The organism is Terriglobia bacterium (assembly GCA_020072845.1).
In the GTDB taxonomy this organism is placed as follows: Bacteria; Acidobacteriota; Terriglobia; order Terriglobales; family Acidobacteriaceae; genus JAIQGF01.
This window is the reverse complement of record JAIQGF010000008.1, coordinates 57,672-288,357: the sequence shown is the minus strand read 5'-3', so window position 1 is coordinate 288,357 and position 230,686 is coordinate 57,672. Positions and strand designations below refer to the sequence as shown.

The 230,686-nt window shown below is 61.8% G+C and carries 194 protein-coding genes, 2 tRNA genes and 1 pseudogene (2 of these 197 only partly in view); 89 read left to right on the top strand and 108 right to left on the bottom strand.

Annotation, left to right across the window (positions count from 1 at the left end):
• The 16 genes from LAN70_08825 to LAN70_08750 all read right to left on the bottom strand — a co-directional run.
• Nucleotides 1-54: the 5' portion of an ABC transporter permease subunit gene (locus LAN70_08825; GenBank protein MBZ5511263.1), read on the bottom strand. Its footprint begins 1,590 nt before the window's first position; the window shows 54 of its 1,644 coding nt (coding positions 1-54); it begins with the start codon at nucleotides 52-54; its stop codon lies beyond the left edge, outside the window.
• A 123-nt stretch (nucleotides 55-177) separates the two neighbouring features.
• Nucleotides 178-1,899 (bottom strand): AAA-associated domain-containing protein, encoded by a 1,722-nt coding sequence (locus tag LAN70_08820; GenBank protein ID MBZ5511262.1) that lies wholly within the window; start codon nucleotides 1,897-1,899, stop codon nucleotides 178-180.
• Between the two features lie 140 nt (nucleotides 1,900-2,039).
• The gene (locus tag LAN70_08815) at nucleotides 2,040-2,645 is read right to left on the bottom strand and encodes a hypothetical protein (protein ID MBZ5511261.1); all 606 of its coding nucleotides are present in this window, start codon (nucleotides 2,643-2,645) and stop codon (nucleotides 2,040-2,042) included.
• 15 nt (nucleotides 2,646-2,660) lie between these two features.
• Nucleotides 2,661-3,944, bottom strand: a complete 1,284-nt coding sequence (locus tag LAN70_08810; protein MBZ5511260.1) for a TolC family protein — start codon at nucleotides 3,942-3,944, stop codon at nucleotides 2,661-2,663.
• The gene (locus tag LAN70_08805; GenBank protein ID MBZ5511259.1) at nucleotides 3,941-7,096 is read right to left on the bottom strand and encodes a CusA/CzcA family heavy metal efflux RND transporter; all 3,156 of its coding nucleotides are present in this window, start codon (nucleotides 7,094-7,096) and stop codon (nucleotides 3,941-3,943) included. Before LAN70_08805 ends, LAN70_08810 begins: the two co-directional genes overlap by 4 nt.
• Nucleotides 7,097-7,137: 41 nt before the next feature.
• On the bottom strand, nucleotides 7,138-8,274 hold the full coding sequence (locus tag LAN70_08800; GenBank protein MBZ5511258.1) for an efflux RND transporter periplasmic adaptor subunit: 1,137 nt from the start codon (nucleotides 8,272-8,274) through the stop codon (nucleotides 7,138-7,140).
• A gap of 91 nt (nucleotides 8,275-8,365) precedes the next feature.
• The gene (locus tag LAN70_08795) at nucleotides 8,366-9,895 is read right to left on the bottom strand and encodes an outer membrane beta-barrel protein (GenBank protein ID MBZ5511257.1); all 1,530 of its coding nucleotides are present in this window, start codon (nucleotides 9,893-9,895) and stop codon (nucleotides 8,366-8,368) included.
• 431 nt (nucleotides 9,896-10,326) lie between these two features.
• Nucleotides 10,327-10,713 (bottom strand): winged helix-turn-helix domain-containing protein, encoded by a 387-nt coding sequence (locus LAN70_08790; GenBank protein ID MBZ5511256.1) that lies wholly within the window; start codon nucleotides 10,711-10,713, stop codon nucleotides 10,327-10,329.
• A gap of 385 nt (nucleotides 10,714-11,098) precedes the next feature.
• Entirely contained in the window at nucleotides 11,099-12,505 is a 1,407-nt protein-coding gene (locus LAN70_08785) for a GAF domain-containing protein (GenBank protein ID MBZ5511255.1), read from the bottom strand.
• A 437-nt stretch (nucleotides 12,506-12,942) separates the two neighbouring features.
• Complete coding sequence (locus LAN70_08780) at nucleotides 12,943-15,270, bottom strand: caspase family protein (protein MBZ5511254.1); 2,328 nt, start codon at nucleotides 15,268-15,270, stop codon at nucleotides 12,943-12,945.
• Between the two features lie 207 nt (nucleotides 15,271-15,477).
• Nucleotides 15,478-15,987 (bottom strand): hypothetical protein, encoded by a 510-nt coding sequence (locus tag LAN70_08775; protein MBZ5511253.1) that lies wholly within the window; start codon nucleotides 15,985-15,987, stop codon nucleotides 15,478-15,480.
• Between the two features lie 190 nt (nucleotides 15,988-16,177).
• Nucleotides 16,178-17,530, bottom strand: a complete 1,353-nt coding sequence (locus tag LAN70_08770) for a response regulator (protein ID MBZ5511252.1) — start codon at nucleotides 17,528-17,530, stop codon at nucleotides 16,178-16,180.
• A gap of 10 nt (nucleotides 17,531-17,540) precedes the next feature.
• Nucleotides 17,541-19,463, bottom strand: a complete 1,923-nt coding sequence (locus tag LAN70_08765; GenBank protein MBZ5511251.1) for a response regulator — start codon at nucleotides 19,461-19,463, stop codon at nucleotides 17,541-17,543.
• On the bottom strand, nucleotides 19,426-19,962 hold the full coding sequence (locus LAN70_08760) for a GTP-binding protein (protein MBZ5511250.1): 537 nt from the start codon (nucleotides 19,960-19,962) through the stop codon (nucleotides 19,426-19,428). The genes LAN70_08765 and LAN70_08760 overlap by 38 nt, the downstream gene beginning before the upstream one ends.
• The gene (locus LAN70_08755) at nucleotides 19,959-21,548 is read right to left on the bottom strand and encodes an OmpA family protein (GenBank protein MBZ5511249.1); all 1,590 of its coding nucleotides are present in this window, start codon (nucleotides 21,546-21,548) and stop codon (nucleotides 19,959-19,961) included. Before LAN70_08755 ends, LAN70_08760 begins: the two co-directional genes overlap by 4 nt.
• Nucleotides 21,549-21,563: 15 nt before the next feature.
• The gene (locus LAN70_08750; protein MBZ5511248.1) at nucleotides 21,564-22,241 is read right to left on the bottom strand and encodes a hypothetical protein; all 678 of its coding nucleotides are present in this window, start codon (nucleotides 22,239-22,241) and stop codon (nucleotides 21,564-21,566) included.
• Between the two features lie 220 nt (nucleotides 22,242-22,461).
• On the opposite strand from LAN70_08750, the gene LAN70_08745 reads away from it, so the two are divergent.
• On the top strand, nucleotides 22,462-23,313 hold the full coding sequence (locus LAN70_08745) for a response regulator (GenBank protein ID MBZ5511247.1): 852 nt from the start codon (nucleotides 22,462-22,464) through the stop codon (nucleotides 23,311-23,313).
• A gap of 47 nt (nucleotides 23,314-23,360) precedes the next feature.
• Here LAN70_08745 and ppk1 read toward each other — a convergent pair whose 3' ends face one another.
• Nucleotides 23,361-25,526: a polyphosphate kinase 1 gene (ppk1, locus tag LAN70_08740; GenBank protein MBZ5511246.1), complete on the bottom strand. Its 2,166-nt coding sequence runs from the start codon at nucleotides 25,524-25,526 to the stop codon at nucleotides 23,361-23,363.
• Between the two features lie 257 nt (nucleotides 25,527-25,783).
• Nucleotides 25,784-26,560 (bottom strand): LytTR family transcriptional regulator DNA-binding domain-containing protein, encoded by a 777-nt coding sequence (locus LAN70_08735; GenBank protein ID MBZ5511245.1) that lies wholly within the window; start codon nucleotides 26,558-26,560, stop codon nucleotides 25,784-25,786.
• A gap of 212 nt (nucleotides 26,561-26,772) precedes the next feature.
• On the opposite strand from LAN70_08735, the gene LAN70_08730 reads away from it, so the two are divergent.
• The 9 genes from LAN70_08730 to LAN70_08690 all read left to right on the top strand — a co-directional run bounded on the left by LAN70_08730 (nucleotide 26,773) and on the right by LAN70_08690 (nucleotide 46,621).
• Nucleotides 26,773-27,915, top strand: a complete 1,143-nt coding sequence (locus LAN70_08730) for a histidine kinase (GenBank protein MBZ5511244.1) — start codon at nucleotides 26,773-26,775, stop codon at nucleotides 27,913-27,915.
• Nucleotides 27,912-28,664 (top strand): LytTR family DNA-binding domain-containing protein, encoded by a 753-nt coding sequence (locus tag LAN70_08725; protein MBZ5511243.1) that lies wholly within the window; start codon nucleotides 27,912-27,914, stop codon nucleotides 28,662-28,664. Before LAN70_08730 ends, LAN70_08725 begins: the two co-directional genes overlap by 4 nt.
• 67 nt (nucleotides 28,665-28,731) lie before the next feature.
• Nucleotides 28,732-28,938 (top strand): PQQ-binding-like beta-propeller repeat protein, encoded by a 207-nt coding sequence (locus LAN70_08720; protein MBZ5511242.1) that lies wholly within the window; start codon nucleotides 28,732-28,734, stop codon nucleotides 28,936-28,938.
• Nucleotides 28,939-29,141: 203 nt separating this feature from the next.
• Nucleotides 29,142-40,667, top strand: coding sequence for a choice-of-anchor D domain-containing protein (locus tag LAN70_08715; protein ID MBZ5511241.1), 11,526 nt, complete (start codon nucleotides 29,142-29,144; stop codon nucleotides 40,665-40,667).
• A 47-nt stretch (nucleotides 40,668-40,714) separates the two neighbouring features.
• Nucleotides 40,715-41,107, top strand: coding sequence for a metallopeptidase family protein (locus tag LAN70_08710; protein MBZ5511240.1), 393 nt, complete (start codon nucleotides 40,715-40,717; stop codon nucleotides 41,105-41,107).
• A 219-nt stretch (nucleotides 41,108-41,326) separates the two neighbouring features.
• Nucleotides 41,327-43,993 carry a pyruvate dehydrogenase (acetyl-transferring), homodimeric type gene (gene aceE, locus LAN70_08705; GenBank protein MBZ5511239.1) on the top strand — a complete coding sequence of 889 codons (2,667 nt, stop codon included), beginning with the start codon at nucleotides 41,327-41,329 and terminating at the stop codon, nucleotides 43,991-43,993.
• A gap of 192 nt (nucleotides 43,994-44,185) precedes the next feature.
• A complete protein-coding gene (locus LAN70_08700; GenBank protein MBZ5511238.1) occupies nucleotides 44,186-44,560 on the top strand; it encodes a cytochrome c in 375 nt (124 codons plus the stop codon).
• A gap of 160 nt (nucleotides 44,561-44,720) precedes the next feature.
• Nucleotides 44,721-45,524 carry a methyltransferase domain-containing protein gene (locus LAN70_08695; GenBank protein MBZ5511237.1) on the top strand — a complete coding sequence of 268 codons (804 nt, stop codon included), beginning with the start codon at nucleotides 44,721-44,723 and terminating at the stop codon, nucleotides 45,522-45,524.
• A 62-nt stretch (nucleotides 45,525-45,586) separates the two neighbouring features.
• Nucleotides 45,587-46,621 (top strand): DUF2891 domain-containing protein, encoded by a 1,035-nt coding sequence (locus tag LAN70_08690; protein MBZ5511236.1) that lies wholly within the window; start codon nucleotides 45,587-45,589, stop codon nucleotides 46,619-46,621.
• Between the two features lie 318 nt (nucleotides 46,622-46,939).
• Here the strand turns inward: LAN70_08690 and gluQRS are convergent, their stop codons facing one another.
• On the bottom strand, nucleotides 46,940-47,806 hold the full coding sequence (gluQRS, locus tag LAN70_08685; GenBank protein ID MBZ5511235.1) for a tRNA glutamyl-Q(34) synthetase GluQRS: 867 nt from the start codon (nucleotides 47,804-47,806) through the stop codon (nucleotides 46,940-46,942).
• A 201-nt stretch (nucleotides 47,807-48,007) separates the two neighbouring features.
• On the opposite strand from gluQRS, the gene LAN70_08680 reads away from it, so the two are divergent.
• Complete coding sequence (locus LAN70_08680) at nucleotides 48,008-48,886, top strand: response regulator (GenBank protein ID MBZ5511234.1); 879 nt, start codon at nucleotides 48,008-48,010, stop codon at nucleotides 48,884-48,886.
• Nucleotides 48,887-48,971: 85 nt separating this feature from the next.
• Here LAN70_08680 and LAN70_08675 read toward each other — a convergent pair whose 3' ends face one another.
• The 4 genes from LAN70_08675 to LAN70_08660 form a co-directional block, all read right to left on the bottom strand.
• A complete protein-coding gene (locus LAN70_08675; GenBank protein ID MBZ5511233.1) occupies nucleotides 48,972-49,547 on the bottom strand; it encodes a DinB family protein in 576 nt (191 codons plus the stop codon).
• Nucleotides 49,548-49,768: 221 nt separating this feature from the next.
• Complete coding sequence (locus LAN70_08670; GenBank protein ID MBZ5511232.1) at nucleotides 49,769-51,055, bottom strand: MFS transporter; 1,287 nt, start codon at nucleotides 51,053-51,055, stop codon at nucleotides 49,769-49,771.
• Between the two features lie 225 nt (nucleotides 51,056-51,280).
• On the bottom strand, nucleotides 51,281-51,724 hold the full coding sequence (locus LAN70_08665; protein MBZ5511231.1) for a Mov34/MPN/PAD-1 family protein: 444 nt from the start codon (nucleotides 51,722-51,724) through the stop codon (nucleotides 51,281-51,283).
• 71 nt (nucleotides 51,725-51,795) lie between these two features.
• Complete coding sequence (locus LAN70_08660; protein MBZ5511230.1) at nucleotides 51,796-54,291, bottom strand: 2-oxoglutarate dehydrogenase E1 component; 2,496 nt, start codon at nucleotides 54,289-54,291, stop codon at nucleotides 51,796-51,798.
• Between the two features lie 380 nt (nucleotides 54,292-54,671).
• On the opposite strand from LAN70_08660, the gene LAN70_08655 reads away from it, so the two are divergent.
• From LAN70_08655 to LAN70_08630, 6 genes are all read left to right on the top strand, one after another.
• Nucleotides 54,672-55,742, top strand: coding sequence for a hypothetical protein (locus LAN70_08655; GenBank protein ID MBZ5511229.1), 1,071 nt, complete (start codon nucleotides 54,672-54,674; stop codon nucleotides 55,740-55,742).
• Between the two features lie 354 nt (nucleotides 55,743-56,096).
• Nucleotides 56,097-56,462: a DUF962 domain-containing protein gene (locus LAN70_08650; GenBank protein MBZ5511228.1), complete on the top strand. Its 366-nt coding sequence runs from the start codon at nucleotides 56,097-56,099 to the stop codon at nucleotides 56,460-56,462.
• A gap of 566 nt (nucleotides 56,463-57,028) precedes the next feature.
• Nucleotides 57,029-57,373 (top strand): hypothetical protein, encoded by a 345-nt coding sequence (locus tag LAN70_08645; GenBank protein MBZ5511227.1) that lies wholly within the window; start codon nucleotides 57,029-57,031, stop codon nucleotides 57,371-57,373.
• Between the two features lie 479 nt (nucleotides 57,374-57,852).
• Entirely contained in the window at nucleotides 57,853-58,356 is a 504-nt protein-coding gene (gene ruvC, locus LAN70_08640) for a crossover junction endodeoxyribonuclease RuvC (GenBank protein MBZ5511226.1), read from the top strand.
• A 98-nt stretch (nucleotides 58,357-58,454) separates the two neighbouring features.
• Nucleotides 58,455-59,171 (top strand): hypothetical protein, encoded by a 717-nt coding sequence (locus LAN70_08635; GenBank protein MBZ5511225.1) that lies wholly within the window; start codon nucleotides 58,455-58,457, stop codon nucleotides 59,169-59,171.
• Nucleotides 59,172-59,344: 173 nt separating this feature from the next.
• Nucleotides 59,345-60,712: a FecR family protein gene (locus LAN70_08630; GenBank protein ID MBZ5511224.1), complete on the top strand. Its 1,368-nt coding sequence runs from the start codon at nucleotides 59,345-59,347 to the stop codon at nucleotides 60,710-60,712.
• A 68-nt stretch (nucleotides 60,713-60,780) separates the two neighbouring features.
• Here the strand turns inward: LAN70_08630 and amrB are convergent, their stop codons facing one another.
• Nucleotides 60,781-61,593 carry an AmmeMemoRadiSam system protein B gene (amrB, locus tag LAN70_08625; GenBank protein MBZ5511223.1) on the bottom strand — a complete coding sequence of 271 codons (813 nt, stop codon included), beginning with the start codon at nucleotides 61,591-61,593 and terminating at the stop codon, nucleotides 60,781-60,783.
• 153 nt (nucleotides 61,594-61,746) lie between these two features.
• A complete protein-coding gene (gene rsmA, locus LAN70_08620; GenBank protein ID MBZ5511222.1) occupies nucleotides 61,747-62,628 on the bottom strand; it encodes a 16S rRNA (adenine(1518)-N(6)/adenine(1519)-N(6))-dimethyltransferase RsmA in 882 nt (293 codons plus the stop codon).
• A 60-nt stretch (nucleotides 62,629-62,688) separates the two neighbouring features.
• Between rsmA and glgA the strand changes: the two genes are divergently transcribed.
• A complete protein-coding gene (gene glgA, locus LAN70_08615) occupies nucleotides 62,689-64,149 on the top strand; it encodes a glycogen synthase GlgA (GenBank protein MBZ5511221.1) in 1,461 nt (486 codons plus the stop codon).
• A 31-nt stretch (nucleotides 64,150-64,180) separates the two neighbouring features.
• Here glgA and LAN70_08610 read toward each other — a convergent pair whose 3' ends face one another.
• The 3 genes from LAN70_08610 to LAN70_08600 all read right to left on the bottom strand — a co-directional run bounded on the left by LAN70_08610 (nucleotide 64,181) and on the right by LAN70_08600 (nucleotide 67,531).
• A complete protein-coding gene (locus tag LAN70_08610; protein ID MBZ5511220.1) occupies nucleotides 64,181-64,522 on the bottom strand; it encodes a PilZ domain-containing protein in 342 nt (113 codons plus the stop codon).
• A gap of 95 nt (nucleotides 64,523-64,617) precedes the next feature.
• Nucleotides 64,618-66,003 (bottom strand): amino acid permease, encoded by a 1,386-nt coding sequence (locus LAN70_08605; GenBank protein ID MBZ5511219.1) that lies wholly within the window; start codon nucleotides 66,001-66,003, stop codon nucleotides 64,618-64,620.
• Nucleotides 65,996-67,531, bottom strand: coding sequence for a sodium:solute symporter (locus LAN70_08600; protein ID MBZ5511218.1), 1,536 nt, complete (start codon nucleotides 67,529-67,531; stop codon nucleotides 65,996-65,998). The genes LAN70_08605 and LAN70_08600 overlap by 8 nt, the downstream gene beginning before the upstream one ends.
• Before the next feature lie 134 nt (nucleotides 67,532-67,665).
• On the opposite strand from LAN70_08600, the gene LAN70_08595 reads away from it, so the two are divergent.
• Nucleotides 67,666-68,577, top strand: coding sequence for a hypothetical protein (locus LAN70_08595; GenBank protein MBZ5511217.1), 912 nt, complete (start codon nucleotides 67,666-67,668; stop codon nucleotides 68,575-68,577).
• A 3-nt stretch (nucleotides 68,578-68,580) separates the two neighbouring features.
• Entirely contained in the window at nucleotides 68,581-69,369 is a 789-nt protein-coding gene (locus LAN70_08590; GenBank protein ID MBZ5511216.1) for a hypothetical protein, read from the top strand.
• Nucleotides 69,370-69,404: 35 nt separating this feature from the next.
• Here the strand turns inward: LAN70_08590 and LAN70_08585 are convergent, their stop codons facing one another.
• Nucleotides 69,405-69,725, bottom strand: a complete 321-nt coding sequence (locus tag LAN70_08585; GenBank protein MBZ5511215.1) for a divalent-cation tolerance protein CutA — start codon at nucleotides 69,723-69,725, stop codon at nucleotides 69,405-69,407.
• 137 nt (nucleotides 69,726-69,862) lie between these two features.
• On the opposite strand from LAN70_08585, the gene LAN70_08580 reads away from it, so the two are divergent.
• Nucleotides 69,863-71,302 (top strand): phosphoglucomutase/phosphomannomutase family protein, encoded by a 1,440-nt coding sequence (locus tag LAN70_08580; protein MBZ5511214.1) that lies wholly within the window; start codon nucleotides 69,863-69,865, stop codon nucleotides 71,300-71,302.
• A 27-nt stretch (nucleotides 71,303-71,329) separates the two neighbouring features.
• Nucleotides 71,330-71,770, top strand: coding sequence for a septum formation initiator family protein (locus LAN70_08575; protein ID MBZ5511213.1), 441 nt, complete (start codon nucleotides 71,330-71,332; stop codon nucleotides 71,768-71,770).
• Between the two features lie 90 nt (nucleotides 71,771-71,860).
• Here the strand turns inward: LAN70_08575 and LAN70_08570 are convergent, their stop codons facing one another.
• Both LAN70_08570 and LAN70_08565 read right to left on the bottom strand, forming a co-directional pair.
• Nucleotides 71,861-72,175 carry a redoxin domain-containing protein gene (locus LAN70_08570; protein ID MBZ5511212.1) on the bottom strand — a complete coding sequence of 105 codons (315 nt, stop codon included), beginning with the start codon at nucleotides 72,173-72,175 and terminating at the stop codon, nucleotides 71,861-71,863.
• A 9-nt stretch (nucleotides 72,176-72,184) separates the two neighbouring features.
• Nucleotides 72,185-72,427, bottom strand: a complete 243-nt coding sequence (locus LAN70_08565) for a redoxin domain-containing protein (protein MBZ5511211.1) — start codon at nucleotides 72,425-72,427, stop codon at nucleotides 72,185-72,187.
• A 285-nt stretch (nucleotides 72,428-72,712) separates the two neighbouring features.
• Between LAN70_08565 and LAN70_08560 the strand changes: the two genes are divergently transcribed.
• From LAN70_08560 to LAN70_08550, 3 genes and pseudogenes are all read left to right on the top strand, one after another.
• Complete coding sequence (locus tag LAN70_08560) at nucleotides 72,713-74,512, top strand: long-chain fatty acid--CoA ligase (GenBank protein MBZ5511210.1); 1,800 nt, start codon at nucleotides 72,713-72,715, stop codon at nucleotides 74,510-74,512.
• Between the two features lie 132 nt (nucleotides 74,513-74,644).
• Nucleotides 74,645-74,755: pseudogene (locus LAN70_08555) on the top strand (thiazole synthase).
• 689 nt (nucleotides 74,756-75,444) lie between these two features.
• A complete protein-coding gene (locus tag LAN70_08550; protein ID MBZ5511209.1) occupies nucleotides 75,445-76,212 on the top strand; it encodes a thiazole synthase in 768 nt (255 codons plus the stop codon).
• Nucleotides 76,213-76,342: 130 nt separating this feature from the next.
• Here LAN70_08550 and LAN70_08545 read toward each other — a convergent pair whose 3' ends face one another.
• Nucleotides 76,343-76,690: a hypothetical protein gene (locus LAN70_08545; GenBank protein MBZ5511208.1), complete on the bottom strand. Its 348-nt coding sequence runs from the start codon at nucleotides 76,688-76,690 to the stop codon at nucleotides 76,343-76,345.
• 292 nt (nucleotides 76,691-76,982) lie between these two features.
• Between LAN70_08545 and LAN70_08540 the strand changes: the two genes are divergently transcribed.
• Entirely contained in the window at nucleotides 76,983-77,921 is a 939-nt protein-coding gene (locus tag LAN70_08540) for a putative Ig domain-containing protein (GenBank protein MBZ5511207.1), read from the top strand.
• A gap of 197 nt (nucleotides 77,922-78,118) precedes the next feature.
• Here LAN70_08540 and LAN70_08535 read toward each other — a convergent pair whose 3' ends face one another.
• Nucleotides 78,119-80,860, bottom strand: a complete 2,742-nt coding sequence (locus tag LAN70_08535; GenBank protein ID MBZ5511206.1) for a protein kinase — start codon at nucleotides 80,858-80,860, stop codon at nucleotides 78,119-78,121.
• A 99-nt stretch (nucleotides 80,861-80,959) separates the two neighbouring features.
• Nucleotides 80,960-83,509, bottom strand: a complete 2,550-nt coding sequence (locus LAN70_08530; GenBank protein ID MBZ5511205.1) for a protein kinase — start codon at nucleotides 83,507-83,509, stop codon at nucleotides 80,960-80,962.
• 319 nt (nucleotides 83,510-83,828) lie between these two features.
• Here LAN70_08530 and LAN70_08525 point away from each other — a divergent pair, with 319 nt between their 5' ends.
• Nucleotides 83,829-84,053 carry a DUF2934 domain-containing protein gene (locus LAN70_08525; GenBank protein ID MBZ5511204.1) on the top strand — a complete coding sequence of 75 codons (225 nt, stop codon included), beginning with the start codon at nucleotides 83,829-83,831 and terminating at the stop codon, nucleotides 84,051-84,053.
• Nucleotides 84,054-84,092: 39 nt separating this feature from the next.
• Here the strand turns inward: LAN70_08525 and LAN70_08520 are convergent, their stop codons facing one another.
• Both LAN70_08520 and LAN70_08515 read right to left on the bottom strand, forming a co-directional pair.
• Nucleotides 84,093-84,869, bottom strand: coding sequence for a dienelactone hydrolase family protein (locus LAN70_08520; GenBank protein ID MBZ5511203.1), 777 nt, complete (start codon nucleotides 84,867-84,869; stop codon nucleotides 84,093-84,095).
• Between the two features lie 72 nt (nucleotides 84,870-84,941).
• Nucleotides 84,942-85,451, bottom strand: a complete 510-nt coding sequence (locus LAN70_08515) for a cupin domain-containing protein (protein ID MBZ5511202.1) — start codon at nucleotides 85,449-85,451, stop codon at nucleotides 84,942-84,944.
• 192 nt (nucleotides 85,452-85,643) lie between these two features.
• Here LAN70_08515 and LAN70_08510 point away from each other — a divergent pair, with 192 nt between their 5' ends.
• Both LAN70_08510 and LAN70_08505 read left to right on the top strand, forming a co-directional pair.
• Nucleotides 85,644-86,075: a DUF2384 domain-containing protein gene (locus tag LAN70_08510; GenBank protein MBZ5511201.1), complete on the top strand. Its 432-nt coding sequence runs from the start codon at nucleotides 85,644-85,646 to the stop codon at nucleotides 86,073-86,075.
• Nucleotides 86,076-86,191: 116 nt separating this feature from the next.
• Nucleotides 86,192-86,641, top strand: coding sequence for an RES family NAD+ phosphorylase (locus LAN70_08505; protein ID MBZ5511200.1), 450 nt, complete (start codon nucleotides 86,192-86,194; stop codon nucleotides 86,639-86,641).
• A 154-nt stretch (nucleotides 86,642-86,795) separates the two neighbouring features.
• Here LAN70_08505 and LAN70_08500 read toward each other — a convergent pair whose 3' ends face one another.
• Entirely contained in the window at nucleotides 86,796-87,851 is a 1,056-nt protein-coding gene (locus tag LAN70_08500; protein MBZ5511199.1) for a DNA cytosine methyltransferase, read from the bottom strand.
• Between the two features lie 24 nt (nucleotides 87,852-87,875).
• Complete coding sequence (locus LAN70_08495) at nucleotides 87,876-88,316, bottom strand: very short patch repair endonuclease (GenBank protein MBZ5511198.1); 441 nt, start codon at nucleotides 88,314-88,316, stop codon at nucleotides 87,876-87,878.
• Nucleotides 88,317-88,415: 99 nt separating this feature from the next.
• On the opposite strand from LAN70_08495, the gene LAN70_08490 reads away from it, so the two are divergent.
• Together LAN70_08490 and LAN70_08485 are read left to right on the top strand one after the other, a co-directional pair.
• On the top strand, nucleotides 88,416-88,847 hold the full coding sequence (locus LAN70_08490) for a hypothetical protein (GenBank protein ID MBZ5511197.1): 432 nt from the start codon (nucleotides 88,416-88,418) through the stop codon (nucleotides 88,845-88,847).
• Nucleotides 88,840-90,843: a hypothetical protein gene (locus LAN70_08485; protein MBZ5511196.1), complete on the top strand. Its 2,004-nt coding sequence runs from the start codon at nucleotides 88,840-88,842 to the stop codon at nucleotides 90,841-90,843. The genes LAN70_08490 and LAN70_08485 overlap by 8 nt, the downstream gene beginning before the upstream one ends.
• A 164-nt stretch (nucleotides 90,844-91,007) precedes the next feature.
• Here LAN70_08485 and groL read toward each other — a convergent pair whose 3' ends face one another.
• From groL to LAN70_08455, 6 genes are all read right to left on the bottom strand, one after another.
• Nucleotides 91,008-92,675 carry a chaperonin GroEL gene (gene groL / locus LAN70_08480; protein MBZ5511195.1) on the bottom strand — a complete coding sequence of 556 codons (1,668 nt, stop codon included), beginning with the start codon at nucleotides 92,673-92,675 and terminating at the stop codon, nucleotides 91,008-91,010.
• A 170-nt stretch (nucleotides 92,676-92,845) separates the two neighbouring features.
• Nucleotides 92,846-93,178 carry a co-chaperone GroES gene (locus LAN70_08475; GenBank protein MBZ5511194.1) on the bottom strand — a complete coding sequence of 111 codons (333 nt, stop codon included), beginning with the start codon at nucleotides 93,176-93,178 and terminating at the stop codon, nucleotides 92,846-92,848.
• A gap of 526 nt (nucleotides 93,179-93,704) precedes the next feature.
• A complete protein-coding gene (locus tag LAN70_08470; GenBank protein ID MBZ5511193.1) occupies nucleotides 93,705-95,651 on the bottom strand; it encodes an MASE1 domain-containing protein in 1,947 nt (648 codons plus the stop codon).
• Nucleotides 95,652-95,827: 176 nt separating this feature from the next.
• Nucleotides 95,828-96,112, bottom strand: a complete 285-nt coding sequence (locus tag LAN70_08465; GenBank protein ID MBZ5511192.1) for a type II toxin-antitoxin system RelE/ParE family toxin — start codon at nucleotides 96,110-96,112, stop codon at nucleotides 95,828-95,830.
• Nucleotides 96,109-96,360, bottom strand: coding sequence for a ribbon-helix-helix protein, CopG family (locus LAN70_08460; GenBank protein ID MBZ5511191.1), 252 nt, complete (start codon nucleotides 96,358-96,360; stop codon nucleotides 96,109-96,111). The genes LAN70_08465 and LAN70_08460 overlap by 4 nt, the downstream gene beginning before the upstream one ends.
• Nucleotides 96,361-96,417: 57 nt before the next feature.
• A complete protein-coding gene (locus LAN70_08455) occupies nucleotides 96,418-98,058 on the bottom strand; it encodes an amidase (GenBank protein ID MBZ5511190.1) in 1,641 nt (546 codons plus the stop codon).
• Between the two features lie 143 nt (nucleotides 98,059-98,201).
• Between LAN70_08455 and LAN70_08450 the strand changes: the two genes are divergently transcribed.
• Nucleotides 98,202-99,842, top strand: coding sequence for an NAD+ synthase (locus tag LAN70_08450; protein ID MBZ5511189.1), 1,641 nt, complete (start codon nucleotides 98,202-98,204; stop codon nucleotides 99,840-99,842).
• A gap of 92 nt (nucleotides 99,843-99,934) precedes the next feature.
• Nucleotides 99,935-101,086: a DsbA family protein gene (locus LAN70_08445; GenBank protein ID MBZ5511188.1), complete on the top strand. Its 1,152-nt coding sequence runs from the start codon at nucleotides 99,935-99,937 to the stop codon at nucleotides 101,084-101,086.
• 455 nt (nucleotides 101,087-101,541) lie between these two features.
• On the opposite strand, the gene LAN70_08440 is transcribed toward LAN70_08445, so the two are convergent.
• The 7 genes from LAN70_08440 to mutS form a co-directional block, all read right to left on the bottom strand.
• Entirely contained in the window at nucleotides 101,542-103,398 is a 1,857-nt protein-coding gene (locus tag LAN70_08440; GenBank protein MBZ5511187.1) for a type II and III secretion system protein, read from the bottom strand.
• A gap of 189 nt (nucleotides 103,399-103,587) precedes the next feature.
• Complete coding sequence (locus LAN70_08435; protein ID MBZ5511186.1) at nucleotides 103,588-103,977, bottom strand: hypothetical protein; 390 nt, start codon at nucleotides 103,975-103,977, stop codon at nucleotides 103,588-103,590.
• 173 nt (nucleotides 103,978-104,150) lie between these two features.
• A complete protein-coding gene (locus LAN70_08430; protein ID MBZ5511185.1) occupies nucleotides 104,151-104,963 on the bottom strand; it encodes a TIGR00282 family metallophosphoesterase in 813 nt (270 codons plus the stop codon).
• A gap of 173 nt (nucleotides 104,964-105,136) precedes the next feature.
• Entirely contained in the window at nucleotides 105,137-106,567 is a 1,431-nt protein-coding gene (locus LAN70_08425; protein MBZ5511184.1) for an ABC transporter substrate-binding protein, read from the bottom strand.
• Nucleotides 106,568-106,676: 109 nt separating this feature from the next.
• Nucleotides 106,677-107,834 (bottom strand): anhydro-N-acetylmuramic acid kinase, encoded by a 1,158-nt coding sequence (locus LAN70_08420; GenBank protein ID MBZ5511183.1) that lies wholly within the window; start codon nucleotides 107,832-107,834, stop codon nucleotides 106,677-106,679.
• Between the two features lie 329 nt (nucleotides 107,835-108,163).
• Nucleotides 108,164-109,216, bottom strand: coding sequence for a beta-N-acetylhexosaminidase (nagZ, locus tag LAN70_08415; protein MBZ5511182.1), 1,053 nt, complete (start codon nucleotides 109,214-109,216; stop codon nucleotides 108,164-108,166).
• A 279-nt stretch (nucleotides 109,217-109,495) separates the two neighbouring features.
• Nucleotides 109,496-112,195, bottom strand: a complete 2,700-nt coding sequence (gene mutS / locus LAN70_08410) for a DNA mismatch repair protein MutS (GenBank protein MBZ5511181.1) — start codon at nucleotides 112,193-112,195, stop codon at nucleotides 109,496-109,498.
• A 150-nt stretch (nucleotides 112,196-112,345) separates the two neighbouring features.
• Between mutS and LAN70_08405 the strand changes: the two genes are divergently transcribed.
• The 6 genes from LAN70_08405 (at nucleotide 112,346) to LAN70_08380 (ending at nucleotide 118,195) form a co-directional block, all read left to right on the top strand.
• A complete protein-coding gene (locus LAN70_08405; protein MBZ5511180.1) occupies nucleotides 112,346-113,332 on the top strand; it encodes a hypothetical protein in 987 nt (328 codons plus the stop codon).
• Nucleotides 113,333-113,608: 276 nt separating this feature from the next.
• Complete coding sequence (locus LAN70_08400; protein ID MBZ5511179.1) at nucleotides 113,609-113,965, top strand: hypothetical protein; 357 nt, start codon at nucleotides 113,609-113,611, stop codon at nucleotides 113,963-113,965.
• A 198-nt stretch (nucleotides 113,966-114,163) separates the two neighbouring features.
• Nucleotides 114,164-114,985 carry a cytochrome c biogenesis protein gene (locus LAN70_08395; GenBank protein MBZ5511178.1) on the top strand — a complete coding sequence of 274 codons (822 nt, stop codon included), beginning with the start codon at nucleotides 114,164-114,166 and terminating at the stop codon, nucleotides 114,983-114,985.
• Nucleotides 114,982-116,286: a glutamyl-tRNA reductase gene (gene hemA / locus LAN70_08390; protein ID MBZ5511177.1), complete on the top strand. Its 1,305-nt coding sequence runs from the start codon at nucleotides 114,982-114,984 to the stop codon at nucleotides 116,284-116,286. Before LAN70_08395 ends, hemA begins: the two co-directional genes overlap by 4 nt.
• A complete protein-coding gene (gene hemC, locus LAN70_08385; protein MBZ5511176.1) occupies nucleotides 116,286-117,221 on the top strand; it encodes a hydroxymethylbilane synthase in 936 nt (311 codons plus the stop codon). The genes hemA and hemC overlap by 1 nt, the downstream gene beginning before the upstream one ends.
• A 179-nt stretch (nucleotides 117,222-117,400) precedes the next feature.
• On the top strand, nucleotides 117,401-118,195 hold the full coding sequence (locus tag LAN70_08380) for a uroporphyrinogen-III synthase (protein MBZ5511175.1): 795 nt from the start codon (nucleotides 117,401-117,403) through the stop codon (nucleotides 118,193-118,195).
• Nucleotides 118,196-118,956: 761 nt separating this feature from the next.
• On the opposite strand, the gene nth is transcribed toward LAN70_08380, so the two are convergent.
• Entirely contained in the window at nucleotides 118,957-119,835 is an 879-nt protein-coding gene (gene nth / locus LAN70_08375) for an endonuclease III (GenBank protein MBZ5511174.1), read from the bottom strand.
• Nucleotides 119,835-120,545: a chlorite dismutase family protein gene (locus tag LAN70_08370; GenBank protein ID MBZ5511173.1), complete on the bottom strand. Its 711-nt coding sequence runs from the start codon at nucleotides 120,543-120,545 to the stop codon at nucleotides 119,835-119,837. The genes nth and LAN70_08370 overlap by 1 nt, the downstream gene beginning before the upstream one ends.
• 141 nt (nucleotides 120,546-120,686) lie before the next feature.
• On the opposite strand from LAN70_08370, the gene LAN70_08365 reads away from it, so the two are divergent.
• The 3 genes from LAN70_08365 to LAN70_08355 all read left to right on the top strand — a co-directional run bounded on the left by LAN70_08365 (nucleotide 120,687) and on the right by LAN70_08355 (nucleotide 122,694).
• Entirely contained in the window at nucleotides 120,687-121,553 is an 867-nt protein-coding gene (locus LAN70_08365) for a heme-dependent peroxidase (protein ID MBZ5511172.1), read from the top strand.
• A gap of 158 nt (nucleotides 121,554-121,711) precedes the next feature.
• Nucleotides 121,712-121,939, top strand: a complete 228-nt coding sequence (locus LAN70_08360; GenBank protein ID MBZ5511171.1) for a hypothetical protein — start codon at nucleotides 121,712-121,714, stop codon at nucleotides 121,937-121,939.
• 83 nt (nucleotides 121,940-122,022) lie between these two features.
• Nucleotides 122,023-122,694, top strand: a complete 672-nt coding sequence (locus LAN70_08355; protein MBZ5511170.1) for a DedA family protein — start codon at nucleotides 122,023-122,025, stop codon at nucleotides 122,692-122,694.
• Nucleotides 122,695-122,851: 157 nt separating this feature from the next.
• Here LAN70_08355 and LAN70_08350 read toward each other — a convergent pair whose 3' ends face one another.
• On the bottom strand, nucleotides 122,852-123,403 hold the full coding sequence (locus tag LAN70_08350; GenBank protein ID MBZ5511169.1) for an SgcJ/EcaC family oxidoreductase: 552 nt from the start codon (nucleotides 123,401-123,403) through the stop codon (nucleotides 122,852-122,854).
• 122 nt (nucleotides 123,404-123,525) lie between these two features.
• Here LAN70_08350 and LAN70_08345 point away from each other — a divergent pair, with 122 nt between their 5' ends.
• Nucleotides 123,526-123,921: a DUF3592 domain-containing protein gene (locus LAN70_08345; GenBank protein ID MBZ5511168.1), complete on the top strand. Its 396-nt coding sequence runs from the start codon at nucleotides 123,526-123,528 to the stop codon at nucleotides 123,919-123,921.
• 93 nt (nucleotides 123,922-124,014) lie between these two features.
• Here the strand turns inward: LAN70_08345 and LAN70_08340 are convergent, their stop codons facing one another.
• Complete coding sequence (locus LAN70_08340; protein ID MBZ5511167.1) at nucleotides 124,015-124,863, bottom strand: SDR family oxidoreductase; 849 nt, start codon at nucleotides 124,861-124,863, stop codon at nucleotides 124,015-124,017.
• 186 nt (nucleotides 124,864-125,049) lie between these two features.
• On the opposite strand from LAN70_08340, the gene LAN70_08335 reads away from it, so the two are divergent.
• Nucleotides 125,050-126,390, top strand: a complete 1,341-nt coding sequence (locus LAN70_08335) for an inositol-3-phosphate synthase (protein ID MBZ5511166.1) — start codon at nucleotides 125,050-125,052, stop codon at nucleotides 126,388-126,390.
• An 82-nt stretch (nucleotides 126,391-126,472) separates the two neighbouring features.
• Nucleotides 126,473-126,853 (top strand): hypothetical protein, encoded by a 381-nt coding sequence (locus LAN70_08330; protein ID MBZ5511165.1) that lies wholly within the window; start codon nucleotides 126,473-126,475, stop codon nucleotides 126,851-126,853.
• A 173-nt stretch (nucleotides 126,854-127,026) separates the two neighbouring features.
• Here the strand turns inward: LAN70_08330 and LAN70_08325 are convergent, their stop codons facing one another.
• On the bottom strand, nucleotides 127,027-128,307 hold the full coding sequence (locus LAN70_08325) for an aminotransferase class V-fold PLP-dependent enzyme (protein ID MBZ5511164.1): 1,281 nt from the start codon (nucleotides 128,305-128,307) through the stop codon (nucleotides 127,027-127,029).
• Nucleotides 128,308-128,673: 366 nt separating this feature from the next.
• On the opposite strand from LAN70_08325, the gene LAN70_08320 reads away from it, so the two are divergent.
• The gene (locus LAN70_08320) at nucleotides 128,674-129,852 is read left to right on the top strand and encodes a M48 family metalloprotease (protein ID MBZ5511163.1); all 1,179 of its coding nucleotides are present in this window, start codon (nucleotides 128,674-128,676) and stop codon (nucleotides 129,850-129,852) included.
• 208 nt (nucleotides 129,853-130,060) lie between these two features.
• Here LAN70_08320 and LAN70_08315 read toward each other — a convergent pair whose 3' ends face one another.
• The 3 genes from LAN70_08315 to LAN70_08305 form a co-directional block, all read right to left on the bottom strand.
• Nucleotides 130,061-130,303 carry a hypothetical protein gene (locus LAN70_08315; protein MBZ5511162.1) on the bottom strand — a complete coding sequence of 81 codons (243 nt, stop codon included), beginning with the start codon at nucleotides 130,301-130,303 and terminating at the stop codon, nucleotides 130,061-130,063.
• 172 nt (nucleotides 130,304-130,475) lie between these two features.
• The gene (locus LAN70_08310) at nucleotides 130,476-130,715 is read right to left on the bottom strand and encodes a zf-HC2 domain-containing protein (GenBank protein ID MBZ5511161.1); all 240 of its coding nucleotides are present in this window, start codon (nucleotides 130,713-130,715) and stop codon (nucleotides 130,476-130,478) included.
• Nucleotides 130,712-131,338 (bottom strand): sigma-70 family RNA polymerase sigma factor, encoded by a 627-nt coding sequence (locus LAN70_08305; GenBank protein ID MBZ5511160.1) that lies wholly within the window; start codon nucleotides 131,336-131,338, stop codon nucleotides 130,712-130,714. The genes LAN70_08310 and LAN70_08305 overlap by 4 nt, the downstream gene beginning before the upstream one ends.
• A 242-nt stretch (nucleotides 131,339-131,580) precedes the next feature.
• Between LAN70_08305 and LAN70_08300 the strand changes: the two genes are divergently transcribed.
• The 5 genes from LAN70_08300 to LAN70_08280 all read left to right on the top strand — a co-directional run bounded on the left by LAN70_08300 (nucleotide 131,581) and on the right by LAN70_08280 (nucleotide 139,268).
• Nucleotides 131,581-132,741 (top strand): hypothetical protein, encoded by a 1,161-nt coding sequence (locus LAN70_08300; protein MBZ5511159.1) that lies wholly within the window; start codon nucleotides 131,581-131,583, stop codon nucleotides 132,739-132,741.
• Nucleotides 132,742-132,753: 12 nt separating this feature from the next.
• Nucleotides 132,754-135,024, top strand: a complete 2,271-nt coding sequence (locus LAN70_08295) for a transglycosylase SLT domain-containing protein (protein MBZ5511158.1) — start codon at nucleotides 132,754-132,756, stop codon at nucleotides 135,022-135,024.
• Nucleotides 135,025-135,546: 522 nt separating this feature from the next.
• Entirely contained in the window at nucleotides 135,547-136,050 is a 504-nt protein-coding gene (locus LAN70_08290; GenBank protein MBZ5511157.1) for a hypothetical protein, read from the top strand.
• Nucleotides 136,051-136,064: 14 nt separating this feature from the next.
• Entirely contained in the window at nucleotides 136,065-136,880 is an 816-nt protein-coding gene (locus LAN70_08285) for a hypothetical protein (protein ID MBZ5511156.1), read from the top strand.
• Between the two features lie 453 nt (nucleotides 136,881-137,333).
• Nucleotides 137,334-139,268, top strand: coding sequence for a S9 family peptidase (locus LAN70_08280; GenBank protein ID MBZ5511155.1), 1,935 nt, complete (start codon nucleotides 137,334-137,336; stop codon nucleotides 139,266-139,268).
• 85 nt (nucleotides 139,269-139,353) lie between these two features.
• Here the strand turns inward: LAN70_08280 and lspA are convergent, their stop codons facing one another.
• Both lspA and ileS read right to left on the bottom strand, forming a co-directional pair.
• The gene (lspA, locus tag LAN70_08275) at nucleotides 139,354-139,878 is read right to left on the bottom strand and encodes a signal peptidase II (GenBank protein MBZ5511154.1); all 525 of its coding nucleotides are present in this window, start codon (nucleotides 139,876-139,878) and stop codon (nucleotides 139,354-139,356) included.
• Entirely contained in the window at nucleotides 139,868-142,657 is a 2,790-nt protein-coding gene (gene ileS, locus LAN70_08270; GenBank protein ID MBZ5511153.1) for an isoleucine--tRNA ligase, read from the bottom strand. The genes lspA and ileS overlap by 11 nt, the downstream gene beginning before the upstream one ends.
• Nucleotides 142,658-143,088: 431 nt before the next feature.
• Between ileS and LAN70_08265 the strand changes: the two genes are divergently transcribed.
• Nucleotides 143,089-144,105 carry an energy transducer TonB gene (locus LAN70_08265; protein ID MBZ5511152.1) on the top strand — a complete coding sequence of 339 codons (1,017 nt, stop codon included), beginning with the start codon at nucleotides 143,089-143,091 and terminating at the stop codon, nucleotides 144,103-144,105.
• Nucleotides 144,106-144,187: 82 nt separating this feature from the next.
• Here the strand turns inward: LAN70_08265 and LAN70_08260 are convergent, their stop codons facing one another.
• A complete protein-coding gene (locus LAN70_08260; protein MBZ5511151.1) occupies nucleotides 144,188-145,072 on the bottom strand; it encodes a hypothetical protein in 885 nt (294 codons plus the stop codon).
• Nucleotides 145,073-145,283: 211 nt separating this feature from the next.
• Nucleotides 145,284-148,358 carry an FG-GAP repeat protein gene (locus LAN70_08255; protein ID MBZ5511150.1) on the bottom strand — a complete coding sequence of 1,025 codons (3,075 nt, stop codon included), beginning with the start codon at nucleotides 148,356-148,358 and terminating at the stop codon, nucleotides 145,284-145,286.
• A 408-nt stretch (nucleotides 148,359-148,766) separates the two neighbouring features.
• On the opposite strand from LAN70_08255, the gene LAN70_08250 reads away from it, so the two are divergent.
• From LAN70_08250 to LAN70_08240, 3 genes are all read left to right on the top strand, one after another.
• Nucleotides 148,767-150,692, top strand: coding sequence for a winged helix-turn-helix domain-containing protein (locus LAN70_08250; protein MBZ5511149.1), 1,926 nt, complete (start codon nucleotides 148,767-148,769; stop codon nucleotides 150,690-150,692).
• 330 nt (nucleotides 150,693-151,022) lie between these two features.
• Nucleotides 151,023-151,403, top strand: coding sequence for a BlaI/MecI/CopY family transcriptional regulator (locus LAN70_08245; protein ID MBZ5511148.1), 381 nt, complete (start codon nucleotides 151,023-151,025; stop codon nucleotides 151,401-151,403).
• A 2-nt stretch (nucleotides 151,404-151,405) separates the two neighbouring features.
• The gene (locus LAN70_08240; protein ID MBZ5511147.1) at nucleotides 151,406-153,439 is read left to right on the top strand and encodes an ankyrin repeat domain-containing protein; all 2,034 of its coding nucleotides are present in this window, start codon (nucleotides 151,406-151,408) and stop codon (nucleotides 153,437-153,439) included.
• A gap of 29 nt (nucleotides 153,440-153,468) precedes the next feature.
• Here the strand turns inward: LAN70_08240 and LAN70_08235 are convergent, their stop codons facing one another.
• From LAN70_08235 to LAN70_08155, 17 genes are all read right to left on the bottom strand, one after another.
• Nucleotides 153,469-154,704: an ATP-binding cassette domain-containing protein gene (locus tag LAN70_08235; GenBank protein ID MBZ5511146.1), complete on the bottom strand. Its 1,236-nt coding sequence runs from the start codon at nucleotides 154,702-154,704 to the stop codon at nucleotides 153,469-153,471.
• Nucleotide 154,705: 1 nt separating this feature from the next.
• Entirely contained in the window at nucleotides 154,706-155,827 is a 1,122-nt protein-coding gene (locus LAN70_08230) for an ABC transporter permease (GenBank protein MBZ5511145.1), read from the bottom strand.
• Nucleotides 155,824-157,089: an ABC transporter permease gene (locus LAN70_08225; protein MBZ5511144.1), complete on the bottom strand. Its 1,266-nt coding sequence runs from the start codon at nucleotides 157,087-157,089 to the stop codon at nucleotides 155,824-155,826. Before LAN70_08225 ends, LAN70_08230 begins: the two co-directional genes overlap by 4 nt.
• A gap of 4 nt (nucleotides 157,090-157,093) precedes the next feature.
• A complete protein-coding gene (locus tag LAN70_08220) occupies nucleotides 157,094-158,344 on the bottom strand; it encodes a Fe-S-containing protein (GenBank protein ID MBZ5511143.1) in 1,251 nt (416 codons plus the stop codon).
• Nucleotides 158,345-158,541: 197 nt separating this feature from the next.
• Nucleotides 158,542-159,228, bottom strand: coding sequence for a M48 family peptidase (locus LAN70_08215; GenBank protein ID MBZ5511142.1), 687 nt, complete (start codon nucleotides 159,226-159,228; stop codon nucleotides 158,542-158,544).
• A gap of 96 nt (nucleotides 159,229-159,324) precedes the next feature.
• Entirely contained in the window at nucleotides 159,325-159,873 is a 549-nt protein-coding gene (locus tag LAN70_08210) for a hypothetical protein (protein ID MBZ5511141.1), read from the bottom strand.
• Between the two features lie 3 nt (nucleotides 159,874-159,876).
• A complete protein-coding gene (locus LAN70_08205) occupies nucleotides 159,877-160,305 on the bottom strand; it encodes a hypothetical protein (protein MBZ5511140.1) in 429 nt (142 codons plus the stop codon).
• Nucleotides 160,306-160,307: 2 nt separating this feature from the next.
• Nucleotides 160,308-161,624, bottom strand: a complete 1,317-nt coding sequence (locus LAN70_08200) for a tetratricopeptide repeat protein (protein ID MBZ5511139.1) — start codon at nucleotides 161,622-161,624, stop codon at nucleotides 160,308-160,310.
• Nucleotides 161,611-164,646, bottom strand: a complete 3,036-nt coding sequence (gene uvrA, locus LAN70_08195) for an excinuclease ABC subunit UvrA (protein ID MBZ5511138.1) — start codon at nucleotides 164,644-164,646, stop codon at nucleotides 161,611-161,613. The genes LAN70_08200 and uvrA overlap by 14 nt, the downstream gene beginning before the upstream one ends.
• A 181-nt stretch (nucleotides 164,647-164,827) precedes the next feature.
• Nucleotides 164,828-165,232 (bottom strand): hypothetical protein, encoded by a 405-nt coding sequence (locus tag LAN70_08190; protein ID MBZ5511137.1) that lies wholly within the window; start codon nucleotides 165,230-165,232, stop codon nucleotides 164,828-164,830.
• 116 nt (nucleotides 165,233-165,348) lie between these two features.
• Nucleotides 165,349-165,609, bottom strand: coding sequence for a hypothetical protein (locus LAN70_08185; GenBank protein MBZ5511136.1), 261 nt, complete (start codon nucleotides 165,607-165,609; stop codon nucleotides 165,349-165,351).
• The gene (locus LAN70_08180; GenBank protein MBZ5511135.1) at nucleotides 165,609-165,941 is read right to left on the bottom strand and encodes a cytochrome C oxidase subunit IV family protein; all 333 of its coding nucleotides are present in this window, start codon (nucleotides 165,939-165,941) and stop codon (nucleotides 165,609-165,611) included. The genes LAN70_08185 and LAN70_08180 overlap by 1 nt, the downstream gene beginning before the upstream one ends.
• Before the next feature lie 8 nt (nucleotides 165,942-165,949).
• The gene (locus LAN70_08175) at nucleotides 165,950-166,576 is read right to left on the bottom strand and encodes a cytochrome c oxidase subunit 3 (protein ID MBZ5511134.1); all 627 of its coding nucleotides are present in this window, start codon (nucleotides 166,574-166,576) and stop codon (nucleotides 165,950-165,952) included.
• Nucleotides 166,577-166,592: 16 nt separating this feature from the next.
• Nucleotides 166,593-167,363, bottom strand: a complete 771-nt coding sequence (locus LAN70_08170; GenBank protein ID MBZ5511133.1) for a cytochrome c oxidase subunit 3 — start codon at nucleotides 167,361-167,363, stop codon at nucleotides 166,593-166,595.
• A gap of 10 nt (nucleotides 167,364-167,373) precedes the next feature.
• Complete coding sequence (locus LAN70_08165; protein ID MBZ5511132.1) at nucleotides 167,374-169,092, bottom strand: cbb3-type cytochrome c oxidase subunit I; 1,719 nt, start codon at nucleotides 169,090-169,092, stop codon at nucleotides 167,374-167,376.
• Nucleotides 169,093-169,147: 55 nt separating this feature from the next.
• Nucleotides 169,148-169,954, bottom strand: a complete 807-nt coding sequence (coxB, locus tag LAN70_08160; GenBank protein MBZ5511131.1) for a cytochrome c oxidase subunit II — start codon at nucleotides 169,952-169,954, stop codon at nucleotides 169,148-169,150.
• Nucleotides 169,955-170,184: 230 nt separating this feature from the next.
• A complete protein-coding gene (locus LAN70_08155) occupies nucleotides 170,185-171,198 on the bottom strand; it encodes a radical SAM protein (protein ID MBZ5511130.1) in 1,014 nt (337 codons plus the stop codon).
• Between the two features lie 341 nt (nucleotides 171,199-171,539).
• Here LAN70_08155 and LAN70_08150 point away from each other — a divergent pair, with 341 nt between their 5' ends.
• The 4 genes from LAN70_08150 to LAN70_08135 all read left to right on the top strand — a co-directional run bounded on the left by LAN70_08150 (nucleotide 171,540) and on the right by LAN70_08135 (nucleotide 174,837).
• The gene (locus LAN70_08150) at nucleotides 171,540-172,130 is read left to right on the top strand and encodes a class I SAM-dependent methyltransferase (GenBank protein MBZ5511129.1); all 591 of its coding nucleotides are present in this window, start codon (nucleotides 171,540-171,542) and stop codon (nucleotides 172,128-172,130) included.
• 104 nt (nucleotides 172,131-172,234) lie between these two features.
• Entirely contained in the window at nucleotides 172,235-172,738 is a 504-nt protein-coding gene (locus LAN70_08145; GenBank protein MBZ5511128.1) for a PaaI family thioesterase, read from the top strand.
• A 113-nt stretch (nucleotides 172,739-172,851) separates the two neighbouring features.
• Nucleotides 172,852-173,808 carry a pyridoxal 5'-phosphate synthase lyase subunit PdxS gene (gene pdxS / locus LAN70_08140; protein MBZ5511127.1) on the top strand — a complete coding sequence of 319 codons (957 nt, stop codon included), beginning with the start codon at nucleotides 172,852-172,854 and terminating at the stop codon, nucleotides 173,806-173,808.
• 672 nt (nucleotides 173,809-174,480) lie between these two features.
• On the top strand, nucleotides 174,481-174,837 hold the full coding sequence (locus tag LAN70_08135; GenBank protein MBZ5511126.1) for an STAS domain-containing protein: 357 nt from the start codon (nucleotides 174,481-174,483) through the stop codon (nucleotides 174,835-174,837).
• A 3-nt stretch (nucleotides 174,838-174,840) separates the two neighbouring features.
• On the opposite strand, the gene LAN70_08130 is transcribed toward LAN70_08135, so the two are convergent.
• Together LAN70_08130 and LAN70_08125 are read right to left on the bottom strand one after the other, a co-directional pair.
• Nucleotides 174,841-176,493, bottom strand: a complete 1,653-nt coding sequence (locus LAN70_08130) for a diguanylate cyclase (protein ID MBZ5511125.1) — start codon at nucleotides 176,491-176,493, stop codon at nucleotides 174,841-174,843.
• A 326-nt stretch (nucleotides 176,494-176,819) separates the two neighbouring features.
• Nucleotides 176,820-177,047, bottom strand: a complete 228-nt coding sequence (locus LAN70_08125; protein MBZ5511124.1) for a hypothetical protein — start codon at nucleotides 177,045-177,047, stop codon at nucleotides 176,820-176,822.
• 134 nt (nucleotides 177,048-177,181) lie between these two features.
• On the opposite strand from LAN70_08125, the gene LAN70_08120 reads away from it, so the two are divergent.
• The 3 genes from LAN70_08120 (at nucleotide 177,182) to LAN70_08110 (ending at nucleotide 180,889) form a co-directional block, all read left to right on the top strand.
• Nucleotides 177,182-177,646, top strand: coding sequence for a heavy metal-responsive transcriptional regulator (locus LAN70_08120; GenBank protein ID MBZ5511123.1), 465 nt, complete (start codon nucleotides 177,182-177,184; stop codon nucleotides 177,644-177,646).
• Entirely contained in the window at nucleotides 177,643-180,291 is a 2,649-nt protein-coding gene (locus tag LAN70_08115; protein MBZ5511122.1) for a heavy metal translocating P-type ATPase, read from the top strand. The genes LAN70_08120 and LAN70_08115 overlap by 4 nt, the downstream gene beginning before the upstream one ends.
• 88 nt (nucleotides 180,292-180,379) lie before the next feature.
• A complete protein-coding gene (locus LAN70_08110; protein ID MBZ5511121.1) occupies nucleotides 180,380-180,889 on the top strand; it encodes a hypothetical protein in 510 nt (169 codons plus the stop codon).
• Between the two features lie 99 nt (nucleotides 180,890-180,988).
• Here the strand turns inward: LAN70_08110 and LAN70_08105 are convergent, their stop codons facing one another.
• Nucleotides 180,989-181,510, bottom strand: a complete 522-nt coding sequence (locus tag LAN70_08105; GenBank protein MBZ5511120.1) for a TlpA family protein disulfide reductase — start codon at nucleotides 181,508-181,510, stop codon at nucleotides 180,989-180,991.
• Nucleotides 181,511-181,615: 105 nt separating this feature from the next.
• Between LAN70_08105 and LAN70_08100 the strand changes: the two genes are divergently transcribed.
• From LAN70_08100 to LAN70_08075, 6 genes are all read left to right on the top strand, one after another.
• Nucleotides 181,616-182,476 carry a glycosyltransferase gene (locus tag LAN70_08100; protein ID MBZ5511119.1) on the top strand — a complete coding sequence of 287 codons (861 nt, stop codon included), beginning with the start codon at nucleotides 181,616-181,618 and terminating at the stop codon, nucleotides 182,474-182,476.
• An 18-nt stretch (nucleotides 182,477-182,494) separates the two neighbouring features.
• Nucleotides 182,495-182,698 (top strand): hypothetical protein, encoded by a 204-nt coding sequence (locus LAN70_08095; GenBank protein ID MBZ5511118.1) that lies wholly within the window; start codon nucleotides 182,495-182,497, stop codon nucleotides 182,696-182,698.
• 15 nt (nucleotides 182,699-182,713) lie between these two features.
• Nucleotides 182,714-183,124 carry a 6-carboxytetrahydropterin synthase gene (locus LAN70_08090; protein MBZ5511117.1) on the top strand — a complete coding sequence of 137 codons (411 nt, stop codon included), beginning with the start codon at nucleotides 182,714-182,716 and terminating at the stop codon, nucleotides 183,122-183,124.
• Nucleotides 183,121-183,543, top strand: coding sequence for a 6-carboxytetrahydropterin synthase (locus LAN70_08085; protein MBZ5511116.1), 423 nt, complete (start codon nucleotides 183,121-183,123; stop codon nucleotides 183,541-183,543). The genes LAN70_08090 and LAN70_08085 overlap by 4 nt, the downstream gene beginning before the upstream one ends.
• Before the next feature lie 16 nt (nucleotides 183,544-183,559).
• Nucleotides 183,560-184,165 carry a GTP cyclohydrolase I FolE gene (folE, locus tag LAN70_08080; protein MBZ5511115.1) on the top strand — a complete coding sequence of 202 codons (606 nt, stop codon included), beginning with the start codon at nucleotides 183,560-183,562 and terminating at the stop codon, nucleotides 184,163-184,165.
• 91 nt (nucleotides 184,166-184,256) lie between these two features.
• Nucleotides 184,257-185,015 carry an SDR family oxidoreductase gene (locus LAN70_08075; protein ID MBZ5511114.1) on the top strand — a complete coding sequence of 253 codons (759 nt, stop codon included), beginning with the start codon at nucleotides 184,257-184,259 and terminating at the stop codon, nucleotides 185,013-185,015.
• Nucleotides 185,016-185,114: 99 nt separating this feature from the next.
• Here the strand turns inward: LAN70_08075 and LAN70_08070 are convergent, their stop codons facing one another.
• On the bottom strand, nucleotides 185,115-185,816 hold the full coding sequence (locus LAN70_08070) for a rhomboid family intramembrane serine protease (protein ID MBZ5511113.1): 702 nt from the start codon (nucleotides 185,814-185,816) through the stop codon (nucleotides 185,115-185,117).
• 65 nt (nucleotides 185,817-185,881) lie between these two features.
• Here LAN70_08070 and truB point away from each other — a divergent pair, with 65 nt between their 5' ends.
• Nucleotides 185,882-186,760 carry a tRNA pseudouridine(55) synthase TruB gene (truB, locus tag LAN70_08065; protein MBZ5511112.1) on the top strand — a complete coding sequence of 293 codons (879 nt, stop codon included), beginning with the start codon at nucleotides 185,882-185,884 and terminating at the stop codon, nucleotides 186,758-186,760.
• Nucleotides 186,761-187,334: 574 nt separating this feature from the next.
• On the opposite strand, the gene LAN70_08060 is transcribed toward truB, so the two are convergent.
• The 6 genes from LAN70_08060 to LAN70_08035 all read right to left on the bottom strand — a co-directional run bounded on the left by LAN70_08060 (nucleotide 187,335) and on the right by LAN70_08035 (nucleotide 191,391).
• Nucleotides 187,335-187,562: an AbrB/MazE/SpoVT family DNA-binding domain-containing protein gene (locus LAN70_08060; GenBank protein ID MBZ5511111.1), complete on the bottom strand. Its 228-nt coding sequence runs from the start codon at nucleotides 187,560-187,562 to the stop codon at nucleotides 187,335-187,337.
• 33 nt (nucleotides 187,563-187,595) lie between these two features.
• Nucleotides 187,596-187,907 carry a hypothetical protein gene (locus tag LAN70_08055; protein MBZ5511110.1) on the bottom strand — a complete coding sequence of 104 codons (312 nt, stop codon included), beginning with the start codon at nucleotides 187,905-187,907 and terminating at the stop codon, nucleotides 187,596-187,598.
• A gap of 82 nt (nucleotides 187,908-187,989) precedes the next feature.
• Nucleotides 187,990-188,475: a bifunctional nuclease family protein gene (locus tag LAN70_08050; GenBank protein ID MBZ5511109.1), complete on the bottom strand. Its 486-nt coding sequence runs from the start codon at nucleotides 188,473-188,475 to the stop codon at nucleotides 187,990-187,992.
• A gap of 17 nt (nucleotides 188,476-188,492) precedes the next feature.
• Nucleotides 188,493-189,818, bottom strand: coding sequence for a tRNA (N6-isopentenyl adenosine(37)-C2)-methylthiotransferase MiaB (miaB, locus tag LAN70_08045; GenBank protein MBZ5511108.1), 1,326 nt, complete (start codon nucleotides 189,816-189,818; stop codon nucleotides 188,493-188,495).
• 36 nt (nucleotides 189,819-189,854) lie between these two features.
• Nucleotides 189,855-190,421, bottom strand: a complete 567-nt coding sequence (gene pdxT / locus LAN70_08040; GenBank protein MBZ5511107.1) for a pyridoxal 5'-phosphate synthase glutaminase subunit PdxT — start codon at nucleotides 190,419-190,421, stop codon at nucleotides 189,855-189,857.
• 13 nt (nucleotides 190,422-190,434) lie between these two features.
• Nucleotides 190,435-191,391 carry a deoxyhypusine synthase family protein gene (locus LAN70_08035; protein MBZ5511106.1) on the bottom strand — a complete coding sequence of 319 codons (957 nt, stop codon included), beginning with the start codon at nucleotides 191,389-191,391 and terminating at the stop codon, nucleotides 190,435-190,437.
• A gap of 555 nt (nucleotides 191,392-191,946) precedes the next feature.
• Here LAN70_08035 and LAN70_08030 point away from each other — a divergent pair.
• The 3 genes from LAN70_08030 to LAN70_08020 all read left to right on the top strand — a co-directional run bounded on the left by LAN70_08030 (nucleotide 191,947) and on the right by LAN70_08020 (nucleotide 195,790).
• Nucleotides 191,947-192,876, top strand: a complete 930-nt coding sequence (locus tag LAN70_08030) for a carbon-nitrogen hydrolase (protein ID MBZ5511105.1) — start codon at nucleotides 191,947-191,949, stop codon at nucleotides 192,874-192,876.
• A gap of 139 nt (nucleotides 192,877-193,015) precedes the next feature.
• The gene (locus tag LAN70_08025; GenBank protein ID MBZ5511104.1) at nucleotides 193,016-194,149 is read left to right on the top strand and encodes an agmatine deiminase family protein; all 1,134 of its coding nucleotides are present in this window, start codon (nucleotides 193,016-193,018) and stop codon (nucleotides 194,147-194,149) included.
• Between the two features lie 399 nt (nucleotides 194,150-194,548).
• Nucleotides 194,549-195,790, top strand: coding sequence for a hypothetical protein (locus tag LAN70_08020; GenBank protein MBZ5511103.1), 1,242 nt, complete (start codon nucleotides 194,549-194,551; stop codon nucleotides 195,788-195,790).
• Nucleotides 195,791-195,840: 50 nt separating this feature from the next.
• On the opposite strand, the gene LAN70_08015 is transcribed toward LAN70_08020, so the two are convergent.
• Nucleotides 195,841-196,296: an NADH-quinone oxidoreductase subunit I gene (locus tag LAN70_08015; GenBank protein MBZ5511102.1), complete on the bottom strand. Its 456-nt coding sequence runs from the start codon at nucleotides 196,294-196,296 to the stop codon at nucleotides 195,841-195,843.
• Between the two features lie 204 nt (nucleotides 196,297-196,500).
• On the opposite strand from LAN70_08015, the gene tadA reads away from it, so the two are divergent.
• The 3 genes from tadA to LAN70_08000 all read left to right on the top strand — a co-directional run bounded on the left by tadA (nucleotide 196,501) and on the right by LAN70_08000 (nucleotide 199,152).
• Entirely contained in the window at nucleotides 196,501-196,947 is a 447-nt protein-coding gene (gene tadA / locus LAN70_08010) for a tRNA adenosine(34) deaminase TadA (protein ID MBZ5511101.1), read from the top strand.
• 49 nt (nucleotides 196,948-196,996) lie between these two features.
• Nucleotides 196,997-198,271: an amidohydrolase family protein gene (locus LAN70_08005; GenBank protein ID MBZ5511100.1), complete on the top strand. Its 1,275-nt coding sequence runs from the start codon at nucleotides 196,997-196,999 to the stop codon at nucleotides 198,269-198,271.
• A gap of 632 nt (nucleotides 198,272-198,903) precedes the next feature.
• Nucleotides 198,904-199,152, top strand: a complete 249-nt coding sequence (locus LAN70_08000) for a hypothetical protein (GenBank protein ID MBZ5511099.1) — start codon at nucleotides 198,904-198,906, stop codon at nucleotides 199,150-199,152.
• Nucleotides 199,153-199,207: 55 nt separating this feature from the next.
• On the opposite strand, the gene LAN70_07995 is transcribed toward LAN70_08000, so the two are convergent.
• The 7 genes from LAN70_07995 to LAN70_07965 all read right to left on the bottom strand — a co-directional run bounded on the left by LAN70_07995 (nucleotide 199,208) and on the right by LAN70_07965 (nucleotide 204,156).
• Nucleotides 199,208-199,297, bottom strand: a tRNA-Ser gene (locus LAN70_07995).
• 88 nt (nucleotides 199,298-199,385) lie between these two features.
• On the bottom strand, nucleotides 199,386-200,354 hold the full coding sequence (locus tag LAN70_07990; protein MBZ5511098.1) for an alpha/beta fold hydrolase: 969 nt from the start codon (nucleotides 200,352-200,354) through the stop codon (nucleotides 199,386-199,388).
• Between the two features lie 102 nt (nucleotides 200,355-200,456).
• Complete coding sequence (locus LAN70_07985; GenBank protein MBZ5511097.1) at nucleotides 200,457-201,020, bottom strand: hypothetical protein; 564 nt, start codon at nucleotides 201,018-201,020, stop codon at nucleotides 200,457-200,459.
• Between the two features lie 110 nt (nucleotides 201,021-201,130).
• Complete coding sequence (locus tag LAN70_07980; GenBank protein MBZ5511096.1) at nucleotides 201,131-202,366, bottom strand: hypothetical protein; 1,236 nt, start codon at nucleotides 202,364-202,366, stop codon at nucleotides 201,131-201,133.
• Nucleotides 202,367-202,485: 119 nt separating this feature from the next.
• Nucleotides 202,486-203,292: a prephenate dehydratase gene (pheA, locus tag LAN70_07975; GenBank protein MBZ5511095.1), complete on the bottom strand. Its 807-nt coding sequence runs from the start codon at nucleotides 203,290-203,292 to the stop codon at nucleotides 202,486-202,488.
• 132 nt (nucleotides 203,293-203,424) lie between these two features.
• Entirely contained in the window at nucleotides 203,425-203,916 is a 492-nt protein-coding gene (locus LAN70_07970) for a GNAT family N-acetyltransferase (protein MBZ5511094.1), read from the bottom strand.
• Between the two features lie 39 nt (nucleotides 203,917-203,955).
• Nucleotides 203,956-204,156: a dodecin family protein gene (locus tag LAN70_07965; protein MBZ5511093.1), complete on the bottom strand. Its 201-nt coding sequence runs from the start codon at nucleotides 204,154-204,156 to the stop codon at nucleotides 203,956-203,958.
• A gap of 466 nt (nucleotides 204,157-204,622) precedes the next feature.
• Between LAN70_07965 and LAN70_07960 the strand changes: the two genes are divergently transcribed.
• Nucleotides 204,623-204,763, top strand: a complete 141-nt coding sequence (locus tag LAN70_07960; protein ID MBZ5511092.1) for a hypothetical protein — start codon at nucleotides 204,623-204,625, stop codon at nucleotides 204,761-204,763.
• A gap of 75 nt (nucleotides 204,764-204,838) precedes the next feature.
• Here LAN70_07960 and rlmN read toward each other — a convergent pair whose 3' ends face one another.
• The gene (gene rlmN, locus LAN70_07955; GenBank protein ID MBZ5511091.1) at nucleotides 204,839-206,026 is read right to left on the bottom strand and encodes a 23S rRNA (adenine(2503)-C(2))-methyltransferase RlmN; all 1,188 of its coding nucleotides are present in this window, start codon (nucleotides 206,024-206,026) and stop codon (nucleotides 204,839-204,841) included.
• Between the two features lie 214 nt (nucleotides 206,027-206,240).
• Between rlmN and LAN70_07950 the strand changes: the two genes are divergently transcribed.
• Nucleotides 206,241-207,518, top strand: coding sequence for an insulinase family protein (locus LAN70_07950; GenBank protein ID MBZ5511090.1), 1,278 nt, complete (start codon nucleotides 206,241-206,243; stop codon nucleotides 207,516-207,518).
• Nucleotide 207,519: 1 nt separating this feature from the next.
• Here the strand turns inward: LAN70_07950 and LAN70_07945 are convergent, their stop codons facing one another.
• Nucleotides 207,520-209,304 carry a tetratricopeptide repeat protein gene (locus LAN70_07945; protein MBZ5511089.1) on the bottom strand — a complete coding sequence of 595 codons (1,785 nt, stop codon included), beginning with the start codon at nucleotides 209,302-209,304 and terminating at the stop codon, nucleotides 207,520-207,522.
• On the bottom strand, nucleotides 209,288-210,889 hold the full coding sequence (locus LAN70_07940; GenBank protein MBZ5511088.1) for a tetratricopeptide repeat protein: 1,602 nt from the start codon (nucleotides 210,887-210,889) through the stop codon (nucleotides 209,288-209,290). Before LAN70_07940 ends, LAN70_07945 begins: the two co-directional genes overlap by 17 nt.
• Nucleotides 210,890-211,264: 375 nt before the next feature.
• Here LAN70_07940 and LAN70_07935 point away from each other — a divergent pair, with 375 nt between their 5' ends.
• A complete protein-coding gene (locus tag LAN70_07935; protein MBZ5511087.1) occupies nucleotides 211,265-211,756 on the top strand; it encodes a prepilin-type N-terminal cleavage/methylation domain-containing protein in 492 nt (163 codons plus the stop codon).
• 141 nt (nucleotides 211,757-211,897) lie between these two features.
• The gene (locus tag LAN70_07930) at nucleotides 211,898-213,232 is read left to right on the top strand and encodes a glycosyltransferase family 39 protein (GenBank protein MBZ5511086.1); all 1,335 of its coding nucleotides are present in this window, start codon (nucleotides 211,898-211,900) and stop codon (nucleotides 213,230-213,232) included.
• Nucleotides 213,233-213,365: 133 nt separating this feature from the next.
• On the opposite strand, the gene LAN70_07925 is transcribed toward LAN70_07930, so the two are convergent.
• Genes LAN70_07925 through LAN70_07915 form a run of 3 tightly spaced genes read right to left on the bottom strand, consistent with a single transcriptional unit; the run spans nucleotide 213,366 to nucleotide 216,813 of the window.
• Nucleotides 213,366-214,337 carry a glycosyltransferase family 2 protein gene (locus LAN70_07925; protein ID MBZ5511085.1) on the bottom strand — a complete coding sequence of 324 codons (972 nt, stop codon included), beginning with the start codon at nucleotides 214,335-214,337 and terminating at the stop codon, nucleotides 213,366-213,368.
• Entirely contained in the window at nucleotides 214,334-214,933 is a 600-nt protein-coding gene (locus LAN70_07920; protein MBZ5511084.1) for a class I SAM-dependent methyltransferase, read from the bottom strand. Before LAN70_07920 ends, LAN70_07925 begins: the two co-directional genes overlap by 4 nt.
• On the bottom strand, nucleotides 214,930-216,813 hold the full coding sequence (locus tag LAN70_07915) for a glycosyltransferase family 39 protein (protein MBZ5511083.1): 1,884 nt from the start codon (nucleotides 216,811-216,813) through the stop codon (nucleotides 214,930-214,932). The genes LAN70_07920 and LAN70_07915 overlap by 4 nt, the downstream gene beginning before the upstream one ends.
• Before the next feature lie 347 nt (nucleotides 216,814-217,160).
• Between LAN70_07915 and LAN70_07910 the strand changes: the two genes are divergently transcribed.
• From LAN70_07910 to rdgB, 3 genes are all read left to right on the top strand, one after another.
• Nucleotides 217,161-217,237: transfer RNA gene (locus LAN70_07910), tRNA-Arg, on the top strand.
• Nucleotides 217,238-217,661: 424 nt separating this feature from the next.
• Nucleotides 217,662-218,588 (top strand): PilZ domain-containing protein, encoded by a 927-nt coding sequence (locus LAN70_07905; protein MBZ5511082.1) that lies wholly within the window; start codon nucleotides 217,662-217,664, stop codon nucleotides 218,586-218,588.
• Between the two features lie 98 nt (nucleotides 218,589-218,686).
• Nucleotides 218,687-219,310, top strand: a complete 624-nt coding sequence (gene rdgB / locus LAN70_07900) for an RdgB/HAM1 family non-canonical purine NTP pyrophosphatase (protein ID MBZ5511081.1) — start codon at nucleotides 218,687-218,689, stop codon at nucleotides 219,308-219,310.
• On the opposite strand, the gene LAN70_07895 is transcribed toward rdgB, so the two are convergent.
• Complete coding sequence (locus LAN70_07895) at nucleotides 219,303-219,848, bottom strand: hypothetical protein (GenBank protein ID MBZ5511080.1); 546 nt, start codon at nucleotides 219,846-219,848, stop codon at nucleotides 219,303-219,305. The genes rdgB and LAN70_07895 overlap by 8 nt on opposite strands.
• 302 nt (nucleotides 219,849-220,150) lie before the next feature.
• On the opposite strand from LAN70_07895, the gene LAN70_07890 reads away from it, so the two are divergent.
• The 7 genes from LAN70_07890 (at nucleotide 220,151) to LAN70_07860 (ending at nucleotide 227,059) form a co-directional block, all read left to right on the top strand.
• Nucleotides 220,151-220,930, top strand: coding sequence for a succinate dehydrogenase (locus LAN70_07890; GenBank protein ID MBZ5511079.1), 780 nt, complete (start codon nucleotides 220,151-220,153; stop codon nucleotides 220,928-220,930).
• 27 nt (nucleotides 220,931-220,957) lie between these two features.
• Nucleotides 220,958-222,727, top strand: coding sequence for a succinate dehydrogenase flavoprotein subunit (gene sdhA, locus LAN70_07885; GenBank protein ID MBZ5511078.1), 1,770 nt, complete (start codon nucleotides 220,958-220,960; stop codon nucleotides 222,725-222,727).
• A 113-nt stretch (nucleotides 222,728-222,840) separates the two neighbouring features.
• On the top strand, nucleotides 222,841-223,590 hold the full coding sequence (gene sdhB / locus LAN70_07880) for a succinate dehydrogenase iron-sulfur subunit (GenBank protein MBZ5511077.1): 750 nt from the start codon (nucleotides 222,841-222,843) through the stop codon (nucleotides 223,588-223,590).
• A 167-nt stretch (nucleotides 223,591-223,757) separates the two neighbouring features.
• A complete protein-coding gene (locus tag LAN70_07875; GenBank protein MBZ5511076.1) occupies nucleotides 223,758-224,489 on the top strand; it encodes a DUF5715 family protein in 732 nt (243 codons plus the stop codon).
• 64 nt (nucleotides 224,490-224,553) lie between these two features.
• Nucleotides 224,554-225,768: a dipeptidase gene (locus LAN70_07870; protein MBZ5511075.1), complete on the top strand. Its 1,215-nt coding sequence runs from the start codon at nucleotides 224,554-224,556 to the stop codon at nucleotides 225,766-225,768.
• A 58-nt stretch (nucleotides 225,769-225,826) separates the two neighbouring features.
• A complete protein-coding gene (locus LAN70_07865) occupies nucleotides 225,827-226,453 on the top strand; it encodes a peptidylprolyl isomerase (protein ID MBZ5511074.1) in 627 nt (208 codons plus the stop codon).
• Between the two features lie 78 nt (nucleotides 226,454-226,531).
• Nucleotides 226,532-227,059: a peptidylprolyl isomerase gene (locus tag LAN70_07860; GenBank protein MBZ5511073.1), complete on the top strand. Its 528-nt coding sequence runs from the start codon at nucleotides 226,532-226,534 to the stop codon at nucleotides 227,057-227,059.
• A gap of 89 nt (nucleotides 227,060-227,148) precedes the next feature.
• On the opposite strand, the gene mdh is transcribed toward LAN70_07860, so the two are convergent.
• The 3 genes from mdh to LAN70_07845 form a co-directional block, all read right to left on the bottom strand.
• Complete coding sequence (gene mdh, locus LAN70_07855) at nucleotides 227,149-228,075, bottom strand: malate dehydrogenase (protein MBZ5511072.1); 927 nt, start codon at nucleotides 228,073-228,075, stop codon at nucleotides 227,149-227,151.
• Between the two features lie 169 nt (nucleotides 228,076-228,244).
• Nucleotides 228,245-229,669 (bottom strand): NADP-dependent isocitrate dehydrogenase, encoded by a 1,425-nt coding sequence (locus LAN70_07850; GenBank protein ID MBZ5511071.1) that lies wholly within the window; start codon nucleotides 229,667-229,669, stop codon nucleotides 228,245-228,247.
• A gap of 254 nt (nucleotides 229,670-229,923) precedes the next feature.
• Nucleotides 229,924-230,686: the 3' end of a hypothetical protein gene (locus LAN70_07845; protein ID MBZ5511070.1), read on the bottom strand. 2,150 nt of this gene lie beyond the right edge of the window; the window shows 763 of its 2,913 coding nt (coding positions 2,151-2,913); its start codon lies beyond the right edge, outside the window; it ends in the stop codon at nucleotides 229,924-229,926.

Below are 230,686 nucleotides of genomic sequence, written 5' to 3'. Positions count from 1 at the left end.
GACCGGGCCGATCCAGTAGCGGCCAAAGGAGAGCACCCCATAAAAGAAGGCCATTCCCGCAAGGATGATCGGCAGATCTCGGAGCAGAGATCGGCCACCCGCAGGGACGATTCCCCAGCCTGAAATCGGTGATGTGTCTGCGTTTTGTATTGCCCGTCTCCTCGGAATGAAATTCCGTTAATGCAGCGGAGCAGCATTAGGGTTCGTGGAACTTGCGGCCTGGTGCAATAACAGCCGGTCGGTTTCCGAATCGTAGGTGAATATCTCGGCATACCGGCCCCAATTCAATACGGTTTCGATCTGCCTCTGCACTTCCTCCTCCGGCAGATGTTCGTCGAGGACATCCCGGAAGAATTCCAGGGGTATGGCTCCGTCCGACTTTTTCTCGAGAGCGCTGCGAATCTGCTGCATCAGTACGACATGGGCGAGGGCCGCCTCGCGAAAGAGGTTTTTACGCGTGGCAATGTCCGCCTCGGCGAAGGCTTTGCCTGCCGGAGTGATCTCCACGTCCCCTTCATGCGACTTGGCAAAGCCCAGCAGCACCGCCTCCTCGACGATGGGGAACAGGTCATCGACCTCCATCAAAAGTTCATCCGCGAGATGGTAAAGATCCTCGTTCCCGCCGCGATCGTTCAGCAACTCGAGCAGGCCGGCCATGCCGCCCGGCTTGGCGTGGGGCAGCCTCTGGAGCGGAGGCCTGGCCGGCTGCTCGCGCCGTATCGGTGGCGCCAGCTCCAGTTCCGGCTGCGTCATGACTTTGTAAATGTAGTCCACGTAGACCAGGAACTCGGCTGACTTGCGGTCCCTGGGTTGGGTGAGCGGGATCGGAAAATCGGCGTGGATGCGGGCCGGGTTCCTGCCGAGAACGATGACGCGATCGGCCAGCAACACCGCCTCTTCGATGTTGTGCGTCACCAGGAAAATGCTTTTGGTCGGAATCTGCTTCTTCAGCCACAACTCCATCAGTTCGCCGCGAAGGTTCTCTGCCGTGAGCACATCCAGCGCGGAAAACGGTTCATCCATGAACAGCACTTCCGGTTCGACCGCCAGGGCGCGGGCGAAACCGACACGCTGCTTCATGCCGCCGGAGAGTTCCTTGGGAAACGCGTTCTCAAATCCCTTCAGGCCCACGGACTTCAATGCTTCGAGTGCCCGGCGATGGCGCTGGTAGTGAGGCATGCCGCGGGCCAGCAGCGGAACCTCCACGTTTTCCAGGACCGTAAGCCAGGGAAACAAGGCAAAGCTTTGGAAGACGATGGCGACGTTGGGACTGCACTCGCTGAGCGGCCGCTCATGCCAAAAAACAGCGCCGCCGGTTGGCGCTGCCAGGCCGGAGAGGATGCGCAAGAGCGTAGATTTGCCGCAACCCGAAGCTCCCAGCAGCGCAATGATGGCGCCGGATTCTACACACAAATCCAGAGGCGCTATCACCTGGATCTCCCGCCCGTCTGGTTGCTGGAAACTCTTCTGAACGTGCCGCGCCTCAATAATCTTCTCCACCGCGGGAGAGGGAATGACAGGGGCCACGACTGCGGGTTTCGGCGCTTCCACGGCTGCCGCGGCCAGCTCGTCCATCAGCCGCTGCCACGCCTCTTCGGGCAGCTCGTCGAAAAACCGCATCCGTTCGGTGGGGTCGAGCTTGTCGACAATAGCCCGCATTTCCGTGGCCGGCCGCGAATGCAACAGGACGTATTCGTGGTAGTAGGGAAAGTGACTGACCAGGGCGGCAGCGAAATCAGCCGGCAGCAGACGGAAAAGTATTTGCTGTTGTTCAAACGACAGTGCCGCCAATGTCCCAGCCGCGGTGTTCGGGTCGAGCCGCTGGATGATCGCGGCGGCCTCGTCAGGCCGTCCTTGGGAGAGAACCTCGCGCACGGCTTCGGCGATCGGCGGAGTCATAGAGGTAGAAGGGCAACCTCGGTCGGCGGGCATCTACCGCTCACCAGCCGCCTAGGCCGTGGTTCCGAGTTTCACTCGTTCCCACTTACTTTATGAGAGCCGATTCCGTAATACCAAACACCATGCGAAAACTCAAAGCTTTACTTGTGAGTTGCGGCAAATCGCGTATACCTGTACCACCCGTCATCCCACCAGTGGAGGTCGAGGTAACGGCCTTCGGAAGCCTCATACAAGCACGGGACGTTGCGATAGCCTTTTCGGTCCTGCCACACGGAGCCCAGGCCGGCCACCGAGAATTTCCGTTGCACGTCCGGATACTTGGCGCCAAAGGCCAGAAATTCCGGCAACTCGGCGGCCCGCAGACCTTCCCGGTCGAGCTCACGGACTACATCTTCTGATGCCATGCGCCGGTCATAGCGGATGAGAACGATTTCCACATCTGCCTGGCCGCTGCGCGTGGATGGAAAGTTATTCGACGTGATATCGGCGTGCACCGCTTGGTAATCTCCCGCCTTGATTGCCTCTTCCACCGAAAGATCGTAATTCACCGTCACCGGGAAAACATCTCTCGGCTTGCGGGCCGCCTCGGCCATGACATCGGCAAACTTGTCGAGCAGGGTATCTCCTTGCGCAGCAACCCGGAGGATCTCATCCTCGGAGTACCCACGCTTCTTAACCCTGTCGAGCAAGCTCTGCAAAATTGCAGACACATCCTTCACCATTTGTTGTTCTCCATCAATTCGCATCAGGTCTTCCCCAGATCACGGAATTTGCCTGACCCCAACCGCTTGTCGCAACTGTTCAACCGCGAGCATGTGACTGGCCAGCGCCTGCCGGTAGGCAAGCTGAGTGCTGCGATAACTGCGCTCCGCGTCCAGAAAATCAAGCAATGCGGCCGCGCCCTGCTTGTAGGCGAAGCCAGTGATGTCGAGGGACTCTTGCGCTTGCTGCAGGTAGCCAGACTGATACAGGTCAACCACGTCCTGGTTCGTCTTCACCGCTTCGTAGGCGTTCTTTACGTCCGTTAATACGGTTTCCTCCGCTGCTTTCCGGTTCAATTCCGCCTGATCTATCGCGTAGCGGGAGCGTGCGATCTCGCCCTGGTTACGATTGAACAGGGCGACCGGCATGGCGAAGTACAGGGCGCCATCGTTGACCTGAGATACGTGAGTGTAGTTAAAGGTGATATTCAGGTCCTGTTTCCCATTTGCCTTCGCCAATCCCAACTGGCTTTTGGCGGCATTTACGCCCAGCTCAGCCCCACGTAGGTCGGGTCGTGCCTGCAGTGCTCTCGCTTCCAAATCATCCAATTGAACCTTGACGGGCGCGTATTCCAAAGCGCCAATCAAGTCGTAGTCGCGCGGCACGGAATCGTACCCGATGAGCTGCCGCAATGACGCCAAGGCCTGCACCTTCGCCAACTCCGCCGCGGTGACGTCGGTCTGGAACTGCAGCAGTTGGACCCTTGTCTTCAGAAAGTCTCCTTTGCTGACGTCCCCGGCTTTGTAACGCTCCTCGTTGATGTCGACAGTCTGGCGAAAGCTTTTCAGGGCTTGGAGAGCGAACTCCAGATTTGACTTGGCGAGCAGTGCGCTGATGAACTGCTGAGCGACGCTGAACTTCAGCGCGCGTTCGGCGTCTACTACCTGCGCCTCGGTCACGCGCGTCTGGTCACGCGCGGCATCCAGCCTGCGGTGACGCTTGCCTCCCCGCTCGATGAGGTAGCCGGCGCCGATGTCGAACTGCTGGATAGCGTCCAGCGTATCTTTCGAGAACAGGCTCGGGGTGAAAAACGGGATGTACTGCGAGTCCCACGAGAGCGTGGGGTTGGGCCGCAATCCCGCCGTTACTTCCTGGGCCTTACTCTGGTCGATGTTGCTGCGGGCGGCCTTCAGTGAGGGGCTGTTCTTCAGCGCCAAGTCGATGGCTTCGTCCAGAGTGATGCGGGAAGTGCTCTGGGCGATTGCCGGCAGAGTGCTAAGCAAAGCTAACGCAGCCACAATCGAGGCGATGCCGGCTCGTTTTTTCTTTCCTATGCTTCTCATGCGTATTCGGCGGCCTCCTTCGCGTCTGGCAGAACGTCACCCGGGCGGGCGATCCAGACATACAAAGTGGGCAACAAGAAGATGCTCATTCCCAGGGTCGCAATCAGCCCCCCGACGATTACGATTGCGAAGGGCCGCTGGGAATCCGAACCGATGGCGTGCGACATGGCCGCCGGCAGCAACCCCAAGGTTGCCACCAGCATGGTCATCATGATGGGACGGAGCCTCAAGATGGCGCCCTCGACCGCAGCCTGCTGGATGGACTGGCCTCGCGCGCGGAGCTGGTTGATGTAGTCGAGCATGATCACCCCGGTTTGCACCGAAACGCCAAACAGCGCGAGAAATCCGACGCCCGAGGAAACACTGAAGTTGTTGCCCGTAACCAGCAACGCGAACACACCGCCGATCGGCGCCATGACCACGTTGCCCAAAACCAGCAGCGACCATTTGACCGACTTGAACAGCGTATAGAGGATCATGAAGATGAGCATGATGGTGAGCGGAACGATGATCGCCAAGCGTTTGTTCGCGCGCTGCTGACTCTCATATTCACCGGCCCATTCCAGGCGATAGCCTGGCGGAAGCTTCACTTTTTCATTGATCCGCTTCATGGCCTCTTCGACCGTGGTTCCCAGGTCCCGCCCTCGGACGCTGAAGGTCACGGCGTCATAGCGGTTATTGTTCTCGCGGTAAATGTCATAGGCGCCATCCCGAACCGATACCGTGGTGAGTTGCGCCAGGGAGACTCGTTCTCCCGAGGGGGAAAGCAGGCGGACCTTTTCGATCGCCTCCCTGGTATTGCGATACGGCTCCTGATACCGCGCCACCACGTCATAGCGCGCCTCACCATGGAGTACTTGACTTACCGCCTTTCCGCCTACCGCAGTTTCAATGGCGTCTTGAATATCGGCCACGTTGATTCCGAAGCGGGCGGCCTGTTGCCGGTCAATCGTAAAATTCAGATTCGGCTGGCCCACCGTGGGATAAAGCTTCAGATCTTTAACGCCTTCGACGGGCGCCATGGCGGCAACGATCTGCCCACCCAACTCATCCAGTGTCCTTAAGTCAGGACCGAGAAGCTTGGCCGCAAGATGACCTTTGGTGCCGCTTTCCGTTTCTGCCACGTTATCTTCAATTGGCTGCGAGAAATTCCAGGTAGCTCCCACCAGTTTCTTATCCAGCTCGCGATTCATGGCGGCGATCAGGGCCTCTTTGTCCTCATGAAAAACCGGTCTCCATTGCGCTTTTGGCTTCAAGTCAACGAAGTACTCGGTGTTGCCAAATCCGCCGGTATCAGTGCCATCGTCGGGACGGCCGACTTCCGAGATCACTTGGGTCACCTCAGGGAACGATGCAAGAATGAGGCGCGCCTCATTGGTGAAGCGAACGCCTTCCGTAAGACTGGTACTGTTGAGCAGGGTTCCGCGCACCCAGATTGCGCCTTCGTCCAGATGAGGCAAGAACTCCGAACCAATCGCTCCGCTGAAGGCTAGGAAAAAGGTTACGCCGAACAGGGCAACGCCGGCGCCGATGGTGATTCGCCGATGCGCGATGGCCCAGCGCAGCCGTGTCCGATACTGCTTGATGAGGAACTCCATGACTCGGTTGCGTCGTTCTCGAATTCTCCCGCGGAAGAACAAACCACAGAGAACAGGGATGACCACAATCGAGAAAGCCAGGGCGCCGAGAAGAGCGAAGGCCACCGTCCAAGCCATCGGCTTGAACAGCCGCCCCTCGATTCGCTGCAGCGTGAAAATTGGCAAGTAAGCCGTGATAATGATGGCAATGGCATAAAACACCGGGCGTTGCACTTCGTGGGCGGCATTGCGTATGTCTACCGCGGGTGTTTTCACGACTTTAGAATCGGAACCGCTGTTGCGACTGAGATGCCGGACGATGTTCTCGACCATGACCACGGCCCCGTCCACAACCATCCCAAAGTCCAGGGCGCCCAAGGAGAGGAGATTGGCCTCCATATGAGTCAGGTCGAGCCAGATGGAAGCAAAGAGCAACGAGAACGGAATCGTGATTGCCACGATCAGAGCTGCGCGGGCGCTGAGGAGAAAGAGCAAAAGGATGACGGTCACCAGGATCATCCCCTCCGCCAGGTTGTGCAGCACGGTGTGCAGCGTGTAATGAAGCAGATCGCTGCGGTCGATCATCCGTTCCATCTTCACGCCCGGAGGAAGGATGCCGTTGTTCATCTGCTGCACTTTCGCGTGAAGCTTTTCAAGGGTAGGCCCCGAGTGTGCGCCCTTGCGCATCATCACCTGCGCAAAGATGACATCGTCGTTGTCGACGATGACACCATTGTCCCGAAGAATGGCCCTTCCCTCGCGGCCCAGGCGGATTTTGGGGCCTTGGCTTACCTCGGCTATGTCCTTGACCCGAAGAGCAGTCCCGTTCTTGGCGGTTAAGACCGTCTGCTCGATATCTTTTACATTGGTGAAGAGCCCGAGAGTGCGGACGTTCATCTGTTGCAAACCCGTTTCCACGAAGCTGCCGCCCGCATTGATGTTGTTATTGGCCAACTGTTGTTCCACTTGGCCAACAGTCAGTCCGTAGGACACGAGCTTATTGGGATCGATGCGTACCTGATACTCCCGCGTGGTTCCGCCAAAGCTGCTGACGTCGACGATATCCGGAACCGATTTGAGTTCCCGCTCCACCGTCCAGTCCTCAATGGACTTGAGTTCCATGAGGTCGATCGTGGGCGTTGTACTTCGCAGCACGTACCAGTAGATCTGCCCCGTCGTGCTCCAGTCCGTGCCCATTTGAGGCTGCAACCCGGGAGGCAGCTCGACTTGCGAAAGTCTCTCCAAAACCTTCTGCCGATTCCAATCGTTGTCGGATTGGTCGTCGAAGATCAGGATCACAAATGACAGACCGAAGATTGACTCCGAGCGCAGATGCGAAAGATGAGGAATCCCGTTCATCTCCTTTTCGACCGGGATCGTGACCTGCTGTTCCACTTCCTCGGCAGACCGGCCTGGCCACTGGGTAATGATGGTCGCGTAGTTATCCGCAATGTCGGGATAGGCCTCAACGGGCAGGTTGTGGAACGAGATCGCGCCCCAAGCGAGCAACAGGATGGCAGTCGCCAGCACGACAAACCGGTTGTTGAGCGCGAAATCTACGAGGAAGCGAATCATTGGCTATTTCCTGCTGAGAGTTCGGTCGCCCGGGTTTTGACTCACTGCTCGACCGTGTGCTGCAAGGCCAGCGCATTCGTCACCACACGTGCCCCTGGTTGTAGCCCGGAGACAACTTCTTGCATCTGATCCGGCGAAATTTCCCCACTCACAACCTCCACGCGACGAAACTTCTTGTCTTCCGCCGGCACGTAGACCCAATCGCGGTCGTGGAGATGCAAGATCGCAGACGCGGGAACTTCTGTGTGGGTCTCCTTCTTGACGCCACGGAAGGTGGCAGTCACGAACATTCCCAGGCGCATCATTCCGGGATTGCGCACCTCGATGCGGACTTTTGCGGTCCGAATGCTGGGATCAAGCACCGCGCCGATGTTGCTGATCCGGCCGGTAATGACCTTGTCGGGATACGCGTTCAACGTGATCTCAGCCGGATCGCCGACGTGAACCCTGGGGAGATCGTTTTCGTAGACATCGCAAACCACCCAGACCGAGGACAGGTCGGAAATCGTGAAGGGGTTCGACCCCAATGCCTGCACTCCCGCGGCATTGGTGACCTGCTGGTCGGTAATCACGCCCGACGCCGGCGCTACGATTCGGACGATGCCGGTGGGATGGTCCTTGTCCAACCCGAGCAACTGCAGATGCTCATGGGCGGTTTCCAGGACCACGGCGGCGTTCTGTTCGGCGTCGTCAAGAGTTTCCAGAGCGCTCTTCGAGATGGCGCCCTTGTCGTAAAGAATTTTCGCCCGGTCGAGCTGATAACGCGCCAGCCTCTCGTCATTGACCGCCTTGCGATAGTCCGAGAAAGCTCCCGCCACGTCGCTGCTCTGCACTTGCAGCAGCAACTGACCCTTGTGCACGGTGTCGCCCAGCTTGGCGTGAATGGCCACGATGCGGCCGGAAGCCAGTGAAATGACGGGAACGCTCCGCAGAATGTCGGGGCTCACCGTGCCGGTGACAACCAGTTTCGAGACGGTGGCGCGCGCCGTTGCCGTACTGAGCGCAAATTGTTCCGGACGCTCCACGCTCAAAAGGCTGACGTTCACATCAGAAACGACCTTCACCGGAGGCGGCGCCTCCGCCGCCGGATTTCCATGCGCGCTGCTACAGCCGCCAAGAGTCAGCAGCAACAGAAAGGAGACCAGGACAAGACCGACTTGCGGGCCTTTGTTTTTCATAAATCACGCATCAACAATCGAACGGTCGGAGTAATCCCGCGGGCGTGTTGTCAGGCAACCAACACGCCCCTTGGGACAATGGTTTTCAGGGCTAGAACTTGACCATGATCGCGAATCTCGCGCTGGCTTCATTCTTCCGCAGATCCGGGCACCAACCTGCCGCTCCTGCCACACAAGTGGAACCCGGCGTGGCGGACAACTGCGGGCCCGGCACGAAGGTAGTGGTGCCTACCGGCACGCCCGGTGTGCCGGTATTCAAGCCGGGAGGCGTGATCCCACCCGCTCCGCTCCAGTAGGGCACGTTGGCGTGGCGGTAGCCATACTCAGTGCGGAAGGTAATGTACTGCTTTGGCATCCAATCGAAAGTGAGAGAAGCGTCCCAGGCTCTGAATGGATCGCCCGGATTGGCCGTAAAGTAAGGCGAACCGGAGATAGCATCCGCTCCATTGATGGGCGGCAGCAGTGTCAGATAGCGCCCCGGATTACTCATCGCGCCACCGCCGATGGTGAGACCGTAGGTGTCCTTCTTGAACCACCACCGGTTGTAGAGCATCCAACCCGCGAAGGTCTGCTTCTTGCTGGTCGCAGTGTTGTGATGGCAATTCACGTTCAGGCCGGCAGCAACTGGGCCGCCGTATTCGCATCCCAGGTCAGCGGTGAAGGAAAACGCCATCTTGTCGAGGAAGTTCTGCGGCCGGTCGTAGTATTTGACCTCGACACTGTCGTCGGTATGGATGCGCGTACGGCCAAACTGACCGTTTCCGCTACCGAGGGTATCTTCGCCCATGCCGTAGTTATTGAAGACAAACGAGAGCCATGGTCTCGGGCGCCACAGGATCTGTCCTCCCAGGCCCGGCTTGCTGCCGAACCTGCCGTAGGACTGCCATCCGTTGATGATCCAGGGTTCGATCTTCAGCTTGTCGGTGGGAAACCACTGTATCCGTAGGCCATTGAAAAACCATGGCGTATTGGACGACACATAGGACGGCTGGTAAGCCCAGTTATCGAAGTTGTAGTAGCTGAAGAGTCCGATGTACGACACGAAGATGCCCGCGTCGATGTTGAGCCCGTGGTTCACATCAAAGTGGTATCCGCCGTAGGCTTCTGATACGTACTTGTACGCGCCCCGGAGGTCCCACTGGCCACGACCAGGGCTGGCATCGTTGCGTGGCGTGGTGACGCCGAACATGCCATTCATGGTCAAAACTCTGCCGCGAACATTTTGCCAGTGGAAGTCGCCGCCGAAGCTGATCTGCTCCACCTGAAATTCGTTTGACCGGAAGATTTCGCTCGACCCGCCCATCGAGTCATCTTTCGGATGATTGAAACTGTGCACAAAGTGAGTGTCGAACCTGATTTCCGGGGTGAAGAACTTCGAGTCCCAGACCGCGTCCTTGTTGCGCGCGGTGCCGTTGAGCCAGGTCCAATCCGCATAGGCGAAAGGCTCCGCTTTTGCGGGCTTATCGGGAGAGGCGGGTTCGGTCGCCGGGCTGGCGGCCGCCGCTGCTTCGCCTGGCGCACTCGGAGTCTTCATTCCGACGAGTGACGCGGTCGAGGGTGCTTGTTCGCGCGCGTTTTTCGACCTCAACTCCGCCTCCAACTGGTCGATACGTGCCTGCATTGCCGCAAGCGCGTTGGCAACCGCGGGCGGTAATGGCTGATTGTCAGCGGCCGTTGCCCCATCCGCCGGTTTGCTGCTGCTCGTGCCGGCGGAATGATCGAACAACCCGAATGACGGTTGTGCGGCGGCTTTCGCCTGAGCGCCAGTCTGCGCCGGAGTTTGGGCGTAGCTGTGCGGCACCTGCGTGAGTGCGAAACTCAAAACTATGATCGAACGAACAGTGGAAAGTGCCACTCCCTTACGCAACAGGTCTTTCATATTCTCTAGGTACCAATTCCTTTCTGTTGTCAAAACTGAGAAACGGTTGTCAGTCAACTGGGCTGTAGTAGCCCTTCTTCGCGTAAATTCGAAGTCTTCCCGGTTTCGTGGCATTCATCTCGACTTTGATCTTGTGCCACTTGGGAACTCGGGCCTTTCACTGTTGTCCACCGCTACACTGCGACAGGTTCGAAGCGATAGCAGACCCAGGGTTCCGTACGGATATACCGCGAGCCATCGGCGACCGTTTGCAGCTTCTTGCGCAGACTGAGCAGAGTTGGCAGCATTTCGACCTGGCGCACCTGATGGTTGCCGCATCGTGTGCTGAGCTTCGTGTGCGAGGTAATGATTCTCTTGGGGTGTGCGGCCATAAAAACGAGCAGGTCGAATTCTTCCGGGCTCAGGCTGAGTTCACGGTCCCGAATGCGCACGCTGCGGTTATCGAGATCGATCCGAAAGTCGCCAACTTCGACCAGGTGAGCATCGTTATTCGCTTCGGAACTCTTCCGGAAGAAACGGCCCAGTCGCCGAATTCTGGGTGTGACATTCTGGCTTGCCATGTTGGCCCCTCGTCTCGGTCGGTGCGGTTACGCCCGAGCCAACCGCGCTGGACGGACTTGATTCGGCCGCTCGCCGTGCACTTCGATTGGATATCGAGAGGCATAAATTTCGAATAAAACATTCGTAAAACCTTCATAAAGAAAAGCAGCGCTCGCTTTACGAATTTTTTATGGAATCCTTATTCAATTTTTAGCGGGCCGGCTATCCAACCAGGGAAGCTGGATTCAATCTTTCAAGCGGTGTTCTTGGCGGGAGGGGGAGAAATGAGTCTTACCGTGGCAGTGCTCGGCTTCTCGTTATTGATGGCCATGCTTGTGGTTCGCCTCGTCACCTTGGCGATGGTGCCTGGCGGCCCGTCGCATTTCAGCGAGGATTTCCGCAGAATCAGCCGACACAAATCCAGTACGACCAACTCACCGACACCGCGCCCGCGCTGGCCCTGGGCGTAGCAGCGGGGCTATCGGCCGTGCGGAGGGGCGCTTTACGCCCGGAATCTATTTCGATCACGAGCCGAGGTGGATCGGCCTGAAACTCGACGCGGTAAGCAGCCCGGGTGTTCAAATCGAGCACGACACGGACCACGTCCTGCGCGTATTGCGAACTTCGAATGCCACGCAATGCCGGTCCGGCAACGGCGATTTCCTGGGAACGCACTCCGGGCGCAAAGCGTGTCTTGCGCAGATCGAAATAAACTCGTTCCGGCCGGTCGAGCCGAGAGGCGGTGTACTGCACGTTGCGATCGAGCCCAATCTCGATGCGCGCATAGCCCGAGACCAAAGACCACGTGATCGATTGCACATGCCCCACGCCGGTTTCCGCGACCGGCGCCGTGGCCGCGGCTGCCGGGTCGTGGACAACGCTGTGCGGCGGCGCCGTCGGCAAAATTTCGGACGGGGGGAACGGCGTACTCGGCGGCGTTTCGCTGATCACCACCGGCGGAGGCAGTTGCACGCGGGAGGCGTTGCTGTGCATTCTCGTGAACCTCAACCCGGCCAACGCAAGCGCTGCGATCGAAAATATTCCCAAAGCAATCAGCAAGGTCCGCGACCGTGGCACGGACCTCTGCGGCTGCCGCCATCCGCCCAGCTCGTCGGCGTCCGGCGCCGATGTGGGCGCACCGCGGTCGCCAAGCGGAGATTCAAGCTCGGCTCCCGCCTTCGCCGGTTGCGGGAAATCAATAACGGTCGCTTCCATCTTCGGGGGCGGGGCTGTCTCCGGCGGTGCGGCTTCGATGCAAGGTTCCTCGCGCGGGCGCCAGGCCGCAATCAGTTCCGGGGCAAGCTGCGCCGTCGCCTCGTCGGCATCCGCGAGTCCGGCGGCGACCGACTGCAGGTACTCCAATTTGGCCACATCTTGATGATCGAACTTCGAAGCGGAACGGGAGTAAACGGAAAGCAGGCCGGCGACCCGCCCGTTGCGGCGCAGCGGCAGCACCATGATCGACCGGATTCCCAGTCGCCGGCACACTTCGGCATCAACCCGGGGATCGGTCTCGGTATCGGCGCAACGCTGCACCACACCCCTGCGAACGCAAAACGCGGAAATTCCGAGGGAACGATTCAGGACCGCGCCCACCGCCGGTGCGCCCTCGCCACTGCGAGCGGCGCAGACGATGTCGCCCGATGGATTCTCCAGCGCCAGGGCGGCGCCGTCGGCGCCGGTGACTTTGACCGCGAGATCGGCGATATCCTGCAGCGAGTTAGGCCGTGCGGCCCACGCGGCCGGGGTATCGCACTCCTCCGCGTCGTCGAAACGGGGAGCTGGAATTGAGACCTGCTTGTGCATCTTCATGCGCTCGTGGCAAGAGCGGCGTGTTTCCCGGCCATCCTCTCAGACGCGGAACAAGGCCGGGTCATCCGCACTGAACATTCTACGAAATTGAAGCGGGTAGGTGGTAACGCAATGCAAGAAGTTGTGGATATCGGTGCAGAATGAGGAATTCCTGTCGAAGGCTGTGGATTTTAGGGATCTATCGGTGGGTGTTACGACGGCGGCACCCCTTTTCAAGCAATGCTAGCGCCGCGCAGTCTGCACCACCACCAGTTCCTGCACCACGCGATCAGGACCGATCTACATGGCGATTCCGAGATAGGGGTAGAAGCGACAAGGGGCCCAGGTATCGGTCAGGCTCTCAAACCGGTAGGGCTGATCGGGGAGGATCTTGTCCATAAGCGACATGCCCACACCGAGCTAGTCGGTCTTGGTTTGCATCCCGAATGGCCGTCGCCTCACTTTGCGGAAGCCGAGGGTTTTCGCATGCTCCGGATCGGGAGATATTGCACAGACCAGTTTGCAGGAACGCTGGGGCTCATACCGCGGGTATTCGAGTTGGCGCCTTCTAGCAGCCGCGTCAAGGGCGAAAGCGAGCCTCGCTCGGCGCCGCGCGTCAGCACCGGTTTGAAGTTGAAGGCGCTGAGGTCGGAAAGTTGGTCCGAAGTAGTCAGCAGCACGTAAGTGTCGATTCCATAGGGCGCACTAATGTCAATCCGCTCCGTGTCGCCGGTCAGCTCAACTGTCCGCGGCCATTCGGGGTCGCCCGGTTTTCTCTGCGGCTGCAAATTACCCTGGCTGGCCAGCGGATACAGCAAGTGTCCTTCGCCATTGCACTCGATACCCAGCACGTACACCCATTTCGGCCGGAGGTTGGCGGGGATGTCGCCACTAGCCTGGAGTACCAACCCATAACTTTCGCCGTCAAAGACGGGCCCTTCGTCCACCAGAGCCGGCTTGCCCGCACTTGCGGCCGCGGCGCCCAGTTTTCTCAGAGCCAGGCGATAAGGAAAAGCGCCGCTCTGTCCGCCTGGAGGAACGGGCAACTCCAGCCAGGCCCGGACGCGGGCAAGGCCGTAGGCGTATTCCGTCAGCGTGGCGGAAGTCTTGCGCACAGCGTCCGCGGTTTCTCCGGCTTCCACCCAATCCGTTCTGGGCGGGTAGGGAGAATCCGGCGAGCAGAGCACGCCGCGCTCGTCCGCGCTCCATTTTGCCTTGTCATCTTCACTCAAGTTTTTCTGCACCCAGGCATACTCAATCCTGCCCGCCTTGGCGCGGCCCACCAGCAGATATTGGGCCCACTCCGGCCCGGCAACCATTTCCACCGAACCCGCCGGATTGAGGTCGAGCGCGGCCTTCAGCTCTTTCGAGGGTGACAGTTGCAGGAAGACGCGGGCCGTTGCGGCGCCGGACCCCAACTTTTGCAGCAAGCCTTCCGCGGTGGGGGTGGCGCCCAAGTCTTGTGCTTCGGCGCCAGCCTTGGAAAGAGTCCAGGTGGAACCGTTCCAGGCCACGATATGAGTCGGAGAGGTCAGCAGGGGATCATCTACCCAGACGACTTCCTTGGCTTTCCGCAATTCCGCCGCGACTCCGGCCAGTTGGGCATGGGAGAGGTTGGCCGGGGGCATCCAAACCTTGAGACGGGTATGTTCCGGCGGCACCCATTTGTCGAGTTCCAACAAGTCGCCCGCTTCGAGCTGGCTGGGCTTGGCAGGGGGAAGCAATTCGGCCTTTGACCGGCCCAGTTCGGCGGAGGTAATCCGCACTCGAATTTCGGGCTCTCCGTTCGGCACACCAACTTTTTTCAGCTCGCTGCCTTTGCCCAGGCCGAGATCAAGACCTGCGTCTAATCCCAAAGTTCCATCCGAACTCACTCCCGCCGAGCGGACGGCCACGGTAAGAGCGCTGGTGCGTGGACCCGGACCCAGTAACGGCGCCTGCCTGCGCTCCGCTGGTCCGGCGAGCGTGGGTTGTTGCTCGGCCAGACCCATCCCCTGCATCAGCACTTTGACTCGCTTGTAGATATCCTGGGCCGGCGCGTCGGCAGGGAGCACCCGCAAAGCGTCCATCACCGCCACGGTAAACGCGCCATGGGAGATGTCTTCTGCCGACCACTCCGAGGCCAGTTGGTCACTCTGCGTCGCGGAAAGGATCAAGGCGCCGTTGGGGCGGTCCTCGGGCCTGGGGACCGGCTTGCCATCCGGGGTGCGGTCCGGCGGGTCATTGGCATCGCGGGGATCATAAGGCAGGAAGCGTGCCTTGGCAGGGGCGCCGACCGGGATGCCACGCGCGATCGAACCGCTATGACAACTGTCGAAAATGGCGGTGAGGCGAATGCCCTTGTCCACCACCTGATTCAGCAAGCGCGCGATCTCTTTGTCGCGAACATCGAACACGCCGGTGTTGGCATCGGCGGGAACCATGGTTTCGTCGAGGTGGCTGGGCTTTTCCGAACGCGAGTTGTAGCGCTGGGAGCCATGCCCGGCGTAGTAGAACACCACCGTGTCGCCCGGGGCGGGTTCCTCCAGCAAGTATTTGCGCATGGCGGCGAGGATCTGCTCGCGCGTGGCCTGGCTGTCGCGCAACATGTGAATGTTTCGATCCGCAAAGCCAAACTTGGAGCTGATCAACAGCTCGTGCACCGAGTTCAGGTCGTTGAGCGCGCCATCCAGGTTGTGCCAAACGGGACCGTCCCAGCGGCCTCCCGACCCCGGTTTTCCCGCCGCGGTTCCCGCCGGCGCATGCACCGGCCTCCGGCTCGTTTCGTAGGTATTGATGGCGATCAAGAGCGCCCGCTTGGTCTCGGCCCGACCCAGACTGGATGAACCGAGGCAGCAGAACAAGCAGGCCCACGCGAGAAATCCACGGGCAGAAAAGCGGACAGGGAACACCAACGGTGGCATGGCGCAGTCCCCGGGGTGAGGTGTTTACGAACCCCCGAGCGACCCCATGACTAGCACGGGGTCGCAGGGGATCCACTCAATTGTTGGCCTCTAATGGAGGCGCCAGGTGTAAATGTCGCCCGCAGCGCAGTTAAAAAGATGCGGTCCCCAGCTCCTCGTCGAGCCATCATCAAATAAAGCCACGGCGTAAAGGGTAGTTGGACCGTTGCCCGTGATTCCAGCGATGTCCCCGTACCGGTTCACGGCGCCGGCATAGATGCCATCCACGTAGGTGCGAATGATCCACGGGGTGTGATTGTCGATTTGAATGCCGCAGCGATAGGGACCCGCGCCCCGCGTTTTGGGGCCGCCCTTTTCTGGTGGCGGCGTGGCCTTGGCATTAGGGTTGTTCTTCTCCGTGTCGCTCTTGATGTTGGCGTCGGCGGCGCCGGCCTTGCCCGTCTTCGCCGTCTCATTGACAACTTCCTTGCCAGCGGCCGCCTTGTCTTTGGCTGCCGTCTGTTGGGGGGCGCCGGCCGCCACAGTCGCCAGCACAACACAACCGGCCAGGACGATCATTACCAGGAAACTGTTAGTCCAAATTACTTGCGGTCTTGCCATGGTCCCTCCTTAAGAATTGCGAGACGCTACCAAATGGAAAATCTATTGTAAACAGGAAAGTCCAGGGCACGGCGCGCATCGTCCGCTGCTGAGTGATCGCGGGACTCTGTCCCAGGGCGGGACCGCAGCTGTGCCCGCTGAGAAGAACGAACCATGCCGCAAGCAGCAACTTCCGCGACATACTCTTACTTCACCTTGACGAGTCCTGCATCCCGGCTGGCGTCCCTCGCCAACGATCCAGACAGGCGCGCACCCGGGTCGTCAATTGTGGGACGGTGAACGGCTTGGCCAGGTAGTCGGTCGCGCCGGCATCGAAGGCTGCCTGAGTAGTGGTCCCGCCCGCCTGAGCAGTCAGCATGAGCACGGGAATGTTCCGGGTCGCAACGTTGCTGCGAAGCTGCTGCAGGACGGCCAGCCCGTCCATCTTCGGCATGTTCACATCCAGCAAAATCAGATCGGGACGATCGGCTTGCACGCGCTCCAGACCCTGCTCTCCATCCTCGGCTTCCAGCACGGTATAGCCATCGTGCCGCAGCGCTGAATCCACCAGCATGCGCAGGTTGGGATCGTCGTCCACCACCAGAACGCATAAGCGATCCGGAGAGCTGACGCCCGCGTTCGCCACCGCCAGCGAACGTGAGCGGGTGGTCTGCGGCGCCCTGACCTCGAATTCACTTCCTTCATAAGCGCACAAGACGTGCAGGGAGAAATTCCGCTGGCGCGCCAACCTCTGTGCGGAGGCTTCCAGGCTGTCCAGGAACACGTCGTCGTGGGTCGGATCATGATGCGTCAGCGCCACCTGGCGAACGTCAGCCGCGGCGGCCAGTTCCACCACATACTCATACGTGCTGTGTCCCCAGTTTTTCTTGGCCGCGTATTCCTGCGGCAGGTACTGCGCGTCGTGGATGAGCAGGTCGGCGTGCCGCATGAACAGGGCATGGCGGCGGTCCCCACTGTGCACGATGGATTCGATGACCCCAGGCCGCGCTCCTTCCCGCCATAGCGTGGTCGCGAAGGGCTCGTGATCGCAGGCATACACCAGCACCGCGCCGTCGGCTTCGATGCGGTAACCCAGGCTGGTGGCGGGATGATTGAGAAATTGCGTCACCACTCGCACGCCATCGAAATCGTAGGTGCCTTCCGTCAGATCTTTGTATTCAATCGCCGCCGGCAACTGGTCCAGCGCAACCGGGAAATAGGTGAATTCCATCTGTCCGGACAAAACGCTGGCCAGGCTTTGTCCGACGCCGGTGGGGGCGCAGATGGTGAATTCATTCTGCGGGATGAACAACGGAGCAAAGAAAGGAAAGCCCTGGATGTGGTCCCAATGTGTATGCCCCAGCAGCATGGTCGCCCGGATTGGCTTGGGGGCTCGCGCCATCAGGTCCATCCCGAGCAGACGCGCTCCGGTGCCGCAGTCCAGGATAAAGCGCTGGCCCGAATTGGTGGTGACCTCCACGCAGGAGGTGTTTCCGCCGAACCGGTTTGTGCCCGGGCCCGGTGTAGCGATCGATCCACGGGTTCCCCAGAAGCGCACGCGCATGTCGCCTCACTTACTTGAAACGGATGTCGACGGAATCGAGGAATTGCACCAACTGGGCGGTGACGGTGCGGACCGAGTCGGCATTTTGCTCTTTGGCCGCCCGCTCCAACTGGTCACCGATCTCGCTGATCTGCGGCAGACCGAAGGAGCCGCCAGTCCCTTTCATGTTGTGACCCAGCGAACGGATGGCGCCGAAGTCGCCGCGGGCCAGCGCGGCCGCGATGGCGGGAGGATTCCGCCGGACGTTGCTGAGGAACTTGGGCACAATCGCCGCGAGCTCCTCATCCACAACGACATCGAGTTTCGCTGGGGCCGCGGCTTCAGGATGGGCCTGCCCGTGCCGGGTGATCGCTTCCAACAGCGTCGCCTTGCGGATCGGCTTGGCCAGGTGCATGGTAAATCCTGCCGCCAGGCTCTTCTCCACCGCTTCTTTGAAGGCATCGGCGGTCAACGCCAGCACCGGCAGCGGCGGCAGGTTCTTGGCCCGTTCGTATTCCCGGAAGGCGCGCACCACGGCATATCCGTCCATGCGCGGCATGTGGACATCCATCAGCGCCAGATCGTACCGGCCGGTCTGGAGCTTTTCCAGGGCGGAAGCGCCGTCCTCGACGAAGTCAAGCTCGTACGGCGAGTGCTGCAGGTAGGCGCGCATCACCGAACGGTTGTCCTCGGAATCATCGGCCACCAGGATACGCAAGGCTTCGGCCGGCTTCGCAGCAACCGCAGCCGCCGTTGCAGTCGGCGTCTCCGGGGCCGCCGCGTGACCGAACTCAGCCGTGAAATAAAAGGTGCTGCCAACTCCCACCGTGCTTTCCACCCAAATCCTGCCGCCCATCGCCTCCACCAGCCGCTTGCAAATGGTCAATCCCAGTCCCGTGCCGCCGTATTTGCGTGTGGTGGAAGAATCCGCTTGGGAGAAGCTTTCGAAGATCTTTGGCAGCTTGTCTTCGGGAATTCCGATCCCGGTGTCCGACACGGCGAAGCGCAGCGAGGCCGGACCCTTGCCCTCCGGGTCCCGCTCGACCCGCACCGTCAGTTGCCCCTGTTCGGTGAACTTCATCGAATTCCCCAGCAGGTTGATCAGCACCTGCCGGGTCCGCACCGGATCACCGCTCACCCAGGGCGCCACATCGGAAGCGATTTCGGATTCTATCTTCAGCCCCTTCGCCCCCGCCCGGATGCCCACCAGTTCCACGGCTCGCGTCACCACATCGCGCAGCTCGAAGGGAACGGTTTCAAGTGTCAACTGGCCGGCCTCGATCTTCGACATATCCAGAATATCGTTCAGCAGATCGAGCAGGCTGCTGGCCGCTCGCTGGAAAATGTCTACGTAGCGGCGCTGATCGGGCCCCAGTGAAGTTTCCGCCAGCACATCGGCCATGCCCAGAATGGCGTTCATGGGGGTGCGGATTTCGTGGCTCATCATGGCCAGGAAATCGCTTTTGGCCTGCGCGGCGCGCTGCACTTCACGATTGAGCCGCGTGATGGTGTCGTATTGCAGCGCGGTTTCATGGGCGTACTGAAGAACCAACTGCCGTTCGCGGTGCAGGATGTCGGCCGCCTCGATCAACAGAATCGGCCGCCCGGCTATGTTGAAGGCCCAAGCCTGCAGGTGCGTCTCGCCGCCGCCGGGGTGCGCCTCCGTCCAGATATCGGAGCAGGCCCGTCCGCCGCCGGTTGCGCGCCAAACCTCTTGCGCCTCCGGAAGGAATGCTTCCAGCAGGGGAAAGCGTTCGACCAGATCAGTTTCTTGAGCGGATTCGATTCCAGGTAAGAGATCGCGCAGCCATTCGGGTGGAGTTGAGATCAAGCGGAATGAGCCGCTGGGTAAAGGCTCAAAGGCGGCCATCTGCATGATCGCCAGCAGGAGGACGGCAGTATCGTTGATGGAATGGTTAGCCGGCGACGGCGCCGGCTGTGGAGTCGTCGACATGGTGCTCCTGCATCATCGCGTCGGTCAGCGTCTGGAAAACTCCTTCGACAGCGGCGCCGGTCTTCGCGCTGGTTTCCACCACCGTCCACCCGCGAGAGACCAGGTTGTCGAGATCGCTCTGCTGAATCTCCCAGGTTTCCCGCAGATCGGCCTTGTTGACCACGCATACGAAGGGGACAGCCCCCACCGCTTCGCTGACGCGCCCGTGGAGATCGATCGCCACCTCGAGCGTGTTCCGACGCAAGCCATCCATCACCAGAATGTAACCGGAGGCGCCCTTCAGGTGTGCCGGACGCACCGTAGTGAGCGCGTCTTCTCCCGCCAGGTCCCAGAGGATCAGGTTAATGTCGCCGGCGGGGTGTTGGACTACCTTCTTGTCGATCTTCACGCCCACCGTGGTCTGGTATTTCTCGGAAAATTTTGTGTAGACGAAGCGGGCGACCAGGCTGGTCTTGCCCACTCCAAACGCTCCCACCATGCAGATTTTTTTCTGGATCACCGGCCGGCCTCGTTTCCGATGACCACGTGGAAGGTGACACGCCGGTTCAGTTCGGTTAGGTATGCTGCGGCGGCGCGCACCGGCTCGCGTGAGCCCATGGCGACGGTCCGCAGCATGTCTTTGCTGATGCCGCGGCTGGCCAGCGCCTTTGCCACCTCGTCTGCGCGCCGCTGGCTGAGCGCGTCGTTCTTATCTTCGTTTCCCGTGGGATCGGTATGGCCGTGCAGCTCGATGACAAACTTCTGCCCGATCGCCGCCCCCTGCTGTTGCAGCTTGACGATGTGCGCCTCAATGTCATCGAGCTTCGCCAACTGTTCCGCCGAAAGCTGGGCCGAGTTCAGCGGGAACCGCAGGACCGCCTGCTCGAGAGCGTCCTTCTCCGCCAGAAATTGGCGGAAGACTTTGAACTTCGCATCGAGTGAAACGTAGGGTTCCCAGCGCGAAGTCACCTTGGCCGGATCAATGCCGGAAGCACGAACGATTTTCTCCGGGTCGGTGGAGAGCGGATCGCGCAGGCCGACCAGTTCGTAGGTGCCCCAGGAGCGGTCGGCGCTGGTCAGGATGATCCCGGGCTCCTGCCGCAGCCGCTCCACCAGGTGGTCCCAGCGCCGGCGGGTTCGCGCGCTGAAGAAGGTCACCAGCGCGATCGCCACCAGCAGCGCGGCCGCGGAAACAATGAAGAACGGTTTCGACTGCTTCGCGGACTTCTGCGCCTGGCGGCCGAGCAGGCAGGATTCAAGCAGCGGACGCGCCGCGGCAAACGCGCTTCCGTCGCCGTTGAAGGAAGCCAACAACGGTCCATATTCCGCGTGAACCTGCTCCAGGTTGCGCGCTAACACGTTGCGCAATTCCGGAGGAGGCGTGCCGCTGACCACCGCCGCCAGGATCGCCGACGGTCCGTGCTGCACCCACAGATTGAACTCGTCCAGTTCGATCGTCTCGATATCCCGGCCGCCGGCGCCCGCGAAGGAGTCACGAATGAAGTCCTGGATCGCGGTCAACATGCCGGAGACCAGGTCCGAGTCCTGCACCATCTGGTCCGATCGTGCCACGTGCTGCAGCAGCAGCCCGCTTTCGCGGTGAATGAGGAAGACTTGTTCCACCCGGTAGCGCAAGCTGCGCGTCAGCACGATCTCGGCGAACGGCCGCCCGGTGCGCAGCGCCTCGATTCTCCATTTCAAGGCTTCCAGCGACACGCTGCGTTCCAGCGTCTGGTTGATCGATTCCACCAGGCCGCGCAGGGCATGGGCAACGGCCTTGCGCACCGCTTCGCCGATGACCGGGAAGAGGGCATTGGCCAGGATGTTGGGATCGCGGGTGACCGAGATGCGCACGGCTTCTTCGACCAGGGGATTCAGGGTCTGCTGAATCGTGCGGTCCCGCCGGGAGCGCAAGGCGATGGCTTCCGCCACCACCTGGCTCAGGTCTTCGGTGCGCAACTGGCGGTCGTCAAGCCGCCGCTGGAGTTCTTCCAGGCGCGCCTGTTCCGGGCCGACCAGCAGTTCCCGCAGCCGCGTGTACTCGCCGGTGGGACCGCCGTTGGGCTCGTTCTCTGGCGCCAGGTCCCGTAAGGGCGCTGTGCTCATGCTGAGCCTCGCTGGCTACTGTCCCGCTGCCTTGGCGACCTTGACCGGCTTGCCGCTCACCACGCCTTCCTCGCTCAGTTGCAGCGCCATCTCCGTCAGCAGGGAAGCCAGCGCGGCGCGGTCGACTTTCTGGTCGCGCAATTCGTCGGCACGCCGCTCCACCAGCGCGGTCAGGCTGTCGCTCTTGTGACGGATCTCTTCCAGCAGCTTGCGGGATTCTTGCATCAGTTCCTGCCGCAGACTGCTCTGCTCTTCGGCCGTCTTGTTATCGAGCTCAAGGATTTTCTTGTTGAGCATGTCGCTCGCCGCTTTCAGGTCGCGAGCCATGCTCTTCAGCGATTCCGTTCGCTCCTCCCGCTCGGCCTTGAGCCGTCCCGATAGCGCCTCCGCCTCCTTGCGGAAAAAGCCCTCCACCGACTCGAAACGGCGGCGCATCGTATCCTTCATTTCCGCGGTTTCACGCGCCAGAGTGTCTTCCAGGCGCGCGAAGCGGGCTTCATAACCCTTGATCTGCGAACCAAACAGGATGTCGCGGATCTTGTCGACGCTGGTGGCGCCCTGCTCCGCGCCGTTGCCCTCAGCCGGGACCACTGCAATTTTCTTGTTTTCGGTCATAGGGATTCCTCGCACTTTTTTGCGCAGGTTGGGAAGCTTGAGCACCGCTTTGCGCACGTTAGAGAGCTTGCGCGCCATTGAAGAAGGTGGTCCTTCCTGCGGCCATGCCGCGCTGCATTGTGCAGACCACTAGGGGCCGTTTCGCCCGCGTTGGAACGCCAAAGTGGGGCGTGGGGGAAGAGATTATTGCACGGGCGCGCGAACAATGCTAATACTGCACTCCGGCTGCTTCAAGGGATGCGCATCCCGGCGCGTGTCCGCACCCAGGCCCGCAGACCGAGCAGAAAGGTCCACAGCTATGGCGACCGGCCCTCCCGCGCCGCGAAAACAACTGCTGGTGGTAGACGACGATCCCATGGTCCACGATTTTGTCGGCCATGCGCTTCGCTCGCTGCCCGTGGAGATCGTCTCCTGTGAGACGGCGGGCGAGGGTTTGCGGCAGATCGCAGAGCGCTCCTTCGACCTGATCCTGCTGGACCTGGGCTTGCCGGATATCAATGGTCTGGAGGTCCTGGCCAGGCTGCGCCAGATGGGCGGCGCTTTTCGCGTGATCGTGATCACCGCCGACGACACGCCGGAAAGCCTGCTGCGCGCCATCCGGCAGAATACTTACGACTACCTCCGCAAGCCGTTTACCGCGCCAGAACTGGCGGAGTTGGTCACGCGCGCGCTGAGCGCCAAAACCGATCCCGCCATTGAAGTCGTATCGGCAAAACGGGAGTGGGTGGAGTTATCCATTCCTTGCACGCGCGACTCCGCCGAACGGATCGAACACTTCGTCCGCCAGCTCGATGCCGACCTCGGCTTGGAACTCATGGAGCCGGTGGCGCAGGCCTTTCGCGAGCTCCTGATGAATGCCGTGGAGTGGGGAGGTGGTCTGGATCCGTCGCGCCGCGTCCGCCTCGCCTGCCTTCGTACGCCACGCATGCTGTTTTACCGCATCGCCGATCCCGGCCCCGGCTTCCGTTTCGAAGGACTGACCCACGCCGCGGTGTCGAATCCCGCGGGCGCGCTGGCATCGGATGCGGTCCGCGAGGCAAAGGGGATTCGTCCGGGCGGCCTGGGCTTGGCGATGGTGCAGGCCCTGGCCGATGAGATGCTGTACAACGAGGCGCAGAACGAAGTTGTGCTGGTGAAATACCTCGCTTGATCTGGCAAACGCCGCGGCGACGGTGGCGCAGGACTAGCAGGGTCGGCTCACCGCAGTCCGTTCGAGCCTGAGCGGCGCTTCAGCAGTTCTTCTTGCGCATTGACCGGGGATTCGCCACGGGCAGGAGTTCGGCGCGGGTAGGTTCCGTCCGCCTGCATCTCGCGCGCCTTCACATTATCCTGGAGATAAACCTCGAGCACGCGGTCGCGCAGATGGCGGACCAGCCTGTGATCCTCGATCGGGAACAGGATTTCGACCCTGCGATTGAGGTTGCGCGACATCAAGTCCGCGCTGCCGAGATAAACAACCTCATCACCGGCGTTGCGAAAGTAAAAGATCCGGCTGTGCTCGAGGAAACGGCCGACGATGCTGATGACTCGAATGTTGTCGGCCACGCCCGGAAAACCGGGCCGGAGACAGCACATCCCCCGTACCAGCAGATCGATCTTCACGCCCGCCTGCGATGCTTCGTACAACAGGCGAATCATCTTGGCGTCGGTCAGAGAATTCAGTTTCAGAATGATGCGGCCATTGCCAGTGACCGTCTGGTGATGCATCTCCCTCCGGATCAGCTCTTCCAATCGAGTGCGCATGTTGATGGGCGCCACTAGGAGCTTGCGATAATCCGTTTTGGCCGAATAGCCGGTAAGGTAGTTAAACAGGTCAGTGACGTCCGCTCCAATGTCCTCATCCGACGTCAACAGCCCCACGTCGGTATAGAGGTGTGCCGTGGTGGGGTTGTAATTGCCCGTTCCCAGGTGGACGTAGCGCCGTATCTGGTCACCCTCGTGACGCACGATCAACGCGGCTTTGGCGTGGACCTTCAACCCGGGCAAGCCATACACCACGTGACCGCCTTGATTTTCCAGCGCTCGTGCCCATTCGATGTTGCTCTCTTCGTCGAAGCGGGCTTTGAGTTCGACCAGCGCCGCGACTTGGGTTTCTTCCTCGATGGCCTCCAGCAACTGTCTCACCACCGGAGAGTTCCGCCCCACGCGGTACAGCGTGATCTTGATGGCCAAGGCAGCCGGGTCGTGCGCACCTTTGGTCAGGAGATCGAGAACGGGAGTGAAGGAATCAAAGGGATGGTGCAGCAGGATGTCGCGGCGCCGTATCGCCGCAAAAATATCCTCGTCTTCGCTTTGGTTTTCCAGCGGCGGAGGAACCCGGCTGACAAAATTGGGCCACTTGAGGTCGGGGCGGTCGACGTCGGCCAGATGCTTGAGCCGCGAGGTCGACAGGCGGCCTTTCAGGCGGTAGACATTCTTGCGGTCCACTTCCAGATTGCTGATCAGAATCTTGAGGATGTGCGGCGGGGTACCGACGCCGACCTGCAGCCGGACCACGTCGCCAAACCGGCGCTGGCGCAGGCTTTCTTCGGTGGTTTCCAGTAAATCGCCGGCCTCCAGTTCCTGAATCTCGAGGTCAGCATCGCGGGTCACGTGAAACGCGTGGGATTCCACGATTTCCATCCCCGGGAAAAGGGCCTGAAGGTTGGAAGCAATCAGGTCCTCAAGCCAGATGAACGCCTGCGATTTGAGCGGCGCTTTCTTGCGCGCCACCCGGTCGACGGCAATGATTTGCGGCAGGCTGTCGGGCACCTTGACGCGCGCGAAGTGTTCCTGCCCTTGGCTGTCGCGAATGACGACGGCAAGGTTGACGCTGAGATTCGAGATGTGGGGAAACGGCCGTCCCGGATCGAAGGCGAGAGGCGTCAGGACCGGGAATACCACGTCGGAGAAATACTTGTCGGTAATCAAACGCTGCCGGCCATTCAGGTCGGCGTACCCCAGGAAATGAATTCCTTCCTGTTCGAGCGCCGGAAGCAACTGCCGATGCAAGCAGCGCTGCGCGCTGGCGACCACTTTGGCGACGTCGGCGCGAATCGCGTCGAGCTGTTCGCGGGCCGTCATCCCATCGGGGCCGACTTCCGCCGAGCCGGCATCCATTTGCCGGATCAATCCGGCCACCCGCACCATGAAGAACTCGTCGAGGTTGGATCCAACAATGGAGAGAAAACGCACCCGTTCCAGCAACGGATTGGAGGGGTCAACCGCTTCTTCCAGAACGCGCTTTTGGAAGGCCAGCAGGCTGAGTTCGCGATTGATGTAGAGAGCCGGATGGTCCAGAACCGGGGATTGAATCGGCACGATCTTGCCGGCGGTCTCGCGGACCTCCTGCGCCTTGCGAATGGACAGACTCTTGGATGACATACGGGAGAACTCTGCGGCGTACCCGCGCAAACGAGGAATCCCTGCAGACTACCGTAATCATACGGAAACCCTGGTCCGAATGCATTACGGAACTTGCAACAGCGCGCGAGAGCGCTGTCAAGTTTTTATTAGTGTGGGTGTGGGCCGCGAATGGGCGCGCAAGATAATTTCCTGAAAGTGCAGGTGGTTGAGCGAATGGAAAACAACAACACTGGCAAAATACGGTCAGGCGCTGCCAACCGCGCAATTGGCAGGCGTCAGGCGCCGAGTTCTTCCCCCTCAAGCGGCGGATGCTGGCGGAAGTTCGGGCCGACCAGCAGGTGCGTGCCGTCGTCGAGCACCACCGAGGTCAACCTTCCATCCTGCAGGTTGCGCTCCCGGATCGCCCGGTTGTTCACCACCACGCAGCGGTGGATGCGCCGGAAACCCGATGGCTTCAGCCGGGCGGCGAGGTTGCTGATCGTCTCCCGCATTTCAAAGATGCCCGCCGTGGTGTAGAGCTGGACATAGTTGCCCGCGGCCTTGATCCAGAGGAGGTCGTCGGTGCTGAGCGAACGCGGCTCCCCGTTTTGGTCGGCGACATCAATCTGTTTCACCGGCGAGCCGGCATTTTCCCCGTGCGCCAGGTAAGCGCCGAGCAGGGTGGACAGGTCCTCCACCTTGATCTGCAAAATGCGTGACGCCGCCAGCGCCAGTGCCTCGGCCATCTCCGCCTCGCGCAGCGGCACGGCTACGTCGCACACCACGCGTTCTGACGCCACCGGGCCGCCGGCGATGGTGATCATCACCGGGAGCGCCGGCTGCATCCCGGCAAGCGCCGGCGCGCAGGCGGTGCTGCAAATCGCCAGTTCCGGCAACTCGCGCGCGAGCACGCCGGCACATTCGTCGCCGCTTCCGGTTTCAGCGACGACATCGTAGGCCGGGTCGCTTTCGACCATTCGCCGCAACAGCCCGCGGCGTGAAAGGTCGTAATCGGAGATCACCGCGCGCATCTTCGAGCGGCGTCGCGGAGTCAGTGGCCCGGGGTCGAACATAACTGGCATCCTCACGGTGTTATGGCGACTATGACGTTCGGGATGTCAATTTGTCGTGCGCCCTGGGACGGATAACAGGATTTGCGACGCGAACCCCTTGATCCAGCCGAGTCCCTGGGACGGTTCGGTGTTTCAATGTCATTTCGTGATACCGAAAGGACGGCCGGCACGTCCAATCAGCACTGGTGTACCTGCTGGCCGATAAGAAATCTATGAACGCCTGGAAGCAGGCCCTCGCAAAAGTCGAAGTGCAGATGAAATGGGCCGTGCTATTCGCCCTGGTGCTGGCATTGCTGACGGCCGTCCGTGACGTCGCCGCCATGGACGAGCACCAGGCGCTCGTGATCTGGATCTGGAACGTGGCGGCGCAGCTCACCCTGTTTCTCTATTGGGCCCTGGTCGCGCCGCTGGTCCTGCATGTCATGGATTGGATACGCCGCTCCGGCCGCAACACGCTCTCGGCGGTTGCCATCCATCTTGGCCTGTACTGTTTCCTGGGCAGCTTTTTCTACGGCGTAGTCGGGCTGGTGAATCTCAAGTGGTGGCCCATGTACGGCAACACCTTGACGTGGAAGCCATTTTTTACCACCAAAACCTTCGGCGTCATTTTGTTGAATAGCGCGCTCAAGTATTACCTGCCGGTGCTGCTGGGCGGCGCCTTGTACGCCTATTACCGCGGCATGCGCGAAGAGGAACTCAAAGCTTCCGAATTGAAGCAGCAATTGTCGGAGTCGCAGTTTCGCCTGCTGAAAATGCAGTTGCATCCCCATTTCCTGTTCAACGCGCTGCACTCCATCTCCGCCCTCATCTACAGCGATCCGCCCCGGGCGGACCGCATCATCTCCCAACTCAGCGATCTACTGCGCCTCTCGCTTGAAACCACCGAGGTGGTGACGGTGCCGCTGCAGGAGGAGCTGCAGTACGTCATGAAGTACCTCGAAATCGAGCGCATTCGCTTTTCCGACCGGCTGCAAACCAGCTTCTCCATCGAGCCCGGCACGCTCGCCGTTGACGTTCCCAATCTCATCCTCCAGCCGCTGGTGGAGAACGCCATCAAGCACGGCACATCCAAGCTCTCCGGTGGCGGCTGCATTGCGATCAAGGTTTACAAGCAACGCGGTGGCCTGGTGATCGCGGTGGAGGACAACGGTCCCGGCTTCGCCAGGAATGGCGTTCCCGAGGGCGTGGGCACGAGCAACGTCCGCGAGCGACTGCAGCGTTTGTACGCCTTCCGCGCGCGCCTCAGCATGCAAAACCTGCAACCGCACGGCGCGCGGCAGGAGCTGTTCATTCCGGTTGACGACGTGGGCGCGCTCTTCGAAGCGCGTGCGGTGGAGTACGAAACCACGTCATGAACGAGATCGCAACCCTGATCGTGGATGACGAACCCCTAGCGCGGGAAAAACTCCGCATGCTCCTCGGCCGCGATCCCATGTTTCGCATCGTGCAGGAGTGCAGTACCGGCCGCGAAGCGATCCAGGCGATTTATTTGCACCGGCCGCAGGTGATGTTCCTGGACGTGCAGATGCCGGAGGTGGATGGCTTCGCCGCGCTCAATTCCATTGATCCCGTCACCCGCCCGCTGGTAGTCCTGACCACTGCCTACTCCAATTACGCCGTCCAGGCGTTCGAGGCGGAGGTGCTCGACTACCTGTTGAAGCCTTTTGACGAAGAGCGGCTCGGGCGCTGCATACGCAGGATCAAGTCGCGCCTGCTGCAATCCACGCCCTCCGGGCACACCACCGACACCTTTCAGAAAGCCTCCGATGGCATCGATCGCTTTCTGGTGAAATCGGAGGGCAGAATCCTGTTTTTCGACGCCAAGGAGATTGACTGGATCGAAGCCGCTTCCAACTACGCCGAAATCCATACCGGTTCGCAGTCGTTCCTGGTCCGCCACACCATGAATGAGCTGGAGAGAAAGCTCAACCCGATGCAGTTCCTCCGCATTCATCGTTCCTTCATCGTCAATCTGGCCAAGATCCGCGGCGTCCAACCGTGCAACAGCGGCGAATACATGGTTCGCCTGCAGAGCGGCAAGGAACTGCCTTCCAGCCGCGGTTATCGCGATAACCTCGCTTCCATCCTCAAAACCGCCATCTGACGCGGTTTGGCATCCATTGCACCCGCGTTTCGTCCTGTGACGAACGGCGCCGCGGTCTTGTCACGGGATGAGCAAGCGCTTTTCGATGAAGGTCCTCAACCCCGATGGCAGCTTGCGGCAAGAAGCCTTCGCGCCGGTGTTCGGCGACTTCGAGGATATGTACCTCGATTTTTATCGCTTTATCTCCATCGGCGCCATTCTTTCCTCGCCGGCCGTCGATCACGGCGTCGTCTATTTCGGCAGCATGGACGGCAATGTCTACGCTCGGCAGTAACGGATGGTCATCTCGCTTCTTTCCGGGAATTTGTACCGCTGCGTCCCGTTTTGGACGGTTTTGCAGTTGAAGGCGGCGGCAAACCGTACTATCTTCTAGGCCCCCCCGGGCCGTTATTTTCTCCAGGTTTTCGGCCCGTATTCAATTCAGTTGGTATCGGTGTGCCTTGGTCTGTCGGCTCGGCGGACTTCAAGAGGGGTGTAATGAACATTGTATTCAGCCGCGGCAGGAAACTGATTCTCACGACCTTCGTAATCTGCCTCGCGACCGCGGCGCTGATCGTCAGCCTGGGTGTACCGGGTCTTTTCCAGGGGGATTTGCGCCGCGGCGATTCACGCCAACCGGCATCCGTTCCGGCCACCGTGGGCGGGCACAACGGTGCAGCGTTATCCGTTCAGGCGGCGCCGGCTCCGCCGCCCACCCCCAATTCGCATCCCAGTACGAGCCTGGTCATCCTCCCCGGCCCGCCTTCGTCCGCGCATGCTTCCTCATTACTGATGCAAGCGGCCAAGCCGCCGGCGCCCAACCCGCTGCCGCAATTATCGAAGCCTCGAACCAGCACCGCTCTGGTGCCCATCAACTTTCAACCGAACCGCGGTCAGGCCGCCGGCGATGTGCGATATATCGCCCGCGCTCCCGGCTACGATGTCCAACTGCAGGACCGGGCACTGACGATCAACTTATTTTCCCGCCCGGAAATGCCTGCATCGCGCTCCACCGGGCCGATGCTGCCGCCGGCTTCAGCCGGGCGTGAAACCACCGTCGGTCTTGAACTTCTCGGCGCCAGCGAACATCCGCAGTTGAGTGCCGTGGGCGAGCTGCCGGGCAAAGCCAACTACCTGCGTGCTTCGGATCCGGCCACCTGGATCACCGGCGTGCCCACTTATGCGGGCGTGCTTTATGGCAACGTCTACCGCGGCATTGATGTCGTTTTCCACGGCGCCGGCAATCGACTGGAGTACGACTTTACGGTGGCGCCCGGCGCCGATGCCGGGCAGATTGCCTGGCGCTTCGACACCTCCGCCGTCACCCTGGCCGACTCTGGCGATCTGGTGCTGCAAGCCGGCGGCACCGAACTCAGGTTCATGAAACCGGTTATCTACCAGTCGGATCAGTACGGGCGCCAGTACGTCACCGGTTCTTATCATGTTCAGGCCAGCGATGGCGGCACCCTGGTGCGCTTCGACCTGGGCGCCTATGACCACCGCCGCGCCCTGGTCATCGATCCGGTCCTGAGCTATTCCACGTCCACCACCGCCACTTATGGATACCTCGGTTCCATGGCGACCGACAGCGCCGGCAACGCGTACGTGACTTCCGCCTCCGGCATCCTCCAGGTCACCAAGCTGGCAACCGACGGCGCCACCATGCTGTATCAGACCAGCATCGGCTCTGGCTATGGGGCAAATGCTGCCAGCGCGGTCGTGGACAACACCGGGAACCTGTACCTTACGGGCACAACCGGACCGGGCTTTCCGACCACCTCCACGGCCTATCAGCCCGTTTCCGGCTCCGGAGCGCATGCTTACTTGACGGTGTTGGATCCCACCGGCTCCACCCTGGTTTATTCCACCTACCTGCAAGGCAGTTCGGTTGATTCCGCGGTCGCGCTCGCCCTGGACAACAGTGGCGCGCACCCATTGCCGGTGATTACCGGATTCACCTACTCCACGGACTTTCCCAACACCAGCGGCGTCACCCTGACCGGCAGCGAAACCGCATTCGTCGCCAAGTTCGATCCCACTCTCAGCGGCGTCGCTTCGCTGCTTTACTCCACCGTTGTGCCCGGAACCTATTCGTCTTTCGGGCAGGGCGTAGCGGCGGATGGTAGCGGCAACATTTACGCTCTGGTGCAGGCCCAAACGCTCACCACCACGCCGGGTGCGTTCACCTATGACGGTGTGTACGTCGTCTATGGCGGCGCGTACGTGGTGAAGCTGAATGCGGCCGGCGCCACCCAGTACATTGCGTATCTTGGATACGGCAACGGAGCCGACATTGCTGCCGACACTTCCGGAAACGCCTATGTCGTCGGTGACCCTAATTACGGAGATTTTCCGGCCACCACGGGCGCGTACCAGACCACATTCCCGTTCGGTTTCCTGAGCGTACTCAACCCGTCCGGTTCCGCGCTGGTTTATTCCACTTTCCTAAGCGGCCCCAGCGGGCTTGTGACTCCCACCTCGGTTGCGGTTCCCGCCGGATGCGCCAGCGCATGCAACGTCTATGTCGGCGGCTTCACTACCGCCAACGATTTCCCCACCACCGCAAACGCAATCCAGAAGACGCTCGGCGGCAATTCCGACGCCTTTATCGTCGAGGTCAGCGGCGACGGTTCCAGCGCTCTGTTTTCTTCCTACCTCGGCGGCATCTACGACGAGAACATTGATGCCGGTTATTATTATTACTATTACTACTATTACTATCAGCGCCTGCCCCAGGTCTCCCTGGACGGCCTCGCCACCCCTAACATCTTTATCGCCGGCAATACCAACTCCCCCAATTTTCCGTTGACCGGGCCGGGTTCGACCGGTGGCTACCTCACCAAAATCAGTCCCGCCAATGCCGGCATCGTCATTCCCGACCAGTACAAGATTAATTTCTCCACCCAGACGATCAACATCGCCAGTGCGCCCGTCACGTTGAATCTGCGCAATTACGGGTCGGCCACGGTGACCCTCTCCACGTTCACCACCACTCCCGGTTTTACGCAGACCAACAGTTGTGGCGGCTCCATTGCCGGCGGCAGCAGTTGCGCTCTTCAGTTGACGTTTACGCCCACTTACACCGGCCAGGTTTCCGGCAGTCTCACCATCAACCATGATGGAACCAATAACCCGACCACCATCGCGCTTTCCGGCTTCGGAGCGAACCAGCCGCTGGTCAGCGTCACTCCCACTTCACTGCATTTTGGAACTCAGGCGGTCAACACCAGCAGCTCGACGCAGGTAATCACGGTGACCAGCATCGGAACGCTGCCGGCCACGATCAGCTCCATCTACACCTATTCGGGAGAGCCGGAGTTTGCCCAGACCAACAACTGCCCGGCCTCGCTGCTGCCGGGTGCGAGTTGCAGCGTGGCGGCCACCTTCTCGCCGCTCACCGTCGGGTACTTCAGCAGCACGCTGCTGATTCAGACCAACTCGGCGAGCACCAGTTATTTCTACGTGAGCCTGGATGGCACGGCTTCCAGTGGAACCGGCGTTGGCCCGGCGGCGTTGACGTTAAGCACCACGGCGGTCAACTTTGTCGATCAGGCAGTCGGCGCCGCCAGCGGCGCGCAGTATGTCTACGTCTACAACACCGGCACCGTCCCGGTCACTTTCGGGACGCCGAGCATCGCCGGCGCCAACCCCGGCGACTTCAGCGTGCCGTACAACACCTGTCCCCAATCGGCAGTTGTTCCCGGCTCCTCTTGTACGCTCGGCTTCATCTTCACACCTGCCGCAACCGGCGCTCGTTCCGCCACTTTCACGCTGCCCAACAGCGCCGGCGCCGCGGTGCCGGTTTCCTTGACGGGAAACGGAATCCCGGCAGTCGGGAGCCTTGTGTTTTCGCCCGCCGCCATGGTGTTCCCCGACTCGGCGGTCGGATCCACCTCGGGAACACAGGAGATCCTGGTGACCAACCAGGGCAACACCGCGGTCACCATCGATCGCGTGTTTGACAGCGGTAACGATTTCCGCGTCACCAGCACCGGTTGCATTACCGTTCTGGCGCCGCATGGCTCCTCCTGCTACATCGACGTGACCTTTACTCCCACCACCACGGGTCCAATCACCGGCACGGTCACGCTCCTGGACGATGCTCCGGGCAGTCCGCAAACCATCGGCTTGTCGGGGAACGGTGTCACGGCAGTTGAAACTCTGGTTGTGTCCCCATCCAGCGTCGGATTTGACGACACCGTCGTGGGGTCCTCCACCTACACAACCGTATATCTCTACAATCCGGGCACCTTCGACATCACCATTTCCAAGCTGGCCACCAGTCTCCCAGACTTCACGGCGAGCGGCTGCACCACCGTACCCGCGTTCGGATATTGCACCGTCAACGTCACGTTCGCGCCCACAAGCGCAGGACCGCGGTCCGACACGCTGACGATCACCGACACCGCGCCCGGTAGCCCACATTCCGTTCCCTTGTCGGGCAATGGACTCACGGGCGTGAACAGCCTCGAGGTAACCCCGCTGATCGTGGGATTTCCTGACACGGTGCTGGGAGTCGCTTCCGGGGCACAAGCCATCACGCTCTACAATCCGGGCAACACCAACATCACCGTGACCAGCCAACCCACCGCCAGCGGCGACTTCACGGTGACGAATTACTGCAGCATCATCTATGCGGGAAGCTATTGCACGGAATACGTAGTGTTCACGCCCACCGTGGCGGGGCAGAGAAGCGGCACGTTCAGCATCATGGATTCGGCCCCTAACAGCCCGCACACCGCCACCTTGATCGGCAACGGTATTAACCCCTTCACCGAAGTCATCGCCACTCCGTCCAGCCTCGGGTTCCTGGACCAGGTGGTCGGAACGACGAGCAACTACTCGCCCATCTATTTCTTCAATCCCGGTAACACCATCGTCGGCGTGAGCAATGTTGCGATCAGCGGCGATTTCGCCATCTACAGCAATGGGTGCAGCACACAAATCCCGGCGCAGTCCTACTGCGTTGAATACGTGACGTTCTCGCCGACCGGCTCAGGTCCGCGCACCGGCACACTGACCATGACCGACGCGGCGGCGGGCAGTCCGCACGGCGTGTCTCTCTATGGCAATGGTCTGGCCGCCAGCGCCAGCCTTACGCTCACGCCTACCGCCATGGATTTCGGCAATGTCCTGGCCGGAACCACCTCGCCGGCGCAAGCCCTGTACCTGACCAACACGGGCACGCAGCCCGTCAACGTGACCAGCGTCACGGCGAGCAATTTCTTCCAGGGCTCGGGGTGTGTTGGCATCATCAGCGCAGGCACGCAGTGCGGAATATCGGTGACCTATACGGGCAGCGGAACCGACCCTCAAGTCGGCAACATCACCGTGCTCGATTCCTCCACCGGCATAGACCACACGGTGCAGTTGACCGGCACGCCGACCAGCACGACGCCAGCTGTCTCCATTTCGCCCAACGGCCTCACCTTCGTTCAAACCGTGGTAGGGAAGACTTCCTCGGCGTTGAGCGCCACCTTCGTCAACCACAGCGGAGCGACGGTGACCGTCTCCTCGGTGGCAGCATCGCCGGGGGACTTCGCGGTCAACAGCAATAATTGCAGCTCGGTTCCCAACACGGGCAGTTGCGCGGTCAGCATCAATTTCACACCGACGGCGAGCGGCGTGCGCACCGCGACGCTTACCTTCACCTACGGCACGGGCAGCACCATTGCGATTAATTTGTCCGGATACGCGAAGCCCGCTACCACCGAATTGGTGTTGACGGCTTCCGCCCTTTCCTTCCCAGACCAGGTCGTCGGCACCAGCAGCAGCGCTCAGTTGGTGTATCTCTGGAACCAGGGGACGGTCCCGGTAAGTGTCAGCGGCAGCATCAGCATCACCCCCGCCGATTTCGCGGTCAGCTCCACTTCATGCAATTCGGCCATTATCCAGGCGAGTTCCTACTGCTACGCTTACGTGGTCTTCCAGCCGGCCTCGGCGACCACGATCACCGGCGCATTGACCATCAATACCCTGGCCGATCCCGCCAGCCCGCACGTGGTCACCCTCACCGGCAATGGTGTGAGTCCGGTCAAGAACCTGGCGTTCAGCGCCACCTCGGTGCAATTCCCCGATCAACCTGTCGGCTTCACCAGTGCGGTGCAGTACCTCACGCTCTACAACTCCGGCAACACCAACGTGACCGTCGCGTCCATCACGCCCAACGGCGACTTTGCCGTGCCCTCCAACGGGTGTTCCACCGTATATGCGCACAGCTCCTGCTATCTGTACCTGACCTTTACCCCTTCCCAAGCGGGTCTGCGCTCCGGCTCGCTGGACATTGCCGACGATGCCACCGGCAACCCGCACAGCGTCGCGCTGTCAGGCAACGGCATCCCCGCAACCAAGACGCTCACTCTGACCGCCACCGCGCTTGCCTTTGCCGACCAGCCGGTGAACACAGCGAGCAACTACCAGTACTTTGTGGTTTACAACACCGGCGCGGCGCCGGTCACGTTCACTCCGATCACCACCGTGGGCGACTTTAGCGCTGCTTCCTACAGCGGTTGCCAGACGGGCTCGGTGTCTGCGGGCTCGTACTGTTATGTGTACGTGATCTTCCAGCCGACGGCGACGGGAGCGCGCACGGGCAGCCTGACCATCAATAGTTCTGCTGGAGCCTACCCGGTGTCTCTCACCGGCAACGGTGTTGCGGTTGTCCACGACGCCCGCGTCGGCGCCACCGCGCTCACTTTTCCCGACCAGGCGGTCGGCATCACGAGCGCCTATCAGACCGTAGCGCTCTACAACACCGGCAATGTGACGCTGAATGTCTCCAGCGTTAACGTCACCGGCGATTTCGGCAATCCCTACGTGTACACCTGCAACCCCGCGGCCATTGCCCCGAAATCCAACTGTCAGATCTACGTGACGTTTACTCCTACGGCCACCGGCCCTCGCAGCGGCACGTTGACCATCACCGATGACTCCGCCGCCCGGACGCACACCGTGACGCTGAGCGGCAACGGACAGACCCCCACCTCGACGGTCACCTTGATTCCGGGCAACCTGCAATTCCTGCCCCAGGTGGTCGGCACCACCAGCTCGTATCAATATGTCGCCGTCACCAGCACCGGCAATTCTCCGGTTACCATCACCGGCGCCAACGTCACCGACACCATCACCGGTTCCGGTTTCGCTCTTTATTACAACGGCTGCGGCACGCTGCAAAACTTCGGCAACCAGTGCTACGTCTATGTGACCGTTGCCCCGACGATTTCAGGGCCCGTGTCCGGCGCCCTCACCGTCACCGATACCGCCACCGGCAGCCCGCGTAGCATTGCGCTGGCCGGAACCGGCGTTGCCGCCAACTCGGCAGTGCAGCTCTCGCAATCCAGCCTCACCTTTGGAAACCAGGCGGTGGGAAGCACCAGCCCGGTCCAGTACGTCTACCTGGTAAACCAGAGCACGAATTACATCAACATCACCAACTTCGCCGTCAGCGGCGACTACCAGGTCAGCGGGTGTGGCACGGGGTCCTACATCTACAGCACTCAGAGCTGCGTGTTTTACGTCTACTTCAAGCCCACCGCCACCGGCGCGCGCCCTGGCAGCATCACCATCACCGATACCGGCGCCGGCAGCCCGCGCACCATCACCCTCAACGGTACCGGCGTCAATCCATTTCCGATCGCGACCCTGTCCACCAACAACCTCGTATTCGCCTCGCAGAACATCGGCAGCAGCAGCGCATATCAGTACTTCACTTTGAGCAATACCGGGACAGCGCCGCTGACCATCAGCAGCATTGCTTTTGCTCCTGCGACAGCCGACTACACGTTGACCCCCGCTGGTTCCTGCGGAGCTACTTTGGCCGTGAATAGCTCCTGCGCGATCTACGTCACCTTTACTCCGTCTGCAGTTTCCGGCCCCGGCACGCGCAGCGCGACGCTGGTGATCACCGACAACGATGCCAGCGGCTCGCAATCGGTGAACATTACCGGAAACGCCCTGGCGGCGAGCCCGCTGGTTGCGCTCTCGCCCACCTCGGTCGCTTTCGGAAACCAGGCAGTGAACGTTCCCAGCACGCCGCAAACTGTGACCCTGACCAACCAGGGCAACGCGGCGCTCACCATCACCAGCGTCGCTGCCAGCCCGCAGTTCGCGGTCGCGGCCAATAACTGTCCCGCCACGGTGAACGCCCTTGCCAATTGCGCCATCACCGTCACCTTCACGCCCGCCGCCAGCGGCGCGCAGAGTGGGACGCTCACCATCACCGATAGCGCGGCAGGTAGTCCGCACATCGTCGGTCTTTCCGGCACGGGTGTGGGCTCGCCCTCCATCTCGGTGAGTCCCGCCAGCCTCATCTTCAGCAACCAGCAGGTCGGCGTCGCCAGCGCGCAGCAATCAATTGTCATCTCCAATTCCGGCTCGGCGATGACCATCTCATCCATCGACATCACCGCCGGAGATTTCACCAAGACCAGCAACTGCCCTCTGAGTCCGAGCACGCTGCCGACCAACGGTAGCTGCTCGATCAACGTCACTTTCACCCCCACCGCGGTCGGCACCCGGTCGGCCACCATCACCATCAACGACAACGCCGGCGCCGGCCAGCAAACCGTCCCCGTCAGCGGCACCGGCATCGGTCTGCCCGCGGTCACGCTTTCCCCGGCCACCTCGCCCGCTACTCCCCTCACCTTTGCCAGCCAGAATGTGGGCACGTCCTCGGCATCGCAGCCCGTCACCCTGACCAACAGCGGTGGCGGCCCGCTGGCCATCAGCAGCATCCAGCCCACTGCCGGTTACGCGCAGACCAACAACTGCGGCAACAGCCTCGACGCCGGCGCCAGTTGCACCATTAACGTCTCCTTCGTTCCCACCGTCATCGGCACACAAGCCGGCAGCATCAGCATCTCCGACAGCGCAGCGGGCAGCCCGCATTCCATTTCGACCACCGGCGTCGGCCTCGGCGCGCAACCCACGTTCAGTCCTACCTCGCTTGATTTCGGCTCCGTTGCCGTCGGTACGCCCACCACCGGCCCAGCCGTCACGCTGACCAACACCGGCAACGTGACCATGAACATCACCGGCTTCCAGATCAACACCCCGCCGTACAGCCAGACCAACAACTGCGCATCCACGCTTGCGCCCGCCGCCAGTTGCACCATCACGGTTGTCTTCAACCCGACCGCCGCCGCCAGGCAAGACGGAGCGCTGTATGTCTACACCAATGGAATCAACGGAGGCGCAGCGGTCATGGATCTGACCGGCGTTGGTTTCGGGCCGGTCGCGGGATTGAGTCCGGCATCGCTGAATTTCGGCAGCGTCACCGTCGGTACCGCCAGCCCGGCGCAGACCGTCACCTTGTCCAGCACCGGCAGCACCGCTCTCACCATCAGCAACATCACCTTCAGCGGCAGCGGCGATTACAGCCAGACCAATACCTGTCCCGCTACTTTAGCTACTGGTTCTAACTGCACGATTTCAGTGACCTTTACGCCCGGCGGTGTGGGGACGCGAAATGGCACGCTGCTCATCTACGACAACACCGCCAGCAGCCCGCACCAGGTGCCGCTGAGCGGCATCGGCCTGGGGCCGGCGGTCACCTTCAATCCGCCCAGCCTGAATTTCGGCACCATCAGCCTGGGTACTACCAGTTCTTCGCTGCCCCTGACCTTGACCAGCTCGGGCACCAACGCGTTGCTGATTTCCGCCATCACCGCCAGCTCCGAATTTGCTCAGACCAACAACTGCCCGTCCTCGCTGGCGGCTTCGGTGAGTTGCACCATCAGCGTCACCTTCACTCCCGCCGGAGCGGGAACGCGGAATGGTTCCATCACCGTGACCAGTAACGCCGGTCCCCAAAGCGCCGCGCTGACCGGCGTCGGCACCGGACCCCAGGTGCAACTGTCGCCTCCCTCGTTGTCATTCGGCAGTTTGCCTATCGGTTTGACCAGTGCTCCGCAATCGGTGGCCTTCACCAACACGGGCAATGCCGCGCTCACCATTACCTCCATCGTGTCCAGCGCCGATTTCGCGGAAAGCGATAATTGCCCGGCGACCCTCGGCGCCGGTTCGTTCTGCACCCTTACCGTCACGTTTACGCCTTCGGTGGTCGCGCCCGAGAACGGCGCCATCACCATCACCGACAGCGCCGGCGGAAGCCCGCACAGCGTGACTTTGAGCGGCGCCGGCACCGGTCCGCAAACCGATCTCGCCGTGACCGGCACGGTAAGTCCGGCGTCCATTCTGCCCGGCGGCAGCTTCACCTACACCTTCGTCGTGACTAACGGCGGGCCTTCGCCCGCCACCGGCGTAGCGCTCAACATCGCCCTGCCTCCCGCCGCTAACGCGACGTTGAATTCGGTTGCCACCACCGCCGGCACTTGCACCGGCACGGGCCCGCTTGCCTGCAACATCGGAAACCTGGCCAAGGGAAGCGCCGCGACCGTCACCGTCACCATGACCGCCACTGCCGTCGCCAGCTTCCCGGCGACGGGCACGGCGTCGGGCAACGAGACCGATCCACTGATCTCGAACAACAGCTTGACCCTGACCTCGGCTGTGCTGGCCGCCGATCTCGCCATCGTCGGCGCCAGCGCGCCCACCACCGTCAACGGCACGCCGGCTTACACCATGATGGTGACCAACAACGGGCCTTCGCCGGCCACCAACGTCTCCATGACCTGCGCCTACTACCGTTACGTGTACCTCGGCTACAGCACTCCGTATGGCACTTGCACTTATTCCGGCGCATCCCTGACGTGTTCGCTGGGCACATTGGCGGTGGGCGCCAGCACCGGCGTCACGCAGCAGGTGCAGCCGCCGGACACCGGCTGGGCGAGTATTAATTGCACCGCGTCCGCCACCGAGGGCGACCCCAACCCGGTCAACAATTTCGCCCAGATCACGCCTCCGCTGGACTCTTTCAACACTCCGAGCGGCGACAACGTTGCCGTGCAACTCGCCGACGTCCCCTCCGGCACCCTGGCCCGCGTGACCTTTGCCAAAGTTACTCAGCCCGGCACCACGTCGCTCACGCGCACTGCCGGCGCCACCCCGCCCTCGGGCTTCCGTACCGGCGCGCAGCCCGCCACCTTCGACCTGAGCACTTCGGCGCTCTACAATCCGCCGCTCACCGAGTCGTTTGGATTCCCGCCGGCTCAGTTCCACAAGCCGGCGCAGGTCCACTTGTTCCACATGGAAGGTGGCGCCTGGGTGGACCGCACTGTGGCCATGGATCTTTCCACCTACACCGTGTCGGCGCTGACCGCATCGCTCTCGCCGTTCGCCCTGTTCGAGCCGGTGAACCATCCGCCGGCGGCCAACGCGGGCGCCGATCGCACCGTATCGGGCACCAGCGTGGTGGGCGCTTCGGTCGTACTGGATGGCTCATCCTCCACCGATCCCGACAGTGACTCGCTCACCTATCGCTGGACCGGGCCGTTCCCCGAAGGCAACGGCGTCGTGACGGGAGCGAAGCCGTCCGTCACCCTGCCCTTCGGCGCCTCCAAAGTCACGCTCATCGTCAACGACGGGGAAGTGGACTCCGCGCCGGCCGCCGTCAACGTCACCGTCTCCGACTTCGCCCTTGCCTTGAGCGACTCCTCTGCCAGCCTCAAGCGCGGACAGTCCACCACGCTCAACGTGAACATCACGCCCAAGGGCGGCAGCTTCGACCAGTTGGTCACGCTGGGCTGCGCCAATCTGCCTGCTTCCATGACCTGCCAGTTCTCCCCGCCGGCGGTCCAACCCGGCGCTTCCGGCGCGAATACCGTCCTCACCCTGACCTCCACCGGTCTGGCGCAAGGTCGGCGCGCGCCGCGTCCCCTGTGGGCGATGTGGACCGGGTTATTCGGCGTGCTGGGCATCGTGGTTGCCGGCGCCAAACGCGGACGCGCCTGGACTCTGTTGCTGATCGTGCTGGTGCTGACTGCGATCTTCTACACCGGATGCGGCGGCGGCGCCTCCTTCGCTCCCCGGAACAACACCACTCCGAGCACCACCGTGACCATCACCATCACCGGCAGCTCGGGCGGTCTCCAGCACTCCGCCACCGCGAACATCACCGTGAACTGATAGCGGTTGCCCCACCCTTGTCTCTCCCCGGTTTTGGGAGAGACAGGGTGGGGAATTACCATGAAGTTGTGCACCGCGACCTCTTCATTCAACTCGTCAAAAAGGAACTGGATCGACTGCCCCGCCAGTTTCGCAGCCGCATTCATAATGTCGCGGTGCTGGTCGAGGACCTGCCGCCTGAGCAGCTTGCATCGCGGGGCGTCCGCCGCCCGCGCTCGTTGCCGCGCGAGTTGGTGCTTGGTGTATATCGCGGCATTCCGGCGACCAAGCGCAGCGTCTTCGATCTGCCGGCGGGTCCGGACACCATCGTCCTCTACCAGAAAAACATCGAAGCGGTTTGTTCCTCCGAGGACGAAATCCGCGAGCAAGTCCGCCGCACCGTCATCCACGAACTCGGCCACTACTTCGGCATGGACGAAGACCAACTCCGTGACGTGTAGGCGCCTGAAGACTGAAGACTGAAGACTGCATCACTCTCTTGCGGCTCCAAATCGAACGGATTAAACTTGCGATAACCTCTTTGCACGCAAACAGTGCTGCCCGTTTTGTCCGGGAAATCTTTTTCCCGGGATGCGTCATGCTGGCCGCTGTTGTGGGGTAAGTCTCTTGTCAAGCTTGGAAATAAGCTCGGGCTGCTTGCAACTCGGACAAAGGAATCTATGAACACGAAACCCGTACTCGCGCCGGAGCCCAACGTCGATGAAATCTCCGAGTGGCTCGAAGCCTTCGACCAGGTCGTGGACGAAGAGGGCGCCACCCGCGCCTGCCAGATCCTGAAGGCCCTCACCGACCGTGCGCGCCTTGCCGGCATCGATGTCCCGGTCCAGCTCAACACGCCTTACGTCAACACCATTCGTGCAGATGAAGAGGAGGCCTACCCCGGCGATCGCGCCCTCGAGCGCCGCATCAAGAGCCTCATCCGCTGGAACGCGCTCGCCATGGTCCATCGCCAGAACAAGAAGGACCCCGGCATCGGCGGCCATATTTCTACCTACTCATCGATCGCCAGCCTTCTGGAAGTCGGCTTCAATCATTTCTTCCACGCCAACTACGGCAACCAGCCCGGCGACTTTGTCTACTTCCAGGGCCACGCCTCGCCCGGCGTTTACGCGCGCGCATTCTTGCTGGGCAGGCTTGCGGAGAAGGACCTGGAAAATTTCCGCCACGAACTCCGCCAGGAACCCGGCCTCTCCTCCTATCCGCATCCCTGGCTGATGCCGCACTTCTGGCGTTTCCCGACCGTCTCCATGGGTCTCGGTCCCATCAATTCCATCTACCAGGCGCGCTTCATGCGTTACCTGGAAAACCGCGGCATCATTCCCGTGACTCCGCGCAAGATCTGGGCCTTCGTGGGCGACGGCGAAACCGACGAGCCGGAAACCCTGGGCTCCCTCACCCTGGGCTCGCGCGAGAAACTCGACAACCTGATCTGGGTGGTCAATTGCAACCTGCAGCGCCTCGACGGCCCGGTCCGCGGCAATGGCAAGATCATCCAGGAACTCGAAGCCGCCTTCCGCGGCGCCGGCTGGAACGTCATCAAGGTTATCTGGGGCGCCGACTGGGACCCCCTGCTGGCGCGCGACAAGTCAGGCCTGCTGCTGAAGTGCATGGAAGAAACCGTGGACGGCGAATGGCAGGCGCTCAAAGTCAAAGGCGGCGCCTTCATCCGCAAGGAATTTTTCGGCAAGTATCCTGAGTTGCTCGACCTGGTGGCTCACCTGAGCGACGCCGAACTCACCTCGCTGCGTCTCGGCGGCCACGATCCGCAGAAAATCTACAACGCCTACAAGCGCGCCGTCGAACACAAGAACGGGCCCACCGTTATTCTCGCCAAGACGATCAAGGGGTACGGTCTCGGTTCCGCCGAGGCGCGCAATGCCACCCACCAGGAAAAGAAGCTCAACGACGAACAGCTCGCTGCCTTCCGCAAGCGCTTTGAAATTCCCATTCCCGAGGAGGCGGCGAACGAGGGCACGTTCTATCGCCCGCCGCAGAACAGCGAAGAGATTGTTTACATGAAGGACCGGCGCCGCGCACTCGGCGGCTACATCGTGATTCGCGAGGACGGCGACTGGCAGTTCAGCGCTCCGCCGCTCGACAGCTTCGCCGAATGGCTCGAGGGCTCCAAGGGCCGCGCCGTCTCCACCACCATGGGCTACGTCAGCATCCTGCGCCACCTGCTGAAGCACCCCGACATCGGCAAGCTCATCGTCCCCATCGTTCCCGACGAAGGCCGCACCTTCGGCATGGAAGCCATCATTCGCCAGGTCGGCATCTACGCCAGCCAGGGCCAGCTCTACAAGCCTCACGATCAGGACATGCTCCTCTACTACCGCGAGGCCAAGGACGGCCAGATCCTGGAAGAGGGAATCACCGAAGCCGGCTCCATGGCCTCCACCACCGCCGCCGGCTGCGCTTATTCCAACTACCACGTGCCCATGATTCCGTTCTTCACCTTCTATTCCATGTTTGGATTCCAGCGCGTGGGCGATCTCATCTGGGCGTTCGCCGACGCTCGCGGCAAAGGCTTCATCGTCGGCGGCACCGCCGGACGCACCACCCTGGCCGGCGAAGGCCTGCAGCACCAGGACGGACACAGCGTCGTCCTCTCCAGCCTTGTCCCCACTTGCGCGACGTACGATCCGGCGTACGTCTACGAGATCGCGGTGATCATCCAGGACGGCATTCGCCGCATGTACCAGGAGAGGGAAGACCGCTTCTACTACCTCACCGTTTACAACGAAGACTACCCCATGCCCGAAATGCCCGCCGGCGTGAGCGAGGGCATTCTCCGCGGCATCTACAAACTGAAATCAGCTCCCGGCGGCAAGGCCACCGTGCAGTTATTCGGCAGCGGCGCCATCCTGAACGAAGCGGTGCGCGCACAGGCCATTCTCGCCGAAAAATACGGCGTGCAGGCTGACGTGTGGAGCGTCACCAGCTACAACGAGCTTCGCCGTGAGGCCCTCGCCATCGAGCGCTGGAACCGCCTGCATCCTTCCCAGCCGGAAAAAAAGCCCTACATTCTCACCGCGCTCAACGGCGCCCGGGGCCCCATCATCGCCGCCACCGATTACATGAAGATCGTTCCCCACCAGCTCGCTCCCTGGTTGCAGGATCGCCTGGAATCGCTGGGCACCGATGGCTTCGGCCGCAGCGACAATCGCCAGCACCTGCGGCGCCACTTCGAGGTCAACGCCGAATCCATTGCCGCCGCCGCCTTGGCGCGGCTGGCGCGCGACCATAAATTCGACGCTGGCCGCGCCCAGCAGGCCTTTGCCGATCTCGGCGTGGACACGGAAAAGATCGACCCCGCCCGCGCCTGAAACGGTCACTTTCCCGAACCGCAATTCCCGTTTGTATTCACGGAGTTGCCGTGACGTGTTGACGACGCGGGTACTTTGGTGTACCCCTTTGTGATCTGCATCACTGTAAGCGTGGTCGCACGGGAGCACGCTCGGCTTATGAAGAAGGAAGATATAGCGCATTGGGCTTTCCTCCCCTTCTTTGCATTGCTTATGTGGTTTGCCTGTTCCCGCGGGCCGCAGCAGGCGCCGCCGCCCGCCGGCGGGATCGCCTCCGGCCCCGAGATGTACACCGCCTACTGCGCCAGTTGTCACGGCGTCACCGGCAAAGGCGACGGTCCTGCCGCGTCCGCGCTGAAGGTTCCGCCGCCCGACCTCACCGTTCTGGCCAAGCGCAACGGCGGCCGCTATCCCGACGGACACATCTACCAGGTCATCGAGTGGGGCGGCGCCATTGCCAGCCACGGCTCCCGCGAAATGCCCGTCTGGGGCGTCGCCTTCCGCCCTCTCACCCGCGAGAATCAGAAAGAAGTCTCCGTCCGCATCCACGCCCTTACCGATTACATCGGAACCCTGCAGCAGAAGTAGTTGTGAGTTGCGAGTTCTGAGTTTTGCTTTCTGAATTCTGACTTCTGACTTTTCACAACTCGCCTCGCCCCGTGCTACCCTCGGTTTATAGCTCTTAGCTTTTCGCTGGTGCACGTCAGCGAAGCGCTAAGAGCTAACAGCTAATAGCTAAGAGCTTCCCATGTCCCACAAAGACACCATCCGCGAAGAGTTCACCCGCCAGGCGGAAGCGTTCGCCGCCGTCGCTGTGCTGCACAACCGCGAGCGCCTCGACCGCCTGGTCAATGCCGTCAATCCTGCGCCTGATGATCGCGCGCTCGAGATCGCCACCGGACCCGGCCATGTCGCCATGGCCATGGCCGGACGCTGCCGCGAGGTGGTTGGCGTGGACATTACCGACGCCATCCTGGCCGTCGCCGAGCGCACCCGTCGCGAGCGCGCTCTCGCCAATGTTCGTTTCCAGCGCGCCGACGCCGAGCAACTCCCGTTTGGCGACGGCGAGTTCGACATCGTCTTCTGCCGCTTCGCCTTGCATCACTTCGAAGATCCGTCTGTGCCTTTGCGCGAGATGGCGCGCGTTTGCCGCGCCGGTGGCTGCGTCGCCGTCGAAGACCTCGCTGCCAGCGAACTCCCCGAGCGTGCCGCCTTCCAGGACCAGTTCGAGCGCCTGCGCGACCCTTCGCACACTCGCGCGCTTCCCATCAGTGAATTGGCGCGCATGTTCGGGGCGCGCGCCTTGGAGATCGAAACCGTTACCACCGGTGAAGTCGTGCAACCGGTGGAGTACTGGATGAGTTATTCGCACACCCCGCCCGATCGCGCCGCCCAGGTGCGCGAGATGTTTGCGCGCGATGAGCAGGAAGACCTCAGCGGAGCTTGCCCCTTCCGCCGCGACGGCGAACTCTTTTTCATTCAGCGCACCGTCACCCTCGTCGCCCGCCGCCTCACCGAAAACCGACAACCGATAACCGAAAACGAGCAGTAGCTAAGAGCTAGAATGTTGCCGTGCTCCGAACCATTGCCGTTTTCGTCCTGCTGACTTCACCCATGTTCGCTCAAGACTTCTCCCTCACCACCGCCGAACGATTCGCCGGGCTTGCTCTCGCCTGCGTCCACAAGGAATATCCCAACAAGATCGGGCACGTGCTCAACAGCGATGCCGACGTCGCGCCGCCGCGCAAGCTCACGCCCGCCTTTTACGGTTGCTTCGACTGGCACTCCTCGGTGCACGGACATTGGCTGCTGGCGCGCCTTGCCCGCACCTTTCCCGACGCGCCCTTCACGCCCAAGGCGATCGAAGCGCTCCGGCAAAGCCTCACCCGCGCCAACCTGGAAGCAGAGGCGCGCTACCTCAATGGCGAGGGCCGCGCCAGTTTTGAGCGCCCCTACGGTCTTGCCTGGTTGCTGCAACTGGGACAGGAACTGCGCGAGTGGGACCATCCCGCGTCGCGCGAGATGGCGGCCAACCTCCGTCCGCTGGAAGACGCCGCCACCGCGCGCCTGAAGACCTGGCTGCCCAAGCTCTCGCATCCGGTGCGCTCCGGCGAGCACAGCCAGACCGCCTTCGCCCTCGGGCTCATCCTCGACGCCGCCCACGCGTCCGGCGATCGCGAAATGTTCATGCTCGCCGCCAGTCGCGCCCGCCAGCTTTATCTGGACGATAATAATTGTCCGCTTGCCTACGAGCCTTCCGGCGAAGACTTCCTCTCGCCCTGTCTCGCTGAAGCCGATGTAATGCGCCGCGTCTCGCCGCGTGCCGACTTCGCGAAGTGGCTCAGCACATTTCTTCCGGGAATTCCGCTGAATGGTTCCGCTGAATGGCTGAAGCCCGCCGTGGTCACCGATCCCAGCGACCCCAAGCTCGCGCACCTCGACGGCCTCAACCTCAGCCGCGCCTGGATGCTGGAAGGCATCGCCTCACGCCTGCCGGCAAACGATCGCCGTCTGGCCTCGTTGCGCGCCGTCGCCGCCGCCCATCGCACCGCCGGCCTCGCCTCCGTTACGGGCGCGCATTATGAAGGCGGGCACTGGCTTGGCAGCTTCGCGGTGTACCTGGTCACCGGTCGTGGCTTGGCGAAGTAGGACGGCAGTAATTGGCGGCTGGTGATTCCGGTTCTGGTCGCCGTAAGCACCGTCACATCGAGATGTCACCGGCCTCACTGACCTCCTCATCGTCTCCTGCCACACTTCCGCCATGGACACGGAACCTGTCGCACCCGGCAAATCTGAGGTGTCCTCGGCACAACGCTTGGAACAGGAGCGATTGGCAAGCATCCTCCGCCGCGTCGACCTGGGCGACCCCTCCGTTACCGACGAGGTTTACTGGCTGCAAATGCAGGAAGATTTCGTAACCGGGAAGAAGCGCTAGGTCCCTGGTTGCATCCTTCGCGTCCTTTGCGGTTAGGTTTTCGCATTGTCCGCAATCTGCATTCCCAGCCAATTCTCCCGAATTTCCTCCGGCCTCATACCTTTCGCCCGCAGCGCCCGCAGACTTAGCGCATCCGTCCGTTTTGCCAGCCGCTCGCGTTTTTCATCCACCAGCAGATCGCAGTGGTAATACCTGGGCGGCGCAACCCCCAGCGCTTCGCACAGCAAGATTTGCCGCGCCGTGGACTTCAGCAGATCGCACCCGCGCACGACTTCCGTGATTCGCATGGCATCGTCATCCGCCACCACCGCCAACTGGTACGCCGGAACGTCATCGCGCCGCCACACCACGAAGTCGCCGAAGTCCTTGCCCGCCGTGTACTGCTGCTCGTCCTGTGCGCCATCGTGGAATGAGACGACGCGTCCATCCGGCACGCGGAAGCGCCAGTTCACGCCCGCCGGTGAATCCACGCTCAGCTTCCGCCCGCGGCACTTGCCGGAATACATCGGTTCATCGTTGGACTCATGTGGCGCCTGCGCTGCCTCCGCCAGATCTTTGCGCGAGCACATGCACGGATAAATCCAACCACCCGCGTGCAGCTTTCGCCACGTTTGCAGATACACCTGCCGCCGCTCGCTCTGCGAATACGGCGCGTACGGCCCGCCCACGTCCAGTCCCTCCTGCCACGAAATGCCGAACCAGCGCAGGTCTTCGATGAACGCGCGCACGTATTCCGGCTTCGACCGCTGTGGGTCGAGATCTTCGTTGCGCAGCACCAGCACGCCGCCCGCCTCCTGCGCCCGTTCGTAGGCGATCCAGAACGTGCGCGCGTGCCCGACGTGCAGGTACCCGGTCGGCGACGGCGCCAGCCGCCCGCGATAGTTTTCTGCCGAAGTCATCCACGCCATACTAAGGCGGCGCCACTCATCCGCGACACTCTGCAATCGACAATCGACAATCGAAAATCGGCAATGGTTTTGGTTTGGATTTCGATCGCCCGAGAGCGCGCCCCTCATCCGCGAACTTACCCGGGCGTGAATCCGGAGGGCACTTCTGCCAGTAGCGCTCCGGCCCCATTGGGGGCTATCATTACCGCTCTCATGGCCGACCCCTCCAAGAGCATTCTCGTCGTTGACGACGATGCCTCCCTTTGCACGCTCATCTCCCACATTCTCGAGCAGCAGGGGCATGCCGTGGTGACCTGCGACACCGGTGCGGAGGCCGTCGACTTGCTGCGCAAGCGCCGCTTCGACGTGCTGTTGCTCGACATTGGCTTGCCGGACATGGACGGGATGAACTTGCTCTCCGTCTGGCGCGGGCGCAATGGCACCAAGGTCATCGTTATCACCGCCGACGACACCGCCGAGACCCTGATGACCGCCATTCGCGGCGGCGCTTACCTCTACATCCGCAAGCCCTTCGAGCCGGAGCAACTGCGCGACCTGGTGGCGACCGCGCTCAAGGCGCAGGAGCCGCAGCAGATCGAGGTCCTCTCCGCCAAGCCCGATTGGCTGGAGCTCTCGGTGCCATGCTCGCGCGACGCCGCCGAGCGCATGGACCAGTTCATGCGCCAGATCAAGATCGACTTGCCGGATGAAGCGCGCGAGGGCGTGGCACAGGCCTTCCGCGAACTGCTGATGAACGCCGTGGAGTGGGGCGGCGGGCTCGACCCCAAGCGGCGAGTCCGCATCTCGCTGCTGCGCACCCCGCGCATGCTTCAGTACCGGGTCTCCGATCCCGGCCCCGGTTTCCGGCTGGAAGACCTGCCGCACGCCGCCATCAACAACGCGCCCGGCGACGTCTTCACGCACGAGACCGTGCGCCAGCAAAAGGGGCTGCGTCCGGGTGGCCTGGGGCTGATGATGGTGCGGGCTGTCGCGGACGAACTCCTTTATAATGAGAAGCATAACGAGGTAATCTTCATCAAGTACCTGAATGAAGACGGCGAGCGAGGCGTCAAGGACGCGGCGGGCAGCTAAATTCAGGGCAGCAGGCTTCAGGCGGAGTGCGGCCTCAATCAACCGCGCCCTACCTGAAGCCTTGCGCCTGAAGCCTGAAGCCTGGCTACTGTCCCCGGCTGGCCGGCGGAATGATGCCGTTCATGCGCAGGTACTCGACCATCTGGCCGTAGTGGTCGAAGTTGTGCCCGACATTGAGCACGGCCAGACCGAGGCGCGAAACCTTGTTGGAACCAAACGGGCTTTGCACCTGTCCGGTCGAGTTGCTTTCATTGATCGAGCCGTACGCCTTGTGGCAATAGGCGTAAGAGTCCTTCAAGAATTTCACGCTATCGCTCTTGGTCTTGATGGATTCGGGGCCGCTTTCGCCGCCGGTATCAACGGGCGGCTTTTCGCTGGCGATCGCGGCGCAGATCATGTAATTGGCGGCGGCCACGTGGCGGACCTGCTGGCCGAAGTTGCGGACTCCCTTGAATTCGCCGTTGGCGGGCGCGAAGGAATACTTGTCCTCGGGCATGGCCTCGGCCGCGGGAACGAATTCGCCCTCCACGCCGCCGAGGCTGCGGTCCAGGATCTGCGTGAACGTGGGCGGTTGTGCCGGTTTGGGCGGCGGTGTCTGTTGCGCTTGCGCAGCCGCGACGAACAGGAAGGTGAGCAACAGCAGGGAGACGAGTTTTTTCATGGTGCCTCTCTCTGGAATTGAAGTGAATCGTTGAACTGCACTCTCGGTCTTTCAGTCGTTCGGTCTATCGGTCCTAGGTTCTCAGTTTTTCAGTACATCAGTTCCGCACAACCGCAAATCTGACGTTGGCCCACAGATGAACGGAAATATTGACAAACTGACGAACGGAGGACACCCGATAGACTGATCGACCGACGGACCGACAGACCGATTGACCCCGTTTAGGTAATGCTTTCGCCGGCGCCGGCGGGCGGGAAGGCGAATCCGTCGGTGCGCAGGCGGAAGCGCCGGATGGTGGCCAGTCCCGCGAGCAGTCCGAGCGCGGAAACCAGCAACGCCGCCGGAATTCCCCAGCGCTCGCCGACCGCGCCCCAGGCGGCGCTGCCCGCCGCCATTCCGCCCTGCAGCACCAGCAAGTAAATGGAAAGCGTGCGCGCGCGCAGCCACGCCGGAGACATGGTCTGCGCCGAAACATTGAGGCTGGCGACGATGGCGATCCAGGCCACGCCGGCGGCGAAGAGCACGGCGCATAGCAAAGCGAACATGTGCACGCGCCCGGAAGCGAAGCTGGTCAGCGCATACAGCACAGTGGCGAGCGCGACCAGCGTGTTGACCGAAGCTCCGCGCCGCAGAGCCGGCAGGGCAATAGCTCCGCCCAGGGCGCCGGCGCCGAAAAATCCGAGCAGCGCTCCGTAGCCGATGGATCCGAAGGGGCGCGCGATCAGCGGCAGCATGGCCAGCAGCGCGCTGGCGGAGAAGCTGAACACCGCGGTGCGTACCAGCACCGCCTTGACTTCGTGCGAGTGGCGGACGTACTCAAAGCCGGTGCGCATGGCGCGCATCACGCGCTCGCGCGGCACCGGCGCCTCATGCGGGCGGCGCTTCCAGCGGTAGAGAAAGAAGATGACGCCGAAGATGGATGCGGCGTTGATGAGGAACGCGGAACCGGTGCCGACGGCAGCGATGATGACGCCGCCGATGGCGGGTCCCACGGCGCGTCCCACGTTGTACCCGGCGGAATTGAGCGCCACCGCGGCGGCGAAGTTTTCCTCGGACACGACTTCCGGCGTGATCGCCTGCCATGCGGGATCGTTCATGACGGCGCCAAAGCCGATCAGGAAGGTGAACAGGAGCAGGATCCAGGGCGTGACCAAATTCAGGAAGGTGAGAATGCCGAGCGCGGCGGCGGCTACCACCATCCAGGTCTGCATTACCAGGAGAAAGTGGCGGCGGTCCACCATATCGGCCAAAGCGCCCGCGGGCAGGAGCACGAGAAAGGCAGGGAGCGTGCTGGCGGCCTGCACCAGGGCCACCATCAGGGGAGAGAGCGTCAGGCCCGTCATTAACCAGCCGCTGGCGACGCTCAGGATCCAGCGGCCGGTATAACAGACCACGGCGGCAATCCACAACGAGCGGAACAGCGGCTCGCGCAGCGGCGCCCATGCGCTCAGCGGGGCGCTCGGCGGCTTGAGTTGAATGCCGTTCAGTGATTTACCCAGTTCGGCCATTCCATCCTGGTGTCGAGTTGCAAAACCGCGTTGGGAGCGCTGTTTCGCGTGGCAGGCATTGGATGTCCCGCCCACCCCGAGGTGACATCCGCCACTACTTTAAACGAGTAGTGCGCGAAACGGTGAGCGGAAAACGACACGGCAGGATGTAAAAAGTTGTAACGGTCGTAGCTGGTAGTCGGTAGCTCGTAGCTCGGAAACACGCTTCCAACTACCAGCTACCAGCTACGACACAGAGGTTGCGGCTTCGGCGATGGTCAACTGGACGTGTTCCCGGGTGCGGTTGAAAAAGGCGAAGCTCACAAATCTGCGCTTGGCGGTTTTGCGGATGGCGCAAATTCCCATCACGAGTTCACCGTCCTGGAGCATGGTCTGCCAGTCCAGTTCGCTGGGCTCCACCGTGTCCTGGGGATGGGTATGAATGGTACCAAGGATGGAAAAGCGCATCCCCTCCTCGCCCTCGGTCATGGGGTTGACATCGTCGTCCATCACCACGGCGCTCTTCGAGGCTTGGTGCTCCAAGTCGCGGAAGGCGAAGATGCGCGCCTGGGTGCCAACAATTTTCCCCACCACCTGCTCCAGGATTTCGCGGGGATAGGCCTTCAAAGCCCGCCGTTTGAAGGCGCCAAGCACTTTGCGGTCGACCACGACTTCCGTCACCTTGGGCATCGGCGCATAACACTATCAGAGTAGCGGGCGCGCATACAGCAGGGGTTCGGCTCACGGGGAAGCAATCCACCCTAGGCAAACGCCAGCGCCAGCAGCGTCTTCTGCTCCATCTCGTGCGCTTTCGCCGAGCCGGTCGCAGGACTGGCGCTGCCGGAGCGTTTCACCGAACGTGCGGGACGTCCCTTCGCCAGCCGGCGGAGCCGCGGCATCACAAACCACAGTGCGCCCATGTTTGCCGGCTCTTCTTGCACCCAGACGATATCGCGCGCACTGGCGTGGCGGTCGAGTTCGGCCTGGAGTTCGGCTTCAGGGAAGGGATACATCTGCTCCAGAAAGACGATTGCGGTCGAGGTATCCTTGCGGCGCTTTCGCTCTTCGCGCAGTTCGTGGCCGATCTTGCCGTTGCACAACAGGACGCGCGAGGCGTTCTGGACATCGTGGTCGGCGAGAACGTTGTGAAAGCGAGGCGCGGAAAAATCCGCCAGCGGTGAGGCCGCCTCGGGACGGCGCAGCATGCTCTTGGGCGTAAACACCACCAGCGGCTTGCGCCACGGCCGCAGCGCCTGGCGGCGCAGCAGGTGGAAATACTGGGCCGCATTCGAAGGCTGGCAAATCTGCATGTTGTCGCGCGCCGCCAGTTGCAGGTAGCGCTCGATGCGCGCGCTGGAGTGCTCCGGGCCCTGGCCCTCGTACCCATGCGGCAGCAGCAGAACCAGCCCGGAGAGCAGGTTCCACTTGTCCTCGCCGGCAGCGATGAACTGGTCAATGATCACCTGCGCGCCGTTGGCGAAGTCGCCGAACTGCGCCTCCCAGAGCGTCAGGGTCTCGGGAAAGTCGCGGCTGTAGCCGTATTCGAAGCCCATCACGCCGGCTTCCGAGAGCGATGAGTTGTACACCTCGAAACGCGCCTGTCGCGGCGAGACGTATTGCAGAGGGATGTACTCGCCGGCGTTTTCGGTGTCAATGAGCACGTCGTGGCGCTGGTTGAAAGTGCCGCGGCGGCTGTCCTGGCCGCTGAGGCGCACCGGCGTGCCGGAGGCGAGCAGCGAGCCGAACGCCAGCGCTTCCGCCATGCCGTAGTCCACCGGGCGTTTGCCCGCGCCCATCTCGCGGCGCTGTTCGAGCAGCTTCTTGACCTTTGGATGAACATGGAAACCGTCGGGCGCGCTGCCGATCACCTGCGCGATGCGGGCGAGTTCGTCCGTCGGGACGCCGGTATCCACCTCGTATTCCTTCTGGTAGGCACCGCCCTTGTACTTCGACCAGTATTCCGGAAGTTCCGCCAGCCTCGGCTGCTTGGTTGCCGCGGCGCCCTGCTTCTGCGCCTGCGCCAGTTCGTCCTGAACCTGCTTCACCCGCGCGCTGGTGTCTTCGTCGTCACTCATGCGCTCGGCGTAGAGTTGCCACAGCGGCGGATGATCCTTGATGCGGCGGTAGACGAGCGGCTGCGTGATGGTGGGATCGTCAATTTCGCTGTGGCCGTGGCGGCGGTAGCCGAGGATGTCCACCACCACGTCGCGGCGAAAGGTGTAGCGATACTCGAGCGCGATCTGCGCCAGGCGCACCACGGCGTCGGGATCTTCGCCGTTGACGTGAAAAATCGGGATGTTGTTGCGCCGGGCAAGGTCGGAGGCGAAGCGCGTGCTGTGATCTTCCACCGGCTCGGTGGTGAAGCCGATCAGGTTGTTGGCGATGACGTGCACCGATCCGCCGACCGAGTAGCCGGGGATTTCGGCGTAATTCAGCGTCTCGGCCCAGATGCCCTGGCCGGCAAAGGCGGCGTCGCCGTGGATGACGACGGCGAAGACCTGGTCGCAGCCGTGCTCGCCGCGGCGTATCTGCTTGGCGCGGGTGCGTCCCACGGCCACCGGGTCCACCGCTTCCAGATGGCTGGGATTGGAGACGAGGTGGATGTGCAGCTTGCGGCCGTCGGGCGCGGTGTAATCGCCGGTGGCGCCGATGTGGTACTTGACGTCGCCGCCGCCCAGCACGCTGCGCGGGTCCACGTCTTCAAAGCGCGAGAAGATGTCGGCCGGCGGCGTGCCGACGATGTGCACCATCACGTTCAGCCGTCCGCGATGGCTCATGGCGAGAACTGCCTGCTGCGCGCCGCGGCCGATGGCGTTCTGCATCATCTGGTCGAGGAAGGGAATCAGCGCGGTGACGCCTTCGAGGGAAAAGCGCTTGGTGCCGAGATAGCGCGATTGAATCGCCTGCTCGAATAATTCCGCCCGCAGCAGCAGGTCGAGAATGCGCGCGCGATCGGGCGTGGGCGCGTCCGATGCTTCTTCCAGGCGCGCGGCGATCCAGCGGCGCTGCTCGCGGTCGGGAATGTGCATGAATTCCGCGCCGATCGTGCCGGAGTAAATGCGGCGGGCCTCGTCGGAATACGGGCCGCGCAGGTCGTCGAGATCAGGGAAGGGCAGCGGCGGCAGATGAAGCCCGAGCGGGTCGAGCGACGCCTGCAAGTATCCCCAGCGGTGGAAGGCGTCGAAGACGCGCTCGCGCTCAAGGTCGCGGCGGTCCAGGTCGGCAGGGAAGGGAGTCGGCTGCTTGATGGCGGTCATGATCGGCTCGGGCGGGCGCGGCGAAGGCGGCCCAATCACCTAGTCTAAGCCTTCCCAAGTGTCCAGTCAGCCCAGCGTAGTGGATCCATTTCCGGATTGCCGACTATTCGCCCGGAACCCTCGTTTGCACTTCCCACAAGCCCGTTTGGGGGCCATATGGTACATTTCGACATACTGCCCCGGCACTTAAACTACAAGAGGGGGGCCCCTTGGTGGCGGCTAGGACCTCAACACGAGCCCTGATCGACAATTCGGCTTTCGCGGGTGTAATGCGCCTCTATAGTCCAGATGTTGAGATGCATCGGAGGTTTCTTAGCAATTATCCCGACCACCGGTCGATAGATGAAGCGTCCCTAGCCGACTTCTTGACAGCCATATGTATGTACGAGGAGATGCTGCTCGAATCATCTTCGGCATGGAACGACAAGGAGCTCAGAAGCGAAGGGTATAGGTCCGCGGGAAGGATCGACGGCTCTAGTGCAGGATGGGTTGACCAGTTGAAACGACTATTGCCGCGGTCGGTGTCGCTGCTTATAAAGAACGTCTCATTCGGTCGTTCAGCGATAAATGAACAAGAATCATGCGCAAAAGCATACGATGTTCTCTGCTCGCCGCTCAAGAAAGACATTTTGTTGGATTCCGGCGAGAAGATACCCAACGTGTACTTCGCTAAGGATTACATTTATCGCGAACAGTTCCAAGCTTTGAACGAGGCCAATGACCTCAAGTTAAGCGATGAGGAACTGGCACAAGCAATGTTTCTACACCGAGGCATCTTTCTCCAGTCTCATGCACACGAGAACGGATGCGTATATCTGCCATATCAGTACAGGGGAAAGCTGCTGTCCAAACTACCGCCAATGATCTGGGCTCGTGCTCCTCACGACGGCATCTGTCAAGCCAGATTGCCCCTCGCTCAAGGATCTCGCCTAAATGAAACCGACTACGTAAATGCGCTCAATGAGTTCTACTATTCGCTGCTGCAATCTGTTACGTGGACGACCTATAGCGCTGACGTCCCATTTGTAGGTGCGTCCATTCTTGCCGCTGCGAGGGGCAATCCTCGCGACGCGATTGACATCGCACTCGATTACCGTGAGAAAGGCTTTCTAAGAAAAGCCATGTTTGAGCTTGATTTAGCGATCCAGGACCTCGACAGGCCGCGATTCGAATCTCTCCTTGCTGAGTATCGTTCACAGCTTGCTGCAGCCGCTCGATATTTTGGTGCCGAGGTCCAGAGCGCTCAGCATCGGGCATTTTATGAACTTGCCGTCTGCTGGATGCCCAAGGGGATTAACAGTGTCGTGAAAGCTGCGGTGGAGATGTTACCGGAATATATCAGACACTGGGCATATAAGGCCTCTTCGACACTCATCACGAAAACCCCGTTGCAAATGCTCTTTCTGGAGCACGTCTCTGCCATCCGATCCGTTAGGCAGTCTGGGGTTTAGCCTAGTTATTGGCTTTTCAACGGTGGGATGGGCATTCATGAAGTGACTGTCACTGGCTTCGACATCGTCCGCGACCATTCAGGCAAAAGGGGCCAGAAGTCGGCATCTGGGAAGTGACGCTGATGGCGACGTTGAGGGCCTGATTCCGGTCGGATCACGGCCCAGCCGGAAATTGACCGACTACCCCAGAAAGAGAAGCGACGATCCAGTCGTGGCACAACTACAGGTAACTCTGCAGAGATAACGAGCTTCCGACCGTTTACGCGTGCTCTCCTGCGGTACTATTTAGGTCATCGGATGAGGGACACGCTGTTGGCCGGGTCACACCACGTTGTGATGAACGGTGTCACGAGCATGAGCACGGAATTCCGCACCTACGACGAGTTTTTTCTTTTCTACCTGCGGCAGCACAGCCAGCGCGCCAATCGCATGCTGCACGCGCTGGGAACCTCGCTGGGCCTGGCCATCGCCATGGCCGCGCTGCTGCTGCATCATCCCTGGTTCGCGCTGTTATGGCTCCCGGTCGGTTACGGATTTGCGTGGGTCGGGCACCTGCTGGTGGAGGGCAACCGGCCGGCCACCTGGGGCCACCCGTGGTGGTCGTTCATTAGCGACTTCCGCATGCTCGGCCTGATGATCAGCGGCCGCCTCCAGGTCTGGATGGCACGCGCCGAAGCCGCCGCCAGTCGCGCGTCCGCAGGCGCCTCCGCGCAGGACTAAAACGAAACGACCTCCGGCGCGAGGAAATTACCTATTACTTTCGTTACGCCAGCAGCGCTCGAAACTTACCTCCGTGACATGGACGAGCCCCAGGCCTGTGGCCATACTCGTCTCATGGCGTCAAGCCGTTACGAATACGATTCGGATGCGCAGTGGCTGGAGAATGAGATCGCGGAGTTGAATACTTTCAGCGAGCTTGCCCGGCAACGAGCGCAGCAGGCCGATTGCCCTGAGAGACACAGCCAACTCACGGAGGTTGCGGGGAAATTGCGCGCCAGGGCGAAACGCCTCGCTAATATCCTTGAGCTGCTCAAGGCGGCAAAGCTAAGGCCCTGACTGGATGCTGCTCGCCGAACCGCCGCAACCCCTGCCGCCGCCAGCGCGTCCGCGCAGGACTGGTTGCATAGTCACCAGCCGGTAGTCTTCACTTGTGAGTCCCTAAAGCCCAAAGCCTAAAGCCCAACGCCTGAAGTCCAACCACCCGTCGCCGTTGGTAACGCAACTCTTTTCCTCTGCTGGGTTCACACCTCCATAAGGTCCTGGGATCGGACCGGAGGTGAAAGGAAATGAAGAAACTGCTGATGGGAGTTTTGTTCTTTGCCACGGTTGCCGGCACCAGCGTGATGGCGCAAGATCGCGATGACTGGGGTTGGCGCGCCCGCAGGCACGACGTGCGTAACGATTATCGCGACCGCCGCCAGGACTGGCGCGACATTCACCAGGACAAGCGCAGCATCGCCTACGATCGCGCCGAGCTGCGCCACGACTACCGCGTGGGCAACTACACCGCCGCGCGCCGCGAGCGCGCCGAAATTCGCGCAAGACAGCGCGACCTCCGCCACGACTATCGCGATGTGCGCCACGACAACCGTGACATCCACCGCGACCAGCACGCCTGGGGCTGGCGCTAGCTTTTCGTCGGCAGGCAGAGAGGGCAGCTCCGGCTGCCCTTTTTGCGTTGGTTGAGCTACACATCGCTCGGCGAACAGTAATAGACTACGGGACATGCACCCGACACGCTGGCAATCAAGATTTCGGTGGCTGTTGCGACTAGGGATTTTGTCGCTGCTCGGTGCCGCCATTCTGCTCCCATGCATGTTTCTGGATCCGCCGGTTGTGCTGATCATTGTCGGTCTGCTGTTTCTAGTGCCGGGAATGGTTTATTTGTCTTTGGTGACCATCTGGCATTGGAGGGAACGTTATCGAGGAAAACACAGTGATTTGTGGGGTGGCCTGATCCTCCTGGAAACTACCGGGTGGTTCAAACTGATTTACCTTTTTAGGCACATTATCCCGGACGCCCGTAGCAAGGGTCGTTATTCGATGTCCGGTCCCTTGAGCCCTGAAGCCTAAAGCCTAAAGTCTGCCGCCTGTTGTACACTCCGCTTGCATGCGGGTCCTGGGCATTGATTGCGGCGGCGAATACACCGGATACGGCGTGGTGGAGCAGGATGCGCGCGGCGAATTACGCCACATCACCTGCGGCGCGGTCCACCTGAATCCGAAAAAGCCGCTGCCGGTGCGGCTGCTGCAGATCTTTGGCGAACTGCGGGACATCATCGAGCGGCACCGGCCGGACACGGTCGCGATCGAAGAAGTGTTCTACGCCGTCAACGCCAAGTCGGCGCTCAAGCTGGGGCAAGTGCGAGGCGTGGCCATGCTGGCGGCGTCGTCCTGCGGCCTGGAGGTGGCGGAATACTCGCCGCTGTCCATCAAGTCGGCAGTGGTGGGATACGGCAAGGCGGACAAATCGCAGGTGCAGCAGATGGTCATGCGCCTGCTGCGCTTGCCGGCCGTGCCGCAACCGCAGGACGCCTCCGACGCGCTGGCCATCGCCATTTGCCACCTGCACACCGCGGCAACGCTGAGCCGCCAGGCGGCGCGGAAATCATAGTCTTCAGTCGCCAGGCGTCAGCCTTCAGGCGGGCAAGCGAGGCGCGTTCGCTGGCGACTGAAGACCGAAGACTGAAGACCATTTACACTGTCTCCCGCATGGTCTATCGCACCTTGACCGTCCTGTTGGCGTGGCTCGCATTGTCATGCGCGTGCCGGGCGCAATCTCCCAAGCCCGAGCCGATGGCCAAGCAGGCCGTGCTCCCGATTGTCTCCTTTGATTTCCTTCTGGAGGGCAGCACGCCACCGCACTACTGGATCGTCGTGGAACCCGATGGCAAGGCGACGTACCACGCCGGTGAGGTCTCCGCCGCCGCCGACGCCGCGCCGATGCAACCCTACGCGCAGCAGTTCGTGGTTACCGATCCGACGCGTGTTCGCATTTTCGACCTCGCCCTGGCCCTCCAGTGCTTCAAGGGTCAATTTGAATACCGCGGCGGCCGTCTGGCCAACATGGGCGCCAAAACGCTGAAGTGCGCCTGGGCCGACCGGGAAACCCATACCACGTACAACTACTCCACCAACCCGCAACTGCAGGAGCTGACCACCATCTTCCAGAACATATCCAACACCATGGAATTCGGGCGCCGGCTGGACTATCTCCACCGTTATGACAAGCTCGGCTTGGAGGCGGAACTCAAGTCCATGGAGGAGCAGGAAAAGAACAAGCGGCTGGGGGAGTTGCAGGCGGTTGCGCCGCAACTGGAGCGCGTCTTCAACGACAGCTCCATCCTGAACGTGACCCGCCGCCGGGCCGAGCACCTGCTGCAAGTCATCAAGTCGAATCCCGCAGCCCGCGCCGCCGCTCCGCAATAAGTCCCGAGTCCCGAGACCCGGGTCGCGGGTGTCACGCGGGCCTGCCGGAAGCTGTAAATCGGGTTCCGGGCTGCTCACCCGGGACTCGCGTCTCGGGACTCCTTACTCCCGCCGCAACTCCGCGCTACAATGCGGGTTAGATAGGGTAGACGGAGTAATCCGCGGAGGCTCCTATGACGACACGCAGGGTGGTGGTGTCTTTGCTGCTCGTGCTGGTAGCAGCATTGGTGTTCGCCCCCGCGGCTCGCGCCGACTCCCAGGCCCGCATTGTGCGCCTCAGCCTGGTGGACGGCGCGGTGCAGATCGATCGGGGACAGGGATTCGAAAAAGCCATCATGAACATGCCCATCACGCAGGGCATGAAACTTTCCACCGCGGACGACGCCCGCGCCGAAGTGGAGTTTGAAGACGGCACCACGCTGCGCCTGGCGCCGCGCACCGCTGTCGAATTCCCGGCGCTGGGGCTGCGCTCCTCGGGCGCGCGCGTCACCACCGTGCTGGTCAGCCAGGGCACCGCCTATTTCAGCGTCCGGCACAAGCGCGACGACAATTTCCGCGTCGCCTTTGCTAACCGTGAAATCACCGCGGACCGCAACGTCCACTTCCGCCTCGATCTCGCCGGCGGCAATCCCGAACTGGCGGTGTTCAAGGGCGACCTGGATATCAACGATCCGCAAGCGCACCTGACGGTCAAGAAAAACGAAACTCTCACCTTCGATGTTGCCGATCACGGCGGCTACGATCTGGCGAAGAGCGTTGCGCCCGAGAGCTTCGACGAGTGGGACAACGACCGCATCAACTACGCCTTGCAGTACGCGTCCAGCTCTTACAACATGCACTCGCCCTACTATTACGGCGCCAGCGATCTGAACTATTACGGATCCTGGAATAGCTGCCCGGGTTACGGCATGATGTGGCGGCCCTTCGGCGTCGGCTACGGCTGGGACCCGTTCTACAACGGCGCCTGGGCTTGGTACCCGAGCTTCGGATATACCTGGGTTTCAACTTATCCGTGGGGCTGGACACCATACCGCTACGGCTCGTGGATGTTTAGTAGCAACTGCGGTTGGGCATGGCGGCCAGGATTGTGGAACACCTGGTACACCGTGCCGCCGGTCTATAATCCGCCGCGGTTCTACCACGGTCCCAAGCCGCCGCCTCCAGTGACGGTGGTCGGCGGAGGTGGCAGAGCGAACCCCTATCCGACGGTGGTGGTGGACAACGGTGTGATTCGCGATCACCGCAAAGTCGGGCCGGCCGAGGGATTCTTGGGTGGCAGAAACGCGGATACGACGGTGGCGGCACCGGCGGGCGCTCCCGCTCCCGGGACGGGCATCGCTGCCCCGGGCTCGCCGATACCTATACGCGGCGGCCCGCGTCCCGACATGCGCCCGCATTACCCGGGTCGCGGTGCACCCGGACCGCACCCGCAGCCTTCGCCGCGTGCGTCGGCTCCGACAGCGGCGCATTCCGCCGCGCCTTCAGGCGGCGGGCACAGCGGCGGGAGCCACAGCAGTGGCGGGAGCAGACCGCCAAAGTGATTTGGTGATTCAGTGATTTGTGATTGAGTGATTTGCGGAAGTCGCTGGGACGCCGGGTCGCCCAATCACTAAATCACTGCGATTCCCGCGTATCCCACCACCTGCTCGCGGTCGCCGGAGATGTCGCCGGAGGTTCCGTACTTAATCACCTGCGCTCGCTTCGCGCCCAGGCGCTGGGCGGCGGTGAGCATTGCCACCGTGGGCGCGTAGCCGCACATGCTGATGTTCTCCCGCCTGACCACGTCGAACAGCCCGCGGGCATCGAGTGCGAGAATCTTGTCGATTGCCTTACGGTCCTTCACCCGCGTGATCTTGTCGGACTCATAGTGGTTCATGTCGCTGGAGGAAACGATCAGCGGAGGCTGCGCCTGTGCGCTGATGACGCGCGCCATGGCGTCGCCGAGCGCCTCCAGCACCTCCACTTGACCTACGCCGACGGTGATCGGCACAAAGGAAAAGTCTCCGACCAGCGCCTGCAGGAACGGCAATTGCACTTCGAGCGCGTGCTCGGCGCGGTGCGCGATCACATCTTCGGTGAGCTGCGGAAAGGTTTGCAGGAGCGCGTTGGCGAGCGCGCTGTCAATGCGAACATTGCCCAGGGGCGTCATCCACGCGCCCTCGCTCATGATGGCCAGCGGTTGCCCCATGCCGGTGTGGTTGGGGCACAGGATGATGAAGGTTTTCGGCAGCTCCAGCCGCGCATACACCGCACCCGCGACATGCCCGGAATACATGTATCCGGCGTGCGGCACCACGCAGCCGATGGCGCGCAGCTTCTCGCCCGTCACTTCGGTGTAGCCGCGGACTTCCTGCAACAATCGGTCGGGATTGTTAGGGTAGAAACGTCCCGCAACCGCGGGAGGCCGGATGAATGTCGCCATGACTTCCTCCGGGGGTGTCAGTTCTTTGTGCACCACCGAGACACCGAGGACACCGAGGAACACCGAGCTATCAAATCGAAACAGCGAAATAGGATACTCGGTGGCCCTCGGTGAACTCGGTGCCTCGGTGGTGAATGCCCTAGGCCTCGCACCCTAGGATAGCTCGTTTGCCCGCAGCATCCGAAGCACTGCCGCGGCTTTTTCCAGGGGCAGAGTTTCACTTCGGGCATCGGCGCGCACGCCCGCTTTCTTCAGGGCCGCCTGTACCAGCGCAGCGTCGTAGCGCGGCTTCAGATTATTGACCAGCGTCTTGCGCTTCTGCCCGAACGACAGCTTGAGAAACTCAATGAATTCGCGCTCCGGCACCTGCAGGCGCTCCCATTGCGGCACGACCGTCAGCCGCAGCACCGCCGAGTGCACCTTGGGCGGCGGCGCGAACGCGCCCGGAGGAACGGTGAACAGCTTCTCGACTTTGGCATACAGCTGCGCCGTCGCCGAGAGCAGCCCGTAGTCCTTGCCGCCGGGCTTGGCCGCGATCCGGTCCGCCACCTCTTTCTGGACCATGATCACGATCCGCTGGAAATACGCGTGATAGCTGAACAGCCGCAGCAGGATGTCGGACGTGATGTAGTACGGGATGTTCCCGATCACCTGCGCGATCGGCTTGGGCGCATCCGCCAAACCGGCCAGCGCTCCCGGCCGCGGCCCCAGCACCGTGCTGAGGTCAATCTTGAGGATGTCGCCTTCGATGATCTCGACGTTGGGCCACGCCGCGTACTTCATACGCAACTGCGCCGCCAGCACGCGGTCGAGTTCAATGGCGATCAGCTTGCCAGCATTTCTTGCCAGGAGGGTGGTCAGCACTCCCTTGCCCGGCCCGATCTCCACCACGGTCTCGGCGGCGACACCGCCCAGCGCGCTCACAATCTTTTCCGCGGCGCCGCGATCGGCCAGGAAATGCTGCCCGAGCTTGGGCGGGTGTCGTGGGGGTTTCTCTTCAGCGATTGCGGCATTGACCCTGTTTCGACTTGCCATTTAGACTTGCCTTTCACTTCCTCGACGCGAAATTGTTCCATCCCCGGAGGCTTCCCCAGCATGAAAATCGCCTTTGCGGCATCCGAGTGTGTGCCATTCGCGAAAACCGGCGGCCTGGCCGACGTGGTCGGCGCGTTGCCCCCGGCGCTGGCCGCTCTCGGCCACGACGTCACCGTCTACCTGCCGAAATACAAGCAGACTAAGCTGGCCGACGCCAAGGCCGTGGTGTGCAGCATCACCGTCCCCTTCGACGACCGCTACCGTTTCTGCTCCGTGGTGGACGGCGGCACTCACTCCGGGGTCAAATTCTACTTTATCGACTACCCGGCGTACTTCGAACGCGACGCCCTGTACGGCACGCCGCTGGGCGACTACCGCGACAACGCCGAGCGCTTCGCCCTCTATTCGCGCGCCGTGCTCGAAGGCTGCAAGGTCCTGGGCGTGCCCGACGTTTTCCACTGCCACGACTGGCAGTCGGCGCTGTTGCCCATCCTGCTGCGCAGCGTCTATGCCGAAGATCCCGCGCTGCGCGACGTCGCGACCGCCTTTACCATTCACAACATGGGCTACCAGGGCCTGTTTCCGCCCGACACGCTGCCGCTGCTCATGCTGCCGTGGGACCTGTTTACGATTGATAAGCTGGAATTCTACGGCAAGCTGAACTTCCTGAAGGGCGCGCTCGTCTTCTCCGACTTCGTCACCACCGTCAGCCGGAAGTACAGCCAGGAAATCCAGACCGCCGAGTACGGCTTCGGGCTGGAAGGCGTACTGCGCGGGCGCGCCGGCACAGTTACCGGCATCCTGAACGGCGTGGACTACAACGAGTGGAGCCCGCAGATTGATAAGTTCATCGCCGCCCACTATTCGCCCGAGGACCTGGGCGGGAAAGCGAAATGCAAGCAGGATCTGCTGGCCGAATTCGGGGTTCGCAACGCCGATCCCAGGTTGCCGGTCATCGGCATCGTGTCGCGGTTCGCGGCCCAGAAAGGCTTTGACCTGATCTTGCAGGTCGCCGACCGGCTGGCGCGCGAGGACATGATCGTGGTCGCGCTTGGCGCCGGCGACAAGGAATACGAAGACCTCTTCCGCCGCCTCAACAAGCAGTTTCCGCAGAAGTTCGCGGTTAAGGTCGCCTACGACAACAAAATCGCGCACAAGATCGAGGCCGGCGCCGACATGTTCCTCATGCCTTCGCGCTATGAGCCCTGCGGCCTGAACCAGATCTACAGCCTGAAGTACGGCACCGTGCCGGTGGTGCGCGCCACCGGCGGTCTGGACGACACCATCGAAAATTGGGACCCGCACACCCGCAAGGGAACCGGCTTCAAGTTCACCGAGTACAGCGGGGAAGCGCTGCTGGCCACTATGCGCGCCGCGCTGCAGGCGTTTCGCGACAAGGAAAGCTGGCAGGCGCTGATGCGCAACGGCATGAATAAGGATTTTTCCTGGACCGCGTCAGCCCGGGAGTACGTGAAGATCTACGAGCGCGTGCGGCAACTGCGGAGTGTGACGGCGGCTTAGCTGAAACTGAAACTGAAACTTGAAACTGCTCCTACGCTTGCTTCAGTTTCGTGGTGTCCACCGGCTCAAATTCTTCGATCGTGGCGGCCACGCCGTATTCCGGGCCGTCTTTGTTTTCCACCCGCACGACGCGGCACTTGCAGCGAATCCAATTTTCCGGTCCGGCCAGGATGCCCTGCGGCAACGGCAGCACGACTTCCAGAGTCGAGCCCTCCATCACCTTGTTTTGCAGGTACAAGTACACACCGCGCAAGCTGACGTCGCGAAGCTGCGCCTCGGCGTTCCGGACAGCGCCGTTTCCCACCTTGACCTTTACCTTATCCCGCGCCTTGACTCGCTTGCTCGACCGCTTTTCGCTGTGTGTTTTCGCCATTTACCCGCCTTGCTGCAAATTACTTGGAACTCGCCGCTGGAGCAAGCACAATTCCACCTTAGGAGTTCCATTGGTAATGTGGAAGGCCTTGCGCCTTATGCCTCGCTCCTTGCCTGCCGCTTGCCCCTGAACACCAGGTACACCGGAATTCCCGCGAGGATGACCAGACAACCCAGCAGCGAATTGCGCACGTTGGCCGCAAAGGTGTAGTAGAGCAGCACCGCCGAGGCCGCAATGAACACCGCGGGAACCGCCGGATAGCCCCATACACGATACGGCCGCGGCGCGTCCGGCTCGCGACGCCGGAAGATGAAGACGGTGCTCGTGACCAGCAGGTAGAACAGCCATTCCGCAAACAGCGTCAGCGAGAACAGTTGCTGAAAACTGCCCGCGAACAGCAGCAGCGCAACCGCCAGCACTGCCTGCAACACGATCGCCGTGGATGGCGTGCGGAAGCGCTCGTGCACTTTTGCCAGGCCGGAGAAGAAGTAGCCATCGCGGGCCACGGCAAACGGCACACGCGCCCCCGTCATCGTGCTGCCGTTCAAGGTGGCAAGCATGGCCAGCGCCATGGCAATCAGCACCACAGTCAAGATCCCATGCCCGGCCCACCGGATTGCGTCCAGCGCCGGGCTGCTGGAGCGGGCGATCATCTCCGCCGGGATGACGTACTGCACCGCCGCGTTCACCAGGATGTACAACCCTGCGACCGTCGCCACCCCCGCGATCAAGGCTCGCGGCAAACTGCGCTGCGGATCGCGAATCTCCGCCGACACCGTGGTCACCAGGTTCCACCCGTCATAAGCCCACAGCGACGCCAGCAGCGCCGCCATGAATCCTGCCATGCCGCCGCGCGCCAGCGAATAGTGAGTGCCAAAATTTCCCAGGCTTCCTTTTGCGTACGCGAATCCCATGCCGACAATCGCCAGGATCAGCGCCACCTTCAACATCGTGAAAAACAACTGGAACTCGCCCGCTTTTCTTACGCCGATGTAGTTGATGAAGCTGATGAGTACGATGGCGCCGATGGCGACCGCTTGTCCGGAGACGGTGGGATGCCAGCCATCCACGCGGGTTTCACCCAGGAATTGCAGCGCGTTCAGGTTGCTGAGGATGCGCACCAAGCCGGTGACGATGCTGGCCATGGATCCCGGCTTGGCGATCACGAAGTACGTCCAGGCGTACAAAAATCCGCCGAGCGGACCGTAGCCGTCGCGCATGTACACATACTCGCCGCCGGCCTGCGGCTTCATGGCGGCCAGTTCCGAGTAGGTGAGCGCTCCAAACATGGACAGCAGCCCGCCCACGATCCACGCCAGGTACACCACCTCGGCGGAGCCGACCGCCTGCATCATCTCCGCCGGCACCAGGAAAATTCCGCTGCCAATGATGGTGCCCACCACGATCGCGCCGGCGTGGCTCACCGTCAGGTCGCGCGCCAGCTCGCGCCTCTTGTTCGAATTCGGCGCCGTGTCAGGCATGCACGCCCGTCCTCTTCTCCCGCGCGTACAGCAGGCTGGCCGCGTATCCGATGGCAAACGTCACCGAGGAACCCAGGGCAACATACCAGGTGAACGGCACGCCTCCGCGGGGCAGCGCCAGCGAGAAGCCGGTGGAGCGCGCAACCGCCGCCCACAACCGCTGCTCCTGCCAGAGATAAAGGTTGAAAACGAAGCCGCAGAAGAATCCCACCATGGCGCCACGTTCATTGGCACGCTTGGTGAGGACGCCCAGCCCAAACACGCCCAGTAGCGCCCCGTAGGCCACCGAGGCAATCGCCAGTCCGACCTCGACCACCACCTTGATGTTGCGCGAAAGCATCGCCAGTGCGAACAGCACCAGCGCCCACAGCAGGGTAGAAGCTCGCGACAGGCGCAGGCGCTCGCGGTCGCTGGTCTGGGGATGCCGCCGCAAATAGAAATCCACGATCGAGCTGGAGGAGAGGGAATTGAGCGCGGCGCTCAGGTTACTCATTGCCGCCGCCAGTATCGCGGCGATCAGCAGGCCGGAAATTCCGTGCGGCATGCGGGTCACGATAAACGTGGGAAAAATCTCGTCGTAAGAAGCCCACGCCGGCGGCCGGGCGGCGGTGTGATACAGGGCGTACAGGAGCACGCCGACCAGCAGGAACAAACCGAATTGAAAAAACACCGCAAAGCCGCTGGCGATGAGCGCCAGCTTCGACTGTCCCTCGGAGCGCGCCGCCAGCAGCCGCTGCACGATCAACTGGTCGGTGCCGTGGCTCGCCGTGGTCAGGAAGGCGCCGCCGATCAAGCCTGCCCAGAACGTGTACACCTTGAAAAACTCCGGTGAGAAGTCGAACACCCGGAATTTTCCCGCCGCGCCGGCCAGCGATTGCACACCCGGCCATCCGCCCGGCACCAGGTGCAGCAGGGTCACGAACCCGGCCAGCGTTCCGCCTACGTAGATGAACATCTGCACCACGTCGGTCCAGATCACCGCCGTCATACCGCCTTCGAAGGTGTAGATCAGGGTCAGCGCGGTCACGATGCCGATGGCGATCGCGTCGCGCTGTAAGTCGCTGAAGCCGCGCAGCACGGCGCCCAGCGTGATCCGCACCACGATGGCGACGGCGAAAACGCGCACCCCTTCCGCCGCCGACCGCGTGATCAGGAACAGGCTCGCGGTCAGCGAGCGCAGCTTGCCGCCGAAGCGCCTCTCCATCAACTGGTAGGCGGTGTACAGCTCGCCGCGGAAATAGTGCGGGATGAGCAGCAAGCTGATGATGAAGCGTCCCACCACGTAGCCCAGCACCAGCTGCAGGAACGTCATGTTGCTGCGGTAGGCAAGCCCGGGAATGCTGATGATGGTGAGCGTGCTGGTTTCGGCGGCGACAATGGAGAGCGAAATCGCCCACCACGGCACGTTGCGGTCGGCGAGGAAGTAGTCGCGGAGCGTGTGCTGGCGCTTGCGGAACCTGACCCCGAAGGCGGTGATGCCCGCCAGGTACACCGCAATGATGATCAGATCCAGCCGATCCAGTCCCATGCTTTGTCCGGCGAGTTCTCGGTAATCGGCACTCAATGCTCAGTACTGCCCCGTCATTATGCTCGAAAACTCGTCTGCGTCGTGCAAAAACCCGCGCCCGTAGCGCTCATGCCATGATAAAAATTGAGGCACTCGTGCCCCTTTACCTCGGCATTGACGGCGGCGGTACGCAAACCACCTGCGCCGTGGGCGACGACCTTCGCGTGCTGGCGACCTCCGTCGCCGGCGGCAGCAACATCGTCCGGGTCGGTGAACCCGAGGCGCGGGCCAACCTCCGCGAGGCCATCACCAAGGCCTGTGCCGCCGCTGGCGTCAGCCCGGCCACCGTGAAAGCCGCCGTCATCGGCATTGCCGGCGCTTCCGTTCCGCCGGTAAAAGATGCGGTGGCCGCCATGATCGGCGATCTCGTGCCCGGCGAGATTGCAATCGTGGGCGACATGGTCATCCTTATGGAAGCCGCCTTCCCCGGCCTGCCCGGCGTGGTGGTGCTCTCCGGAACCGGATCGTTTGCGTTCGGGCGCAATCACCGTGGCGAAGCCGCGCGCGCCGGCGGATGGGGTTCAGCCATCTCCGACGAAGGTTCGGGATACTGGATTGGTCGCGCCGCCGTGTCCGGCGTGCTGCGCGCGCACGACGCCGCCCTGAGCACCAAGTTGTTGCCCGGCATTCTCCACTGCTGGCGGCTCAACTCTCTGGAGGAACTTTTGCAGAAAGGGAATTCTTTGCCGGGCTTTGCGGAATTGTTTCCGGTGGTTGAATCGGCGGCAACGGCGGGCGACGCTGTGGCGCAGCAGATTCTGGCCTCCGCCGGTAGCGAACTGGCCACTCTGGCCAGCATCGTCATCGGGCGTCTATGGCCTGCAGAGCAGGCCGTGCCGGTCGCGATTGGCGGCGGCGTTTTCGCCCACTCGCCGCTGGTGCGCGACACATTCCGGAATAAGTTGCATGCTCAATGCCCCGGCGCCGCCGTGAATCTCAAGATCATTCAGCCGGTCACTGGCGCTATATGGATGGCGCGCCGCCTGACGGCCAGCACGCGGGAATAGCGAATGACCACCGTCTCCAGCGCCGGCGCACGCAGGGCCCCCGAGCCGCAGGGGAGGCTCGAAGACCTGATTCGCAGCCAGGAACCCGACGTGCTGCGCGGCGTCGCCGCCAGTTCGCGTCTCACCGAAGAACTGGCGCTCTTGCTGCTCACCCGCCGCGACCTGCCGCACCAGGCGATGGTTGACCTCTCGAAAAACAGCGCGGTCATGAAGCACCGCAAGGTGCTGGTGGCCGTGGTAGCGCATCCGCGGACGCCACGCCACGTCTCGCTGCCCATCGCGCGCCACCTCTACACCTTCGAACTGATGCAGATCGCGCTCACGCCCGCGATTGCCGCCGACCTGAAGATGTCCATCGAGGAGTCGCTGATCGCGCGCGTGGAATCCATTTCCGCCGGCGAGCGGCTTACCCTCGCCAAACGCGGTTCGACGCGCGTCGCCGCCGCCTTGCTCGCCGATCCCGAAGAGCGCGTCATGCTGGCCGCGCTGGAAAATCCGTACATGACCGAGGCGTGGATTGTGAAGGCCCTGCTGCGGGACGACGCGCCCCTCCCGCTGGTGCACACGGTGTGCCGCCACCCCAAGTGGTCGCTGCGCCGCGACGTGCAAATCGCGCTGCTCCGCAACGACAAGACGCCGCTGGCGCGCGCCATCGCGTTCGCGGATAATCTGCCCAGCCAAGTCCTGCGCGACGTCCTCCATCACTCGCGCCTGGAAGCCAACGTCAAAACTTACCTGCACGCGCTGCTCGAGCGCCGCTCCCGCCATCCGGCGCGCGATCACAAAACATGAAAAATACTAAACTACTAAATCACTAAATTACCCAATTACTCAAGGTGGACACTTTCCCCGATCCACGCCAGGTACTCTTCGCTACCGTTTTCGATGGGCAGGACCACGCACTCCGGCAGCTCGTAGACATGGAGTTCCTTGATCGCCGCGGATACCTGGTCGAGCGCTGAACCCGTGGTTTTGATCACCAGCAGCCACTCTTCGGCGCTTTCCACCTCGTCCTTCCAGCGGTACACCGATTCGATCGCGACCACGTTGACGCACGCCGCCAGCCGCCGCTCCACCAGCGCCCGCGCGATTTTGCCCGCGTCCTCGCGGGTCGCTGTCGTTGTCAGCACAATCTTCTTGTCGGTCATTTACAATTCCTCACGCGCCGGAACCGTGCGCGGCATTCATCCATCGTCAATCGGCAATCGAAAATCGGCAATGGTTTTTTGCCATTCTTGATTCTTAACTTCTTACTTCTTACTTCTGACTTTCGGGAGCTGCAGGCATGCCAGCCGTCATCAAGTTCGGCACCTCGGGGTGGCGCGCCGTCATGGCCGAGGACTTCACCTTCGCCAACGTTCGCCGCGCCGTCACCGGCATCGCTCGCTATGTGGCGTCGGTCAAGCCGCAGGGAGCCTCGGTCATTGTCGGACGCGACCCGCGTTTTCTGGGCGAGACCTTGGTCACCATCGCCGCCGACATTCTCTCCGCCCACGGCGTGATCCCGCGCGTCATCCCTGAACCCGCGCCCACCCCCGCAATCTCCTGGGCGGTGATTCGCACCAAGTCCGACGGCGCCATCAACTTTACCGCTTCTCACAATCCGCCAGAGTATAACGGCATCAAGTTTTCCACGCCGGACGGCGCGCCCGCCTTGCCCGAGGTCACCCAGCGGATCGAAGCGGAGATCGCGTCACTCGATGGCGCGGGTGCATCCCTTGCGGATGTGGCGCGGGCGCCCTCGCCCGCGAGCAAAACAATTCCGGCGGCAGACCGGGAAGAGCTCAACGTCGCTCCCGACTACCTGGCGCGCCTGAACGAAATCATTGATGTCGCCGCCATCAAGCAAGCCGGCCTGCACGTTTGCTTTGATCCGCTGTGGGGCGCGGCGCGCGGCTATCCCGACCACCTCCTGCGCCGCGCCGGGGTTGACGTGGTCACCGTGCACGACTACCGCGACGTGCTTTTTGGCGGCCACGCCCCCGAGCCGGACGATCATCTTCTCTCCGATCTGCGCGCCGCCATGAAAACTTCCGGCGCCCACATCGGCATCGCCACCGACGGTGACGCCGACCGCTTCGGCATCCTCGACCAGGACGGCACATTTATTTCGCCCAATTACATCATCGCGCTCCTGTTCGATTACCTGGTCGAGACCCGCGGCTGGCGCAACGGCGTCGCCAAATCCGTCGCCACCACCAACCTGGTCAACGCCCTTGCCGAACATCACAAAGTCCAGCTGTACGAAACGCCGGTCGGCTTCAAGTACATCGGCGAACTCATTGACCAGGACAAGATCGCCATCGGCGGGGAAGAATCCGCCGGCCTTTCCATTCGTCATCACGTTCCGGAAAAAGACGGCGTTCTTGCCGGCCTGCTGTGCTGCGAGATGGTGGCGCGCCGCGGACGCACCCTCGCCGAACAGCTCAACGATTTATTTGTCAAAGTTGGTTCCTTTTACCCGCGCCGCGAGAACTTCAGCTTGACCCCCGAGGTCAAAGCGAAGTTCACTAGCAAAGTGCAGGAGGATCCTCGCGAACTCGGCGGGCGCCGGGTCCGCGAAGTCGTCCGCACCGATGGGCTCAAACTGATTTTCGACGACGGCTCCTGGGTGTGTTACCGCCTTTCCGGCACCGAACCGGTGGTGCGCGTTTATTCGGAAGCGCGCACACCCGACGACCTGGAAAAGCTCAGCGCCGCCGCCAAGCAGTGGATTCTTGAATGATGTAGGGCCGCCTAAAGGACGATACTCTTGCTCTCGGTCTTCTCAAGACGCGCCAGGAAGTATCGGCCCATCGCGATCAGGGCAACGGACCCGCGTCTCGTCCGCGCCGTCGCGCTCGCCGAGCGCGTCGTTCACAAGCTCTACCACCTTCGCACCAAGCTCGCCACCGCCGCTGTCGCCGCTTTCGCCATCTTTATCGCCCTTCACGTCATCTTCGGCGCCAACGGCATGGTCGTTTACAAGAACAAGAAGTCCGAGTACCGCACCCTGCAGAAAGACGTAGACCAGTTGCAGAAGGAAAACCAGCAATTATCAGACCAGATTAAGGCGCTGAAGACCGATCCCAGCGCCATCGAGAAGGAAGCGCGCGAGCAACTCCACTACGCCCGCCCGGGAGAGGTCATCTACCTGACTCCCGGCCAGCCCAATCCCAACCCCCCGCCGCCCAACGCCAACGCGAAAAAGTAGTTTCGAGTCTCAGTTTCCGCCAAAGACACGAATGGCGCAGGCGTTGTCGCCTGCGCCAACTCGAAACTGAAACTGAAACTGAAACTGAAACTAGCTTTTCTTCTTCCTCTCGCACGCGGTCACAACCTTGGTCGGATCGATGGCTTCCTTGTCCGCCTGGATCTCCTCGATCTTGCCATCCTTGCCGACCAGGAAGGTCGCCCGCCGCGCCACCCTGTTCTTCGGCTCCCACAGCCCGTACGCCTTGGTCGCCGCTCCCTCGTCAAACCAGTCGCTGGCAATGGGGAAGGTCACGTTGAGTGAATCGGCAAAAGCCTTGTTGGCAAACGGGCTGTCCACGCTCACACCCACGACCTGGGTGTCCGCATCCTCCAGTTTCTTGTAATTCGCCTGGAGGTTGCGCATTTCGGTGGTTCAACCGCCGGTAAAGGCGAAGACGAAGAACGCCACTACCACGTTCTTTTTTCCGCGAAACTCGTGCAGCGAGATGTCCTGCATCTTGACGCCGTCGAAATACTTCAGCGTGAAATCGGGCGCCATGTCGCCCACTTTCAGCTTCAGCGGCGCCGCCTGCGGTTTGTCCTGCGCGCGCAACGACGGCAGCAGCGCCGCCGCCAGGGCCAGGGCCAGTAGAGAGCAAGCTATGCTTCGTTTCATATCCCCACCTGATGCCGCCCGTGGGCTGCGGTTACAGAATTTTCCCGAAACCGGCTTCCTCTAAACCCTGTGCGTTCCACCACCCGAGGGCGATTCTCGCTCACTCCCATGTCGGGACTCGCAACTCATTACTCGCGACTCGCGACTCGACTGCCATCTTGCGCCATGGCATGGTTCCCGCTACATTGGGCCAGCACGCGGTGGTTTCTGCCGTATTCTTGGGTTGGAGCGCATCTTATCCAAGGGAGACTCTGAATGTGTGTGTCCGGAGGTGCACCCGTCGCAATGAGCATCGAAACCGTCAACCAAGTCTTCTATCAGGTTGTCGACCGCCAACTTGACCGCGCCATGCTCTACAAGCAGACGGTCAAGTGGATCCCCATCTCCTCGCGGGAACTCTACCGCGACGCCGTGGGGATTGCCCGCGCGCTCACCGGCTGGGGCATTGCCAAGGGCGATCGCGTCGCCATCCTCAGCGAGAACCGCCCCGAGTGGGCTACCGCTGAATTCGGCACACTGCTCATCGGCGGCGCCATCGTCCCCATTTATTCGACGCTGACCTCGGAGCAGTCGGCCTTCATGCTCGCCGACTCCGGCGCGCGCGTCGCCTTCGTTTCCACCGTGGACCAGCTCAAGAAACTCCAGGCCGTGCAGTCCATCACCAAGCTGGAAAAAATTGTGGTCATGGATTACATCGGAATCCCCGACGCGATTCCCATGCACCGCCTGATGCATGGCGGCCCGGTGGAGCGCGATGCCACATTCGACGCCGCCGCGCGCGCCATCCGCCCCGACGATCTGGCCACCATCATCTACACCTCCGGCACCACCGGCACGCCCAAGGGCGCGATGTTGACGCAGGGCAATCTCGCTTCCAACCTGCTGCACTCCCTCGACAGCTATCCCATGGGCCCGGGCGACGTGAGCCTGTCGTTCCTTCCCCTGTCGCACATCACCGCCCGCCACGTGGATTACGCCATGTTCTACCACGGCGTCACCGTCGCTTATTGTCCCAACATCGACGAGCTCAAGGCCGCGCTCCCGGAAATCCGACCCACCATCTTTGTCGCCGTCCCGCGGGTGTACGAAAAAATCCGCAGCCAGGCCGAGGTACAAACCAAGTCCGGCCTGAAGCACAAGGTGTTTCAGTGGGCGCTGAAGGTCGGCCGCGCCCATCGCGACGAAATCCTGGCAGGGAAGCGCCCTACCTCGCCCGACTGGAAGCTCGCCGACCGGTTGGTCTTCTCCAAGATCAGACAGGGGCTGGGCGGGCGCGTGAAAATCTACATCTCCGGCGGCGCGCCCCTCGGTCGCGACCTCGCCGAGTGGTATGCCGATGTCGGCATCCGCATCCACGAAGGTTACGGCCTCACTGAGACCTCGCCCGTCATCGCACTCAACAAGCCCAACCGGCACAAGATTGGCACCGTCGGCCCACCACTGTCCAACGTGGAAGTCCGCATTGCCGACGACGGCGAGATCCTGGTACGCGGTCCCTCGGTGTTCAAGGGCTACTGGAACATGCCCGCCGAGACCGCCGCCGCCTTCACTCCCGATGGCTGGTTCAAGACCGGCGACATCGGCAATCTCGACGCCGACGGCTTTCTCTCCGTCACCGACCGCAAAAAAGACCTGATCAAGACTTCGGGCGGCAAGTTCATCGCGCCGCAGCCCATCGAGCGCAAACTGCAGTCCAGCGAGTATGTCGGCGAGGCCATCGTGATCGGCGACCGCTTCAAGTTTCCCTCCGTCGTCATCGCCCCCAACTTCGCCGAGTTGGAGCGCTGGGCGCGCGAGAATGGGCTCGGCTTCCACTCCCGCGAAGACCTTATCGGCCAGGAAAAAGTCCGCGTGCTGTTCGACGGCATTGTCGCCGAGGTCAACCGCGATCTTGCCCAGTTCGAAAAATTGAAAAAAGTTCTGCTCGTGGCCGACGAATTTTCCGTGGCCGACGGCAGCCTCACGCCCACCCTCAAGCTCAAGCGCCGCGTGGTCGAGGAGCGCTATCGCCAGCACATCCGGAAGCTCTACGAAAACGACCCCAAACCTGCCGATCCCGCCGACGTCGCCGCCGGCAAATCATAACGAACAAAACTTTCAAGTGGTGTCATCCTGAGCGAGGCGTCGGCCGCTTTTGCCGACGCCGAGTCGAAGGACCCTGCGCCTGCGCCTGAAGCCCGACGCCTAAAGCCCCTCCGGATTGCTACAATATCTCCCATGGACTCATTCGTCATTGCAGGCCGTACTTTCCGCTCACGCCTGATCGTCGGCACCGGCAAGTACAAGTCGAGCCATGAGGCGGCGCGAGCCATCGAAGCCAGCGGCGCCAATCGCATGATCCGAACAACAACCGCTGCTCTGTTCAGATTGGCCGGGCTGGTCCTGCCCCTGGTTCTTCTGTTTCCTGCTGATTGCGCTGCACAAAAAGCTGGTAAGTGGTCGGTGACACAACTCTCCACTAACCTCAGCGATGAGATCGGTCTTTCGGACGGCACGAAGAGCCGAGCCATGAGCGTCGAAGTCAAGTACCTGGAGATCAGGGCTCTTTTCTCCAGTTCTGATGAGAACTCCCTGTCTTTGGGTACAGACCAGATCACGGTTACCGGGGCGGTGGGGGATGGCGTGATCATCGGGGTGGGCATTCCCGGGCCCAAGGGAGCTTGCGTTTACACTTTTGCACTCGGTTTCAACGGTGCTGCCACAGGGCAAGCGACGACCGGCGATGGCTACCGCCTCGAGCGGAAGGAAAACATGCCGAAAACCCTGACGCTCCTGAAGAACCGCTCGTCACTGTGCTTGGCCTTTGGCATCCAACCTGAAGTCCTGCAAAGTCTCCAGAAGGCAGGGAAGTTCAAGCTTACTTTTGGCGATGCGACCGTACGCCTCCCCGAGCCTGGGAAGAAGTGAGTAAGGCGCAAACCGGAGCAAACCGGAAACCGAACCGCTTGTCGGCAAAGCTTGGCTAACCGACAAGCGATAACCGACCCCTCGCCACTCCGGATTGCTACAATATCGGTATGGACTCATTTGTCATAGCAGGCCGCACTTTCCGCTCCCGCCTGATCGTGGGCACTGGCAAGTACAAGTCGGGCCAGGAGACGGCGCGCGCCATCGAAGCCAGCGGCGCCGAGATGGTCACCGTCGCCGTGCGCCGCGTCAACCTGGACCGCAGCAAGGAATCGCTGCTCGACTTCATTGATCCCAAGAAATATTTTCTGCTGCCTAACACCGCCGGCTGCTACACCGCCGACGATGCCATCCGCACCGCCCGCCTCGGCCGCGAAGTCGGCCTCTCCGACTGGGTGAAAATCGAAGTCATCGGCGACCAAGCCACGCTCTATCCCGACGTGCAGGCGACCATCGAAGCGACCCGCGTGCTGGTCAAGGAAGGCTTTACTGTTTTGCCGTATACCTCTGACGACATTGTGGTTGCCAAGCGCCTGCTCGACGCCGGTGCGGCCGCCATCATGCCCCTGGGCGCGCCCATCGGCAGCGGCATGGGCATCCAGAACCAGGCCAACATTCGCATCCTGCGCGAGATGCTGAACGCTCCGCTGATCGTGGACGCCGGCGTGGGCACCGCCTCCGACGCCACCATCGCTCTGGAACTTGGCGCCGACGGCGTGCTCATGAACACCGGCATCGCCGCCGCCCAGGACCCCGTGCTGATGGCCGAAGCGATGAGGCACGCAATCATCGCCGGCCGCACCGCTTACCTCGCCGGCCGCATGGCGAAAAAGCTCTACGCCACCGCCAGCTCCCCGGTCGAGGGCGTTGTGCGCTAATCGGTGATTGTGGCGCGGGCGCCCTCGCCCGCGACCAGCACCGCGTCTCGAAGTTGAAATGCAATAAAAAAGCCCGGCTCTAGTCCGGGCTTTTGCTAACAACTGGCTTCTAGCAACTGACAACTGTTCTTCAGTGTTGATGCTCTCCACCCGGCGCCGGCTGGTCCGCTGCCATCGCCAGCTTGTCAATGTGCAGCACGCCATCCTTCACCGATCCGGTCACGTTGACGTGATGTCCCTCATGGCCTTTGGTGGCGTCCGGATTGTCCAGCTTCAGCACGTTCTTGTCCTGGTCGCTGACGAAGACCATCTTCTCGCCAGCCTCGGCGCACTTCTTGGCGCAACCCTCCGCGCCCGCATGTGCACCCTTGGCGCCGCACTTCTCGTCCACAATGTACCCGGTCATGCTCGCGCTGCTGGCGAACGCCATCGCGCTCAACAACGCCACACAAGCCAGAATCGGCAGTAGCTTTTTCATGCGTCTCCTCCTCACGGTCTTGCCGCGAGTCCCAATATTCGATTAGCGGAACCCCACAGAGTTACAAGGTACGAGAATTGTACCAGCCAAACCCGCCCGCCCGCCGCACTTGCGATTCCGGTAGGTCCCGGCGCCTCGACCGGGGTCTCCGGCAGGCGCGGGTTTCGCCTGCTGGGGTGGTCGTCGGGACTGCCCTAGATCTGACCCAAATCTGCGCCGCCGCGAGCGCCCTGGTCCGCCCTGACAAATCGGCAATCGACAATCGGCGACCGGCAATCTAATCTTTCACACTATGCGCGTTATTTGCGCAATCGCGCTTCTCGGCGTCCTCGGTGTTGGGACCCCGGCCGCGTTCGCCCAGACGCGCACTGCGTCGCCCGCCGCGGTTCTCCCCAACGGATCTCTCGGCCAGGCCTACTATTACCATCTGGCGACTCCGCAGCAGGGAACACCGCCGTGGCGCTTTCGCAGGGTCCGCGGTTCGTTGCCACCCGGCATCGCGCTTGATCCCGCCGGCATTCTGGTCGGCGCACCCACTGCGCCCGGCCAGTTTCACTTCACCCTCGAAGCCAGGGATTCCTCGCCCACACCCATCGCCAAGACACGTAATTACGTCCTCACCGTGTCCCCGCCCGCGGTCGCCCAGACCCGCACTGCGGCGCCCGCCGCGGTTCTCCCCAACGGATTTCTGGGCCAGGCCTACTATTACCAGCTCGCGACTCCGCAGCAGGGAACGCCGCCGTGGCGCTTTCGCAGCGTCCGTGGTTCGTTGCCACCCGGCATCGCGCTTGATCCCTCCGGCGTCCTCGCCGGCACGCCCACTGCACCCGGACAATTTCACTTCACGCTCGAAGCCACGGATTCATCGCCCACACCCGTCGCCAAGACACGCGCTTACGTGCTCACCGTGCCCCCGGCCCTGACCGTCACCTGGACACAACCGCCGCAGGTAACCGCGGGCGGCGCCATCGCCGGTGAACTGCAGGTCACCAACGGCAGTGGCGGCCCATTCGACCTCACCGTCATCGTGGTCGCGGTGAACACCATAGACAAGGCATTCACGCTCGGGTACCAGCACTTCTCCGTCGGCGCCGGTTCGCAGCGCATTTCCTTCGGCTCCACGCTGCCGCGCGACACCTACGTCGTCCACGCCGACGCCGTCGCCGAAGATTCCGAGGCCGGCAAAATCTATCGCACCCGCCTGCAAACCGACCCGCTCACGGTGCCGTAGTTGTATTCGGTTCTCGGTGATCGGTTCTCGGTTCTCGGTCGCAGTTGGAAAATCCTCGTGCTCGGATCACGCATTTATGTCAATCAGAAATCGGCAATCAACAATCGACAATCGGCAATGCAGTTGCTCCCAAAAAGCAAATGCGGCGCCCTCATCCGCGCCGCTTCCGCCTGCAACTAGAAACCAGAAACTAGAAACTACTTCTTCAGTTCCGCTGTCCAATTCACCACCAGGTTCAGTGTCGCCGACGCGTCCTGTGTTCCCACGTTGAACAGGAACTTCTTTCCATCGCGGCTGGCATCATAAGCCACGCCATTCGCGGAGGAGTCCTGGTGAAACAATTCGCGCACTTGCCCAACCTCAAAGTTCCCGCCTTTGTCTGAGACCTCTGCCGAGTACAGCGTGTCGGCGGCGTCAAAATAGAACAACTCCTTGCCATCGCCGCGCCACGCCGGGTAATCGCCCGCATTGGTCGAAACCTGCCACTTGCCTCCTTGTCCGGATGCGGCCGTCACGTATACCTGCGTCTGCCCCGATTCGGTGGAGACATACGCAATCCACCGCCCGTCGGGCGAGATGCGGAAGTGGCTGACATTGGCCTGCGGACTCGCCGGCGAAATCAGCAACGCCGGTTTCGCGTGGCCATCCGCCGGAACCGTGTAGATCGAGTTGCCGGTCGGTCCCAGTTGCGAGGTGTACAGCAGGTTCTGTCCATCCGGCGTCCAGGAGGGAAAGGCAGGGGTGACGCCCTTTTCCTGCACCAACAGGCGAGGCTTACCGCCACCGTTGGCCGGCATCAGGTAGAGCGTGCTGTCGCCCGCCGCGCCCTGGGTCCCTTGCGCCGCGTACGCGATCGTCTGCCCGTCCGGCGACCACGCCGGCTGGAACTTGGTTGGCGGATCAAACGTCAGCCGCGTCTTGATATTTCGTGCCGTGTCGAAAATCCAGATGTCTTCCGAAGGCGAGCCGTAGCCTACCGCGATCTTCGTTCCGTCCGGCGAAATGCGCGCGTCCATGTACTGACCCCGGTCGCCCACCTGTCCGATCCGTTTGCCCGTTCGGTCGAACCACACCAATTGCGTCCCGGCATCGGCCGTCCCGCTCTGGTAGGTCAGCACGCCGTTGGCCGACACGGAGAACAGCGTTCGCCACACCGTGCCGTCGTATTGCACCCGATCCACCACCGGGAATGCGTCCCCTTTTAGCGTCCCGCTTTGCGGATCGAAGCGCTGCGCCATAACCGACGTCTGCGCGTGGAACAGTATGTAGCCGGAGGAATACTGACCTCCGGCATCGCTCGCGATCAACAGCTTGTTTTCCTTGCCGTCCAGAGATGCGAAGTAGATGCCGTTCTGGTCCCGCATCCCTCCGCTGTGATTCGTCGCCAGGTACAGGAAATGCTTGCCGTCCGGCAGGAAGCATGGCCAGCGATGCGTCGTATGCTTGCCCAGGTCCAGCTTGGTTACCGATTGCGCCGTGCCGCCCTGCGCGCTGATCCGCATCAGGCTGACGTTGAAATCCGGCGCGTACACGATCACGTTGTCCTGGCTCCACGTCCCGCCGCGCGCGTTGGGGGCATCCGCCAGCGGGGCCACCGCGCCTCCGTTGGCAGGGATCTTGTTCAATTTTCCATTGGCAAAGAAGCCCAGATACCGGCTGTCGGCCGACCAGAAGGGAAAATACCCTCCCTCGGTTCCGTCCAGTCGTTGCGCCGTCGGGCTGCTCAAGGACCGCACCCACAGCGCCTTGGAACTGTCCGTCCCCTTCGCTGCGAAGGCGATCTTTTCTCCATCCGGCGAGACCACCGCCGGCCCGCCAAAATCGCCCAACGCATCGAAGGCCGTCTTCTCTGGAGGCAGAATGATCGCGTGCAGCGGCCGCGGCGCGGGACGTGCCCAGAACTGCATGCCGGCTGCGATCGCCAGCAGTACCGCGACTGCCGCCACCGCCCACGCCAGCCACTCGCGCCGTTTTGCCTGCGCTTTCGGCTGCTTGGCGACCGCGGCCGCCGCCGTCTGCGATGTCCAGTTCAATTGCAGCTTTAAATCATGTGCCGTCTGCAAGCGCTCGTCCGGATCCTTCGCCAGGCAGCATTTGACCACCATCTCCAGCGCCGGCGGCGTCAGCGGTTGCAGTTGAGAGATCGGCTCCGGCTCTTTTTCCAATATCGCGGCCAGCACCGAGAGCTGGCTCTTGCCTTCAAACGCCCGCTTGCCCGTCGCCATCTCGTACAGCACGCATCCCAGGCTGAAGATATCGCTGCGCGCGTCGGCTTCCACGCCTTGCAAGACTTCCGGCGCCATGTACTGAAACGTCCCGACGATCGTCCCCTTCTGCGTCAGCGGCGACGCCGGTCCGGTCAGCGAGATCAGCGGCGTCGTCGGACTCGACGGAGTCAGAGGCGTCCCGGCGTGCCCGGCTTTGCTAGGCAAGAGTTGTCCCGCCGCCACCCCGATCGCGACTGCCGCCGGCTTTGCCAGCCCGAAGTCCATCAGCTTGGCGCCCGCCTTGGTCAGCATGATGTTCGCCGGCTTCAGATCGCGGTGCACGATGCCTTGCCGATGCGCCTTGTCCAGCGCTTCGGCGACTTCGCTTCCGATTTTCAGCACCTGTTCGATCGCCAGCGGCCCCTTCGCCAACCGGCCCGCCAGCGTCTCGCCTTCCAGGTACTCCATCACCAGGAAATCAATGCCGTCTTGCGAGCCGACATCGTGCAGCGTGCAGATGTGGGGATGCGACAGGGAACTGATCGCCCGCGCCTCGCGCTCGAAGCGCTGCTTCAAATCGTTGTTGGAAGACAAGTGCGACGGCAGGACCTTGATCGCGACCGTGCGTTCCAGCCGCGTGTCGCGCGCGCGGTACACCTCGCCCATCCCGCCCGCGCCCGCCGCCGACTGGATCTCATACGGCCCGAGTTTGGTTCCCGCTACCAGAGACATCTTTTCACCCGCGTTCAACAACAACTACTGACAGCTCAGAACCGAAAACCGAGAACCGACAACCGAGAGCCGCTGAAACTGAAACTGAAACTACTTCTCTTATTTCAGTCCGGCCATGACGAACAGCCGCGACAACACCCGCCGCGTGTCGTACAGGTAATGCTTGCCGTCGGGCGTGACGTACACACGCCGGAAACTGAGAACGCCCGCGGGGTTCGCGGGAACAAAACGGTGCCAGGGTTGGCGGCTTCCGCTGCGCGGGTCCAGTTGGTATACGGTCAGCGGAACTTCGCCGCGCGAGCGGATCAGCAAACGGCCATCCGCCGACCATTGCACCGGAGTGTCCTGGGTTTGCATGCCGGCCACGGGATGGGGCGCGCCCCCGGAGAGGGCGCACATCATCCACCGGCCCTCACCGTCACGCGCCAACACCGAGGCGCCGTCCGGTGACAGCATCTGTCCCAGCATTCCTTCCGGGGTGATGGGACGCGGCGGCGTCTGCCCGGACGTAGCCAAGGTGAAGGTGCGGGCCGGCCGTCCCGGTTCGGCGGCGACTAGGGCGACGTGCTGGCCGTCGGGCATCCATGCCGCCATTGACTGATACGCCAATCCGAACGAGGGCAGTTCGCGGATCTCACCCACGCCGGTGGGCGCCAGCAGCAGTCGCTGGTTCCACATGCCCAGCACCGTCTTGCCGTCGGGCGACATTCCCAGCATCACGCCCTGGCCCAGATGAACCGCCGGGGAGCCGTCGGTCCGCCGCACGAACATTTCGTAGCGGCTGCCGGCATCGAACTCGTCGATCGCAGCCAACTGGCCGTCATTCGAGATTCCATACGCAGCCGCCCAATGGAAGGTGACCAGATTCCTGCTTTCCGCGCCGCCGATTGTCCCCGCGATGATGTCGCCGCCGCGGTCTTCGGTGGTGAGCATCACCCGCCCATCGCGCGAGATGTCCTGCATCACGATAATTTCCAGGGCGCTCCACACGGTCCGCACTTTGGCCGACCTGGTGACCGCGTGCAGCCGGATGCCTTCGGTGTACCAGATCTCTTTGCCGTCCGGCGTCCAGGCGAGACCTTGTTCGGTGTCGTAGGAGGGCGTCAGCGCTTTCTTGTTGCCTTGCAGGTCCACGACCGCCACGGTGCCGGCATCGTCGCCATATACCGGGTGGTCCATGAAGGCGATGAGATCGCCTTGCGGCGAGAATCGCAAGTGGCTGATGTAGCCGTCGGTGGTGTAGAGCGGTTTGCCAACCGGGTATTCCAGTTGGAACCGCCCCGCCACGCTCCGCGCGATCGCCAGCCCGGAACCGTCCGGCGCCCAGTCGGCATCGGTCACGCCTTCCAGCATCGATTTTGGTGCGCCGCCCAGCAGCGAGCTGCGCGCCAATGTCCCCGTCGGTACCCAAGGCTCCAGGAAGCGCCGCTCCAGCGCCACGGCCAGTTCGCCGGAGCGGGAAACGGAAAGCAGGTCGGCCTTCACCGATTCGATCGGCTGCGACTCGCTTGTGTCCGCGCGCCCGGAGTACAACTGCGCCGGTGCGCCATCCCAGTTCGCGGCATACACCACCGCTTGGCCGTCGGGGGCAAACCGCGCCGCGCGGACGTAGCCGCTGCGAAACGTCAGTTGTTGCGTCGCAATCGACGTGGGAGACAGGCTGCGGCGCGCCGCCAGCGCCCCGGCCAGGCTGCCGACAACCAGCAGGAGAACGGCGCCGGCGATCCAACGCGTGCTCGCGCGGCCAGCCGGCTTGACTTTCACCATTGACGCCGTCGCGCTGCTGCCGCTGATCGCCTCCAGCGCAAATCCCACGTCGCGCGCCGAATGGAATCTCCGCGCCGGTTCTTTCTCCAGGCAGCGCCGCACGATGCGCTCCAGCCCCGGCGACACCTTCAGCTTTTCTGTCTCCAGCTCCCGCGGTTCCTCCTTGAGGATGGCGTTCATCGTCTCCACCGACGACTCGCCCTTGAACGCCCGCTGCCCGCTCAGCATCTCGTACAGAATGGCGCCGAAGGCGAAGATGTCGGTGCGCGCGTCCACTTCCTTGCCCCGCACCTGCTCCGGCGACATGTAGCCCGCCGTGCCCAGCACCATGCCTGGCGTGGTGCGCGTTCCCATCGTGGCCCCATCGTCGGGTGCCCCACCCAACGCGGTTTTCGTTGGGTGGGCTTGCAGCTTCGCCAGCCCGAAGTCCAGCACCTTCACCCGCCCGTCGTTGGTGACGAACACGTTTTCCGGCTTCAGGTCGCGATGCACCACGCCCTTGTCGTGCGCCGCCGCCAGTCCTTCCGCAATCTGCGAGGCGTACTCCACCGCGCGCCGCTGCCCCAGCGCCCCTTGCTTCATCTTTTCTCGCAGCGTCTCGCCCTCAAGCAATTCGCAGACGATATACGGCGAACCCGCGTGCTCGCCGATGTCGTACACCGCCATGATGTTGGGATGATTCAGCGCCGCCACCGCGCGCGCTTCCTGCTCGAAGCGCCGCAGACGGTCGGGATCGCCGGCAAAGGATTCCGGCAGGACCTTGACGGCCACCGTGCGCTCCAGCCGCGTGTCGCGCGCGCGATACACCTCGCCCATTCCGCCCGCGCCCACCGCGGACTGGATTTCATAGGGCCCGAGCTTCGTCCCCGCTTGCAGTGTCATGTTGAATAAAAAGCTGGAGTGCCATCCCCTGGCTGGGCCGAATTATAGACTGGTGGCCCGTTCTGAAGCATCAGCGATTTGATGTGGTGCTTCTCGTTGGGGTGCACAGACTTTTATGTCGACGCTGTTATTGCGCCCATCGCGGAACCCTTCTCAAAACAGAATTTCTTATGGCGCTCATAGAAATTTCTGCCTCGACTCCCGGCCCGGTTTTCCGTATTCTGGAAAATCATCGGAATTGACGAGCTGCCACCGACCGGCGGTTGCGCAGCACCGCCCGTTAACCACGAGCTACGAATCGCTGCTTCTGGAGGCATTCATGAGCGCCGCGCGCGTTCCAAGCAATCCCGCTCAGGCACAGTCCGTCGAAGAAAAGATCCGTCTTCGCGCTTACCTGCTTTTCGAAAAGCGCGGCGCAGAACACGGCCGCGCCCTTGACGACTGGCTTCAGGCCGAGGAGGAAATCCTGCGCAGCGAGCCGAGCGCGCCGCCGGTTCGCCTGACACCGCCCAGGAAATCTCGGACTAGGCGGACCAGCATCTAATTTGTCGCAGCTGAATGATTTGTCACTCAGTACTCGGCACTAGGTACTCGCCTTCAGCAGCTTCAGCCAGCGTTGCCAGGCGTCGTCGTGCGCTTTCTTGTTGGCCTCGTTTCCGCTGGGATCTTCGCCGGCGCGCATGAAGCCGTGTCCGGCGCCTTCGTAGGTGACCGGCTCGTACTTCTTGCCCGCGGCTTTCATCTTCTGCTCGGTGTCGGGAATGGTCGCGTCAATGCGGGCGTCGTTGCCGGCGTAGAAGCCGTACACCGGCGCAGTAATGTTCTTGATCGCGTCATCCGGCGGGGGTGGCCCGTAGAACACAAATGCGGCCGCCAGGTCCTTGCGCACGGTCGCGAAGCGGAACGTCATCCCGCCTCCCCAACAAAATCCCGCGGCCGCCAGCTTGCCATTCGATGCCGGCAGCTTTTTGGCGTAGTCGGCGGCGGCGTTCAGGTCGGCCATCACCTGCTCCGGCGGCAGCTTGGAGTTGGCCTCGCGCGCCGCGTCGCCGCTGGGGAAATCGCTCGACCGTCCGCCACCCGGCGCCATGCCGGAGAGCAGGTCGGGCGCGATGGCGATGTATCCGTTGGCCGCTAGCTGGTCGGCGACGCCGCGCACCCAGTCGGTCATGCCAAAGATTTCATGGATCACCACCACCACCGGCGCCTTCGTCTTCACTTCCGGATAGACGACAAACGCCTGTACGGCGCGGTCGCCGTGCTTGATGGTGACCCACTCGCCGTGACGCGGGCTTTTCTCCAGCTTGGCCTTCGCCCAGTCTTGCGCCGACGAGCACGTAACGCACATGGCCGCGAACATCAGCAGGCAAGCGACTACTCGCAATGGTGTCATGGCAACTCCAGATGCTCCAGATGGCAGAAGGTTGCGCCGCTACTTCTTGTTTCGCGGATCGTCGCTCGGATTGATGTAGTTGAACTGCAGCGGCGAGGCGCCGTGGATCTGCACCACCGTCGCGCCTTTCATCTTGACGTAGTGATGCATGCTGGGGTCGAGATAGGCAAAACTGCCCGCCGCCAGCGTCGTCATTTTGCTCTCGTCGATTTTGTCGCCCATGCCGAGGCGCATCGTGCCCGAAATCACGGTCACGTTCTCGCGCGCGGGATGCCAATGCGGCGGCACCACGTAGCCATCGGGCATTTTCACGCGCACCGTGAAGTCGCCGCTGCTGGCGCCGGGATCGCCTTCCAGCACCGCCACCTGCGCGCCCGGCGGGATAAACGGCGGCGCCGCTCCCCATTGCATCTGCGGCTGCGTGTAGACGTGCCGAGCTTCGGTTTTTGCCGGCTGGGACTTCGCCGATTCCTTCGACTTCATCGCCGCCTGCTGCCCCACGGCGGCAATCGCCAGCACCAACAATAGTGTGATCGAGAAACGTCGCATGCCATCCTCCTGATTGTGCGGGAGCATACGTGACGGTGGCAAAAAAGGTCAAGGCGGCACCGAGTACCGAGTACTGAGTACCGAGTGCTGAATGGCGCGCCAGAGCCTGCCCCCTAGAAAGTGGACACAATGCCGACAAATTACTGGCAACGTGTCCAACCGTATGGCATACTAATCTGCAGGACGGGACACATGGCAACGGCAACAGCAAAGCGACTGCGAGGTTATTTTCAGGACCTGCTCGGGGCAGGAACGGCCTCGGAGCAAAAAGTGGTTGACCTGGTGGAAACCGGTCTTCCGCTCAGCGTGCTGAATCGGCTAATGCAGCGGGGGTTGTCGAAGGGGGAGTTGTTCGAAGTCATTATCCCGGCACGCACGCTGAAGCACCGGAAAAGCAAGCGTCAGCCGCTGTCAAAGGAAGAATCGGAGCGAGTGGTGCGCACGGCGCGCATCCTGGCGACTGCGAATGCCGTGCTGGGCGACGACAGTTCGGCGCTGTCATGGTTGCGCTCGCCGAAGAAGCGCTTCCAGGGCCGCGCGCCCATCCAGTTGCTGGCGACGGAACCCGGTGGGCGCCTGGTGGAGGAGATGCTGATCCAGATTGACGAAGGCATGTTCGCCTAGAACAGTCGTCAGTCCTCAGTCGTCAGTCTTCAGCCAGACGAACCCCAATTTTTGTCATTCCAGCCCTGAGCGAAGTCGAAGGGGAGGAATCTCGGTTTTCGACGCTTCACTAGCCTATGGTCCTGTGGCGGATCAGCAATCACCGGACGCTGGACGGACGCGGCGGACTCAAGGCGTCGGCGCGATGGCACACCCGGGGCCGGCCGATTGTTTATTTGGCAGAGACGGCCACCGGGGCACTGACGGAAGCGCTGGTCCACCTGGAACTCGATCCCAACCATCTCCCCCGCAATTACAAGCTCCTGAAGAGCGAAGCTCCTGACGGCATCTCCATCCGAAGCGTCACCAAGGCCGATCTTCCGAAAAATTGGGTGGAGGACGAAGTTGCCACGCGCACCATCGGCGACGAGTGGCTGACGTCGAATGAGACCGCGCTGTTGCGTGTCCCGTCTGCCATCGCCCCGGAATCCTTCAACGTTCTGCTGAACCCCATGCACCGCGAGGCGGCGAGAGTGGTTGTGGTGGATTATCGCGACTATCCGTGGGATCGGCGGCTGCTGGAGTAACCGAGTCTTCCTGACGACTGAAGACTGACGACCGACGACTGCCTTTGCTGACGACTGTTCCCGGGCGGTTCGAGCAGGGAAGAGGAACTACCCCTGTGATGCGGGGCGGATTATTTGAGGGGTGAGGACCGAAATGGGAACGAGGGTGAAAAGTTCAGGAGCAGTCACGCGTGACTTTTCGCAACTCCCTCGCATGCCTTGAAATGAACTCCGGTGGTAGCGCGTTCCCAATCATTGCGGCAATCGCCGATTTACCGTCCCTCACATGAAACCTGTAACTCTTTGGAAAGGACTGCAGCAGTGCCGCTTCTCGCAATGTGATCGACCTATTCTCCTGCGGGTGTAAGAATCGCCCTTTTGATGGATTTGTGCAGCCGCTAGTAATTGTGGGTGCCACATCGTCCCATTTCATTCGGCCGTACACGTCCCTGAAGCCGTTACACTCGTGATGGCAAGGCAATTGAAGGCTGTCCTCCAGATCACCTCTGCTACCGCCGTCTTTTGGAATCAGCGAGATCAGTGTTTTTATGCCCGGATTTCGTCGCTCCGGGATATTGTGCAAGGAATCACGGCTTCTTCCAGCCTTGGGCAGCGATCCGATCGTTTGCTTTACGGTTGCACGTTCAGGCTCCGGCAAAGCAAAGTTCACCGGTCCTAGCCTACTAGCCAATAGAATTAGTCTTTTTCGGCGTTGAGGAACTCCAAAATCTGCGGCGTTTAGGACCCGGTATTGGGAAAAAAAACCAAGCTTCCGTAGCTTGGCCACCAACGATAACCACCTCCGGTCACAAGCCAGTCCCGGAACGTTTTCAACCATCACTGTTCTCGGAAGCAGCACGCGGACGAAGCGCATCACTTCAGTAAGCAAGTCTTTTTCTTTTCGCGCGATGATTCGCCGTCCGCGATTTAGCGTACGCATCGTCGAGAATGCTTGGCAAGGCGGGCACGCAGCGAGCAAATCCAATTCTCCGCGTTTCAGTCGAAGATCCTGGAGAAGTGTCTTTGCTCTTACGTCGCGGATATCTTCTTGCCAGATATGGACTGCAGGATGGTTACTGCGATATGTACGGGCTGAAACCGGGTCGTTCTCAACAGCACCCAGAACGCGAAACCCAGCCCTTTTCAAACCCGTCGTCAGGCCGCCACACCCAGAAAACAGGTCGAGCGCGGTGTACGAACGGCTACGTGAAGGCTTGCGCGGGCGCGGCATTCTTGGGGTAGTCTAGCACCATTGTCAATGACGTTTCCGCGCCGCTGTGCCGCCCTCGATACGTGTGAGTAGCCGTGCCAGGGTGGCGTCGACATGCGATTTCCGCAACTGGCATTGCCAAACGGTGAGGACTGTCCATCCTAAGCGCCGGAGGGCGGTAGCGGTACGGCGATCTCGGGCCGCATTACCTGTAATTTTTTTTCGCCAGAACAGGCTGTTACTCTTCGGAACCGATGCCCTGGTGCAGCCCCGATGACCATGCCAGAAGCAGCCGTTCACAAATATCGCCGTGCGGTACTTGCGCAGAGCCATATCGGGTCTGCCCGGCAACGTACGCACATGAATGCGGTAACGATATCCGTGCCTGTGCAGAAAAGACCGCACAACGAACTCGGGTGCTGTATTGCACGACTTGATTCGCGCCATAAGCGCGCTTCTCTTGCGACGGGAAATGAAATCAGTCAATGCTTTATGCCCGGAATTCGTGGTACGTTAACGTAGCATTTACCTATAGTTCGGAGGGTACTTTTCACGTAGGCCCTGAAAGGTAGCCACAAGACATCCATGATCGAAAAAACGGACTTTTATCACGGGGCTGCGCTCATCCGCGTAATAGAGGATGCGCGCTGCCGGACAATCCAGAAAACGGATCACGGATACGTTGTAAATCAGTCGACACTGATTTACCCGAAGTATACGACCAAAACCCACTCACCATGGCATTTCACCTTAAGCACCGATGACGTGTCTCGGTTGAGGGATGCGCTTCCATTATTTTCGCGCGCGGTGATTACGTTTATTTGCGGTGGCGACGGAATTTGCGGCGTGCCGCTCGGCGAGCTTAGGTCTGTGACAGGCAGCGAACCATCGTGGATCACACTAACGAGGAAATTCAATGGTTCATACGCGGTCAGTGGCCGCGTCGGTGCACTTTCTCACAAGATCGCACGGAATAGATGGCCAGCCGTCATTTTCGAGGACGAATCTCATGAGTAGCAGTGCCGCTCCCAAACGGTCAGTTATCGCCGATGGCCCGCACACCGCAGAAATTCTTCGGGTGCTGGAAAGCGACCTGGGTCCGGATGGTATCCGGGCCGCTTCTGAGAAGGCAGCGCGAATTATTAACTTGTCGGTAGACCCGATTGCTGGCCAGCCGCCGCAGCCGTCGGATGGGTTGTTATACGGCCTGATCCAAAGCGGAAAAACCAGCATTCTGACTGTCGCTGCTGCGATGGCCGTTGATAACGGATTCCGGTGCATCGTAATCCTCACAACGGACAATGACCCGCTGTATGACCAAACGCTAGACCGCGTCAAAGCCGCGCTGAGAGGACTCAACGTGCTCGGCAAGCGGGACTGGCGCGACCCGGCTCGATTCGCGCGCCAACTCCGGACCGGTCCGTTTGCCGTGGTTTGTTCGAAGAATGGCAGCATGCTCCACAGCCTGCTCAACGCGTTTAGAGACGCTCGCGCCAGAGGCTTATCGGTCCTCATCATCGATGACGAAGCGGACCAGGCGAGCCTGAATACAAAGACGAGTTCCGGCAAAGGGGTGAGCAGGATCAACCAAGTAATCACTGATTTCCGTGACTATTTTCCGGTCAACACCTATCTGCAGGTCACGGCGACGCCGCAAGCTCTGTTCCTTCAGCGGCCCGATCATCGCTACAGACCATCGTTTTCCGTCATAAGCGAACCCGGCAAGGGTTATGTCGGTGGAGACGCATTCTTTGGCAGCGGCAGAGCAAGTCTGCTACGGATCGTCGATTTGGCAGAAGTTTCGAACCTAAAGGCTCCTGCGCAACCGTCACCGACAGGCGCCTTACCGCGCGGTTTGAAGAAAGCTCTGTACACATTTCTTGTCAGCGCTGCAGCGAAGGTTTTGGAGCGCCCGACCGAGGGGTTTGCTTTCCTCTGCCACGTGAGTGTCAGTACCCGCGACCATGCATATATCGTGTCGCTAATTGATTCCTTCAAGTCTAATACCGTGGCTACGCTACAGGCGAAGGGATCTGCTAAGCATCTGCAGTTGATGAAGGACCTGCGTGATGCCTATGATGACCTTTTTGGGACTGACGCTACGCTCGCAGCGTTTGACAAAATAGTCGACAGGATCGAGTTCTACATCAATGGCGCCAACATTAAGCTGGTTAACGCGAGATCTAATGACGAGATCAAGCTCGATTCTGTGTTCAACCTTTTCGTCGGAGGTAATAAGCTGGGGCGCGGAGTAACCATCAAGAATCTGCTGGTGAGCTACTATGGGCGGAATCCCCGTACCCCAAATGCCGATACCGTGCTTCAACATGCCCGTATGTACGGCTACCGCGAGCATGACCTAGGAGTGACTCGGTTGTTTCTGCCGCAGCGTCTGGCTGATCACTTCACGTCAATACATCAAATGGAGACGGCACTGCGCGACTTGCTGCAGGCTTATCCTGAGGGCTGTTTTGAGGGAATTTACGTCTCGGGATCGTGGCGACCAACCCGACGTAACGTTTTGGATCCAAACTCGTTAGGCTTCTACGTCGCTGGGAGCAGTTGCAATCCAGCTTATCCGCTACGCTCAACCGCCGTGGAGCGTGATACTGCATGGCTCGACAGCCAATTTTCGGGTATCGGCGATGATGAGCCGTTCCAGACCATCACAATCGACCGCGTCATTGAATTGACAATGAGGTGTCACCACGATCCGGCTCATGGTGCGCAGCTCTGGAATCACGAAGCATTGCGTGCCGCGCTTGACATGCAGAAACAGATGAAGGGGAACGGGGCATACCTAGTTTTGCGGCGAGGACGCAATCTGACCCAACCGCGCCGCGAAAGCGCAGGAATTCTCACTGGGGGTGAAGAAGCGCTCGCACCTCGCGACGCCGTCACACTGTTTCTGTATCGGCAGAATCGTACGGCAGCCGGTGAAGCTGCAGTGTGGTGGCCGCAGATTCGCTTCCCAGATGGAAACTACGTCCTTGCGTTCAGTTTTGATTGGTAGACAACAGCCGCTTGCCCCACCGTTTGCGGTATTCGAAGGGTGGGATTGTCGCGCTCTGATCCGCGTTCATCCGCGTTAATCAGCGGCAAACAAGAAAAGCCCCGCTCTCGCGAGCGGGGCCTTGTTTTCGCTAGCAACTAGAAACTAGCAACTAGCAACTGCTTTTAGTACATGTCTCCCATCCCGCCGTGGCCGCCGGGCATCGACGGAGACTTCTTGTCCTCCGGGATCTCGGCGACGAGGGCTTCGGTGGTCAGCATCAAGCTGGCAATCGAGCCCGCGTTCTGCAGCGCGGTGCGGGTGACCTTGGTCGGGTCAATGACGCCGGCTTTTACCAGGTCCTCGAAGTCGCCGGTCTGCGCGTTGTAGCCGAAATTCGCGTCCTTCGCCTCGCGAATCTTGCCCAGCACCACCGCGCCTTCGTCGCCCGCGTTCTCCACGATCTGGCGCAGCGGCTCTTCCAGCGCGCGCTTCACGATGTTGCCGCCAATGGCTTCATCACCGTGCAGCTTGAGCCTGTCAATGGCCTCGACGCAGCGCACCAGGGCCACGCCGCCGCCGGGGACAATACCTTCCTCGACTGCCGCGCGGGTGGCGTGCATGGCGTCCTCGACCCGAGCCTTCTTTTCCTTCATCTCGGTCTCGGTCGCGGCGCCCACCTTGATCACCGCCACGCCGCCCACCAGCTTGGCCAGGCGCTCCTGGAGCTTCTCGCGGTCGTAGTCGCTGGTGGTCTTGTCGATCTGGGCGCGGATTTCCTTCACCCGGCCTTCGATCTCGCTGTGCTTGCCCTTGCCCTCGACGATGGTGGTGTTGTCCTTGTCGATGGTGACGCGCTTGGCCCGGCCCATGTCGGCAAGCTGAACGTTTTCCAGCTTGATGCCCAGGTCTTCGGTAATCGCCTTGCCACCGGTCAGGATTGCGATGTCCTGCAGCATGGCCTTGCGGCGGTCGCCGAAGCCCGGCGCCTTGACCGCGACGGCTTGCAGCGTGCCGCGCAGCTTGTTCACCACCAGGGTCGCCAGGGCCTCGCCCTCAACGTCCTCGGCGATGATCAGTAGCGGCTTGCTGGAACGCGCAATCTGCTCCAGCAGCGGCAGCAGGTCCTTCATCGAGCTGATTTTCTTTTCGTTGATCAGGATGTAGGGGTCCTCGAGTATGGATTCCATGCGCTCGGGGTCGGTGACGAAGTAAGGCGACAGGTAGCCGCGGTCGAACTGCATGCCTTCGACCACTTCGAGCTGCGTCTCCATCGTCTTGGATTCTTCCACCGTGATGACGCCGTCCTTGCCCACCTTCTTCATCGCCTCGGCGATGATGCGGCCGATGGTCTCGTCATTGTTGGCGGAAATGGTGCCGACCTGCGCGATGGCGGTCATGTCGCCCGCTACCGGCTTGCTGTATTTGTCCAGCGCGCCCGGTATGCGGTTGCCGTCCTTGTCCACCGTGCCGGTGATGGCGAAGACGGCCTTCTCGATGCCGCGCTTCAGCGCCATGGGGTTGGCGCCGGCGGCCACGGTCTTCACGCCCTCGCGGAAGATGGACTGCGCCAGCACGGTGGCGGTGGTGGTGCCATCGCCGGCGACGTCGCTGGTCTTGCTGGCGACTTCGCGCACCATCTGCGCGCCCATGTTCTCCAGCGGGTCCTTGAGTTCGATTTCCTTGGCTACGGTGACCCCGTCCTTGGTGATCGACGGAGAACCGAATTTCTTTTCGATGACCACGTTGCGGCCCTTGGGGCCGAGCGTGACCTTGACGGCGTCGGCCAGTATATTGACGCCGCGCAGGATCGCCTGCCGCGATTCCTCGCCATGAACAATCTGTTTCGCCATATCTGTGTATCTCCTCTTCGATGTCTGTGTGGCACAGCCGCCTCGGCTATGCGCAACAATGTCTATTGGTCCGTCGGTCGATCGGTCGATCAGTTTCTCAGTTCGTCAGTGCTTCCGTTTTGCTTCGACTGGTTCTGACCGACAACCGATAACCGATAACCGAAACGCTGTCACCGCCTTGACCCGGCTTTCTCTTCCTTTTCCTTCTTCGATCCGGTCAGGATGCCGAGCACTTCTTCCTCGCGCATGATGATCAGCTCTTCGCCGTCAATGGTGATTTCCGTGCCGGAGTACTTGCCGAACAGAACGCGGTCGCCCTCTTTCACGTCGAGCGGGCGGAGCTTGCCCTCTTCGTTGACCTTGCCTTTGCCGGCGGCGATGATTTCGCCTTCCTGCGGTTTGTCTTTGGCGGTGTCGGGAATGATGATGCCGCCACGCGTGGTTTCTGCTTCTGCCACCCGGCGGACCAGAACGCGGTCATGCAGGGGAGTGAATTTAGCCATGAAACGACCTCCTTTTCAAACGCTACAGCACTGGATTTGATCTTGTTTTCTTACTCTAAGTGGCTGTACTTGCAACCTGATATAGCCGAAATCTGCACCATGGCAAGAGGCTAGCTACATCGAGTGTTAGCACTCTCGCCTGTCGAGTGCCAAGTGTAAATGGCAGGCATTTTGTTTGTCAAGGGGGAGAGGGGGTGCACCGAAAATGGTGCATCCGACAAGGGGTCGAGGTGCAGCCCACATCTGCCAAAATCGGGTAGAAGTGGGGCACCCAGCGCTTCCACCGGCTTAGAGGCCAGCGCTCAACTGCGCACGCGAGGGCGCCCTTCGACTTCGCTCAGGGCAGGCTGTGTGCCACAGAGGATACGTGTGATCGGTCTCACGACAGGTTGGCGGCCGGTTTCGTCTTTCCGGACGCGGCGGCGAGGGGCAGGAAGATGGAGAAGACGGTGCCGGAGCGATGTGGGGTGGTGCGGGAGCGAACGCGGATGGAGCCCGCGTGTTTGTCCACGATCTGGCGCGAGACCTACAGTCCGAGGCCGGTGCCCGCGTCCTTCTTGGTGGTGAAGAAGGGCTCGAAAATCCGGGCTAGGTTTTCGGGCGCGATGCCGTGGCCGGTGTCGGCAACGGTGATGCGTACGCCACGATTCGCCGGTGAGCGCCAGTCCGGCGCCGAGGCGACCTTGATCTGAAGGCGTCCGCCGGGCTGGACCGCATCAATGCCGTTGCTGATGACGTTGGACAAAACCTGACGAATCTCACCCGCCGAGCCCAGCACCTGAAGACGCGCGCAGTAGCGCTTTTCGACCGCGAGGTTCCGGGCCTCGATCCTGGTTTGCAGCAGCGCGAGAATATTATCGAGGAGTTCAGCCGGGTCGAAGCGGACGGGCGCGCTCTGGTCACGATAAAAACCGAGAGTCTGCTTGGTGATGTGAGCGACGCGCTGGAGTTCGGTATCGGCGAGCTCGAGATGCCGGCGGGCGGCTTCCGGGAGATGCTCGGCGGCGCGAGCCAGGTAGAGAAGGTTGGTGACGGCGGCCAGGGGATTGTTGATTTCGTGCGCGATGGTGGCGGCGAGGCGGCCGGCGGAGGCCAGCTTTTCGGACTTGACCAGAGCCTCTTCCGCCTGCCGGCGCAGGGTGACGTCGCGCAGAATGACGGTGTACAGCTTCTGGCCTTCCGATTCCACCTGGGAGATGGTGGCTTCAATCGGGAACTCCTCGCCGTCGGATCGAATGCCGGAGAGCGATCCGGGAGGTCGCATGGCGTGGGTGGAAACGCCGGTCTCGCCGAAGGCCTGAATGTGACGACGATGGATGTCGCGGAAACGAGGGGGAATGAAATGATCGAGGTCGCGGCCGATGGCGTCGGCGGCCGGGCAGCGGAAGATGCGCTCGGCAGCGGAGTTGAACAGGACAACCCGCTGGAAGCGGTCCACGGTGATGATTCCATCCATGGCGGAATTGACGATTCCGCTGAGGCGCTGCTCGCTGCTGCGGAGAGCCTGCTCGGCCCGCTCGCGGCGCCGGGCCAGGTCTTGGACCAAATGTAAGGCGCCTTCGGCGGCTTCACGTTCGGCAATCACGGCGGCCAGCGCCAGTCCGCTGACCGAGATGACAGCCAGGAACACCTGCAGCAAGGTGGCGCCGCGGATGGGGCTCGGCTGAACAAAAGGTCCCAGACCGGTGGCGGTCTGCCAGATGGCAACGGCGGCGATGAGAGCACTGACGACAGCCGAGCCGGCGATTTCAAATCGGATGGCGGCCCAGATGACAAAAGGAAACACCAGGAAGACCAGCACGTTGTCGGCGGCGCCCAAGCCGAAGCGATGGCCGAAGACCAGGAATGCAACCCCCGAGGCGGCGGCTGCCAACCCGGTGAATTCGAGGCGACTTTCAAACTGCAGGCGCGCGAGCCGAGAAAAGCTCAGGATCAGGGGAGCGACGACGATAACGCCCATGGCATCGCCCAAGAACCAGATCAGCCAGGCCGAGGTGAACCCCGACCAGGGTTTCACTCCGGTGAGATTGAGCGTGATGACACCGACCGTGGCCGCAACGGAGGTGCTCAACCCGCCGAGAAGCACCAGCGCCAGGACGTCCTGAAGACGGGGCAGAGCCGCCTGGAATCCCGGAGTCCTGCGCACCAGCCAGGTAGCCACCAGCGCGCTGCCGGTATTTCCCACCGCGATGCCGAAGCAAGCGGCGTGCGGAATCGGACTGAAAAAATTCACCAGAAAGGCGCCCGCCAGGACCGCGGGCCACATGCCATAGCCCCACACCAACAGGGCGGCCAGAGCGATGCCTGCCGGCGGCCAAACAGGGGAAACATTGCCGCTGGTGAAAGGAATGGCAAGACCGATCCTGCCGGCGAGAAAATACGCGGCCAGGACGATGGTAAGCCGGGAAAACAGGACTGCGCGAACCGGCGTGGCGAGGTGGCGTTGCCGCGGATAAGGGAAAGAAGAGAACACGTAACCTCGTCGGGGACGCCTCGAGGCAAGTGGAGACAGGATACACCGGGAGCGCGGATTATGGGGGAGGTGAGAATGCGATTGGTGAACGGAGGTTGAAAAACTAAAGCATTGCCGATTGGAGTGTGTCGCGGGCGAGGGCGGCGGGGCCTACAGGCTGGGAATGTCAGATCGCCTCAAAACGCTTCCGGCCATTGCTGTGCGCCGTGGTAGATGGCGAGGACTACGACGCGGTCCTTGTCAATGGCATAGGCTGCGATGAAGGGCGTGTTGGAAATGACCAGTTCACGGGTGCCGGGTACCCGGCCTGGCCGGCCTACCGTCGGAAACGCGGCGAGATCTTGGATGCTAGTGACGATTTGGATCACGATCCGGGCGGCAACCGGCTCGGAGTTGGACAGCGCGATGTAGTCATGTGCCTGGTCCAGTTGCCGAACCGCCTGTTCCGTCCATTCGATCATCGGCGCGGGCGTCCCGTCCTCTTGAGCCGCTTTGCCACCTGCTCATGGCTGAGCACGCGGCCTTTCCGCATGTCGTCCAGTCCCTTACGCACGAGCGCGTCCTGATACGCGTGCAGCTCGACGTAATTGGAGATGGCCTCATTAATCAGATAGCTTCGCGGACGGTCCTGCGCGGCCGCAAGCGAATCGAGTGCCTCGATTTTGCCGGCATCGGCACGGAAGCTGATGGTCTTTTCGGTGTTGTTCATAACTTAGAAAGTATGCCGGGTATTATTGTGTATTACAAGGCAAATTGGCCTGTGGCCTCAGACCTTCAGGTCGGCGGTGGGGGCGAAGTGCGGCGGCTTGCGGTGGTGCGTTGCCTGCTCGAAGGCGTAGGCGAGCTTGATCAGGACGGGCTCGGACCAAGCCCGGCCAAAGAATGAAATTCCCACCGGCAGGCCGAACACAAAGCCGGCGGGCACGGTGATGTGCGGATAGCCGGCGGCGGCGGGCAGGCCGGAACTGCCGCCGCGGGAGCGGTCGCCGTTGAGCAAATCGGTGGTCCAGGCGGGGCCGCCGGAGGGTCCGAGGAGGGCGTCGAGTTGGTGCTTGTCCATGGCCTCATCGATGCCCTTGGTGCGCGACAGCTCGCGATTTTTCTCCAGCGCGGCGAGGTAGTCCTTGTTAGTGAGCGGTCCCTTGGTTTCCGCTTTCTCGAACAGATCCTGACCAAAGTAAGGCATCTCCTGCTGGCGATGCTTTTCGTTGAACTCGATGATCTCCTTCAACGAGTGGACGGGGGCGGCGGGACCGAGGGCGGCGAGGTAGGCGTTGAGGTCGGCTTTGAGTTCGGTGAGGAAGACTTCCAGGATGGAGTCACCGAAGGTAGCGGGGCCGACTTCGACGGGATCAATGAGCACGGCGCCCTGGCGCTTCATCTCGGCCAGGCAGTCTTCCATCAGGCGGTCCACGGCGTCGCTGAAACCGAAGTTCTTGCGGACGACGCCAATACGCGCGCCGCGCAGAGCGGCAGGATCGAGAAAGCGCGTGTAGTCCACCGCGGGCTTGTCCTGCAGGGGAGCAGTGGCGCTGTCCTGGGGATCGTAACCGGCGAGCACGGAAAGCAGCGCGGCGGCGTCGGCGACGGTGCGCGCCATGGGGCCGGCGGTGTCGTGGGAATGGGCGATCGGGATGATGACCGAACGGCTGACCAGGCCGACGGTGGGCTTGATGCCGACGATCCCGTTGGTGGTGGATGGGCAGATGATGGAGCCGGAGGTTTCCGTGCCGACGGCGACGGCGCACTGATTGGCGGACACGGCCACGCCGGAGCCGGAACTGGATCCGCAGGGATTGCGATCGAGGGCGTAGGGATTGCGGGTCTGGCCTCCGCGTCCGCTCCATCCGCTGGTGGAGCGATTGGAGCGAATGTTGGCCCACTCGCTGAGATTGGTCTTGCCGAGAATGACCGCGCCGGCCTGGCGCAGCCTGCTGACCAGGAAGGCGTCGTGGGACGGAATGGAGCCGAGCAGGGCGAGCGAGCCGGCGGTGGTCATCATGCGGTCGGCGGTGCCGATGTTGTCCTTGATCAGGACCGGGATGCCGTGCAGCGGGCCGCGCGGCTTATGGGTGCGGCGTTCCTTGTCCAAGGAGTCGGCGATCTGGAGGGCGTCGGGATTGATCTGGATGACCGCATTCACGGCGGGGCCGTGCTTATCTTTATCAAGTGCCTGGATGCGCGCGAGGTATCGTTCGGTGAGGCTGCGCACGGTGAACTTGCCCGACGACAAGCCCTGCTGCAGATCGGCGATGGTCATCTCGTCCAATTCGAAGGCCGGAGGTTTTGCCGCAGCGGATGGCGAAGCGGCGTGCGCTGGAGTGTCCGATATGACCGGCGCGAGCATGGCTGCGGCACTTGCGATGGCGGTGGTTTTCAGGAATGAGCGGCGGTTGGGAGACTTCATCGTTGGCTCCAGAGGGCAAGGCGGGAAATTATACCTGCGGACCGGCGGTTTTCGGTCGTCGGTTTTCGGTTATCGGTAATCGGTTGAACAACATTTTCGATTGCCGATTGTCGATTGCCGATGGCCCGCTTTAGACTGAACGGGTGAAGATTGCGCTCGGGCAGATTAACACCACCATCGGCGACTTCAGCGGGAATGGCGGCAAGATCATTGAATTCTCGCGACGCGCGCAGGCGGCGGGCGCCGGCTTGGCCATGTTCCCCGAGCTTTCCATCTGCGGCTACCCGCCGCGCGACCTGGTGGAGAATCCTAGCTTCGTCAAACGCAATCAGGAGATGCTGGAGCGGATCGCCGAGGAGACGCGCGGCATGGCAGTGATCTGCGGGCTGGTGACGCCGGCGCACGCCGCCTCCGGCAAGTCGGTGATGAACTCGGCGGCGCTGGTCAAGGACGGCCGAGTGGGGTTCGTGCAGTCGAAGATGCTGCTGCCGACCTACGACGTCTTCGACGAATGGCGCAACTTCGCTCCGGCGAGCAAGCAGGAACTGTTGCCGTTCTGCGGGCGGCAGGTGGGGCTGACCATCTGCGAGGACGCGTGGAACGACAAAAGTTTCTGGAACCGGCAACTGTACGGCTTCGATCCGGTGGAGGCGCTGATGCGCGGCGGCGGCAACCTGCTGCTGAACATCTCGGCGTCGCCCTTCTACGCGGGCAAGCGCGAACTGCGGCAGAAGATGCTGGCGGCGCTGGCCATCAAGTACGGCGTGCCGGTGGCCATGGTCAACCAGGTGGGCGGCAATGACAGCCTGGTGTTTGACGGATCGAGCGTAGTGATCGCGCCCGACGGCCAGGTGGTGGCGCAGGCGAAGTCGTTTGAAGAAGACCTGATTTTTTTCGACACCGAAAAACTGGCCGGCGACTTGCACCCGCAGATCGAGGGACTGGAGGGCAGCGTGTACGCGGCGCTGGTGCTGGGCACACGCGATTACGTGCGCAAGTGCGGGTTTGAACGCGTGCTGGTGGGACTGAGCGGCGGGATTGACTCGGGACTGACGGCGGCGATTGCGGCCGATGCGCTGGGAAATCAGAACGTGACCGGTGTCGGCATGCCGGGGCCGTATTCCTCGAGCGGCAGCATTGAGGACGCGCGCGCGCTGGCGGCAAACCTGGGCATACGTTTCGAGCTGATCCCGATCACGGAAATCTTCGACGACTACCGGAAGACGATGAAACCGGTGTTCGCGGGCCGGGAAGAAGACGTGACGGAGGAAAACATCCAGGCGCGGATTCGCGGCGCGCTGCTGATGGCGCTCTCCAACAAGTTCGGCTCCATGGTGCTGAGCACGGGCAACAAGTCGGAACTGGCGGCGGGCTACTGCACGCTGTATGGCGACATGGTCGGGGGGCTGGCGGTGATTTCCGATGTGCCCAAGACCCTGGTGTACCGGCTGGCGCAGTACGTGAATGCCCGTAAGCCGGTGATCCCGCAGGCGACGCTGGAAAAACCGCCGTCGGCTGAGCTGCGGCCGAACCAAAAAGACAGCGACTCGCTGCCGCCCTACGACGTGCTGGACGCGATCCTGGAAGACTACATCGAGGACTACCAGAGCGCGGAGCAGATTGCCGAAAAGCGCGGCTTCGATCTCCACCTGGTGCGCAAGGCGATCCGCATGGTGGAACGTTCGGAGTACAAGCGGCAGCAGGCCGCGCCGGGGCTGAAGATTTCCGAGAAGGCGTTTGGTGTGGGGAGAAGATTTCCAATCGCCGCGCGGTGGGATTATTGAAAGACGTTGTCGGTTATCGGTTATCAGTTTTCGGTAAAGCAAGAACTAAGAACCGACAACCGAGAACCGAAAACCGTTTTTGAAAGGAGCGCATGCGCCGATACTTGGCATTGTCCGCCTTGGCCGTGATCGCCGCGCTCGCACTGGCGCAGGCGTCGGCGAAGCCCAAGCCGTCAGCCAGCGAAAACGGAACGTCGTTGCCCTCCAAGGCGACGGCCGACTCGTTCATGCGGCACATGTTCGGCTACGAGACGAACGTTGCATGGACGATCACCGGCATCAAGCCGTCGGAAGCGCCGGGCATTGCCGAAATCGACCTGACCATCAAATCGGCGCAGAACAACGGCGAACGCAAGCTGTTCGTGCTGGCGGGGCACAAACAGGCGATGGCGGGCAACCTGGCGCCGTTTCCCGGCGAAGGGGCACGGCCTTCGGACACGGCGATCAACAGCTTCGTACGGCAGATGATCGGGGGCACGAACCCGGCGATCACGTGGACGATTGCGGATGTGAAGCCGCACGCGGTGTCGGACCTGACGCAAGTGGTGGTGCTGGTGAACACGCCGCAGGGTCGCGGGCCGGTGGCGTTCCTGGTGACAGCCGACGGCAAGCATGCGCTGATGGGCGAATTGATTCCGTTCGCCGCCGACCCGTTCGCGGCCAACCGCACCAAGCTGCAGAAGGGCATCAACGGGCCGTCGCGCGGGCCGGCCAATGCTCCGGTGACGATCGTCGAGTTTGCCGACCTGCAATGCCCGGCGTGCAAGGCGGCGTTGCCGGTGATCCAGAAGCTGTTGGCCGACGCACCCAGCGCCCGCTTCGTGTTCCAGCAATTTCCGCTGACGCAGATGCACCACTGGGCGTTCGCGGCGGCGGAGTACGGCGAGTGCGTGCACCGCGAAAATCCGGCGGCGTTCTGGAAATTCTTGGAAGCAGTGTACGGCGCGCAGGAACAGCTCACCGCCGACACCAACAACACCGAGGATGCGGGCAAGAAAGCGACGGCCAAGCTGCAAGCGCTGGCGGCGGCGGCGGGCGTGGATGGGCAGAAGGTGGCGGCGTGCGCCAATCAGCCGGCAACCGCGGAGCGGGTGAAACAGTCGGTTGAGCTGGGGAAGGAAATGGAGATAACCGGCACGCCCACGCTGTTTATCGGCGGGCGCAGGATCAGCAACCTCGGGCAGTTGCCGCCCGAGCAGTTGAAGAAGATCGCGGATTTCATGGCGACGCAGCAAGCGAAGTAGTTAGAAGTTAGGAGTTAGGGTGGCGGAATTCGCAGGTGATTCAGCGGTTTTGGCCGAGTTGAAAGTCCGCCAGGTTGCTTCGTGCCGTCCCCTTCGACTGCGTTCAGGGCAGGCTCTACGGGACTCTGGGTATTTGTGGATGTTTCCCCAGGGGTGGCGAGTCTGTAGGAGAACTGTGCCGCGCCGCTGGCGCTCGATAATTCTGTTCACTTTTCCCAGCGCTGCCGCGCTGGGCTAACGAATTTCGCCGCTCCGCGGCTGGTTTCGGTTCGCTTTTGGACCACGGCAACGCGCGAAATCAAGCTATGACACAGACTCCTACGGGACTCTGAATTATTTGTGAATGTTCTCCCAGGGCTGGCGCCCCTTCGACTTCGCTCAGGGCAGGCTCTGGGCTACTAGCGTTCGCCCCTACGGGGCTGTGTTTCTACGTACCAACTACCATCTACCATCTACTAGCTGCTAGGAATGGTGATGGTCTTCGGCCTGGCTTCGCGGATGCGGGTCAGGTGGGGCGTGATCAGGATGATCAGCTCGGTGGATCTCTTCTGCGGGTTGTGACTGGAGGTGAGGGTGCCGAGCAGCGGCAGGCGCGCCACACCCGGCAGTCCGGTCAGCGTGTTCTGCTCCTCAACATCCAACATCCCCGCGATCACGCCGGCTTCGCCATCCTTGATGCTAATGGTGCCGGTATAGGCGCGGTTGCTGATCACGGGCACACCGTTGAAGGACTGCGCACTCAGCGCCTTCACTTCAACACTCAATTCCAGGCGGACATCGGTGGCGCCGTGAATCTGCGGAGTCGCTTTGACGAGCAGTCCCAGGTCTTCAAAGTTGAAGGAAGGGAAGGGCGCGATGAAGCTGTTGTTCTGAATGACCTGCGCAATGGCGGGCGAGTTGTAGATGGGGGCGAAGGTCGAGTTCAGGATGGGATAGCGCGCGCCGATGCGCATGGTGGCGGCGTTGCCGTGGGAGGCCCGCAGCGTCATGTGCTGAAGGCTGGAGACCTGCGACTCGTTGCGCGAGAAATTCACCGAAATCGGCGGAACAGCCAGGGCGGTAAGCGTCTGGCCGCCGCCGAAAGTAGCGAAGGGCTGCTGCAGGAGGGGGCTTTGCGACTGGCTCTGGAGTTGCGCCAGCAGGGCGGCAATGGCGGTGGTGTTGGCCGCGTTGATGCCGCCGGAGGCGATGAGTTGGTTGATCGCGTCCTGTACGTTGGGCTGCTGCAACGCCGCCAGCGCCGCAGCGTTCAGGCTGAAAGTCTGCCACTGCAGCGGCATGGTGAGGCCGAAACTGCGCATGAGGGAGCGGCTGATCTCGTAAACCTGGAAGTCGAGCATCACCTGCGGGCGCGATTGATCGAGCGCTGCCAGGAAGGCGGTGGCGGCGTCGAGGATGGGGCGCGGCGCGCGAACCACAAGGGTGGAGGTCGCATTCTGCGGCGTGATGAAGCGGATTTCGAAGACGGTGCGCAGCACGTTGACGATCTCGGAGAGATCCTGCGGGGCGGCCGCGTCGGGCACGAAGAAGGTGCGCAGCGACAAGCGCTCGAACTGGGCGCGGTTTTGCGCGTTGTCGGCATACACGAGGAACTCGCGCGCCGACAGCGGCGTCCAGGAACTCTTGCTCATCAGGCCGGCCACGCGCATGGCGGTGCGGAAGTCGGCGTCTTCCAGGTCAAAGCGAACTTGGCGGCTGACTACGGTTTCGTCGAATTGCGGGGCGACGCCGAAAGCCTTGCCGATGGCTTGGTAGAGGGCGCGGGTATCGCCCCGGAAATGGAAGTCATGCCGCGAATCGTTGAGCGGCTGAAGGCGCAGCTCGCCGGGATCATCCACTACCAGAAATTCGTGTGGGCCCGGCGGAGGCTTGTGTGCGGCGGCGGCGGCGAGCTGCTGCAGGGCGAAGGAATTGTTGGGATCGAGTTGCAGCGCCTGGCGAAACTCGGCGGCGGCGGCGATTTCCTTGTCCTCGAGCAGCAGGGAATTGCCCTTCTGGACGTGATCGTAAATCAACTTCTGGCGGATAATCTCGCGGGCAGTGGCGTACTCAAGGTTGCGCGGGACGACACGGGCAGCGGCATCGAAGGCGTCAAAAGCCTCGTCCGACTTGCCCGCCTTCTGCAGCTTGAGGCCGCGGGCGAAATCGCGCTGACCTTGCTTCAGTTCCTGCTTGGACACGCCACAGGTTGCGGGCGTGCGCTGCTGCGCGCATTGCTTCAACGCTTCCAGGTCGGGATTGGCGGGCTGCGGTGCAGACTGCGCCCAGGCCGCAGAGCAGAACAGGACGAGGGTCGCGGCAAGACGGCGCATGGTTGGAATTGTAACCGCTGGCGGCAGATGCGCAACACGGGCGGTGGGCAGGAGCTTGGTAGAGCAACGCAGGCAAAAGTCGGGATTCAGGCGCGGGACTTGTGAGTTCCGAATCAAGAGATGGAGTCCCAAAAAAATCGCGGGCCTTCTCGGCCCGCGAAAACTGACAACTAGCGACCGGCGACTGTCTTACTCGGTCTTCTTCACGCCTTTTTCGACCTCGTGGCCGACTCCCTTGGTCCCCTTCTTGACCCCCTGGCCGGTTTTCTTGGCTGCCGTTTCCGTGCCCTTCCCCACATCCTTGCCGGCAGCGGCAGTCTTGTCTGCCGCTTTGCCGGTGGCGTGCGCCGTCTTGTGGACGACCTTCTTGGTACCATGCGCGGTGTCCGTGGCGGCAACCTTCGTGGTGTCCGCGGTCTTTGCAGCCGCTTTGCCGGTAGCGTGCGCTGTCGTTTTCGCGGCCTTCGTCGTAGCTTGTTTCGTATCCTTGGCAGCGTCCTTGACGGTCTCCTGGGCATAAACCATTGCCACCAACGACAACAATGCCAAACTGAGCAGTGCGGCTAACGTTCGCTTCATATCGCGTCCTTTCTTTATTCAGGGCTGAAACCCGGAGCTCACATTACAACACCTCCAGGAAAGGGGGAACAGGGCTCAGTCTGGTGCTTGGTTAACACGCTGCACGAACTGGAAACTAGGGTCGCTGGGCGGTTGGCGGATGCAATCAAAGCCCATGATAACTGGTCACTGGGTTACAGGCTGGCGCCCTGGCGGCCGGGGATCATGATGCGCTCCACCGCGGTGGCGCGGCCGGTGACGTCGTCGCACTCCAGGTAAACGCCGCAGAAATGGACGTCGGCGTGGGCGGCCTCCCAGCGCGCCGGCATGTTGGTGAGGAAGCGCTGGATCACCAACTCCTTCTGCACCCCGATGACGCTGTCGTAGGGCCCGGTCATGCCGACATCGGTCTGATAGGCGGTGCCGCCGGGAAGAATGCGCGTGTCCGCGGTCGGGATATGAGTGTGGGTGCCGAGCACGGCGGTGACGCGGCCGTCGAGATACCAGCCCATGGCGACCTTCTCCGAGGTCGCTTCCGCGTGCATGTCAACCAGGATGACTTTGGCCTTGGTTTTCTCGATCAAGGCGTCGGCGACGCGGAAGGGATCGTCGTTCTGCGGCAGGAAGACGCGGCCTTGCAGGTTGATGACGGCGTAGGGGACTTTGCCCACGGCGCCTTCGAAAAATCCCACGCCGGGAGTGCCCGCGGGATAGTTGGCGGGACGCAAGACGCGGCGCGCCGGGCTGTGCGGATTGCCGTTCGCCGACTGGAAATACTCGATGATCTCGCGCTTGTCCCAGATGTGATTGCCGGTGGTGAGCACCGCGATGTTGAGCTCGAAGAGTTCGTCGATGATGGAGGGCGTGATGCCGAATCCGCCGGCGGCGTTTTCGGCGTTGGCGATGACCAGATCAACGGGGCGTTGCTTGACGAACGCCGGCAGGTGCTCGCGCACGCTGACGCGCCCGGGGCGTCCGAAGATATCGCCGATAAAGAGAATGCGCACGGTGGGGACCTTAAACCTTGGATGGTAACACGGGGAAAAACGTCGATGGTCGTTGGTCGATGGTCGATGGGAAAAGAGTCGACGGTCGACGGTCGACGGCAAAGGCAGTCGGTGGTCGTTTGTCGTTCGCAATTTCCGGACGAACTCGGCTAACGACTAACGACCAACGACGTTTACTGGTGCAGTTCGACGGTGGTCAGGAAATCGTAATTGCCCGGCGGGCTGATGGTGAAGTTGCTGGTGCGCCGGGAGTGCACCACCACGTTGTCGAGATACCACAGATCAATGTAGGGCAGATCTTCGGCAAGCAGTTGCTGGAGGCGGGCGTAAAGCTGCCTGCGCTTCTCGGGATCGACTTCGCGGCGGCCGGAGTCGATTAGCCGGTCCACCTCGGGGTTGGAGTAATGACTGCGGTTGGCCCCCGCCGGCGGCGTGAAGGAAGAATGGAAGGCGTACTGAAACATGTCAGGATCATTGTTGCCGCCGATCCAGCGCAGCGAGTAGAGCTGGAAGGCGCCCTTCTGCACGTCGGCAAAAAAGGTGGCGAACTCGAAGGTCTTGATATCGAGTTCGACGCCGATGGCGCGCCATTGCTGCTGCAGTACGGCCGCCAGCAGGCGCGAGGTCTCCTCGGTGGAGGTTTTCATGGTGAGGTGGAAACGCACGCCGTTGGTGGCGCGGTATCCGGCCTGGTCGAGCAATTCGCGGGCGCGCTGCGGATTGCAGTCATAGGTCGGCAGGTCCGAGGTGAAAGCCCACGACTGCGTGGGAAGGATGCTGTAGGCGGGGCGCGCCTCGTCGCGCCACAGGTAATGGATGAGCGGGCGGCGGTCGAGCGCGTAGGCCAGCGCCCGCCGGACGCGCACATCCTTGAGAATGGGATCGCGAAGATTCATCGCCACATAAGCGAGCACGGTGCCGGGAGTCTGCTGGACCACGAGCTTGGGATCGCGGCGGAGGGCGAGCACCATGTCGGCGGTGAGCGAATTGAGCGCGACATCGGCGCTGCCCTTGCGGAGCTCGAGCGCGCGTGTGGTGGTATCGGGCACGACCGTGAAACGCACGCGAGCGACGCGCGGCCGTTCGCGCCAGTACTGCTCATTGCGCTCGATCACCACTTCGCGGTCCTGCTGATTGCTGATTAACCGGAACGGGCCCGAGCCGATCGGGTTGCGGTAGAAATCGGGGCCGCTGCCGTAGGGAACGATTCCGATCGCGCCATTAGCCACGTTCCACAGCAGCGATGCCCAGGGCTCCTTGAGATGAAAGATGACGGTGGCGTCGTCGGGGGCGTCAATGCGGTCCACGAAGCGGTAGGTGCCGGTCTTCACCGTGCGCACGCTGCGGTTCATGATGGAGTCGAAGGTCCACTTGACGTCGCGCGCGGTGAGCGGGCGGCCGTCGTGGAAGCGCGCGTCGCGGCGCAGGTGGAAGACGTAGGTCAGCGGGTCGGGAACGTCCCAACTGGTGGCGAGCCAGGGCTGCAGGTTGAAGTGGTCGTCGCGATGGACGAGCGCGTCGAAGAGCAGCTCGTCAATGCGCTCCGAATAGGCGTCAATGCCGACGCGCGGATCGAGGTTAGTGGGGCTGGTCTCGATGATCATCACCAGGGTGTCGGCGGGCGGCTTTTTCGAGCAGCCGAAAAAAAGCAAGCCACAGAGGACACAGAGGACGAAGAAAACCAAACTACGTGAGCCTCTGTGCCCTCTGTGGTTAATCGGCATTGGTGTAAGGATACGAGATCTTGCCCAGCACGGCGGGGTGCTTGGCGCCGGTGGCGGCGGGAATGTTGGAAGGCACCCGGCGCCAGGTCTGATAGGCGAGGATGGCGAATGCCACCGCCTCCTTGGCCTCCGACGGCAGGCCGAATTCGTCGGAGGTGCGCAGCTTGAGGCCGGTCAATTCGGCGGCGAGCATGGACATGAGCGTGTCATTTTTCGCGCCGCCGCCGGAGATGATCATTTCCCGGAAGCGCTTATCGCCGGCCGGCGCCACGAAGGCGCGCACCGCATCGGCAATCGAGTAGGCGGTCAACGCGGTGGCAGTGGCGACCACATCTTCCTTGCGCGCTCGGTGGCAGCGGCGGAGAAAGCCGGCGACGAACTCGCGCCCGAACTCCTCGCGCCCGGCGGTCTTGGGCGGAGGCCGGCGGAAGAACGGTTGCCGCATGAGTTCCGACACGACCACGTCGAGCACGCGCCCGCGGGCAGCGATCCGCCCGTCGCGGTCGTAGGGCCGGGCAAAGAGGCGCTCGGTGACCGCGTCTATCACCATGTTGCCGGGCCCGGTGTCGAAGGCGATGACCTGCTCGGGCGGCGCTTTTGCGGGAATGGCGGTGAGGTTGGCAATGCCGCCGATGTTCTGCACGATGCGCCCGCGGCGGCGGTGGCGATAGAGAAGGTAATCGAGGAAGGGAACCAGGGGCGCGCCCGTGCCGCCGGCGGCCATGTCGGCGGGGCGGAAATCGCTGACCACCGGGACGCCGGCGCGCGCCGCGATCACCGCACCTTCACCGGTTTGCCAGGTGCAAGCGATGTTGCGGCCCAGGTAGGCGCGCGCTGTGCCCTGGTGGTAGAGGGTCTGGCCGTGGCAGCCGACCAGATCCACGGCAAGGTGCGCATGCTTGGCCGAGGCGCGAACGGCGTCGGCGTACAGATCGCCGAGCAGGAAATTGAGCCGCGCCAAATCGGCGACACTGGCATGGTCTGCGTTCATCATGGCGAGCACGGCCCGGCGAACGCGCGGCGAATAAGGAAACGCCTGGTGGTGGAGCAATTCAAAGCGGGTGCGAAATCCGCGCCCGAGCACGCGCACGACGGCGACGTCAATGCCGTCCGCCGAAGTGCCGCTCATTACGCCGGCGACGATCAAGTTCGCTCCTCAGATTCCCGCTTCACCACCGAGACACCGAGAACACAGAGAATCACCGAGAAATACAAAAAAGGAAAACAAATTCTCGGTGGGCCTCGGTGCTAACGGACTAAGCGTTCGCTGCCGAGACCAGACGCGCTTGTTCGCTCAGCTCCTGCACTTCGTGCCGCAATCGGGCCACCGTCTCCCCGTTGGGCGTAGGCGCCTCGCTCCTCAGATTCCCGCTTCACCACCGAGACACCGAGAACACAGAGAATCACCGAGAAATACAAAAAAGGAAAACAAATTCTCGGTGGGCCTCGGTGGCCTCGGTGTCTCGGTGGTAAAGACTAATCTCCTGCCGCTGCGACCATCCGCGCTTCTTCGCACAGCTCCCAGAGCCGGCGGCGGAGGCGGTCTACGGCTCGATCGGTGGGCGCAGGCGCATGGCGCTTGAGCTCGCGCGCGCGTCGCTTGAACGCCAGCACGCGCCGCGCTTTGTCGGCGACCATGCGGGCAAAGCGGCGATCGCGCTCCGCTTCGGTCAACACCGCCTGGTACGCGCGCCAGACTTTTTCTTCGTTGTGACAGACCATGAAGATGTCGGCGCCGGCCTTCAGCGTCTCGACCGCGGCCACTTCGATCGGCGCCGCCGACAGCACGCCGCCCATTTCCAAGTCATCGCAAAGAATGAGCCCGCGGTAGCCGATGCGCTTGCGCAGAATTTCGGTGATCCACTTGCGCGACAGGCTCGCTGGCGTATTGTCCTTGGTGATACTTGGATAGGCTGCGTGCGCAACCATGATAAATGGCATCTGGCGGTGCAGTTCGCGATATGGGTAGAGGTCTTCCTTCATCAGGCGGGCGGCGGGAGTGGCGATGGCCGGCAGATCTTTGTGCGTGTCCAGTTTGGCCGCGCCGAGCCCGGGAAAATGCTTGCCGCAACCGAGTACGTGCGCGTCCTTGAGACCGCGCAAAAATTCACGCGCGTAGGCCACCATTTTTTTGGGATCGTCGGAGGCGGTGCGCGAGGTCAGCACCTTCCGCGACGGCTCCAGCCCGAGGTCCACCACGGGCGCGAAGTCCACGTTGAATCCGAGCAGGCGACACTCGTCTCCCAGCACGCGGCCGTGGAGGCGGAATAGTTTCTTGTTGCCGCTGGCGGCGATGTCGGCGACCGACGGCGCGGGCGCGATGACATCTTTGAGGCGGTCTACGGTACCGCCTTCCAGGTCCACGCATAGGAACGCCGGCGTGCTGACGCACTTCTGCGATTCGCGCAACAGTTCCCAGGTCTGGCGCGCGGCGGTGATGTTGCGCTTGAACAGGATGATGCCGCCGGGCTGAAGAGTGGCGAACACGGAGCGCAGGCGGGCGGAGGCTTCGGTGCCGTCAAAGCCCATGAGGAGGAGCTGGCCGACCTGTTGGCGGAGGTCTAAGCTATTTAGTTTTGTTTGCGCCACTTATGATTCCTAAGGTAATACATGAGTATAATCTTCTGTCGCCCGCTGAAGCGGGCTAGTCTCTTTGGTGGACAGCTACCCCCGGCTTACGCCGGGGGCTACATATTCTGTCGCGCTGCGCGCTCTTACTTCCGCGTATTTCCGATGTAACCCTTGCTTTGTCGACTTCTCCAAATTCGCCAGTTTGTGCCTTTTGCTGTAGAAGCGAAATCTCCATAGTCACTTTACCTGCTGCTTGAGGGCGTGCAGCAGGTTGAGGGCTTCCAGCGGGGTGAGGCGGTCGAGATCGGTCTCGCGCAACTGGTCCACGATTTTCTGCGAAAGCGGGGTGAACATGGTGAGCTGCACCGAGCCGGGCTGGAGTTCGTCGGAGGCCAATTGGCTGGTGAGGCGATGCTCGGCCGACTCGTGCTCGGCCAGCACCTCGCGGGCGCGCCCGATTACCTCGGGAGGCAAACCCGCCAGCTTGGCGACCTCGATGCCATAACTGCGATCGGCGGCGCCGGGCTCTACCTTGCGCAGAAACACGATGCCACCGGCGGTCTCCTTAACGGACACGTGATAATTCTTCACGCCGGAAAGCTGGTCGGCCAGTTCCGTGAGCTCGTGATAATGGGTGGCGAAGAGGGTTTTCGCGCGGGTGCGGGCGTGGATGTACTCGATGGCCGCCCAGGCAATCGCCAGCCCGTCGTAGGTAGCGGTGCCGCGCCCGACCTCGTCGAGCAGGATCAGCGAATTGGGCGTGGCGGTGTTCAGAATGGCGGCGGTCTCGGTCATCTCGACCATGAACGTGGAACGTCCGCGCGCCAGGTTGTCGCTGGCGCCGATGCGGGTAAAGATGCGGTCCACCACCGAGAGCCGCGCCGAGCGCGCCGGCACAAACGATCCCATCTGCGCCAGAATCACGATGAGCGCCGCCTGCCGCAGGTAGGTTGACTTGCCGCCCATGTTGGGCCCGGTGAGAATGAGGATAGTGTCGCTGGTGGAATTCAGGTAGAGATCGTTGGGCACGAAGCGGTCGTTGCTGCCGGTGAGTTCCGGGCGCTCGACGACGGGGTGACGGCCCTCGCGGATCTCGATCTCGCCGCTGTCGGAGAATTCCGGCCGGCAATAATTGCTATTGGCCGCCAGGTAGGCCAGTCCGGCGAGCACGTCCACCTGGGCTACGGCGAGCGCGGTCTGGCGAATGCGCTTGGCCTGGCCGGCGATGGCGGCGCGCAGCTCGGCGAACAGCCGCCGCTCGATCTCGACAATCTTTTCCTGCGCATCGAGGATTTTCGCCTCGTACTGCTTCAGCTCGGGGGTGGTGAAACGCTCGGCATTGACCAGCGTCTGCTTGCGCTCGTAGTCGGGCGGCGCCAGGTGCTGATTCGCCTTGCTGATCTCGATGTAGTAGCCGAAGACGGAATTGAATTTGACCTTCAGCGAGCCGATGCCGGTGCGCTGGCGCTCGCGTTCCTCGATCTGCGCCACGAACTGCTTGCTGTTGCGGCTGAGGGTGCGCAGTTCGTCCAATTCGGCGTCAATCGCGGCGCGGATCACGCCGCCATCGGTGAGGGTGAGCGGCGGTTCCTCGACCAAAGTGCTCTCGATGCGCGCCCGCAGGTCGGCCAGATCGTCCACCGATGCCAAAAGCGATGCCATGCGCTCGCATTTGAACCGCGCCAGCGCTGCGCGGATTCCAGGCAGCCGGGCGAGGGACGCCGCCAGCGCCAGAAGGTCGCGCGGGTTTGCCGTCTCCAGCGTGATCCGGCTGAGCAGGCGCTCGATGTCGAGGACGCCATCGAGGGCACGCCTCAACTCCTCGCGCTCGACGGTGGCGCGCACCTGCTCTGCGACGGCGTCCAGGCGCGCATTGATTTCCGCTGCATCGATGACCGGGCGCAGCATCCAGGCGCGCAGCAGGCGCTTGCCCATGGGCGTAAGGCTGTGATCGATGGCACGAAACAAAGTGACGGCGTCGCCGGAGCCGGTCAACAGCGGCTCCACCAGCTCGAGGTTGCGCACCGTCACCGCGTCCAGCACCAGGCAGTTCTGGCGCTCGTAGAAGCCGATGCGGTCCACGTGGTCCAGGGTGCCGCGTTGCGTGCTGCGCACGTAATGCAGGATGGCGCCCGCGGCCGCAGCAGCCGCCGGCCGTCCGGCCAGCCCGAAGCCTTCGAGCGAGAGCACGCCAAAATGGTTTTCGACCAGGGGAATGGCGTAATCGGGGGAGAAGACCCAGTCATCCAGCGGGGTCTCGGCCCAGCCATAGGCGGTGCGGGCGCCGCCGCGAGCCGACAACTCAAACAGCGGCAGGGTGGAGCCGAACAAGACCTCGCGCGGGCGCAATTGTTCCAATTCTTCGAGCACGCGGCGCTCGGCGGTTTCGCCGGTGAACTGGGTGGCGCGAAATTCTCCGGTGGAAAGATCGAGCACGGCAAAACCCGCCAGCAGCGCGGCCGGCCGGCCACGGTCGAGCCGCGCGACGGCGGCAAGAAAATTATTTTCGTCGGAGCTGAGCGTGGAATCGGCGGCCGTACCCGGGGTCACCACGCGGGTGACCGCACGCTTCACCAGCTTCTTGGCTAAGCGCGGGTCTTCCATCTGATCGCAAATGGCGACCTTGTATCCCTTCCTGATCAGCTTGGCAATGTAGCCTTCGGCGGCGTGGTAAGGCACGCCACACATCGGCACCGCGATACCTTTCTCCTTGTTGCGCGAGGTGAGCGTGATCTGGAGCTCACGCGCGGCCACCACGGCGTCTTCGAAAAACAGCTCGTAGAAATCGCCCAGGCGGAAGAACAACAGCGCCGCGGGATGTTCCTTCTTGATGGCCGAATACTGGCGCATCAACGGCGTCCCCGGCTCGGCGGAAGCATTCTGCGGCGCGTCGGGCGCGGTATCGGCCACGGGCTTCGGGGTGGAAGACTCGTCCATCGGCGGCAAAACTTGCGCGGATTATAGCAAGCTGCGGGGGCGCCGCTACTCCTGGAAGACACTTTTTGCGTACAATGCTCGCCACCGCTGCGCCGTTCAGCAACGCTGCCGAGGTTGACGCGCGCGGAAGAGGGTGTTTTCCTAAGTCCAATGGAACTGCGCAAAGATCCGATAACACGCTCCTGGGTGATCACCGGCGATGACATGCCCACGCCGGCCGGTGAAACCCGCTGCCATTTTTGTCCCGCTTCGAAGGACGCGACCCACGTCATCGCCACGCGGCCTTCGATCGACGGCGGCCCATGGTCGGCACGCGCGGTGGTTCATCCCCACCCGCTGTACCACATCGAAGGCGAGCCGCAGCGGCGTGGGGACGGTCTCTACGACCGCATGCGCCCGGTGGGCGCGCACGAGGTGCTGGTGGAGAACCCGCGCCACGACGGGCACCTGTGGAGGGCATCCGACGCCGAAATTGACGAGTTCCTGGTGCTGATCGCCCACCGCATTCAAGACCTCAAGCGCGACCGGCGTTTCAAGTACGTCACCGTCTTCAAGAATCACGGTCCGATGGCGGGACAGGAATTCGAGCACCCGACGTCGCAGATTACGGCCAGCACCTTCGTGCCTCGCCGGGTTCTCTATGAACTGCGCGCCGGGCGCGAGTACTTCCAGCAAAAAGAGCGCTGCGTCTTCTGCGACATCATCGCGCAGGAGGAGCAGCAGGCGACGCGCATGGTGGAAAATCGCGGCGACTACATTTCGCTCTGCCCGTATGCGCCGCGCGTGCCGTACGAGACCTGGATCATGCCGCGCACGCACGAGGCATTCTTTGAGCGCACCGTGCAGCGGCCCGGCGGCACCCGCGACCTGAGCGCACTGCTGCGGCGCACGCTGCTGCGCATTCGCGCCGTGACCGAACAGTTCCACCTGGTGGTGCACACCGCGCCCAACACGCTGCATCGCTCGGAAATCCTCAACTACTGGAAGACGATTGACGACGATTACCACTGGCACATCGAAATCCTGCCGCTACTGCCCAAGACCGCGAAGTCGTACACCTTCAAGGAGGTGTACTTCACGCCGGTGACATCGGAAACGGCGGCGGCGCGGCTGCGCGAGATTTCGGTGGAAGGCTAACGGGCGAACTGGCTCCGTGGAAATCCCGGCCAGGCTCAGGCATTTTGTGCCGTCCCTACGGTGTCTGCGTCATAGCCGTGCGCTTTTTGGTCCACTTTACCCAGCGCTGCCGCGCTGGGCTAACGAATTTCGCCGCTCCGCGGCTGGTTTCGGTTCGCTTTTGGACCACTGCAACGCGCGAAATCGAGCTATGACACAGACACCTACGGGACTCCGATCCTTTTCTAGGAGCTTTCCCGGCACTTACGTGTCGGGCTGGTTTCTACCGCCCTGTTTATGACTGTTCGCCGACTCAAGACCCACAGCGCGCAGACCGGCTATGTTTACGAGTACTACTTCGTGGGCAAGCGGCGCGCGTTGCCCGAGGAGGCCCCGGGGACGGAGTTCGTCTTCGACGTCAGTTCCGACCGCAAGACCAAGTTTGCGGTGAGTGTATTTGTCACCGATGCGGCGGTGAGCGGATGGGCGTCGTCGCACGGGCGGGCCCTCACCGAGCCGGAGCAATACGCCGCGGCCAAGCTGCGCCTGCTGCGCGGGTTCGACGACATTGCAGACATGCGGAAGTCCGGACGCCACCTTAGCCTGGATGCCGGCGAACTGGGCGAACTGCTCAGCGGGCTGGGGATCGAGTAGCGGCGAACGCGTGGTGACGCTGGTCACGGCCCAATGTGACCACGTCCGTTGCACCTTGGTGCCGCCGGCACGCACCATGGCGGTGTAGCACGGGGCTATAATCGTAGCTTCCCGCCTACAGGCACCCCAGAACGCGCAAAAGCAGCGCGTTCCGGGTCCGCGTTCCGGGTCCGTGCCGCTGCGCAGGCGGCCGAGCTTATGCCGCTGTTATGGTTAAAAGTCGCGGTCGGTTTCTACGCCATCGGCCTGTTGTGGGCGACGGCGGCGGTGAGCCGTCCCTGCAATTTCCTGTCGAAGGTGGTGCTTCCCGCGCTCGGCCTGGGCATGGTGTTCCACTTTGTCTCGCTGGCGGAGAGCGCCATGACCACCGGCCACCTCACCCTGACGCTGGTGTCCATTCATGAATCGGAATCGCTGCTGGCGTTCGTGATCCTGGCGTTTTTCCTGCTGGTGTACGCGCGCTACCGGACGCTCTCGCCGGGAATTTTCGTTTTCCCGCTGGCGTTTTTGCTGACCTTCGCCTCCTCGATCGCGCAGGGGCCGCCGCTGTTCGAAACCAAGCTGATGCGCAGCGGCTGGATCTTTGCCCACATCGCGCTCATCTTCACCGGCTACGCCGCGCTGTTCCTCAGTTTCGGCGCCAGCATTCTGTACCTGCTGCAGGAGCGCAGCCTGAAGGCCAAGCACCTGGCAGGCTATCTTTCCAGGCTGCCGGCGCTGGAGGTGATCGACGACATCGGCTACAAGTCGCTGCTGCTGGGCTTTCCCTTCATGACCTTCGGGCTGATCGCCGGCTCGGTGATCGCGCAGGAGCATTTCGGGCCGATGTACTTCCTGGATGCCAAGATCCTGCTGTCGCTGCTGATGTGGGCGGTTTACATGGTGCTGTTGTACACGCGCTGGAATTCCGGCTGGCGCGGGAAGAGGGCCGCGTACCTGGCAACCTTTGCCTTCATCGCGGCGGTCGGCGCCTGGGCGGCCAATTACTTTAGCGGAGTTCACAGGTTCATCGCGCAATGACGTTGCAACTCATCGGAGTGAACCATCGCACCGCGCCCCTGGAGGTGAGGGAGAGGTTCGCGATCTCGGAATCGAAGCTGCCCGCCGCGGTGCAGCAGTTCGCGCAGCATCCCGGGATCGAAGAAGCGATGATTGTTTCCACCTGCAATCGGGTGGAACTGCTGGCGCGCTCGCGCAATGGCGGCGCCGACCTGCGCGCGTTTCTCGGGAAATATTTCCAGGTTGATCCGCGGCAGTTCGACCAGCACCTTTACGAGTACACCGACAAGGACGTCATACGCCACCTGTTCCGGGTGACGGCCAGTCTGGACTCGATGGTGGTGGGGGAACCGCAGGTGCTAGGGCAGGTGAAGGAAGCTTACGCGGTGGCCCGCGCCGTGGGTGCGGTCAATTCGCAGCTCGACGCGCTGGTGACGCGCGCCTTTGCGGTGGCCAAGAAAGTCCGCACCGAGACGGCGGTGGGCAGCTCGGCGGTGTCGGTGGCATCGGTGGCGGTGGAACTGGCGAAAAAAATCTTCGGCAGCCTGACGGGCAAGACCGTCATGCTGGTGGGCGCCGGGAAGATGTGCGAACTGGCGGCGCGCCACCTGCTGGCGCACGGCGCCGGTTCGATCTTCGTGTACAACCGGACGCTGGAGCGGGCGCAGAACCTGGCACGCAAATTCAACGGGCAGGCGCTGCCCTGGGACCAGCTCTACGATTCGGCCGACAAGGCCGACATCGTCATCACCTCGACCGGCGCGCCGGTGGCGATTTTCCGCCGCGAGCACGGCGAGAAGTTCCTCGCCCGCCGGCGTAACCGCCCGATGTTCTTCATCGATATTGCCGTCCCGCGCGATGTGGATCCCGAGGTCAACAAGCTGGACGGGATCTTCGTGTACGACATTGACGACCTGCAGCAGGTGGTCAGCACGCACGTCGCCGACCGGCACCGCGAGGCAGAACGCGCGGAAGACATCATCAACGAAGAGGTCGAGCGTTTCCTGGCGCGGATGCAGACGCTGGACGTGGTGCCGACGATCGTCTCGCTGCAGGAGCACCTGGAGACGATCCGCCAGGCCGAAATCGACCGCGTGCGCGGCCGGCTGGGCGAGCTCTCGCCGGAGCAGGAGATGGCGATTGAGGCGATGAGCCGCGGGATCATCAACAAGATCATGCATACCCCGATCACCACGCTGAAAACGGCGGCACGCGAAGAGCAGGGCACCACGGTGATTGACGTGGTGCGGCGGCTGTTCAACCTGAAGCACAAAGCGGAAGAAGAAAAAGCGGAGTCGGCGGCCAACGGAGCGAAGCGCTGATGGCGCGCCTGCGCATCGGCTCGCGCGGGTCGCAACTCGCGCTCTGGCAGGCCAACCACATTTCCGGACTGCTGCAGGCGCGCGGGCACGAAGTGGAACTGGAAATCATCAAGACGACCGGCGACAAGATTACCGACGTCGCCCTCGCCAAGGTCGGCACCAAGGGCATGTTCACCAAGGAGATCGAAGAAGCGCTGCTCGATGGGCGCGTGGACCTGGCGGTGCACAGCCTGAAAGACCTGCCGACGGAGCTGGCGCCAGAATTCCAGGTGGCCGCCATCACCAAGCGCGAAAACCCACGCGATGCTTTCCTGGCGCGGCATTTCACCGGCATTGACGACCTGCCGCAGCGCTCGCGGGTGGGCACCAGCAGCCTGCGGCGCCAGGCGCAGCTCAAGGCGATGCGTCCCGACCTGAACATCTTTCCGCTGCGCGGCAACGTGGACACACGCCTGCGAAAGTTGGAAGAAGGCGAGTACGACGCCATCATTCTCGCCGCTGCCGGGCTGAATCGCCTGGGCCGCACGGAGTGGATTCGCGCGATTTTGCCGGTGGAGGTGATGTGCCCCGCGGTGGGACAGGGAGCGCTGGGCATCGAGATTCGCAGCGGCGATGCGCCAACCGGCGCTCATCTGGAGTTTCTGAATGATGCGGCCGCGCGCGCCGCGACCACCTGCGAGCGCGCGCTGCTGAACCAGCTCGGCGGCGGATGCCAGGTGCCGATCGGGGCGTATGCCGAAATGAAGGACGGCGTGCTGCACCTGACCGCCGTGGTGGCGCGTCCGGATGGGTCGAAGGTGTTGCGGGAAAATCAGTCGGGCAACGATCCCCAAAAGCTTGGGGAAATGGTGGGCAAGCGGCTGCTGGAGCGCGGCGGCGACCGCATCCTGCAGGAAGTTTACGGCGAAACCGCCGCGGCCCCGCAGCAACCGTGAAATCAGTCGTCAGTCTCCAGTCTTCAGTCGTCAGCAAGAGCGAAGCGGGAACGGACTAGCGATCAAGTGACCAACGACTTAAACCGTGAAATCAGTCGTCAGTCTCCAGTCGTCAGTCGTCAGGGAAATCGAATCGAGTATGGGCCATAGACCATCGACATTGGGCCATCGACTCCGTCATGAACGCAAGCGCTGACATTCCAACCCGGCCGCTGGCGGGGCGTCGCGTACTGGTAGGGCGCGCGCGTCACCAGGCCAGCGCGCTCTCCGACGCGCTGCGCCTGCTCGGCGCCGAGGTGATCGAAATCCCGTTCATCGAGATCCGCGAGCCCGCGTCGTGGCGCGCGCTCGACCAGGCGATCGCCCGCCTGCTGGATTACGACTGGCTCATCCTGACCAGCGTCAACGGCGTGCAGGCGCTGTTCGCGCGGCTGGCCAAGCTGGGCAAGAGCGAGGCCGACCTGCTGCATCTGAACATCGCCGCCATCGGCCCGGCGACGCGCAAGGCGATCGAAAAGCGCGGCCTGCCGGTGGACGTCATGCCGGAAGAATACGTCGCCGAAGCCGTGGTCGCCGAACTGAAGCCCGAGGTCAAAGGCAAGCGCGTGCTGCTGGTCCGCGCCAAGGTAGCGCGCGACGTGATCCCGAACGAACTCATCAAGGCCGGGGCCAAGGTGGACGTGATCGAGGCCTACGAAACCGTGCTGCCCGAATCGTCGCGCACGGAGCTGGCGAAGGTGCTGCGCGACCCGCGCCGCAAACCCGACGTCATCACGTTTACCAGTTCCTCGACGGTAAAGAATTTCCTCGACCTGCTAGGGAAGGGAAACCAGGCGCTGCTCACCGGCACGAAGCTGGCTTCCATCGGGCCGGTGACTTCGGAGACGATGCGCCAGCATGGTCTGCGGGTGGACATCGAAGCTCGCGAGTACACCATCCCGAGCCTGGTGGCGATGATCGCTACGTCCTTGTAGATCGTTGCTGCGGCTTGCGTCTGCGAGCGAGTCGGATCTCCAGCCGAGTCCCGCTCGCGGCAAACTGCGTCGAGTCCCACATAATCTAAAACGGTTCCTAGTGATGAGGCGAATTTATCAACAGTTGACCATCATCGCGAATCCCGGGTCACGAGCCGAAACGATTTCAAGACCCGCATCGCTGTCGGTGGCAAGGGACGAGCACTGAGCCATCCAGTCGAGAATGTGTAGAAACGCCCATCTACGCAGTAATGGCGTTCCAGCACAGCCCTAGAGGGGCTCACGTTCCACCGATATTCCAGTCCGGGATGCCCATCGATGGTCACATCTTTCACCGAGGAAGCGTCTGCCCCAGGCGCTCTGCCGCTTAGTGCTCCGTCCTTCAACTGTTGTAATGTATTGCGGCAATCGCGCGGCTGATGCAGAACTCTTAACGTCACTGTGGCGGCGTCGGGGAGATTGACGGTGTACACCATCGCGTCCGCAACGTTTGCGTCTGGGTGCGGCTTCGGCTCATACGGGAGAGTTAGTGCAAACCCGTCTGACGCGAAAACGTATTCCTTCCACGGCGTATTTTCTGTTTGACCTAACGCCAGAGTGGGGAATAAAAGCACGAAGAATACAGCCAGCAAAGTAGAGAGTTTCACGGCAGCACTTTACGCCGAGGCGGGGCCAAGTTCCAGCAATGCGCGCCAACTGTCGATAACAGCCATCTCACCACCGACCCCGAAAGTCTGCTTCCGAGCTACTCCGAGCGGAAGCTACGGCTTGGCGGTCTTGTGGATATCTACCGTGTTCCAGGTCTTGTCGGCGGCGTGGCAGACAGACTCCAGCGGACAATCCACGCACTTGGGCGAGCGCGCCGTGCACAGCCTGCGCCCGTGCCAGATCACCTGGTGGCTGAAGCTGGTCCAGCGCTCGCGCGGGATGATGCGCACCAGGTCCTGCTCGATCTTGTTGGGATCGGTGTTGGTGGTCAGCTCCAGGCGCCGCGAGATACGGTACACGTGGGTGTCCACCACCACGCCTTCGTTCTTGTGGAACCATGTGCCGAGCAGGACGTTGGCCGTCTTGCGCGCCACGCCGGGCAGGGTCAGCAACTGCCCCATCTCCGAGGGCACTTCGCCGCCGAAATCGCTGACAATTATTTTCGCCGCGCCGACCACCGATTTGGCTTTGTTGCGGAAGAAGCCGGTGGAGCGAATGTCGGGTTCCAGTTGCTCCGGCTTCAGGGCGGCGACCGCGTGCACCGTGGGATATTTGCGGAAGAACTCAGGCGTGGTCAAGTTGACGCGTACGTCGGTGCACTGCGCCGAGAGGATGGTTGCCACCAGCAGCTCCCACGCGTTGTTGTGGTGGAGCGCGCAGGTGGCGTTGGGATAGGTGGCATCGAGCCGCGTCAGGATTTCCTGCACGCGCTGCGGCGCCAGCGGATCGTACAGCACCCTCGCAGAAGACTTGGGTGATTTCGGAGTTACGGTCTTCGCCGGGCGCTTGGTTTTGGCTCCTGATTTCACCGGAGGCTTGAAGCGCGGCGGGCGCGATGATTTCTGAAGGGGCGGGGTAGCGCGCACCGGGGCTCGGCGGCCCTCCTGGCGTCCGCTCTTGGACGGCTGACGGGGAACGATGCCGCGTGCCATCACCCCAACTGCTCCAACATCTGGTCGGCATCGCACTGGATGCCGGTGAACACGGGCGTGTCCTGCTGGATATAGACTGCATTCTCGGTTTCGCGGAGGCGCATTTTCAAGTCCACAATGTCGGCGGGGTGATCGCTCTCAAAGACCAGCACGAATTCCTGGTCGTCAATGCCGAAGGAGTAAAGCGTGTTCATGCGCACCCGGGGAAAGTCGGCGATGGCGTCACGGTACTCGTTGACGATGCGCTGGCGCTCCTCAAACGCCAGTTGATACCAGGCGCGCGTTTTGGTGAACGGCAGCACCGAAGCGTAGCGATAGCCGCCACACTTGATGGCGTTTCCGTCGTGACCTCCCCGGCCGATCTTATATTGCGAGTGGCGGGTCATGGCGAGGTAGGAGTGCGGCGTTTCCAGGTAGGCGCCCAGGTGCGTGCGCATCAGTTCGCCCTGCATCTGCTGCAGACAATCCAGGGAATAGCAGATGCGCCACAACATCATGTCGACCTCGGCGCGCAGGCCGGAGAGCGAATAGGTGAGCACGGTCATCTGTTCGCTCTGGCGCCATTTGCCGATGACGGAGGCGAACTCGCGGCGGTGCTCCGCCTTGTCCGCCGCCGGCAGCCGCCGCCATTCCGGCTGAACCTTGTAAAAGGTGAAGCTGACCACCTGGCGGCGCGGTTCCGGCGGGTCGCGATGCGTGGGTTCGGGCATGAAACGTCCTCGTGTCTGCCGGCCAGGAATATTAACAGATGCGCGCGGGCAGGCGAGCACATCTCCGGGGCGTAGATTTCGAGCCTCACGAGTAGAATGGATGCCGGCAGCAGGATGCAAGTTTGTTTTCGGGAGTTGAGGATGGCATCTTCGATCAGAGGCGAGGCCCGCCGGAAATCCTTGCCCACCGAGCTTTTTCCCGTACCGCTGACCCTGGAGGGCGCCAGTGTGCTGCACCAGGTGGCGCGCTTCCGCTGGCCGGAATGGCGGAAGTTGACGCCTGCGGAGCGTTCCCGGATCGCCGCCGAAGCCACGGCCGTCCTGCAAAGGCTGGAGCCCCAACAGAGTGCGCTGTATTCGGTGCTGGGACACAAGGGCGACCTGATGCTGGTCCACTTTCGAAACAGCTTCGACGAGTTGAAACAGATCGAGCTGGAACTAGGGCGCACGGCGCTGGCGGAATACCTGGAGATTACGAAGTCGTACCTGTCGGTGGTGGAGTTGGGCCTGTACGAGTCTTCGGTGAAGCTCTATCGCACGCTGCGCGAACGCGGCGTCGAACCGCACTCGGCGGAGTGGAACAAGGAAATTGCGGACGCCACGGAGCGGCAAAAAGAAGCGATGAAGCCGCGCCTGTGGCCGGAAATTCCCGCCGCGCGCTACGTTTGCTTTTACCCTATGGACCGCCGCCGGGGCGAGGAGAAGAACTGGTACACGCTGCCCATCGAAGAGCGCCAGCGGCAGATGGACGAGCACGGGAAGATCGGGCGGCGCTATGCGGGAACGGTGCGCCAGATCATCACCGGCTCCATCGGCTTTGACGACTGGGAATGGGGCGTTGACTTGTTCGCCGACGATCCGCTGGTGTTCAAGAAGCTGATTTACGAGATGCGCTTCGACGAGGTCAGCGCGGTGTACGCGCTGTTCGGGCAGTTCATGGTGGGAGTGAGGGTGCCGGCGGCGGCGCTGGGCGGGCTGCTGGAGGGGAAGCTGCCGGAAAAACGGTAGGCGGTTTTCGACAGGCGAACCTCCAGAGCAACGAAATTATGCACGCATCCGTTTATCGCGATTCCGAACCACCGATCGCCGGCAAAGAATAACCGACAACCGATCACCCAATTAGCGACTTGTTGCTTGCTCTCTCACTGCTGTAATCTGGCAACACCATGGCGGTGAAGTCCATCCAGCTCGGGCAAGTGTGGCGCAACGACCAGACGGCGCAAAATTTCCTGGTCACCAAGGTGTATACCGAAGTGTTCACGCAGTGGGCGATCCTGCGCATTGCCGACTCGACCGCCGCCACTACCGACACAGTGCGCGTCAAGGTGCAGAAGAGCAACGAGGGCGCAAGCCTTCCGGGATATACCTTTACTCAGGACTCGCAGGATTTCTAGTACTGAGTACCGAGTACTGAGTACTGAGCAACAATCGGATGCGCGCGCTCGGTGCTCGGTACTAGGTACTCGGTACTGTCTTCATGATTGCCAACATCATCGCGGCGCTGAGCGCCTTCATTATTTCCGTCATCTCGCGGCTGGGATATCCCGGCATTGTGGCGCTGATGGCAATTGAGTCCGCCTGCATTCCGCTGCCGTCGGAAGTGATCATGCCGTTCTCCGGCGCGCTGACGATTTCCTCGATTGCCGCGCAGTACGGGCGCGAGCCCTTCACGCTGTTCTTGGTGGCGATATTCGGCGCGCTCGGCTGCAACGTGGGATCGGTGATCGCCTACGAGATCGGCTACTACGGCGGACGTCCGCTGGTGGAGAAATACGGCGTCTACATCCTGTTGAGCAAGCGGGAACTGGACTGGGCGGACCGCTTCTTTCACCGCTACGGAAGCAGCGCGGTGTTCATCAGCCGGCTGCTGCCGGTGGTGCGCACGTTCATCGCGCTGCCGGCGGGGATCGCGCACATGCCGCGGCTGCGCTTCCACGTGTACACCTTTGTGGGCTCGTTTCCCTGGTGCCTGATGCTGGCCTATGTCGGGCGCGTGCTGGGGGAAAAATGGGAAACCGACCCGCGGCTCAAGACCTGGTTTCACCGCTTCGACGCCGTGATCCTGGCAGTGATCGTGGTAGGCGCCGCGTGGTTCGTGTGGTCGCGCTGGCAGCACCGGATCGGCGCGAATGAGTCCCCGGGAGCTTAGCCACAGAGGACACAGAGGTAGCAAAAGGCAAATTCATTTTCGATTGCCGATTGCCGATTTCGGAACGCAAGAAAAAGCTTAACCACGGATTGCCGCGGATCTACGCGGATCGGAACAGAAATGCAATTGATCCGTGTGAATCCGCGAAAATCCGCGGTTAATCCTTTGGTTTTTCCGGAGGCTTCGCCGGTGGCGGCGCGGGCGGCGGTGACTGGATGTTCCAGATGGCGCGCGAAATCTTCCAATCACCATCCGGCTGGCGGCGGAGAACCTGCATGATATTTCGCACCGCCGCCGACTCGCGCTTCTCGCCCTCCTGCCGGGCGCGGATGTTGACCGTTCCCCACTCGAACGCAAAGTCGCCGACCACCTGCACCTCCTGCCAGCTTTCCTCGTAGGCGAGCATGTCCCAGTTGGCAAGCTGAGCGCGGATTTCTCCCAGGTACTTGCGGACGGCATCCTGTCCGACCAGCGGCGCGCGCCCGGGCACGAGGTAAACGACATCGTCGGTCCGCAGGGCAAGGAGCTTTTCGGTATCGAGCGCCATGTTGGCCTCGATATCGCGGCGCTGCAGTTCGGCGATGGCCTTCTGATCTTCTTCGAGTGGGTGCTGGGAGGATCGCGCCGGCGGGCGCGAGCGGCGCCCCTGTTGCGCGGGGGCGGCGGCAGCAAGCGCGAGAACCATCAGGGCGACAAACGCGAGACGCATGATCATGCTCCGACATGGGCGAGTATACGCGGAACAGCCGCTTGCCACCCCGGTGTGATGTTGGTCACAGCGCGATGTGCGGCAGCCGCGTACGCTGGGATGCAGCAAACCGGGAGCAGGCAGTGGCACCTGAAGTCCAGCAGTCCGGCATCTTCGTGCTGGCGATCTTTCTTGCGGTGCTGGCAGAACGCGGCTGGCAATGGTTGCGGCGGCGAGCGGCGCGGCAATGGCCGCTGGCGGAAGGCCGCGTGGAGCGCGCCGAGTGGCGCCAGCCCAATACCGGAACAAGCCGTTACTTCGTAGCCGACCTGGCATATTCCTATGTCGTCGGCGGGCAGTACTACGCGGGATATTACCGGCGGTCGTTTTCCGACGCGGAGTCGGCGGCGGGGTTCGTGCGGGCGGTGAAGGATTGCACGGTGCAGGTGCGTTACAAGCGCGGGGAAAGCGGGACGTCGCTGTTGCTGGAGGAGAACCTGGCGGAAGTGATCGGCGCGGCGGCGGAGATCGCGTCGTAACGAACTCAACTACGGATTCCCACGGATTCTCACGGATCTGAAAACCAAAACCTTTCTTCCTTGATCCGCGGAAATCCGCGGTTGGGTTTTTGTTTACTCCAGACCGACTTTCCGCAGCACCAGCCTCTCGTACCACTTCCAGGGCAGCAGGTTGCGCAGCCACCAGCGCGTCAGAGCGTCGCGGCCGATCATGTAGCGCAGGCGCGGATTGGGATCGGCGGCGATGCGGGCGATGAGGTCGGCAACGCGTTGCGGGTCGGCCTTGGGCAGAGTCACGGCCCATTCCTTCAACTTGCGACCACGCTCCTGGTTGGGCGAGTTGCCGGTGACCAGCACTTCATTCAGGCGCGCGTTGCGGTCCCAGATGTCGGTCTTGAAGGCGCCGGGTTCGACCAGCACGACCTTGATGCCGAGCGCACGGGTCTCCAGGCGCAGGGTTTCGCTCCAGCCCTCGAGCGCGAATTTCGATGCAGAGTAGCTGCCGATGCCGGGCGAGCCCATGCGGCCGCTTTCCGACGAAACCATGATGATGTGGCCCGAGCGTTGCGCGCGCATGGCGGGCAGCACAGCCTGAGTGATGGCGACGTGGCCGAAGAAGTTGGTGTCCATCTGCTGGCGGAGTTCGGCGAGGCGGATGTCCTCGACGAAGCCGGCAAAGGCGAAGCCGGCATTGTTCACCAGCACGTCAATGCGCGAGTGGTCGCGCAGAATTTCGTTGATGACGCGGGGAATGGAGTCGAAATTGGAGATGTCGAGGGCGCGGACGTCGAGGCGATCGGCGATGCCGGCGTTTTTCGCGGCATCGTCGAGGAGCGAGCGGCGGTTGAGGTCACGCATGGTGGCAACGACGCGATAGCCGCGGCAGGCAAGGGTGACGGCGGTCAGCAGCCCGATGCCGCTGGAGGAGCCGGTGATGAGGGCGAGTTTGGACGGTGCTGGCAACGCGGGCTGCGCCAGTGTAATTGCAAAAGCGGACGCGATACGAGAAGATAAATGGTTTTGAATTCATTCTGACTTGCGGAAGTGATGATGGCGACAAGCAAGAAGCAGACGAGTAGGAAATCGGCGGCAAAAGCACACCAGTCGAGTAAGCCGGAGTCGAGCAGATCCGCGGCATCGCGGACCCCGATGAGCAAGCCCGCGGCGCACGTGGCCGCGAGCGCGATTGCACCGGCGGAAGGGAAGTTGGGGGTGATGATTCCGGGCATGGGCGCGGTGGCGACCACGTTCGTGGCCGGGGTGCAGGCAGTGCGCCGAGGACTGGCGCACCCGATCGGATCGCTGACCCAGATGGGCACTATCCGCCTGGGCAAACGGACGGACGGGCGTTCGCCGCGCATCGGCGACTTTGTGCCGCTGGCCGAGATCAACGACCTGGTGTTCACCGGCTGGGACCCGTTCGAGGACGATATGTACGCGGCAGCGCGCAAGGCGGGCGTGCTGGAAAAAGAACTGCTCGACAACATCAAGCCATTCCTCTCGCAGATCAAGCCGCGCCCGGCGGTGTTCGACCGCCAATACGTCAAGAAGCTGGACGGCCCCAACGTCAAGAAGGGCAAAACGAAGATGGACCTCGCCGAGCAGGTGAGGGACGACATCCGCGATTTCAAGAAGAGTTCCGGCGCCTCGCGGCTGATCATGATCTGGTGCGGCTCGACCGAAACCTTCCTGCAGCCGACGGCGGTGCACCAGACGGTGAAGTCGTTCGAACAGGCACTGGCGAAGAACGATGAGAACATCGCGCCTTCGATGATCTATGCCTATGCGGCGCTGTCGGAAGGCGTGCCCTACGCCAACGGCGCGCCCAACCTGACGGTGGACATCCCGGCGATGCACGAGTTGTCGCGGCGCAACCAGGCGCCGATTTGCGGCAAGGATTACAAGACCGGACAAACGCTGCTGAAGACAATCCTGGCGCCCGGCTTCAAGGCGCGCATGCTCGGGCTGAGCGGATGGTTCTCCACCAACATTCTGGGCAACCGCGACGGCGAGGTGCTGGACGATCCCGGCTCGTTCAAGACTAAGGAAGAATCGAAGCTGTCGGTGCTGGAGCACATCCTGCAGCCGGAGCTGTACCCGCAGCTTTACGGCAATATCTGCCACAAGGTGAGGATCAATTACTACCCGCCGCGCGGCGACAACAAGGAAGGCTGGGACAATATTGATATCTTCGGATGGCTGGGCTATCCGATGCAGATCAAGGTGGACTTCCTGTGCCGCGATTCCATTCTGGCGGCGCCCATCGTGCTCGACCTGGTGCTATTTCTCGACCTGGCGAAGCGCAGCTCCGAGCTGTGCGGGCTCGGCATCCAGGAGTGGCTGAGCTTCTATTTCAAGTCGCCGATGTCGGCGCCGGGGCTCTACCCCGAGCACGATCTGTTTATCCAGTTGATGAAGCTGAAGAACACGCTGCGCCACCTGAAGGGCGAGTCGCTGATCACGCATTTGGGGCTGGAGTATTACGACTAGGCTTCAGGCTCCAGGCTGCAGGCGTGAGGGGTGGAATTTTTTTTTCGTAACCCGGGCCGTGGGGTCCGGCATCGAATCTGCCATGCGCAAGATGGCAGTGCCGACCTTCCTCGCACTTCTGTTGGTGGCCACTTACTTGTGGGCTGACACGCCGGGGACCTTCCGCGGTGTGGTGATTCACGGCCCCGACATGACGCCGGGATGGATGTACATGAAGAGCACGAACGGACAGGTGCGTCGGGTGGGCATCAGCCGCGCACAGGTGGTGTATTCCGAGGCGGTACCTGTCAGCGAAAGGCAGAAAATGCCGGCGCTGTCCATCGGCACCGGCGCCGAGGTGCGGGTGACGGCGCAGCAGGACAAGAACGGCGAGTGGCGCGCCACCAGGATCGAGATCCTGAGCCTGCACGGCGCTTCGACGATTGAGCCATCGGAGCGGTCGGAAAATTTGCGCTCGACGTAGGCCGGACACCTCTCCTCGTCCACAAAAAAACCTAGATTCCTCGCTGCGCCCGGAATGACAAGAATAAAGGGCCTGTCCGGCACGGCTGAAGCCGAGCCCTACCCATGGATCGATTTTTGATACCAGTTACGTTCTTCAACTGAAACTGAAACCGAAACTGAAACTGAAACTCTCTACCCCTTCTTCCGCTTGTACTCGTCAAACTTCTCGAGAAAACGATCGATCTCCGCTTTTTGCAAATAGTAGGGAGTGGAGAGCCGGATTTTGGAGGGTCCGCCGCCGCGGATACGGATGCGGTATTGCTTCCACAGCGCGTTTTCGAGTTCGTAGATCTGGATGGGAGCGATGTTGAAGGTGGCGATGGCGCAGCGCAGCGCTGGGTCGGGCGAGGTCCAGGATTCGACGCCGCGCCGGCTCATTCCGGCCATGGCGTAGTCGGCCAGCGCGCGGTGGCGGCGCTCGATGCGGTCCATGCCGATCTTGTTGGCGAAGTCCAGGGCCGCGCGGAAACCCCACAGCGACGGCACGTTGGACGATCCGATGCGCTGGAAACGCTCTGCCTTGAGCTTGGGATCGTCCCAGCCGGCGGTGGTGACGGTGCTCCACAGCCGGTCCTGCATCTCCTCGCGCACGTAGAGGAATCCGCTGCCTTTGGGCGCCATCAGCCATTTATGCGGGCTGGAGCTGTACATGTCGCAGCCAAGCTCGCGGATATTGAGCTGCATCATGCCGGTGACGTGCGCGCCGTCCACCATCGAGACCAGGCCCTTGCTGCGCGCCAGCGCGCAAATTTCCTTGATCGGGAGCACGACCCCGGTGTCGGTAGTGATGTGGCTGATGAAGATGGCGCGGGTGCGCGGGGAGATGGCGTCGTTGATGCGGTTGAGCACGTCGGCGGGGGAGATCAGCGGACGGGGAATTTCGAATTTGCGGACCACCACGCCATAGCGCTTGGCCTTCAGCTGCCAAGGCTCCTCGCCGCTGGGATGCTCCTGGTTGCTGATGAGAACCTCGTCGCCGGGCTTCATGTCGAAGCCATGGATCATGAAGTTGTTGGCCTCCGTGGCGTTGCGCAGAAGCGCGATTTCGTCGCGGGTGGCGCCGACGAAGGCCGCCAGCGGGTCGCGGAATTCGTTGAATGGCCCGTAGCCCCAGATGGGGTAATCCTCGGGATCGCTCTGCGCCATGGTTTCGGTGGCGTGATAACCGTCCATGACCGCCTGGATGACCGGGGCAGGGGAGGAGCCCACGGTGCCGTTGTTGAGATAGATTTCGTCGGCGGGGATGAGGAACTGCTTGCGCACCTCGCGCCAGTAGGCGTCTTCATCGCGGGCATAAAGAGCGGCGTCGGGCAGGGTAGGCTCGAGGCTGCACTGCGCCAGCAGGCGCGGAGCGGCGGCCAGCGCGGCTGCGATACCTGCGGTATTGAAAAGAAAGGACCTGCGGTCGAGCATGGGGAACTCCTAGTGCTGAGTACCTAGTACCGAGTGCCGAGCGATGAAATTTCGAGTGGCATGTTCCTGGCTCGCCATCGACTCGGGACTGGGCACTTCAGAGGCGGACGAGATGGTACTACGGATACATATTCGTCCCTGCGAGACTTGTTGCGCGGCGGCGGGTTCAATCCAAGGGGGAAGGCTTGGCCCAAGTACCCGGGGAGAATTGACTGTGTCCCGATGGTCGGAAGGCACATCCAACCATAGACTGGCGACACAGCGGGCCGCGGCCCTGGCGGACGCTGCTGAGTTTCGGCAGCATATTTCGGCGGTATAATGGAAGCTAATCAGCTCGTCGGCAAGCAACCTCAAAGGAAGTGCACCATGAAGTTTCGCGCCTATACGCTGGTGACTGCGTTGCTGGTAGCGACCCTGGCGCCGTGCACGATTGCGCAGAGCACTCCCGACGCCCAGAACCCGAATCCTACCGGGGCCCCTCCGGTGACCGGCACGCCGCAGACCGCGGACTCGCAGACCGCGGATTCGAAGGGGACCACGACCGACAAGCAACTGCAGAATGACGGCCTTGTTCCACAGGTGGCGAATCCGCCGAAAGAGACGCACGACGGCGGCAAGAACGACATTGATGCTATCGGCAACCGCAAGATCGGCAGCGGCAAGGGGCTGGGCAACTGGTACTCGCTGGAAAAAGAGATCGCGATGGGCAAGGAGTACGCGGCGCAGGTGGAAGCCAGCGTGAAACTGGTGCAGGACCCGGTCGTGACCGAGTACGTCAACCGGATTGGACAAAATCTGGTGCGGAACTCCGACGCGCGCGTGCCGTTTACCATCAAGGTGGTTGACTCCGACGAGTTGAACGCCTTCGCGCTGCCCGGCGGGTTCTTTTACGTCAACTCGGGGCTAATCCTGGCCGCGGATGACGAGGCGGAACTGGCGGGGGTGATGGCACACGAGATCGCGCACGTCGCCGCACGCCACGCAACCCGGCAGATGACGCGTGCGCAGTTTGCGAATATTGCGACCATTCCGCTCATCTTCGTCGGCGGCGGGATCGGCTACGCCATCCGCTCGGCGGCCGGTTTGGGACTGCCGCTGACGTTCCTGTCGTTCTCGCGCGGCTTCGAGGCCGAGGCCGATTACCTCGGGCTGGAGTACATGTACAAGTCCGGCTACGACCCGCAGGCGTTCATCTCATTCTTCGAAAAAATCCAGGCGAAGGAGAAGAAGAAGCCGGGGACACTGGCGAAGGCGTTTGCCACCCATCCGCAGACGCCGGACCGAATCACCAAGAGCCAGGACGAGATCGCAAAGGTGCTGCCGGCGCGTGACCAGTACATCATCAACACCTCCGAGTTCGACGACGTGAAGACGCGGCTGGCGGCGATCGAGAACCGCCGCAAGATGACTGGCCCCGAGGACAAGGAAGGACGTCCTACGCTGCGGCGCACCACGGCCGACAACAGCAAGAAGACCGGCAGCGGCCAGGACAGCGGCAGCAACGACGACGATCGTCCGACGCTGAAGCGGAGAGATAACGACTAAGAGTTTCGGTTTTCAGTTTCAGAAAAGACCGGCAGCCTGGGCTGCCGGTTACTTTTTGGGGGTATCACCCGGCGAGTTTGGGGTATCACCTGGCAACGACAGAGCAGGGATGTGGCAGGCCGAGCGCTTCGCCGGAATCCAAAGGTCGAGGGCAAGCGCCCCGCTTCGGCAAAGTCGGCATCTCCCCAAGAAGGGATAAAGCTGCCCGTCAGGCAGATTTGGCAAACGGTTCGGCTGCTTCGGCCAGTTCGCCGGCCTTCGCACGCGCCGTGACGAACTTCATCTCCTGCCAATCGTAAGCAAACTCCTGGCCGCAATCGAGGCAAACCACATACGTGCCGGTCACGGCAGCCGCGGGGCTGCGGCGTTGTCCCGGCCTGGCAGTGATCGGGAAACTGTAGTGCTTGTGGGAGCAGCCGAACAACACATCGATGATGTCTCTGATGATCATGGACCTACCCCTCACAATGGGCCCCGGAAGTCGAGCGAAAGTTTTCAGCCCAGTAGATTATTAGATTCCGCCCAGCCGGAAAAGGTTCGTTGAACGTCGCCACTGAAATAACTGTGGATTGTTCATTTTGGGAGCCAGCGAAAAGCGCTGTGGAAAAGTCGGCGGCGGTCGGTTAGGCCTTTTTGTGCTGGCACTTGGCGACGATGGCGGTGCGCAAGCGGGTGCGGAGGTCGTCGGGCAGTTCGTAAAGTTGGGAGTCGCGGTAAATCTCGATGGTCTTCTTGGTGGTGTTGCAGATGACGAAACAGTTGTGGCACCACTGCAGATGTTCTTCCAACTCGGTCCGTGTACGGGCATCGAGGCTTTCGTCCAGGTAGTCCGTCAACTCTTTCAAGAAATCCGAGCAATTCACTTTTTGCCGTCTCCGCTCTTGCGCTTTCGAAAGTACTTATTCAGCCTCTCGCGCAACTGCAAACGTGCCCGCAGCAAGCGCGATTTCACCGCCGGAATACTCAAGTCCAGGGCCTCCGCGGTCTCTTCAGTGGAGAGCCCTTCCACGTCGCGCAGCACAAACACCGTGCGAAAGCTGGAAGGCAATCCCTGGATCGTCTTGGTGAGGATGTCGCGTAACTCCGATTGCGTGTAGAGCTGCTCGGGGTTGGGACTCCAATCCGCGACCTCCCGCGGCATGCTGTCCTCTTCGGTCTTGACCTCTTCGTCGAGGGACACCATGCGTTCCGGCCGGCGGCGCCGCAAGCGCATCAGCGCTTCGTTCACCGCAATCCGCACCAGCCAGGTGTAAAACTTGGACTGCTCCTGAAAATTCTTGAGATTCTCGTAGGCTTTCAGGAACGCGTCCTGGACGACGTCTTCGGCATCCTCGCGGTTCTGCGTAATATGCTGCGCGATGCGAAAGACGTTCCGGTCGTAACGCTGAACCAGCTGCTCGAAGGCGCCGATATCGCCCGCCTTCGCGGCACGCACCAGTTTCAGTTCGTCGAAAACCGGCTCATTCAATTTTTGGATGGCTCCCATCGGGCTCCCGATTCAAAGATTTGCAGGCGCTAAGCCGGAAACCGCTATTCTACCGATTTGGATGTCGGAGCACATCCATGTTTTGCCGTGGCTTGCGCTTTTCGCAAAATTTCCAGGGTTCTCCAGTTGGATTCGCCGGCCCGGATTTTGTTACCACGCATTGACACTGAGTTTTGAGTTCATATAATCGCCGCAGTCCGCGCCGAAGCGCGCCCGTGGGCCGCATCAGGGGAAGGAGTCGAATGGGGGAGAGCAAGCACATCCGGGAGATCATCGAACGCGTGGTGAGCGCGAGCCTGGCAACCCACGTCACCGCGCTGAAGGGCGAGCTCGTCGATAAGGCATGCGAGCAATTGGAGCAAATGACGCCGGCCGAAGCGGCGCCTGCCGCTTCCCCGGGCGGCGCACCCATCGACCTGCTGAACGCGGCCATCAACTCCATCCTCGATGCCACCACCCAGGTCGACATCCTCGGATCGCTGCTGGAGGGCACGTCGAAGTTCGCCGAGCGCGCCGCGTTATTCGTCATCCGCGCCGGAGTGGCGACGGGCTGGCGCGCCACCGGCACGGAACACAACGAGGGTATCAAGGCGGTGGCGCTGGACTTGAACTCCGGCCTGGCCGCGCGCGCGTATCACGACCGCGTTCCGGCGGCGGGATCGTCGGCTGAATTTGACGCGCAGTTCGTTTCGACCTACGGCGCTCCCGCCGATGGGACCAACGCGCTGGTGCTGCCTTTGTCCATTCGCGAGAAGGTCGCCGCCCTGGTGTATGTCGATGCCGGAGTCCGGCCCGGCGGAAAGCTGGACCCCTCGGCGATGGAAGCGCTGGTGCACTGCACCGGCATGTGGCTGGAAATCATGGGGGCACGCAAGAGTGGCGCTGCACCCGTGGAGCATGAAGTGGGGCATCATGTCCATGCTGACGCCGCGGCGGAACCGCATCCCGCTCCTGCGATGGAACCGGCGCCACCGGCGTACGCCGTGACGTCGGCGGAGCCCTCGCCCGAGCCGGCATTCACTCCGGCAGCGGTGGCCGCCGCGCCCGCCCCCGCGCCGGAATACGTCCCTACGCCCGCCATGGAGCCAGCGGCTCCGCCCGCGCCCGCCGCGGCGCCGGCGGGCATGTCGCCGGAAGAGGAAGAGGTGCACAAGAAAGCCCGCCGCTTCGCCAAGCTGCTGGTGGATGAAATCAAGCTCTACAACCAGTTGAAGGTGGTCGAGGGCCGCACGCACAAGGACCTCTATGCGCGCCTGAGGGACGACATTGACAAGAGCCGTGCCACCTACGACAAGCGGTACGGTTCGACTTCGGCGTCCAGCGGCAACTATTTCACCCAGGAACTGATCCGCATCCTGGCGAATGATGATCCATCCCTGCTCGGCGAAGGATTTTCAGGGTAAACTGAAACTGTGGTGCGTACCCGGTTCCTGTTAGTCGTCGCCATCGCAGCGCTGTTCTGCACGTCTGCTTTTTCTGCGCAGACTGCGGACCCTTCCCCCAAGTCCACCAGCAAGAAATCCGCGAAACCGTCGCGCACCAAGGCGAAGTCCAAGGCCAAGCGCAAAAAGACGGTCAGCCCACAGCGCATCCGGCGCATGCGCCGCGCGTTTGTCGCCTCCGCCGAACTGAAGCCGATGGCGCGGCAGTTGCTCGATAACCGCAGTCCGGCTGCCTATGCGGGGGTGGAGGCGTACGCGCGCAAGCACGCGCACGACGATGCCGGGGTGCTGGCGAACCTGGCGCTCGGCTACGCGCATATCCTCGACCACGAACCGGCGAAGGCGATTGCGCCTTTGAAGCTGGCGCAGGCGCGCGCCGGGGACCTGGCGGACTACACGGCGTATTTCCTGGGGGCGTCTTACCAGGCGACGGGCCAAACCGACTTGGCCATTGCCAGCCTGAGCGATTTCACCACCAAGTACCCGGATTCGATCTTCGTGCGCGATGCGGCGGTGAACTATGGCAATGCGCTGGTCACGTCCGGAGATCCGGCGCAGGCGGCGACGCTGCTGGAAAAGTACCGGCGTCCCTACCGCTCCGACCTGGAATTCGCCTACGGGCGCGCACTGCTTCGTTCCGGTGACGCGGCGCGCGGCGCGGACGTGCTGCGCCACATGTATTTCTCCACGCCGCTGGCCGCCGAAGCCGACGATGCCGGCAAGTTGCTGAATTCCGCGGGCGGGCTGGGCGCCAATTATGCGCTGCAGAAAGCTCGCGCCGACCAGTTCGCGCAGGCGAAACGGTATCGCGAGGCGGTGCAGGAGTTGCGAGCATTGCGGGAGCTGGCAACGCCGGAGGAGCGTCCGGCGGTCGAGGTCGCTCTCGCCGGGGCGATCCACCGCAGCGGCGACGACCGCCAAGCCCGTGCCATGCTGGAGGGCCTGGCGCTTCCGCCCGGCGAGCTGAACGGCGAGCGCTTGTTCTACCTCGCCGAGATTGCGCGCTCCGCCAACGATGACGACCGTTTCCTGGGCACGCTGGCGCAAATCCGGCAGGCGGCGCCCACCAGCGGCTGGCTGGAGCAGGCGCTGCTCACCGCCGGAAACATGTTCCTGCTGCGCAATGACTACGATCGCGCCATTGATTTCTATCGCGAGATCACGGAGCGCTTTCCGCAGGGCAAGCTGGCGCCCTACGCCCACTGGAAGGTGGCGTGGCTGAACCTGCGGCAGGGACGCGCCGACGCCGCACGCCAGGGCTTCGAGGAGCAGATCGCGCTCTATCCGGGATCGCAGCAGGTGCCGGCGGCGGTGTACTGGCGCGCGCGGCTGGCCGAGGAGGAACAGAATTCTCCCAAGGCGCGGGTCTATTACCAGAAACTCTCGCAGCGGTTCCGGAACTACTATTACGCCGACCTGGCGCGCACGCGCTTGCTGGACCTGAAGCAGGCGAGCCCGCCGGCTGCCGATCCGGTGCTGGAAAAAATTCCGCCGATCCAATTGACCTCGGCGTACACGCGGGTGGAGCCGCCGGCGGACGATCTGCGCGCGCAGAAGGCGCAGCTTCTGCAGAACGGCGGCTTGACCGAATTCGCGGAACGCGAACTGAAGACGGCGGCCGAGGAGGGCGGGGCGTCCTGGGCAACGGCGGAAATGGCGCGCCTTTACCGCGACAACGGCCAGTACTACCGCGCGCTCCAGGTGCTGAAACGCGCCGTGCCGGCGTACCTGGCCATGGACCTGGAAGCGCTGCCGCGTCCGTACTGGGAGGACCTGTTTCCGCGGCCGTGGTGGACGGACCTGAAAAGATATTCCTCGAGCAACGGGTTGGATCCGTTCCTGGTGGCGTCGCTAATACGGCAGGAATCGGAATTCAATCCCGAGGCGATCTCGCACGCCAACGCCTTCGGCCTGATGCAGGTGCTGCCCAGCACGGGGAAAAAACTGGCGCGCTCGATGAAGGTTCGCGGCTTTTCCAGCCAACAACTGCTGGCGCCGGACTTCAACCTGCAACTCGGGACGCGCTACTTCCGCGAACTGGTGGACCACTTCAACGGGCACGTGGAATACGCGCTGGCGGCGTACAACGCGGGCACCGACCGGGTGGAGGCGTGGCTGGCGATCGGCAAGTATCGCGACGCGATGGAATTCGTAGAGTCCATCCCGTTCACCGAAACGCGCGAATACGTGCAATCGGTGCTGCGCAACGCGACCGTGTACAAGCGGCTGTACGGAACGCCATAAGACAGCTTATCGAGTTTCAGTTTGTCGGTCCCGGTTCCAACAACTTCTGAAGGACGCGCCCGAGGCAGAGCTGAGCCGCAGGAGTTCGAAAACATGCGGTTATCCGTGTCTGTCAACGGGGTTTCTCGCTTCATTGCTTCATTACCGAGCCCGGGCTACCTAAATGCGCACCTGAACATGCTTGAGCATCCCAAAGGCAGTGACCCTCCAGAAAGTTGCGCGTCGTGGCGACCGACACATCCCTAGAAACGGAGAACGTTGGCTTGGAATGGCCGCCAGTCGATTTGGATATTGGGGATGTCGTAGAGCTAGCATGCGGTGCAGCCCAAAATGGCACGGCAGCGCCGCGCATTTCGTTCGCAGATGCATCTCCGGCCTTGCGAAATCGCTCACGGGCAGTATGATTGCGGGGATTCAGAGCTGAAAAAGGGAATTCCTGCTGAACCGCCCGGTTAGGAACTTGGGCGATTGTTCTGCCATCCTGACCCCTCCAGCAGCGTGCTATCCGGGAAGGGGACATACATGCTCCATTCACTCAGACTGCGAACCCGACTGGTCTGGGTGCTGTTGCAAGCAGTGTCTACCGTGGCTCTCGCGCAGATCATTGAAAAAAGCAAGTACCAAGTCATTGAGGTGAAGCAGTTTGAATTTGGGCAGGGGACCAACATGCCCAAGTCCTTCCAACGCGCGCTGATGCAGGAAACGGCTTTGGCTCTGTTGCAAATCGGTAAGTTCAAGGAGGTGCTCCGCGAAGGGGAGAAGCCCGCCGATCCGGGTCTTCCTCTGCTGCAATTGACCACGAAGGTCACCGAATTCCAGGGGGGCAGCGACTGGGGTTTTTTCCGTGCGAAAACCAGGATTGCAGCTCATATCAAGTTCATCGACGCTGCAACCGGAAGAGTGCTGGTTGAAGATGACCTCAAAGCCGAGGTGGAACTCGCTGGTCTTCGCGCTCGTGAGTCCATCGACGTCACGCGTAGCATCGCCAAGGAAATCGCCAAGGTCACCAAGCAACGATTCTTTTAGCAAGGAGGAACGGTATGTTCACCAAGAAAGTCAGCCTCGCTCTGGTCCTGCTCCTGAGTCTCACTCTGGTTGGCCTCGCACAAGAAAAGGTGTCGACCCAGGGAAAGCCGGTGACGAAAACGTGGGCCGCCAAGTACGAACTCGGGGATGCGGCGATCACGCGTGGCACCAGCGTGCAGTTGACTCTCCCCGATGCAGAAAAGCTTGTATGGCAGATAGAGAAGGGAACTCCTAATACGATTCCGCTGTCCTCAATCACCGAGGTGAGCTACGACAACCGCTCCCATCACCGTACCAAGGGCGGTGTTGCTCTGATGGCGGCCAGCCCACTCGGCGGTCTTCTGTTGGCGAGCAGCAAAGCCACCAAACACTTCGTAACCATCGCCTTCGAACAGAACGGAGAAAAGAAGGATGTGGTTTTCGAACTTGGGAAAAGCGACCACGCCAGCTTTCTCGACGAGCTACGGAAATTAACAGGCAAGCAGTGGAAGGACTTGGCGGCGGAACGCAAGAAGGCCGAAGCTGAGATCGAGCAGCAAAAGAACAACAAAATCGCGGTCAAGCTCGACCACATGATGCGCGTCAATGAGGTCGATCTGAAGCCGGGCGACTATCAGATCGTGCTTCTGGAGCGCCCGGACAGCAAGGGCGAGGTCTACTTCTTTGCCGGGAACAAGGTCAATCCTGAGAAGAGTCTGATTTCGACCAAGGTGGAGATCGTGACGCAGAGCAATGAGGTGAAGGACGCCCAGGTGATCCACAAAGACGATGACAAGTTCGCCACCGTAACTGAGATTCGCTTGTCCACGAAAACGCTTCTGCTGCGGTGACCCTTGGCCGGCCGCTGCCCTGGGGAAATCCACTGGGAGGGCTGTGGTGCCGCGGCGATGGGGAGCTCTCCCATTACCGGGTCCGTGACCGACGTGAGTCGGCTGGCCAGAGCCATCGAAGCCATGGTGAAGATTGGCCAGAACGAGGACGGCTGGCGAACGGCAAGTACCGCGACGCGATGGAATTCGTGGAGTCCATCCCGTTCACCGAAACGCGCGAATACGTGCAATCGGTGCTGCGCAACGCGACCGTGTACAAGCGGCTGTACGGAACGCCGTAAAAGCAGTTTCGAGTTTCAGTTTCAGTTTCAGAAACGGCCGGCTGAAACTGAAACTGTCTGATCCCTTTTAGCTGGTCGGAAGTTGCGGGAACTAACTGCGGTTCACCTTCGTACCCATCAATGCGTACAATTCTGCTTTGAAGTTACCGTCCTGGAGCCGGGAGGTTTCCGCATGAAGCTGATTCGAACTGCCGCTGTCCTGCTTGCGTGCCTGCTGCTGTCGCTGAGCGCATTCCCACAGGCGCAAGCCCCTCTGATTCCGCGCAGCGTTATTTTTGGCAATCCCGAACGGGCCTTGCCGCAGATTTCGCCCGACGGCAAAATGCTGGCCTATCTAGCGCCCGACCAGGGTGTGCTCAACATCTGGGTACGGACGCTGGGCAAGAGCGACGATCACGCGATTACCAGCGACCGCAAGCGCGGCATCCGCAACTTTTCCTGGCAGTTCGATTCCAGCAACGTCCTGTATGCGCAGGACCAGGGTGGCGACGAAAACTGGCGCGTTTATCAGACCAACCTGGCCAGCAAGCAGACGCGCGACTTGACGCCGTTTGAAAAGGTCCGCGCCGACATCGTCGCCCTGGAAGCCACGCACCCCGACGAGGCGCTGATCCAGCTCAACAAGCGCGATCCCAAGCTGTTCGACGTCTATCGCGCGGACTTGAAAACCGGCAAGCTTTCCCTCGATACCGAGAACCCGGGCGACGTGACCGGATGGCAATCGGACCACGGCCTGCAGGTGCGGGCGGCGCAGGTCGCTACGCCGGATGGCGGAACCGTGATCCGCGTCCGCAACAACGCCACCTCGCCCTGGCGCGAATTGATTAAATGGGGTCCGGAAGAGACGCTGGGCAACGTGGACTCCTTTTCTCCGGACAATAATGCACTGTTGGTCATCACCTCGCTGGATGCCAATGCCGCCCGCCTGGTCTCGGTAGATATAGCGACGGGAAAGCGTACGGTTATCTCCGAGGATCCGCAGTTCGACGTTTCCTTTGTCGTGACCCACCCCAAAACCAACAAGCTGGAGGCGGTGGTGTACCTCCGCGAGCGCCGCGAATTCCAGATTCTGGACAAGAGCCTGCAAGCGGATTTCGAGGCGTTGAAAAAGGTCCGCGACGCCGACATCAGCAATCTGAGCCGCGACCTGGCGGATGACAAGTGGATCGTGACCTTCGAGGGCGATGATGCTCCGATCTATTACTACCTGTACGACCGCAGCGCGGGCACCGCGACCATGCTGTTCAGCAACCGGCCACAACTGGAGAAATACAAGCTCGCCAAGGTCAAGCCGATTGAGTACAAGGCGCGAGACGGCATGCTCATCTACGGCTACCTGACCACTCCCGCCGGCCGTGACGCGAAGAATCTTCCCATGGTGGTATTTCCACACGGTGGTCCGTGGGGACGGGACCTGTGGGGGTACAACCCGTATGCGCAATGGCTCGCCAACCGTGGCTACGCCGTGTTGCAGCCGAATTTCCGCGGCTCCACCGGATACGGCAAGCGCTATCTCAATGCCGGTGACCGGCAGTGGGCGGGCGCCATGCACACCGATCTGCTGGACGCGAAAGATTGGGCGGTGAAGCGGGGCGTGGCGGATGGCAAGAAGGTCTGCATCATGGGCGGCAGCTACGGCGGCTATGCCACCCTGGCGGGCGTTACCTTCGCTCCCGAGGCCTTCACCTGCGGGGTGGATATTGTCGGACCTTCCAACTTGAATACTCTGCTGAAAACCATCCCGCCGTATTGGGCGACTCTACTCTCCATCTTCCACCGGCGGATGGGTGAGGACGAGGCGTTCCTGAAGTCACAGTCCCCTTTGTTCAAGGCGGACCAGATCAAGGCCCCGCTGCTCATCGGACAGGGCGCAAATGATCCGCGGGTCAACAAGGCGGAAAGCGATCAGATCGTTGGCGCCATGCGGAAAAACCAGAAGACGGTGGAATATTTCGTCTTCCCGGACGAAGGCCACGGCTTCGCGCGCCCGGAGAACCGCATGGCATTCAATGCCGCCAGCGAAGAGTTTCTGGCGAAATATCTGGGCGGCAAGTTTGAGCCGCCAAGCGACGCCGAGAAGAAGCTACTGACAAGCGTGAAACAGTAGCTCAATTGGTGGTCTGTCGGTCTATCGGTCTATCGGTCGCGGGGCACAAACTGCCCGACCCATCGACTGATAGACCGATAGACCATTATCGAACTGCCTTCTGCTCAGCCGGGGATCTGGCGAAGAGGATCTCGGCCACCAGCAGCAGCGCTCCAATCACGATGGCGCTGTCGGCAACGTTGAAGGCCGGCCAGTGATAGCTGCCGAGGTAGAAGTCGAAGAAGTCGACGACATGGCCGGTCAGCAGGCGGTCCCAAAGATTCCCCACGGCACCGCCAAGGATGAGTGCCAGACCGACCCCAGTGACGGTCATGCTATGGCTGTTCTTCCACAGCAGCGCAGAAACCACGGCCAGCGCCAGAATGGAGAAGAGAATCAGGATCGCGACCTTCCACTCCGACGATGACTCGGCAAACAGCCCGAAGGCCGCGCCGCTGTTCTGCACATGCGTCAGACGGAAGAAGCCGGGCAGGACGGAAATACTGTCGTGGAGGGTGATGTTGCCGGCCACCAGCCACTTGCTCATCCGGTCCAACACGATCACCAGGACGGCAATCAGGAAGTGGTACTTGCGCTTGGCGTGGATCCCGTTGCTGGTTCTAGCGTCCATGAGCTCCCGTTTCGATCTCCTTCAGGGCCGCGCTGCAGCGTTCGCAGACCGTCGGATACCTGGGATCACTGCCCACTTGGGCGGAGTAATTCCAGCAGCGCTCACATTTTTGGCCGGGAGCCTTGCGGATTTCAACACTAATCCCGCTGCCGCTGCCGTTTCCCGAAGGCGCCGCTTCTAATTGGACGCTGGAAACGATGAACAAGTAGCGCAAATCCTTTTCGTGGCGCTGCACCAACGCGAGCAGCGACTCAGGCACGCTCAGCCGCACTTCGGCCTCCAGCGCGGAACCGATCAGCTTCTGGTTACGGGCCGCTTCCAGTGCCTTCAGCACCTCGTCGCGAACGCGTGACAAGTCCTGCCATTCCGAATGCAGCGCCAGCGTCTCCTTGCTGGTGAGCGAGAAGCCCTCGCCGGGGATGCTCTCGGGTTGCGGAAACGTCGCCAAATGGACGCTCGGTTCGCGACCGGCAACCTTTGGCAGGAATCCCCAGACCTCTTCGGCAGTAAAGCTCATCAGGGGCGCCAACAAGCGAGCCAGCGCCTCACCGATGCGCCAGATGGCGGTCTGTGCCGAGCGCCGGGCGCGCGAGTTGGGCGCGTAGGTGTAGAGGCGGTCTTTGAGCACGTCGAAAAATGTTTTGCTGAGCGCGTCCACGCAAAATTCGTTTACGTCCTGGAAGACGCGATGGAAGAGAAAGTCGTCGTACCAGGCCAGCACGCGCTGCGCGAGTTCGGCGGTCTGCGCCAGCGCCACGCGGTCGAGAAACTCCATGTCGGCGAAGGAAACGGCGTCACGCTGCGGCTCGAAATCGTACAGGTTGCTGACAATGTAGCGGAAGGTGTTGCGGATCTTGCGATAGGTCTCCGCGATACGCTGCATCAGGGTTTCGTCGGAGCGCACGTCTTCGCGGAAGTCCACCGACGCGACCCACAGGCGCACGATCTCGGCCCCCATACGGTTGGCGATATCCACTGGGTCCACGTCGTTGCCGAGCGACTTGTGCATGGCGCGGCCTTGCATGTCGAGCGTCCAGCCGATGGTGCCGACCGTTCGGTAGGGCGCCGAATTGCGCGCGCCGATGGAGCACAGCAGGGAAGAGTGGAACCAGCCGCGGTATTGGTCGCCGCCTTCGATGTACATGCCGGACGGCCACGGCAGATCGGGCTCGGCGGACTGCACTGCCAGGTAGCTCGATCCGGATTCGAACCACACGTCCACGATGTCCATTTCCTTGCGGAACTGCGTGCCGCCGCACTTGGCGCACCGGGTTCCCGCGGGGACAATCTCCTCCGGCTTTAGCCGGTACCATGCATCCGAACCCTCGCGCCGGAACAGTTCCACGATGGCGCGCTGCACTTCCGGCGCGCGCAGGAATTCGTCGCAGCCTTCGCAGAAGATGATGGCGATGGGCACGCCCCACACCCGCTGGCGGGAGATGCACCAGTCGGGCCGGGTGGCGATCATGTTGGAAATGCGCTCTTCGCCCCAGGCCGGATCCCAGCGCACTTTCTTGATTTCCTCTAGCGCGCGGCTGCGCAGGGTGCCGGCGCCAATTTTCGCTTCCATGGAAATGAACCACTGCTCGGTCGCGCGGAAGATCACGGGATGGTGGCAGCGCCAGCAGTGCGGATAGGAGTGCTCGATTTTCTCCAGGTGCAAGAGCACTCCTCGGCTCTTGAGCAACTCGACGATGGAATCGTTCGCCTGAAAGACTTTCTTGCCCTCGTACTCCGGCAAGCCGTGGCGCAGGCGTCCGGCCTCGTCCACGTTGCAGGTCTGGTCGAGGTTGTATTTCTGCCCGGTGTAAAAATCGTCGGCGCCGTGCGAGGGAGCGGTATGCACCGCGCCCGTGCCTTCTTCCATGTGCACGTACTCAGCGAGCACGCCCAGGATCTGGCGCTCGAGGAAGGGATGCGCGTAGGTGGTGTGCTCCAGCATGCGGCCGGGGAAGCGCGCGACCGGGTTGCGCTGCAGCCCGCATTTTTCCGCGGTGATCTGCGCCAGTTTGTCGGCGACGATGTACAACTCGCCGCCCGATTCCAGCGCGACGTACTCCTCCTCCGGATGGAATGCGACCGCCATCGAAGCGGGCAGCGTCCACGGGGTGGTGGTCCAGATGATGGTGGAAACTTTCCTGCCCGCAAGCGCCGCGTCCAACTTCGCTGGATCACTCGTCATGCGGTACTTCACCCAGATGGACGGGCTGACGTGGTTCTTGTACTCGACCTCAGCTTCCGCCAGCGCCGTTTCGTCGTGAATGCACCAATAGACGGGACGAAGGCCCTTGTACACGGCGTCCTGGTCAATGAACTTGAACAACGCGTCAATGACCACCGCCTCGTACTCGGGGGCCATGGTGGAGTAGGGGCGCTCCCAGCGGCCGAACACGCCGATGCGCTTAAACTGCTCGCGCTGCAGGTCGAGATATTTTTCCGCGTATTCGCGGCACGCCTGCCGCACCTGGAGCGGGTCCATCTCCAGCTTCTTGCGCCCCAGCGCCTCATCCACCTTGATCTCGATGGGCAGGCCGTGGCAGTCCCAGCCCGGCAGGTAGGGCGAATCGAAGCCCGCCATGGTCTTGGACTTCACGATGAAGTCCTTCACCGTCTTGTTGAGCGCGGTACCGAGGTGGATGGGTCCGTTGGAGTACGGAGGCCCGTCGTGCAGGACGTACATGGGCGCGCCGCGACGCGCCTGCCGGATGAGGTCGTAAATTCGCATCTGCTCCCAGCGGGCGAGCATTTTGGGCTCGTTCTGAGGCAGGTTGGCCTTCATCGAAAACTCGGTTTTCGGCAGGTTGAGCGTGGCTTTCAGTTCTTGCGGCACTCCGGTCTTGTCTCCGCGATCAGGGGTAATCTTTTCATTATAGCGAGTTCATGCTTTCAATCGGGTGATCTGGTGATCGGGTGATCTGATGACCTGCATCGAAAATTTCAATCACCCGATCGCCCGATCATCCGATCACCAGAGGTACATGTCCCCCTGGGTAACTCCGCAATTATTGTCGTCACCATGTAAATCTTTCGTATTACGGCGACCGTACCGCGACTCCTGCGGCAAGACAGTGTTAGCCTAAGTGCACAGGTGGGCAGGGTGGGGTCTAGCTGCGAGAAGCTGGCACCAAATGTGCTCATCTTCCTGGTCAGGTGAAGCATCAAACAGGAGCAAACGGGCCACAAGCATTGAACCCGGGATAACACGCACTTATGGCACATGAGAATTTGATTCCATCGGAGAACCAGGTTCGGGGGCAGGAAATACCCGAGTTGAACCTGCTGCTTCCCAGCGATCAATTCGACCTCTCGCTGTGGCAGTCGCTGCGGCGGCAAATCCACGACTGGCGCCATCCCGAGAAGCTTCCGCCCCTGCACCTGACATCCAAGCCTGTCCCGGTGCACGAGATCTGGGGTGCGTACAACTACAAGAAGCGCGGCGCGGTGGGCTCGACCCTGCTGCACGTGCTGGTGATTGGCGGGATCATTGGTGTCTCGCTGGCCGGCGCCCGGGTAGTGAAGGAAGCGAAGCACGAAACGGTGACCCTGGTTGCTCCCGACATTTCGCAGTACATGCCGCTGTCTTCGAAAAAGAACGACACCATCGGCGGTGGCGGTGGCGGCGGTGATCGCGACAAGCTGCCCGCTCCCAAGGGAAAGTTGCCCAAGTTCGCGATGGAGCAGTTCACGCCCCCGGCGATGGTCATCCGCAACGACCATCCCAAGCTCCCGATGGAACCCACGGTGGTGGTGCCTCCGCAAGTGAAGATGGCGCAGTTGGCGATGCCCAATTTCGGCGATCCCAAGTCGGCATATCCGAACGGTCCACCCTCCAACGGCACCGGGTCGGGCGGCGGCATCGGTTCAGGCTCCGGCGGCGGCGTCGGCTCCGGTGAAGGACCGGGTGTCGGCCCCGGCCGCGGTGGAGGCATTGGCGGCGGCTTGTTCAGGGTCGGCGGCGGCGTATCCGCTCCGCGCGCCCTCTCCACGCCCGATCCCGAGTACTCGGAAGAAGCCCGCAAGGCCAAGTACCAGGGCACGGTGGTGCTGTGGCTGATTGTGGACCAGTACGGTCGTCCGCAGAACCTGAAGGTCGCTCGCTCGCTCGGCTTGGGGCTGGACCAGAAAGCGATTGAGGCGGTGCGGCAATGGAAGTTCGAGCCGGCGATGAAGGACGGGCGCCCGGTGGCGGTGCAGATCAACGTCGAGGTAAACTTCAGGCTTTACTAGAGAGATCTTCTGTAGTTGAAACAAATAAAGGGAGAAGCTAGCCGACTTCTCCCTTTAGGTTTTTGCGCTGAAGCGTTGCGGATCAGTTCGGCACGTACGTTGTGATCACCTCGCGGTACGTCTTCGACGCCGGCCAGTGGCCTGCTCCGGCCTTGTTGTGGCAGTCGCCAAAGGTCCCCAGCTCGGTATCGAAGCTCTTGCACGCGTACGGACTCGGGAACACCGGCGTGTAATCGGCGCAGTCTCCGGCGTAATTGAAGCCGCACTGGGTGTGGGTGGGGTCGAGGGGGTCAGGCTCGGCGCAATCGCGGTCCACGAGTCCGCCGAACTCACCCGCTGCCTGGTCTTTGCCGCGGCAGGCGTTCCAGTCGATCGGATCATCGCCGGTGAACAGGTTGCCGTAGAACGCGCCCTCTTGCAGCGTAAAGGTTGCGGCCTCACCGGCGCTGACCGTCAGGCTGTCGTGCGGGCCGCGCAGGGAGATCGGCTCTGCGGTGTCATGGGCGTTTACGCGCGCGAAGATACACGCGCTCACCCAGCGCTGGTCCTTCGGCGCCAGCCGGTGATCGACCCAGTATTCGGCGAGGCCGATCGAGCCGTCGAACACGCACACCCCATTGCTGCACGTATAGCTGGTGTCAGGCGGACCGCTGTCCGGCGCGCCGGCGATCGTCGCCTGGATCGTCGTCCCGGCGGGGAGCGCGCAGCTGATCAGATAGCTGTAGACGTCTCGGCCGTCTGCCGTCGCGAGGAGCTCCGCACTGGCGTTGTGGGCTATGAGGCGGGTCGAGGAGAGCGCATTCGAGGCGAGTTTGTTCGACGCCAGCTTGTTCGTTGCGAGCCTGTTTGTTGCCAGCCTGTTTGAGGCGAGCCTGTTCGTCGTCTCGGCCGCGTGTGCCGAACTCGCAGCCAATGCGAATGCCGTGGCCACCGCCACCATCAGGTAAAACTTCCGGGTCATGGTCATAATGTTCTCCTTTAAATTCGCGAAGACTTCAGAAAGCTTCAGAGCGCAGCTAGAGCAATTCGCTGTAGCAAATACAAGCAGAATGAGGTTTTAGATCTGCCTTGCGCCTGGAAAAGCCGGATACCCGCCCCCGCCCCACGGACAGCGAGGGCGACACGATCGACGACTACAGCGCCAAGAGGGGGAGCCGAAGCTCCCCTCCAGGACGCTATTACTTCTTGATCGTGAACGATTGAGGGTTGCCGGTCACGGCCGCATAGTTGGTGCCTGCGGTGGCCGCTGCCGTTAGTGTGCACGTGCCGGTATGTATAAAGTTGACGACAGTTCTGGACACCGTGCAGGCGCCGAGCGTGCTCGATGTCACCGAGGGAGTCCCGTCACCAATGTAGTTATACAGCGGCGTAAACCTCCGACCGTTCTCTGCATTCCCTGGAATGTTCTTGATGCTGATCTTCGTGGTTGCTTTGGCAATCGTGAACTGCTGGGGGCTGCCGGTCGCGGCCGCATAGTTTGCTGTCGCCGTGGCGTGTGCCGTCAGCGTACAGGTGCCGGTGCCCACGAAGAAGACTCTGCTGCCGATCGCCAGGCAAGGGCTCAGCGTGCCCGATGTCGCAAACGTGATTCCATTACCGGCGTATGCATATGTAGCCGTAAAGCTCCCGCCGAACGTAGCGTTGCTCGGAAGGTTGTTGATACTTATCGTCGGCGTCGCTCCGGCAATTTTGAACGACTGGAGGGCGCCGGTTGCAGCGTTGTAGTTCGCATCCGCCGCGGCATGCGCCGTCAGCGTACACGTACCAACATGTATGAACTTGACCGAACCGTCCAACGCGACGGTGCAGGTGGTGGTTGTGCTGGATGTCACGGAAGTAGCGCCGTCGCCAGTGTTTGCATATGCCGGCGTAAAGCTCCCGCCGAACATCGCGTTGCTCGGAAGGTTGCTGATGCTGATTGTCGGCGTCGCCAGGGCGATATGGAACGATTGCGAGAGCGGACCCGCCGCCGCGTAGGTGGCGTCAGCGGCCAGCGATGCCGCGATGACGCAGAAATTACCGCCCACCGCCGCGCCGGTGATTGTTACCTGGCCGCCCAAAGTGACCGCGCAACCGACGCTCCCGGTCCCCAGCACAAACGAGATTGTCCCGGTGCTGTTTGTGCTCGCGTAGCTGGCAACGGGGAATGGCGGATTGCCAAACGTCTTCGCCAGCAGGGTCGACAGGTCGAACGTGAATGTCGGCGCCGAGTTGTTCAAATTAGAAAACACATACGCCGCCCCTTGATGTATTAAAGCGTTGTTAGGTGCCCCGGCCACCACCGTGTCGGTCGCCAGCGTGGCACCGCTGATGGCCACCGAGAGGCCAAGCCGGATTTCGGGGGCATCATCCGAGGCCGTCAGCTTGACATCGAAAGTCGATGTGTTCGGGTAGATCGACACCGGCTTAACAAACACATACGCCGCCCCTTGATGTATTGAAGCGTTGAGGTCGACCGTGGCATTAGGTGCCCCGGCCACCACCGTGTCGCCGTCGCCGCTGATGGCCACCGAGCCGCCGAACTGGTCGCCGTCCTCCCCGTTGGAGGTCAGCGTGGCATTCTGCGCCCAGACCGTCCCCGAGTTGACAAACACATACGCCGCCCCTTGAGAAGCGCTGGAGCCGACGACCTTGGCAAAAGGCGCTCCGGCCACCACCGTGTCGCCGTCGCCGCTGATGGCCACCGAGATGCCGAAATCGTCGCCGTCCGCGCCGTCGTAGGCCGTCAGCTTGGCACCAAAGCTCGATGGGGTCGCCCAGCCCGTCCCCGGCTTGACAAACACATACGCCGCCCCCTGATGTATTAAAGCGTCGGCGTCGACCGTGGCATTAAGTGCCCCGGCCACCAGCGTGTCGCCGCTGATGGCCACCGAGTCGCCGAGGTCGTCGCCGGCCGCGCCGTCCGAGGCCGTCAGTTTGGCGACGAAAGTCGAAGTTGTCGCCCACCCGCCTGATGGCTTGGCGAACACATACACCGCCCCTTGACCAGAGCTGTCTCCAGGTGCCCCGGCCACCAGCGTGTCGCCGCTGATGGCCACCGAGAAGCCAAGCCCGCTGGCGAAGGCATCATCCGAGGGCGTCAGCTTGACATCGAAAGTCGATGTGTCCGCCCACCCGCCTGATGGCTTGGCGAACACATACACCGCCCCTTGAAAAGGTTTGAGGCTAATGTTGGCATAAGGCGCTCCGGCCACCACCGTGTCGCCGTTGCCGCTGACGGCCACCGAGTAGCCGAAGTGGTCGCCAGCCACGCCGTCGGAGGCCGTCAGCTTGGCATTCTGCGCCCAGGCCGTCCCCAACTTGACAAACACATACGCCGCACCTTGACCAGAGCTGACTCCAGGCGCTCCGGCCACCACCGTGTCGCCGTCGCCGCTGATGGCCACCGAGCCGCCGAACTGGTCGCCGACCGCGCCGTCCGAGGCCGTCAGCTTGGCCTGCTGAACGAACGGGTCTACGACGACCGGGTACTGAGCGCCGGCATCGTCCACCCGCAGCAACAACCGGTCGCCGTGCAATTCGAGCCAAGCCCGAAGCTCGCGGCCCACCGCATCATAAGCTGCCAATCCCGCGTAATGCAGCGCGGCTCCCCCCTCTCCCGCAAGCGCCAAAGCCTTCCGACCAGAATCTACCGTGGACGCCATGTTTCCGCTCAACGCGAGCGCAAGCGTCAACGGTGAGCCGTTGGCCTTCCCCGGCCGTTCTGCCAGCGTAAAACCCTGCTCAACACCGAATGGACCATTCACGTACCACTCTGTCAGCGCCCCACGCCTGTACTCTACAAGGTTCGCGTTCGCCTTCGGAGCCGAAACAGGCACCGGACGAAGCGCCTCACCGTAGCCATAGCCTAGCAGTGCCATCCCCCAACGTGCCGTTCCGCTATGCACCGCGACGCCCTGCGGTGTGAAATCCACCGTCAGCGCGTGCTGCGGATTTTCCGCATGGGTTCCGCCTGCGGCCGGCACCATGCGGTAGCGCGCATCGTCCCCACCCAAAGCACGGGAAATAGTCCGCTGAGCGGCCACCGGCAGGCTCGAGAGGTCTTTGCACGCGCGGTCTTGTCCTGCGACGGGCGCGGCCTGCGAACAAGTTTTCGCCGGAGCAGACGGCAGACTCTGCGCGGCAAGCCCGGCCGAACATAGTCCGGCCAAGGCCAACACAGCACCTAGCACAACTAAGACTTGCTTGAGGCCCGTAGGCCACTTGGTTTTGATTGAGATGGAAACGTGAGCTGTTTCGTGCGGGCGTTTCACGGCGAACTCCTCTCTCCTTGCCGGACCATGCGGCAATAGACGGACAGGTGTAGGAACCCAACGGTGCGGATTACACAGCTGCGCCACGAGGTTCCAGAAACCCTCGCTTCGCAGCCCCGGTTGCTGGATAAGACCCCCTTGCGATAGCCCTGATTCTGGTGCTACAAGGAGTCGAGGGTGCGTCATCGCGCGCTGCATAGTTTTCTCCATTTGCGAAATCATTAGGGCTGGTATCAGGTCAGGGGGAGGAATGCTTCGCTAGTGGCGGCCATGCTGAAGCGCCAGGGCTGTGTTCGCAATAGCGGCGACCTGTCGAAGACATTAATTTTTGTGTATCGCTAAGCGGCAGAAAACAGTCGAATTGGTGTAGCGGGTGTAGAATTTAATCCCTTCCCCCACTGGGGTTGTATGTCGTCCGGTCCGGTACGAATCCTGGAAACAGTCAGGTTCGGCGAGGATTTTGAGCTCGACCAGCGCGCCTACGAGCTGCGCCGCAGCGGTCGTGTGCTCAAGCTGGAGCGCATCCCGACGGAACTTCTGCTGCTCCTAGTCGAGCAACGGGACAGCATCGTCACCCGCGAGCAGATTGTGGAACGGATTTGGGGCGCCGGCGTCTTCCTCGACACCGATAACAGCATCAACGGCGCCGTTCGCAAAATCCGGCAGGTCCTGAAGGACAATCCCGAGCGGCCGCGGTTCATACAGACCGTGACTGGGAAGGGATACCGTTTCGTCGCGCCGGTAAGCGAAGCCCCAGCCGAGCCACAAATTCCTGCCACCGAGCCAGAAACGCCTGTCGAGGTGCCTTGGACAGGCGTATCGGCGCGCCGGCCCTGGGGGATTCCGCTCGGCATCATTGTTGCCCTGGCGGTTGCGCTCAGTGGGTGGCTGATCTGGTCCCACTACCGGGCCAGCCCGAAAGCGGCGGGCGGACGCTTGATGCTGGCAGTGCTGCCCTTCGAGAACCTCACCGGGGACGCCGGCCAGGAATACTTCAGCGACGGCCTGACCGAGGAGATGATCACCCAACTAGGCCGCCTGGACCCCCAGCGCCTGGCTGTCATCGCGCGCACCTCGGTGATGACGTACAAACACAGCCCGCAGCAACTGGACCGGATTGCCCGCGACCTGAACGTGCAATATGTGTTGGAGGGAAGCGTGCGGCGCGATTCAGGACGAGTGCGCATCACCGCCCAGCTCATTCGGGCCAGCGACCAGACCCATCTCTGGGCGCACGAGTACGACCGCGAATTGAAGGATTTGTTGCTCCTGCAAGGCGAAATCGCGCAGGAAGTCGCGGAAGGAATCCAGCTGACCTTTGCAGACGATCACAAGCCAGCCGCCGCCGCGCGCCCGTCCGCGCTCTCTCCAGCGTCGTACGAGGCCTACGACCTCTACCTGAAAGGGCGCTACTTTTGGAACAAGAGGACCCCGCAAGGGTTCCAGCAGGCCGTCCAATGCTTTGAGCAGGCCATCGCCAAAGATCCCAAATACGCCCGCGCCTATGCCGGGCTGGCCGATACCTATGCGCTGATGAGCAGCTACTATCTTGCGCCGCCGAATGAAGCAATGCCCAAAGCGCAGACGGCAGCCCTGAAAGCTCTGCAAATTGACGAAGGCTTGGCCGAGGCCCACACCTCGCTGGCGCTAATCGCCGAAATGTACGATTGGGATTGGCAAACCGGCGAGAAAGAATATCGCCGAGCGATCCAGTTGAATCCCAACTACGCCACCGCCCACCACTGGTATGCCGAATTCCTGGCTTTCCAGGGGCGCTTCGACGAGGCCCTGGCCGAGAGCGAGCGCGCGCGCCACCTGGATCCGTTATCCGTGATTATTGCCGCCGATCGAGGCGCAATTCTCTATTTCGCGCGGCAGTATGACAAGGCGATCGAGCAATTTCGTGCCGTGCTCGACATGGAACCGAACTTTCCGCGGGCTCACTTTATTCTCGGCGCGTACGTCGAAAAAGGCCGGTTCGCCGACGCGCTCGCCCATATCGAAAGCTGGCGCCGCGCTGAAAGCGCACCTACACCATGGCCTTGGGCGAAGGAGGTCTGCGTCTATAGTCGCTCGGGCCAGCCAGCGAAGGCACGACAAGCGTTGGCGAAATTGGAACAGTGGAAGCGCGAGGGCCGTTTGGATTTAGCCCCGACTTTCGCAGAGGCGTACATCTGCATGAACAACCAAGACGAAGCGCTGGCCAGGCTACAAAAAGCCTACGAGGAACATTCCAGCACGCTCACCAGCCTGAAGGTGGACCCGATCTACGATCCGCTGCGCAGCGATCCCCGCTTCCAGGAGTTATTGCGCCGCGTTGGGTTGGGCCAGTAAAGGAACGGCCACCGGCTTCGCATTTAATGACTAGAACTTATTTCACAACTACATTTTCGCCTCAGAAAAAATGTCCCTCAGGGGCTAAAGCCCACTATTCTTGTGGCCTCGAGCGGCACGGCTGAAGCCGTGCCCTACCCAAAAACCGATTCTTGAAACCAGTTCTAGTGACGATGCCCGGTCGCTACTTCCGCACGTAGAGAAATTCGCTGTAGTTGGTGCAAACAAGTGGAGAAGCTATTCTGCTTCTCCCTTTTTCTTTCCGTAACTAAAACCTCTTGACGTTCGCGGGACATATGCTAATGTAATGGCACATGCTAATGGAATAGCATGATATCTATGAAACTCGGACCACGCGAAAGGCAGATTCTCGACATCCTCTACCGTTTCGGTGAGGCCGGCGTGGCGCAGGTGCGCGAACAGATACCGAATCCGCCGACGTATTCTGCGGTTCGCGGCATGCTCGCACTGCTGGAACGCAAAGGACTGGTACGCCATCGGCAGGACAAGCTGCGTTACGTCTACGCCCCCACAACTCCACGCAACAAGGCGGCGCTCTCCGCGCTGCGCTACATGGTCGCCACGTTCTTTGGCGGGTCCACGAAGGATGCCATGGCGGCGCTGCTGGACATTTCCGATGCAAAACTGACCCAGAACGATCTGGATCGGCTGCGCAACATGGTGCGTCAGGCACGGGAGCAGGGGAGGTGATTATGCCGGCATGGCTGATCGCGCTTGGTGGTCCCGGCGGAGTGGTGCTCGCCTTGATCAAATCCTCGCTGATCATCGCGGTGGCCGCCGCAGTGACGTACACGCTGCGTAAGCATTCGAGCGCTGCGCTTCACCTGGTGTGGGCCGTTGCCATGCTGCTCACAGTTGTTAGTGTGGCCGGTCCTTTATTGCCCTGGCAGTACAAACTGCGAACCCCGCAATTCGTTTCCACCGATTCCTGGAGGCAAGCCGCGGGTCCGATACCGGCAAGAGCGGCGCCGCCGGCTGCGTTCAGCGGGAACTTGCCGGCTCGACCGCTCCACGTGCCTTCGCCGCGAAATTTCAACTGGGCGCCGCTTTTCTCGGGTGCGTGGTTGCTGGGTGCAGGGCTTCTGCTGTTTCGAATGCTGATGGCGCGCATACAACTCGCGCGCATCTCGACGCGCGGGCATCTTGTTCCCGGCTCCTTGTTGCAGACGTTCAACCGTCTCGTGGCGGAGCGTGGCATTGCCTTGCCCATCACCCTCTTGGTAAGTGAGCGGTCAGATGTCCCGCTTACCTGGGGAATCCTGCATGCGCGCATCGTACTACCCGCGTCGGCGATCGAGTGGAACCAGGCGCGGATCGAGCACGTGCTCCTGCACGAGATAACCCACGTCCAGCGATTCGACACTGCCTCACAGATGCTGGCCGGATTGGCATGCGCCCTTTGCTGGTATAACCCCCTCGTCTGGCTGGCCACCAGGCGAATGCGCGTCGAGCGTGAAATTGCCTGCGATGACGCCGTCATTGCCGCCGGAGCGCGCGCATCGGACTATGCGTCTGACCTGCTATCGCTCGCCGTGGACGTGCGCTTTGGCAGCTTGCACCGCGCCGCCGTTGGCATGGCCGGCTGCCCGCGCTTCGAGCGGCGCCTGCGCTCGATCCTGGAACCCAGACCGCGCCACCGGCTCTCGCGGCTTACTTTAACCGCCTTGTTGGCCGCCGCCGTGGCCGTTGTCCCGCTCGCCGCCGTGCAGATACAGGACGCAACTGCGGCGTTGCGCCACAAGGTCTGGCCGACGACCCCCAAGGGGATGGCTTTTCTCCAACTGATGTGGCAAGGGAACGTCGAGAAAGCGGTGGACGAGCTGCGCGGCGATCCTTCACTCGTGAATGTGCGCGGCCGCGAAGGCCAGACGCCCCTCATGATCGCGCTCGCAACCCGCTCCCGTCGCGGCCCCGAGTTGGCGACGTTGCTGATCGCCGCTGGCGCTGATGTGAATGCGCAGGACAGCGGCATGGGCAGTACGCCGCTGAGCCACGCGATTCGCTACCCCGAAATGGTCGCGCTACTGCTTGGCCGCGGCGCGGATCCCAACGTGACCGACATTTACCGTCGCACTGCCCTGGACGAGGCAGCCTTTGCGGCTGCACGCGTTCCCCAATTGAGAGCTACCGCCGACCTGTTACTGCAGCACGGCGCCCGATTGAATTTCTTCGACGCGCTGCAGCTCGGCAAGACGGAAGCGGTGCGAAAGTTCCTGGCAGAAGACCCGTCCCTTGCGGCTTCGAGCACGCGCCGGTTCTGGCCGGTCGGAGGCGCGAGCGACCAAGATCCCCTACAACTGGCCGTCGCATGCATGGGATTCGATCACGACCGCTACGCCCCCGTGGTCCAGTTGCTCGCGTCCTATATCCCGCATCCGACCTTCGTTCAGGCCGTCATGCTTGGACGGCGAGACCTTATGACGGACTATCTGGCGAGTGATCCGGCGCTGGTGAACACGACCGATAAACATGAATTGAGGCCTCTGAACTGGGCCGTCCGTGCCGACGACAAACAGACCGCTGGGTTTCTCATGAGCCGGGGCGCCAACCCCGACGCACCAGTCTTGACCGACGCCATCGTTGTCGGCGACGTGAGCATGGTGAAGCTACTGCTCGCCCACGGCGCGGATCCCCACGCTAATCAACGCTTAGGTCAGGTGAGGTTGACTATGTATCAGCGAGCGAAGGCGCTCGGCCGCAACGAAATTGCCGAGTTGCTCAAATGACGCTTTCGAGCAGGTCGAACTTCGAGTAGCTACTTCCGCGCCCGAGCCGGCGCGAACAGGCGCTGCATGTTCTCCGCCGCGGGCCGCGAGCAGCACTCGCCGGGGGGAATCGACGCGCCGTGCGGGCAGGTTTTCGGGTGGCCGAGGAACGCGCAGATCTTTTCCGTCGCCTCGGGTGAGAGGATGTGCTCGAACTTGCACGCCTGCTGTTCGATCTCGTCTTCGTTGATCATGCCCAGGCTTTCGGTAAACAGCATTTCCGCCAGGCGATGCCGGCGGATGACGTCGGCGGCGCGCTTGCGCCCGCGCTCGGTGAACTCAATCAGCATGCTGCCGTCGGGGGGGATTTCGCCGCTGTAGATCATGGCGTCGTGGCAGGGATTCACCACGTGCTTGTGACCATGCGGCTGCGGTGGATGCGGCGCGGTGGTCACCAGTCCCAGCTCGGACATGCGCTCCACCGCCAGCGACGGCGGCAAAGTCCCGGGGCCGTGGACTTCCATGCGCCCCAACTCCGCGCCTTCGCCGTGTTCCTGGAGAACCCAGATTTCCTCCAGGATTTCGTCAATCTGCTCTTCGTCGCGCAGCGCAAAGGTTTCGCTGGCGGCGATTTTTCCGTGATGCAGCTCGACGCGCCGGTCCGCCATGCGCGCCACCGTTGGATCGTGGGTCACCATGACGATGGTCCGGCCCTGCTGGTGCAGTTCGCGGAGCAGGCGCATGACGATCTCTTCGTTGAGCGCGTCGAGGTTGCCGGTGGGCTCGTCGGCGAGCACGATCTTGGGATCGTTGATCAGGGCGCGCGCGATGCAGACCCGCTGCTGCTCGCCGCCGGAAAGGTGCGCGGGCAGATGCTGCGCCCGGTCGCGCAGTCCGACGCGCTCCAGCGCGTTGAGCGCTTCCGGCTCGTCGGTCATGCTGTGAAAATACTGCGCCAGCATGACGTTTTCCAGCGCGGTCAGGTAGGGAATCAGGTGGAACTGCTGGAAGACGAAGCCGATTTTCTCGGCGCGCACGCGGTTGAGGTCGGAGCCGGAGAGGTGGGCAACATTTTCGCCGTCGAGCCAGATTTCGCCCGCCGACGGCCGATCGAGGCAGCCGATGAGGTTGACCAGCGTGGATTTTCCCGAGCCCGAAGGACCCATCATCGCCAGCCATTCGCCGGGCGCCACCGACAACGAAACATTGTCGAGCGCCTTGATGACACCGCCATTGGCGTCGGCTTTCGCCGGATATTCTCTCGCGACGTTGACGAGCCGGATCATTTCACTCTCCCCTCAGAATGGTAGCAGGCTGCACGCGGCGCAATAGGCTGATGGGCAGCACAGCCGAGATCAAAGCCACGGCCACGCTGCCGGCGAACACGGCAGGGAACACCCCGAAGCGCGGCACCACGGCAGCGTGAAAATTGACGCGACCGATCCAGGCCGCCACCCCAATGCCGATGGCAAATCCTATCACCGCTCCGGCGGCGCCCAGGGCGGCAGCTTCGGCGGCGAAGAATCCGTTGACCAGGCGCTCGGAAGCGCCCAGGGCTTTCATGATGGCGAAGTCGCGGCGGCGGTCGAGCACCCAGGCGGTGAGCGTGGCGAGCACGCATAACGCGGCGGTGAGGATGATCATGCTGACCGCGGCCAGCAGCGTGGCGCGCGTCTTGCCCAGCACGCGGGCTTCGCCCTCGACGATCTGCCGCACCGGACGAACTTCCGCGGCAGGCAGTGCGGTGGCCAGTTGGCTGATGATGCCGTTGATTTCCTCCGGCGTGCCGCCGGCGCCGATCTCGATGGAGGACGGCTGCACGCCGGTCCACGCGGTGAAGTCTTTCAGGTCGAGGTAGACGCGGCTGTCTTCAGCAGCGCCGGTGCGCAGCGTGCCCGCGGCAGTCAGTTCCACGGTGCGGTTGTCGAAACTCAGCGTGAATGGCTGGTTGTCGGGCGAGACGACGGGCGCCGCGTGCGCGCCGATGAGCGCGGAACGTGGCGCGCTGGGCCATGCGGTCACCGACCACCACGCGTCCAGCTTGCGCACGCGCTCCATGTCGGTGCCGGCAACCACCACCGGCGCGCCTTTGCCGGTGCGTGCGACGGCATAAGCAAAGGGAACTGCCAGGCCGCGGTTGCCGAGCACGCTTTCAATGCGGGTGAGGGCTTCGGCGGGCAGCGTTTGGCCGTCACGCGCGACCACAATCACGTTCGCGCCGTAGCTGCGGAATTCTTTCCTGAGCTTGGCCTGGACATCCACGTACAGGTTCATCATCGCGGTGGCGACCGACGCGGCCACTACCACGGCCAGCAGCGCCGAGATCACGCGGCCCGGTTTGACCATGGTGGCCCGCATCAGCATGCGGAAGAACATCGCGTTGCGGCTGCCGGTGCGTTGACGAGTCATGCGTCGCCTCGCAGCACCATGATCGGCTCGAACTTCATTGCCTTGCGGATGGAAGCCGCGCTGCCGGCAAAGGTCACGACAATGGCCAAGGCAATCACGACCGGGAAGAGCACCGGCTGGATGGCGATGCTGGAATCAAAAACCCAGCGCCCGATCTGCCGCGCCATGAGGTTGCCGAAAGCGAATCCGGCAGTGCCGCCGATCAGGGCCAGCAGCGCCGCTTCGGCGAAGAACAGGGTGGCGACCGCGGCGTTGCCCGCGCCCAGGGCTTTCATCAGCCCGACCTCGCCGCGGCGCTCGAAGATGGCGGTTGCCATGGCGGCCGAGACCGCGAGGGCGGAGGCGAGCAGAGCGGCGAAAGTCACCAGCAGCATCAGGCCCTTGATGCGCTCCAGCACCGTGCCTTCATTCTGCGCGACCTGGCGGATCTGCTCGGCGCGCGAGTGCGGAATGGTCTGCTGCAGGTCATGGGCGATGGAGTTGGCGTAGGGCGAGCAGAACCAGCGATCGTACAGCTCCGGCGACATGGTCTTGGGATCGCGACGGGCGAGCGCATCCTCGGGCTTGGTCATGGCGCTGACAAGCACGCGCCGGACCGCGCCGGGACGTCCGAGAATCTGCTGCGCCAGCGCCAGCGGGACAACGATCTGGTTATCTTCCGCGCCGTCGGAAGAAAGAATGCCCACCACGCGGAGGTTGCGGCCAGCGACCTGAACTTCATCTCCGGGTTTGCGGCCGAGTTGCTGCGCCAGGCGCTCGCCGAGCAGAACATCGCTGGATTCGTCATCCGGCCAGGCGCCGCTCACTTTCCACCATGGATGCGTGGTGCGCACGCCGGTGGTGAATCCTTCCTTGCCGAAGGGCAGCCGCTTGGCGAAATAAGTTCCGAGAAGCTGCACTGGTTGCGCAGCCGATCCGTTGTGGATGGTAACCGGCACGTCCAGCATGGGGGAGAATCCCACGACGTTGTGCTGCCAGAACATTCCGTTGATCCTCAGCAGGTCCGATTCGTTCAAGTAAGCGCCGTCGCTGGCGGGCTTGAGGTTGACGCCGCCGATCTCCACGTTCAGCGTGTCTTCGTCGGGCGTGAGCACGAGGTTGGCGCCGTAGGTGCGCAGCTCGCGGTTGATCTTGTCGCCGATGTCGGTGGCGACGGCAATCATCGCGGTCGCCACCGAGACGCCCAGCGTGATGGCGATCCCGGCGAGCAGCTTGCGCCGCCGCTGGCGACAGAACGATTGATAGAGCATGCGGGCAAACATGGCGTCAGTGCTTGAAATACCGGGCGCTGGCGGCCAGGTCCGCCTCGGCGATCACGACCGCGTCGGCCGTGGCGGTGGCCTTGAGCGGGATGGGATTGCAGCCGCCCGCCTGGCCGACCGATTGCGGATTGATGGGAGCGGCGCAGTTCTTGCAGATGATGGTGTTGCCGCTCTTGTAGAAACCGACGTCGCCGCAGATCTCGCAGGCATCGAGCACGGTGCCGATGCTGTTGTCGGGCTTGCGCATCAGCCAGAAGCGGATCTCTTTCCCGCCGATTTTGGCGACATAGCGGTGCAGCTCGCCGTCGTTGACCTGGGCCACGGGGATTCGCACTTGACCCTGGGTGATCGTGACCTCGGTCGCCGGCGACAGCGCGCTGGCGCTCTTGGCGTAGATGAACTGCGCCGTGATCAGCATGATGAACAAGAACGAACTGGCGTAGACAGCCACGGCCCACCGGCGCTCGCGCTTGGCCGTCCATTCCGCCTTGCGGCGCTCGGCGCCGGAAGCGGTGGCGGCGACCGGAGTCTGGCGGCGGCGATACTCGAACAGCACCATCATGCCGGCCAGAGCCAGGATGGTAACGAAGAAGAAGAAATCGTTGCGCACGATGGGGCCGATCACCGACATCTCACGCTTGCTGGAGGGAAGCACGCCGTTTTCCGAGAGCTCGTGCAATCCCGAAATCGTGAGCTGGAAGGCGACGAAAAAGAGAATGACGGTGGTGACGCGGAAGAATTTCTGCAGGTTGACGCGCACGCTGCCCTTGACGAAAGTCACGCCGAATACGACCGCCAGCGCGACTCCCAGCAGCGTCCCCAGGAAGCTCATCAACTCGGTGCTGTTGAGGTTGACGGCGGAAAGGATGAGGACGGTTTCCACGCCTTCGCGCAGCACCATGAGGAAGACGAACGCGAACAGGCCGAGGCGGGAGCTTTTGGCCGCCAGGCCGCCGACCTTGCCTTCGATATCGCCCTTGAGCCTGCGGCCGGTGCGCATCATGAAGATGATCATGGTGACGACAAAGACCGCCGCCACCAGCATGACCCAGCCTTCGAAGACATCCTGGTTGAAGCTGAGGCGCGAGAGCACGACGGCAACCGCGATGCTGGCGACGAAGGCGGCGCCCAGGGCGGCGTAGACGGCCTTGCGCAGGTCGGGGCGGCCGATCTTGGCGATATAGGCGAGGGTGATGCCGACGATGAGCGCGGCCTCGACCCCCTCGCGCAGGGTAACGATGAGGGCTTCAAGCATGGTAAAAGGCCATCCCGGCGAAGATGAAATTGAAATTCATTTTCAACTATGAAAATGATAATCCTGCACCGCACCCGGGTCAACGCGAACGCTCACAGTTGCCTGTGACACCAGTCACAGGGGAAAACCGCGGCCTGAGCGGGAATTCCGGGACGTAAGAAGTCAGAATTCGTCTCCGGTCGCGACCGGAGAGCGACTCACAAGGTTTTCAGAAAACGCTTCGCCTCCTCAAGCTGGGGGAAGAGCTTTTCGTCCGCCTGGAATTGGGGCGGATGGACGCAACGGCGGCTGCCGCGCAGCCGGACCGGGTGCCGGAGGTGAAGCATTTCGTGGTAGACGATGTACTCGACGGCGTAGCGGGGAACCTGGGGGCGGTCGAAGACGCGGCTGACGACGATGGCGTTGTGCGCCGGGTCGTAATGGCCGAGGGCGTTGCGGGCGCGATCGCGGCTCCAGGTCATTTGCGGGCGAGCGAGCAGCCCGAAGAAGAAGCGCGTGTTGAGTTCCTCGAAGATGGCTTCCAGGTCGTAAACGCGCCCGCGGGCACTGGCGATGCGCTTGCGCCCGCGCACCTGCCGCACCAGGTGGGCCTTGGCGCTGAGGTCGCGCCGCCCGCAGTGCTGCCGGTAACGGCGCGCCAGCGCGGAATCAATCGGTTTGCGGTAGAGCTTGGCGATGAGGATGTGCGCGATGGCGTAGAGCACTTCGTCGGGCGCGCCTTCCAGCAGGTCAGAGACGCGCACTTTCACCACTCCCTGGCGCAGGCGAATGGTGTTGTTGATGTTGGCGAAGGGAAAGAATTCGGCGCGGAACTCGGGCATGGGCGCGCGCGGGCGCAGGTCGCGATAGGCGCGTTGCAGAATGGATAAGAGCCGTGGATGCATGGGATCAGAGTACTGAGCACTGAGTACTGAGTACCTAGACCCGTACTTCGAAATCACGGACTGTTTTGTTCGGTACTAGGTACTCAGTACTCGTTACTATTTCTTCTTTTTCTTTTCCTCTTTGAACGCGATTTCCTGTTCCTGCAAGAGCTTGCGCGAATCATCCAGGCTCAAATTGACCGCCTCGATCGCGTTCTGCAGGGCGAAAGTGTAGTCGCCGGTCTCGCTGCCCGCCTTGGCGCCCGCGCCGGGCCCTTGTTCCTTGAGCGTCCGCAGCTGGGCCTGGAACTCGGTGTCGCCGTCGATGACCGTCTTCAGCGCCTTGCGCAGGTCGTACTTGCGGTCAACGTAGTCGTCAATATTGTCGCCCATCTCGTCCACCAGCTTGGTGAAGTCTTCCAGCAGGTCATGGACCTGGGGTCCGCGACCGGCGGCAAGACGCGCCTCGCTGCGAAGCCGGTCGATGGCGGCCAGGCGGGCGCGCGCGAATTCGACCATCAGCTTGAGGCGCTTGTCCGGCTCCTGGGCCACCTCGCGCAGCTGGTCAATTTCCTTTTCATTGAGCGGCTCGCGGCCTCCAAGCTGGGCCGCCAGCGGGATCGCCGAACAAAAAAGCAGGGCGAGAATCGCGTTTCGTAGTCGCATGGCTCACTTCCGGAACATGCGGTTGAGGAGTTCGCTGCGCGCCGTCTCGAGTCTTTGAACGGCGTCGGCCAGCGGCGGCCGGTCGTCCACCTCGACGGTTTTGCGAATCGCTTCCAGGCGGCCGGTGATTTTGCGCATGGCGATTTCGGTTTGCTTCATCCGCTTGCCGGTTTCGCTGGAGACTTTTGCGGCTTTGACCCCGTAGGTGACAACGTCGGCCAGCGCCGCCTGTGCCTCGCGCACGGTACCGCCGTTATAAGCCTGATCGAGGGAATCGAGCTGCCGCTCGGCAATACGGGTGAATAGCTCGACCTGGTCCTTGGGTTGAGCCAGGCCGGCGCGCGCCTTCAGCGATTCAATGGACTCCTGCTTGTCGGAGGCCCACGCCAAAGCCGAGAGCAGCACAACGACGATGATCCAGAGCTTCTTCATCGCTATTTCTTGGGCTCGATGGCAATCAGCCGGTGCCGCGCCTGCCATTCCTGTTCGGGAAACTGTCCGTTGGCAGCCGCCAGGAACTGATGATAGCTGGCAGCCGCCTCTTTACGCGCTCCCAGATGATCGTAGGCGGTAGCGCGCAGGAACAGGGTGAAGGGAATGTCCGGGAGGTACCTGGCGCGTGCGTCCAGCGCCTTCAGCACGAGCGGGTAATTCTTGTTCTCCGATGCGGCAAAGGCCAGGTCGCCATAGGCAATGCCGAAGTCCGGCTTGAGATTCACCGCCAGCAGCAATTCGTTCTGCGCTTCCTCGAACTTGTGCTGCTCAATCAGCACGGTGGCAAGGCGGTGGTGCAGTTCGGCGTCGCGCGGATCCTTCTGCAGCGCTTCCCGGAACAGCGGCTCGGCTTTGGCGAACTGCTTGTTGTCCACATACAGCATGGCCAGCTCGCGCTTGGCTGCCGCGTCGCCGGGCGAGAAGCGCAAGGCGGTCTCGAATTCCGACTGCGCATCTTCGTTCTTCTTCTGCGCCGCCAGCACGCGCCCGAGTTGCAGATGCGCCTTGGCATTCTGCGGATCGAGCGCGAGATACTTGCGGAGCGCCGACTCCGCCTCGGGCAGGCGCTTGGTTTGCAGGTAAATGTTGGCCAGCCCGGCAACGGCCTCGACGGACTTGGGATCCCGCTCGGCGGCGGCCTTGTACTCCTGCTCGGCGGTGGCGAGGTCGTGCATGGTCTCGGCTGCTGCTGCCGCAAGTAAGTGAGGAGTGGCGAGCATTTGAGGAGAAGCGTTCTTGGGCTGCAGTTCGGCGGCGTGGCGAAATGCGTCAACGCGTTCCTGTCCCTTGGACAGATACCCGAGCGTCATCCAGGCGCTGGCCAAGCCCTGGTCACGATTACCAGTTGGAGTGAGTTCGATGGCGGCGCGCAAGTACTTGACGGCTTCCGGATCGCCGGCGCGGCCTAGGAGAACTCCGAGGTTGAAATTGGACTCGAACAACTTGGGAAACGCCGCGATGGATTTTCGGTAAGCGCTGATCGCGTCGGCGGTGCGGTTAGTAGCGTTGTAAACGACGCCGAGGTCATACCACGCACGGTAATTCTCAGGATCGAGCCCAACGGCCTGCTTGAGCGCCGACTCCGCCGCCGCATAGTCGTTCTTGTCCATCGCCGCTTCGGCCCGGAACACGGCGGCGGCCGCGGGATCCTCGGCGACGCGGTGATGGCGCACGGTGGGCTTGGACTCCTGCGCGAAGACACTGCCCACGCAGGCCAAACCGAGCAGCAGGATGAGCTTGCCTCTATTGGCCGACATTCGTTCCTGTGCCGCGCCGGCGAACCGAGACCGCAGGCTCCCGGGCTGGCGATTCAGATCGAGAGTTACCGTTCCCGGGGTCCGCAGCGCTCGCCGCCGTGGCGCGCGATGGCGTGGCCGCAGGTAAGATGCGCGCCAGCCATTTTCCGGTGTAGGACTTCGCGTGGCGCGCGATGGCCTCGGGAGGACCCGCGGCCACGACGTGCCCGCCGCGGTCGCCGCCCTCGGGACCGAGATCGATGACCCAGTCGGCCACCTTGATGACCTCGAGATTGTGCTCGATGACCAGGATGGAGCCGCCGGCATCAATCAGGCGGCGGAAGGCGGCCAGCAGCTTGCTGACGTCGTCGAAGTGCAGTCCGGTGGTCGGCTCGTCGAAGATGTAGAGCACACGGGGACGCCGGCGGCGCTCCTCTTGGTCCTGTTGCCGCACGTACTCGCGGGCGCGCGGCTGCAAATGCGCCGCCAGCTTGATGCGCTGCGCCTCGCCGCCGGAAAGCGTGGTCGCCGACTGTCCCAGGCGTAGATAACCAAGCCCCACTTCATCGAGAACCCGCAATTTGTCGGTAATCTTCGGGACCTCGCGGAAAAACTGCAGCGCCTCGCGCACCGTGAGGTTGAGGATTTCGTGGATGTTGCGGGCGCGATAACGGACATCGAGCACTTCCGGCTTGAAGCGCGTGCCCTTGCATTCCTCGCAAATCAATTCGACGTCGGCGAGGAACTGCATTTCGACGGTGACCGTGCCGTCGCCCTGGCAAGTTTCGCAGCGGCCGCCGGGGATGTTGAAGGAGAAGTGTCCGGCGGCGAAGCCGCGTTTCTGCGACTCGGGCAGGGAAGCCATCAGTTCGCGGATGCCGTCGAAGGCCTTGATGTACGTGACTGGATTCGAGCGCGGGGTGCGGCCGATCGGCGACTGGTCCACCAGGATGACGTCGTCCACGAATTGCTCGCCGCGCAGCCCGGCGTATCCGTTTACGGGCGGCGGCACGCCGCCGCTGGTCTGTTTCAGCGATGAGCCCAGCGCGTGGTACAGGACATCGTGCACCAGGGTGGATTTGCCGGAGCCGGATACGCCGGTGATGGCGACGATCATTCCCAGAGGAATGCTGACATCGATGTTCTTGAGGTTGTGGGCGCTGGCGCCCAGCACTTGCAGCTTTTGAATGCCGGGCTTGCGGCGCTGCTGCGGGATTTGTATGCGCAGGTCCTGGCTGAGATAGCGGCCGGTGAGGGAGGCCGGCGCGCGGCGGATTTCGTCATAGGTACCGGTGGCGATGACCCGCCCGCCATTCTCGCCGGCGCCGGGGCCGAGGTCGAGAATGCGATCGGCGGCGCGCATGATCTCGGGATCATGCTCCACCACCAGGATGGTGTTTCCCAGGTCGCGCAAGTCGTGCAGGATTTTGATCAGCCGGGTGGTGTCGCGGCTGTGCAGGCCGATGGAAGGCTCGTCGAGCACGTACAGGGTCCCCACCAGCCGTGAGCCCAGCGAGGTAGCTAATTGAATGCGCTGCGCCTCCCCGCCGGAAAGTGTGGAGGAGAGTCGGTCCAGCGTGAGGTACTCAAGGCCGACGTCATACATGAAGCGCAGGCGCTCGCGGATTTCTTCCAGGATCTTGCCGGCCACCGCTGCCTGCTGCGGGCTGAGGTCCAGGCTGGAAAAGAACTGCACCGCCCGCTCCACGGTCATGGCGCAGACCTGGCAGATGTCCTTGCCGCCAATCTTGACGTGCCGCGCTTCCAGGCGCAGGCGGGCGCCGCCACAGGTGGAGCAGACGGAGTACCCGCGATAACGGCTGAGGAAGACGCGGACGTGCAGCTTGTATTTCTTGCGCTCCAGGTAGGCGAAAAAGCCGCGCACGCCCCAGAACTTGCCGTCGCCTCCGATCACGATCTGCTGGTGCTCCTGCGAAAGCTGGTTCCAGGGCACGTCGAGAGGAATCCCGGCGGATTTTGCGTAGCGCTTGAGATCGTTTAACAGTGGGCGATACTTGGGCTTGGTCCAAGGTTCAATCGCGCCCTCGCCGAGCGACAGGCTCTTATCCGGAATCACCAGGTCAAGGTCAAAATCAATCGTATTGCCGAAGCCCTGGCAGCGGGGACAGGCGCCGTAGGGATTGTTGAAGGAGAACAGGCGGGGCTCGGGCTCCTCGTAGCGCACACCGCAACTTTTACATTCAAAACGGCTCGCAAACCGCAGATGTTGCGGTACTTGTCCCTCGCTTTCCGCCGTTTCAAAGATCGCTTCGCCGGCTTCGCGATAGCAGGTCTCAAGCGCGTCCACGATGCGAGCGCGCTGGTCGGGAGCGACGACGATGCGGTCCATCAGGACAAAAACGGGCTCGGAAAAGTTGATGTCGAGCAGGGATTCCGGGGTGGAGAATTCGAAGACCTGGCCGCGCTGAAATAGCCGGTTGAAGCCCTTCTTGCGCAATTCGAACAGCGTGGCCTTGAGCAGGTCCGACTCGTCCAGCTTTTGCGCCGCCGGAAGCGGTTTCTTGCGGGCGCGCGACTTCGCTTCCTGGGCAATGACGCGCCCCGCCGGAGGCTGCAAGGGAAAGAGCACGTTCAGGCGCGTGCCCTCGGGCAGCGACAACACGCGGCCGGCGACCTCGTCGACCGTATCTTTCTTGACCTCGGCGCCGCACTGCATGCAGTAGGTGCGGCCGACACGCGCGAACAACAGGCGCAGGTAATCGTAGATCTCGGTGGCGGTGGCGACGGTGGAGCGCGGATTGCGCGTGGTGTTCTTCTGGCGGATGGCGACGGCGGGCGCGATGCCGTCAATCAGGTCGACATCCGGCTTCTCGATGCGTTCCAGGAACTGGCGGGCGTAGGAGGAGAGCGACTCGACGTAGCGGCGCTGGCCCTCGGCATAGATGGTGTCGAAGGCGAGGGACGACTTGCCCGAGCCCGAAACTCCCGTCACCACCGTCATGGAGTTGTGGGGAATCTCGAAATCGATATTCTTCAGGTTGTGTACGCGGGCGCCGCGAACGACAATGTTATCGGTTGACATCAGGGACCGCCGCAGCCTGGACCCGCCCCGGCCCATCCAGCGGGCCTACATAAGGGTTGGGGAATGCCGCGGAATCTTTCTATTTTAGACTACTGCGCGCCTTGTGCTCAAACCGGAGCAAGCTGCCAGTGACTACTGAGACGGTTCGCAAGATGGCACTCATTTGGACGCGGACGGCACTTTACGTCGTTGTGTTACCGGGGAAGTTTTCGACGTAAGTTGGCGCACCTTGAAGTTGCAGACGCACATCGGTGCCGCGCACCACTATGGGGTCATCGCATTTCGGTCTCAGGGTTAGCTGAATCGTTCCTCTTCGGTCTAACGGAATCGGAATGATGTTCTCGCTGGACTCGTCGTCCATTTCCAGCGTCCCGTCGTTCAAGTCCGCTGGCCATTCGGCGATCTCGCCTTCAACGGTTCCATTGCCGAAGATGAGTATCACGTCTTGTGACCAGCCGGTTCCGGCGTCCACCCCCGGCGTGCCTTCGCTCTTGTGGATGTAGGCGTCAAACCGGAGTTCGAGCGCATCGCCCCGTTTAGCGATGGAAGTGAGATACGAGTCGTGAATTTCGATTGCGCTGTTCATTCGTTGTGAGTGTGGCGCATAGCACACCGGTCACATTGTAGTGAGCCGGTGTGATTGGCGATAACAGCCGCATGAGGAGGATGTCAACCGACCAATTCCTGATTGCCGCGACAGACCTAAGAATTTTCGTGCCGCTGCTGCTCGGACTCGAGGACGTCTTGTGCATGCGGATGGCGGTTGTAGCGGAAGGCAAATCCCACCAGGCCGAGCATCATCCCGATGGGCGGCAGCAGCAGGGTAAGTACGCCGCGGGTGATCGCCGTCTGCCCGTTGGTGCTGGCGCCTTTGGCCGAGGTATAGCACATGGCGCACTGCCCAAACGCCGGGGCAGCAGCAAGGGCGAGCAGCAACGCGAGGCGGCACAACCGCGACTTCATCACTTTACTCCCAGGTGGAGGATGCGGAATGCGTCCGGGAAAAAGACGCACATCAGGACCAGGCAAACGCACAGCGAGGCCATCATCAGGCGCCGCATGCGCGTGACTTCATAGCGCATGTGCATGAACCAGGAAATGATCAGTGCCGCCTTGACGATGGAAAGGGCCAGCAGGATGGACAACATCCGCACCGGCTGCAGTCTTTCGTAGGCCAGTAAGACCTCGACCGCGGTGATGGCCAGCAGCACGCCCCAGACAATGTAAAACGGCTTGTGGCTGTGCGCCCGGTGCTCCAGCGCCACGCGTTGACCGGTGATTACGTCGGTGCTCATGCCGTCTCCTACACAATCCTGGTGGACATCAGGTACACCAGCGGGAAGATAAACATCCAGACCAGGTCAACGAAGTGCCAGTACAAACCGCTGGTCTCGATATCGTTGGAAGAAAATTTCTTACCCATGGAGCGCAGTACCATGACTCCGAGCACCACCACGCCGATGGTGACGTGCAGCATGTGCAGTCCAGTGAGGGTGAAAAAGGTGCCGCCGAATTGAGGCGCGCCCCAGGGATTCTTGCCGGGCGTCATGCCTTCGTTGATCAGGCCGATCCACTCGCGGACGTGCAGCACGACGAACATGATGCCGCAGAACATGGTGGCCAGCAGCCAGCGGATGGCGCCTTTGCGGTTACCGTAGCTGGAGGCGGAAACGGCCAGCACCATGGTGAGGGAACTGGTGAGCAGGAACCCGGTCATGACCGTGGCATTGATGATGCTGGCGCTGTGAAACGGCGTCGGCCAGGTCGGGTTGGAAATGCGGCCGTAGCTGTAGGCAAACAGCAGCGCCCCGAAGGTGAGCGAATCGGAAAGGATGAACAACCACATCCCGATCTTGTTGGAATAGGTCTGGAACAGCGAAGGCTCGAACTCGGTGTGCCCTACGGGCTGTCCCACTGCAACATCGGCCATGTTTTCAACCCTCAGATCACGCCGCGAATTTCAGCAGCGCAAAGATGTATAGCCACAGAAGCGCCATGAAGTGCCAGTACCAGGCGGTGACGTCGACCACGATGCGCCGCCGTTCCAGCGGACGCGAGCCGAACCCCGCCGTCAGCGCGTACAGCAAGGCCACCACGCCTCCGAACAGGTGGATGGCGTGCACGCCGGTCAAAACGTAAAAGAACGAGTTGCTGGGGTTGTTGGCGACATAGAAGCCGCGCCGCCCCAATTCATGCCACGCCAGCAACTGCCCGGCCAGAAATCCGAGCCCCAGCAACACCGTGATCGGCAGCCAGGGAACGCCGCGCGCTTCATCCTTGGCGATGCCCGGCATTTCGATAATCGGCGCGACGGCCGCCTGTGCGAAGGCCGCGCGGCGCGCCATCTCGATGGTGAGGCTGCTGGCCAGCAACAGGCAGGTATTCAGAATCAGCAGGCCCATCGGGAGGCTGAGCGGTTTCCAATCGGTGACGAAGGCGTTGGCCGACGGATCATACGAGCCTAGTCCCTGGCGCACGACGTAGGCGCTGGTAAAAGAGACGAACAGCATCACCACGGCCACCAGACCGACCATCAGTCCAAGGCGGTAGCGTCGCAGGCGCTCGCCGAAATCGGGATAGCTTTCGTCGCGTCCGCCGCCGCCACCTCCGCCACCAGTGCCGGGGAAACGACTGACCGGCGGTTGTCCGCCGCCGCCGAGCTTGGGCGTCGCGGCGGCCTTCTCGCGAATTTTCAGTGTCGGACTCAAACTTCCCATAACCCCAACTTCAATGCGAGCTGCTGACGTGCGCCGGATCGGTCTGCATGATGTAGTCGCGCGCCGCGCCGGGCACGCCGTACTCGTACGGCCCGTTGTTCACCACCGGAATGTGGCCGCCGAAATTGTCGTGCGGCGGCGGGGAGGGAATGGTCCACTCCAGGGTGGTCGCCTCCCAGGGATTGATCTCCGCCTTCGCCCCCTTGAACATGCTCCAGAACAAGTTGATCAGGAACACGAACTGGACGCTGATAGTGATGATCGCCGCGAAGGTGATGAACTTCTCCAGCCCCCAGAACTGGTGCAGGTACGCCACCTCGGTCAACTGCGAGTAGCGCCGCGGCCGTCCCGCCATCCCTTCGTAGTGCATGGGGAAGAAGATGGCGTAGGCGCCGATAAACGTGATCCAGAAGTGGAGGTAGCCGAGCTTGCTGTTCATCATCCGCCCGAACATCTTGGGGAACCAGTAATAGGTTGCGGCAAAGATGCCGAAGATGGCGGCCACGCCCATGATGAGGTGGAAGTGCGCCACCACGAAGAAAGTGTCGTGCAGCGGAATGTCGAGCGCCGGCTGCGCCAGGAACGGGCCGCTGAGGCCGCCCGACACGAACAGCGAAACGAAGCCGATGGCGAACATCATGGGCACGGTGAAGCGAATGCGGCCCTTCCACAAGGTGCCGAGCCAGTTGAACGTTTTGATGGCCGAGGGCACGCCGATGGCAATGGTCATCATGCTGAACGCCATCGCCGAGTACGGGCTCATGCCGCTCATGAACATGTGATGGCCCCAGACGAAGAACCCGAGCATGCCGATGGCGAGCATGGCGTAGACCATCGCCTTGTATCCGAAGATGGGCTTGCGCGAGAAGGTCGAGAGTATCTGCGAGGCGACGCCCATGCCCGGCAGGATGGCGATGTAAACCTCGGGATGCCCGAAGAACCAGAACAGGTGCTGCCACAGCAGCGGCGAGCCGCCCTGGTGCTTGATCATTTCGCCGCTGACCACCAAGCCGCCGGGCACGAAGAAACTGGTGCCGACATTGCGGTCCAGCAGCAATAGGATGCCCGCGGCCAGCAGCACGCCGAACGCCAGCAGGCCGAGGATGGCGGTGACGAACCAGGACCACACGGTGAGCGGCAGCCGCATCATGGTCATGCCGCGGGCACGCAGGTCGAGGGTGGTGGTGATGAAGTTGAGCGCGCCCAGCAGGGAAGCGATGCAGAACAGCGCGATGCTGACGATCCATAAATCTTCGCCCAGGCCTTGTCCCGGCCCGGCGGAGGGAATCGCGCTGAGCGGCGCGTAGTTGGTCCATCCCGATATCGGCGCTCCGCCCTCGACTATGAACGCGGCAATGATCGCCACGAATCCCAGGAAGGTGGTCCAGAACGACAGCATGTTGAGGATGGGGAACGCCATGTCGGGCGCGCCGATCTGGATGGGCAGCATGTAGTTGCCGAAACCGCCCTGCGGCGCCGTGGTGAGCACGAAGAACACCATGATGGTGCCGTGCATGGTCAACAGCGCCAGGTAAGTTTCCGGCTTGATGTTCAAGCCCAGCACCTTCGCCGCCGGCCACACCAGGTGAATGCGCATCAGCAGCGAAAGATACATGCCGACGAAAACCGACGTCAGCGCCAGAAAGTAATACTGCAGCCCGATGACCTTGTGGTCGGTGCTGAAAATGTATTTGCGGATGAAGCTGGTCGGGGCGGGATGCACGTGCATTCCACCGCGCCCGTTTCCGCCTGCTTGAATGGGAAGTTGGGAATTATCCATGTTGTTATTGCTTCTCCGCCTCGCGCTGTGCCGTCCAGGCGTCAAATTCCTTCTGGCTGACCACCTTGAGGATGCCGTGCATCTTGTAGTGCCCCAGGCCGCAGAGTTCGGCGCAGGCAATCTCGTAATCGCCCACCTTGTCGGGGGTGAAGTGCATGTGGATCATCAGGCCGGGAACGGCGTCCTGCTTGAAGCGCATGGAGGGAACAAAGAAACTGTGGATGACGTCCTGGGCGCGCAAGGTCAGGTCGACCTCGCGGTTCACCGGCAGGTACATGGTGCCGGTGACGAAATCGTCCTTGGAAGCGGAGTCGGTGGAATCCAGTCCCACGGCCGCTTCGCCGCCCGCCGAGGCGTCAATCAGTTCCGGCTTGGTGCGGCCGTACTTGCCGTCGGGCCCGGGATAGCGGAAATACCAGGCGAATTGCAGCCCGGTGACCTCGACCTTTACGGAGTCGTTTTTCGCCGGTTCGAAGCGCTCCGCTGCCCACAGGTGCGAGCCCGCGATCGCCAGCCCGAAAAACAGGATCGCGGTAAGCGTGGTCCACACCACTTCGAGCTTGGTGTTGCCATGCGAATAGGTGGCCGCGGCCGCTCCCGGGCGCTCGCGGTATTTCCACGCGAACAGTCCCAGGCCCGCCTGCGCCGCGACGAACACGATGCCCATGGCGATCAGCGTGTGTTGAAATTGGGCGTCAAGGGCGGGTCCGCTCAGCGACGCTGCCGCCGGCCACCACCAGGTCTTGGCCACGAAGAAGTAGGAACCAACAAAGGTGAGGAACCAGATCACAACCAGAAGCGCAAGGCCCATCCTCAACTGCCCCCGTGCTGAGAATTGACTTTCCGAGCGGAACGCCCACCCCACGGGCGCTTCCACGGATCGCCGCGCACTATATCACACCCACCAGTGATGCTGCACACATCCCTAAGTGACGCAAAATATTTCGCGCGGAGGCGCTGAAAAACTCAGCGGCGTGCACAAAAAAGGCCGGAGCTTTTGCCCCGGCCAACTGAAACTGAAACTCGAAACTGAAACTGCTCTTACGCTTCCGCCATCTGCGGCCGACCGCTCCAGCCGTGCAGGCCCTGCTTCAGAATCCAGCGCACGACGTTGCGGTTGTTGTAGTAGTACCCGAGCACGTACTGGCAGGTGGAGAGGCAGTGCGAGTTGCACACCTTCTTCATCTCATCGAGTTCATGGTTGTTGAACTTCGGCTCCCAGATCTTGCCCCAGTCCGTCTTGGCCGAATACATGGGGAAGCAAGGGGCGAGAGTGCCGTCGGTGCGGATGACGCAGGAGTTGTGCCCGGCGCGGCAGTTCCAGGGATAGGTGACGCCGCGCATGAAGTCCTTCATCTTGCGCAGGTGATCCTTGGAGTTGACCATGATGTAGCCTTGCGCGTTCTTCTCGATCAGCCAGTCGAGCACCTCGTCCACCGCCGGCCAGTCGTCGGGGCGGATGTAGGTGACGTTCTCGTTGAGGTGCTGGAAATGGGGCTGCTCGATATAGGGCGGCTCGTTGATGTGCACGTCGCTGGAGATGCCGTTGTCGTGGGCGATCTCGGTGAGCTGCTTGACGTCGTCCAGGTTGTGCCGGCACATGTTGGTGTTGAACACGATCATGTAGCCGTACTTGCGCTGCTGCTTGACGAGATACTTGAACTGCTTCTCGATGCGCTTGAAATTTTTCGCCAGGCCGGGCTTCTCGTCGATGGAGTCCACCGCGAGATTGATGGCGGCTACGCCGCGGTCGCCGACCTTGTCGATGAAATCCTCGTTCATGAGGATGCCATTGGTCGGCAGGTAGACGAAGAAGCCGTTCTTGGTGCCGTAGTCCACTACCTTGAGGATGAAGTCGCGGCGCAGCAGGGGCTCGCCGCCCATGATGGCGATGACGCGGCAGCCGACGTCTTTCAGCCAGTCGATGGAGCGGATGGCCGTCTCCTCGGTCATCCCCTTGACCTTGTTGTTGAAGGCCCAGCAGTAGTGGCAGTCCACGTTGCACTTCCACTCGGTGAACAGGTACGACAGCAACGGACGGAATTTGTCGGGCATCACACGCGATTGAGCGTACGGCACAAACCAGCGCCGAAATGCGCGCACAAAGTTATTCGCGTGATAACTTCCGGTCTGTAACTCCGGCATCGAGCCTCCTAGCAAGAGTTCGGTCCTGCAGGGAACCCCACAGTACCCTGAAAACAGGTAGCATAACGCAATTGATGTAGCGTAAACCACGAAATGCCGCAGGCTCACCGGAGCAGCAGCGTAGTGCGATCCTGATGAGTTGAACGGCGCGATGGCGCACCGAACGGCACGACGTGTCGCAACTTGGCGCTTGAGTGGGTAGCGTATGCTTCCAGATTGCAGCGCGCCACGTCGGCGGAGGGAGGGTCACAATGCGGGACAGCGTACAGGAAGACGAGAGACAGGATTGGAACCGGCGCTACCAGGAAGAGTCGCACGCCACCTTTGAGCCCGACCCTTTTCTGCTCAATGCCTATGACGACTACATCCAGCCAACGTTTGCCAAAGGCGGCAGCGCGCTGGACATCGCCGGCGGCATGGGCCGACATGCCATCTGGCTGGCCGAGCTGCGCTGGAAGGTCTCGGTGGTGGACATCTCCGAAGTCGCATTCGAGAAGGCGCAGCGCAAGGCCGAAGAACGCGGCGTCAAGATCAACTTCCTGGTCCGCGACCTGCGCTCCTTCGATCCCGGCGAGGAAAAATACGATCTCGTCCTGGTGTTTTTTTACCTGCAACGCGATCTGTATCCCGCGCTGGTGAAGGCGCTGAAGCCCGGCGGTTTGCTGGTCTATAAAACCTACACGGAAGAACACAAAACGAAACACGCCAAGACGGTTCGGCATCCCGAATACTACCTGCAGGAAAACGAACTGCTGCACACTTTCCTGCGCTTGCGGGTGCTCCATTACCGGGAAACCGTGGAAGAAAAGGGCGTGGCGGAATTGGTGGCGCAGAAGAAGTAATCGGTGATCGGTTGTCGGTCATCGGTTGATCGCTTGCCGAAAACTGAAAACCCATAACTGAAAACGTTTTTGCGCCTACGCTCCTGCCGTGGCATCTTGTGGATATGGGCAAGCCGCGCCACGTCCACGGTCACGTACATCACCGGCATCCGATCCTGAAGAAACACCCCGCGCTGCGCAAGAACTACTGCTTCGGGTGCGGCAAAGACAACGCCGAAGGCATGCGCCTGAAGTTCGTGCATGACGAGGCGGCGAAGCGGTTCGTGGCGCATTTCCGGCTAGGCCGGCGCTTTACCGGCCCGCCGCGGCACGCGCACGGCGGGATTATTGCCGCCATCCTGGATGAGGCGATGTCGAAACCGTCGAAGTTGCGCAACGTGCTGGCGCCGACGGTGGAGTTGGCGGTCCGGTATCTCAAGCCGGTGCCGCTGGGCGAGCGGCTGACGGCGGCGGGCTGGGAGGTGCGCGTGCGCGGACACGTTCACCTGAGGGCCGCCGAAATCCGCAATCAGCGGGGCGAGTTGCTGGCGACCGGCCGCGGCAAATTCAAAGCCGTGGATGTCGACCGCATGATGCAGAAATTCCTGAGCAAGCGAAACCGCGGGTAATCGGAAGCGTGCAGCGGCCGTGGTCGCGACCATGTAAAATGGAGTGTTGCAGCAGACGTCCAAATGCGTCTGTGCGCCTGCGAAGCGGCGGCGGCGCGCGAAGTGAGGGAAGCATGTCGGAAAACAATGGCAGCAGCGGCTTGCGCCTGAAGACCGGTCTGGCGGAGATGCTGAAGGGCGGCGTGATCATGGACGTGATGAGCGCCGCCCAGGCGGAAGTGGCGGAAAAGGCCGGCGCGGTCGCGGTCATGGCCCTGGAGCGCGTTCCCGCGATGATTCGAGCCACCGGCGGCGTGGCGCGCATGGCCAATCCAAAACTGATCCGCGAGATCATGGACTGCGTGTCCATTCCGGTGATGGCCAAGTGCCGCATCGGGCACTTCGCCGAAGCGCAGGTTTTGCAGGAACTCGGGGTGGACTACATCGACGAATCGGAAGTGCTCACGCCGGCCGATGAGGCCCATCACGTGGACAAGCACGCCTTCACCGTACCGTTCGTTTGCGGCGCGCGCAACCTGGGCGAAGCGCTGCGGCGGATCGGCGAGGGCGCCGCCCTGATCCGCACCAAGGGGGAAGCCGGCACGGGCGACGTGGTGCACGCGGTGAAGCACATGCGCCAGATCATGACCGAGATGCGCCAACTTACCGTCATGGGTGACGATGAGCTGTCGGCCGCGGCCAAGAATCTGCAAGCGCCCTACGAACTGGTGCGCCTGGTGGCCAAAGCAGGGAAGCTGCCGGTGCCGAATTTCTCCGCCGGCGGAATTGCCACCCCGGCCGACGCGGCGCTGATGATGCAGCTCGGCGCGGAAAGCGTGTTCGTAGGATCGGGGATCTTCATGAAGGACGGCACCACGCCGCTGGAAGTAGGTTACGAGAATGGCCGACTCAAGAACCCCGAGGAGCGCGAAGATGCGGAATTGCGCGCCCAGTCGATCGTGATCGCGACCACGCACTTCAACGACGCGAAAGTCGTGCTCGAGGCCAGCACCCAGGCGAAGAGCGCGATGAAGGGCCTGGCGGTAGCGGCATTGGAGGAATCGCAGTTGCTGCAGACGCGGGGCTGGTAAAGGAGGCTCAAGGCTTCAGGCTCCAGGCCTCAGCAGCCCAGGACAAGCTCAAACAGGCTCCCGGTTATCCGGGAGCCTATTTGTTTGAGTTGGCGATGCTACGGAATGCCTGCGAGCACCAGCGAGTTGCCAAGAACTGATTGCTGAGCGCAAAAAAAAGAGCACCGGATTGCTCCGGTGCTCCCTGGCTCGTACCCTCCCCCAGGTACTTCGCCAAACCTGTGATCGGGACTGGATTCCTCTCCAAAATTCAACAGGACTACTTGGGTAGAAGCACTTCGGCAACCAATGCTGCCGAAAGAACATACTCCGCCAACACAGAAGATGTAACTGTAAGCAAGCAAAGTAGTTATGCAAGAGCCGGTAAACCGGCACCTGACTTCATGGAGGCGCTGATTCGGCGCAATGGGTTGCGATTAACACAAATTGTCATCCCGGAATGCCGCAAATTGATACGCAAGCAGGAACCAGCGCGTCCTTGACGGCAAAATCAAAGCGCCGGATTGCTCCGGGGCTCCTGGTCGTACCTTGCCCAGCTACTTCGCCAAACCTGCGGAAAACGTCGGCGCGCAGTGACACGATCTGCCGGGCCGGGGCCGGGCAGGATTTCGGTGCTAAACTGGCGGCCAGGTCGCGTGGGGAAACACATCCTGATTCGGAGTGGAGGCGCACATGTCATCGCGTGCAGGGGAATTTACGCATCGGCTGCGGCTTCGAACCACAAGCGCCGAGGACGCCATTGTGATCCGCTGCGCTGGACGCCTGACATCCGAGCACACCGAGCAGCTGCGTGAGGAATTCATGCGCGTGCTGCCGGGCACGAGACGGATCGTGCTCGATCTCAGCGATCTCCGTCATGTGGACAGCACGGGGCTCGGCAGCCTGGTACGGCTCTATGTGTCCGCCAAATCCGCAAACTGCGATCTTCAACTCGTGAACCTGAGCCAGCGCGTCAAGGAGTTGCTGGGCTTGACCAACCTGCTGTCGATGTTCACCGCGTGCGGGCAGTACTTGACGAAGCTACCGTGAAGTTTAAGGAAGAGTCGAAATCGCGGTAGCCGGCCCGGCCGGCTGCAATTCGGTTAGCGGCGCCATGGCGCGAGGGAAATAGACGGTGACGGTTGTGCCGCGGTTGAGTTCACTATCCACGGCGATGTAGCTGCCGGTTTGCTTGACGACGCCGTAAACGATCGCCAACCCCAGGCCGGTGCCCTGATTCTCTCCCTTGGTGGTAAAGAACGGCTCGAAGATGTGCGCCTTGACGTGCTCATCCATGCCGATGCCGGTGTCGGCAATAGCAAGGCTGACGTAGGAGCCGGGACGCGACCCGGGATGGGCGCGCACGAAGGCGTCGTCGAGTTCGACATTGGCGGTGCGCAGGGTGACGTCTCCGCCGTCGGGCATGGCATCGCGGGCGTTCACGATTAAATTGAGCACGACCTGTTCGACCTGGGTGGGATCGGCCCGGGTCACGCCCAGGTCGGCGGCAATCTGGAATGACAGAAGATAGCGCTTGCCGAGCAAGGCGCGAATCATGGTCTCCATGCCGAGCACCAGTTTGCTGAGATCGACACGGCGGTCCGGTTGCGGCTGCTGCTTGCGGCTGAACGACAGCAACTGGCGCGTCAAGGTAGCGGCGCGTTGTGCGGCCCGGTCAATTTCCTCGACCTTGTCGCGCAGTGCGTCGCCGGCTGGGATGTAGTCGAGCAACAGCTCGCTGTAGCCACGGATGATGGTCAACAGATTATTGAAATCGTGGGCCACGCCGCCGGTCATCTGCCCGACGGTGACCAGCTTCTGCTGCTGCGCCATTTCCGCTTCGGCGGCGCGCACCTGCTTCTCGGCATTGCGCGTTTTCTTGTCGGAGTACAGAGCGCGGTCGGCGCGATTCAGCAGGTCGGCCGCGGTTTCGCCTCCCTTGAACTCCGCCCAGCCGGCGGCAAAGGTGATGGAAATTTTTTCGCCGGCGTGCTCGAAATACAAATCGCGCAGGTGCAGCAGGGCTCTGGGCACGCGGTCCGCGGTACACTCCGGCAGCAGTACCATGAATTCGTCCCCGCCCATGCGCACCGGAAGGTCGGAGGAGCGGAAGCAGCGTCTCAGTTGCCGCGAAAATTCCTGCAGCGCGGCATCCCCGGCGGCATGACCATAGCGGTCGTTGATCGCCTTGAAATCGTTGAGATCCAGCATCAGCGCCGTCAGCGCATATCCCTGGCGCGACGCGCGGGCAATTTCAACCGGCATGTGCTCTTTCGCGAAACGCCGGTTGTACAGCTCGGTAAGGGGGTCAATCACGGCGAGCCGCTCGAAGGTTTCAGCCCGCGTTTCCAACGCAGCCATCTCCGCCAGTTGGGAGGCGAGTTGCTGCCGAAGGCGCTTGATCAAGACCTGCTGGTAGACGACGGATATGCTGAACAGCAGCACCAGCCCGAACAGTCCGCGAACGGCGGTGTCCAGATCGAACCAGTAGAACGGATTATCTTCGTGGAGGATGCCGGGAAAGCTCAGAGAGAAAATCGCGAAGGTGAGCAGCAACATGACCAGGACGGTGGCCCCCCAGAGCCACCAATCCTGGCGTTCCAGCCGGCGCAAGCGAAATCGAATGTCGTCGAAACTGACAGCGCGGGCATTGCCCGCCGCGCCCGCGGCCGCAATCCCGCTATCAGGTTCCGGTTTAGTCTGCAACGCGCACCCTCAGTTGCGGCAATATAACCCTAATGTCGCCCAACATGGCAGGATTTAAGGGGTTAGCAGGTAAGATTCGTTCCTGCCTTAGGCCCAGGCCAAAAAGGGGAACTTATGGAGGGCCACCCGGGAACGTAATTCTTTCCGTCCCGTCGGCAAAAGCTACCAATCCGGCGCTGTGCATGCCCTTGTAAGCCGCCTGTTTTCAGTGGAGGAGGGATGGCATCGGGGGTGCTTTAAGACACGGCAGACGAAGTGGCGCGCAATAGGGGCGCTCTTGAGAATAACTTTCGGCCAGAGAGTTTCTTGAGCGCCCCTTTGCATTTCTAGGCCGAAGCGAGCTCTTCTCCCAGGTCAATGCCGGCGCGGCGGAGCAGGGCGGCCACTACGTTTTGCTGCAATCGAGTCGCGTCGTATTCCACCCGGACTGTCTTCTCCTTCTCGTTGAACAGAATGCGCCGGATACCGTAAACGTTGCGGAGGCTGTCGATGGCGCGCATTTCCATCGGCCCGGGTACATTTCCATAACGGTAGGCGACCTCAACCGCGGTCATGGCTGTTCTTGCCTCGTATCATTTCAGGGAATGAGTGCCTTTACGATGAACCCCACTATAGCAGGGGCCAGGGGTGACAAAACTGCCGGAACCGCTTGACCTTGCACCTTACTATAAGGTTTAGACTTGGTGACATGAAGATCGGCGAGTTGGCCCAGGAACTTGGCATCAGTGCACAGGCGGTCCGCTTCTACGAACGCGCCGGCTTGCTGCACGAACCCGAACGCACCCCCTCCGGCTATCGCGTGTACAGCGCGGCCGAGCTGAAGCGCGTGCGCTTCATCCGCAAGGCGAAAGAGCTGGGATTCTCGCTGACCGAGATCGGCAACATTCTTCGCATGCACGATGCGGGGCAGGTGCCTTGCGCTCAGGTGATGGCCATCGCGGAGCGGCATCTGCGGGAGACGGACGCGGAGATCCGGCGTTTGCGGCGCTTTCGCGCCGAATTGTCGAATGCGCTGGGCCGCTGGAAACGAACACCTGCGCGCGCTGTCACCGGCAATGCCATCTGCGAGTTGATCGAGCGCACCCTGGATGACAATCACTGGAAACCGAAACGCGGCGCGGCCCAGCACGCCCGCGGGAATGGACGCGCATGAACGACCCTGCGCTGGTGAAAGATCCGGTTTGCGGCATGAGCGTGGATCCCGCTCGCGCCAAGGCGACAGCAGAGCACCAGGGCCGCACCTATTACTTCTGCTGCCCGGGATGTGCCCGAAAGTTTACGGCCGAGCCACAGAAATACTTGCAGAACCCTGCAGGTCTGGTCAGCCTGGGAGCTCCGGCGGCCGCGCGGCCTTCCGGGCTGGTGAGCATCGGCGGGCCGAAACCTGCGCCGGTGGCAGCGCCGGAGCGCGATCCGGTCTGCGGGATGATGGTGGATCCGGCGCACGCGTCGGGTAAAGCCGAGTACCAGGGCAAGTCTTACTACTTCTGCAATCCACGATGCGAGCAGCGCTTTCGCGCCGAGCCGGAAAAATACCTGGCGCCGAAGCCCGCGCCGGCCGCCGCGCCTCCGGCCAAAGCAGGTGAAAAGCAAGTCTACATTTGCCCCATGGATCCGGAAGTGCGCCAGCAGGGACCGGGCGCGTGTCCCAAGTGCGGCATGGCGCTTGAGCCGGAAACGATTGCCGCCCCCGCCACCCGGACCGAGTGGGTGTGCCCGATGCACCCGGAGATCGTGCGCCAGGAGCCGGGCGCGTGCCCGGTCTGCGGCATGGCATTGGAGCCCCGCACCATCGCCGCGGCGGAGCCGGAGAATCCCGAACTGCGCGACATGACGCGCCGCTTCTGGGCCAGCCTGGCACTCACCATCCCGCTCCTCGCGATCGCCATGGGCCACATGGCGCCCTCGCTGAAGCACGCGTTTCCGCGCTGGATGCTGACCTGGGGCGAGCTGGCACTGGCAACTCCGGTCGTCCTGTGGGCGGGATGGCCCTTCTTCCAGCGCGCGTGGACGTCGGTGAAAAACCGTCACGCCAACATGTTCACACTGATCGGCATCGGCGTGGGCGTTGCCTATGGGTACAGCGTGGTGGCGACGATTGCGCCGGGAATTTTCCCGGAAGCGTTCCGCGAACACGGCATTGTCGATGTTTATTACGAGGCGGCCGCGGCCATTACCACGCTGGTGCTTCTCGGGCAGGTGCTGGAACTGCGCGCCCGCAGCCGCACGTCGCAGGCGATTCGCGCGTTACTCGATCTCGCGCCCAAGACGGCGCGGCGCATCAACCCCGACGGCGCCGAAACCGACATTCCCATTGACCAGGTACAGCCCGGCGATCGGCTGCGGGTGCGGCCCGGCGAAAAAATACCGGTGGACGGCGTCGTGACGGAAGGCGCCAGCGCCGTGGACGAATCCATGATTACCGGCGAACCGATGCCGGCGGAGAAGAGTGCCGGCGCGCGCGTGATCGGCGCCACCATCAACGCCCAGGGGTCGTTCGTCATGCGCGCCGAGCGCGTGGGCAGCGAAACGTTGCTGGCGCAGATTGTGCGCATGGTCGCCGAAGCGCAGCGCAGCCGCGCGCCCATTCAGCGCATCGCCGACCGCGTCTCCGGCTACTTTGTCCCGGCGGTAATCTCGGCGGCCGCCATCACCTTTGTCGCGTGGGCAGCCCTGGGCCCACAACCGCGCCTGGCGTATGCGCTGGTGAATGCCGTCGCCGTTCTGATCATTGCCTGCCCGTGTGCGCTGGGCCTGGCCACGCCGATCGCTATCATGGTCGCGACTGGACGCGGAGCCTCTGCCGGCGTCCTGATCAAGAACGCCGAGGCGCTGGAGATTCTGGAAAAAGTGGACACGCTGGTCGTGGACAAGACCGGAACATTGACCGAGGGCAAGCCCAAGGTGACCGGAGTCTCACCGATTGGCGAAATGCGGGAGGATGAACTGCTTCGACTGGTTGCGGCCGCTGAGCGTGGAAGCGAACACCCGCTGGCCAGCGCAATCGTCAGCGCCGCCGAAAAGCGCGGCATCCCTATTCCTGCCGCCAAGAATTTCGAAGCTCTCACAGGTAAAGGTTTGCAGGCCGTCATTGAGGGCAGGGAAGTCGTGCTTGGAAATCGCACATTGATGCAGGAGCGTGCGGCGATTTTCCCGTCTGACCCGGAGCATTGGTCGGCTCCTGAGGAGACGGTGATTTATGTGTCTGTGGATGGCAAGGCCGCCGGTCGCATCCTCATTGCGGACCCGATCAAGAGTTCCACTCCGGAGGCGATTCGCGCCCTGCATGCAGAAGGCGTGCGCATCGTGATGCTGACCGGCGACAGCCACCAGACTGCCGAGGCGGTGGCGCGCCAACTGGGAATTGACGAGTTCGAAGCCGACGTGCTGCCGGAGCGGAAGTTGGAAATTGTGAAGCGGTTGCAGGCGCAGGGACACGTGGTGGCCATGGCTGGCGACGGCATTAACGACGCGCCCGCGCTGGCGCAGGCCAATGTCGGCATCGCCATGGGTACGGGGACGGATGTGGCCATGGAAGCGGGCGGGATTACACTGGTCAAGGGCGACCTGCGCGGCATGGTGCGGGCGCGGCGGCTGAGCCGGGCGACCTTGCGCATCATTCGCCAGAACCTGTTCTTCGCGTTTGTCTATAACTCGCTGGGCGTGCCGATCGCGGCGGGCGTTCTGTATCCGTTCTTCGGAATCCTGCTCAGCCCGATTATCGCCGCGGCGGCAATGAGCTTCAGCTCGGTGTCGGTGATTTCCAACTCGCTGCGGCTGCGGAAGGTGAGGCTGTAGACTTAACAAGTGATATAGGCTGTTATCACTCGTTGAGTCGGAGCATAATCTGTTGCTCGCATCTTGGGACTTGTTCTGGAGCGCAATCATGCTGACATTAGTAAGGAAGCCGTCGGTATTATTCATCTGTTTTGCCGCGGCCGCTTTCGCGGCTACAAAGCCCGACTTCTCTGGCACGTATACCGCTCAGCAGAAGAACGACAGCAAATCGACTGCCGCGTCCGTTGTATTGCGCGTTGTACAGAGTGATTCGGCAGTGGAAGTCACACGAGTTAACGGCGACAAATCGACCACCAATCGTTTCCCGCTCGACGGTAGCGAGGGCGATTACACAACAGAAACGGGCGTGCGCGGCAAATGCAAAGCGCACGTGAAGAACGAGACTCTCGTGCTGGAGTCGTTGGTCGCTTCACCTGGGCGTACGGATAGGCCATCTATCCGCTTTCACACTACTGAGCAGTGGCAACTCTCCCTGGACAGAAATACATTGACCATCAAAACCGACATTAAATCGCCTGACATGCCACCTGATGTAATGGCTGCGGCATTTCCGAACAATCCACGGACGGAGAAGTACCAGCGTACTGACAAACCATAGTTGTCGTGAAATCCCCTTATCACAAGTTACGCGGGGGGCAGGCAAGGGCTGCCACTGTAGGAAGGTATTCATTTAGAGCTGCGTCTCAGGCCCGAATCCTTACATCTTGCTCAGATACGACACAATCTCCGGCTGCGTCCAGTTCACCGGTCCGATGAACTTGCGGCGCACCACGCCCTGGCGGTCAATGATGTAGGTTTCGGGATACTTGAAGGTGCCATACAACGAGTTTGATTTCTGGTTGGGATCGCGGACCGAGAGCAGGTCAACCCCATGGTCCTTGAGGAACTTGTTGTACGCGTTTTCGTCCACGTCCACGCTGACCGCCAGCACGGTCACGCCTTTGTCGTGCAGCCGCGACTGCATCTGCACCAGCGACGGCATTTCATCGACGCACGGCGGACACCACGTCGCCCAGAAATTCAGCACTACCACCTTGCCCTTGAGATCGTGCAGGGCGACCGTGCGGGTGGAGTCCTGGATCGCGAAGTCGGGCGCGGCTTCGCCAATGCGCGGCGGCCGCGAGCCGCTGTAACAGCCGGTCAGCAACGTCAGTCCGAGAACGATGATGGAGAGCCGCTTCACGTTTTTATGATACTCGATGAGGCTTACGGTCAGCATCATGCCACCGCACGCGGGTTGGTGACGGTGATCACGATCACAGCGGTTGACCCTGCCCAGGAACGCACAACCTGCGCCCGCAACCTATAATTGCATCCTGAGCCTGTGACAGCGCTGACCACAACGGAAGGGCCGGCCGTGTCGGTGATCGTGCCGGCGCGCAACGAAGAAGCCTGCCTGGGCGCGTGCCTGGACTCGCTGCTGGCGCAAACCGGCGTGGATTTCGAAATTATTGTGGTCGATGACCACTCCACCGATGGCACGCGCACGATTGCCGCGTCGCGCTCGGGTATGCGTGTGATCGAGGCCGGTCCGCTCGGCGAGGGCTGCTCGGGAAAATGCAATGCCGCACAGGCGGGAGCCGATGTCGCGCGCGGCGCGTGGCTCCTGTTCACCGACGCCGATACCGTGCACCTTCCCGGATCGCTGGAACGCAGCCTGCGCGAGGCGCGCGAGCACCAGGTTGCCCTGCTCTCGTATTCTCCCGCGCAGGAAGTTCATGGGCTCATGGAAAACGCCGTCATGCCGGTGATCTATGCGGAATTGGCGGCAACCTATCGCCCGAAAGACGTTTGCGACCCTGCATCCCCCGTAGCGGCAGCCAACGGACAATACCTGCTGATCGCGCGTGCCGCCTACGCCGCAGTCGGAGGGCACGCCGCTTTCAGCTACACTTTGCTGGAAGACGTTGCCCTGGCAAGAGCAGTCAAGCGTAGCGGGCGGAAATTGCGCTTTCGTTTCGGCGGCGACGCGGTGCGCACCCGCATGTATCGCACTTGGCACGACCTGCGTGACGGCTGGACCAAGAACCTGGCGCTGCTGTTTCCCCAGACATTGCGACTGGCGGCGATCCGCGGCATCGAATTCCTGCTCGCTGCCGGCGGCATTGGCGCCGTGGTCGCAGGCCTCGCCACCGGGCATTACGTTCTGTTCGGGGCGGGCGCGGTGGTCGCGGTGCCGACCTGAGCGCTGTTCCTCCGCCGGGTGCGGAAGGCGCATTTCGGGCCGCTGGCGACCATGCTGTCGCCCCTCGGACTGCCGGTGTTCGTGTTCCTCCTGCTGCGCTCGCAACTGCATACCCGGTGGAGAAAGCAGGTACGGTGGAAAGACCGGACATATCGTCCTGCGACAGAAACGCCGGAAATGCGACAATACAAGGGCGAAGCCACCGCCGCCGAGCGGCGCTGAGACGAGAAGGAGAGCATGGTTTACCTGACGCGCAAGTGCGAGTTTTCCGCGGCGCACTATTATCACAACCCGGAGTTCTCGCCGGAGGAGAACCGGCGCATCTTCGGCAAGTGCAACAACCCCAACGGCCACGGCCATAATTACACCCTGGAAGTCACGGTGAAGGGCGAAGTGGATCCGCGCTCCGGCTTCGTGCTGGACCTGAAGGAGTTGAAGGACACGCTGGAGCGCGAAGTGCTGAGCGCGCTGGACCACCGCTTCCTCAACAAGGAAGTCCCGGAGTTCCGCGACCGCATTCCGACCACGGAGAACCTGGCAATCGCCATCTGGGAGCGCCTGCACAGCAAGCTGAACGTGGCGCAATTGCACCGCGTCCGCGTGTTCGAGACGCCGGATTTGTTCGTGGATTTTTACGGAGAGAAATGAAGGCACACCTCACCCGGCGCTACCGGTTTGCGGCTTCGCACCGGCTGCACAGCGACCAGATGTCGGCGGAAGAAAACCGCGCCACCTACGGCAAGTGCAATAACCCGTACGGCCACGGTCACAATTACGCGCTGGAAGTCACGGTCAGCGGTGCAGTGGATGCGGGCACGGGCATGGTGTGCAACCTGTCGGATCTGGACGGCTTCATGGAGAGCGAAATCCTGGCGCGCTATGAGCACGTGAACCTCAATACGCTGCCGGAATTCAGCCATCGCGTGCCCACTACAGAAAATCTTTGCGTGGAAATCTACGAAATATTGCAGCGCGGCTTTCACCAGGCCCATCTGGAAAAGGTAAGGATGGAAGAGACGATGATGAACTCCTTCGAATATGCCGGAGGAGCCGAGGTGCGTCATTAGCGCGAAGAAGGGACCCATGACACAAGTTGCGGAAGCTACCACGCTGGCCGGCGCCAGCTACGCCGATCTGGTGCGCGAGATGCTGGCGCGGCTCGGCGAAAACCCCGATCGTGAAGGGCTGCAGCGCACGCCGGAGCGGGTGCAGCGCGCCATGGAATTTCTTACCAGGGGATACCACGAAGACGCCGAGACCATGCTCAAGAGCGCCCTGTTCACCGTCAACTACGACGAGATGGTGATCGTCAAAGACATCGAGATGTTCAGCCTGTGCGAGCATCACCTGCTGCCGTTTTTCGGCAAGGTGCACATCGCCTACGTGCCCAACGGGAAAGTAATCGGCCTGAGCAAGTTGCCGCGGCTGGTGGAAATCTTCTCGCGCCGTCTGCAGGTGCAGGAACGCATGACCACGCAAATCGCGGAAACCATTCAGCGCGTCGTCGAACCCCAGGGCGTGGGCGTGGTGGTGGAGGCGCGCCACCTCTGCATGATGATGCGCGGCGTGGAGAAGCAGCACTCCGCCGCCGTCACCTCGGCGATGCTCGGCGCCTTCCGCGAGGAGCACGAAACGCGGGAGGAGTTCCTCTCGCTGATCCGGGCGAAGGCGGGGAACGGCAGCTTTTAACGGCAGTTTCAAGTTTCAGTTTCAGTTTCAGGTAAGCAGCCGGTCGGAAGTCGACCGGCCTTTTTGTTGTCGTCATGTATGCTTCCATGCGATGAATCCAACGAATCCAGCACCGAAAGATGCGGGTGACGCGCTCGTCGGCAAAGTGGCCGTTGTCACCGGCGCCAGCCGCGGCATTGGCCGCGCCATCGCCAATGCGCTGGTGGACGCGCGATGCACGGTTATCGCCGCTTCGCGGACCATGTCAGCAGTGCGGAAGAAATCCGCTTCCCGGCCACCGAAAAGCGATACCCGATTGCCGATAATCGAGATCCGCTGCGACGTCCGCGACGAGGGTTCAGTCGCGCTGCTGTTCGCCACAGTGAGGAGCCAGTTTGACCACGTGGACATCCTGATCAACAACGCCGGCACGGCGCACGCGCTGCAGAACATTCAGGACATGCCGCTGGAAATCTGGCGGAAGGTCCTGGATACAAACCTGACCGGAATGTTTCTGTGCACGCAGGCCGCGCTGCCGCTGATGCGCGCCGGAGCGGTGATCGTCAATAATCTGTCGGTCGCGGCGCGCGGCGTATTCCCGGGCGAGTCGGCCTATTGCGCCTCCAAACACGGCGCGCTCGGCTTCACCGACACGCTGCGCGCAGAGGTGCGCGGTCGCGGCATTCGTGTCATCTCGCTTCTGCCCGGCCCCACCGCCACCAACATCTGGAACCAGTTCATGCCGGAAGCGCCGCGGGACAAGATGCTGTCGCCGGAGACGGTGGCGCGCGCCGTCATCGCCGCCATTTCTCTGCCGGAAAGCGCGGCAGTTGAGGAATTGAGGATCGGACCGGTCGCCGGAAATTTGTAATTTGCAATTTGTAATTTGTAATTTCTTGCCCGGGGACAAGCCAGGGGGCGACCCAAACGTTTCAGCAATTACAAATTACCAATTACCAATTGCAAATTCCTACGCGTCGTAGCGGAAGCGCCGGCGCTGGGAAGGGAAGAGCTTGATCATGGCGATGCCGGCGACGAATCCTCCTACGTGCGCCCAAAATGCGATCCCGCCGCCGGTCTGACTGGAGTAGGCGATCGAGGTGGCGGCGCCGCTCAGGAACTGCACCATGAACCAGTAGCCGAGCACGATCCATGCCGGCAGCCAGAGGAAGAAGACGAACAGGAAGGGAACCAGCGTCAGCACGCGCGCCGAGGGGAACAGGACGAAGTAGGCGCCCATGACTCCGGCGATGGCGCCGCTGGCGCCCACGCTGGGGATGTGCGAGGTCGCATTAAAGAAGGTGTGGACCAGCGTCGCCGCCACACCCGACAGCAGGTAGAAAACCAGGTAGCCAAAATGACCCAGGTGGTCCTCAACGTTGTCGCCGAAGATGTACAGCACCCACATGTTGGAAATCAGGTGCAGCCACGACGCATGCATGAACATGGCGGTCAGCACCGGGATAAACGCCATCGCGGCGGTCACCGAATGCGAGCCGCTGATCAAGGCGGTCACGCGGTAAGGATGAAAGCCGAAGACGTTGACCACCTGCTGTGCGGGCGCGGGCACACCCAGCCACATGCATAGGAACACCAAAGTGTTGAGCGCAAGCAGAAAATAGTTGACGTAGGGCGTACTGTAGCGCGGGGCGTCGTCCTTGAGGGGAATCATGGAACTGAGCGGCGACCCCTGGGTTGACCGGACCGCCGTCCCGCCTTCACGATAACAGAGACACCATGAACGGGGTACTGGTTATAGACAAACCGGCGGGCATGACGTCGCACGACGTTGTCAACCGCGTGCGCCGCCTGCTGCAGGAGCGCTCGGTTGGGCACCTGGGCACGCTCGATCCCATGGCGACCGGCGTGCTCCCGCTGCTACTGGGAAAACTGACCCGCCTGGCACAGTTCTACACCGGCGCTGAAAAAATTTATGAAGGCCAAATCCGCTTTGGCTTTGCCACGGACACCTACGACGCCGAGGGTGAGCCCGCCGGTCCGCCGCAGATAGTTCAAGTAACACTTGAAGTGGTGCGCGAGGTAGCCGCGAAGTTCCGCGGCGAGATCGAGCAAACCCCGCCGCCGTTTTCCGCCAAGAAAATCCAGGGCGTTCCGGCTTACAAGCTGGCGCGCAAGAAGCAGGAAGTAACGCTGGAGCCGGTGCGGGTAGAGATCAAGGAATTTGAAATCCTGACGTTCGATGGGGAACTGGCCGGTTTCCGCGCGCGCGTGTCCGCCGGGACCTACCTGCGGTCGGTGGCGCATGAGATGGGGCAACAGCTCGGAGTGGGCGCCCACCTCGCGGCCCTGCGGCGCACCGGAGTGGGCGAGTTTACAGAAGCAGATGCCTGCACGCTGGAACAGGTGGAGGCGGCCGCAGCATCGGACGAACTCGAAAAGCTGATGATCCACCTGCGCCGGATTTTGCCGACATTTCCATCCGTCACTGCCGATGAAATCAACGCCAACCGCATCCGTCACGGGCAGGCAGTCAACCTGCCGGAAATGTCACGCGCGCCGTTGGTGAAGGTGTTTGCCGGGCAAGCAGAGTTGGTCGCCATCGCCAGCCGGGTGGCGGGCACGCTGTTTCATCCCAAGGTTGTGCTGGTGGGATGACTCCAGATAAGCGAGAAACGAATGAGAGTCGAAAATTACGGTCCTGCAGTAAACGGTTTGCTAAAGGATTTCGCCGACCTGTTGCACGAGCGTGACCGTTTAACCGTGCAACTAACTGAACGCCTCGCAGCGATACGTGCGATTTGTCGGGTTCCGGGCGAGAAGGGGCCGAAGCCGCCCGACATATCGACAATGGAAGAGCGCATTTGGCAGCCAAGGCCCAGTTTGAGTTACGCCATCGAGAGTCTCCTGCGAAACTCTGCGCACTCTTGGACGCCTGTTCAAGTGCGGGACGCTTTGTTAGAGCGAGGCTACGATCTAAGGAAGTACTCATTCGCCATGGCCGCGGTGCATACTACGTTGAAGGCTCTCGTCGCGCGCGGCTCGGTTTACAGGGAAGTGCTCGCCGACGATTCGAAGTTGTATTGGTGGCGAGGGAGAGCCGCAGACGGGCAGACCAGGCTATAAGTGTAATGTCCGATAAGAAGTATTATGTAAAACAAAAAATCGAGCCAGCAAACATGCGGCTCCTCGTGCCTCCGGAGTGCGCGTTCAGGTCAGGACGTTCCCTTTTCTATTCGATTTCGCGATCCGGGTCGCGCTCAACATCTGGCGGCAGATCAAGCCCCTTCAAGATCCCGCGCAGGGCAAGTATCCCGTCCTCGTGAATGGGGCGGATCACGATGCCGCTCGCGGTGGATTCGAACTGCACGCGCGATCCCCCCTTGATGCGGTACTTTCGGCGCAAGTCCGCAGGAATGATTAAACGGCCGTTAGGGCCGACTACACCTTCGCGATCCATGCTTTTTATAATAACGCCTCGAAACAGTAAAGCTCAGGCCTTCGGCGCCAGCAAATCCTCCAACTCCTGCCGGAATTGGCGCAGCGCCTCCAGCCTCTCCGGCGTGGCCTCCAGCGTTTCCGATTTAGCCCGAAAGACTTGCCGCCCTGCCTCGTCCACCAGTACGCCCATCACTTCCCCCATGCGCCAGCCGGGCGTGCCGATCATCGTGAGCCCGCCAGGAGTGGCTTCCAGCAGCGCGATGCACTCGCCGCGCACCACTCCCACAGCCTTGGGAAAGCGATCGAATGTCTGGAGTTCAAATCCGGCGAGGTAGATGCGCTGGAGCTGTTCGGCAGAATCCATAAAGCGAGTGGTCAGTGGCTAGTGGTCAGTGGCCAGCGAGAACGTCTGCCTGACTGGGCACTGGCCACTGACCACTGGCCACTTACATCTTGTAGCGCCCCAGGTCCTCGTCTCCCAGGTTCTCCAGCCATTTGCGGAGTTCTTCCTGGGAAACGCGGTCGGAGACGGCGCTGGCCATGCGCGAGGTTTTCAGCACCTCGTCTTCGACAAAAATCGGGCAATCCACTCGCAGGGCCAGGGCAAGCGCGTCCGACGGGCGCGAGTCGATGGAGATAATCTGCCCGTCGCGCTCCACCCAGATGATGGCGAAGAAAGTGTCGTCCCTCAGTTCATTGACCACCACCTTGCGGACGCTGGCGTCCAGCCCGGTCAGGAGGTTTTTCAGCAGGTCGTGGGTCATCGGCCGCGGCGTGGTGACCTTCTCGATTTCCAGGGCGATGGCATTGGCCTCGTAGATTCCGACCCAGATCGGCAGCACCGCATCGCCGCCGACGTCCTTCAGGATCACGATGGGCATGTTGGTTACCGGGTCCATCATCAAGCCCCGAATTTTCATCTCGACTTCCATCGTGCCCCTCCGAATACTCAGGCCATCTCCCCCAATAAGCTGTTGGGAAACGTCGCCGTAACGCGCACCGGCACATATTGGCCGACCCGCGGTTCTTCGCCTCCGCCTGTCGTGAAGTTTAGCACCTTGTGTTGCGACGTGCGCCCGATCCACTGGCTGCGCGCCGGGTTCCGGCCCTCGACCATCACTTCCAGCGCTTCGCCCAGGTGGCGCTGGTTCGCCGCCAGTGAAATTTCCTTCTGCCGCGCGTTCAGCAAAGCCAGGCGCAGGGTTTTCTCCTCTTCCGGAATGCTGTCAATGTAGGTCAGCGCCGGCGTATTCGGCCGCGGCGAATACTTGAAGGAAAAAATTGCGTCGTATTCCACCTGCTGGAGCAGCGTGAGCGTCTCCTCAAAATCCGCTTCCGTTTCGCCCGGGAAACCGACGATGACGTCGGAGGTGATGCTGATCCGGCGCCGTGCCGCCTTCATCCACGCGATTCGCTCCAGGTACTGATCGCGCGTGTACAGCCGCTTCATCAACTGGAGCACGCGCGTGGACCCGCTCTGCACCGGCAGATGGACGTGGTCGCAGAGCGTCGGCACGGCATCGATGGCGTCCACGATGTCCTTGCCGAAATCGCGCGGATGGGAGGTAGTGAACCAGACCCGGCGCACTCCGCCGATCTCGCCGACCGCTACAAGCAGATCGGCAAATGTCTTTTTTTCAGATGGATCGCGGTAAGAGTTCACGTTTTGGCCGAGCAATTGGATTTCCGTGAAACCCTGGTCGGCCATCTTGCGCGCCTCCGCCAGCACCGAGTCCGAGGTGCGGCTGCGCTCTTTGCCGCGGGTGAAGGGAACCACGCAGTAGGCGCAGAACTTGTCGCAGCCTTCGATGATGGTGATGTACCCGCGATACGGGTTGCTGCGGGCGGTGTACTCGGTCTCGAAGGTCTGATCGGTTTCGCGGTCGTCCAGGCCGGTGACGCGCGACTTCCCTGCCTCGATCTGCACCAGCATTTCCGGCAGATTGCGGTACGACGCCGACCCGCATACCAGCGACACATGCGGCGCGCGCTCGAAAATTTTCTCGCCCTCCTGCTGCGCCACGCATCCCAGCACGCCGAATTTCTTGCCCTGCTTCCGGAGAGCCTTGTAGTCGGCCAGGCGATGGAACACCTTCTGCTCCGCTTTGTCGCGGATGGAGCAGGTGTTGTACAGCACCAGGTCGGCGGCCTGGACGGTCTCCACCTGGCGGTAGCCCTGGGCGATGAGCGTGCCGATCACCTTTTCGGAGTCGTGCACGTTCATCTGGCAGCCGAAGGTTTCCAGGTAAAACGTTTTCTCGGGAACAACTGACATTCTGTTGAGTATAAACGACGGCAGCGCGGGAGAGGTCTATCCGCCGTTACGCACCAGATCAAGAAAGTACTGGTGGACGCGCTTGTCGTCCGAGAGTTCGGGGTGGAAGGTCGCGGCCAGGACTCTTCCCTGCCGGATCAGTACGGGATCGTTCCCTTCCCTGGCCAGCACCTCAACTTTGGGGCCGACGTTTTCGAACTTCGGCGCGCGAATGAAAACCATTTCCAGGGGCTCCGGCCCCAGCTCCGACGCGCCGTGGCGAATCGAGCTGTTCACCTGCCGGCCGTAGGCGTTGCGCTTGATGCTGACGTCCAGCGCACCCAGGCCGGGCTGCGGCGGATTGTCCACGTCGTGCGCCAGCAGGATCGCCCCGGCGCAGGTGCCGAAGGTCGGCTTCGCCCGCACAAATTCCTGGAGCTTCTGAAATCCTTTTTCGCCGAGCAGCTTGAGAAACGTGGTGGACTCGCCGCCCGGGATGACGAGCGCCTCCACGTCGTCCAACTGCTCCGGCTTTCTTACCAGGACAACCTCGGTGCCCAGCTCTTGCAGGCGCCGCCGGTGCGCGTCGAAATCGCCCTGTAATGCCAACACGCCGATTTTCATGGTTACCGCAATTTTAGCGCGCCGGAAGCCTGGAGCCCGAAGCCTGAAGCCTCTCCAGGACCGCGCCGACCACCAACGGCAGTCCGATGGTGGCGTCGACGAACACCTCGGCAAATTTTCCGCCTTCTTCCGGCGGCACGAACTTGCCCCACGACACCGCCTCGGTATAGGGGCTGCCCGACAGCCCGCCCCAGTACACCGGCTCCGGGCAGATACGCACTCCGTAGTGAAAGCGCTTCAGCGGCACGTCCTCGCCGCCGCGCCGGTGCCGCAACTCCAGGTACGGTCCCAACTGCTGCGTCCAGTTGCGCGGCACTCCGCCGCCGATGGTGAATACGCCCATGCGCGGCGATGCCAGCATGGTGTCGGCGTACTTGTCCACGTCTTCGAAGGGATCGTAACGCAGCTTCGTCCTTTTCTGCTTCGCGCGCATGCGGTTATGCAGCGCAAGATCGAGCCCCAGCTCGGAATCGGTGAACGCGGGGACAAACACCGGAACATTTTTTTCATACGCCGATTTCAAGATTCCCCGTCCCTTCACGTGCTTGCTCAAATGCTCGCCGATGGCGCGATTCAGCTTCCACGAGCACAGTGTCTCGTCGGCGTTCCACTGGTCCAGGATGGGCGCGACGATGCGCTCCACCTGATCGAGATTCTGCTCCGGCTCCAGCGTGTCGTAGACGCGGTTGTAGCCCGCCTCGTAGAGCTCGACATCGTTCATCTTCGGATCGTAGATGTAGTGCGAGCGCCCGATGCCCTCCACCAGCCCGTGCGCCATCAGCGCGCCGGTGGACACCAGCGCGCGCACGATGCCGCGGTCGATGAGCTCGGCGATGACCAGTCCCTGCTTCGCCACCGTCATCGCGCCGGCCAGCGTCATCACCACCAGGCACTCTTTATCGCGCGCCATGGCTTCGAGCACGTCGGCGGCGTCGCCAACTTGCCGCGCCGTAAACGCGGTGCGCCCCATCGCCGTGACGAGGTCGTTGATGCTGTGGATGCGGCCCAGATCCAGCGGCTCCAGCGGAACCAGGTGGTCCTCTTCCGGCGTGTGCAGCCGCCGGTCAATGCCGGCGCCTTGCGGCGAGTGCGCGTGATCCTTTTTTTCGTGCCCGTGCTTGCGCTTCAATCCTTCACCTCAACAGAATCTTGGCCGCAGATCAATGCGGAGGAACGCTGATCGCGAAACAGCCAAAGTAAATCGCGCTGCACATTGACGTCAACGTCTCGCAGAACTAGGTAGTGGGTCAGTTCGAGATCAGCCGCGCAAGCCTTCGATATTCCCACGCGAACCCTAGTACAAAACCAGCCGCGAATAGGAACCAGGTCAGTGGAGACCTAACCGAGATCGGATCCCAAGCGAGAGTACCAGCGTTACGAGCGAATGACAGGAGTGACACGGCTGCAATGGCCACGAATATTGCGAAACAGAGAAGAGCAACTGCACACAGCAGACCAACGCCAACGCTCTTGAGCCAGATCATGCCACTACCCCAGCCGCATTATGCTCCTAACTCGCTCTGTTATGCTGTCACGTTACGGAGGAAAATTGTCCGCTCCCGAGCAGTTTCGCGTCGGCTTGATTCAGATGTCGTGCTCTCCCGACCCGGAAAAAAATCTTGAGCACGCCGTGGACATGGTGCGCGACGCCGCCGGACGCGGGGCGCAGGTGGTGTGCCTGCCGGAATTGTTCCTCACGCAATATTTCTGCCAGCGCGAAGACGCGTCGCTGTTCGATCTTGCCGAACCGATCCCCGGCCCCACCACCACGCGCCTGTCGCAGCTCGCCCGGCAGCAGAAGGTCGTTCTGATCGCGTCCCTGTTCGAAAAGCGCGCGCCGGGCGTGTATCACAACACCGCCGCCGTGCTCGACGCCGACGGCAAGCTCACCGGCATCTACCGCAAGATGCACATCCCCGACGATCCTCTCTACTACGAAAAATTCTATTTCACTCCCGGAGATCTCGGTTACCGCGCCTTCGACACCGCGGTGGGGCGCATCGGCACGCTCGTCTGCTGGGACCAGTGGTATCCGGAGGGAGCGCGCCTCACCGCGCTCAGCGGCGCGCACGTCCTGTTTTATCCAACCGCCATCGGCTGGCATCCGGCGGAGAAAGCGGAACACGGGCAGGTTCAGCAGGACGCCTGGCGCACGATCCAGCGAAGTCACGCAATCGCCAACGGGGTGTATGTCGCGGCCGTCAACCGCGTCGGGCACGAAACCGGTAACATTCGAGGCAAGCAGACTCCCGGCGCCGGCCTGGACTTCTGGGGCACGTCGTTTCTTTGCGACCCGTTCGGCACGGTGATTGCCGAGGCATCGCCGGACCGCGAGGAGATCCTGATCGGCGAGGTGAATCTGCGCAAGCTCGAGGAGGTGCGCCGCAACTGGCCCTTCCTGCGCGACCGCCGCATCGACAGCTACGCGCCGATTACGAACCGGCTGCTGGATTAGCCACAGAGGACACAGAGGAGAAGAAAGAGTTGGGAAGATTTTCTTCGGACTTCAAAGTTACGTCCCAGGTGCGAGACTGCTCTCCATTCGTAAATACATTCAGATTCAGTTTTCCTTCCTCTGTGTCCTCTGTGGCTAAATGTGCTGGTCGGAGCTCGCGTTGAACACAAGGCAAAACACGCCCGCCGCGCTCGGCTACCGCATGCCTGCCGAGTGGGAGCCGCACGCCTCCACCTGGCTGGGGTGGCCGCACAACCGCACCGACTGGCCCGGAAAGTTTCCGCCTATTCGCTGGGTTTACGCCGAAATCGTCCGCCATCTCGCGCGCGTCGAGCGGGTGGACATCATCGTCGAAGATGCCGCCGCCGAAGCCGGGGCGCGCAACGTCCTGGAGCGCGCCAACGCCCTGCGTGAAACCATCCGCTTCCACCGCTGGCGCACCAACCGCGGCTGGACGCGGGACTTTGCGCCGATTCTCGTCAAGCGCGATGCCGAACGCGATCCGATCGCCGCCGTCAATTTCCGCTTCAACGCCTGGGCCAAGTATCCCGACTGGCCGCTCGACCAACGCGCGTCCGAGCAAATGGTGCGTTACCTGAAGTTCCCAACGTGGGCGCCAGCTTGCGCGATTGCAAGTTCGCACCCGTCGCGCCGGAAGCCTGCAGCCGGTAGCCTGAAGCCTGTTGTTCTCGAGGGTGGCTCCATCGACGTCAATGGCCGCGGCCTGCTGCTCACCACGGAAGAATGTCTGCTCAGCGAAACGCAGCAGCGCAATCCCGGGCTGACGCGCCGTGACCTGGAGCGCGTCTTCGCCGATTATCTTGGGATCGAAAAAGTTCTCTGGCTGGAGCGCGGTATCGCCGGCGACGACACCCACGGGCACATTGACGACCTGGCCCGCTTCGTCTCGCCCGACACGATTGTCACCGCTGTCGAGGGCAACCGCGACGACATCAACCACGAGCCGCTGGCTAACAATCTTCAGCGCCTGCGCGCCGCGACCGACCAGCGCGGCCGCCGGCTTAACATCGTCGAGCTTCCCCTGCCCGCGCCAGTGATCTTCCGCGGACGCCGCCTGCCCGCCAGCTACGCCAACTTCTACATCGCTAACCGCTGCGTTCTGGTGCCTGTATTCAATGATCCCAACGACCGGCGCGCGCTCAACATCCTGGCCGACCTATTCCCCGACCGCGAGATCATTCCCATCTGCTGCGGCGATCTGATCTGGGGCCTGGGCGCCATTCACTGCATGACCATGCAGCAGCCGGCGTGATCGCTGCGGAAGGATGAGCGCGTCGGTAGTGGGCTGTTTTGAAAGTGGCATGGCGCGGGAGAGAGTTATGCGATTTATCGTGGGCAAGTGGTACGAAACGGAACGTTCAGATTCACCACTGAATTACGTATTCTGCGTGCTCGAAATTGGTGATGGCCCTTGGATTAGAGTCAGAATCACAAGCTACGTAGGGGGCGTCACCGATTCCGAAGACCTTGATAATCTGGACTTCTCTGAGGAGTGGATCAATACAGACCACTTCGTCAACTGCGCCGAAACGGAAGAACCTTGGTAGTACGTCGCCGCAAAACTCAAAACAGCCCACAACGCGTCCGGTCCGCGTTTACAACTGTGGTACGATGTACTCTGGGCCACAAGTACTAAACGTGGAGCAGACTCATGGTGGACTCTGAGGAAGTAAAACCCACTTCGTCCAATACTCAAGATGTAGGCAAGCCTGGCGCTAAGCAGAAAAAACGGCGGAGGCGCCGGGCTAAGCGAAACGGTTCGCGCGAAAAAGCGCCGGGTCAAGGCCGGAGAACTAGGAGTTTCCCGGCGGGCACGTTTGAAGAAGCGTTAGTGATTGCGCAGGCCATTCAGCAGTTCGCAGCAGGTCAGAAGGTCCGAAGATTAACTCTGTTTGATAACCTGAAAAAAGCACCCGATAGCGGACCAAGCCGACAACTCGTAACGAACTCTTCAAAGTATGGTCTCACCATCGGCGGATACCAAGCTGAGCATCTGGAACTCACTCCGGAAGGCCGGCTGGCCACAAGTTCTGATGCAACGCCAGCGGACCGCCTCAAGGCTCGGATTAAACTTGCGATCGAGAACATTCCTCCCTTCAAACAACTTTATGACCACTTCAAGGGGAATAAGCTCCCCGCATTACCAGTGATGCGTGATTTCCTGCTCGATAAGGGTTACGCGAAGGACGAAGTGGCCGAATGCGTTGACACTTTCATTGTGAACGCGAAGTTCTTGGGGCTACTGCGGACAGTTTCAGGAGCAGAACGGATCCTTCCCGTTGAACATGTGCTCGAAGAGATGCCGCGCTCGACCGACATCACAAAGCTGACCGGCGCACCGATTGCTCTGACTCCCGCGGCGGGAAAGCCTGCATCGGTGGACACAGCGGACTGGGCGAAGGTGTGCTTCTACATCACACCTATCGGGGAACCCGAATCTGAGCAGCGCAAACACTCTGATCTGTTCCTCTCGTCAATCATTGAGCGAGCAGTTGAAGTATTCGGGTTGCGCGTAATCAGGGCCGATCAGATAGGCAAACCTGGCATGATTAGCCGGCAGGTAATCGAGCATGTGGTGAAATCTCGACTCGTCATCGCCGATCTATCATTCCATAATCCTAACGTTTTTTACGAACTGTCGCTTCGCCACGCGTGCCGTCTTCCAACCGTGCAGGTGATTCGGTCAAGCGATAACATCCCCTTTGACTTGGACCAATTCCGCACGGTAAAAATTGACACGGCCAGCATCTACACTCTCGTGCCACAACTCGAAACATACAAGTCTGAGATTGCCAGCCAGGTCCGGCGTGCGCTGGAAGATCCTGACGTCGACAATCCCCTCACAGTTTTTTATCCTGGTCTCCGCGTAACCTTCCCGAATGGACAGCAATAAACAAAAACGCCGCGCAATGCGCGGCGTCCCTGACTCCCGACTACTGACTACTATCTTTCGTACTTCACCGGCTGTGGCCCCTGCTCCAGCGTTTGGCGGTCCCAGATGGCGCCCTCGCGGGTGTAGCTGGCCAGCTCGAAATCCTGGGTCAGTTCCAAGCAGTCGGTGGGACAGGCGTCTTCGCACAGCCCGCAGAACATGCACCGGCTGGTGTCGTAGGTAAAGGTCGTAAGCTCTTTGCGGCGCGTGTTGGGGTTGCGCTCGGCGCTGACCACGATCAGATGCTCCGGGCACGCTACCGCGCACAAGTCGCAGGCAATGCACAAGGTCTCGCCCGTGTCCGCGTTGACGTTCAAGCGCGGCGCCCCACGGTAGCGCTCGGCCACCTGCGGACGCTCGAGCGGATATTGCTCGGTGTAGACCTCTTTGGGGTTCTGGTAAAGAAACGTTACCTTCAACCCCTTGATCAGGTCCACCATCAGAACTTTGTTTAATGCGGTTTTCAGGCTCACGCTGGAATGGATGACCTCACCCGGAGAATCGTCGCAGGATTAGTGTAATCCACAGCCATGGCGGCGCGCCACCGGCTCATTGGTGATTCAGTGATTTGTGATTTGCGAATTAGTGATCTGCTGGTGGCACGCCGAATCACCAAATTCGCTTAATGGCTTAATCACTCCGTGTCCTCTGTGGTGAAATAGGCTCTGCAAATGACCGACGAACTATACATGGAGCAAGCCCTGCGCGAAGCCGCTCGCGCCCAAGCCTTGGGTGAAGTGCCGGTTGGGGCGATCGTGGTTTGCGATGGCAGAATCATCGGCCGCGGCTGCAACCGCAATCTGGCCGACTCCGATCCCAGCGCGCACGCGGAAATTGTCGCTCTCCGCGAAGCCGGCCGGGCGGTTGCCAACCACCGCCTGCCCGAGTGCGAAATGTTTGTCACCATCGAACCCTGCGCCATGTGCGCCGGGGCGCTGGTGCATGCGCGTCTGAAGCGGCTGGTCTATGGCGCTGATGATCCCAAGGCCGGCGCCGTCCACTCCGTTATCTCCGTTCTCAACCATCCTCAACTGAACCACCAGATGGAAGTCACCGGCGGGGTGCTCGCCGCCCGCTGCCAGGAGTTGCTGCAGGACTTCTTTCGGTCCCGCCGGTAATTCGTGTTGTCCGAATTCTCGGACCCGCGTCGGTTACAATCTTCGCGCTATGAAAACTCGACTCGCTGCTCTTCTCCTGAGTCTGCTCACCGGCGCCGCATCTGCTCAAGTCGCCCCCGGCGCTGTGCACTGCGGCCGCTTGCTCGACGTGCGCAGCGGACGCGTGCTCACCAACCAGCTTGTTGCCTACGACAGCACAGGAGTAATCACTTCGGTCGGACCCGCCGGCCCATCCGTGCCGGCAATCGATTTGTCGAAGGCAACCTGCCTGCCGGGGTTGATTGACGTCCATACGCACCTCACCAGCGACGCGATGACGCACGGCTACCGCGCATTGGGCATCTCCATTCCGCGCGAAGCCACCATCGGCGTGAGAAATGCCCGGGTGACGTTGCGTGCCGGCTTCACCACCGTCCGCAACGTCGGCGCCGATGGCTTCACCGACGTCGCCGTGCGGGATGCTGTGAATGCCGGCGAGGTCGAAGGCCCGCGCATGATGGTTTCCGGCCCTGCGCTCGGCATCACCGGCGGCCATTGTGACGACAATCTTCTGCCCTTCGAATACCACCGCACCTCCGAAGGCGTTGCCGACGGCCCCTGGGCGGCGCGCCAGAAGGTGCGCGAAGTCATCAAGTACGGCGCCGACGTCATCAAGATCTGCGCTTCCGGCGGCGTGCTCAGCAAGGGTGACCAGGCGGCCGCCCCGCAGTACACGCTGGAGGAAATGCAGGCCATCGCCGCCGAAGCCCACAAACTCGGCCGCAAGGTCGCCGCGCACGCCCACGGCGCCGAATCCATCCGCGACGCCATCCGCGCCGGCATTGACTCCATCGAGCACTCCAGCCTGATTGACGACGAAGGTATCCGGCTGGCGAAGGAGCATGGCACGTATCTTGTCTTCGACATTTACAACGACGACTACATTCTCGCCATGGGCGAAAAGGCCGGGATGCTGCCGGAATCCATCGAAAAGGAACGACAGATCGGACGGCTGCAGCGCGAGAACTTCCGCAAGGCATTCCAGGCGGGAGCGAAGATGGCCTTCGGCACCGATGCCGGCGTCTATCCCCACGGCGACAATGCCCGGCAATTCGCCAAGATGGTGGAGTGGGGGATGAAGCCGCTGGATGCGATTCAGGCTGCCACCATCCATGCCGCTGACCTGCTCGGCTGGAGCGACCAGGTCGGGACGCTGGAAAAAGGCCGCTACGCCGACCTGATCGCCGTGGACGGCGATCCACTCACCGACGTCAAGGTGCTGGAAAACGTCCGCTTCGTGATGAAGGGTGGCGAGGTGGTGCGCAACGATATTCCGCGGCGGTGATAGTAGAGAACACCTCGCCTCGTCCAATGCGAATGGCGGTATAGTCAACGCCGTCACCGAGCACGACGCGGCCTGCGGCGGATTTCTAGATAGTCAGGAGGTGGCCTCACGGGCAAGACGGCGCCACCGCCTGATTCCGTCGTCGCGCACCGACAATACCCCAACTCTAAAGCGTCCACTGCGGCTTCCCGGCCTGACGGGGCTCCACAATTGGTCACCCTCGATTGACAAAATTTGCCACTGGCAGGGATTGGTAACATTCCTTCGCAATCTTGAGTCTCTATCCCCTATAGACTGGGCCGATTAGACAGCTTCTACCTCCGGTAACTTTGGTATTTCAGCTGCACCTGAACCAGGGTTGCCGCCGCTCTCGCCGCTAACCCGAGGTGTGGGTGAGGTGGCCTTATGTGGATAGAAAAAATCCGTCACGGAGTGCTCGAGGTCCAGAGCGAGAATGGCCTGCGCTATGTGCGTCCCTCGCTAGGTGAGCGGATCCGCCTCCTGTGGACGTTCCGCAACTTCCAGCTGCTGCCCCATCAGGTGCTGAACCAACGGGAATTGGCGTTGGTGGCGGGGCTGCTCGAAAGCGGCAAGTTCCAACACAACGGAGACTGCCGGATCGGGATCATCGAGTGGCCGGCTCCGCCTTCTCCACCGCGACCGGCCCAGTCGTCGCCAAAGCAAGCGGTCCGCTCCGCACCGACTACAAAATCTTCGCCTGCCGCTTTGACCCCAGTGACCAACGCTCGAACGCGAAGCAAAGCACGCCGCGCGAAGAAGCGTGCTCCAGGCCCGGTGGCTTTGTCGAGCGCCACCGGTACTCCCCAGCCTTGTCCGGCGAGACCTCGATGAATACCGCCCGTATTCTGCGTGCCCCCTAGGCCTCTCACTGTTGCCAGTCGGCCAATCGGGAAACGCCTTCAACAAGAAAAGATCTGGCGGAGAGGGAGGGATTCGAACCCCCGATACCCGTCAAGGTATGTCCGCTTTCGAGGCGGATCGTTTCAACCACTCACGCACCTCTCCGCGCCAACAGGAAGGATCGAGTGGTCTACAAAAAACCGCCATTTTTCGGCGGCCATCTCTATCCTACCAAATTTGCACAGGTTCGCGATTACTTGCGATCCATGCGGGCGGCCTTGCAGACGCTCTTCAAGCCTTCGTATGCAAGATATTCCCTGGCCGCTTCGTCGTCCTTCAGGTAAGTGTCCCAGAAGGCAAGGGTCTCCACCATGGCGCACTGGAACAGCGGGGTCTGGAGCCCGCGTTGCCGCATCGGGCCGACAAACGTGAAGTGCGTGGCGCCTTCGAGTTCCACGTCGTACTTATCGCCGGGCGGCGCTCCGTAAAAAGGCTGGCTGCGCCAGGTCGGCGTACGCCGCTGGGTGCCGAAGTCGCGCGAGCCGTACATTGCCAGCATGGGGACGCGGATGTTTTCCCACGATTGCGAGGTCAGCCCCATTTCGCCCTCGCCTTGCGGCGAGAGCACTACGATGGCGCGGACGCGCTTATCGGCGAAGCTCACCGGGCTCTTGCCGCCGGGCATCTGCACCGTGGCGCCGCCGATGGCGACCGCCGTATAGGCTCCGTAGGAGTGGCCTCCGACCCCGATGCGGCTGCGGTCCAACTTCCCTTTTAGCGTGGGCGCCAGACGTTCGATCTGCGGCAGCGAGTCGATGATGAAGGAAATGTCTTTCGGGCGGCTGCGCCACAGGCCGGGATCGGCGATGGCTTGGCGCAGCGTGCCGTGATATCCCCTGTCCTGCCGGGAGTCGGCGTGCGAGGGATGAATGCATGCGTAGCCGTAGCTCGCCCAGTATTGCGCCAGCGCCCAATAGGCGTCCTTCGAGCCGTACAGGCCGTGCGAAAACACGATTACGGGAAACGGACCTGTGCCCTCGGGATAATAGATCTTGAGCGGCAGGTCCTTGTTGCGCGCCGCGTCGTGCAGCACCAGTTGATCTACGGTAAGGACGCGATACGGCCCGGCGCTCGCGCTATAGTGCGGCGAGTCCGCGGCAACTGCGCCGATGGCAAGAGCAACCAGCAGTGCGAGGACGGCTATGGGGTTACGTTTCAGCATGCTCACACATGAGGTCTGAACCCGGCACCGGGAAGATCTACGTGGGGAACATGACAATCTTCGGACGCAATCGTCCATGTCCCAACGACAACCAGCGGTTGCTCACTGCTTTCCACCGGGCGGCCTCAGCATCCGTTCCGGCAACGGATTCTGTTCGGATTCGTTTTCCCAGAGGATGTTCAGCACCCACCAACGCTGGCCGTCGTTGAAGACCTGGATGCTATTGATGCCGCGGGCAAACGGTTTCTCACCCTTGGCGTGGCGCGATTCGTAGGTGCTGAACACCGACGCGATCTGCGCCCACTGGTCGACACGGTTGGCGACGGCGCTCTCGTAGAAGCTTTCCTTGGCGAAGAAGGGGTCGGTGCGGGTGACGTAGTCCTCGACGCTGAGCACGCGCGCCGCGTAACCGGTTTTTCCCGGTGGCGTGACCAGCGGGATGAGGTGCGCGCCCGGCCAGAATAGTGAGCGGAATCGGTTCCAGTCGCGCTTCTGCCCCGCTGGTCCGGAGATGACGTCGTACAAAGCCGCGACAATGCTGTCGATCGACTTCACGTCGGCCGGATTTGCGGCGGGAGTTTCCGCGGCGGGTTTCGGCTCGGGTTGCGCCTGGCCCAGCGCCAGCGATCCCATCAGCACCGCGAACATCAGGATGGCAGCTTTCATCGGTTGACCTCGCGGACGGCAGATTACCTCATGAAGTCAGAATGAAGAATTACGGCCCCATCCTTCTTGTTCACGAGGAAGATGCTCGCCAGCCGAGCAGGCTTTAGCGTCTATTTCTGTGTCTGCGCGGGTGCGTTCGACGAGTTGCTTTCAATGAAGGCAACTACTTCCCTGACAATCGGACCGCGCAGGGGTGCAATGACTCTCTCTGCTTGTTCCTGGGATAGCTGAGCGCGCTTCGGGCTGTCGTACCATATCGAGCTCTCATACGCCAAGTCATAGGAGACAGTCCAAGTCTTGTTGACTGAGGGATCGGATGTCTTTTGCGCTCTCCAAGAATCTGTCACCGTGAACCTGTACCTTCCCGACGGATCCTTGGGGTGTTCAAGGAACTCCAGGTTCCAGTTCACCAGGAAGTCCAGCTTGCCGGGATCAACGGCCCACTCTTCACCGGGGCGCTTTTGGTACTTCGCTCCCTCATGCCGTACCGTTCGCTCTTCTCTTACTCGCAGTGTGGGACCGCTGACCAACCCTAGGTCACTTGCAAGCGCGGAGATGGCGAGGCCAAACCAGTGGGAACCACCCGCACCAGTTACCAGCGCGCGGACCAACACGCGGGCCTGCCTCGGCGCGGGACGGGCGCTGGGGCGGCTTCCGCCCGGTTCAAGCTCGCGGTTGCGCTGAATAAAGTCCACCACACCGGCCAGAATCGGGGTCCTCTTGGGCGCAATGACCCTTTCCGTTGCCTCTTGCGCCAGTTTTCGCACAGCCTTGCCGCTCATGTAGGGCCCCATCTGATAGCTCTCCACCTCATACGAGGCTTCCCAAGTCTGGAAGATGGAAGGATCCGACACTCTTTCGATTGTCCACGTCTCAATACCCCGTATTTGCTTAGATTGGAAGCCCGCAATTCCTTCGGCACGGAAGTAAAAGGTTGACTCGGCCAGATCCCAAACCCACGTCACCAAGAAGTCAAAGCTGTCCGGGTCTTTGGGGGCATCTCTGACTTCTTCTTGGTGACCGTTCTCAAGCCAAGAAACGTGCCGAGTCTCCACGTCGACCCGCAGGCCTTCCCATGCATCCAGCCGCAGACTCCGGGCCAAATCGAGCCTGGCCTGTTTGTGCGCTTCTAAGAGATCATCCATGAGCTGGGCACCGGCAGGGGTCTCAGAGCCGCTCAGCAGCAGTAGGCGAACCAGCACATTGGCTGGGCGGTGGTGTCTCGCAATCGCACGCTCGCCCTTGATTGCCGGCGGAGGGGTCGCTGTTTGCCGTTGAGCGGCAGCCCCCTCAGACAACAAGGCAAGGACGGACACCAGCACGATCAGCGCGCTTTTCCGGCTCATGGGCTTCTCCTTTCTGGTCCTTCCAGTTAATTAAGAATGAAGAACTCGCGGCGGCAAAGATTGGTTCCTTCCGAGTCATTCTTCATTCTGACTTCTTCATTTCATTCCGCCGCTGGCATTTACGCCGCCGGATAAATGCCGAGCACCTTGACGAATTCTGCGATCTCCGCCAGGTGCGCCAGCGCCTTGCGCGCGGCCTCGTCGTCAGCGCGCAGATAGTCGATAAAGAACACGTATTCAAACGGACGGCCGCGGAACGGGCGGGATTCGATCTTGCTCAGGTCAATATCGCGCAGCGCGAACACGCTCAACGCCTTGAACAGAGCTCCGGGCGCGTTTTTCAGGGCGAATGCGATCGAGGTCTTGTTGGCGGCGCGGTGCACGCGGCGGGAGCGGCTGACGAGGAAAAAGCGGGTGAAGTTCAGTTTGTCGTCTTCCAGGCCGCGCAGCAGGATGCGGCCCTGGTACACGGCCGCGGCGCGGCTGCCCGCGATGGCGGCGGCGTCACGCAGGTTTTCGCCCACCACGTGCCGGACGCTGCCCGCGGTGTCGTAAAACGATTCGGCGCGGGCCTGGCGGTGGCGGCGGAAAAAATCGCGGCATTGCTCCAGCGCGACAGGATGGGAAAACACGCGCCTCACGTCCTTCAACTTCACGCCGGGAGCGGCGATCAGGTTGTGGCGGATGCGCAGGCGAAACTCGCGCTGGATAAACGCGTCGCGCGCCAGCAGCAGGTCGAGATGCTGAGCGACGGGCCCGGCGAGGGAGTTCTCAATCGGAACCAGGGCCGCGGCGGCGCCTCCGGAATCAAGCCGGTCGAAAACGTCGGACGACGTAACACAGGGCACCACCGAGCAGCCGGGCAGGAAAGTGCGCGCGGCTTCGTCGCTGAACGATCCGGTTTCGCCCTGAATTGCGATCCGCATGGTGTCGATTCCGGGAGGCTTCTGCGCTGCACGCCTGCTTTGCCGGCCCGCGGTGCACGCCTACCCTGAGCCACAGAAGTATAGAGGTACCGGGCCGGGTTGCGCGCGGCCGCTTGCGAATTTGTGGCTTCCTTACAGTTTTTTTCCCATCAGCAGCGCGTCAATGCTGTCGAGATAGTAGCGCGGGATGGTCTTCAGCACCGAGTAGCGGAGGCGCTTGTAGAAACGCAACGCGGTGTCGTTATCCACCGCGGTTTCCAGGAAGACGGCCTTACATTCGGCGGCGCGGAGCCGTGTCTCGCATTCCTCCATCAGCAATGAGCCGATGCCGGCGCGCCGGGCCTCCGGAAGCACGTCAATGGTGACAATATGCCCGACGCCGCGCGGCAGGACGTGTCCTACCAGGAAGCCTACGATGCGTGGCGGGCGAATGGTTTCGTCTCCAGCCGAGGCGGCGGTTTCAGCGACGACGGTGAACCCACCCGCTTTCGCGATGTAATGAGCGAGTTCGCGCTGGGAGTAGGCGATGCCGCGGGCAAAGCACCGCTGATCAATTTCCCAGAGCCGGCGGAGGTCGCCGGGCCGGTAGTCGCGCAGGCGATAAGTCGCGGCGGGAACGTCCATCGGTCCCAGCGTATCAGGTGAGCTTCCCAGGCTGCTTGTTCAGTGCTCGACGTCAAAATAAATTCTGGTGGTCGCGCGAAACTGGGTAATTTTCTTTCCGTCGAGTTCCATCTCGAATTCAGCGACCCGCGCCCACTTGAGCCCGTGGATGGTCTTCGCTGCTTCGGCAACCGCGTTCTCCGCCGCCTTCGCGAAGCTCTCCTTGGAAATGCCGACGACCTCGATAACTTTCTGCGCCATAGCGTCCTCCGTGCGTCAGTTTCAGGTGCGGCATGATACACCCGCGGCGACGGCACTGCATTCGAGCGTCGCAACCTGCGACCGGCAATCACCGCGCAGGCTTGCTCTTGCGAATCCGAAGTTCTGCGCCTTCCAGGTGTGTTCCAGATTCAGAACAAGGATTGCATCGCGGTCACTTGTCTCCTGCGCCGATGTATGGTGCAGGGCATCGGGCTGGTCCGCTTGCTGGAGATGGCTGACCCTGCTTATTTCTTCCAGGTGGATTACAGGCTCCCAGACTTGGGTACAAGCCTTTTCATCAGGAGCGCTTGGGATGCGAAACACGGGCCGGCTAAGTCGGCTTGCGGCGCGGGCCATCCTCGTTCTCTTCATCCTTGTTCCCCCCGCGGGGTTGCTAACTGCCCGCAACCCGAGTGTCGCGTGGCTTGCCTGGACGATCGTATCGCTCTGGGTAGCACTGAATGTAGTGAAGTTCACGACGCTGGCTTTCCCGGAACGCCATTCGCCCACACGCGCCCTGGTAGTCGTCACGATCGCGGTGGTGAACGTGGCGTTCTCCTTGGGCCTGGCGTTATTGCCGTCCGACTGGTTCAGCGCCTTACGCTAAACCCAGGCAGATCTGACCTGTTTTTCGGAAGAGCATCACCTGTTCGATCCGCAACAGAATTCTCGCCCCGACTGCCTACGCACTAATCTGCACAACTTCGGCGCGCTTGAGCTGTCCGCACGCGGCGTAGATGTCGCGTCCGCGCGGACGACGAACAAAGGTAGGGATGCCGGCCTGGATGAGCGTCTGCTGGAAGGCGTGGACGCGCTCGTCCTCCGGCGTAGAGAACGGAATCTCCGGCCCCGGGTTGAGTGCGATCAGGTTGACCTTGGCGTTCAGGCCGCGGATGAGGGCGACGACCTCGCGCGCGTTTTGCACGCTGTCGTTGACTCCGTTCAGCAGTACATATTCGAACGTAAGTCGTTCGCGTGGCCGGAGCGGAAACTGGCGCGCGGCCGTGAGCACCGTTGCCAGGTTCCACTTGCGGTTGATCGGCATCACCTGGTCGCGCGTGGCATCATTGGAGGCGTTCAGCGAAATCGCCAGCTTCGGGCGGACCTGTTCTCCTCCGAAGTCGCGGATGCGCGGCACGATCCCGGCGGTCGAGACCGTCATGCGTGATTCCGGGATGCCGACGCCGGCCGCCAGCAGGCGCACCGCTTTCATGAAATTTTCGTAATTGAGGAACGGCTCGCCCTGGCCCATGAAAACCAGGTTGATGCGTTCGCTCTCGGGCGAGACCTTCTGGTCCTGAAACACACGCAGGATCTGGCCGACAATTTCGCCGGCGCTCAGGTTGCGCAGCAGTCCAAGCAACGCCGTCATGCAGAACTGGCAATTCACGGCACAGCCTGCCTGGCTGGACACGCAGATAGTCGCGCGCTTGAACCCGCGTTCTAACCCACCCTGTCGCGCTCCTTCAATTGCGCTCAGGGCATGCTCCACTGCGCGTGACAAGGGTGGGCCACCCATCTCTTCCTCGCCTGCCTCGCTGCCATCGCCCTGCTCTCCGTTGTCGCCTTCCGGCATCCAGACGGTCTCCACGCTCTGCCCATCGGCGAAGCCGATGAGGTAGCGCACGGTCCCATCCAGGGAAATGAATTTTTTTTGGGTCTGCGGCAGGCCGGAAGCATAATTTTTCGTTAGCTCGGAGCGGAACGAATTGGGCAGGGTCGTAATTTGGTCGACCGCTTCAACCCGCTGCCGATACAAGGCCTCGAACAGCTGACGGCCGCGATAGGCGGGCTGGCCGGCTTCCACGGCGATAGCCGTAAGCTCTTGAAGATCAAGGCCTAAAAGTTCTTTTTGCGGTCGCTCTCGCATGCATCCAAACGCAGTGTCACATTATGCGGCTGAAGCTATTGTACCCGCCCTGGGCAGCCGCCGCAGGTTCCCGGCACTTTGACCGGGAGTCCCTAAGTCATTGATTTTGTTATTGGAATCTTTTCGCGCAGGGCAGGCTGCGGTGTGTAAGAATCAACTGGTGGGGCTTCCCGAGGAATCGCGGGAAGCGGGTACCGATCACTGGGAAACCATCATGGTGGAAGAACTCCGCAACATCCGGCGCGAGGTGTTGCCCAACGGTCTGATTGTGCTGACCGAGGAGATGCAGCACATCCGCTCCATCTCGATCGGCATTTGGATCAAGACCGGATCGCGGCATGAAGAACCGGAGTTCAACGGCATCTCCCACTTTGTCGAGCACATGCTCTTCAAGGGCACAACCACCCGCACGGCGGAAGACATCGCGCGGCAGGTGGATTCCATCGGCGGGAATCTCGACGCCTTCACCGCCAAGGAGTGCATCTCCTTCGACATTAAAGTCCTCGACGAGCACCTGCCCATCGCCATGGATGTGCTCAGCGACCTGGTGTTGAACCCCGTCTTCGACATGAAGGACATCGCCCGCGAGCGCGGCGTGATCCTGGAAGAGATCAAGATGGACGAGGACAACCCCGACTACCTCGTCCACGAAATCTTTACCCAGAATTTCTGGAAGGACCATCCGCTGGGCAAGCCCATCCTCGGAACCAAGGACACGGTGCGGCGCTTCGAGCAGGAGCCGCTGCTGAATTACTGGCGGCGCTTCTTCATTCCCAACAACATGATCATCTCTGCGGCCGGGAACCTGAACCATGAAAGGTTTGTGGACCTGGTGAAGCAGAAATTCTCCCCGTTGCAGGCGGGCAAAAACGGATTTCTCCAGGCAGTGCCCAAGATTTCCGCGCGCATCATCCTGCGTAACAAGAAGGCGCTGGAGCAGGTGCAGATCTGCGTCGGGGTGCCATCGCATCCCGTGGGTCACGAGCGCCGCTACGCCGGCTATATCCTGAGCACGATTCTGGGCGGCGGCATGAGCTCGCGCCTGTTCCAGAACATTCGCGAGCGTCAAGGGCTGGCCTACGCCATCTACAGCGAGCTGAATCCGTATCGCGACACCGGCTGCCTCTCCGTCTACGCGGGGACCTCGCGCGAATCAGCGCCCAAAGTCGTTCAGTGCATCGTCGCCGAATTCCGCAACTTGAAGGCGGAGGCCGTCCCCGAGGAAGAGTTGCGCCGCGCCAAGGACCAGCTCAAAGGCAGCCTGATGCTCAGCCTGGAGTCGTCCACGGCGCGCATGTCCAACCTGGCCCGTCAGGAAATGTACTTCGACCGCTTCATCGGCCTGGATGAGATCGTGAACAGCATCGAGAAGGTCACCAGGGCTGACCTGACCCAACTCGCCAATGACTTCTTCAAGACGGAATCGATCGCGGTGACCGTGCTGGGAAATTTGAACGGACTGAAGATTTCGCGCGACCAGCTCGCGGCCTGACCTACTGCACCACGTCTAGTCCCAAGGCTTTCGTCTGCTCGTCAATGCGCTTGCGGTTGGCGGCCTCGGCGCGGAATTGCACCGCTGCCTCATCCTGTTTGCCCTGCTGGCGCAGCACCACGCCCAGGGCATAGTGATACCCGGCAGCGTCGGGCCGCAGTTCGACCGCCCGGCGCAGCGGCCCCTCGGCCTCTTGCGGCCGGTGCATCTGCAGCCGCGACATGCCGAGAAAGTAAAATTGGTTCGCGCTCATCGGCTTGATACCGGCGGGCCAGTGGTCAATGGCGCGCAGCAGGGCCTGCTCGGCCTCGGGATAGCGCCCGACGCGATAGTAGTACATTCCCAAATTGCACAGGCCTGCCCAGTAATTTGGCTGCTCTTCGATGACTTCGCGCTGCACCCGCAGCGCGCTTTCCATGTCGCCGAGGATGCCATAGGCTTCCGCCTGGTCCTCCATGGCGCGGACATTGTGCGGTGCGTGCTGCCGCGCATGCGTAAACAGCGCCAAGTCGTTGTCCCAGGGCGCGCACTGGACCGCGGTGGAAACGGCCAAGGCAACCGCGGCAACCATGCCTATCCCCACCTGCATGCGCTGCGAGATTTGGGCGCGCCCGATGGCGCCGCCCAGCGCCAGCGCCAGCGCTACCGAAGGCAGATACAAATAGCGATCGTGGACGAAGTCGCCCATCTGGAACACGACTGCCCCGTACACCGCCGGCAGGATCGGCGCCAGCATCGCCATGCCCGCCAGCAGCATCAGCTTGGAACGGCGGAAAACAACGGCGTAGAGTGCGGCAATCCACGCCACCAGCAGCGCGGGCAGGATGACGTCGTGGAAGCTGATTCCCTTCACCAGCTCGACGTCGTAATACGCGCTCAGCCCGAACGGCCAAACCAACTGCCGCAGGTAAAACGCCAGTAGCTTCGGCCAACTCAGCCACACCGTTCCCAGCGGGCGATGATGCAGCGGGCTGACTACGCCGCGCAGCACGCTCCATCGCGCCGCAAAATACGCCAGTGCGACCACCGCATACGGCAGCATCAGGCGAATCGCGTTGCGGGATCGCTGCCGCGCGCTCGCCCCCGAGCCCATTTCTTCGTCGAACAGGAATGCGTGCGCCGCGATGATCACCACCAGTACCACGCCGGTTTCCTTCACCAGCATGGCGAGCGCGTAACCAGCCACCGACGCCGCCATCCACCACGCGCCGGTGCCCCACATCTGCCCGCTCTTGGCAGATATGGGCGTTTTACTGTGATGCTCACGCCAGTTCAGATACGCAAGCAACGATGCCATGCAGAATATGGCCAGCAGGATTTCGGGAATTCCCGACACCCAGGCGACCGCCTCGACGTGGATTGGATTGACGCCGAACAGCAGCGCGGCCAGGGCTGCGGCCAGTTGCGAGCGCAAAAGCTTAACCCCAAGCCGGTACACCATCCAGGTGGCGAGCAAGTGCGCGGCGATGGTCAGCAGGTGCCACCAGCCGGGGGTCAGGCCGACCATGGAATTCACCACCCGCAGCCACAGCAGGAACAGCGGTCGGTAGTAGTTCCCTGCCCAGGCCGGCTGCTCGAACGACCACACGTGCCCGGTGAAGTAATGCGGCACGAAACGCCAGGCCTGAATCCAGGGATTGAGCGCGATCTGCAGGTGATCGTCGAAGACGAAATCGAAGGTGATGGTGCGCGCGTACGCCGCCGCCGCCAGTACCAGCGCCATCCGCAGCACCAGGTCCGAGCTCGCCCAGCGCTCGCGAACGGCCGGTTCAGTGACGCTCGCCATGGGTCCTCTGGCGGAGTTCGGCCAGTTGCCGCTGCGCTTGGGAATGGCTGGGATCGAGTTTGAGGGCCTGCTCCAGCGCGGCCTGGGCGCCATCCAACTTGCCCTGCTTCTCCTGTGCCAGGCCAAGGTAATAAAACTCATCAGGCGTGCCGTGCAGTTCAGTGGCACGCGCCAGATAGCGCTCCGCCTCCGGATAGCGCCCGATCATGTACTGCGCGTAACCCATGCGGTAATTCGCGTACCAGTAATCGGGATCGTCGGCCAGCACCACCTCGTACAGCTTGATTCCCTCGTTGTACATGCCGCGCAGCACCAGCGACGCCGCCAACTTATTGCGCGGCAGATCATTGTTCGGCGCCACCGCCATGCCGTGATAATAGAGCAGCAGGTCGTTGGCCCATGGCACGCTTTGCGCCACCGTGGCGAACGCCATCACCGACGCCAGCCCCAACGCCGCCACCTGTCCTGCAGGCCGTCCCAAAATCTGCCGCGTGTCCAGTTGCGCCAGCGCCATCGCCACCAGCATCGCCCACCCGACCGACGGCAGGTACAGGTACCGGTCATGGATGAAGTCGCCCATCGGCAGCACCGTCAGGTTGAGCAGCGGAAGGATCGGCAGCAGCACCCACAACGACGCGAACGCCACCAGCGGCGACTTCGATCTCCGCCACCACCACACCAGCACTCCGAGGGCCAGTACTACCCCGATCAGCGGCCACACGAAATACCTCATGCTGACGCGCGTGACATACGGCGTGTCGTAGAACACGCTCAGCCCGATGGGCGCCATCATCAGCCGTACGTACCACCACAACGCCGACGGGATGGTCAGCAGCGCCGTGTTTCCCGGCAGGTTGACCGTCTTGTGCGCAACCCCGTGCAGCGCCTGCGCCCGCGCCAGCAGGTAGGCCCCGGTCACCAGCACAAACGGCGCCGCCGCCATCAACGATGCCCGCAGCCGTGCGCTCCACCGCTCCTCCCCGGGCGCATACAGCCATTCGCAGGCGAATACCAGCGCCGGCAGGACCACCGCCGTCTCTTTCGACAGCAACGCCAGCGCGTACAGCGCCAGCGCCGCTACCAACCACTGCGCACGCCGCCCGCGCTCACGCCAATTCAGGTAGGCAAGAAACGCCGGAATCAACAACAGTGCCATCAACGGCTCGGTTACGCCCGAGATCCACGCCACCGCCTCCAGATGCACCGGATGCAAACCGAACAACAAGGCGGTGACGATCGCGGTCCGCCGGTCGCGGGTGAGCCGCAGCGCCAGCACAAAGACCAGCGCCGTAACTCCCAGGTGCGCCAGCACCGTCGTCAGGTGCCACAGCGCCGGATGCAGGCCGAACAGGGTGTGGTTCATCAACAGCCAGCCAAGGAACAGCGGCCGGTAGTAGTTTCCGACCGCCAGTTGCTGCATCCACACGTTGGCCCGGAAGTACAACGGGAAATATTTCCAGCTCTGGACCGCGGGATTGGCTACGATCTGCCCCAGATCGTCATACACAAATTCGAACTGCAGTGTCCCGACATATACAAGGAAGGTTGCGGCCAGCACAATTCCCAAAAGCAGAGGTGTGGACAAACGCGGTTTTGTGAAGGCGCCTTGGTGCGTGGACATCCGAAGCTATTCCAGTTTTGAGGAGCTGGTCACTGCATTGTAGCCGACATTTCGGCGTCTCATGTGTCGCGCACTCTTCTCAACCTGGCACCCGCGAATGACAAACTGCGATATGCTGAGTGACACAAACTGTCATACGGCACACGCTGGCAGGCCCAGGCGGCTCCCGGCAATTCTTTACAAATCCGGCTCGTTACACTGAAACGCTTGCGAATCAGTGGATTCGAGGGACGAACCGGATTGTGTACGGCCATTCACAGGCTGTGGCAACTCACTTGCTTCATATTGTGCAGCGACCGAACAACCGACATTTGAATTTGGAAGAGGAGATTGAACTAAATGCGCAAACAAAAAGGTTTCTCACTGATCGAACTGCTGATTGTGGTGGCGATCATTCTGATCATCGCCGCCATCGCCATCCCGAACCTGCTGCGCTCGCGCATCGCCGCGAACGAAGCTTCGGCGGTCGGTTCGATCCGCACCATCAACACTGCGGAAGTCACCTATGCTTCTACCTACCCGAACATGGGCTTTGGAGGTTTGCCGCAGTTGGGACCATCAGCCGACGGCACCGTCACCTCCGCCGCCGGCGGCTTGATTGACTCGGTGTTGGCTTCGAGCGTCAAGAGCGGCTATGTATTCGCCGTGGTCACCGGCACCGCCTCCGGTGGTGTGGTTCCCAGTTACGCGGTCAACGGCGACCCGCAGAATTCCCAGACCGGTCAGCGGCACTTCTGCTCTGATCAGTCGGGCGTGATCCGCTACGATGTCGCTACAAAGATTACCTCGACGGGAGACACGGGCTGTACCACTGGCTCCCCGCTGCAGTAGCGTGAATTCGTAGGTTTGGCGAAGTACCTGGGGGAGGGTACGAGCCAGGGGGAGCAGGAGAAACTTTTCTGCTCCTCATTATTATTTTGGGCATGGACTTGAAGCGCGCCGAAACGATCTATCAGGGCGAAGAGTGAAACGATGCGTGACTGGGCAAATCGTGTCCGTCTGGGCAATTCCCTGGTGTTGATGGTACTGGTTGGGTTGGCGCTGCGTTTGGCCCTGATCGTCTGGCTGCGCTATTACGACTTCCCTAGTGCGTACAGTCTGCTTGCGCCTCCTCATTTCCATTTTGAGTTTGGATATGAAACCGGCGCCGTCGCATATTCGCTAGCGACAGGACACGGCTTCTCGTCTCCCTTTGGCGGCTCGACGGGTCCCACGGCTTGGCTGGCGCCCCTCTACCCTGCCATGTGCGCCCTTGTATTCAAGGGGTTCGGCTGCTTCACGTTTGCATCTGGCGTGGTAATTCTGCTGATCAATAGTGCTTTTTCCGCCCTCACCTGCATTCCCATCTGCCGCATCGGCGAACTGACGGTCGGCCGCAAGGTGGGCTATTGGTCTGGCTGGATCTGGGCAACGGGCGTTATCTTCATGCGTTGGCCCACCACTTGGGTCTGGGAGATGAGTGCGTCCGCGCTCCTGATCAGCGTCCTTTTCTTGCAGTCGCTGCAGCTTGGAAAACAGGCCAGCGGGAAGCGCTGGGCTGGTTTCGGCCTGCTGTGGGGAATCGCAGCGCTCACCAATCCCACTTTATTGGCATTCCTTCCAGCCGCCGGACTGTATCCCACCTTCAAGTTGTGGCGCCGTCATGAACGCTGGTTTAGCCACGCGGCGGTGTCAGCCGTCGTGTTCGCAGTTGTGATTTCGCCATGGCTGATCAGGAATCGGGTCGTATTGGGTACCTGGGTATTCATTCGCGATAATGCCCCATTCGAACTCTCACTCGGCAATTATCACGGGAGCAACGGCACGGGTTGGTTCGGCAAGCATCCGACTCAGAACAAGTGGGAATATGCCAATTACAAGAGGATGGGAGAACTCGCCTACGTGGCCAGCAAAAAGCACCTGGTCATCACTTTCGTGAAGCAGTACCCGCGGGAATTTGCGGGCCTTTGCGCCACTCGAGTCGAAGCGTTCTGGACGGGAACGGCGTTGGACTACGAACACCCGCTCATCGAGCCTTGGCGGCCGTGGGTTTATTGGCCTTTATCCGCATTGATGCTGGCCGGGCTAATCGTGGCCGTAGCATGGCGCGTGGACGGTGGTTGGCTCTATTTCTGGCTGTTGCTGCTGTATCCAATTACCTACTACCTCATGTTTGCCCAGCCGCGTTATCGTCACGCCATCGAGCCGGAAATGCTCCTGCTCGGTACTTACTTCGCGTATTCAGCGCTGCAGGAGCTGAGGAAGCGATTTCCGGTCAAGCAACAATCGCGGGTGGAATTGCAGCCTGCTTTGGTTGATGCCGACTGAAGACACAGCAAGTTTGGCAGTGCCTGGGGAACAGTACGAGCCTGGACACCGGAGAAATCCGGTGCTCTTTTTTCCATACCTACTGCTCATATAGTGCCCGATAGACGCTGCCGTACGAGGGATCCCCAATTTCTCAGGAGGACTGTCCAGCAGCCCGCGCAACCTGCAGCGCGGAGCTGATCAGTTCGGAAACCACGTAAATCGGACGCGCTTTCACTTCCTCGTAGATGCGGCCTACATACTCGCCGATAATGCCGAGAAAAACCAGGTTTACGCCCGAGAGAAATGTGATCAGCACGGTCAACGCGGTAAATCCACGCGGTACCTGCCAGGTTGCAAGTCTCGCCACCACGTTGTAGAGCGTGAACAGCACTGCCAGTGCGACTGCGACTCCGCCGAGCAGAGCGGCGGCCCGGATCGGCACCACGGAAAACGCAAGCAGCCCATCGGAAGCGAGCTTGAATAGCTTCCATGCGGTGTAGTTGCTGGTGCCAGCGTTGCGCTCGCCGCGCTCCACGCTCACGCCAATCTGACGGAAGCCAACCCAGCTCCGGAGTCCTCGAAGGTACCGGTGATGTTCTCTCAATCGCCGCAGGTGGTCGAGGACGCGACGCGACATGAGGCCGAAGTCGCCGGCGTCCAGCGGCAACTCGACCTCGGCGACCTGCGCGGCCAGCCGGTAAAACAGCGCATAGCACCAGCGCAGGTAGAACGGCTCTTTACGTTTGACGCGCTGCGCGTACACCACGTCGTAGCCGGCGTGAAACCGCTCCAGCAGTTGCGGAATGCATTCGGGGGGATCCTGCAGGTCGCCGTCCATAATAACCGCCGCATCGCCTGTGACGTGGTCGAGCGCGGCGGTGAGCGCCGCCTGGTGGCCGAAATTCCGCGAAAGGGAGATCACCGTGATACGGGAATCGTCGCGCGCGGCGGCGCGGAGCAGTTCCAGCGTGCCATCCCTGCTGCCATCGTCCACCAGGACCAGTTCATGCGGACCGCCGGCAATCTGGTCGAGCATGTCCTTGGTGCGCCGCAATAGTTCCGGAATGTTCGCCTCCTCATTGTGGAGCGGGGCCACAACGGAGAGGCGGAATTGAGTGATCATGATTTTCGTTTTCCTTTGAAGTACAGCATGTTCCAAATCGCCACCCCGCCCAGCCCGACCGGGAACGACTCCAACAGGAGCGGCTCAAAGTGCTGGGTGAAGATTTCGTTCCAGCGCTCTAACCGCCGCGGATAGTCACCGCGGTCCAGGCGCGCCATCAGGCGAGGGAGGCCACGCTCCTCCGGTAACACCAAATCGATGATGTGGACGTGGCCGTCGTCGGCCATCAGGGTGGACAGCCGGCTGAGCAGGGTATGGACTCCGGCATCGTCGATATGGTGCAACAGGCTGTTGGCAAGCACGAAATCGAACCGCTCACCCGCAGGAACTTCATACGCCGTGACGTCAGCGATCACAAAGTTCCGGTTGAAGCGGCGGCGTGCACTCTCGATGTTGGAGCGGTTCCTATCAACGCCCAGGTAGTTGCAGTGTGCGAAGAGGTGAGTGTCTGTGCCGGGTCCGCAACCGACATCCAGCACGCGGCGCACGCGCGTGAGATCATTATTCTTGAGCAGCGGGGAGAGCTTGGCGTCGGCGAAGGGCGCGATCCACGCGCGGTACACCGGCGTCCACTCCATCACCTGCTGGATTCTCATCTCCACCTCACCTGCATCGTCCCAAACTGCTGCGCCTTGGGATACCGGCGTTTCAGTTGTTCCGCCAGATCGTCCTGCACTTCTCTCTGAAACAAAGACCGTTGGAGCACAATGGCCGTCACCGAGTGCCGTTCGAGCGCGCTCAAAATGCGTTCGTTACGCCCGCGCGCATCGTCAAACTGGTCGAATAGTATTGGCGTCGGATTGCGAAGTCCGGAAAAGAAATAAACATCCGGGCAATCCAAGGCGCAATAGGTGTAACCACCGCTGGCGTGCTCGCGAAGCAAGCCGAGGGCCTTGAGGTACTTGTCCCGCCAATCGCTGCGAATCCACACGCCGCCAGAGCGTTCCAATTCAAGCGGTAGCATGCCTTCGGGTGCGTAGACGTTATCCTTGAAATGTAACCCGGTGGGGGCGAATAGAAGGACCGCGTGCAGGCAATAAAACGCGAGCAGCGCGCCGGCGACACCCGGGTGCGGCATGCGTGGCAACAGGCGCAGGACACCGATAACCGCGAACATTACCAGCGGCGCGACGTAACAGAAGTAAATGATCGTTGAAAACGGGAACTGAATGAGTACGCAAGCGGCGAGGACACAGAGGACAAGAACCGCCTTGCGCACATCACCGGCGGGAACGGTCCTGCGACGCCAAAAGACGGTTAGGCAGCCAATCAGGACAACCGGGGTGGCCAGCATCCAAAGCGGATAAGTTCCCATGCGATAAGCAATCGTGTCGCCCGGCGCTTTCACCAAGGCGGGCAACAGCGCCACGGCGAGCAGCGCAGAAGAGAACAACGAGATGCGTGATCGGCGAAACACGGCGGCGGCGAGCACGGCGATTAACGGAATGGCCGCGGCGGCGGCCGGCAACACGGGCGGCACCCGCGTCGTTGTGGTGAGGAAACGCTCCTGCGGCAGAACGAAAACACCATAAAACAATTCGTGGAGTGCGCCGCGCATTGCGTAGAGGAAGAGCGCAACGGGAATCGCTACGCCGGCCAAAACCGGAAACCACGACCGCGAGATTTTTCTGAAGCGGTCTGCCAGCGGGCCAGTCCTCGGGTCATGTGCAATGAGCAACGCGGCGACCGCCGCGTGCGGCAGGAAAAAGTGGTAGATGACAGCGGCGCCGGTAACGCGATGCACGGTCCTCAACAACAGGCCGAGAAAGGCGAGCAATCCGGCGCCGAGAACGACGGTATAGCGGCGGTCCGTGGTCTCCCGTGGCGCCCCAGGCGTGGATTGCTCATCGAAAACCAGGAAGAGAAGGATGCCGACGAGCAAATACAAACCCGAGAGTTTCGCGAGAACGGACAATCCCGCACACAGCCCGGCCACCAGGAGCCACCCGCGGTTTCCGGACTCGATGAATCGCAACATGGCTGCGATGGCGAAAATGGCGAATACGAGGTTGTACCAACTCGGCATTGCGGCCGTGTAGTTTGGGAAACTCCAGGCAACGGCTACGAGAGTGCATGCGCCGGCTGTGATGGGCGCCACATAGTGCGTCAGCACATAAAACATGGCGGCAATCGCGGGCACCACGAACGCGAACAGCACCCACCGCGTGGTCATCGTGCTTACGCCGAAGGCGCGGAACGCTGCCGCGTCCAGGTAGGCCAGCCCGCCGGTATAGATCTCGGTGAAATCGCGGTGTGGCAGTTCGCCAGCCATCACCCGGATGGCGCTCTCGCCCAGGGCGCCTTCGTCGTGCGCCACCCACCCGCGCCTTGGCATGCACCATGCGGTGTAGGCGGTAGCGAGAGCCACGGTTGCCAGCAGCACTATCCGGTAGAACGCCGGGGACCGGCGCCGCGTGGCAGGCGCAAACACGCTCACAGCGTCCCGCTGTTCGCGCACGTATGGCTCAACAATCATCACAGGCGTTGCCGTAAACAGCAACAGGGGAATGCTGTTGCGGGAGAGAGAATTCTACAACGGAATTCGGTGGGCGCACGTAACGGAAGACCGCGCACGTTGCAGACTTGAGTCTGCCTGCCAGCCTCGTGTCTGCAGCAACTGCAATTCCTCCAGTGCCGCTACGGGCCAGCCCGCTGCCGTAGTCCTGATTGCAGGTTTGGCGAAGTACCTGGGGGAGGGTACGAGCCAGGGAGCACCGGAGCAATCCGGCGCTCTTTTTATTGCGGCTCGGATTTTCTGCTGCGCTGCGCCTCCCTCCCGCTCACTGGCGCTGAAGCAGAGCGGTTCGCTATAATCCTTGGAGCGCGCCCTTAGCTCAGCTGGATAGAGCGACTGGCTACGAACCAGTAGGTCGGGAGTTCGAATCTCTCAGGGCGCGCCATTTCCATCCGCAGCCGCTTCAAACCAAGAGATCCTTCGCTGCGCTCAGGATTTCGCCTGCGGGCTCCCGCTGCGCTCACTCCCGCAATACGGCTCAAATTCGAATCTCTCAGGGCGCGCCATTTCTTTTTAAGAGATCCTTCGCTGCGCTCAGGATTTCGCCTGCGGGCTCCCGCTGCGCTCACGCCCGCAATACGGCTCAAGTTCGAATCTCTCAGGGCGCGCCAGAATTCCTGCCAGATTCCCAGCGGCAAGATTCTTCCCCGAACCTGAACCAGCCCTGGCACTTGGCTGGCCCTGCGCAAAATGCCTACTATCGGCCCATTGTGGCGACGCAATCGCTCCTTTTGTGCCGTGACCCGGACGTCCTGGGTGTACTCCGTCCGATGCTCGACGAGCTCGGTCTTGGGCCGGAGGTGTGTTCGGTGCCCGACAACGCTCTGGGCCTGCTCCGGAGCCGCAAGTACAACCCGGTCATCGTGGATTGCGACCAGATGGATGCCGACGGCGAACTGCTCCGCAGCTTGCGCGAGTCTCCGGCGAACCGGGACTCGATTGCGCTGGGCATCATCAGTGGCGACGACGGCGTCAGCGACGCCTTTGCTCTCGGGGCCAACCTCGTCATCCGCAAGCCCGTAGATGCGGAGGAAGCCGGCCGCATCCTGCGCACGGCGCGCTCCCTGGTGACCAGAATGCGCCGCCGTTTTCTGCGTCACGTGTTGCATACCCTGGCGTACGTCCACGTGGACGGCCTGCGCGATGCTCCCATGCTGCTCGACATCGGCGAGGGCGGAATCGCCCTGCAGGCGCTGGATCCACTGGAGGAGCGGCGCGCATTTTCCATTCACTTTTCCCTGCCCGGCGATCCCGAGGAATTTGAGGCGGTCGCCGCCGCGGTTTGGAACGACAGCTCCGGACGCGCCGGCCTGCGCTTCCTGGGCTTGCCGGTGGCGGCCCGCGAGCGGTTGAAAGAATGGCTTGAGGTTCATGGAGCAGCCGGGCCGGCCGATGTCTCGCCCGACGACGTTCCGCCATGGACCGAGGATCACGTGCACCTGCCGGTGCAGCTTACGCCCGCCGCCCACGCGGTTTGCGGGGCTGCGGTGGACCTGGTGATTGTCGCCGCCGCGGTCGGCGTCTTCGGCTTGGTTTCGTGGGCGATCACCGCGGAAGTTCCACCGGCTCCCGCCGGTAGGTACGCGGCCATGCTTCTTGGCTGTGCCTGCTGGCTGCTCTACCGATACGTCTTTTTCGGCGGGCTCAGCATGACACCCGGCGGCCATGTCGTCGCTGCCATCGCCGATCGCGTCCTGGCCTGGCTGTACAACCGCCAGCGATACCGCTATCCCTAGCTGGAGCAGGCTGCTGCCCGTGGTGGTTCGGTCGCGGGAGTAATCGCGACGTGCTGACCTCTTTTTGCGATCTGCTACCCTACGTCGCAGGCAGAACCATGCGCCGCGTCCTGATCGCCACCTCCAATGCCGGCAAGTTGCGGGATTTCGCCGCCGCCGCCGCGGCGCACGAGATCGAGATCGCGCCCCTGCCCGATTTCGACAAATTGCCCGAGGTTGTGGAAGACGGCGCAACCTTCGACGCCAACGCGCGCAAGAAAGCCGAGCACTACAGCCACTGGTTTTCGAGCGCACTGGTATTGGCCGACGATTCGGGCCTGGCGGTGGACGCGCTGGGCGGCGCACCCGGGGTGCGGTCGGCCCGCTATGCCGCCCGCGGCGGCGAGATGGATTCCTCCGATGCCGCCAACAACCGGCGGCTGCTGCGCGAACTGGAATCGGTCCCCGACGCAGAACGCACGGCGCAGTTCGTGTGCGCCATCGCCGCCGCACGCGACGGGCGAACGCTGGCGACATTCCACGGCGCGGCGCGGGGACAGATGCTCCGTGAACCGCGGGGCAGTGGAGGCTTCGGCTACGATCCGCTTTTCTACTTCCCTTCTCTGGGGAAAACTTTTGCCGAGCTCACGACGGAAGAAAAGGCCGCGGTCAGTCACCGCGGCGCGGCGTTTCGCAAGTTTCTTGCGTGGTATGAAACGAGCGCAGCAGAAAACGCTATTTGAAACACTTCACCAGGGCGGCCGCGCACCCCACCAGCTTCTGCAGGTCGCCGGGCATGAAATCCGCCCCCGCCGCAGGCGCCGAGGTTCCTTTGCGCGAAACCTGTATGACGCCGAGGGTTCCCGCCGGTCCCAGCACAGGCGCCGACATGAGCTTTTGGATCACGTGTACGTGGTGGCCGGACTTTTCGCCTTCCGCGCCGGGCGCCGCCGGCTTGTGCTCGGACAATTCCACCGCCTCGAAAACACTGGTGTGCTTGGTCTGCGCGAAATTGTTGATGACCTCGGCGCGACGCGTGTTGGCGGTGCGCACCGCTACCGATGAGGACGTGTTCAGCGGGATGCTGCCGACATTATGCAGCTTGACCGGATAGCAGAAGACCAGGTTGTGCTTCTCGATGCGCAGGATGCCGACTTCATCTTCTTTCACGCCGAAGAGCTTGGCCAGTTGATGTCCGATTTTTTCCGCGTTCTGGGGGCTGAGCCCCTCCGCTTCGCACTCGCTCGCCAGTTGCGCAAAGGGCAACGCCGGAGTCGCCATGATCGTGATCTCCTCGGCCGCTCGGATGGGATGATCCGGGCGTCATTATATCCAGCGCCGGAGCAGGTACAAGCGCCGGACGCGGAAATTGGGCCGGCGGCGTGCCGGAACCTGCCCGCGTGCCGATCCGGGACACGCGGCCGGGTGCAGGCACGGCCCTGAATTCGGCGCCGGCCGCCATCCCGCGCCCGCGTACCCGACATCACACTCTTATGTGATCGGCGTTCCTTGACTTGGTGACGCCGCGGGCCAATAATGGGCGGTTCGTTTTTACTTTTCATACTCTTATAAGGAGCTGAACCGTGGCAGCATCGGTCAGTTCTCCCGCAGCAGCAACCGCGGACAGGGTCGCAGCAGGCGTTCCGGCGCTGCGGGCAGGCCAGGGCAATTCATTTCTCTGGCGCCGCCTGCATTCACTGAGCGGCATTTTCCCGATCGGCTTCTTCCTCCTGGAACATTTCTTCTCCAACGCCTTCGCCACCAACGGCGGCGCCGCTTACAACGAAAACGTGAAGTTCCTCACCGGCCTGCCCTTCGTGCTGGCGCTGGAAGTCTGCTTCATCTACATCCCGATTGCCTACCACGCGTTGTACGGAATCTGGATCTGGTGGCGCGGCGAATCCAACGTCGGCGACTATCCCTGGCTGGGCAACTGGATGTACACGCTGCAGCGCTATACCGGGATCGTGGCCATGTTTTACATCGGCTACCACACCTGGACCATGCGCTTCAGTGGGGCGCACATCATTACCCATTCCGAGCTCGCCTACGCCAAGGTCTGGGCCGAACTGCAAAATCCCTGGATGGTGGTGATCTATTGCGTCGGGCTGGCCGCCGCCTCGTGCCACTTCGCGTATGGCATATGGCTGTTTGCAGCCAAGTGGGGATTCATCGTGGGCGAACAAGGCCGGAAAAAGTTTGGCTATGTATGCCTGGTGATTGGCCTGGCAATGACCGCCATGGCCGCCGGCTCGGTGTATGCATTCATCAGCACGCCGGAAGGGCAGGTGCCGAGCATGCAGGAGTTCCGGCAACTGCAACATTCGTCGACGTCGTATGTCCTACCAGCAGTCAATTCATGAGCAACTCGGCCCGGCGGGAATTCTTATATGGCATCAACTCCTAAGATCATCGTTGTCGGCGGCGGTCTGGCGGGCTTGTCAGCCGTCATCAAGATCGCCGAAATGGGCGCGCAGGTAGACCTGTTTTCCATCGTGCCCGTGAAGCGGTCGCATTCGGTCTGCGCCCAGGGCGGCATCAACGCCGCCAAGAACCTGAAGGGCGAGGGCGACTCCACCTGGCAGCACTTTGACGACTCGGTGTTCGGCGGCGACTTCCTTGCCAACCAGCCCCCGGTGAAGGACATGTGCGACGCCGCGCCCGCCGTCATTGACCTGCTCGACCGCATGGGCGTTCCCTTCAACCGCACTCCCGAAGGTCTGCTCGATTTCCGGCGCTTCGGCGGGACGCTGTACAACCGCACCGCCTTCGCCGGCGCCACCACCGGCCAGCAGCTTCTCTATGCGCTGGATGAGCAGGTGCGCCGCCACGAGTCCGAAGGCAAGGTGAAGAAGTACGAGCACTGGGAATTCCTCTCGGCGGTGGTTGACTCCAAGGGAATCTGCCGCGGCATCTGCGCCATGGATCTGCGCTCCATGCAGGTGGTTACGTTCCCGGCCGATGCGGTCATCATCTGCACCGGCGGCGTGGGCGCGATCTTCGGCAAGTCCACCAATTCGGTGGTCTGCACCGGCTCAGCGCAATCGGCCCTCTACCAGCAGGGCGCGTTCTACGCCAATGGCGAATTCATCCAGGTCCACCCCACCTGCATTCCTGGGGAGGACAAGCTGCGGCTGATGTCGGAATCGGCGCGCGGCGAGGGCGGGCGCGTCTGGGTGCCGAAGAAGCCGGGGGACAAGCGCGATCCCAAGAGCATTCCTGAGAACGAGCGCTATTACTTTCTGGAAGAGCGCTATCCGAAGTACGGCAACCTGGTGCCGCGCGATATCGCCACCCGCGAAATCCACAAAGTGGTCTACGAAGACGGCCTGGGGATCGACGGCGGGCCTATGGTTTACCTGGATCTAACCCACATTGACCGCAAGATATTAGATAAGAAACTTGAAGGTATTCTTGAGATCTACGAAAAGTTCGTAGGCGACGACCCGCGCGATATCCCGATGAAGATTTTCCCCGGCGTGCACTACACCATGGGCGGCATGTGGGTGGATTACAAGCAGGCCACCAACATCCCCGGGCTGTATGCCGTGGGCGAGTGCGATTACCAGTACCACGGCGCCAACCGTCTGGGAGCGAACTCGCTGCTGTCGTGCATCTGGGGCGGATTTGTCGGCGGCCCGGCAGCGGTGGAGTATGCGCGCTCGCAGCCGACGGCGGCGAGCAACGGCGCCTTTGACAGCGAGCGCAAGCGCCAGGAAGAAGCCAATGCCCTGCTCGTCAACAATCAGGGCGACGAGAACCCCTTCAAGATCTGGCGCGAGCTCGGCGACGTCATGACGCGCAACTGCACGGTCATCCGCTACAACAAGAACCTGCAGGAAACTGACGTCAAGCTGGTGGAGTTGTTGCAGCGCTTCCGCCGCGTCAACCTCAGCGACAAGGCGCAGTGGGCCAACAGCACGTTTACGTTTGCACGCCAGCTCTACAACATGCTGCAACTGGCGCGGGTCATCGTGCAGGGGGCGGCGCTGCGCAACGAATCGAGGGGCGCGCATTACAAGCCGGACTTCCCCGAGCGCGATGACAAGAACTTTCTTAAGACGACGAAAGCCTACTTCGCGCCCGACGCGGACGAACCCCGGTTTGAGTTTGAAGCTGTGGATACGTCACTGATTCCGCCACGCGCGAGGAAATACTGACGTGCCGAAGTAACAAAATTGGCCATTGGCCGCCGGCAATAGCTGCTTTCGCCAATGGCTGACGGCTGATGACCAACGGCGATTCTTAATTTGTCTTACAGGCACTTATAAACATGGCGAACAAAGCGATCGTTCTTAAAATCAAGCGCCAGACCGACCCGCAGCACGCGGCAATCTGGGAAGAGTTCGAGATTCCCTACCGGCCGAAGATGAACGTGATCTCCGTCCTGATGGAGATCGCGCTCAACCCGGTCACGCGTGACGGCAAGCCGACCACCCCGGTCACCTACGACTCCAACTGCCTGGAGGAAATTTGCGGATCGTGCGCCATGCGCATCAATGGCCGCACCCGCATGGCCTGCTCCGCCCTGGTGGACCAACTCGAGCAGCCGATCGTGCTGGAGCCCTTCAGCAAATTTCCCGTCATCCGCGACCTCGCGGTGGACCGCAGCGTTCTGTTCGAGAACCTGAAGGCAGTGAAGGCCTGGGTACCGATCGATGGCACCTACGACCTCGGCGCCGGCCCGAAAATGTTGCCTGAGGAACAGGAGGCGGCCTATCCGCTCTCGCGCTGCATCTCGTGCTGCTGCTGCATGGAGGCCTGCCCGCAGTTTAATGAGTCCACCGGCTTTGTCGGAGCAGCGACCATTTCCCAGGTGCGTCTGTTCAACACCCATCCCACCGGAAAGGCCCTCAGAACCGAGCGCCTGCACGCGCTGATGGGTGATGGCGGGATCCACGAATGTGGGTACGCCCAGAACTGCGTCGAAGTCTGTCCCAAGGACATCCCGCTGACCCGCTCCATCGCCGAGGTCGGAGGCTCGGTGATGAAGCAGGCCTTTGCCGATCTCTTCCGGCGTTAACGTTCGCAGCGCTGGTGACCGAAGTAACCTTTCCGACCCCGAGAGTCGCCTCGGGGTCTTGCTTTTGTTGGTACCTTAGGGCATAAACCTGAGTTAGCCGGCGGAGACTTGGGTTTACACTGAACAGCAAGTCGTCACAAACTCTACTGTCGAGCCTGGGGGGTTGTTTGCGCGCCACGTATCGGACCTGCATCACCTTAACCTTCGTACTGTTGCTGTCGACCGGCTCATTCGCGGCCACGATTAAGGCGCGTTATCACCGGGGGACGGTTCGTCATGCGCGCCACCTGAGCTGGATGCCGGTGCTGCTGAAGGGCTCGCACGATTCTCTGGTGCGCCAGAACGCGGAAATTGATCGCCTGCAATTGGTGCGGATCCAGAATGATCAGGCGCTGGAAGAATTGATCGCGCGTGATCAGCTTGTCGCGCTGCCGCAAGACAACTTCGTTCGCATCGACCCTCGGCTGGAAGACTCGCGGCGCTTCTGCCGGCCGTGGACACGGCTATTCCTGGAAGATTTCGGCCAGGCGTACTACAAGAAATTTCACCAGCCTATCCAGGTAAATTCCGCGGTGCGCACGGTCGAGCAGCAAGAACGCCTGGCCCGTTACAACCACAATGCAGCGCCCGCCGAGGGCGATACCGCTTCCTCCCATCTCGCCGGCCTGACGGTAGACATCGCCAAGAAGGGCATGACGCGCCGCCAGCGTTCCTTTACGGAGAACTACCTGGTCAACATGCGCAACCTCGGACTGGTGGAAGCGGTCGAGGAGCGCCGCCAGGCCTGCTTTCATGTGATGGTGTCCGACCGTTATACTGCGTGGCGTGAAAGCGAAAAACTCGCCACTGCTCCGCGCGCGCCGCATACGCAAGCCGCGGCCGCCAGCCCACAACAATAGATTCATCATTGCCGCAGTTCTGGGTTTGCTGGCGCTGCCGGTGTGTCTGGCCGGCGCGCAGAACATGCCCGACGCCGGCCCGGAAGTGTCGGCCAAGGCGCGCCGGATCCACGATTCCGCCATTGTGATTGACACCCACGCCGATACGCCGCAGCGCTTTCTCGATGAGGGTTTCGACATCGGGACGGCCAAGCCGGGGGACAAGGGCAGCATTGACCTGCAGAAAGTGCGTCAGGGAAATCTCGGCGCTGAGTTCTTTTCCATCTGGGTCGAGCCCGGCTACTACGACGGCCACTACACCCGGCGCGCGCTGGATCTGATCGATTCGGTCTACCTGCAAGTCCGCAATCATCCCGACCAGATGATGATGGCCTACAGCGCCCAGGACATCGTGCGCGCGCGCAGAGGTCCGAAGAAGAAGTTCGCCGCGCTGCTGGGCGTGGAAGGCGGGCACGCCATCGAAAACGACATCCGCGTGCTGCGCGATTTCTACCGCCTGGGCGTGCGCTACATGACCCTGACCTGGTCGAATACCAACGAGTGGGCGGATTCATCCGGCGACATCAACGACCCCAAGGTCCCTCACCACGACGGCCTTACGCCCTTCGGCAAGCAGGTGGTGGCGGAGATGAACCGCCTGGGCATGATGGTGGATGTTTCGCATGTCGCCGACAAGACATTTTGGGATGTCATGGCCGTCAGCAAGGCGCCGGTGATCGCGTCACATTCCTCGGCGCGGGCACTGGCGCATCACCCGCGCAACATGACCGACGACATGCTGAAAGCGATGGCCAAGAATGATGGCGTGGTGATGGTGAATTACTACGACGCCTTCCTCGACGAGAAGTTCCGCCTCGCCTATGCCGCGCAAGAGCCGGAGCGTGAAGCTGCCGTCAAAGCCAATGAAGAGAAACTCCGGGCCGAGGGAAAGCCTCTCACCTACACCTCGGTGGAGGACCCGGTCGAGAAGGAATGGGCCGCCAAACTGCCCCGGCCGCCGTTTAAGGCCCTGATTGACCACATTGATTACATCGCCAAGGTGGCCGGCGTGGAGCACGTCGGGCTAGGCTCGGATTTCGACGGCAATCCCGCCATGCCTCAAGGCATGGACTCCGCCGCGGATCTGCCCAAGATCACGCAAGCCCTGCTCGACCGCGGCTACACCGCCCCGCAGATCAAAGCAATTCTGGGTGGAAACCTGTTGCGCGTTTTCCGGCGGGTGGAGCAGGTCAGCCGCGAATTGCAGTCGCAGCAGAAAATTGCAGCGTCCAGCGAGTAGAATGTTTCGTTTGTTACCGACAACTGACAGCCAACAACTATTTTTTCAAGGTGCGACTATGCGAAAAGTACTTGCCGTTATTCTGTTGCTCGTTCCTTCCCTTCTCCTTGCCGCCGATGCGGCCGGTAATCCCAAGGCAGTGATTGAAACCACGCTCGGCAATTTCAATTGCGTTTTGTTCAAAGACAAGGCGCCGGTCACGGTGGAGAATTTCATTGGCCTCGCCGAAGGCACCAAGGACTGGACCAACCCCATTTCGCACGCCAAGAAGCACAACACGCCGCTGTATGACGGCACCATCTTCCACCGCGTGATCCCCAACTTCATGATCCAGGGCGGCGATCCCGCCGGCAACGGCACGGGCGATCCCGGCTACAAGTTCAAGGATGAGTTCGATGCTTCGTTGAAGTTCGACCGTCCCGGCCGGCTCGCGATGGCGAACTCCGGGCCCAATACCAACGGCTCGCAGTTTTTCATCACCGAAGTGCCGACGCCGCACTTGAACGGCCGCCACACCATCTTCGGCCAGTGCGAGCCGGTGTCCCTGGTCACGAAAATTACGCACGTTCCGAGTGATCCGAACAACAACAAGCCTTTCCAGCCGGTACGCATCACGCACATCAAGATCGTGCAGCCCGACGCGGCTGCTCCCGCTGCCGGGAAGAAACCGGAAATGCAGAAGTAGACTGAATCGCATGGTTGCGCGAGACTGCACGCGCCGTACCCGGCGGCAGTGGCTTTTTTTCGAATGAAAGGACCCCCCATGGCACGCCAACCCGGCACCTACGCCGTTTTTGAGACTTCCGAAGGAACCATCGTCTGCCGCCTGTTCGAAGCGGAGGCGCCCAAGACGGTGCAGAACTTCGTTGATCTGGCGGAAGGCAAGCGCGAGTGGACACACCCGGTCACGCGCGCGAAATCCAGCAACCGCCTCTACGACGGCACCATCTTCCACCGCGTGATTCCCAATTTCATGATCCAGGGTGGCGATCCCGCGGGCACCGGGTTCGGCGGCCCCGGCTATCGTTTCGAAGATGAAACCAAGGGCTCGGCCCACAAGTTCGACAAGCCCGGCAAACTCGCCATGGCCAACGCCGGACCGAACACCAACGGCAGCCAGTTCTTCATCACGGTGGCGGCGACCCCTTGGCTCACCGGCAATCACACCATCTTCGGCGAGGTGGTCGAGGGGCAGGATGTGGTGGCCAAGATCGTGGGTGTCCCGCGCAACCCGCAGGACAAGCCGGTGAAGGACGTGACGGTGAAGTCGGTAAAGATCGAGCGCGCGTAAAACACTAGCCGCGGATTAGCGCGGATCTTCGCGGATTTTTCTTTGTATCCGTGTGAATCCGCGTTAATCCGCGGTTGGCTTTCTTATCGCTAGACACCGATGACGGCGACCAGTTCCTTCACCGCGCCGGCGCTCTTCTCCAGAGCCGCCTGCTCTTCCGGCGTGAGGCGGATCTGGATCACGTCTTCGATGCCGCGCGACCCCAGCTTGCAGGGTACGCCGACGAACAAACCGTGGATCCCGTATTCGCCTTCCAGGTAAGCGGCGCAGGGCAGGATCTTCTTCTTGTCCTTGATGATGGCTTCCACCATCTCGGTCACCGCCGCGGAGGGGGCATAGTAGGCGCTGCCTGTCTTCAAATACTTGACGATCTCGGCGCCGCCGTCGCGGGTGCGTTGGACCAGGCGATCGATGGTGGCCTTATCCATCAATTCGGGAAGCGGAATGCCGGCCACGCCCGAATAGCGCGGCAGGGGCACCATGGTGTCGCCGTGCCCGCCGAGCACGAAGGCGGTGACGTTTTCGACCGAGACCTTCAGCTCCTGGGCGATAAACGCGCGGAAGCGCGCCGAATCGAGCACGCCGGCCATGCCGATCACGCGATTGCGCGAGAAGCCGCTCAGCTTGTAGGCCGCCTGCGCCATCGCATCCAGCGGGTTGGAGACGATGATCAGGATGCAGTCGGGCGAGTGCTGGACCACCTTGCCGACTACGTCCCGCATGATCTTGGCATTGATATTGAGCAGGTCGTCGCGGCTCATGCCGGGCTTGCGCGGCACGCCCGCGGTGATGACCACGATGTCGGAATTGGCGGTGTCGGCGTAATTCTCGGTACCGACCACGTAAGCATCCTTCTTGATGATGGGCATGGCCTCGAGCAGGTCCAGGCCTTTGCCCTCGGGCACGCCCTCGATGATGTCAATCAGTGTTACGTCGGCCAGTTCGGCCGCGGCGATCCAGTGCGCCGCCGTCGCCCCTACGTTACCCGAGCCCACGACCGTTACTTTCTTGCGCATGGTAGGAATCCTTTCTGAGGCGGACGCGCTCGGCGCCGCCAGCCGATGGATGAAAACCGATTAGTCTACGCCAGAAGGCGCGGTTTGAGTACGCTTCGCCGGGTCAAAAAGGCGGGGCGGGTTCTTGACCCGCCCCACCCCTGATTGCCTTGCCCGTGAGTTACTGCGGCTAGTCGGCAGCCGCGGAACTGGCGGCGTTCATGTTCTCGATGATGTAGGTACCGTACTCGCTGCACTTCACCTTGGTGGCGCCCTCCATCAGGCGGTGGAAGTCGTAGGTGACCTTCTTCTGCTCGATGGTTTTCCTGACGCCGTCCTCGATCAGCTTGGCGGCTTCCTTCCATCCGAGGAACTCGAGCATCATCACGCCCGACAGCAAGACCGAAGTCGGATTGATGACGTCGAGGTCGGCGTACTTCGGGGCCGTGCCGTGGGTGGCTTCGAAGATGGCGTAGCCATCGCCGATGTTGGCGCCGGCGGCGATGCCCAGCCCGCCGATCTGCGCCGCGCATGCGTCACTGATGTAGTCGCCGTTCAGGTTCGGGGTCGCCAGGATTTCGTACTCGTCGGCACGCGTGACGACCTGCTGGAAGATGGAATCTGCGATGCGGTCATTGACCATCAGCTTCTTCTTCCACTGGCCGTTGCCGTGGGTCGTGTAGATCGCATCCAGGCAGTCCTTCACTTCCTTGTAAATGGTGTTGCGGAACTCGGGCGCCGCGAATTCCAGGCCCGGCTCCACCAGGTTGGCATTCTGCTCGATGGTGATGTTGGGGTTCTTGTCCTTGTTGTCCAGGATCCAGCTCTCGCGCTCGGTCACCACCTTGTCGCGAAATTCGCTGGTGGCCAGTTCGTAGCCCCAGGCGCGGAACGCGCCCTCGGTGAACTTCTGGATGTTGCCCTTGTGCACCAGCGTCACCTTCTTGCGCCCGAGTTCCAGCGCGTGCTTGATGGCATTGCGTACCAGGCGCTTGGTGCCGAACACCGAGATCGGCTTGATGCCGACGCCGCTGTCCTCGCGGATCTTCTTGCCCGTGCCGGCGAGCATTTCGCTGTTCAGGAAATTGATCAGCTTCTTGACCTTGTCCGTCCCCTGCTCCCACTCGATGCCGGCGTACACGTCTTCCGTGTTTTCACGGTGGATGATGATGTTCATCCGCTCGGGGTGCTTCACCGGGGAGGGCGCGCCGTAGTGCTTCACCGGGCGCACGCAGTCATACAGGTCGAGGATCTGGCGCAGCGCGACGTTCAGCGAACGGATGCCGCCGCCCACGGGGGTCGTGAGGGGGCCCTTGATGCTGACGCGCATGTCCTTCAGCGCTTCGATGGTGCCGTCGGGCAGCCAGCTCTTGAACTTGGCCATCGCTTTTTCGCCGGCGAAGACTTCGTACCACACGATGCGGCGCTTGTTGCCGTAGGCCTTTTTCACCGCGGCATCGAATACGCGCACCGAGGCCTTCCAGATGTCGCGGCCGGTGCCATCGCCTTCGATGAACGGAATGAGGGGATTATCGGGAATCGTGTACTTGCCGTTGCTGTAGGTAATTCGGGCGCCGTCTTTGGGCACGGGTAGCCCGTTGTATGAATCCGCCATCAACCACCTCCTCAGGAATTTAAGGGACCCGCCATTATAGGCGCATGGCGTGTACATCCGCGCATGACATGGATCACAAGAGAATGTGACGAATGAACAAGCGGGCGCCGGATAGAAGCATGCCGCGGTCCGGGTCCGGCGGGGTGGATTTTCGAGCACAGCCAGAATGGGGCTTATCCGCGCCCTCATCCGTCGCGGTTCAGGTCGCCCGGCATCCTGGTTCCCGAAGACGTACCTCGCAGCGGTGCTCTCCGTCACACCATCAGGTGCTCATACAGAGCGCGGGTCGCAACCAGGGTGCGCTTCAACTCCGCCTCCACCCCGCCTTGCAGGCTGCGGCCCAGCATGCGCGAGGTAAGCTCTTCGACCGCGCTGCGGGCATGTTCGCCGACCGGCAGCGTCTTGCGGGCGCGCCCGGACACGATCCGGATGGCGTGTTCCAGCGCACGGTAAAACTCCGCGGCCTCATCCAACAGAGAGAATTCGGCTTCTCCCAGCAGGCGCGCGCCGGCCAACCCACGAAGCCGCTGCCGCATGTTTCCGCGCAGCCGCACCCCGTGCCTGACCGCCAGCGCGCCGGCGATAAAGTCAATGTCGTACACGGCGCCCGCCCCCGTCTTCAGGTTGGGCCCGCCCGCTTCCGGTTTGTCGAGCTTGCTGCGCATGCCCCGCACCGCGGCGACAAACCCGGTGTCATCGGCGAAATGCGCCATCCACCCAGGGGCGGAATGCAGCACGCGCCGGCTCAGTTCGTCCGCTCCGGCGACATGCCGCAATTTGGTGAAGCTGAGCGCCTCCCACGCCTGCGCTTCGCGCTGGAAATATTCCTCGACGTGGGCGACGGTCATCACCAGTTCACCCTCAGCGCCCCGCGGCCGCAACCTTGCGTCCACCGGAAACACCGTGCCTTCGCGGGTGTACGCCGAGAGCGCCTGCATGAGCTGTTCCGCTGCCCTGGTCGCGGGCGCGGCTTCCAGTCCTTCGTCCCTGACGAACAGCAGGTCCGCATCCGACAAC

Coding starts and splice junctions, on each gene's coding strand:
- LAN70_08820 (MBZ5511262.1), bottom strand. CDS start 1,899: ATGACTCCGCCGATCGCCGAAGCCGTGCGCGAGGTTCTCTCCCAAGGA.
- LAN70_08815 (MBZ5511261.1), bottom strand. CDS start 2,645: ATGCGAATTGATGGAGAACAACAAATGGTGAAGGATGTGTCTGCAATT.
- LAN70_08810 (MBZ5511260.1), bottom strand. CDS start 3,944: ATGAGAAGCATAGGAAAGAAAAAACGAGCCGGCATCGCCTCGATTGTG.
- LAN70_08805 (MBZ5511259.1), bottom strand. CDS start 7,096: ATGATTCGCTTCCTCGTAGATTTCGCGCTCAACAACCGGTTTGTCGTG.
- LAN70_08800 (MBZ5511258.1), bottom strand. CDS start 8,274: ATGAAAAACAAAGGCCCGCAAGTCGGTCTTGTCCTGGTCTCCTTTCTG.
- LAN70_08795 (MBZ5511257.1), bottom strand. CDS start 9,895: ATGCAGGCACGTATCGACCAGTTGGAGGCGGAGTTGAGGTCGAAAAAC.
- LAN70_08790 (MBZ5511256.1), bottom strand. CDS start 10,713: ATGGCAAGCCAGAATGTCACACCCAGAATTCGGCGACTGGGCCGTTTC.
- LAN70_08785 (MBZ5511255.1), bottom strand. CDS start 12,505: ATGAAGATGCACAAGCAGGTCTCAATTCCAGCTCCCCGTTTCGACGAC.
- LAN70_08775 (MBZ5511253.1), bottom strand. CDS start 15,987: ATGGCAAGACCGCAAGTAATTTGGACTAACAGTTTCCTGGTAATGATC.
- LAN70_08770 (MBZ5511252.1), bottom strand. CDS start 17,530: ATGCGCGTGCGCTTCTGGGGAACCCGTGGATCGATCGCTACACCGGGC.
- LAN70_08765 (MBZ5511251.1), bottom strand. CDS start 19,463: ATGTCGACGACTCCACAGCCGGCGCCGTCGCCGGCTAACCATTCCATC.
- LAN70_08755 (MBZ5511249.1), bottom strand. CDS start 21,548: ATGAGCACAGCGCCCTTACGGGACCTGGCGCCAGAGAACGAGCCCAAC.
- LAN70_08750 (MBZ5511248.1), bottom strand. CDS start 22,241: ATGGCGCGCAAGCTCTCTAACGTGCGCAAAGCGGTGCTCAAGCTTCCC.
- LAN70_08745 (MBZ5511247.1), top strand. CDS start 22,462: ATGGCGACCGGCCCTCCCGCGCCGCGAAAACAACTGCTGGTGGTAGAC.
- ppk1 (MBZ5511246.1), bottom strand. CDS start 25,526: ATGTCATCCAAGAGTCTGTCCATTCGCAAGGCGCAGGAGGTCCGCGAG.
- LAN70_08735 (MBZ5511245.1), bottom strand. CDS start 26,560: ATGTTCGACCCCGGGCCACTGACTCCGCGACGCCGCTCGAAGATGCGC.
- LAN70_08730 (MBZ5511244.1), top strand. CDS start 26,773: ATGAACGCCTGGAAGCAGGCCCTCGCAAAAGTCGAAGTGCAGATGAAA.
- LAN70_08725 (MBZ5511243.1), top strand. CDS start 27,912: ATGAACGAGATCGCAACCCTGATCGTGGATGACGAACCCCTAGCGCGG.
- LAN70_08720 (MBZ5511242.1), top strand. CDS start 28,732: ATGAGCAAGCGCTTTTCGATGAAGGTCCTCAACCCCGATGGCAGCTTG.
- LAN70_08715 (MBZ5511241.1), top strand. CDS start 29,142: ATGAACATTGTATTCAGCCGCGGCAGGAAACTGATTCTCACGACCTTC.
- aceE (MBZ5511239.1), top strand. CDS start 41,327: ATGAACACGAAACCCGTACTCGCGCCGGAGCCCAACGTCGATGAAATC.
- LAN70_08700 (MBZ5511238.1), top strand. CDS start 44,186: ATGTGGTTTGCCTGTTCCCGCGGGCCGCAGCAGGCGCCGCCGCCCGCC.
- LAN70_08695 (MBZ5511237.1), top strand. CDS start 44,721: ATGTCCCACAAAGACACCATCCGCGAAGAGTTCACCCGCCAGGCGGAA.
- LAN70_08690 (MBZ5511236.1), top strand. CDS start 45,587: ATGTTCGCTCAAGACTTCTCCCTCACCACCGCCGAACGATTCGCCGGG.
- gluQRS (MBZ5511235.1), bottom strand. CDS start 47,806: ATGACTTCGGCAGAAAACTATCGCGGGCGGCTGGCGCCGTCGCCGACC.
- LAN70_08680 (MBZ5511234.1), top strand. CDS start 48,008: ATGGCCGACCCCTCCAAGAGCATTCTCGTCGTTGACGACGATGCCTCC.
- LAN70_08675 (MBZ5511233.1), bottom strand. CDS start 49,547: ATGAAAAAACTCGTCTCCCTGCTGTTGCTCACCTTCCTGTTCGTCGCG.
- LAN70_08670 (MBZ5511232.1), bottom strand. CDS start 51,055: ATGGCCGAACTGGGTAAATCACTGAACGGCATTCAACTCAAGCCGCCG.
- LAN70_08665 (MBZ5511231.1), bottom strand. CDS start 51,724: ATGCCCAAGGTGACGGAAGTCGTGGTCGACCGCAAAGTGCTTGGCGCC.
- LAN70_08660 (MBZ5511230.1), bottom strand. CDS start 54,291: ATGACCGCCATCAAGCAGCCGACTCCCTTCCCTGCCGACCTGGACCGC.
- LAN70_08655 (MBZ5511229.1), top strand. CDS start 54,672: ATGTACGAGGAGATGCTGCTCGAATCATCTTCGGCATGGAACGACAAG.
- LAN70_08650 (MBZ5511228.1), top strand. CDS start 56,097: ATGAGCACGGAATTCCGCACCTACGACGAGTTTTTTCTTTTCTACCTG.
- LAN70_08645 (MBZ5511227.1), top strand. CDS start 57,029: ATGAAGAAACTGCTGATGGGAGTTTTGTTCTTTGCCACGGTTGCCGGC.
- ruvC (MBZ5511226.1), top strand. CDS start 57,853: ATGCGGGTCCTGGGCATTGATTGCGGCGGCGAATACACCGGATACGGC.
- LAN70_08635 (MBZ5511225.1), top strand. CDS start 58,455: ATGGTCTATCGCACCTTGACCGTCCTGTTGGCGTGGCTCGCATTGTCA.
- LAN70_08630 (MBZ5511224.1), top strand. CDS start 59,345: ATGACGACACGCAGGGTGGTGGTGTCTTTGCTGCTCGTGCTGGTAGCA.
- amrB (MBZ5511223.1), bottom strand. CDS start 61,593: ATGGCGACATTCATCCGGCCTCCCGCGGTTGCGGGACGTTTCTACCCT.
- rsmA (MBZ5511222.1), bottom strand. CDS start 62,628: ATGGCAAGTCGAAACAGGGTCAATGCCGCAATCGCTGAAGAGAAACCC.
- glgA (MBZ5511221.1), top strand. CDS start 62,689: ATGAAAATCGCCTTTGCGGCATCCGAGTGTGTGCCATTCGCGAAAACC.
- LAN70_08610 (MBZ5511220.1), bottom strand. CDS start 64,522: ATGGCGAAAACACACAGCGAAAAGCGGTCGAGCAAGCGAGTCAAGGCG.
- LAN70_08605 (MBZ5511219.1), bottom strand. CDS start 66,003: ATGCCTGACACGGCGCCGAATTCGAACAAGAGGCGCGAGCTGGCGCGC.
- LAN70_08600 (MBZ5511218.1), bottom strand. CDS start 67,531: ATGGGACTGGATCGGCTGGATCTGATCATCATTGCGGTGTACCTGGCG.
- LAN70_08590 (MBZ5511216.1), top strand. CDS start 68,581: ATGACCACCGTCTCCAGCGCCGGCGCACGCAGGGCCCCCGAGCCGCAG.
- LAN70_08585 (MBZ5511215.1), bottom strand. CDS start 69,725: ATGACCGACAAGAAGATTGTGCTGACAACGACAGCGACCCGCGAGGAC.
- LAN70_08580 (MBZ5511214.1), top strand. CDS start 69,863: ATGCCAGCCGTCATCAAGTTCGGCACCTCGGGGTGGCGCGCCGTCATG.
- LAN70_08570 (MBZ5511212.1), bottom strand. CDS start 72,175: ATGCGCAACCTCCAGGCGAATTACAAGAAACTGGAGGATGCGGACACC.
- LAN70_08565 (MBZ5511211.1), bottom strand. CDS start 72,427: ATGAAACGAAGCATAGCTTGCTCTCTACTGGCCCTGGCCCTGGCGGCG.
- LAN70_08560 (MBZ5511210.1), top strand. CDS start 72,713: ATGAGCATCGAAACCGTCAACCAAGTCTTCTATCAGGTTGTCGACCGC.
- LAN70_08550 (MBZ5511209.1), top strand. CDS start 75,445: ATGGACTCATTTGTCATAGCAGGCCGCACTTTCCGCTCCCGCCTGATC.
- LAN70_08545 (MBZ5511208.1), bottom strand. CDS start 76,690: ATGAAAAAGCTACTGCCGATTCTGGCTTGTGTGGCGTTGTTGAGCGCG.
- LAN70_08540 (MBZ5511207.1), top strand. CDS start 76,983: ATGCGCGTTATTTGCGCAATCGCGCTTCTCGGCGTCCTCGGTGTTGGG.
- LAN70_08535 (MBZ5511206.1), bottom strand. CDS start 80,860: ATGTCTCTGGTAGCGGGAACCAAACTCGGGCCGTATGAGATCCAGTCG.
- LAN70_08530 (MBZ5511205.1), bottom strand. CDS start 83,509: ATGACACTGCAAGCGGGGACGAAGCTCGGGCCCTATGAAATCCAGTCC.
- LAN70_08525 (MBZ5511204.1), top strand. CDS start 83,829: ATGAGCGCCGCGCGCGTTCCAAGCAATCCCGCTCAGGCACAGTCCGTC.
- LAN70_08520 (MBZ5511203.1), bottom strand. CDS start 84,869: ATGTTCGCGGCCATGTGCGTTACGTGCTCGTCGGCGCAAGACTGGGCG.
- LAN70_08515 (MBZ5511202.1), bottom strand. CDS start 85,451: ATGCGACGTTTCTCGATCACACTATTGTTGGTGCTGGCGATTGCCGCC.
- LAN70_08510 (MBZ5511201.1), top strand. CDS start 85,644: ATGGCAACGGCAACAGCAAAGCGACTGCGAGGTTATTTTCAGGACCTG.
- LAN70_08505 (MBZ5511200.1), top strand. CDS start 86,192: ATGGTCCTGTGGCGGATCAGCAATCACCGGACGCTGGACGGACGCGGC.
- LAN70_08500 (MBZ5511199.1), bottom strand. CDS start 87,851: ATGCCGCGCCCGCGCAAGCCTTCACGTAGCCGTTCGTACACCGCGCTC.
- LAN70_08490 (MBZ5511197.1), top strand. CDS start 88,416: ATGATCGAAAAAACGGACTTTTATCACGGGGCTGCGCTCATCCGCGTA.
- LAN70_08485 (MBZ5511196.1), top strand. CDS start 88,840: ATGAGTAGCAGTGCCGCTCCCAAACGGTCAGTTATCGCCGATGGCCCG.
- groL (MBZ5511195.1), bottom strand. CDS start 92,675: ATGGCGAAACAGATTGTTCATGGCGAGGAATCGCGGCAGGCGATCCTG.
- LAN70_08475 (MBZ5511194.1), bottom strand. CDS start 93,178: ATGGCTAAATTCACTCCCCTGCATGACCGCGTTCTGGTCCGCCGGGTG.
- LAN70_08465 (MBZ5511192.1), bottom strand. CDS start 96,112: ATGATCGAATGGACGGAACAGGCGGTTCGGCAACTGGACCAGGCACAT.
- LAN70_08460 (MBZ5511191.1), bottom strand. CDS start 96,360: ATGAACAACACCGAAAAGACCATCAGCTTCCGTGCCGATGCCGGCAAA.
- LAN70_08455 (MBZ5511190.1), bottom strand. CDS start 98,058: ATGAAGTCTCCCAACCGCCGCTCATTCCTGAAAACCACCGCCATCGCA.
- LAN70_08445 (MBZ5511188.1), top strand. CDS start 99,935: ATGCGCCGATACTTGGCATTGTCCGCCTTGGCCGTGATCGCCGCGCTC.
- LAN70_08440 (MBZ5511187.1), bottom strand. CDS start 103,398: ATGCGCCGTCTTGCCGCGACCCTCGTCCTGTTCTGCTCTGCGGCCTGG.
- LAN70_08435 (MBZ5511186.1), bottom strand. CDS start 103,977: ATGAAGCGAACGTTAGCCGCACTGCTCAGTTTGGCATTGTTGTCGTTG.
- LAN70_08425 (MBZ5511184.1), bottom strand. CDS start 106,567: ATGATCATCGAGACCAGCCCCACTAACCTCGATCCGCGCGTCGGCATT.
- nagZ (MBZ5511182.1), bottom strand. CDS start 109,216: ATGGGCTTTGACGGCACCGAAGCCTCCGCCCGCCTGCGCTCCGTGTTC.
- mutS (MBZ5511181.1), bottom strand. CDS start 112,195: ATGGACGAGTCTTCCACCCCGAAGCCCGTGGCCGATACCGCGCCCGAC.
- LAN70_08405 (MBZ5511180.1), top strand. CDS start 112,346: ATGGAACTGCGCAAAGATCCGATAACACGCTCCTGGGTGATCACCGGC.
- LAN70_08400 (MBZ5511179.1), top strand. CDS start 113,609: ATGACTGTTCGCCGACTCAAGACCCACAGCGCGCAGACCGGCTATGTT.
- LAN70_08395 (MBZ5511178.1), top strand. CDS start 114,164: ATGCCGCTGTTATGGTTAAAAGTCGCGGTCGGTTTCTACGCCATCGGC.
- hemA (MBZ5511177.1), top strand. CDS start 114,982: ATGACGTTGCAACTCATCGGAGTGAACCATCGCACCGCGCCCCTGGAG.
- hemC (MBZ5511176.1), top strand. CDS start 116,286: ATGGCGCGCCTGCGCATCGGCTCGCGCGGGTCGCAACTCGCGCTCTGG.
- LAN70_08380 (MBZ5511175.1), top strand. CDS start 117,401: ATGAACGCAAGCGCTGACATTCCAACCCGGCCGCTGGCGGGGCGTCGC.
- nth (MBZ5511174.1), bottom strand. CDS start 119,835: ATGGCACGCGGCATCGTTCCCCGTCAGCCGTCCAAGAGCGGACGCCAG.
- LAN70_08370 (MBZ5511173.1), bottom strand. CDS start 120,545: ATGCCCGAACCCACGCATCGCGACCCGCCGGAACCGCGCCGCCAGGTG.
- LAN70_08365 (MBZ5511172.1), top strand. CDS start 120,687: ATGGCATCTTCGATCAGAGGCGAGGCCCGCCGGAAATCCTTGCCCACC.
- LAN70_08360 (MBZ5511171.1), top strand. CDS start 121,712: ATGGCGGTGAAGTCCATCCAGCTCGGGCAAGTGTGGCGCAACGACCAG.
- LAN70_08355 (MBZ5511170.1), top strand. CDS start 122,023: ATGATTGCCAACATCATCGCGGCGCTGAGCGCCTTCATTATTTCCGTC.
- LAN70_08350 (MBZ5511169.1), bottom strand. CDS start 123,403: ATGCGTCTCGCGTTTGTCGCCCTGATGGTTCTCGCGCTTGCTGCCGCC.
- LAN70_08335 (MBZ5511166.1), top strand. CDS start 125,050: ATGAGCAAGCCCGCGGCGCACGTGGCCGCGAGCGCGATTGCACCGGCG.
- LAN70_08330 (MBZ5511165.1), top strand. CDS start 126,473: ATGCGCAAGATGGCAGTGCCGACCTTCCTCGCACTTCTGTTGGTGGCC.
- LAN70_08325 (MBZ5511164.1), bottom strand. CDS start 128,307: ATGCTCGACCGCAGGTCCTTTCTTTTCAATACCGCAGGTATCGCAGCC.
- LAN70_08320 (MBZ5511163.1), top strand. CDS start 128,674: ATGAAGTTTCGCGCCTATACGCTGGTGACTGCGTTGCTGGTAGCGACC.
- LAN70_08315 (MBZ5511162.1), bottom strand. CDS start 130,303: ATGATCATCAGAGACATCATCGATGTGTTGTTCGGCTGCTCCCACAAG.
- LAN70_08305 (MBZ5511160.1), bottom strand. CDS start 131,338: ATGGGAGCCATCCAAAAATTGAATGAGCCGGTTTTCGACGAACTGAAA.
- LAN70_08300 (MBZ5511159.1), top strand. CDS start 131,581: ATGGGGGAGAGCAAGCACATCCGGGAGATCATCGAACGCGTGGTGAGC.
- LAN70_08290 (MBZ5511157.1), top strand. CDS start 135,547: ATGCTCCATTCACTCAGACTGCGAACCCGACTGGTCTGGGTGCTGTTG.
- LAN70_08285 (MBZ5511156.1), top strand. CDS start 136,065: ATGTTCACCAAGAAAGTCAGCCTCGCTCTGGTCCTGCTCCTGAGTCTC.
- LAN70_08280 (MBZ5511155.1), top strand. CDS start 137,334: ATGAAGCTGATTCGAACTGCCGCTGTCCTGCTTGCGTGCCTGCTGCTG.
- lspA (MBZ5511154.1), bottom strand. CDS start 139,878: ATGGACGCTAGAACCAGCAACGGGATCCACGCCAAGCGCAAGTACCAC.
- ileS (MBZ5511153.1), bottom strand. CDS start 142,657: ATGAAGGCCAACCTGCCTCAGAACGAGCCCAAAATGCTCGCCCGCTGG.
- LAN70_08265 (MBZ5511152.1), top strand. CDS start 143,089: ATGGCACATGAGAATTTGATTCCATCGGAGAACCAGGTTCGGGGGCAG.
- LAN70_08260 (MBZ5511151.1), bottom strand. CDS start 145,072: ATGACCATGACCCGGAAGTTTTACCTGATGGTGGCGGTGGCCACGGCA.
- LAN70_08250 (MBZ5511149.1), top strand. CDS start 148,767: ATGTCGTCCGGTCCGGTACGAATCCTGGAAACAGTCAGGTTCGGCGAG.
- LAN70_08245 (MBZ5511148.1), top strand. CDS start 151,023: ATGATATCTATGAAACTCGGACCACGCGAAAGGCAGATTCTCGACATC.
- LAN70_08240 (MBZ5511147.1), top strand. CDS start 151,406: ATGCCGGCATGGCTGATCGCGCTTGGTGGTCCCGGCGGAGTGGTGCTC.
- LAN70_08235 (MBZ5511146.1), bottom strand. CDS start 154,704: ATGATCCGGCTCGTCAACGTCGCGAGAGAATATCCGGCGAAAGCCGAC.
- LAN70_08230 (MBZ5511145.1), bottom strand. CDS start 155,827: ATGACTCGTCAACGCACCGGCAGCCGCAACGCGATGTTCTTCCGCATG.
- LAN70_08225 (MBZ5511144.1), bottom strand. CDS start 157,089: ATGTTTGCCCGCATGCTCTATCAATCGTTCTGTCGCCAGCGGCGGCGC.
- LAN70_08220 (MBZ5511143.1), bottom strand. CDS start 158,344: ATGCTTGAAGCCCTCATCGTTACCCTGCGCGAGGGGGTCGAGGCCGCG.
- LAN70_08215 (MBZ5511142.1), bottom strand. CDS start 159,228: ATGCATCCACGGCTCTTATCCATTCTGCAACGCGCCTATCGCGACCTG.
- LAN70_08210 (MBZ5511141.1), bottom strand. CDS start 159,873: ATGCGACTACGAAACGCGATTCTCGCCCTGCTTTTTTGTTCGGCGATC.
- LAN70_08205 (MBZ5511140.1), bottom strand. CDS start 160,305: ATGAAGAAGCTCTGGATCATCGTCGTTGTGCTGCTCTCGGCTTTGGCG.
- LAN70_08200 (MBZ5511139.1), bottom strand. CDS start 161,624: ATGTCGGCCAATAGAGGCAAGCTCATCCTGCTGCTCGGTTTGGCCTGC.
- uvrA (MBZ5511138.1), bottom strand. CDS start 164,646: ATGTCAACCGATAACATTGTCGTTCGCGGCGCCCGCGTACACAACCTG.
- LAN70_08190 (MBZ5511137.1), bottom strand. CDS start 165,232: ATGAACAGCGCAATCGAAATTCACGACTCGTATCTCACTTCCATCGCT.
- LAN70_08185 (MBZ5511136.1), bottom strand. CDS start 165,609: ATGAAGTCGCGGTTGTGCCGCCTCGCGTTGCTGCTCGCCCTTGCTGCT.
- LAN70_08180 (MBZ5511135.1), bottom strand. CDS start 165,941: ATGAGCACCGACGTAATCACCGGTCAACGCGTGGCGCTGGAGCACCGG.
- LAN70_08175 (MBZ5511134.1), bottom strand. CDS start 166,576: ATGGCCGATGTTGCAGTGGGACAGCCCGTAGGGCACACCGAGTTCGAG.
- LAN70_08170 (MBZ5511133.1), bottom strand. CDS start 167,363: ATGGGAAGTTTGAGTCCGACACTGAAAATTCGCGAGAAGGCCGCCGCG.
- LAN70_08165 (MBZ5511132.1), bottom strand. CDS start 169,092: ATGCACGTGCATCCCGCCCCGACCAGCTTCATCCGCAAATACATTTTC.
- coxB (MBZ5511131.1), bottom strand. CDS start 169,954: ATGGGCCTTGCGCTTCTGGTTGTGATCTGGTTCCTCACCTTTGTTGGT.
- LAN70_08155 (MBZ5511130.1), bottom strand. CDS start 171,198: ATGCCCGACAAATTCCGTCCGTTGCTGTCGTACCTGTTCACCGAGTGG.
- LAN70_08150 (MBZ5511129.1), top strand. CDS start 171,540: ATGCGGGACAGCGTACAGGAAGACGAGAGACAGGATTGGAACCGGCGC.
- LAN70_08145 (MBZ5511128.1), top strand. CDS start 172,235: ATGGGCAAGCCGCGCCACGTCCACGGTCACGTACATCACCGGCATCCG.
- pdxS (MBZ5511127.1), top strand. CDS start 172,852: ATGTCGGAAAACAATGGCAGCAGCGGCTTGCGCCTGAAGACCGGTCTG.
- LAN70_08135 (MBZ5511126.1), top strand. CDS start 174,481: ATGTCATCGCGTGCAGGGGAATTTACGCATCGGCTGCGGCTTCGAACC.
- LAN70_08125 (MBZ5511124.1), bottom strand. CDS start 177,047: ATGACCGCGGTTGAGGTCGCCTACCGTTATGGAAATGTACCCGGGCCG.
- LAN70_08120 (MBZ5511123.1), top strand. CDS start 177,182: ATGAAGATCGGCGAGTTGGCCCAGGAACTTGGCATCAGTGCACAGGCG.
- LAN70_08115 (MBZ5511122.1), top strand. CDS start 177,643: ATGAACGACCCTGCGCTGGTGAAAGATCCGGTTTGCGGCATGAGCGTG.
- LAN70_08110 (MBZ5511121.1), top strand. CDS start 180,380: ATGCTGACATTAGTAAGGAAGCCGTCGGTATTATTCATCTGTTTTGCC.
- LAN70_08105 (MBZ5511120.1), bottom strand. CDS start 181,510: ATGCTGACCGTAAGCCTCATCGAGTATCATAAAAACGTGAAGCGGCTC.
- LAN70_08090 (MBZ5511117.1), top strand. CDS start 182,714: ATGGTTTACCTGACGCGCAAGTGCGAGTTTTCCGCGGCGCACTATTAT.
- LAN70_08085 (MBZ5511116.1), top strand. CDS start 183,121: ATGAAGGCACACCTCACCCGGCGCTACCGGTTTGCGGCTTCGCACCGG.
- folE (MBZ5511115.1), top strand. CDS start 183,560: ATGACACAAGTTGCGGAAGCTACCACGCTGGCCGGCGCCAGCTACGCC.
- LAN70_08075 (MBZ5511114.1), top strand. CDS start 184,257: ATGAATCCAACGAATCCAGCACCGAAAGATGCGGGTGACGCGCTCGTC.
- LAN70_08070 (MBZ5511113.1), bottom strand. CDS start 185,816: ATGATTCCCCTCAAGGACGACGCCCCGCGCTACAGTACGCCCTACGTC.
- truB (MBZ5511112.1), top strand. CDS start 185,882: ATGAACGGGGTACTGGTTATAGACAAACCGGCGGGCATGACGTCGCAC.
- LAN70_08060 (MBZ5511111.1), bottom strand. CDS start 187,562: ATGGATCGCGAAGGTGTAGTCGGCCCTAACGGCCGTTTAATCATTCCT.
- LAN70_08055 (MBZ5511110.1), bottom strand. CDS start 187,907: ATGGATTCTGCCGAACAGCTCCAGCGCATCTACCTCGCCGGATTTGAA.
- LAN70_08050 (MBZ5511109.1), bottom strand. CDS start 188,475: ATGGAAGTCGAGATGAAAATTCGGGGCTTGATGATGGACCCGGTAACC.
- miaB (MBZ5511108.1), bottom strand. CDS start 189,818: ATGTCAGTTGTTCCCGAGAAAACGTTTTACCTGGAAACCTTCGGCTGC.
- pdxT (MBZ5511107.1), bottom strand. CDS start 190,421: ATGAAAATCGGCGTGTTGGCATTACAGGGCGATTTCGACGCGCACCGG.
- LAN70_08035 (MBZ5511106.1), bottom strand. CDS start 191,391: ATGGGGCGCACCGCGTTTACGGCGCGGCAAGTTGGCGACGCCGCCGAC.
- LAN70_08030 (MBZ5511105.1), top strand. CDS start 191,947: ATGCTGTCACGTTACGGAGGAAAATTGTCCGCTCCCGAGCAGTTTCGC.
- LAN70_08025 (MBZ5511104.1), top strand. CDS start 193,016: ATGTGCTGGTCGGAGCTCGCGTTGAACACAAGGCAAAACACGCCCGCC.
- LAN70_08020 (MBZ5511103.1), top strand. CDS start 194,549: ATGGTGGACTCTGAGGAAGTAAAACCCACTTCGTCCAATACTCAAGAT.
- tadA (MBZ5511101.1), top strand. CDS start 196,501: ATGACCGACGAACTATACATGGAGCAAGCCCTGCGCGAAGCCGCTCGC.
- LAN70_08005 (MBZ5511100.1), top strand. CDS start 196,997: ATGAAAACTCGACTCGCTGCTCTTCTCCTGAGTCTGCTCACCGGCGCC.
- LAN70_07990 (MBZ5511098.1), bottom strand. CDS start 200,354: ATGCTGAAACGTAACCCCATAGCCGTCCTCGCACTGCTGGTTGCTCTT.
- LAN70_07985 (MBZ5511097.1), bottom strand. CDS start 201,020: ATGAAAGCTGCCATCCTGATGTTCGCGGTGCTGATGGGATCGCTGGCG.
- LAN70_07980 (MBZ5511096.1), bottom strand. CDS start 202,366: ATGAGCCGGAAAAGCGCGCTGATCGTGCTGGTGTCCGTCCTTGCCTTG.
- pheA (MBZ5511095.1), bottom strand. CDS start 203,292: ATGCGGATCGCAATTCAGGGCGAAACCGGATCGTTCAGCGACGAAGCC.
- LAN70_07970 (MBZ5511094.1), bottom strand. CDS start 203,916: ATGGACGTTCCCGCCGCGACTTATCGCCTGCGCGACTACCGGCCCGGC.
- LAN70_07965 (MBZ5511093.1), bottom strand. CDS start 204,156: ATGGCGCAGAAAGTTATCGAGGTCGTCGGCATTTCCAAGGAGAGCTTC.
- rlmN (MBZ5511091.1), bottom strand. CDS start 206,026: ATGCGAGAGCGACCGCAAAAAGAACTTTTAGGCCTTGATCTTCAAGAG.
- LAN70_07950 (MBZ5511090.1), top strand. CDS start 206,241: ATGGTGGAAGAACTCCGCAACATCCGGCGCGAGGTGTTGCCCAACGGT.
- LAN70_07945 (MBZ5511089.1), bottom strand. CDS start 209,304: ATGGCGAGCGTCACTGAACCGGCCGTTCGCGAGCGCTGGGCGAGCTCG.
- LAN70_07935 (MBZ5511087.1), top strand. CDS start 211,265: ATGCGCAAACAAAAAGGTTTCTCACTGATCGAACTGCTGATTGTGGTG.
- LAN70_07930 (MBZ5511086.1), top strand. CDS start 211,898: ATGCGTGACTGGGCAAATCGTGTCCGTCTGGGCAATTCCCTGGTGTTG.
- LAN70_07925 (MBZ5511085.1), bottom strand. CDS start 214,337: ATGATCACTCAATTCCGCCTCTCCGTTGTGGCCCCGCTCCACAATGAG.
- LAN70_07920 (MBZ5511084.1), bottom strand. CDS start 214,933: ATGAGAATCCAGCAGGTGATGGAGTGGACGCCGGTGTACCGCGCGTGG.
- LAN70_07915 (MBZ5511083.1), bottom strand. CDS start 216,813: ATGATTGTTGAGCCATACGTGCGCGAACAGCGGGACGCTGTGAGCGTG.
- rdgB (MBZ5511081.1), top strand. CDS start 218,687: ATGCGCCGCGTCCTGATCGCCACCTCCAATGCCGGCAAGTTGCGGGAT.
- LAN70_07895 (MBZ5511080.1), bottom strand. CDS start 219,848: ATGGCGACTCCGGCGTTGCCCTTTGCGCAACTGGCGAGCGAGTGCGAA.
- sdhA (MBZ5511078.1), top strand. CDS start 220,958: ATGGCATCAACTCCTAAGATCATCGTTGTCGGCGGCGGTCTGGCGGGC.
- sdhB (MBZ5511077.1), top strand. CDS start 222,841: ATGGCGAACAAAGCGATCGTTCTTAAAATCAAGCGCCAGACCGACCCG.
- LAN70_07870 (MBZ5511075.1), top strand. CDS start 224,554: ATGCCCGACGCCGGCCCGGAAGTGTCGGCCAAGGCGCGCCGGATCCAC.
- LAN70_07865 (MBZ5511074.1), top strand. CDS start 225,827: ATGCGAAAAGTACTTGCCGTTATTCTGTTGCTCGTTCCTTCCCTTCTC.
- LAN70_07860 (MBZ5511073.1), top strand. CDS start 226,532: ATGGCACGCCAACCCGGCACCTACGCCGTTTTTGAGACTTCCGAAGGA.
- mdh (MBZ5511072.1), bottom strand. CDS start 228,075: ATGCGCAAGAAAGTAACGGTCGTGGGCTCGGGTAACGTAGGGGCGACG.
- LAN70_07850 (MBZ5511071.1), bottom strand. CDS start 229,669: ATGGCGGATTCATACAACGGGCTACCCGTGCCCAAAGACGGCGCCCGA.